The 230,686-nt window shown below is 40.9% G+C and carries 198 protein-coding genes, 1 tRNA gene, 3 pseudogenes and 1 riboswitch (2 of these 203 cut by a window edge); of the genes and pseudogenes, 93 read left to right on the top strand and 109 right to left on the bottom strand.

Annotated features, from left to right (window positions below; translation table 11 throughout):
• Positions 1-1,335: the 3' end of a phosphoribosylformylglycinamidine synthase gene (purL, locus tag A9970_RS26675; protein ID WP_182984275.1), read on the top strand. It extends 2,397 nt beyond the left edge of the window; 1,335 of the gene's 3,732 nt are visible here — the last part of the coding sequence; the start codon falls outside the window, past its left edge; its stop codon occupies positions 1,333-1,335.
• Positions 1,336-1,373: 38 nt separating this feature from the next.
• Here purL and A9970_RS26670 read toward each other — a convergent pair whose 3' ends face one another.
• Both A9970_RS26670 and A9970_RS26665 read right to left on the bottom strand, forming a co-directional pair.
• Positions 1,374-1,820 (bottom strand): DoxX family protein, encoded by a 447-nt coding sequence (locus A9970_RS26670; protein ID WP_075991990.1) that lies wholly within the window; start codon positions 1,818-1,820, stop codon positions 1,374-1,376.
• A gap of 218 nt (positions 1,821-2,038) precedes the next feature.
• A complete protein-coding gene (locus A9970_RS26665) occupies positions 2,039-2,953 on the bottom strand; it encodes an AEC family transporter (protein ID WP_182984274.1) in 915 nt (304 codons plus the stop codon).
• A 107-nt stretch (positions 2,954-3,060) separates the two neighbouring features.
• On the opposite strand from A9970_RS26665, the gene A9970_RS26660 reads away from it, so the two are divergent.
• Positions 3,061-3,891, top strand: coding sequence for an AraC family transcriptional regulator (locus tag A9970_RS26660; protein WP_182984273.1), 831 nt, complete (start codon positions 3,061-3,063; stop codon positions 3,889-3,891).
• 55 nt (positions 3,892-3,946) lie between these two features.
• Here the strand turns inward: A9970_RS26660 and A9970_RS26655 are convergent, their stop codons facing one another.
• From A9970_RS26655 to A9970_RS26600, 12 genes are all read right to left on the bottom strand, one after another.
• The gene (locus A9970_RS26655) at positions 3,947-6,283 is read right to left on the bottom strand and encodes a mechanosensitive ion channel family protein (RefSeq protein ID WP_182984272.1); all 2,337 of its coding nucleotides are present in this window, start codon (positions 6,281-6,283) and stop codon (positions 3,947-3,949) included.
• Positions 6,284-6,398: 115 nt separating this feature from the next.
• On the bottom strand, positions 6,399-7,802 hold the full coding sequence (locus A9970_RS26650; RefSeq protein WP_182984271.1) for a radical SAM protein: 1,404 nt from the start codon (positions 7,800-7,802) through the stop codon (positions 6,399-6,401).
• An 11-nt stretch (positions 7,803-7,813) separates the two neighbouring features.
• Positions 7,814-8,053, bottom strand: coding sequence for a hypothetical protein (locus A9970_RS26645; protein WP_046675824.1), 240 nt, complete (start codon positions 8,051-8,053; stop codon positions 7,814-7,816).
• 5 nt (positions 8,054-8,058) lie between these two features.
• Positions 8,059-8,811 carry a prolipoprotein diacylglyceryl transferase gene (locus A9970_RS26640; RefSeq protein ID WP_153847455.1) on the bottom strand — a complete coding sequence of 251 codons (753 nt, stop codon included), beginning with the start codon at positions 8,809-8,811 and terminating at the stop codon, positions 8,059-8,061.
• A 137-nt stretch (positions 8,812-8,948) separates the two neighbouring features.
• Positions 8,949-10,109, bottom strand: a complete 1,161-nt coding sequence (gene lysA / locus A9970_RS26635; RefSeq protein WP_075991987.1) for a diaminopimelate decarboxylase — start codon at positions 10,107-10,109, stop codon at positions 8,949-8,951.
• A gap of 15 nt (positions 10,110-10,124) precedes the next feature.
• On the bottom strand, positions 10,125-11,438 hold the full coding sequence (locus A9970_RS26630) for an aspartate kinase (RefSeq protein WP_182984270.1): 1,314 nt from the start codon (positions 11,436-11,438) through the stop codon (positions 10,125-10,127).
• Between the two features lie 125 nt (positions 11,439-11,563).
• Positions 11,564-12,511, bottom strand: a complete 948-nt coding sequence (locus A9970_RS26625; RefSeq protein WP_075991985.1) for a D-2-hydroxyacid dehydrogenase — start codon at positions 12,509-12,511, stop codon at positions 11,564-11,566.
• Between the two features lie 144 nt (positions 12,512-12,655).
• Entirely contained in the window at positions 12,656-13,726 is a 1,071-nt protein-coding gene (gene serC, locus A9970_RS26620; protein ID WP_153847453.1) for a 3-phosphoserine/phosphohydroxythreonine transaminase, read from the bottom strand.
• 186 nt (positions 13,727-13,912) lie between these two features.
• Positions 13,913-14,170 (bottom strand): hypothetical protein, encoded by a 258-nt coding sequence (locus A9970_RS26615; RefSeq protein WP_182984269.1) that lies wholly within the window; start codon positions 14,168-14,170, stop codon positions 13,913-13,915.
• A 56-nt stretch (positions 14,171-14,226) separates the two neighbouring features.
• Positions 14,227-15,489, bottom strand: coding sequence for an NADP-dependent isocitrate dehydrogenase (gene icd / locus A9970_RS26610; RefSeq protein WP_182984268.1), 1,263 nt, complete (start codon positions 15,487-15,489; stop codon positions 14,227-14,229).
• A 25-nt stretch (positions 15,490-15,514) separates the two neighbouring features.
• Positions 15,515-17,638, bottom strand: coding sequence for a cation:proton antiporter (locus A9970_RS26605; RefSeq protein WP_182984267.1), 2,124 nt, complete (start codon positions 17,636-17,638; stop codon positions 15,515-15,517).
• A gap of 115 nt (positions 17,639-17,753) precedes the next feature.
• On the bottom strand, positions 17,754-18,971 hold the full coding sequence (locus tag A9970_RS26600) for an ABC transporter permease (RefSeq protein ID WP_120334705.1): 1,218 nt from the start codon (positions 18,969-18,971) through the stop codon (positions 17,754-17,756).
• Positions 18,972-19,121: 150 nt separating this feature from the next.
• Between A9970_RS26600 and fmt the strand changes: the two genes are divergently transcribed.
• Complete coding sequence (gene fmt / locus A9970_RS26595; protein ID WP_182984266.1) at positions 19,122-20,039, top strand: methionyl-tRNA formyltransferase; 918 nt, start codon at positions 19,122-19,124, stop codon at positions 20,037-20,039.
• On the opposite strand, the gene A9970_RS26590 is transcribed toward fmt, so the two are convergent.
• The gene (locus tag A9970_RS26590) at positions 20,036-20,257 is read right to left on the bottom strand and encodes a helix-turn-helix transcriptional regulator (RefSeq protein ID WP_046675813.1); all 222 of its coding nucleotides are present in this window, start codon (positions 20,255-20,257) and stop codon (positions 20,036-20,038) included. The two genes, fmt and A9970_RS26590, sit on opposite strands and share 4 nt — an antisense overlap.
• A gap of 390 nt (positions 20,258-20,647) precedes the next feature.
• Between A9970_RS26590 and A9970_RS26585 the strand changes: the two genes are divergently transcribed.
• On the top strand, positions 20,648-21,508 hold the full coding sequence (locus A9970_RS26585; RefSeq protein WP_028068906.1) for an RNA polymerase sigma factor RpoD/SigA: 861 nt from the start codon (positions 20,648-20,650) through the stop codon (positions 21,506-21,508).
• Between the two features lie 135 nt (positions 21,509-21,643).
• Here A9970_RS26585 and A9970_RS26580 read toward each other — a convergent pair whose 3' ends face one another.
• Positions 21,644-24,499 (bottom strand): pitrilysin family protein, encoded by a 2,856-nt coding sequence (locus tag A9970_RS26580; RefSeq protein WP_182984265.1) that lies wholly within the window; start codon positions 24,497-24,499, stop codon positions 21,644-21,646.
• Positions 24,500-24,747: 248 nt separating this feature from the next.
• On the opposite strand from A9970_RS26580, the gene xerD reads away from it, so the two are divergent.
• Positions 24,748-25,650: a site-specific tyrosine recombinase XerD gene (gene xerD, locus A9970_RS26575; RefSeq protein WP_182984264.1), complete on the top strand. Its 903-nt coding sequence runs from the start codon at positions 24,748-24,750 to the stop codon at positions 25,648-25,650.
• Here xerD and A9970_RS26570 read toward each other — a convergent pair whose 3' ends face one another.
• The gene (locus A9970_RS26570) at positions 25,651-26,895 is read right to left on the bottom strand and encodes an NAD(P)/FAD-dependent oxidoreductase (protein ID WP_182984263.1); all 1,245 of its coding nucleotides are present in this window, start codon (positions 26,893-26,895) and stop codon (positions 25,651-25,653) included.
• A 127-nt stretch (positions 26,896-27,022) separates the two neighbouring features.
• Between A9970_RS26570 and hutH the strand changes: the two genes are divergently transcribed.
• The 23 genes from hutH to A9970_RS26455 all read left to right on the top strand — a co-directional run bounded on the left by hutH (position 27,023) and on the right by A9970_RS26455 (position 50,020).
• On the top strand, positions 27,023-28,552 hold the full coding sequence (hutH, locus tag A9970_RS26565) for a histidine ammonia-lyase (RefSeq protein WP_182984262.1): 1,530 nt from the start codon (positions 27,023-27,025) through the stop codon (positions 28,550-28,552).
• Positions 28,545-29,660 (top strand): WG repeat-containing protein, encoded by a 1,116-nt coding sequence (locus A9970_RS26560; protein WP_182984261.1) that lies wholly within the window; start codon positions 28,545-28,547, stop codon positions 29,658-29,660. Before hutH ends, A9970_RS26560 begins: the two co-directional genes overlap by 8 nt.
• Before the next feature lie 15 nt (positions 29,661-29,675).
• The gene (gene fabG, locus A9970_RS26555; RefSeq protein ID WP_182984260.1) at positions 29,676-30,407 is read left to right on the top strand and encodes a 3-oxoacyl-ACP reductase FabG; all 732 of its coding nucleotides are present in this window, start codon (positions 29,676-29,678) and stop codon (positions 30,405-30,407) included.
• 4 nt (positions 30,408-30,411) lie between these two features.
• Positions 30,412-31,638, top strand: coding sequence for a beta-ketoacyl synthase (locus A9970_RS26550; protein WP_182984259.1), 1,227 nt, complete (start codon positions 30,412-30,414; stop codon positions 31,636-31,638).
• A 9-nt stretch (positions 31,639-31,647) separates the two neighbouring features.
• A complete protein-coding gene (locus A9970_RS26545) occupies positions 31,648-31,884 on the top strand; it encodes an acyl carrier protein (protein WP_075991971.1) in 237 nt (78 codons plus the stop codon).
• 14 nt (positions 31,885-31,898) lie between these two features.
• A complete protein-coding gene (locus tag A9970_RS26540) occupies positions 31,899-32,780 on the top strand; it encodes a lipid A biosynthesis acyltransferase (protein WP_182984258.1) in 882 nt (293 codons plus the stop codon).
• A gap of 155 nt (positions 32,781-32,935) precedes the next feature.
• Complete coding sequence (locus tag A9970_RS26535; protein ID WP_182984257.1) at positions 32,936-33,376, top strand: hypothetical protein; 441 nt, start codon at positions 32,936-32,938, stop codon at positions 33,374-33,376.
• 2 nt (positions 33,377-33,378) lie between these two features.
• The gene (locus tag A9970_RS26530; protein ID WP_083663564.1) at positions 33,379-33,828 is read left to right on the top strand and encodes a thioesterase family protein; all 450 of its coding nucleotides are present in this window, start codon (positions 33,379-33,381) and stop codon (positions 33,826-33,828) included.
• Positions 33,825-34,979 carry a beta-ketoacyl synthase gene (locus tag A9970_RS26525; protein ID WP_182984256.1) on the top strand — a complete coding sequence of 385 codons (1,155 nt, stop codon included), beginning with the start codon at positions 33,825-33,827 and terminating at the stop codon, positions 34,977-34,979. Before A9970_RS26530 ends, A9970_RS26525 begins: the two co-directional genes overlap by 4 nt.
• A 2-nt stretch (positions 34,980-34,981) precedes the next feature.
• Positions 34,982-35,581, top strand: a complete 600-nt coding sequence (locus A9970_RS26520; protein WP_182984255.1) for a 3-oxoacyl-ACP synthase — start codon at positions 34,982-34,984, stop codon at positions 35,579-35,581.
• Between the two features lie 3 nt (positions 35,582-35,584).
• Positions 35,585-35,842, top strand: a complete 258-nt coding sequence (locus tag A9970_RS26515) for a phosphopantetheine-binding protein (RefSeq protein ID WP_075991965.1) — start codon at positions 35,585-35,587, stop codon at positions 35,840-35,842.
• 3 nt (positions 35,843-35,845) lie between these two features.
• Complete coding sequence (locus A9970_RS26510; RefSeq protein WP_182984254.1) at positions 35,846-37,027, top strand: beta-ketoacyl-[acyl-carrier-protein] synthase family protein; 1,182 nt, start codon at positions 35,846-35,848, stop codon at positions 37,025-37,027.
• Positions 37,020-38,015: a beta-ketoacyl synthase chain length factor gene (locus A9970_RS26505; protein WP_182984253.1), complete on the top strand. Its 996-nt coding sequence runs from the start codon at positions 37,020-37,022 to the stop codon at positions 38,013-38,015. Before A9970_RS26510 ends, A9970_RS26505 begins: the two co-directional genes overlap by 8 nt.
• The gene (locus A9970_RS26500; protein WP_182984252.1) at positions 38,009-38,779 is read left to right on the top strand and encodes a polysaccharide deacetylase family protein; all 771 of its coding nucleotides are present in this window, start codon (positions 38,009-38,011) and stop codon (positions 38,777-38,779) included. The genes A9970_RS26505 and A9970_RS26500 overlap by 7 nt, the downstream gene beginning before the upstream one ends.
• A complete protein-coding gene (locus A9970_RS26495; RefSeq protein ID WP_075991961.1) occupies positions 38,769-39,401 on the top strand; it encodes an outer membrane lipoprotein carrier protein LolA in 633 nt (210 codons plus the stop codon). Before A9970_RS26500 ends, A9970_RS26495 begins: the two co-directional genes overlap by 11 nt.
• Positions 39,382-39,993, top strand: a complete 612-nt coding sequence (locus A9970_RS26490; RefSeq protein ID WP_153847430.1) for a hypothetical protein — start codon at positions 39,382-39,384, stop codon at positions 39,991-39,993. The genes A9970_RS26495 and A9970_RS26490 overlap by 20 nt, the downstream gene beginning before the upstream one ends.
• Before the next feature lie 132 nt (positions 39,994-40,125).
• On the top strand, positions 40,126-40,503 hold the full coding sequence (locus tag A9970_RS26485) for a 3-hydroxyacyl-ACP dehydratase (protein WP_153847429.1): 378 nt from the start codon (positions 40,126-40,128) through the stop codon (positions 40,501-40,503).
• A 2-nt stretch (positions 40,504-40,505) separates the two neighbouring features.
• Positions 40,506-41,678 (top strand): DUF2062 domain-containing protein, encoded by a 1,173-nt coding sequence (locus tag A9970_RS26480; protein ID WP_182984251.1) that lies wholly within the window; start codon positions 40,506-40,508, stop codon positions 41,676-41,678.
• A 1-nt stretch (position 41,679) separates the two neighbouring features.
• Positions 41,680-45,306, top strand: a complete 3,627-nt coding sequence (locus A9970_RS26475; RefSeq protein WP_182984250.1) for a 1-acyl-sn-glycerol-3-phosphate acyltransferase — start codon at positions 41,680-41,682, stop codon at positions 45,304-45,306.
• Positions 45,299-46,840 (top strand): NAD(P)/FAD-dependent oxidoreductase, encoded by a 1,542-nt coding sequence (locus A9970_RS26470; RefSeq protein WP_182984249.1) that lies wholly within the window; start codon positions 45,299-45,301, stop codon positions 46,838-46,840. Before A9970_RS26475 ends, A9970_RS26470 begins: the two co-directional genes overlap by 8 nt.
• Complete coding sequence (locus A9970_RS26465) at positions 46,776-48,461, top strand: C45 family peptidase (protein ID WP_182984248.1); 1,686 nt, start codon at positions 46,776-46,778, stop codon at positions 48,459-48,461. Before A9970_RS26470 ends, A9970_RS26465 begins: the two co-directional genes overlap by 65 nt.
• Positions 48,458-49,747: a phenylacetate--CoA ligase family protein gene (locus A9970_RS26460; protein WP_182984247.1), complete on the top strand. Its 1,290-nt coding sequence runs from the start codon at positions 48,458-48,460 to the stop codon at positions 49,745-49,747. Before A9970_RS26465 ends, A9970_RS26460 begins: the two co-directional genes overlap by 4 nt.
• Positions 49,748-49,948: 201 nt before the next feature.
• Positions 49,949-50,020, top strand: a tRNA-Arg gene (locus A9970_RS26455).
• A gap of 350 nt (positions 50,021-50,370) precedes the next feature.
• Here the strand turns inward: A9970_RS26455 and A9970_RS26450 are convergent.
• Together A9970_RS26450 and A9970_RS26445 are read right to left on the bottom strand one after the other, a co-directional pair.
• The gene (locus A9970_RS26450; RefSeq protein ID WP_182984246.1) at positions 50,371-51,933 is read right to left on the bottom strand and encodes a SusD/RagB family nutrient-binding outer membrane lipoprotein; all 1,563 of its coding nucleotides are present in this window, start codon (positions 51,931-51,933) and stop codon (positions 50,371-50,373) included.
• A gap of 63 nt (positions 51,934-51,996) precedes the next feature.
• Positions 51,997-55,155: a SusC/RagA family TonB-linked outer membrane protein gene (locus A9970_RS26445; protein ID WP_182984245.1), complete on the bottom strand. Its 3,159-nt coding sequence runs from the start codon at positions 55,153-55,155 to the stop codon at positions 51,997-51,999.
• A gap of 739 nt (positions 55,156-55,894) precedes the next feature.
• Here A9970_RS26445 and A9970_RS26440 point away from each other — a divergent pair.
• The gene (locus tag A9970_RS26440; protein WP_182984244.1) at positions 55,895-56,623 is read left to right on the top strand and encodes a DUF6796 family protein; all 729 of its coding nucleotides are present in this window, start codon (positions 55,895-55,897) and stop codon (positions 56,621-56,623) included.
• Between the two features lie 213 nt (positions 56,624-56,836).
• Here the strand turns inward: A9970_RS26440 and A9970_RS26435 are convergent, their stop codons facing one another.
• From A9970_RS26435 to A9970_RS26425, 3 genes are all read right to left on the bottom strand, one after another.
• On the bottom strand, positions 56,837-57,916 hold the full coding sequence (locus tag A9970_RS26435; RefSeq protein WP_182984243.1) for an acyl-CoA dehydrogenase: 1,080 nt from the start codon (positions 57,914-57,916) through the stop codon (positions 56,837-56,839).
• Complete coding sequence (pnuC, locus tag A9970_RS26430; protein ID WP_088161013.1) at positions 57,903-58,520, bottom strand: nicotinamide riboside transporter PnuC; 618 nt, start codon at positions 58,518-58,520, stop codon at positions 57,903-57,905. Before pnuC ends, A9970_RS26435 begins: the two co-directional genes overlap by 14 nt.
• A 55-nt stretch (positions 58,521-58,575) precedes the next feature.
• Positions 58,576-58,720: riboswitch (TPP riboswitch) on the bottom strand.
• A gap of 14 nt (positions 58,721-58,734) precedes the next feature.
• Entirely contained in the window at positions 58,735-60,234 is a 1,500-nt protein-coding gene (locus A9970_RS26425) for a malate:quinone oxidoreductase (protein WP_120334729.1), read from the bottom strand.
• 512 nt (positions 60,235-60,746) lie between these two features.
• On the opposite strand from A9970_RS26425, the gene fabG (A9970_RS26420) reads away from it, so the two are divergent.
• Both fabG (A9970_RS26420) and A9970_RS26415 read left to right on the top strand, forming a co-directional pair.
• Positions 60,747-61,490 carry a 3-oxoacyl-[acyl-carrier-protein] reductase gene (gene fabG, locus A9970_RS26420; protein WP_075991942.1) on the top strand — a complete coding sequence of 248 codons (744 nt, stop codon included), beginning with the start codon at positions 60,747-60,749 and terminating at the stop codon, positions 61,488-61,490.
• 166 nt (positions 61,491-61,656) lie between these two features.
• Entirely contained in the window at positions 61,657-62,637 is a 981-nt protein-coding gene (locus A9970_RS26415) for an acyl transferase (RefSeq protein ID WP_182984242.1), read from the top strand.
• A 129-nt stretch (positions 62,638-62,766) separates the two neighbouring features.
• Here the strand turns inward: A9970_RS26415 and A9970_RS26410 are convergent, their stop codons facing one another.
• On the bottom strand, positions 62,767-63,636 hold the full coding sequence (locus A9970_RS26410) for a neutral zinc metallopeptidase (RefSeq protein WP_182984241.1): 870 nt from the start codon (positions 63,634-63,636) through the stop codon (positions 62,767-62,769).
• Positions 63,637-63,917: 281 nt separating this feature from the next.
• Between A9970_RS26410 and A9970_RS26405 the strand changes: the two genes are divergently transcribed.
• The gene (locus tag A9970_RS26405) at positions 63,918-64,499 is read left to right on the top strand and encodes an alkylphosphonate utilization protein (protein WP_182984240.1); all 582 of its coding nucleotides are present in this window, start codon (positions 63,918-63,920) and stop codon (positions 64,497-64,499) included.
• An 84-nt stretch (positions 64,500-64,583) separates the two neighbouring features.
• Here the strand turns inward: A9970_RS26405 and A9970_RS26400 are convergent, their stop codons facing one another.
• Both A9970_RS26400 and A9970_RS26395 read right to left on the bottom strand, forming a co-directional pair.
• Entirely contained in the window at positions 64,584-65,510 is a 927-nt protein-coding gene (locus tag A9970_RS26400) for a polysaccharide deacetylase family protein (protein ID WP_182984239.1), read from the bottom strand.
• A gap of 270 nt (positions 65,511-65,780) precedes the next feature.
• Entirely contained in the window at positions 65,781-66,323 is a 543-nt protein-coding gene (locus tag A9970_RS26395; protein ID WP_182984238.1) for a hypothetical protein, read from the bottom strand.
• Between the two features lie 211 nt (positions 66,324-66,534).
• Between A9970_RS26395 and A9970_RS28820 the strand changes: the two genes are divergently transcribed.
• Positions 66,535-66,894 carry an NADPH-dependent FMN reductase gene (locus tag A9970_RS28820; protein WP_259655485.1) on the top strand — a complete coding sequence of 120 codons (360 nt, stop codon included), beginning with the start codon at positions 66,535-66,537 and terminating at the stop codon, positions 66,892-66,894.
• A gap of 60 nt (positions 66,895-66,954) precedes the next feature.
• Entirely contained in the window at positions 66,955-67,110 is a 156-nt protein-coding gene (locus A9970_RS28815; protein ID WP_259655484.1) for a hypothetical protein, read from the top strand.
• Between the two features lie 33 nt (positions 67,111-67,143).
• On the opposite strand, the gene A9970_RS26385 is transcribed toward A9970_RS28815, so the two are convergent.
• Positions 67,144-68,010 (bottom strand): aminotransferase class IV, encoded by an 867-nt coding sequence (locus A9970_RS26385; protein WP_182984237.1) that lies wholly within the window; start codon positions 68,008-68,010, stop codon positions 67,144-67,146.
• A 19-nt stretch (positions 68,011-68,029) separates the two neighbouring features.
• Positions 68,030-69,076, bottom strand: a complete 1,047-nt coding sequence (locus A9970_RS26380) for an RluA family pseudouridine synthase (protein WP_120334735.1) — start codon at positions 69,074-69,076, stop codon at positions 68,030-68,032.
• 18 nt (positions 69,077-69,094) lie between these two features.
• Here A9970_RS26380 and A9970_RS26375 point away from each other — a divergent pair, with 18 nt between their 5' ends.
• From A9970_RS26375 to A9970_RS26345, 7 genes are all read left to right on the top strand, one after another.
• On the top strand, positions 69,095-70,042 hold the full coding sequence (locus A9970_RS26375; protein WP_259655483.1) for a 1-aminocyclopropane-1-carboxylate deaminase/D-cysteine desulfhydrase: 948 nt from the start codon (positions 69,095-69,097) through the stop codon (positions 70,040-70,042).
• 188 nt (positions 70,043-70,230) lie between these two features.
• A complete protein-coding gene (locus A9970_RS26370) occupies positions 70,231-70,794 on the top strand; it encodes an NADPH-dependent FMN reductase (RefSeq protein WP_182984236.1) in 564 nt (187 codons plus the stop codon).
• Positions 70,795-70,872: 78 nt separating this feature from the next.
• On the top strand, positions 70,873-71,451 hold the full coding sequence (locus A9970_RS26365; RefSeq protein ID WP_182984235.1) for a DJ-1/PfpI family protein: 579 nt from the start codon (positions 70,873-70,875) through the stop codon (positions 71,449-71,451).
• Positions 71,452-71,460: 9 nt separating this feature from the next.
• A complete protein-coding gene (locus A9970_RS26360) occupies positions 71,461-71,838 on the top strand; it encodes a hypothetical protein (RefSeq protein ID WP_075991931.1) in 378 nt (125 codons plus the stop codon).
• Between the two features lie 247 nt (positions 71,839-72,085).
• Entirely contained in the window at positions 72,086-74,155 is a 2,070-nt protein-coding gene (gene ppk1, locus A9970_RS26355; protein WP_182984234.1) for a polyphosphate kinase 1, read from the top strand.
• A gap of 124 nt (positions 74,156-74,279) precedes the next feature.
• Positions 74,280-74,960 carry a M15 family metallopeptidase gene (locus A9970_RS26350; RefSeq protein WP_182984233.1) on the top strand — a complete coding sequence of 227 codons (681 nt, stop codon included), beginning with the start codon at positions 74,280-74,282 and terminating at the stop codon, positions 74,958-74,960.
• A 2-nt stretch (positions 74,961-74,962) separates the two neighbouring features.
• Complete coding sequence (locus A9970_RS26345) at positions 74,963-75,853, top strand: helix-turn-helix domain-containing protein (protein ID WP_182984232.1); 891 nt, start codon at positions 74,963-74,965, stop codon at positions 75,851-75,853.
• On the opposite strand, the gene A9970_RS26340 is transcribed toward A9970_RS26345, so the two are convergent.
• From A9970_RS26340 to A9970_RS26315, 6 genes are all read right to left on the bottom strand, one after another.
• Positions 75,836-76,543: an HAD family hydrolase gene (locus tag A9970_RS26340; protein ID WP_182984231.1), complete on the bottom strand. Its 708-nt coding sequence runs from the start codon at positions 76,541-76,543 to the stop codon at positions 75,836-75,838. The two genes, A9970_RS26345 and A9970_RS26340, sit on opposite strands and share 18 nt — an antisense overlap.
• A 1-nt stretch (position 76,544) precedes the next feature.
• Positions 76,545-77,534 (bottom strand): lysylphosphatidylglycerol synthase transmembrane domain-containing protein, encoded by a 990-nt coding sequence (locus A9970_RS26335; protein ID WP_182984230.1) that lies wholly within the window; start codon positions 77,532-77,534, stop codon positions 76,545-76,547.
• Entirely contained in the window at positions 77,527-78,477 is a 951-nt protein-coding gene (locus A9970_RS26330; protein WP_153847407.1) for a CDP-alcohol phosphatidyltransferase family protein, read from the bottom strand. Before A9970_RS26330 ends, A9970_RS26335 begins: the two co-directional genes overlap by 8 nt.
• Complete coding sequence (locus A9970_RS26325; protein ID WP_227550282.1) at positions 78,458-79,342, bottom strand: hypothetical protein; 885 nt, start codon at positions 79,340-79,342, stop codon at positions 78,458-78,460. The genes A9970_RS26330 and A9970_RS26325 overlap by 20 nt, the downstream gene beginning before the upstream one ends.
• Before the next feature lie 13 nt (positions 79,343-79,355).
• Positions 79,356-80,066, bottom strand: a complete 711-nt coding sequence (locus A9970_RS26320) for a sugar phosphate nucleotidyltransferase (RefSeq protein WP_075991924.1) — start codon at positions 80,064-80,066, stop codon at positions 79,356-79,358.
• 182 nt (positions 80,067-80,248) lie between these two features.
• Positions 80,249-81,577 carry an inositol-3-phosphate synthase gene (locus tag A9970_RS26315; RefSeq protein ID WP_182984229.1) on the bottom strand — a complete coding sequence of 443 codons (1,329 nt, stop codon included), beginning with the start codon at positions 81,575-81,577 and terminating at the stop codon, positions 80,249-80,251.
• A gap of 637 nt (positions 81,578-82,214) precedes the next feature.
• Between A9970_RS26315 and A9970_RS26310 the strand changes: the two genes are divergently transcribed.
• Positions 82,215-84,074, top strand: coding sequence for a CocE/NonD family hydrolase (locus A9970_RS26310; protein WP_182984228.1), 1,860 nt, complete (start codon positions 82,215-82,217; stop codon positions 84,072-84,074).
• A gap of 84 nt (positions 84,075-84,158) precedes the next feature.
• Here the strand turns inward: A9970_RS26310 and A9970_RS26305 are convergent, their stop codons facing one another.
• Positions 84,159-85,367 (bottom strand): MFS transporter, encoded by a 1,209-nt coding sequence (locus A9970_RS26305; RefSeq protein WP_182984227.1) that lies wholly within the window; start codon positions 85,365-85,367, stop codon positions 84,159-84,161.
• Positions 85,368-85,456: 89 nt separating this feature from the next.
• Here A9970_RS26305 and A9970_RS26300 point away from each other — a divergent pair, with 89 nt between their 5' ends.
• The gene (locus tag A9970_RS26300) at positions 85,457-86,251 is read left to right on the top strand and encodes an AraC family transcriptional regulator (RefSeq protein ID WP_182984226.1); all 795 of its coding nucleotides are present in this window, start codon (positions 85,457-85,459) and stop codon (positions 86,249-86,251) included.
• A gap of 408 nt (positions 86,252-86,659) precedes the next feature.
• On the top strand, positions 86,660-87,982 hold the full coding sequence (locus A9970_RS26295) for an NYN domain-containing protein (protein WP_182984225.1): 1,323 nt from the start codon (positions 86,660-86,662) through the stop codon (positions 87,980-87,982).
• Between the two features lie 112 nt (positions 87,983-88,094).
• Here A9970_RS26295 and A9970_RS26290 read toward each other — a convergent pair whose 3' ends face one another.
• Positions 88,095-88,760, bottom strand: a complete 666-nt coding sequence (locus A9970_RS26290; protein ID WP_075991919.1) for a DUF2625 domain-containing protein — start codon at positions 88,758-88,760, stop codon at positions 88,095-88,097.
• A gap of 203 nt (positions 88,761-88,963) precedes the next feature.
• Between A9970_RS26290 and A9970_RS26285 the strand changes: the two genes are divergently transcribed.
• Entirely contained in the window at positions 88,964-89,494 is a 531-nt protein-coding gene (locus A9970_RS26285) for a YfiT family bacillithiol transferase (RefSeq protein WP_182984224.1), read from the top strand.
• A gap of 77 nt (positions 89,495-89,571) precedes the next feature.
• Here the strand turns inward: A9970_RS26285 and A9970_RS26280 are convergent, their stop codons facing one another.
• From A9970_RS26280 to A9970_RS26270, 3 genes are read right to left on the bottom strand one after another with little or no spacing between them, the layout of a single operon-like run.
• Positions 89,572-89,799, bottom strand: coding sequence for a hypothetical protein (locus A9970_RS26280; protein WP_120334747.1), 228 nt, complete (start codon positions 89,797-89,799; stop codon positions 89,572-89,574).
• 3 nt (positions 89,800-89,802) lie between these two features.
• A complete protein-coding gene (locus A9970_RS26275) occupies positions 89,803-92,352 on the bottom strand; it encodes an SEL1-like repeat protein (protein ID WP_182984223.1) in 2,550 nt (849 codons plus the stop codon).
• Between the two features lie 25 nt (positions 92,353-92,377).
• Complete coding sequence (locus tag A9970_RS26270) at positions 92,378-94,855, bottom strand: SEL1-like repeat protein (RefSeq protein ID WP_182984222.1); 2,478 nt, start codon at positions 94,853-94,855, stop codon at positions 92,378-92,380.
• 174 nt (positions 94,856-95,029) lie between these two features.
• Here A9970_RS26270 and A9970_RS26265 point away from each other — a divergent pair, with 174 nt between their 5' ends.
• Together A9970_RS26265 and A9970_RS26260 are read left to right on the top strand one after the other, a co-directional pair.
• Complete coding sequence (locus tag A9970_RS26265) at positions 95,030-95,587, top strand: hypothetical protein (protein ID WP_182984221.1); 558 nt, start codon at positions 95,030-95,032, stop codon at positions 95,585-95,587.
• A gap of 48 nt (positions 95,588-95,635) precedes the next feature.
• On the top strand, positions 95,636-96,196 hold the full coding sequence (locus A9970_RS26260; RefSeq protein WP_182984220.1) for a hypothetical protein: 561 nt from the start codon (positions 95,636-95,638) through the stop codon (positions 96,194-96,196).
• 143 nt (positions 96,197-96,339) lie between these two features.
• Here the strand turns inward: A9970_RS26260 and A9970_RS26255 are convergent, their stop codons facing one another.
• The 5 genes from A9970_RS26255 to A9970_RS26235 all read right to left on the bottom strand — a co-directional run bounded on the left by A9970_RS26255 (position 96,340) and on the right by A9970_RS26235 (position 101,231).
• Entirely contained in the window at positions 96,340-97,044 is a 705-nt protein-coding gene (locus A9970_RS26255; protein WP_182984219.1) for an NrtR DNA-binding winged helix domain-containing protein, read from the bottom strand.
• 3 nt (positions 97,045-97,047) lie between these two features.
• Complete coding sequence (locus A9970_RS26250; protein WP_182984218.1) at positions 97,048-97,959, bottom strand: hypothetical protein; 912 nt, start codon at positions 97,957-97,959, stop codon at positions 97,048-97,050.
• Between the two features lie 186 nt (positions 97,960-98,145).
• Entirely contained in the window at positions 98,146-98,928 is a 783-nt protein-coding gene (gene nadE, locus A9970_RS26245; protein WP_075991911.1) for an NAD(+) synthase, read from the bottom strand.
• Positions 98,918-100,408, bottom strand: a complete 1,491-nt coding sequence (locus A9970_RS26240; protein WP_220801701.1) for a nicotinate phosphoribosyltransferase — start codon at positions 100,406-100,408, stop codon at positions 98,918-98,920. Before A9970_RS26240 ends, nadE begins: the two co-directional genes overlap by 11 nt.
• Positions 100,409-100,418: 10 nt before the next feature.
• Positions 100,419-101,231, bottom strand: a complete 813-nt coding sequence (locus A9970_RS26235; RefSeq protein WP_182984216.1) for a ribose-phosphate pyrophosphokinase — start codon at positions 101,229-101,231, stop codon at positions 100,419-100,421.
• Between the two features lie 705 nt (positions 101,232-101,936).
• Here A9970_RS26235 and A9970_RS26230 point away from each other — a divergent pair.
• From A9970_RS26230 to A9970_RS26220, 3 genes are read left to right on the top strand one after another with little or no spacing between them, the layout of a single operon-like run.
• The gene (locus tag A9970_RS26230) at positions 101,937-102,428 is read left to right on the top strand and encodes a hypothetical protein (RefSeq protein ID WP_075991908.1); all 492 of its coding nucleotides are present in this window, start codon (positions 101,937-101,939) and stop codon (positions 102,426-102,428) included.
• Positions 102,429-102,430: 2 nt separating this feature from the next.
• Positions 102,431-103,387, top strand: coding sequence for a hypothetical protein (locus tag A9970_RS26225; RefSeq protein WP_220801700.1), 957 nt, complete (start codon positions 102,431-102,433; stop codon positions 103,385-103,387).
• Between the two features lie 15 nt (positions 103,388-103,402).
• The gene (locus A9970_RS26220) at positions 103,403-104,080 is read left to right on the top strand and encodes a YiiX family permuted papain-like enzyme (RefSeq protein WP_182984214.1); all 678 of its coding nucleotides are present in this window, start codon (positions 103,403-103,405) and stop codon (positions 104,078-104,080) included.
• 13 nt (positions 104,081-104,093) lie between these two features.
• On the opposite strand, the gene A9970_RS26215 is transcribed toward A9970_RS26220, so the two are convergent.
• From A9970_RS26215 to A9970_RS26185, 7 genes are read right to left on the bottom strand one after another with little or no spacing between them, the layout of a single operon-like run.
• On the bottom strand, positions 104,094-105,065 hold the full coding sequence (locus A9970_RS26215; RefSeq protein ID WP_259655482.1) for a Gfo/Idh/MocA family oxidoreductase: 972 nt from the start codon (positions 105,063-105,065) through the stop codon (positions 104,094-104,096).
• Positions 105,058-106,269, bottom strand: coding sequence for a M20 family metallopeptidase (locus A9970_RS26210; protein ID WP_182984212.1), 1,212 nt, complete (start codon positions 106,267-106,269; stop codon positions 105,058-105,060). Before A9970_RS26210 ends, A9970_RS26215 begins: the two co-directional genes overlap by 8 nt.
• Positions 106,270-106,309: 40 nt before the next feature.
• Positions 106,310-107,875: an SLC5 family protein gene (locus tag A9970_RS26205; RefSeq protein WP_182984211.1), complete on the bottom strand. Its 1,566-nt coding sequence runs from the start codon at positions 107,873-107,875 to the stop codon at positions 106,310-106,312.
• The gene (locus tag A9970_RS26200) at positions 107,856-109,247 is read right to left on the bottom strand and encodes a hypothetical protein (RefSeq protein ID WP_182984210.1); all 1,392 of its coding nucleotides are present in this window, start codon (positions 109,245-109,247) and stop codon (positions 107,856-107,858) included. The genes A9970_RS26205 and A9970_RS26200 overlap by 20 nt, the downstream gene beginning before the upstream one ends.
• 3 nt (positions 109,248-109,250) lie before the next feature.
• Positions 109,251-110,018: an SDR family NAD(P)-dependent oxidoreductase gene (locus tag A9970_RS26195; RefSeq protein ID WP_220801699.1), complete on the bottom strand. Its 768-nt coding sequence runs from the start codon at positions 110,016-110,018 to the stop codon at positions 109,251-109,253.
• Positions 110,019-110,034: 16 nt separating this feature from the next.
• A complete protein-coding gene (gene dgoD, locus A9970_RS26190; protein WP_088160977.1) occupies positions 110,035-111,213 on the bottom strand; it encodes a galactonate dehydratase in 1,179 nt (392 codons plus the stop codon).
• Between the two features lie 9 nt (positions 111,214-111,222).
• The gene (locus A9970_RS26185) at positions 111,223-112,545 is read right to left on the bottom strand and encodes an aspartate aminotransferase family protein (RefSeq protein ID WP_075991900.1); all 1,323 of its coding nucleotides are present in this window, start codon (positions 112,543-112,545) and stop codon (positions 111,223-111,225) included.
• 160 nt (positions 112,546-112,705) lie between these two features.
• Between A9970_RS26185 and A9970_RS26180 the strand changes: the two genes are divergently transcribed.
• The gene (locus A9970_RS26180) at positions 112,706-113,503 is read left to right on the top strand and encodes an SMP-30/gluconolactonase/LRE family protein (RefSeq protein WP_182984209.1); all 798 of its coding nucleotides are present in this window, start codon (positions 112,706-112,708) and stop codon (positions 113,501-113,503) included.
• Between the two features lie 33 nt (positions 113,504-113,536).
• Here the strand turns inward: A9970_RS26180 and A9970_RS26175 are convergent, their stop codons facing one another.
• From A9970_RS26175 to A9970_RS26150, 6 genes are all read right to left on the bottom strand, one after another.
• Complete coding sequence (locus A9970_RS26175) at positions 113,537-114,175, bottom strand: GntR family transcriptional regulator (protein ID WP_075991898.1); 639 nt, start codon at positions 114,173-114,175, stop codon at positions 113,537-113,539.
• A gap of 66 nt (positions 114,176-114,241) precedes the next feature.
• A complete protein-coding gene (locus tag A9970_RS26170) occupies positions 114,242-116,890 on the bottom strand; it encodes a hypothetical protein (protein ID WP_182984208.1) in 2,649 nt (882 codons plus the stop codon).
• 4 nt (positions 116,891-116,894) lie between these two features.
• Complete coding sequence (locus tag A9970_RS26165; protein WP_182984207.1) at positions 116,895-117,887, bottom strand: DUF4466 family protein; 993 nt, start codon at positions 117,885-117,887, stop codon at positions 116,895-116,897.
• Positions 117,888-117,895: 8 nt separating this feature from the next.
• On the bottom strand, positions 117,896-118,291 hold the full coding sequence (locus tag A9970_RS26160; RefSeq protein WP_046676362.1) for a hypothetical protein: 396 nt from the start codon (positions 118,289-118,291) through the stop codon (positions 117,896-117,898).
• A gap of 25 nt (positions 118,292-118,316) precedes the next feature.
• Positions 118,317-120,149, bottom strand: coding sequence for a RagB/SusD family nutrient uptake outer membrane protein (locus A9970_RS26155; RefSeq protein ID WP_182984206.1), 1,833 nt, complete (start codon positions 120,147-120,149; stop codon positions 118,317-118,319).
• Between the two features lie 11 nt (positions 120,150-120,160).
• On the bottom strand, positions 120,161-123,346 hold the full coding sequence (locus tag A9970_RS26150) for a TonB-dependent receptor (RefSeq protein ID WP_182984205.1): 3,186 nt from the start codon (positions 123,344-123,346) through the stop codon (positions 120,161-120,163).
• A 376-nt stretch (positions 123,347-123,722) separates the two neighbouring features.
• On the opposite strand from A9970_RS26150, the gene A9970_RS26145 reads away from it, so the two are divergent.
• From A9970_RS26145 to A9970_RS26120, 6 genes are all read left to right on the top strand, one after another.
• A complete protein-coding gene (locus tag A9970_RS26145; protein ID WP_182984204.1) occupies positions 123,723-125,243 on the top strand; it encodes a PQQ-dependent sugar dehydrogenase in 1,521 nt (506 codons plus the stop codon).
• 5 nt (positions 125,244-125,248) lie between these two features.
• Positions 125,249-126,481, top strand: a complete 1,233-nt coding sequence (locus A9970_RS26140) for an Nramp family divalent metal transporter (RefSeq protein WP_182984203.1) — start codon at positions 125,249-125,251, stop codon at positions 126,479-126,481.
• A 7-nt stretch (positions 126,482-126,488) separates the two neighbouring features.
• A complete protein-coding gene (locus A9970_RS26135) occupies positions 126,489-127,511 on the top strand; it encodes an NAD(P)-dependent oxidoreductase (RefSeq protein ID WP_088160970.1) in 1,023 nt (340 codons plus the stop codon).
• A complete protein-coding gene (locus A9970_RS26130; protein ID WP_182984202.1) occupies positions 127,511-128,572 on the top strand; it encodes a dihydrodipicolinate synthase family protein in 1,062 nt (353 codons plus the stop codon). Before A9970_RS26135 ends, A9970_RS26130 begins: the two co-directional genes overlap by 1 nt.
• Positions 128,573-128,730: 158 nt before the next feature.
• Positions 128,731-129,639: an AraC family transcriptional regulator gene (locus A9970_RS26125; RefSeq protein ID WP_182984201.1), complete on the top strand. Its 909-nt coding sequence runs from the start codon at positions 128,731-128,733 to the stop codon at positions 129,637-129,639.
• Between the two features lie 145 nt (positions 129,640-129,784).
• Complete coding sequence (locus A9970_RS26120) at positions 129,785-130,978, top strand: MFS transporter (RefSeq protein ID WP_182984200.1); 1,194 nt, start codon at positions 129,785-129,787, stop codon at positions 130,976-130,978.
• Positions 130,979-131,241: 263 nt separating this feature from the next.
• On the opposite strand, the gene A9970_RS26115 is transcribed toward A9970_RS26120, so the two are convergent.
• The 10 genes and pseudogenes from A9970_RS26115 to A9970_RS26070 form a co-directional block, all read right to left on the bottom strand.
• Entirely contained in the window at positions 131,242-134,283 is a 3,042-nt protein-coding gene (locus A9970_RS26115; RefSeq protein ID WP_182984199.1) for a two-component regulator propeller domain-containing protein, read from the bottom strand.
• A 96-nt stretch (positions 134,284-134,379) separates the two neighbouring features.
• Positions 134,380-134,436: pseudogene (locus A9970_RS29100) on the bottom strand (two-component regulator propeller domain-containing protein); the annotation flags it as partial.
• Positions 134,437-134,463: 27 nt separating this feature from the next.
• Positions 134,464-135,417, bottom strand: a complete 954-nt coding sequence (locus A9970_RS26105) for a two-component regulator propeller domain-containing protein (protein WP_182984198.1) — start codon at positions 135,415-135,417, stop codon at positions 134,464-134,466.
• Positions 135,418-135,479: 62 nt separating this feature from the next.
• Positions 135,480-138,107, bottom strand: coding sequence for a glycoside hydrolase family 88 protein (locus A9970_RS28980; RefSeq protein ID WP_182984197.1), 2,628 nt, complete (start codon positions 138,105-138,107; stop codon positions 135,480-135,482).
• Between the two features lie 131 nt (positions 138,108-138,238).
• Positions 138,239-139,426: an alginate lyase family protein gene (locus tag A9970_RS26095; RefSeq protein ID WP_259655481.1), complete on the bottom strand. Its 1,188-nt coding sequence runs from the start codon at positions 139,424-139,426 to the stop codon at positions 138,239-138,241.
• Between the two features lie 17 nt (positions 139,427-139,443).
• Positions 139,444-142,014 carry a glycosyl hydrolase family 95 catalytic domain-containing protein gene (locus tag A9970_RS26090; protein WP_182984196.1) on the bottom strand — a complete coding sequence of 857 codons (2,571 nt, stop codon included), beginning with the start codon at positions 142,012-142,014 and terminating at the stop codon, positions 139,444-139,446.
• A 6-nt stretch (positions 142,015-142,020) separates the two neighbouring features.
• Positions 142,021-144,492: a glycoside hydrolase family 2 TIM barrel-domain containing protein gene (locus A9970_RS26085; protein ID WP_182984195.1), complete on the bottom strand. Its 2,472-nt coding sequence runs from the start codon at positions 144,490-144,492 to the stop codon at positions 142,021-142,023.
• Positions 144,493-144,529: 37 nt separating this feature from the next.
• Positions 144,530-145,975, bottom strand: a complete 1,446-nt coding sequence (locus tag A9970_RS26080; RefSeq protein ID WP_259655480.1) for an alpha-L-fucosidase — start codon at positions 145,973-145,975, stop codon at positions 144,530-144,532.
• Positions 145,976-146,000: 25 nt separating this feature from the next.
• Complete coding sequence (locus tag A9970_RS26075) at positions 146,001-147,569, bottom strand: RagB/SusD family nutrient uptake outer membrane protein (protein ID WP_182984194.1); 1,569 nt, start codon at positions 147,567-147,569, stop codon at positions 146,001-146,003.
• A 27-nt stretch (positions 147,570-147,596) separates the two neighbouring features.
• Positions 147,597-150,686 carry a TonB-dependent receptor gene (locus A9970_RS26070; RefSeq protein WP_259655479.1) on the bottom strand — a complete coding sequence of 1,030 codons (3,090 nt, stop codon included), beginning with the start codon at positions 150,684-150,686 and terminating at the stop codon, positions 147,597-147,599.
• Between the two features lie 473 nt (positions 150,687-151,159).
• Here A9970_RS26070 and A9970_RS26065 point away from each other — a divergent pair, with 473 nt between their 5' ends.
• From A9970_RS26065 to A9970_RS26040, 6 genes are all read left to right on the top strand, one after another.
• Entirely contained in the window at positions 151,160-152,008 is an 849-nt protein-coding gene (locus tag A9970_RS26065; protein WP_095439163.1) for an RteC domain-containing protein, read from the top strand.
• Positions 152,009-152,270: 262 nt separating this feature from the next.
• Positions 152,271-152,624, top strand: a complete 354-nt coding sequence (locus tag A9970_RS26060) for a helix-turn-helix domain-containing protein (RefSeq protein ID WP_095439162.1) — start codon at positions 152,271-152,273, stop codon at positions 152,622-152,624.
• Positions 152,625-152,635: 11 nt separating this feature from the next.
• The gene (locus A9970_RS26055) at positions 152,636-152,944 is read left to right on the top strand and encodes a helix-turn-helix domain-containing protein (RefSeq protein WP_095439161.1); all 309 of its coding nucleotides are present in this window, start codon (positions 152,636-152,638) and stop codon (positions 152,942-152,944) included.
• Between the two features lie 85 nt (positions 152,945-153,029).
• A complete protein-coding gene (locus tag A9970_RS26050) occupies positions 153,030-154,523 on the top strand; it encodes a DUF3945 domain-containing protein (RefSeq protein ID WP_095439160.1) in 1,494 nt (497 codons plus the stop codon).
• Between the two features lie 6 nt (positions 154,524-154,529).
• Entirely contained in the window at positions 154,530-156,611 is a 2,082-nt protein-coding gene (locus tag A9970_RS26045) for a type IA DNA topoisomerase (protein ID WP_095439159.1), read from the top strand.
• Positions 156,611-157,489, top strand: coding sequence for an ORF6N domain-containing protein (locus A9970_RS26040; RefSeq protein WP_095439158.1), 879 nt, complete (start codon positions 156,611-156,613; stop codon positions 157,487-157,489). Before A9970_RS26045 ends, A9970_RS26040 begins: the two co-directional genes overlap by 1 nt.
• Positions 157,490-157,519: 30 nt before the next feature.
• On the opposite strand, the gene arsB (A9970_RS26035) is transcribed toward A9970_RS26040, so the two are convergent.
• The 4 genes from arsB (A9970_RS26035) to A9970_RS26020 form a co-directional block, all read right to left on the bottom strand.
• Entirely contained in the window at positions 157,520-158,548 is a 1,029-nt protein-coding gene (arsB, locus tag A9970_RS26035) for an ACR3 family arsenite efflux transporter (RefSeq protein ID WP_095439157.1), read from the bottom strand.
• Between the two features lie 3 nt (positions 158,549-158,551).
• Positions 158,552-159,175, bottom strand: a complete 624-nt coding sequence (locus tag A9970_RS26030) for a low molecular weight phosphatase family protein (protein WP_095439156.1) — start codon at positions 159,173-159,175, stop codon at positions 158,552-158,554.
• 19 nt (positions 159,176-159,194) lie between these two features.
• Positions 159,195-159,659 carry a DUF6428 family protein gene (locus A9970_RS26025; protein WP_095439155.1) on the bottom strand — a complete coding sequence of 155 codons (465 nt, stop codon included), beginning with the start codon at positions 159,657-159,659 and terminating at the stop codon, positions 159,195-159,197.
• 62 nt (positions 159,660-159,721) lie between these two features.
• On the bottom strand, positions 159,722-160,051 hold the full coding sequence (locus A9970_RS26020; protein ID WP_095439154.1) for a helix-turn-helix transcriptional regulator: 330 nt from the start codon (positions 160,049-160,051) through the stop codon (positions 159,722-159,724).
• A gap of 200 nt (positions 160,052-160,251) precedes the next feature.
• Between A9970_RS26020 and A9970_RS26015 the strand changes: the two genes are divergently transcribed.
• Together A9970_RS26015 and A9970_RS26010 are read left to right on the top strand one after the other, a co-directional pair.
• Positions 160,252-160,689, top strand: coding sequence for a DUF1896 domain-containing protein (locus A9970_RS26015; RefSeq protein ID WP_095439153.1), 438 nt, complete (start codon positions 160,252-160,254; stop codon positions 160,687-160,689).
• Positions 160,676-166,108, top strand: a complete 5,433-nt coding sequence (locus A9970_RS26010; RefSeq protein ID WP_095439152.1) for an N-6 DNA methylase — start codon at positions 160,676-160,678, stop codon at positions 166,106-166,108. The genes A9970_RS26015 and A9970_RS26010 overlap by 14 nt, the downstream gene beginning before the upstream one ends.
• A gap of 68 nt (positions 166,109-166,176) precedes the next feature.
• Here the strand turns inward: A9970_RS26010 and A9970_RS26005 are convergent, their stop codons facing one another.
• From A9970_RS26005 to mobA, 24 genes are all read right to left on the bottom strand, one after another.
• On the bottom strand, positions 166,177-167,004 hold the full coding sequence (locus A9970_RS26005; protein ID WP_095439151.1) for an RteC domain-containing protein: 828 nt from the start codon (positions 167,002-167,004) through the stop codon (positions 166,177-166,179).
• Positions 167,005-167,223: 219 nt separating this feature from the next.
• Positions 167,224-169,494 carry a multicopper oxidase family protein gene (locus A9970_RS26000; protein WP_095439195.1) on the bottom strand — a complete coding sequence of 757 codons (2,271 nt, stop codon included), beginning with the start codon at positions 169,492-169,494 and terminating at the stop codon, positions 167,224-167,226.
• Positions 169,495-169,507: 13 nt separating this feature from the next.
• The gene (locus A9970_RS25995; RefSeq protein WP_095439150.1) at positions 169,508-169,963 is read right to left on the bottom strand and encodes a heme-binding domain-containing protein; all 456 of its coding nucleotides are present in this window, start codon (positions 169,961-169,963) and stop codon (positions 169,508-169,510) included.
• 1 nt (position 169,964) lies between these two features.
• Positions 169,965-170,393 carry a hypothetical protein gene (locus tag A9970_RS25990; RefSeq protein WP_095439149.1) on the bottom strand — a complete coding sequence of 143 codons (429 nt, stop codon included), beginning with the start codon at positions 170,391-170,393 and terminating at the stop codon, positions 169,965-169,967.
• Between the two features lie 14 nt (positions 170,394-170,407).
• Positions 170,408-170,911 (bottom strand): DUF305 domain-containing protein, encoded by a 504-nt coding sequence (locus A9970_RS25985; protein WP_095439148.1) that lies wholly within the window; start codon positions 170,909-170,911, stop codon positions 170,408-170,410.
• An 11-nt stretch (positions 170,912-170,922) separates the two neighbouring features.
• Positions 170,923-171,564 carry a DUF3347 domain-containing protein gene (locus A9970_RS25980; RefSeq protein ID WP_095439147.1) on the bottom strand — a complete coding sequence of 214 codons (642 nt, stop codon included), beginning with the start codon at positions 171,562-171,564 and terminating at the stop codon, positions 170,923-170,925.
• A 6-nt stretch (positions 171,565-171,570) separates the two neighbouring features.
• The gene (locus A9970_RS25975) at positions 171,571-173,688 is read right to left on the bottom strand and encodes a heavy metal translocating P-type ATPase (RefSeq protein ID WP_095439146.1); all 2,118 of its coding nucleotides are present in this window, start codon (positions 173,686-173,688) and stop codon (positions 171,571-171,573) included.
• Positions 173,689-173,777: 89 nt separating this feature from the next.
• The gene (locus tag A9970_RS25970) at positions 173,778-174,992 is read right to left on the bottom strand and encodes an efflux RND transporter periplasmic adaptor subunit (RefSeq protein WP_095439145.1); all 1,215 of its coding nucleotides are present in this window, start codon (positions 174,990-174,992) and stop codon (positions 173,778-173,780) included.
• Between the two features lie 3 nt (positions 174,993-174,995).
• Positions 174,996-176,357: an efflux RND transporter periplasmic adaptor subunit gene (locus tag A9970_RS25965; RefSeq protein WP_220801698.1), complete on the bottom strand. Its 1,362-nt coding sequence runs from the start codon at positions 176,355-176,357 to the stop codon at positions 174,996-174,998.
• On the bottom strand, positions 176,354-177,601 hold the full coding sequence (locus A9970_RS25960) for a TolC family protein (protein WP_095439144.1): 1,248 nt from the start codon (positions 177,599-177,601) through the stop codon (positions 176,354-176,356). The genes A9970_RS25965 and A9970_RS25960 overlap by 4 nt, the downstream gene beginning before the upstream one ends.
• A gap of 15 nt (positions 177,602-177,616) precedes the next feature.
• Positions 177,617-179,563 carry an efflux RND transporter permease subunit gene (locus A9970_RS25955; protein ID WP_095439143.1) on the bottom strand — a complete coding sequence of 649 codons (1,947 nt, stop codon included), beginning with the start codon at positions 179,561-179,563 and terminating at the stop codon, positions 177,617-177,619.
• Positions 179,560-180,849 (bottom strand): efflux RND transporter permease subunit, encoded by a 1,290-nt coding sequence (locus A9970_RS25950; RefSeq protein ID WP_182984193.1) that lies wholly within the window; start codon positions 180,847-180,849, stop codon positions 179,560-179,562. Before A9970_RS25950 ends, A9970_RS25955 begins: the two co-directional genes overlap by 4 nt.
• A 7-nt stretch (positions 180,850-180,856) precedes the next feature.
• A complete protein-coding gene (locus A9970_RS25945) occupies positions 180,857-181,477 on the bottom strand; it encodes a DUF3347 domain-containing protein (RefSeq protein ID WP_182984192.1) in 621 nt (206 codons plus the stop codon).
• Positions 181,478-181,586: 109 nt separating this feature from the next.
• Entirely contained in the window at positions 181,587-182,462 is an 876-nt protein-coding gene (locus A9970_RS25940) for a DUF3347 domain-containing protein (protein ID WP_182984191.1), read from the bottom strand.
• Positions 182,463-183,172: 710 nt separating this feature from the next.
• Positions 183,173-183,394 (bottom strand): heavy-metal-associated domain-containing protein, encoded by a 222-nt coding sequence (locus A9970_RS25935; protein WP_182984190.1) that lies wholly within the window; start codon positions 183,392-183,394, stop codon positions 183,173-183,175.
• Between the two features lie 201 nt (positions 183,395-183,595).
• Entirely contained in the window at positions 183,596-183,940 is a 345-nt protein-coding gene (locus tag A9970_RS25930; RefSeq protein ID WP_088162388.1) for a four-helix bundle copper-binding protein, read from the bottom strand.
• A 113-nt stretch (positions 183,941-184,053) separates the two neighbouring features.
• Positions 184,054-186,468, bottom strand: coding sequence for a heavy metal translocating P-type ATPase (locus tag A9970_RS25925; RefSeq protein WP_182984189.1), 2,415 nt, complete (start codon positions 186,466-186,468; stop codon positions 184,054-184,056).
• A gap of 89 nt (positions 186,469-186,557) precedes the next feature.
• Positions 186,558-187,121 (bottom strand): AraC family transcriptional regulator, encoded by a 564-nt coding sequence (locus A9970_RS25920; RefSeq protein WP_182984188.1) that lies wholly within the window; start codon positions 187,119-187,121, stop codon positions 186,558-186,560.
• A 32-nt stretch (positions 187,122-187,153) separates the two neighbouring features.
• Positions 187,154-187,363 carry a GDCCVxC domain-containing (seleno)protein gene (locus A9970_RS28975; RefSeq protein ID WP_095439136.1) on the bottom strand — a complete coding sequence of 70 codons (210 nt, stop codon included), beginning with the start codon at positions 187,361-187,363 and terminating at the stop codon, positions 187,154-187,156.
• A complete protein-coding gene (merTP, locus tag A9970_RS25915; RefSeq protein ID WP_095439135.1) occupies positions 187,363-187,959 on the bottom strand; it encodes a mercuric transport protein MerTP in 597 nt (198 codons plus the stop codon). Before merTP ends, A9970_RS28975 begins: the two co-directional genes overlap by 1 nt.
• The gene (locus A9970_RS25910) at positions 187,956-188,330 is read right to left on the bottom strand and encodes a metalloregulator ArsR/SmtB family transcription factor (protein ID WP_095439134.1); all 375 of its coding nucleotides are present in this window, start codon (positions 188,328-188,330) and stop codon (positions 187,956-187,958) included. Before A9970_RS25910 ends, merTP begins: the two co-directional genes overlap by 4 nt.
• A 73-nt stretch (positions 188,331-188,403) precedes the next feature.
• Positions 188,404-190,404 (bottom strand): conjugal transfer protein MobC, encoded by a 2,001-nt coding sequence (gene mobC / locus A9970_RS25905; protein WP_095439133.1) that lies wholly within the window; start codon positions 190,402-190,404, stop codon positions 188,404-188,406.
• A gap of 160 nt (positions 190,405-190,564) precedes the next feature.
• Positions 190,565-191,863: a conjugal transfer protein MobB gene (gene mobB / locus A9970_RS25900; protein ID WP_095439132.1), complete on the bottom strand. Its 1,299-nt coding sequence runs from the start codon at positions 191,861-191,863 to the stop codon at positions 190,565-190,567.
• Between the two features lies 1 nt (position 191,864).
• Positions 191,865-192,302: a conjugal transfer protein MobA gene (gene mobA, locus A9970_RS25895; RefSeq protein ID WP_095439131.1), complete on the bottom strand. Its 438-nt coding sequence runs from the start codon at positions 192,300-192,302 to the stop codon at positions 191,865-191,867.
• Between the two features lie 745 nt (positions 192,303-193,047).
• On the opposite strand from mobA, the gene A9970_RS25890 reads away from it, so the two are divergent.
• The 23 genes and pseudogenes from A9970_RS25890 (at position 193,048) to A9970_RS25780 (ending at position 211,776) form a co-directional block, all read left to right on the top strand.
• A complete protein-coding gene (locus A9970_RS25890; protein WP_095439192.1) occupies positions 193,048-193,815 on the top strand; it encodes a ParA family protein in 768 nt (255 codons plus the stop codon).
• 5 nt (positions 193,816-193,820) lie between these two features.
• Positions 193,821-194,246 carry a DUF3408 domain-containing protein gene (locus A9970_RS25885; RefSeq protein ID WP_095439130.1) on the top strand — a complete coding sequence of 142 codons (426 nt, stop codon included), beginning with the start codon at positions 193,821-193,823 and terminating at the stop codon, positions 194,244-194,246.
• Between the two features lie 19 nt (positions 194,247-194,265).
• Entirely contained in the window at positions 194,266-194,526 is a 261-nt protein-coding gene (locus A9970_RS25880; protein WP_259655478.1) for a DUF3408 domain-containing protein, read from the top strand.
• 2 nt (positions 194,527-194,528) lie between these two features.
• A complete protein-coding gene (locus A9970_RS25875; protein ID WP_095439128.1) occupies positions 194,529-195,161 on the top strand; it encodes a conjugal transfer protein TraD in 633 nt (210 codons plus the stop codon).
• Positions 195,162-195,200: 39 nt separating this feature from the next.
• On the top strand, positions 195,201-196,022 hold the full coding sequence (locus A9970_RS25870; protein WP_095439127.1) for a hypothetical protein: 822 nt from the start codon (positions 195,201-195,203) through the stop codon (positions 196,020-196,022).
• Positions 196,023-196,223: 201 nt separating this feature from the next.
• Complete coding sequence (locus A9970_RS25865; RefSeq protein ID WP_095439126.1) at positions 196,224-196,529, top strand: DUF4134 domain-containing protein; 306 nt, start codon at positions 196,224-196,226, stop codon at positions 196,527-196,529.
• A gap of 11 nt (positions 196,530-196,540) precedes the next feature.
• Entirely contained in the window at positions 196,541-196,873 is a 333-nt protein-coding gene (locus tag A9970_RS25860) for a DUF4133 domain-containing protein (protein WP_095439125.1), read from the top strand.
• Positions 196,870-198,891, top strand: a pseudogene (locus A9970_RS25855) (TraG family conjugative transposon ATPase); the annotation flags it as partial. The gene A9970_RS25860 and the pseudogene A9970_RS25855, both read left to right, overlap by 4 nt.
• Positions 198,892-199,491: 600 nt before the next feature.
• On the top strand, positions 199,492-201,165 hold the full coding sequence (gene ltrA / locus A9970_RS25850) for a group II intron reverse transcriptase/maturase (protein WP_182984187.1): 1,674 nt from the start codon (positions 199,492-199,494) through the stop codon (positions 201,163-201,165).
• Positions 201,166-201,272: 107 nt separating this feature from the next.
• Positions 201,273-201,632: pseudogene (locus tag A9970_RS25845) on the top strand (conjugal transfer protein TraG); the annotation flags it as partial.
• 562 nt (positions 201,633-202,194) lie between these two features.
• On the top strand, positions 202,195-204,009 hold the full coding sequence (locus A9970_RS25840) for a reverse transcriptase domain-containing protein (protein ID WP_041461709.1): 1,815 nt from the start codon (positions 202,195-202,197) through the stop codon (positions 204,007-204,009).
• 8 nt (positions 204,010-204,017) lie between these two features.
• Positions 204,018-204,155 (top strand): hypothetical protein, encoded by a 138-nt coding sequence (locus A9970_RS25835; RefSeq protein ID WP_182984348.1) that lies wholly within the window; start codon positions 204,018-204,020, stop codon positions 204,153-204,155.
• A 114-nt stretch (positions 204,156-204,269) separates the two neighbouring features.
• Complete coding sequence (locus tag A9970_RS25830) at positions 204,270-204,902, top strand: DUF4141 domain-containing protein (RefSeq protein ID WP_182984185.1); 633 nt, start codon at positions 204,270-204,272, stop codon at positions 204,900-204,902.
• Between the two features lie 2 nt (positions 204,903-204,904).
• Entirely contained in the window at positions 204,905-205,900 is a 996-nt protein-coding gene (gene traJ / locus A9970_RS25825; protein ID WP_037438478.1) for a conjugative transposon protein TraJ, read from the top strand.
• An 18-nt stretch (positions 205,901-205,918) separates the two neighbouring features.
• On the top strand, positions 205,919-206,542 hold the full coding sequence (gene traK, locus A9970_RS25820; RefSeq protein WP_037438477.1) for a conjugative transposon protein TraK: 624 nt from the start codon (positions 205,919-205,921) through the stop codon (positions 206,540-206,542).
• Positions 206,543-206,553: 11 nt separating this feature from the next.
• On the top strand, positions 206,554-206,982 hold the full coding sequence (locus A9970_RS25815; protein WP_037438476.1) for a hypothetical protein: 429 nt from the start codon (positions 206,554-206,556) through the stop codon (positions 206,980-206,982).
• A gap of 23 nt (positions 206,983-207,005) precedes the next feature.
• The gene (locus tag A9970_RS25810) at positions 207,006-207,293 is read left to right on the top strand and encodes a hypothetical protein (protein ID WP_002978260.1); all 288 of its coding nucleotides are present in this window, start codon (positions 207,006-207,008) and stop codon (positions 207,291-207,293) included.
• Complete coding sequence (gene traM, locus A9970_RS25805; protein ID WP_132777331.1) at positions 207,280-208,629, top strand: conjugative transposon protein TraM; 1,350 nt, start codon at positions 207,280-207,282, stop codon at positions 208,627-208,629. Before A9970_RS25810 ends, traM begins: the two co-directional genes overlap by 14 nt.
• Positions 208,630-208,653: 24 nt before the next feature.
• The gene (traN, locus tag A9970_RS25800) at positions 208,654-209,547 is read left to right on the top strand and encodes a conjugative transposon protein TraN (RefSeq protein ID WP_037438474.1); all 894 of its coding nucleotides are present in this window, start codon (positions 208,654-208,656) and stop codon (positions 209,545-209,547) included.
• Positions 209,548-209,567: 20 nt separating this feature from the next.
• Complete coding sequence (locus A9970_RS25795; protein WP_037438473.1) at positions 209,568-210,128, top strand: conjugal transfer protein TraO; 561 nt, start codon at positions 209,568-209,570, stop codon at positions 210,126-210,128.
• A 12-nt stretch (positions 210,129-210,140) separates the two neighbouring features.
• Positions 210,141-210,590, top strand: a complete 450-nt coding sequence (locus A9970_RS25790) for a DUF3872 domain-containing protein (RefSeq protein ID WP_074964051.1) — start codon at positions 210,141-210,143, stop codon at positions 210,588-210,590.
• 102 nt (positions 210,591-210,692) lie between these two features.
• Positions 210,693-210,965 (top strand): molybdenum ABC transporter permease, encoded by a 273-nt coding sequence (locus A9970_RS25785; RefSeq protein WP_003002444.1) that lies wholly within the window; start codon positions 210,693-210,695, stop codon positions 210,963-210,965.
• Between the two features lie 10 nt (positions 210,966-210,975).
• Positions 210,976-211,776, top strand: coding sequence for a TIGR02391 family protein (locus A9970_RS25780; RefSeq protein ID WP_037438472.1), 801 nt, complete (start codon positions 210,976-210,978; stop codon positions 211,774-211,776).
• Between the two features lie 39 nt (positions 211,777-211,815).
• On the opposite strand, the gene A9970_RS25775 is transcribed toward A9970_RS25780, so the two are convergent.
• Together A9970_RS25775 and A9970_RS25770 are read right to left on the bottom strand one after the other, a co-directional pair.
• A complete protein-coding gene (locus A9970_RS25775) occupies positions 211,816-214,368 on the bottom strand; it encodes a hypothetical protein (RefSeq protein ID WP_234797577.1) in 2,553 nt (850 codons plus the stop codon).
• Between the two features lie 98 nt (positions 214,369-214,466).
• Entirely contained in the window at positions 214,467-216,068 is a 1,602-nt protein-coding gene (locus A9970_RS25770) for a hypothetical protein (RefSeq protein WP_037438470.1), read from the bottom strand.
• 169 nt (positions 216,069-216,237) lie between these two features.
• Here A9970_RS25770 and A9970_RS25765 point away from each other — a divergent pair, with 169 nt between their 5' ends.
• Positions 216,238-216,516, top strand: coding sequence for a helix-turn-helix domain-containing protein (locus tag A9970_RS25765; protein ID WP_132777330.1), 279 nt, complete (start codon positions 216,238-216,240; stop codon positions 216,514-216,516).
• A 13-nt stretch (positions 216,517-216,529) separates the two neighbouring features.
• Positions 216,530-216,829: a helix-turn-helix domain-containing protein gene (locus A9970_RS25760; protein ID WP_182984184.1), complete on the top strand. Its 300-nt coding sequence runs from the start codon at positions 216,530-216,532 to the stop codon at positions 216,827-216,829.
• A gap of 68 nt (positions 216,830-216,897) precedes the next feature.
• Here the strand turns inward: A9970_RS25760 and istB are convergent, their stop codons facing one another.
• Together istB and istA are read right to left on the bottom strand one after the other, a co-directional pair.
• Positions 216,898-217,614: an IS21-like element helper ATPase IstB gene (istB, locus tag A9970_RS25755; protein WP_182984183.1), complete on the bottom strand. Its 717-nt coding sequence runs from the start codon at positions 217,612-217,614 to the stop codon at positions 216,898-216,900.
• Between the two features lie 2 nt (positions 217,615-217,616).
• Positions 217,617-219,152 (bottom strand): IS21 family transposase, encoded by a 1,536-nt coding sequence (istA, locus tag A9970_RS25750; protein ID WP_259655477.1) that lies wholly within the window; start codon positions 219,150-219,152, stop codon positions 217,617-217,619.
• Positions 219,153-219,681: 529 nt separating this feature from the next.
• Here istA and A9970_RS25745 point away from each other — a divergent pair.
• Positions 219,682-220,071 carry a response regulator transcription factor gene (locus A9970_RS25745; RefSeq protein WP_037438467.1) on the top strand — a complete coding sequence of 130 codons (390 nt, stop codon included), beginning with the start codon at positions 219,682-219,684 and terminating at the stop codon, positions 220,069-220,071.
• 11 nt (positions 220,072-220,082) lie between these two features.
• On the opposite strand, the gene A9970_RS25740 is transcribed toward A9970_RS25745, so the two are convergent.
• Complete coding sequence (locus tag A9970_RS25740; protein WP_037438466.1) at positions 220,083-221,069, bottom strand: hypothetical protein; 987 nt, start codon at positions 221,067-221,069, stop codon at positions 220,083-220,085.
• 96 nt (positions 221,070-221,165) lie between these two features.
• Positions 221,166-221,633: a DUF1905 domain-containing protein gene (locus A9970_RS25735; RefSeq protein ID WP_037438465.1), complete on the bottom strand. Its 468-nt coding sequence runs from the start codon at positions 221,631-221,633 to the stop codon at positions 221,166-221,168.
• A gap of 200 nt (positions 221,634-221,833) precedes the next feature.
• On the opposite strand from A9970_RS25735, the gene A9970_RS25730 reads away from it, so the two are divergent.
• Positions 221,834-222,115, top strand: a complete 282-nt coding sequence (locus A9970_RS25730) for a transposase (protein WP_262496547.1) — start codon at positions 221,834-221,836, stop codon at positions 222,113-222,115.
• 221 nt (positions 222,116-222,336) lie between these two features.
• Positions 222,337-223,524 (top strand): Na+/H+ antiporter NhaA, encoded by a 1,188-nt coding sequence (nhaA, locus tag A9970_RS25725; RefSeq protein WP_002978293.1) that lies wholly within the window; start codon positions 222,337-222,339, stop codon positions 223,522-223,524.
• 2 nt (positions 223,525-223,526) lie between these two features.
• Here the strand turns inward: nhaA and arsB (A9970_RS25720) are convergent, their stop codons facing one another.
• The 9 genes from arsB (A9970_RS25720) to A9970_RS25680 form a co-directional block, all read right to left on the bottom strand.
• Positions 223,527-224,567, bottom strand: a complete 1,041-nt coding sequence (arsB, locus tag A9970_RS25720; RefSeq protein ID WP_132777329.1) for an ACR3 family arsenite efflux transporter — start codon at positions 224,565-224,567, stop codon at positions 223,527-223,529.
• Between the two features lie 2 nt (positions 224,568-224,569).
• Positions 224,570-224,947 (bottom strand): glycine cleavage system protein GcvH, encoded by a 378-nt coding sequence (gcvH, locus tag A9970_RS25715; protein WP_002978297.1) that lies wholly within the window; start codon positions 224,945-224,947, stop codon positions 224,570-224,572.
• 16 nt (positions 224,948-224,963) lie between these two features.
• A complete protein-coding gene (locus A9970_RS25710; protein ID WP_182984181.1) occupies positions 224,964-225,737 on the bottom strand; it encodes a metallophosphoesterase in 774 nt (257 codons plus the stop codon).
• Between the two features lie 43 nt (positions 225,738-225,780).
• Entirely contained in the window at positions 225,781-226,908 is a 1,128-nt protein-coding gene (gene chrA / locus A9970_RS25705) for a chromate efflux transporter (protein ID WP_002978301.1), read from the bottom strand.
• Positions 226,898-227,329, bottom strand: a complete 432-nt coding sequence (locus A9970_RS25700; RefSeq protein WP_002978304.1) for a DoxX family protein — start codon at positions 227,327-227,329, stop codon at positions 226,898-226,900. The genes chrA and A9970_RS25700 overlap by 11 nt, the downstream gene beginning before the upstream one ends.
• A gap of 12 nt (positions 227,330-227,341) precedes the next feature.
• On the bottom strand, positions 227,342-227,815 hold the full coding sequence (locus tag A9970_RS25695; protein WP_002978305.1) for a DUF6428 family protein: 474 nt from the start codon (positions 227,813-227,815) through the stop codon (positions 227,342-227,344).
• A gap of 66 nt (positions 227,816-227,881) precedes the next feature.
• Positions 227,882-228,211 (bottom strand): helix-turn-helix transcriptional regulator, encoded by a 330-nt coding sequence (locus tag A9970_RS25690; protein WP_002978307.1) that lies wholly within the window; start codon positions 228,209-228,211, stop codon positions 227,882-227,884.
• Positions 228,212-228,322: 111 nt separating this feature from the next.
• Positions 228,323-229,858 (bottom strand): SulP family inorganic anion transporter, encoded by a 1,536-nt coding sequence (locus A9970_RS25685; protein ID WP_002978310.1) that lies wholly within the window; start codon positions 229,856-229,858, stop codon positions 228,323-228,325.
• Positions 229,859-230,334: 476 nt separating this feature from the next.
• Positions 230,335-230,686, bottom strand: partial view of a PRTRC system ThiF family protein gene (locus A9970_RS25680; RefSeq protein WP_132778939.1) — the 3' portion only. Its footprint extends 455 nt past the window's final position; only the last 352 of its 807 coding nucleotides appear in the window; its start codon lies off the right edge, out of view; the stop codon is at positions 230,335-230,337.

The raw sequence follows: 230,686 nt of genomic DNA, 5'->3' as shown, positions 1-230,686 counted from the left end.
TTAGGCGGTTCGTCATTTGCGCAGATCATCAATAAATTAGGCACTGAAGTACCGACCATTCAAGATGCTGCTTATTTCAAAACAGCATTCAATACCGTACAGCAATTAATTAACGAAGGACAGATCGAAGCTGGTCACGACGTCGGATCGGGGGGCTTGATTACCACCTTATTGGAAATGACCTTTGCCGATGTTAATCTTGGCGCCAACTACGACCTTTCAGCATTAAATGAATCTGATAGCGTAAAAACCTTCTTTAATGAGAATATTGCACTTGTCCTGCAAGCGAAAGACGACGCTGCTTTTGAGGCGATTGTCAAGGAAGCTGCTGTGGACGCGGTTAAAATTGGTCAGGTGATCGAAGGTAATACGGTAACGATTAAAAATCAAGAAGCGGTATTCAGCTTTGATGTCGCAGCAACACGTGATGTATGGTCTACAACATCATTCCTTTTGGATTCAAAGCAATCTAAAAATGGAACTGCACAACAACGTTTCGATAATTATAAAAATCAACCCCTAGCCTTTACTTTCCCAAGTCAATTTGATGGTAAGAAACCTAACATTGACGGAACTAAGGCACGTCCGAAAGCTGCGATCCTTCGTGAGAAAGGTTCCAACTCCGAACGCGAAATGGCTAACGCCATGTTCTTGGCAGGTTTTGATGTAAAAGATGTTCACATGACCGATTTGATAGCTGGTCGCGAGACATTGGAAGACATCCAATTTATCGGTGCTGTCGGCGGTTTCTCGAACTCAGATGTATTGGGCTCGGCAAAAGGTTGGGCTGGAGCTTTCCTTTACAATGAAAAAGCGAAAAAAGCCTTAACCGATTTCTTTGCTCGTCCGGATACACTTTCGGTGGGTATCTGTAATGGCTGTCAGCTATTTATGGAACTTGAGATGATTAATCCTGAGCATGAAATCCACGGAAAAATGCTACACAATACTTCCGGAAAACACGAGTCAAACTTTGTATCTGTAAAAGTTCAGGAAAACAATTCCGTCATGTTATCGACACTAGCGGGAAGTACATTGGGTGTTTGGATCTCACATGGGGAGGGAAAATTCAACCTTCCATATGCTGAAGAGCAGTACAATATCGTTGCAAAATATGCGTATGAGCAATATCCGCATAACCCAAATGGTTCGGACTATAATACAGCAATGGTTTGCGATAAGACAGGACGCCACTTGGCTACTATGCCACATATTGAGCGTTCGGTGTTCCAATGGCATTGGGCAAATTATCCAAAAGGTCGTCAGGACGAAGTTTCTCCTTGGATTGAAGCATTCGTTAATGCACGCCAATGGATTGACGAGCAAGGCAAATAAAAAAGAAAAAACTCCTTCATGTATGAAGGAGTTTTTTTTTAGATATCCCTTTTGTATCCTGGTTTGTTCATCATTTGATCTAGGGAGTATTTTCCAGAGCCCATGACCATAAAAAAGATCAGCAAAAAGAATACGACTATAGAAAGCCACAATTCGGAATTCAAATAACTAAACCCGTGGGTGATATTAACAAAAAATACAGCCCCTACCAGTACCGGAAATAGCAGTAGTGAGGCCAAACGGGTTTGAAAACCTAAAATTAGGAACAACCCGCCCACCAAATGTGTAAAAACCACATAGTGAACAGCACCCCATGATGATAAGTGGAAACTACTTTGCTCAATCATATGTTGAACAACATCCCTATCATTTACGAAACTTACACCTTTGGCAAAAATAACGACCCCTAAAGCAATTCTTAGGTAATCAATCCATTGTGGGTGATGAGCATCGCCCCAATGTTCAATTTTGTGTATCAGGTTCATAACATACCTCCTTTTTATAGATGGTTATAGCCTAATAACAGTTGAACAGCAAAAAAGTTGTTCGCATGAGATGATTCACTATCAAAATGTTACGAAGTGAATACATCCCCATTCCTACACAATACTTCAGAGAAGACAAATCGCTGCCAAATCAGGCCTACGCTGTTTTCACAATCAATCAATCAATCAATCAATCAATCAATCAATGTAACCGTAGGTTAAGAGAAAAAAAGTCGAATAACAAAATCCCAAAATGCAGTTGTTAGCAGCCCCACAACAATACTAAAACCGATAACCAGATTGACCAGCTTGGTATTCAGATGGTATTGTTCGGCAATGATCCCTGAAGTGACCAAGGTTGGCATAGCTGCTTCGAATATACTGATCCGTGCAACAGCTCCCTTCACACCAAGTAGTAATGCAAATAGTAATACCAATGCTGGGGCAAGAATCAATTTATAACTCATCGCCGTACTGATCTGCGAAATCTGTTGTCGCCAACCATCAAACTTCAACTGTAAACCGATAGAAAATAAGGCCAAGGGTCCAACCGTGGCCGCCAATTTATCGAAAAAAGGCTCGGCAACTGAAAGGTCAACAAATTGAGACAGCATTAAGGCTGTTATACAGCCGATAAGGGGTGGAAAGCTGACTAACTTTCGAAGCATAAATTTGACATCGATCGTTTCGCCATCCTGGACATTCGCTTTTAGTGCATTGATGATTCCTGCTGTAGAAAGTAGAATAAATGTAGTTTGGTCGCAAATAATTGCAATCGGCAACTGGGCTTCACCAAAATAAGCTATGATCAATGGAAAGCCTATAAAGGACGTGTTGCTGTAACCTGCGGCCAATTCCAAGCTACTGCGGGAGCGCTGTTTATAATTTTTGCGCCGACAGTATACTTCCATAAATAACCAGCTACCTGCCCAAACGAGGATTGCCGAAAACACGGGAAACAGCAATTGTGATGACCATACGATCTTCGGAATATATTTGAAAGACACCGCCGGCAGGGCAAAATAAAGGATCCAGGTATTGATCCCTTTATGTGCCTCGGAATGAATTAAATTTGTTCGCCTTAACAACATCCCCGCTGCGATGCAAAATGCAATCATTATAAAATTAATCATGTTTTCTTATCATTTTATACGACACAAAGGTGCGATAGTAGAGCAGGCAATAACATGTACAAATACATTATTTTTATGTACATTTAAAGATATATATCAGGAGAGCAATGCGCAAAAAACAGTTTGAACCTTTACGGATCAGTGAATTTATTGAGGATAGTTTTCATTTGCCTCCACACGAGCAAAATTATTATGAGCTTGTTTATATTCGTTCGGGCAAAGGAACCCATGTGATCAACAAATTTGAACTGAATTATGAACCTGGCGATGTGTTCTTAATTAGTCCGGAAGACAAGCATTATTTTAGCATTGAAGAAAAGACCCATTTTTTGTTTATTTTATTTACAGACACCTACTTCCTGCAAAATAAACGTAATCTAAAGCGCTATGCCTGGATTATGGAGCTAATGAACGATAAAGGATTAAAGGAACGCAAACTGTATATGGACGAGCACCATCGCCTGATTTATTCCCATATCCTGGAAGCTGTCCGACTGTATAGCAATGCCACTGTCAACGAGCGTTCTGATTGGCTATTTGACCAACTCGTTGCAATCTTTGGGCTCTATAAAGAAATATCAGAAACACAACGCTTACCCCAGCAACATGAACTATATGTTGACCGATCGATTTCGGCTTATATTCATCGCTATATTTTTTCGCCCGAAAAACTTCAGGTTAGCCTGCTGGCTCAGAAATTTAATATTGCTCCATCCTATTTTGGAATCTACTTTAAGAAGAACTTCGGCACTAGTTTAAGAGCCTATATCAACAGCTACCGGATCGAACTCATCGAGAACAGACTTAAATCCAAAGATTATACCTTGAAACAAATTGCTGCAGAACTCGGATTTACCGACGAGAGCCATCTTTCCCATTTCTACAAACGCGCCAAGGGATTCAGCCCCTTATATTTCCGAACCCATCTGACTAAATAATTAGCCCTCCCCATAATCCATTATGCATACTCATCAGAAAAAGTCAATTGAAGGACTAATTTTTGGGTGGAATGACACTATAAAATTTCAGGCCCTCCGCTTCAAACTTTTTGTATAATACAAGCAGTACATCGTTTTTAAGTGACGAGGCGTTGGCTGCGGCGTTTACCCAGCAGTAAACACTTAAGTAGATCATCTCCGCACTGATATCCTGTATGCTGATCCCGCTGTCTCTTTCCTGTATGTAATATGAGCTCGCCATCATCGCATCTTTAATCCACTCTTTCGCTTTGTCCAGATCGGCCTGTCGATCGATATGGAGTACAAAGCTTGTTTTGCTGTATTCCTGTGATAAAGTCCAATTGACGACTCTTCCAGAGAGTAAATCGCCATTTGGAATGATAACATCGGCACCATCTGCAGTTTTTAGGACACTGGCACGTATACCGATTTCTTTGACCCGCCCTTTTTTGTCGGCAAGTTCAATTTGGTCACCCACCCGAAATGGCTTGTCAAAAACCAGAATAATGCCCGATACAAAATTATTGATGATATTCTGCATGCCCAGACCGATACCAACACTCAGCGCGCCGATGACAACGGTAAGTTTATCCAAACTCATTCCCAGGGCAGAGATTGCCATAAAAAAACCAATCAGAATAATCGCTAAACGAAAGAGCGGAAATAGGGTCATCTTCTGATTATAGACCTGGCTAAGCTGACCGTCTTCACCGCCGAGAACAATCAAACTGATATTTTTTTGAAACCAGTTAGCCACCAAAAGCAGTAACACAGCCACAACAAGGTTGCCGAGTGTAAAAGATATGCTTCCAATGCTGCGCACTTTGCCAAAAAAGACTTCGCTCGCTGCCAATAGTGTTTCTATAAACTGTAAGTTGTTTGCCAACACAATAATTGCCAAAAGCACACAGACGATCCGAAGAATTTCGGTGATGATAGCCAATGTACGCTGTTCGTTAAAACGCATCCAGAATCCTGCAGTCAGTCGATCTTTTTTAAACTGATTACGTACATCAGCCTTAATCATGTCTGCAAAATACTGCAACGTAAAGGATTGGACTAAACCAACAGCACAGGCAATACTAAAGCTCCGCGAGTGCTCAACATGGCCAATCACATTCAAGGTAATTGCCGTGATATTGAGGATAGCGAAAACGACATAAATAAAATTGCTGATATACCCCGGACTATCTGCATTTTTGATTCGTCGCTTTGTGTAGCTAACAAGTCCCAGTGCGATCAGATTAAAGGCGATACAGACGATCCTTAAAAAGAGGTCATCGCTTACGATCATATTGACAAATACATCCAGGATGTAGAATACAATGAGGATAATGGCAATTTTACGCTGTAACCCGCTCATGCGATGCCTTAGCAAAAACATGAAGATTAACATAATGACCAATTGGGAAGCCTGCAGAATGAAACTTGGTGTAAAGAAGTTAACAAAAGGCAACAGTGTCAAGAGAAAAATAATTGTTTTTCCAACGATAGCGTCAATCGCAAGTTTATGTTCAGGATCATTCTGTCGAAGGATATAGGACACCCGCACAATCCAGTAGCAATAACCCAATCCCAATACAATCAATAGAATACGGCTCGCCCAATCGGTCCGATTAACATATTTGTCTATCGCTGTATTGTTACTATAATTACTCCGTATATTGTTTAAAATTACATCCTTTGAAATCGCCGCCGTATTCGCTTTCCAGATCGAACTTTTGCTCGATGTAGAATCGGACTTTTTACTTACATTTTTCACTTCATGCACAGCATCCAGACGCAGCAAATGGCGTTGGTTCTTGGCGATAAGTTCATCTATCGTACGGTTGATGGCCTCCAGAGAATCCATTTTTGCCGACAGCTTGAGCTGAGCATTATCAAGGTATTGGTACGCTCGACTATGATTACTGGTACTAATATCATAACGGTTGACCAAATTCCTGATCTGATCCTGTGTAACATTAAGACTGTTTGAATAATTACTGATACTGCCCTTAATAGACTTCAGCTGTTTAATTTCTTCGTGAATACTATTTTTAATTGCGGCAATACTGTCTTTGGCCGATCCTGTATTGGTCGCAGTATACGTATTGGATTTCTCATTCAGTTGTGCAACGAAATCCGCCATTGAACCTGTTCGAATATTAGCAAGAAAAGTCAAATTGACCTTCTTCAGGTCATTACGTAAGGAGTCATTGCCAACACGTGTGGAATCCACAGCTGACCTTTTATTGAAGCCAACATGTGCCGCGGTTCGATCGTTACTCTGATTTTTTCTAACCTGAACTGAATCCTGTGCAGACACATGCAACTGAAAAGCCAAGAGACTTAAGACAAAAATAAAACGCTTAACAATGCCCAATTTCATACTTCTAATTTTGTTGATTTCCTTACCTGGCAATGTGTAGCCAAATGCAATGAACACTACATTTTGCAAAGAAAGGACCAAAGGTATTTCTTCGACAAAAATAACTTATCTCCTGTTAAAATCGAATAGCATCCGATAGTTTTAGTTCTTCCAAGCGTTTTATTTTATCGTCACGATAAAATAAATTCATCGTCTCAAAAGGAATTAATTTCAAGTCTTTGTTGACGATATGGACACATGATTTTTTGACTGCACGAACGTCAAAATCGTAGGCATCCATAAAATTCATAATGATAATTCGGAAAAGATTGTCGTAATCAAGATCAGGTGCGCAGACTTCGGGTAAACAGCAAAGCAACTGGTTTACTTTTGGCTTTACCTTATCCACAGAAATTCCCGTGCTAAATATATCCAGCAATTGCATTTGAACACCTTTATCCTGTTCATATACTATGGTGTTGCGCGATTGGCTATTTAACAAAATAGCAGGATCAATATGTCGGGTCAAAGGTATCCGTTCCGCTCCTATTTTCAGTATATAGCCCATCGCCAAAGCATCAGGATTACAAGGAACAGGAATAATATCATGTGGGTCCAATAGTGGATATTGATTCAGGATTTCCTGACGTACCTCCGTTAATGTCATTTTATGTTGCTGTGCATTGGCCGCATTTCGACCGGCAATTTCAACCGGTTGAAAGGTTACCCCTCGTACACATCGCTGTTTTAAGGCGTAATCCAATATTTCCCCTATTTCATCATCGTTGGTTCCTTTTTCCAGGACGACAACCAAGGTTGTACTTAGATTAAGTGCATTTAATTTGTCTATGGCCTTTTTTCGGATATCCGTAAGATCTTTGCCCCGGAATTTCTCAAGCACCGATGGGCGAAAGGAATCGAACTGGAGATAGATTTCAAATTCAGGCGCATACGTCGCGAGTTGCTCAGCAAAACCAGGATCATTGGCAATTCTGATACCATTCGTATTGAGCATGAGATGCTTAATAGGCTTTGTCTTCGCAATGTCTAAAATCTTAAAAAAATCAGGATGTATGGTTGGCTCTCCACCACTGATCTGAACCACATCCGGTTCACCTTCACTTTCGACAATTTTGTCAAACATCCGTTCAATTTCTTCCAGCGAGCGATGTCGTCCGTAATGGGGCGAGGACATGGCATAACATGTTGGACAGGTCAAATTACAGCGGTCGGTCACCTCGATGATAGAAAGACAACTGTGCTGTTCATGATCGACGCATAAGCCACAATCATAGGGACAGCCATAATGTACTTCATTATCAAATTTCAAAGGTGTTTCTGAGGCTTTATTATAATTCCGAATGTTCTTATAATAGTCAACATCAGTTGCAATCAGTGTTTTAAAAAAGCCATGATCAGGACAGTTTTTCGTCATAAATACCTGTTCATCCTCGATAATAATCTTGGCACCAACACGTGAAAGGCATGTTGGACATAGGCTGATGGTGTAATCGTAGTATGTATAGTTTCTAATTGGCATAAAGCTGATCTCTAGTTCATAAAGGTAAGTCCACAGGCAAGTCCCCCTGCCAACATTGCTCCAATTCCGCCCAACAATACTTTAAGCCAGGGATTGACATTGAATTTTGATTCTTTATTTCCAGCTTTAATAATCGAGCCGATAATAATAACCAAAAGTGCAATACCGATCACAATAGCACCTATAGTAAGTAGAAAAAGTCCCAACATCGCGGTACTTTCCGATCCAAATGACCCCTCAAGCAAATACATAATTTCTATTTTTTGATTAAACGTTCATTTTTTAATAAATAAATATAATAAATTATCACCACGATGCAGGTAATTTGTATGGTACTTAGCCCCAAAAGTATAATTGCCCGTGGCTTGATAAAGTCCAACAGGAAACGAAAACTAAAATAACTAAGCATAAAAAGCTGAAACAACACACCATTTCGATAATTGTATCGCCGTTTAAAAAGCTGGAGTCCTACAAATAAGAGCAGTAAAAATGCGATTTCATACAGCGCTACCGGATGCCGTTTATAGGCATCCCCCAGATACATCCCAAATGGAGACGTTGTGGGTAAACCATAGGTCTGCTCGAATACACCCGTATAAAAACAACCTACCCTACCAATGGAAATTGCACTAATCAAGGGAAAGACCATCCGATCACCGGTACTTTCTTTTTTACCCATGATCTTTTTCATCCCTTCTACCGCAACCAAACCTCCCGCCAAACCACCGATTATCGTATTATTCACCCAAATGTAAGCCCATTTGTGTGTCGCATTGAGCAATTCAGCCGGGCGCTCGAGGGAACCGATGACATGTGAGCCGATTAAAGCCCCTAGGCCGGCAGCAATAACAATAAGAAGGGAATTGGTATGCCCTAAACTTTCCTGATCCTTCCATTTGAGCAACTGATAATAACGCATACCAATAAACATCCCCAATCCTTCCATAAAAGGATGTAAGAGAAATGTTTTTCCAAACAAATCTATCGTAACCGGAAATTCAATCGCCATAAGCATAAACAAGTATACGAAAGACGATCAAAAAAATGATAAACAAAAGTTTCTGCGCACTTGGCAAAACTATTAAAACCAAAAAGCCAGTCTGAAGAACAGACTGGCTTTTAAATAAATATTTTAAAAACGGGAGCTTATAGCTGATTGCTATACACAAATCGGATTTCCTCACGTAGGTTATAACGCGAGGCCATCACTTCGCCATAAGCACCTGCGGAACGAATGGCAATTAAGTCGCCACGTTTTGAAACCGGAAGTGGCACTTCCTTACCAAAGCAGTCGGACGATTCACAGATTGGCCCAACCACATCGTAGTTAATGGATTCGGCGCTGTCTGTCGCGCTGATATTTTCAATTTTATGATAGGCCTGGTACAAGGCCGGGCGCATTAATTCAGTCATTCCAGCATCCAATACCAAGAAATTTTTCTTGACACCATTTTTGACATACAACACGCGGCTAACAAGACTTCCGCATTGTGCGACCAAAGCCCGCCCCAATTCAAAGTGCACTTCTTGCTGTGCTGTACGCTCCAGGAAGCGGTCGAAAATATCAAAATAAGCTTCAAAATCAGGAATTGTATTTCCATCAGGATTTTTATAATCAATCCCCAATCCGCCACCGACATTCAATACACGGATTTGTGTACCGCGTTCTTCAAACCAGTTTTTCCATTCATTGACCTTCACGCACAGGCTTTTGAATACGGTCATATCCGTAATCTGTGAACCTACGTGAAAATGAAGACCAACCAATTCAATAGATTCACATTTTTTAAGCACGGCTGCACATTTTTCCAAATCGGCATTTGGCACACCAAATTTGTTTTCGTCAAGCCCTGTTGTAATATAATGATGGGTGTGTGCATCCACATTTGGGTTGATCCGTAAGGCCACATTTGCTTTTACACCTTTTTTTGAGGCAAGCTCATTGATGACCTCAAGCTCCTGAATGGATTCCACATTAAAAGCAAAAATATTTTGATCCAGTGCATAATTGATTTCCTTATCGGATTTACCAACTCCCGCAAAAGTGACTTTCTTGGAATCAAAGCCACATTCAATGGCTTTCTTTACCTCATTGCCACTCACACAATCCGCACCAAAGCCGATCTCTTGAATCGCCTTCAATAACTCGTCATTAAAATTGGCCTTTAATGCATAGTGAACATGAAATCCCCGTTTGTGGGACGCAGCATGCGCAGCCTCCAGGGTCTTGTTTAACACATTCAGATCATAATAATAAAACGGCGTTTCTTTCTCTGCAAACTTCGCCGCGATACCTGTATTTATCATATAAAAACCTACTTCTTAAAATAAACGATTGTGCAATGAACGTAATGCTTCTGTTTTATGATCTGAATTCAATAGAATCGACACATTAAAGTCTGAACCACCGTAAGAAATCATACGAACTGGAAGGTGTTTTACAGCGTCAAGTACGCGAGCAGCATAACCGTGGCTATTCAAACCAAAATCGCCTACAACGCATACAATGGTCTGATCACCATCTACTGTTACAGAACCAAAATCCTCCACTTCTTTGATAATATCAGCCAAATTGGTTGTATCATCAATGGTCAACGATACCGCCACTTCCGAAGTTGTGATCATATCGATTGGTGTTTTATAACGCTCGAATATTTCAAAAACACGACGTAGGAAACCATAGGCAAGTAGCATACGCGATGAATGGATGTGAATTGCCGTAATACCGTCTTTCGCGGCAATGGCGCGAATACAACCTTTCTGAGCACCGTCCTTACTGATCAAAGTCCCTTTTGCATTGGGCTCCATCGTGTTCAATAAACGAACTGGAACGTTATATTTTTGCGCGGGGAATACCGATTGTGGATGTAAAATTTTAGCACCGAAATAAGCCAGCTCCGCAGCTTCATCAAAGCTTAGATGTGCAATCGGTGTTGTTCCTTTGACAACACGAGGATCATTATTGTGCATCCCATCGATGTCCGTCCAGATCTGAACTTCCTCGGCACGGATTGCTGCGCCGATCAATGAAGCCGTATAATCTGAACCGCCACGGCGCAAATTATCGATTTCACCAAATGAATTTCGGCAAATAAAACCTTGTGTGATAAATAACGTATTTTCTGGGCTCTGTGCCAAAATACGACTTAGTTTTTCGCCAATGTATTCCACCATAGGCTCATTATCTTCATCAATTTTCATAAAATCCAGGGCTGGCAACAACACGGATTTTATCCCGATTTCATTCAAATAGAAATGCCATAAAGCAGTAGACATCAATTCACCTTGCGCCAGAATAACTTTTTCTTCAATAGGTGTAAATAATTCATTGGCTAAGGTAGAAATCAGATTAAAATGGTAATCGATCAATTCTTTACCATTTTTATATCCTTGTTCAGTGCTGAAAAGTTCTTTAATGAGGTCTTCGTACTTATCCTTATGCTTCTTGACCAAATCTTTAGCTTCGTCCTTCTTACCTGCTGTGTAAGCTTGACCTATTTCAACCAAAGCATTTGTCGTTCCAGCAACTGCGGACAATACGACGATCTGACGTTCAGCAGGGTTTACAATATCCAACAACCCTTTGATACGTGCTGCACTCCCCACGGAAGTACCACCAAATTTTAAAACTTTCATACTGAAGTTACAATTATTAAATTTCTGTGTGCCAATATAGGCAATTCATGAATTTATATTAAAAAAAATGCGGCACAAAATCATGAAAGTTTTGTGCCGCATATCTTAGATGTTATGCGGAAGAATTACTTCTTCAAGTTTTCGATCAGTAGACCGGCCAATTCTTCGCCGATTCTTTCTTGAGCTTCATTGGTTGCCGCTCCAATATGTGGCGTCAACGAAATTTTTGGATGTTTTAAGATCTCTTCGCGTGGAGTAGGTTCATTATCGAATACATCTAAACCGGCGAATGCAACTTTACCCGAATCCAATGCTTTCACTAATTCCAATTCATCAATAACGCCGCCTCTCGAGGCATTAACTAAGCCAACACCATCTTTCAATAATGGGAACTCTGCAGCTCCGATAGCTGGTTTATCCAAAAATGGAACGTGTAAAGAGATAAAATCTGAAACTTTAAATAAGTTGTCCATCTCCACTTGTTGAATAGGTACCTCAACTTGGATACCACCTGAAAGTGTTATGGTCAATGTTTTTGGTCCTTCGAACAAATCCGTGTAAACCACATCCATTCCCAGACCAATGGCGATTTTGGCAACTTCGCGACCGATACGACCAAATCCAACGATACCGATCGTCTTACCACGAAGCTCAGTACCAGCTCCATAAGCTTTTTTAAGGGCGCCAAATTTTGTATTGCCCTCAACAGGCATTTTTCTATTTGAATCGTATAAGAAACGTACACCATTCAATAGGTGAGCAAAAACCAGCTCAGCAACTGATAAAGAAGATGCTGCAGGGGTATTGACAACAGCAATCCCTTTTGAACGCGCATAGTCTACATCAATATTATCCATGCCTACTCCACCACGACCGATAACTTTCAAGTTAGGGCAGCCATCAATCAGGGCCTGACGTACTTTAGTTGCACTACGTACCGTGATTGCATCATAAGCAAGGAGCTTTTCTGGAAGCTCTTCTTGTGGAATATGAGTTGTATCTACACTATGACCTGCATCTTCCAGCATTTTCTTTCCTAGTGGATCGATACCGTCATTCGCTAATATTTTCATCTTTATAATTCGTTTTTAAAGGTATCAGTGCCGTTCAACTCATCGGAAGATCCAACCAGGTGAATACGTTACGACCTCTATAATTCTTAATCTAACTAATTATCTGTTTGTCAACTGCTAAATTTCAGCAACATGCACACTGCCTTATGCCGTATGCGTGTCCTCAAATTCTTTCATTGCATCAATCAACGCATTTACGCTGCTTAATGGTAAAGCATTGTAAATCGAAGCTCTAAAGCCACCTACAGAACGGTGACCTTTGATTCCGATCAAATTACGCTCTTTTGCCAAAGCCAAAAATTCAGCTTCCAACTCTGGTGTATCCATTACAAAAGTAACATTCATGCGTGAACGATCTTCAACAGCTGCAGTACCTTTGAACAGTGGGTTACGGTCGATTTCATCGTATAGAGCACGTGCTTTGATGATATTCTCTTGCTCCAATACAGAAACACCGCCCTTTGCTTTTAACCAACGAAGGTTTAACATCGACACAAAGATCGAATATACCGGTGGAGTATTGTACATTGAACCACCATTGATATGCAATTGATAATCCAACATCGACGGAAGAACACGTCCTGATTTACCTAAGATATCATCTTTAACAATCACGAGTGTAACACCCGCAGGTCCCATATTTTTTTGAGCACCAGCATAGATCAAATCATAGTCAGCAACATTGATCTCACGTGAGAAAATATCAGAAGACATATCAACAACCACTGGCAATGCCGTTTCAGGCTTATCAAAAACCTCAGTACCGTAAATGGTATTGTTAGCTGTATAATGAAAATATGCAGCATCTGTTGGGATGGCATATCCCTTAGGGATGTAGGAATAATTTTTATCAATCGACGAAGCTACAACATCTACTGTACCGAATTTTTTAGCTTCTTTTAATGCTTTTGTAGCCCAGACACCTGTATCCAAATAAGCAGCCTTACCTCCTTCAGGTAAAAGATTCAACGGCGCCATTGCAAATTGCAAACTAGCCCCTCCTTGAAGGAAAAGAATCGAATATCCCTGAGGTACTGACAATAACTCGCGTACTAATTGTGTGGCTTCATCTATCACTGCTTCAAACTCTTTGGAACGGTGAGAGATCTCTAAAATTGATAAACCGGTGTTGTTAAAATCAATTACAGCTTCTGAGGCTTGTTGAAATACTTCCTTTGGCAGAATACATGGACCTGCTCCAAAATTATGTTTCATTGATGTTATAGTTTGTTTGATTGCTATTCTTTAACCCTAGCTAAGCAATCCGTTGTTTAAAAACCAAAGGTAAAATAAAATTATATATTTTTCAACTAATCTGTTTTTTTATTGAAAATTTATAAAATTCTAAATGATTTCAATAAAAAGATCGCACAACAAACACCTAGTTCAATGCAAAAAACATCAAATAAGCAGCACTTTCCAGGCCATATCTACCTGATTATCTTGTAAATACTCCTTAGCCTTGAGTTGAAGGTGGGTATTACGGGCGGATTGATCGCCAATAAAGGCATTTAACAATTCGTAAATTTCAGGGAGACTAGTTATATCATCGACCTCCTGTGGGGTGGGTAAACGTTCGATCTGAGCCAACTTAATTTTCTCGTTCTCCGTAAAAATGTTCGATTCCCTTATAAAGGGTGGAAGCTGATTGTAATCCATAAAAAAAGCAGAAATTTTATTCAAATTTCTGCTTAATATCTCAGAAAATAAAATTCTTATATTTTTTCGATAATTCGATCGGCAAATTCACTTGTTTTGACTAATGTAGCATCATCCATCAAATTGTAAAAATCTACGGTCACGGTCTTGGCAATTATGGTTTCGCCCAAGGCCCTAACAATTGCCGCCGCTGCTTCCGTCCATCCAAGGTATTCGAGTAGCATAACACCGCTTAAAATAACCGACGAAGGATTCATGGTATTGGTATTTGCAAAACGAGGTGCTGTGCCATGAGTAGCTTCAAAAACAGCATGCCCTGTTTTAAAATTGATATTAGCCCCCGGTGCGATCCCTATGCCACCAACCATTGCGGCTAGCGCATCAGAAATATAATCACCGTTCAGATTTAAAGTTGCCACAACAGAAAAATCCCGTGGATTAAGTAAGATCTGCTGTAAAAAATTGTCGGCAATAATATCTTTAATCAAAATTTTACCTGAATCCAAGGCCTCCTTTTGTTCCTGGTTGGCAACCTCCGCACCTTTTTCTGCTTTCGTTCGCTCCCACTGTCCCCAGGTATACGTTTTGTCGGCAAATTCCGTTTCAGCAACCTCATACCCCCAAATCTTAAAAGCACCCTCTGTAAATTTCATGATATTTCCTTTGTGAACAATAGTCACTGAAGGTAAACTGTGATGAATAGCATGTTCTATCGCTGCACGGACCAATCTTTTCGACCCTTCCTCAGAAACCAGTTTGACACCGACTCCTGTTGTGGCCGAAAAATTGTAATCAATATCAAGCTCATCATGCAAGAAATCCTGAAACCTGTTGGCTTCAGCTGTTCCCGCCTGAAACTCTATTCCAGCATAAATATCCTCCGTATTTTCACGAAAAATCACCATATCCACATATTCCGGATGTTTGACTGGCGAAGGGACGCCCACAAACCATTTTGTCGGCCGCTGACATACGTAGAGATCCAAATCCTTGCGCAAAGCAACATTCAAAGAACGGATTCCGCCGCCTACAGGCGTGGTTAGCGGCCCTTTAATTCCAACCAGGTATTCTTTTAGTACATTTAGGGTACCTTTTGGTAGCCATTCGCCTGTTTCGTTAAAAGCTTTTTCACCTGCCAGCACCTCCTTCCACGTTATTTTCCTTTTTCCATCATACGCTTTCTCCACCGCTTGATCAAAAACACGCACTGCCGCATGCCAAAGATCAGGACCAATACCGTCGCCGATAATAAAAGGAATTGTTGGGAAATCTGGAACCTGTAAAGCTCCTTCACTTGACATTGTAATCTTATTTGACATAACCTTCAATTTTAACGGACAATTACTATCCCTTATTAAACATATTTCCGATTTCTTTGCTAATTTTTCTAAAGATTGGAGCAGCTTCGACATCTTCATACTCGTCGATGTGTGCGTTTTCCACTCTACTAGGAAACACTAAAACAAGATTTTCGTTTGCATAAATTCGATCTAATTTCTTTGCTACCCCATCTAAAGAATCACGATAGGAAACTTCTCCATTTCTGGCAGAAACAAAAATAAACATCGCATCTTCTTCCTTAAACGCTTTAAGGCCCTGCAAATTGTCCCAGGCATCGTAATGTTCAAAGGTGACAGGAACAGAGTTTTTCAGCTCAACAAGATGTTCTTTAATGGCGGCAGCAGAGCGTTCATCGACAACAAATGTTACCGGAACGGATAGCTCCTGCGCCAGTTTAACAACCTTCTCCAGCCAATACTCGAACCCAAATTCTGCCTCGCACATGGGTGGTGCAAAAACGACAATGGATTTATTAGAAATAAAAGGTTTTTTAAAATGACATAACATCACATTAGCCGAGGTTCTGTTTAAGATACTTTCCGTTTTTTCTCCGACAAACTTATCCATAAAATTGGCCGCACTCGGCCAGCCCAAAACAATACAATTGGCAGAAACTTCTTTTGCCGACCGTGCAACTCCGCTGGCGATGTTTAAATCTATTGTAGCACTTATATTAACGTTTGTTTCACTCCCCGAAGCATACCTGACCATATTATCCAGGTTCTTCCGTGCTTTGGACATGTTTAATTGAGCCTGTTCATTATCCTTCACAACGGACACGATATTGACTGGATAAGAACATTTCTTACTTTTAATATAGGTTGAAAAATCCAAAATAGGCTCCATATTATCCATGTTAGCGATAGATATCAAGATGTTTTCATCTTTTTCCTTCACCACATCTGTATGTTCTTCGTCCTGTTCACCATCCATAACCACTTTACGCGAGGCATTTCCGGTAACCACTGTAGCGACAATACAGGTAACCAAAATCAATAGAATTGTACCATTAAGCACATTCTCATCGATAATACCGTTTTTATGTCCAACCATGATTACAGCCAGTGTTGCAGCAGCATGAGCACTACTTAAACCAAATATCAGATTGCGCTGACCACGACTATATTTAAAAACGAGCTGCGTCAACCAAGCGGCCACATATTTACCGACGATAGCCACAACGGTCAGTGTCCCGGCAATAATAAGTGCCTGCGGCCCCTTCAAAATCACGCTGACATCGACAATCATCCCCACAGATATCAAGAAGAAAGGAATAAAAATCGCATTGCCGATAAACTCAATTCGGTTCATCAAAGCGGAAGAATGTGGTATCAGTTTGTTGAGAGCCAGACCTGCAACGAAAGCCCCAATAATCGGCTCAAGGCCGGCAATTTCCGCTAAAAATGCAGCAAAAAACACGACAGAGAGCACGAAGATATAATTGGATGTCTTCTCACTCCCCAAGCGCTCAAAAAACCATTTTGCGATCCTTGGGATAACACCAAACATGATAAACAGGAAGATAGCAAAGGAAATCGCTAGGGTAAGCCAAAATTCATTGCCAATATTTCCCTGGGAAACGCCGGTAATCACCGCAAGAATAATCAGCACGGCCGTATCCGTCAGGATTGTTCCACCTATCGTGATCGCAACAGCCTCCATTTTAGAAATACCATAGCTATTTACGATGGGATAAGAAACTAGCGTATGGGTAGCAAACATGCTTGATATCAACAAACTCGGTAAAACACCGTAGCCCAATAAAAAATGACAAACGGGATAGCCAATACTGATCGGAACAATAAATGTCAAAAAGCCAAAAAGTAAACTCTTATTCTTGGTCTTTTTAAACTCATTCATATCTAACTCCAAACCGGCGATAAACATGATATAGAGCAGGCCTATTGTTGAAAACAGCGTGATAGCGGAGTTTTTTTCCAACCAGTTGAGTCCATGTGGTCCAATAATAACGCCAGATATAATCAATCCAATAATACCCGGAACCTTAATCGGTCGCAGTACGATCGGTGATAACAGGATAATAAAAAGTACCAGCGAAAATATAAGTACAGGATTTTGTAAAGGTGCTTCGAAAGCGTGGGAAATATGCTCAAAAGTTTTATTCATAAGTGCTTGTATACTAGCTGTAATATGTATATACTTATTTTTCTATACAGCTCGAAAAATAGTTAACAGCACTAAAAATACGATTTTTTCAAGAAAGCGAAGCCTAAAAGTAGTGTTACTTAAAAGAAATGGCTTTGATCGGACTAATCTTGGTAATTAGCATTGACGGAATAAATAATGAGATCATTCCGATAAACACGACAGCCAAATTGACCAAAATCACATCAGACCATTGAAGTTGAACGGCCACATAGGAGATATAGTAGGTCTTCTCATCCAATTTAAAGAAATGGGTAAAATCCTGAAAAAAGTAAAAACCTAAGCCAATAAGATTACCGATTAATAATCCCAGACCGATGAGGTACAAGGCACTGTACATGAAGACGCGGCGAATTCCGGCATTGTGATACCCCAATGCCTTTAAGATACCGATCATTGAAGTCCGCTCAAGGATGGTGATCAGCAAGGCGGAGATCATATTGATAATAGCAACGACCGTCATCAGTATGAAAATGATTTTGGTGTTCATGTCAAGCAGTTCCAGCCATTGAAAAATATCCGGGACCTGATCCTTGATATTGATTGCCTGCATATCGATAGGCAACAGATCTTCAACCTTGTTCGTTGTCTGTTCGAGCTGACTAAAATCTTTAATCCGAATCTCATAGCCCCCTACTTCATGATCATCGAGGTTGCTCAGTTTACGAATGACATTTAGAGACCCGATCACATAGACCTTATCTAATTCTTCGGAGCCTGTATTAAAAATGCCCTTAATGACAAATTTACGTTTACGTATAGGATCCTGCACGAAATACATAATAAAATCGTCACCGACTTTTAGGAGCAGTCGATCTGCGAGATACTTGGACACCAAAATCTGATTATCCGCATTATCCGATTTAAAGTCTATCATACTCCCTTCCACCAGCATACGTTGAAAGGGCTGCTGATTATACAAGGAATCAATACCTTTGAGAACCACTCCTTCAACTTCATCGTTGACATTAATAATCCCGGCTTTAGTCGCAAAGGAACTGATTGAGTTGACTTGGGGAATCGCCAATATGGACTTACGAACCTCCGGTGTAAGTGTTATGGGTGAATTTTCGTAAGACTTATTCAGGTCGTAACGTAAAACCAATACATCGGCAAAAAAGCTCCGTTGCTTACTGATAATCTCTCCCTTAAATCCGCGCAATACCGCAATAGATATGATAATCGCTGCAATAGCAAGAGCAATTGCACCAATAGTCACCCGAACGATCAATTTTGAGAACGTTCTTTTTCCAGAAAATGCGATCCGATTTGCTAAAAAATAAGGAAAATTCAAGCTTTCAATATATTTATGTAACTTCGCAAAGTTATAAAAATTTGTTATTTACAAAACTGAAATGACAAATAATTAGGCGTTTTTCAGTAGGCTATTCAACGAGGAGGCCCCTGTACTGGTTTAAAGGGTTTTATAAAAATTACAAGTATTATGCGTATTATTTTCATGGGTACTCCCGATTTTGCTGTAGCTTCACTTGAAGCGCTGATTCAGTCTGGCGAACAAGTTGTCGCTGTGGTTACGGTACCGGACAAACCTGCAGGACGTGGACAAAAAATACATGAATCTGCTGTGAAAATATTTGCTACACAACATAACATCCCAGTTCTTCAACCAGTGAAACTCCGTGATGAGGCATTTTTAGATGAACTGAAAAGTTTTCAGGCGGACCTACAGGTTGTGGTAGCATTCCGCATGCTTCCTGAAATTGTCTGGAATATGCCTAAATTTGGAACGATCAATGTCCATGCCTCACTCCTTCCACAATACCGAGGTGCAGCACCTATAAATCATGCGATCATCAATGGAGAGAAAGAATCGGGCGTAACGACATTTTTACTACAGCACGAAATCGATACAGGAAACATCTTATTGTCGAAAAAAGTTGCCATCAAAGAAACAGACAACGCCGGTGATCTTCACGATAACCTCATGGTGGCCGGAGCAGAAACTCTCCTGCAAACCATCCAGCAATTAAAGGCTGGAACCTTGCAGCCCAAACCTCAGGAAGTTCTTCTCACAACGGAGCCGCTCAAACATGCTCCAAAAATTTTCAAAGAAGACTGTAAAATAAACTGGGATCAGCCCACTGCGCAAGTGTATAACTTCATTCGCGGTTTAAGCCCCTATCCAGCAGCATTTACCCTCTTAAATGATAAGGTACTAAAAATCTATAGCACAGAAAAAGAACTTGTCAATACAGCTACAATACCGGGAACCATAGAAACTGACAAGAAAAGTTTCTTAAAAATTGCGGCGCAAGACGGCTATATTGTCATTTCTGACCTTCAACTCGAAGGCAAGAAAAGAATGAATGTAGTCGATTTTTTAAAAGGTTATCGATTTTAGCCTTTTTCGTCACCACCATCATAATATTGCAGCAGATCACCAGGCTGACAGTCTAGCGCTTTGCATATCGCTTCAAGGGTATCTAATCGCAATGCCTTCGCCTTTTGATTCTTGATGATTGAAAGATTGGAAAGGGTAATTCCGACATTGTCACTCAATTGGTTAAGCGACATTTTTTTCTCTTTCATTATTTTATCCAAGTGAATTAAGATTGGCATAATATAATTTTTATTCTTTTAAATTTATTTAATGTCACTAATAAAACAAAAGATCCATCTTTTTGTTTTATCATAAAATTATCATTTTAAAATAAATTTGAGGAATGCATATTGCATAATAAATCAGCTACTACCGAGTTAAATTGTCTAGAATAAGAAAAAAAAATTAAACCCTTTAGCACTTTAAATATCAAACAGTTGAATATTACAGCAACAGATAAGAAGAAAAAAAATATTAAAATGGAATAGTTTTTGATGATTAAAAATTGAAACTCAAAAAAACCTAACTCATTAAATATGAGTGGCTAGATAATCAATTTTCCATTAATAATTCAAAAATTTTTCGTATTTTCGCAAACATTTCTTAGAGAGGAGAATTAATAAAAATTAATGAGACAGCTCAAAATTACACAATCTATCACCAATCGTGAGTCACAGTCTTTGGACAAATACTTACACGAAATTGGTAAAGTAGACTTAATTACAGCAGAAGAAGAAGTAGAATTAGCACAGCGTATCCGCGAGGGCGATCAAGTTGCCTTGGAAAAATTGACTAAAACCAACCTTCGTTTCGTAGTATCAGTAGCAAAACAATATCAAAATCAAGGTTTAACCTTAGGTGATTTAATCAATGAAGGTAACCTGGGCTTAATTAAAGCAGCTAAACGTTTTGACGAGACAAAGGGGTTTAAATTCATTTCTTATGCCGTTTGGTGGATTCGCCAATCTATTCTTCAAGCAATTGCTGAACAATCGCGTATCGTACGTCTGCCATTGAACCAAGTCGGTTCATTGAGCAAAATCAGTAAGGCTTTCTCAAAACTAGAACAAGAATACGAACGGGAACCATCTCCAGAAGAATTGGCGGATATCCTTGAAACCACAGTAGACAAGGTTTCGGATACCCTAAGCAACTCTGGCCGTCACGTATCTATGGACGCTCCCTTTGTTCAAGGTGAAGAAAACACACTTTTGGACGTTTTGGAGAACCATGATCCAGACACAGACAGTTCTTTGATTGATGAATCTCTATCAGAAGAAATCAAACGATCATTGGCAACATTGACAGAAAGAGAACGTGAAATTATCGTACTTTTCTTTGGCTTAGGTTCCAATCACCAGTTGTCGTTAGAGGAAATCGGAGAGAAATTCAATTTGACACGTGAACGTGTTCGTCAGATCAAAGATAAAGCTCTTCAGCGTTTGAGACACACTTCAAGAAGCAAAATCTTAAAATCCTATTTGGGTTAACAAGAGATACTTATTAGACATTTTGGCAATCCCAATCAGAAATGGTTGGGATTTTTTTGTCCATAATTTTTTGTCCAATAAAAAAAGGGTTGCCTACTGAGCAGGCAACCCTTTTTTTATTTTCCAAGACTCCTGTTATTTAGAATCCGGCATCAAGATAAATTCAAAAAGTCGATCTCTTTTCAAATATTTCCCGGCAACGTCCTGCACCGACTTTGAAGTTACCTTCTTCAAATTGTCTATTCTTCGTGTATATCGCGTAAGATCAAGATCATTCTGATATGAACTTGATATGTAATTCAGCCAATAGCCATTTTCACGAAGATTTAACTCATTTTGTCGCTGTTGTTCCGCTAGGAACTTCTCAATATCTCCATTTTCGGGGCCCTGTTCCTGAATCTTTTTTACCTCATCCAATGCCGAAGCGATTAAAGCATCGGCCTTATCTACTGCGGAACCAAAACCAATGGAGAAAGCATAACGCGCTTTTGGAAGCTTACTAAAACTTGCCCGAGCGCCCACTCCATAAACACCACCTTCTTTTTCACGGAGTCTTTCGAGCAATTTGATCGTCAAAACACTCTCCAAGGCTTCCATATTAACATTTTCGGTTTCATTATAGGTATAGTCCCCATAGTAGGCCAATTGCGTACTTGCCTTTTCTTCTTTTCCCTTATGAACAACCACGCGCTCTCCCTTGCTCGGCTCCAGAATATTTAAATCCTTGTAGCTCTCCCCTCTTTTAAGGGCCGGCAATGAGGCAAGATAGGTTTCTAAATAAGGCTTGATCTGATTCTCGTCAAATGACCCTACAATTGTAAACACAAAATCCGAAGCATCCGCAAATCGTTCTCTGTAGATTGCCAAAGCACGCTCCCGATCAATTTTATTGATCGTTTCTACCGTTGGGTTTTGCCGACGGATATTGTTGCCATAAAGCACTTCTTTCACTTTATCCGAGAATACATTATTTGGATTGCTCAATCTATTTTCCAAAGATCCTTTTGCCCGGGTCATGGTACTCTGGAAAATATCCTCGTCCAATCGAGGTTCGGTAAAATAACCATAAATCAATTCAAAAGCATTCTTTAATCCTTCTTTATCTGTACTACCTGAGATACCTTCGTAGCGTTCAGAAATGTACGGAGAGATGGAAACATCTTTTCCCGAAAGATACTTCGTAAGCTCAACGTTGTTCATTTGTCCAACGCCGCTTGCATCAATTAAAGAGGATGCATTGGAGGCCGAAAAGTAATCTGCATCGTTATAGCCTGATGTTCCACCTGGACTATACGCCATAATCTGTATCTCATCATTTTTAAAGTCCGTAGGCTTTAAGATCACTTTAACGCCATTGCTTAAGGTCAATTCTTTCGCTTGAACGGCGTCAATATTTCTTGACGATACAACAGCGCCTTTCACCGGTTCTTTTGAAAGCAAGGGAAGATTGGAAACTTTATCTTCATAAGCTGTCACAGGAGTCTCTTCAACTGCTTTTACCCAGCTCATTACGGTAGACTCAGCCGGTAAGTTGGCCTTATCCTTCTCTGGCCCCATAACCAGAACATCGCGGTTCAGATCGGTATAATATTTTTTCACCAAGCCATTTACTTCTGACAGCTTCAACGTTGGTAACAGCTGTTTAGTCAAACGATAAGCGTTTTCATTACTTAAAGCGGGTTCATCATCAATAAAATAATTTAGATAACGATTGACGTAACTATCCGATTTCTTTTTATCACGCTCGATAAAAGACATCTCGTTACCTTTTTTCATATCTGCGATGGCACGATCCAACTCGGTCTGTGTAAAACCGTATTTTTGAATGCGCTCAAATTCAATTAGCATCGCTTTAAATCCGGATTCCAACTCGCCCGGTTTTGGGACCACCAACAATGAAAAAGTATTGAGGTTAGCAACAAAATCGCTGATACTTCCACCTGCCTGCATAAAAGGAGGGTTCGGTTGCTGCATCAATTCAGAAAAACGACCTGCGATCATCTGATTGAAAACACTCTTCAACAGCTCGTTTCTGTAATCTCCTACGGTGGAAACTTTTTCTTTTTCACTTTTGATCAAAATCTGCGCGACGGTATAAGGCAGTTCCGGATCTGAAATTGCCAAGAACTGGTTCTTGTTTAACAAATCAACACGATATTTTTTACGCTCCAATGCTTTTTTGGGCATTTTCATATCGGAAAACAAAACTTTCACCCTTTCTTCCATTTCCTTAGGATCAATATCCCCAACGATGATTAGAGCCTGTAAATCTGGGCGATACCAGTCCTGATGGAATTTGCGTATTTCTGTATAAGGAAATGTCTTCAGTATCTGTTCAGTTCCGATAGGCAAACGTTTGGAGTAAAGGGAGCCATTGAGCAACATCGGAAAGTATTGATCCTGTAAACGCTGCTGTACTCCTCTTCCACCACGTTTTTCTTCGAGGATAACGCCCCGCTCTTTATCAATTTCTTCGCCATCCAACAAAGCATCCTGAGCCCAGTCGCGCATCACCTGCAAACCATTTTTTAAAAGTTCAGGATCGTCAGAAGGAATTGGTAGCTGATAAACTGTCTGATCGAAGCTGGTATAGGCATTCAGATCCGAGCCAAATCGAACTCCTGCCTTTTGCAAGTAGTTAACCAATTCATTCTTTGGAAAATGCTTCAGGCCATTGAAGTTCATATGCTCTAAAAAATGTGCCAAACCAAGCTGTTTTTCATTTTCCAGAATAGAGCCGGCCTTCATGCCCAAATACATGGTAACACGACCTTTAGGCTCGCTATTTTTACGAATGAAGTATGTAAATCCATTTTTCAGTTTCCCCGTGATGACTTCGTTGTCGAAGGGTAATTTTTGATTCAGGGCCAAACTATCTTGGGATAGAATCGCTCGTGCTTCCGCGGTTAACGTGGTTGGCTTTTTTGCTTCTGCTATATAGAATGTAGCCGGTAACAGAAAAGCTAATGCGAGTGGTTTAATGAATTTCATACAAAAAAATATCTTTTTTTTAGTCAGTTATTTTTGCTAATTGTTTTATATTAGGGTAAACGGAACTGGAGATCAATTGTCCCGATAAATAGTAAAATACAGATCAATACTTTTTTCATTATCCAAGGAGGAATCGGGTACCTACATTAGGGAACATCTCTTTGTGTTACTTATAATCTGTAAAATTTCACCTAAAAATACAGAATAACTTTCGAAAAGAACAACAGTTAATTGTAATTTTGTTGCAAATGGATTTTGAAAACTGGAGTGATATAAAAAAGGAATTCGAACAATTCTTAAAGTTCGAAAGAGGCTTGAGCATTAATTCAATTGATGCTTACTTAAATGATGTATCCAAATTTCAGATCTACTGTGAAGACAATCATTTGGTTTTAAATACCGTAACGAGAAAGAATATACAGGAGTTTTTGGCTTGGTTGCAGGAATTTAATATTTCGCCCTTCACACAATCCAGGTTGATATCTGGCCTTAAGACTTTCTTTAGCTTTTTGATGATCGAGCATGAATTCGTCAACAATCCGACCGATCTCCTTCAGGCGCCACGCTTGGCACGCAAACTACCCAGCGTTTTGAGCATACATGAAATCGATCAATTAATCTCGGCAATCGATCTTTCTTCAACCGAAGGTGAACGTAATAAAACGATCATCGAAATCTTATACGGATGTGGTCTCCGTGTTTCCGAACTTGTCACCCTCAAAATATCAAACCTTTTTTTAGATGTAGAATTTATCAAAGTTGAGGGCAAGGGAAGCAAAGAACGCCTAATTCCAATTGGCCAACACGCCATTAAACACCTTCGCATCTACTTAGAAACGGTCAGACCTCATATCAATATTAAGGGCGGAAATGAAGATATTGTATTCCTCAACAGAAGAGGCGCTGCATTATCGCGGGTTATGATCTTCTTGATCATTAAGGAACTTGCCTCAAAAATCGGGTTACAAAAAACCATCAGCCCACATACCTTTAGACATAGCTTTGCATCACACCTGGTGGAAGGTGGTGCCGACTTAAGAGCTGTACAAGATATGCTCGGTCATGAAAGTATTACCACGACCGAAATATACACACACATCGATAGGGACTACCTTCATTCCATTATTACGCAATATCACCCCAGATCTTAACTATATTGATTTTTCCTGCTTGGACATTCGGATAAGATGCGCCAAATTTTTCACCACACGATCGTGTTTCAAAACGAATGGATTGTTTTTATCCCACACGTATCCCGCTAATATTGCACAAATGCTACGTTTCACCTCCGGGTTTTCGGGTTGATGATAAAATAACTCCTGCAGATTGCCTGTATACCATTCCTGTATATATGTTGTAAAAACTGCAATCCCATCTTTCATATAGTCTTCAAATTCTGACTGCCAATCCACTGTTTCACCCTGGATCTGCCTTAAAGCTAACTTCGCCGCCAAAATACCAGATTCTGTAGCGAAACACACACCGGAAGAAAAAACAGGGTCCAGGAATTCGGAACTATTACCGGTCAGGGCATACCCTGGCCCATACATTTTGCTCACCGCTGTAGAATAATTACTCAATTTACGGGGTTCAAAAACAAAAGGGATATCACCAAACCGCTTGACATAGTAATCGGACAGCTGAATTGCCTTATTTAGCGCTGTAGTGGTATCTTCGCCCAGGTTTTCGATGAACGAAGTTGGCCCCACAATTCCAACAGAAGTATTGCCATTGGAAAATGGAATTACCCACAACCAAACCTGCGTTTCCAATATATCAAAAGAAATCAAACTACCTTCTTGCCCTAGCGGTCGATTAACGTCATTGACATGGCTGAATATCGCCGAATGAGGGCTTAAACGTGAGGGTTGGTCCAAATTTAGCATGCGAGGCAAAACGCGACCATAACCTGAACAATCGATCAGAAAGTTTGCCTCTATTTTTGTTTCAACACCTTGGCTATCGCATACCGTAGTGATCGATTTTGCACCATCAAATTGTACGTCAGTTACTTCTGTACCGAAGGAAAGATCTACCCCTTTACGCATAAGCTCATTCGCCATTTCCTGATCAAAATCAGCTCTCGGTATCTGCCAGGTCCAATCCCAACCTTCGGAAAATTTATCTGAAAAATCGAAAATACAGACTTCTTTCCCGCGTATAAACCGCGCTCCAAATTTCTTTTCGAAACCTTGTGCATCCAACGCATCAAACAGCCCGGCTTCATCAAAATGATCCATCACGCGCGGTATCAGACTCTCTCCTACCACGATTCTCGGAAACTGGCTTTTTTCGACAACCTTTACCCTTGCACCCTGTTTTTGTAAATACCCAGCAGCAACCGAACCGGAAGGTCCCGCCCCGATGATCAAAATGTCAACCTGTTCAACGTTCATTATACGCTTTGATTAAAAGAAAAAAATATTAATTTCGTGCCTGATTAATAATTGCCAAATCTATTCACAAAAAATAAAATAAAAAAAACAATTTCGAGAGTTTTTCAAAATTGCTACCCCATAAATCATGAGCTTACTCACCAACCATTTAGATTTAAAACAGTTTATCCAAATAACCTACGGAAACGAAAAATTGGATATCGATGACGATATTTGGGAAAAAGTAGATGCTAGCCACAATTTTCTTAAGAAATTTGCTGAAAACAAAGTAATTTATGGTGTCAATACCGGTTTTGGCCCCATGGCTCAATATCGGATTAAAGACGAAGACCGCACTAAACTTCAATACAACCTAATTCGCAGCCACGCCTCAGGAACAGGACGACTTCTCGATCCGCTTCAGGTAAAAAGCACGATTTTAGCACGCTTAAATACATTAACTCTCGGTTATTCAGGAGTCCATAAGTCCACCATTGCTTTGATGAGAGAATTGATCAACCGCGATATTTATCCAGTTATTTTTGCACACGGTGGTGTCGGTGCCAGTGGTGATCTCGTACAGCTCGCACATTTGGCCCTCGTATTAATTGGTGAGGGTGAAGTGATGTATAAAAACGAACGAATTCCAACCAAACAGGCTTTTGATGCCGAAGGCCTGGCCCCTATTCAGATTGTTCTACGTGAAGGCTTGGCACTGATCAATGGGACTTCGGTCATGACAGGGATTGGGATACTAAACTGGAACCATGCGCAAAAGGCCTTATCTTGGTCCATCAAAGCAGCCTGTGCAATCAATGAAATCGTTCAAGCTTATGACGATCATTTTTCGGAAGCGTTAAATCAAAGCAAAAAGCATCCTGGACAACAAGCTATTGCCAAAAAAATGCGCAGTCACCTTGCAAGCAGTAAGTTGATTCGAAAACGCGAGGAGCACCTATATACCGGTGAAAATCAAGAGGATATTTTCAAAGACAAAGTACAGGAATATTATTCCGTCCGTTGTGTTCCGCAAATATTGGGTCCGGTTTCGGATACCATTAACAATGTGGGCACCGTGCTTGAGCATGAACTAAATTCAGCCAACGACAATCCCATCATTGATCTAAACGATCAACATGTGTATCATGGCGGCAATTTTCATGGCGACTATATTTCACTGGAAATGGATAAACTTAAATTGGTTATGACCAAGATGACAATGCTTGCGGAAAGACAATTGAATTATCTTCTCAACAGCAAGATCAATGAGATTTTCCCGCCTTTCGTAAATTTAGGCACATTAGGGCTAAATTTTGGCATGCAGGGTGTCCAATTTACGGCAACTTCCACAACAGCGGAATCCCAAGCGCTAAGCACTTCGCTCTACATCCATAGCATTCCCAACAATAATGACAACCAAGATATTGTCAGCATGGGTACAAATGCAGCAATATCATGCAGTCAGGTCATCGAAAATTCCTTTGAAGTGCTGGCAATAGAATTTATTACTTTAGCACAGGCAATTGACCATTTAAGTTGTCAGGAAAAGTTAGCCAAAGAAACACTATCTTGGTATACGGACCTGCGTAATTTGTTTCCGGCCTTTGCCGAGGATCAAGTGATGTATCCGATCATTAAAAAAGTAAAAGAATACTTAATCAATAAAAATCATGATTAAAAGGCTCGCATTCGGCGGATTATTTATACTATCATGCACCTTCGCATCTGCGCAACAATTGGCGCGGGTACAAGAAAAGGGACTTGTCGGATTTATCAATAAAGATGGATCGTTTCAGATTACACCTCAATTCAAAAATGCTCAAGATCAATCCGAAGGAAAGATTGCTGTTTATGATGGCAGCAGATGGGGATTTGTAGATAAAGATGCGAATTATATTATCCAACCTCAATACGTCAATGCCAAATCCTTCAGTCAGGGAATGGCAATGGTGAAATCTGCAAGCGGTTGGCTTTACATTGATTCTCTCGGGCAGGAATTGAAGTCGGTCTCTAGCAAGCGGGTCTATGAATTCAATGATGGTGTTGCTTTTTATCGTGATGCGACCAATTTAGTCGGTCTCATCAACAACAAACAAGAGGTTGTGCTTCCACCAACTTATGATGTCATCCGTCCATTTAAGGATGGCTACGCTAAAGTCGCCAAAAATAAAAAATGGGGTGTCATTGACAATCAGGGAAAAGAGGTCGTCGCTCCAAATTATGATGATATCGGCGATTTTAATGTTGGATTGGTATGGGCAAAAAAACAGAACAACTGGTTTCTCGTATCTGGTCAAAAAGAAATTGCCCTCCCCGGTATTTCGAAAATCGAACATATCGAAAACTCGGACTTTATCCTTGTTCAGCAAGGAAATAAAATCGGTTTTATGGCATCGGATGGCAAATGGGTGATACCTGCAACTTATGATGATGCGCGAAATTTTCAGGAAGGCCTAGCCCCCGTGAAATTAAACGGAAAATGGGGATACATTGATACTACAGGTAAAATGGTCATCCCTACTGCCTATCAGGATGCGCTTTCCTTTTCTCCCGAAGGTCTCGCTGCTGTAAAAGAAGGCAAATGGGGCTTTATCGATAGAGATGCCAAAGTTATCATCCCCTTTCAATATGAGATTACTGCGGCGCTAACGTTTAAGAAACAGGAGAAGGGATTTATCGATGGTTTAGCGCGAGTTAAACTCAATGGCAAATGGGGATTTATTGATACCAAAGGAAACCTTTTAGGAAACAAATGGTTTGATAATGCAGAATTATTTCAAAATTAATATACATATTGAAGGATGAAATGCGCTTTAGTTACAGGTGGATCAAGGGGAATTGGCAGGGCAATTTGTCTTAAACTGGCTCAAGAATTGGGCTATCATGTGTTGATCAACTTTCAGCATAATGAAACTGCAGCATTAGAAACACTTGCTGCTATAGAAGCAAAGGGCGGTAGTGCTTCGCTTCTAAAATTCGACGTCGCAGATAAATCCGCAGTCGACGAGGCCTTATCTACCTGGGAATCGAGCCATCCCGAAGCTCAGCTTGAGGTTATCGTCAACAATGCCGGTATAGCCAAAGATGGCTTGTTTATGTGGATGCCAGCAGAAGATTGGTCCTCGGTAATCAACACAACTGTCAATGGTTTCTATCATGTTACCCAATTTTTTATACAGAAACTGTTACGCCAGCGTTATGGTCGTATCATCAATATGATTTCCGTATCCGGTGTAAAAGGTACAGCTGGTCAAACCAACTATTCGGCGGCCAAAGCGGCTTTGCTAGGTGCAACTAAAGCGCTGGCTCAGGAGGTTGCCAAACGGAATATCACGGTCAATGCTGTGGCACCTGGATTTATTCATAGTGACATGACTGCCGATATGGACGAAAAGGAACTAAAAAAACTGATTCCGGCCAATAGATTTGGAGAACCTGAGGAAGTCGCAGACCTCGTCACCTTTTTGGCTTCTTCAAAAGCAAGCTATATTACGGGGGAAGTAATCAATATAAATGGAGGAATTTATTCGTAAATCTATGGAGCAAAGAGTAGTGATCACGGGGATGGGAATATATTCCTGCTTGGGGACATCATTGGAAGAAGTAAAAGATTCTCTGCAACAAGGAAAATCAGGGATTATCTTCGATGAAGAACGAAAAACTTTTGGATTTCGTTCCGCATTAACCGGTTCAGTTCCACAACCAAATTTAAAACATGAATTGAACCGCCGCCAGCGAATATCCATTGGCGAAGAAACGGAGTATGCATATTTGGCTACGATGGAGGCCTTAAAAAATGCAGCCATTGACGAAACTTTTCTCGATGAACATGAAATTGGAATTCTCTATGGAAATGATTCGGTATCCAAAGCCATTATTGAAGCTGTTGATATTGTACGCGAGAAAAAGGATACCAGCCTGATAGGTTCCGGAGCGATTTTTAAATCAATGAACTCCACGGTAACCATGAATCTCTCCACGATATTCCGTTTAAAAGGCATTAACATGACGATATCCGCCGCCTGTGCCTCCGGATCTCATTCATTGGGACTTGGATTCAACCTGATTAAAAGTGGCATGCAAGATATGATTATCTGTGGTGGCGCGCAAGAAATCAATAAATATGCCATGGCAAGTTTTGATGGTTTAGGTGTTTTTGGAAATGATACCCTGCCGGCTACAACAGTATCACGTCCTTTTGACAAAGATCGGTCCGGATTGGTACCTTCTGGCGGCGCCGCTACAATAATTATAGAAAGTTATGAATCCGCAGTACGTAGAGGAGCCCCTATCCTAGCGGAAATCGTAGGTTATGGATTTTCATCCAACGGAGGGCATATTTCTACACCAAATGTCGAAGGACCGGCCTTGGCCATGGAACGCGCGATTAAACAAGCTGGCGTTAAACCCTCTGATATTGCCTACATCAACGCACATGCCACATCCACCCCTGTAGGCGATGCCAATGAAGCACAGGCTATTTTGCAGGTATTCGGTGAAAGCCAACCTTTTGTCAGCTCCACAAAATCTATGACAGGCCATGAATGTTGGATGGCGGGCGCCAGTGAGATCATCTATTCCAACATCATGATGTTAAATGGTTTTATGGCACCAAACATTAATTTTGAAAATCCGGACGAACATTCAGCCAAATTAAATATTGTTAAACAAACCGTATTTAAAGAATTTGACCTATATTTGTCCAATTCTTTTGGCTTTGGGGGAACTAACTCTGCATTAGTCATTAAAAAAATAAACGATTAACTTATAAAAATGATTTCTGAAAAGATTAACGAAATACTTGTTGATGAGTTTGAGGTGGATGTTGATTTAATCCAACCGAATCTAAATTTAAAAGATACATTAAATTTAGACAGTTTGGATTATGTCGATCTTGTCGTTATCATTGAGTCCAATTTTGGTGTCAAATTGGTCGAGGCCGATTTCACAAACATCCAAACCTTCCAAGACTTTTATGACCTCATCAAACGCAAGACAGCTCATAACTAAGTCAATGTTTGCCAATGAGTCAGTGGAAAGGACAATCGAAGGGTAGTGTCTTAGGATATCGAATCTTTGTATTCTGTATCCAAAAGCTAGGAATCCGTACAGCTTATCTGCTGCTGGTATTTGTAGCTTTTTATTATTTCCTGACTTCTTGGAGTAGCAACCGGTCTATCTATTTTTACCTAAGATATCGACTAAAATATTCACTTTCTTCAACGCTCATTGGACTTTACCGGAGTTACTTTACTTTCGGTCAAATCCTGATCGATAAAACAGCCATAGCTGCGGGGATGCGCAACAGATTCAGCTATGAATTTGACGGTATTGCGATTTTAAAATCCGCCTTGGAGAAAAAAAACGGTGGTATCCTGTTATCAGCACATATTGGTAACTTTGAAATCGCCTCTTATTTCCTGGAAGACATCAATATCGAGAATCAGATTAATCTGGTTATTTCGGACCGCGAACACCAAGCCATCAAATCATACTTGGCAAAAGTATCGCGTAAATCGACTGTAAAATTCATCGTTATCCAAGAAGACCTCTCCCACGTATTTGCCATCAATGAAGCACTTACAAACAATGAACTAATTGTCTTTACAGGTGATCGTTATCTAGAAGGCACAAAAACTCTTTCGGCAGATTTACTGGGCAAAAACACACAATTCCCAGCTGGTCCATTTTTAATCGCTTCCAGGCTCAGGGTTCCTGTTATTTTTGTCTATGTTATGAAAGAACCTAAGCTCCACTATCATCTCTATGCACGCGAAGTAGAAGTGAAACACCGTGACGCTCAGGGCTTACTGCAAACCTATTGTCAGTCGCTAACCTATATGATCAAAAAATATCCAATGCAGTGGTTTAACTTCTACGATTTCTGGAAGGACTATTCCCAATAAACATCCACAGTTCTGTTTACAATATTTATCTGAAGGAACAAAAAAACAACACAGCAGAGGTGCTGTGCTAAAATCGATCAAAAGCAATTTTGCGCTACTTGAAACCTATGATTTTATCTTTTAATTAGTAACTTTGAAGGAACTTTTTTAGACAAATGACAGATGCCCCATTTCCAATAGTCGATAACATATTTTTACAGAATTTATTACCTCATCGTGCTCCGATGGTTATGATTGACTGCCTATACGATTTCACCGAAAAGACAGTGGCAGCAGGTTTAACTGTTCAAGAAGATAATATTTTTGTGGAAGATGGTATATTATTGGAAGCAGGTATTATTGAGCACATGGCGCAATCCATTGCTTTACATACTGGTTACAGCTTTTATATCAAACAACAAACTGCACCTATAGGTTATCTCGGTACAATAAAAAGTATTTCAATAGATTCCTTCCCTCAGGTCGGAGAAAAATTGCTGACTAAAGTAACGATTCTACAAGAGTTTATGGGGGTTACACTCGTTTCCGTAGAAAGCTTTGTCGGAGATCGACAGATCGCTCAAGCTGAAATAAAAAGTGTAATAGCTTCTTCATGATTATGGCAAAAAATAAACGAACTGAACAAGTCAATCAGATTACTTGGACAAGCCCCTTACGTATACGTTTCAATGAAGTCGATTCGTTGGGGATAGTTTGGCATGGCCATTACATCAGTTATTTTGAAGATGGCCGAGAATCTTTCGGCATGGAACATGGACTGACCTATCTAGATATTCATGGCCATGGTTATACAACACCGATCGTGAAGAGTACCTGCGAACATAAACTCCCATTAAAATATGGTGACAATGCACGTATTGAAACATCCCTATTGGATACCAAAGCAGCAAAGATTATTTATCGTTACCGCATCCTAAATGACAACAATCAGGTTGTCTGCCTAGGTGAAACGATCCAGGTATTTTTAGATTCTTCAGGAAACTTACAATTGTATACGCCGGACTTTTTTCAGCAATGGAAAAATCGGCTTGATTTTGTCAGCAAATGAAAAAGGTATATTTAGGCCCATACAATTGTGTATCCCCCATAGGTAATAATCTGGCAGACACTTGGAATGCCCTTGTTAGCGGCAAATCAGGAATCAAGTTGACCGATTATGCTGAATTGCATGGAGACGTTTACGCCGCTATTGTTGAAGAAGAACAATTGGATCAGCATTTAAACAAATTGCTGCAGGACACGCAGCTCCCCTTCGATGCGGCATTCTCAAAACTAGAAAAGCTCATGATAGCCGCATTAGTACCTCTTGTCAAAGCAGTTGTTATTACACAAGAGACTGAATTAATCGTCTCAACAACCAAGGGCAATATCGCGCAATGCGCAGGCGGAGCAAACGATATTGTTGCTGCAAGCCTTCCCGTACTGGCTCAAAGAATAGCCGATTTTTTTGGTTTTAAACGGCCTCCGATAATCATTAGCAATGCCTGTGTATCGGGTCTACAGGCCATCTCGACCGCTAAACGACTTATACAGATGGATTATTGTAAAGATGCCATTATCGTTGCTGGAGACCTGGTCAGTGAATTTGTCGTTTCAGGATTTAAGTCTTTTCAGGCCCTAAGTAACACGGTCTGTAAACCCTATGACGAGTCTAGACAGGGCTTAAATCTCGGCGAAGCAGCGGCAGCAATTCATGTCACCGGCCAACAATTAACAGATCAAGAATTCTTTATCGCCGGCGAAGCCTCAATCAACGACGCAAATCACATTTCAGGACCATCACGTACAGGCGAAGGACTGAGACTTAGCATCGCATCTGCATTGGCCGAAGCCAAATTAGAGCCAAAATCTGTTGATTTTATTTGTGCACATGGAACAGCCACAATTTACAACGATGAAATGGAAGCTGTGGCCATACATCATTCCGGATTAGCCACTAAACCGATCAATAGCTTAAAAGGGTACTTCGGTCATACCTTGGGAACCGCTGGGCTCATCGAGAGTATTATTTCCTTGGAATGCTTACGAAATAATTTACTACTCCCCAGTTTAGGCTATCAAAAACAAGGTACTTCATTACCTCTAGCGGTTGTTACTGAACTATTGGAACAACCCCAACCTCTTATTCGCTGCTTAAAAACAGCATCGGGATTTGCTGGCACAAATACAGCCGTATTATTTGAAAGGGAGTTACGATAAGCATGGAACAACACTATCAAATCAGCAGGCATTGCCGCATCGATACACAAGGCGTATATGTTAATGGTGAACAGATTTCAGCAGCAATATCCTCAGATTTTGCTACTTTTTCAAAAGCATTTTACTATTCACTAGAAACGATTTACCCGAAGTTTTTCAAGATGGATAACCTCAGCAAATTAGCTTGGCTAGGAGCTGAATTACTATTGAAAGAGGAAAAAACAAAGAATATCGGCATTGTCTTGTCGAATAGGCACAGTAGCCTTGATACCGACTTAAAGCACCTCAATACCATCGCAGACAAGGAGCAGTACTATCCCAGTCCTGCTATATTTGTATATACCCTGCCCAATGTCTGTATGGGTGAAATTGCGATTAGGCATAACCTGCAAACGGAAAATATCTTTTTTGTTTCAGCGCAATTCGACAGTCAACTTGCAGTAAATTACTGCAATTACCTCTTAAATTCCAGCAGAGTGGAAAAGGTACTATGCGGTTGGGTCGATTATATGGAAGGAAACTATAAATTGGTTTTGTATCTTGTGGAAAAAACAGGCATTGTAGCACATAATTTAAATGTCGTAAGACAACTAACACGATAAAGAATGGAAGAGTTGAAATCGGAATTAAAAACGAAAATCATTGAAGCCTTAAACTTAGAAGAAGTCACTGTAGATGAAATTGAAGATCAGGCGCCATTATTTGGAGATGGCCTAGGACTAGACTCTATTGATGCATTGGAGCTGACTGTTTTATTGGATAAGGATTATGGTATTAAAGTTACTGATCCAAAAATCGGAAAGACTATTTTTCAATCCATTGAAACATTGGCAACCTATATTTCAGAAAATAGAACGAAATAAAACATGAAAAATGCTATTGCTGTTACTGGAATGGGCATGATTACCGCCATTGGAAATGATGTTGCGCAAAACTATCATTCTTTGCTCCAGAAACAGCATGGTATCAAACCGCTTCAACATATCTCGGGAAAACATCAACATCACACGCTTGTTGGTGAAGTGTCGTTAACGAACGAAGCATTAATTGAAAAATTAGGTACTGAAGTACCTGACTATTGTTCCCGAACCAGCCTACTTGCCGCAATTGCGGCAAAAGAAGCCATGTCTCAGGCTGGTATTACAGCAGCAGCTGATATGCCAATTGTTCTGGGGACTTCCGTTGCAGGAATGGATATTTTTGAACAGCATTTCCCGCGTTTACAACAGACCGGCACACTCATACAACGCCGGGATGTTGGGGATTCAAGTGCCATATTGGCCAAAATATTGGGCAGCAATGGTTATGTGACGGCTATTAGTACAGCATGTTCCTCGGCAGCTAATGCCATAGGCTTTGGGGCTCGACTTTTGCGCTCGGGACGCGCAGATCGGGTTTTAGTAGGCGGATCGGATGCGCTATCAAAATTTACAATCAATGGATTTGACAGTTTAATGCTTCTGTCCGACCAACTTAATCGCCCCTTTGACAGCAATAGAAAGGGGTTAAACTTGGGTGAAGGTGCAGGTTTCTTAGTACTTGAATCTACAAGATCCTTAAAAAACACAAAGAAACCCATATTAGGTTACCTGAACGCTTTCAGCAACGCCAATGATGCCTTTCATCAAACCTCAACTTCAGATAACGGTGAAGGTGCTTATCTCGCTATGCAAGAGGCTCTAAAAATGGCAGAGTTGATACCGAGCGAAATTGATTATATCAATGCGCACGGAACGGCGACCGAAAATAATGATCGAACAGAAGCAACAGCGATACAGCGATTATTTAACGATACGATACCGCCCTTTAGTTCAACCAAATCATATACTGGACACACATTGGGAGCTTCAGCCGGTATTGAGGCAATATATGCACTACTCGCCATTCAGCATCAACTAGCCTTTGCTAATTTAAGATTTGAAAATACCATGGAACAGCCTGCGTTGCCGCCGCTCGCTGAACACCAGCGTATGGATATCCGGCATGTACTCAGCAATTCCTTTGGATTTGGCGGCAATTGTTCAAGCTTAATTTTTTCGCATGCATAAAGTATATATTAATGCCGCAAGCATATGCGTTAACAACCTTAGCCTACCAAATAGTCCAGAAAATTGGATCAAGGTTGATCTACCTAAAATAGACAGTAAGATCCTATCGCCCAACAGAGCAAGGCGAATGTCCAAAGCTGTAAAAATGGGAATTATATGTGCTATGGAAGCACTGCAACAGATTGATCACAGTGAGCTGGACGGTATCCTCGTTGGAAGTGGAAAAGGCTGTCTAATAGACTCCGATAAATTCTTACAATCCATTGTTGTTCAACAAGAAGAGTTTTTGTCACCGACTGCATTTATCCAGTCGACGCACAATACCGTTGCCGGGCAAATTGCCCTTTTGATCAAAAATATAGGTTATAATATGACCTATTCACAGGGCCGTGTATCATTTGAATCGACCGTATTTGATGCCTACCTACAACTTGTGCTGAACGAACGGAAAACTTTATTGGTCGGTGCCGTTGACGAACTTTCAGACATCAGTATCGACATCAGCGAGAGCATAGCGAATACAACAGATCAACCGATAACAACAGGAATCCCGCAGACGGAAGGTGCCGGTTTCTTTATTTTCTCCAATCAAAAGAATCAACATACCCTTGGCGAATTGGTTGACATGGTAATTTATCATCCAACAGAAGAGCTACGGCCAGAAACTCAACTAGCTGCATTTCTAAAAAAAAACAAGCTATCTGCCGAGCAGCTTGACTTGGTCATTTATGGTTCGGCAAAGCCGGAAACCCCATCGGAAATGGAGGCTGAGGCCTTCAACGAGTTAGCTAAAATAAATTATCAATCGCAGGTAGGATACTTTGACACAGATATTGTATTTGCATTCGATTTGGCTTTAAAGCAATTGGATAATCAAACCTTTCGATCGATGGAGAGTCCAACTGAAAATAAGATCGGTGTTTTTCAACATATACTGATTTGTAATTTTGGAGACCAAAACAGTCTAATGCTGTTATCGAGATGCTAAATTTTAAAAACACAACATACGTGAGTCTTGCCCTTTTTCTGATGACGGTATTCATCTGGAAAAACGATCAACTGTATTCTCCTTTGATTATTGTGCTGATTCTGTATGTTGGAATAGTTTCCTGGGGAGCATTTGATCTCCGTCTAAATTTCTTTATGCAATCGACAACATGCGTAAGAAAAAATGTGCGGCAAGTTGCGATCACTTTTGATGACGGTCCTACGCCTTTTACCTTGGAAATATTAGACTTACTGGATCAATATCAAGCAAAAGCCAGTTTTTTTTGTATTGGCACACAGGTAGTCAAGTATCCCATGATAGCGAAGCAAATTATTGAAAGGGGCCATGTCATTGCCAATCATAGCATGAATCATCCCAATAAGATGGGGTTTCTGCCAAGCGGACAAGTTGTTGCAGAGATAAATGAAGCTAATCATGCCATTGAAACAGCAACAGGAAAAAAAGTATTGCTTTACAGGCCTCCATTTGGTGTCAGCAATCCACATATTGCAAAAGCATTGCACGATTGCAAGTTGAAATCCATTGGTTGGAACATCCGCTCGTTGGATACTTTAAGTCTAACTGAAGATCAGATTTTTGCACGCATTGCAAAAAAACTAAGTCCCGGCAGTATTATTCTCTTACATGATACATCCGAGAAAACAGTACATGTCGTTAAAAGTTTATTAATAGCATTAAAGGTTAACAAATTAGAAGCCGTAAATTTGGAAGATTTCTTAAATCAAAAAGTATATGAAAACTAAGCTCATTCTACTCCTTGTTTCTGTATTTCACATTGCGCTGACCAAAGCACAAGAAACAGCTATGTCAAGCGCTGAAATAACTAGTTTTAAACAAACCGTTGTAGCGGAAGCACAAAAAATAAAAACCTTAAAAACAGATTTTGTCCAATATAAGCACTTGGATTTTCTTTCTAAAGAGATTACCTCCAGTGGATCCATGTTATTGAAAAATCCAAACAAGCTGCTTTGGAAATACAATACACCGATCCAATATGGTATTCTTTTTAAAGACAATAAAGTATTGGTAAATGATCAAGGTAAAAAAAATAAGGTCGACCTTGGCAACAATAAAAAGTTCGAGAAAATCAATAAAATGATTATTGGCAGCATTAGTGGAGATCTTTTTGCTGCCGACGACTTTACGATCACCTTTCACAAAAATCGAAATCAACGCATAGCTAAGCTTTCACCTAAAACAAAAGAGCTATCGGCTTATATTCAAACGATCGTATTGTATTTTAATGATCAACAATCTACAGTTTCGGAAGTCCAGTTGATAGAACCGTCTAAAGATTATACAAAAATAGTTTTCAAAAACAAGCAGATCAACCAACCAATCAGCGATGCGTTATTCAGTTTTTAGTCTGTTACTTTTGGTTCTTCTGACAGGATGTAAGGTTTACTACCCAAATGGTAAACAAAACTATGGTGCAATCGACACTCTTGTTCAAAACCCCTATTTCGCCAGGTTAAATGAAGAGCGCTTATATCGGGCTACAATTCGCTTTTATGGAAAAGAGATGACAGGAATGTTTGTCGCCAAAAGAATCAGTCAGGACGATCATCGTATTGTACTTACCTCTGATCTGGGGAATACCTTATTTGATATAACGATTTCCAAAGACCAACATCTGGTCAATTATGTCATGCAAGATCTCGACAGAAAGATAATCCTTCACACCTTAGTGAGGGATTTCAGAGCTTTAACACAAACAACTTATAGAGCTGATTATCAAAACTCAATAGCCAATCAATTTTTAAGCATCTATAACGGCAAACGATATTTTCTTAAGATAGATGACCAAGGCACTTTAACCAAAATCGAAATGGCATCCAAGTACAAAACAGCTTTTGAAATTCAATTCAAACCAGATTCTCTGGGGAAACTTGACAGCTTTAATATAAAACATCATGGTATCAAGCTAAAAATGGATTTTGTAAATATTCCATTTTAAGCGACATGATACATAAGGCTAGATATAAAAAATAAACAAAGCCGTATTTCCACTATATTAAGTTCTTCAATTACTTTTATTATGCTATGCTATTATATTGCATATAAAAGGTAATTTATCTAAGTTTGAAACATGGTTTTAACAGACTTTTATACGATACACAATAGTCAGGTACGTGAAGATGGGAAATATTTAATTGAGATAGGTATTCATCCCGATCATCCGATTTTTAACGGGCATTTTCCGGGGCGACCAGTAACACCAGGTGTATGTATGTTACAGATCATAAAAAATATAACCGAAGATTTACTGCAGGCAAAACTCCGTATGCGGTCTGCCAAAAACATTCGTTTTTATGCCATTATAGATCCTTCCGTTCATCCCATCCTGACATTGGAATTGGCGGTTCAAGAAACCGAAACCATACAGATCAAGGCCAATTGTTCTTTCGATGATACCCTTGCACTTAAAATGGAACTCAATTTTTGCCGCACTTATCCTGTTGTATAACCATGATCAATTCGCCAAGCTTCAGCCAATCTGTTATTCCTACAGCTGTATGTGTACTCATACCCACCTACAACAATGCTAAAACGCTAAAAAGAGTTTTAGATGGGGTTTTGGCCTATACCACACAGATTATTGTAGTCAATGATGGTTCGACGGATGCAACAGCAAAGATTTTAGCAAATTACCCTTCCATTACGGTGCTGCACCTGGAAAAGAATTCAGGTAAGGGCAAAGCTTTACGAATAGGGTTTGATACGGCAAGAAAACAGGGATTTCAGTATGCAATCACCATCGATTCGGATGGGCAACATTTTCCCGATGACATTCCAACTTTTATAGACGCACTCAACCAAAGTGACGGAAATATTTTATTGATTGGTGAGCGCCAAATGGATCAAGCCGGCATACCAAAAAAAAGCAGTTTCGGTAATAAGTTTTCCAATTTTTGGTTTTGGTTTGAAACAGGGATAAAACTTGCTGACACGCAATCAGGATACAGACTTTACCCTCTTGACCGCATACCTAAAAAACTATATACCAACAAATTTGAGCTAGAAATTGAAGTAATTGTACGCTCAGCATGGAAAGACATTGCCGTGAAGAATGTACCGATCAAGATACTTTACGATCCGACAGAGCGAGTTTCGCATTTTAGACCATTTAAGGACTTCACACGAATTAGCATCCTTAACACCTTCTTAGTTTTGATTAGTCTACTCTATATATTTCCAAGAGACGCTTTTCGAAGTTTCAAAAAAAAAAGCTTTAAGGATTTTCTAAAAGAAGATATTCTAGGAGCACACGATTCGGATTTTATTAAATCCATTTCGATTGCATTGGGTGTGTTTATTGGGATTGCCCCCTTGTGGGGATTTCAGTCTTTTTTATCAATTTTTCTCGCCTCTGTCTTTAGGCTTAATAAAGGTCTTTGTTTTGCCTTTTCAAATGTCAGTATCCCCCCTATGATCCCATTGATTATTTGGGGATCGATACAAACAGGAAAGTTATTTATATCCAGTGCTAAACCTTTGTTGGATTATAGCCACATCGATTTTCAAGCTATATCCGACCATTTTTTACAATATATACTGGGTAGTCTCGCTTTGGCTTTAGTGGCTGCAGTCCTGTTTGGACTTTCCTCTTTTACACTATTGCGGTTTAATCAACGACGTTAATATGCAGCATTATTTTTATCAGCTTTATCTATTTTTCAAGAAGAAACCTTATATCGCCTGGTTAGTTGCCCTGCTCTTTTTGGTCGCAACAGGATATTTCGCGCTAAAACTAAAATTTGAAGAAGATATTACACGGATTATACCTCAAAATGAACGGACAAATGAGGTTGCCAAAATATTGACCCAACTTAAATTTTCGGATAAAATAAGTGTCATTATTGAACGGGAAAAAGATGCTTCAATTGACGATATGGTTGAAATGGCTAATTCCTTTTCCGATAGCATCGTATCGCTTGCCCCCTACTATCATAGTATACAAGGGCAAATTAGTGATGCGGAAATGGAAAGTACCATGCAGTTTGTATACCAGCATTTGCCGACATTATTGGACGAGAACGATTACAAAACCATAGCAAGCCACCTGCCAGGTGATAGCATAGCGCAAGTAATTGAAGCCAATTATGCTGCATTAATTTCGCCTACGAGTATCGTTGCAAAATCTTTTATACAACGAGATCCCCTAGGGATTGGCTTTATGGCGCTTAAAAAATTCCAAAAGCTCAGTATTGCCGGCGATTTTCAACTTTACAATGGCTACATTATTACAAAAGATTCAAGCAAGCTGTTATTGTTTATTAATCCCAAATATTCAGGCTCGGAAACAGCGCATAATGCGATTTTCGTCGACAGGCTTGACAAAATGAAAAGTGAGTTAAACGAGGTCTACTTAAAAAAAACAAAACTTAGCTACTTCGGATCATCTTTGGTTGCTGTCGCCAATGCAAAGCAAATCAAAACAGATATCCAAACGACCATCCTTATCTCGATGAGTTTATTGATGCTTATTTTGATTCTCTTTTACAAGAAAGTGCAAATTCCGGTCATCATCTTTATTCCCTCGCTTTTTGGGGCTTTACTAGCACTCGCATTTCTTTATTTTCTGCGGGGTACAATATCTGCTATCTCAATCTCCATTGCTGCAGTATTAATTGGCATTACCATAGACTATGCGCTGCATATCATGACGCATTTCAAGCAAACTCAGGATATCAAACACCTCTATAAAGAAATCACTAAGCCAATCTTGATGAGTGCGGGCACTACAGCCGTTTCTTTTCTTTGCCTACTCTTCGTCAATTCGGAGGCCTTAAAAGATTTGGGAATATTTGCGTTCATTGCCATCCTATTCTCGGGAATATTCTCTTTGATTCTTATCCCTCATATCTATAAACCGAATATAAAAACCTCGGATGATAAAAACCATCTCATCGATCGGATTTCCGCATTCAGTTTTGAACGGAATAAACCCTTACAAATATTCAGCTACCTGTTGTTGATAGTGAGCTTGTTTACCTTTTGGAAAGTCGGATTCAACAAAGATTTATCTGCACTAAATTTCTTCCCAAAAGAACTGCAAGAAGCCGAATACAAACTTGAAAATTCAGCACAACAGCAAAATAAGTCGCTATTTCTGATAAACTATGGTAACAATATCGACCAGGTTCTTTCAGCTAATTCTGTATTGTATAGCAGATTACAACAAGATACAGGCATGATCGCTATCAATTCCATTGGTGAAATTGTTCTATCGAAAAAGGATCAGGAGGCGAAAATTGCCCAGTGGAATTCCTTTTGGACAGATGTCCGTAAAACGGAAATCCGCGAGAATCTTATCCGTTCTAGCGCTGCTTTTGGTTTCAAACCAACTGCTTATCAAGCTTTCTTCTCCCTTTTGGATCAAAAATTTTCGACAGTCACATGGGATGATTATCAGAAACTCAACAATGGAATATTGAGCGAGTATATCAGTTCCAAAGATGGCTTTTTCACCGCAAATACCATTGTAAAAACGGCAGAAGGAAACCGGGAAAAATTGATTAAGCAGTTCAATAATGGCAGCACCGTTGTCATTGATCGCAAAGAAATGAATGAAACCTTTTTGGGACAGCTGGTCAATGACTTCAACACCTTGGTCAATTATAGCTTTGTAGCCATATTTGTTATTCTTTGGTTGTCATTTCGCCGCATCGAGCTGACATTGATAAGCATGGTACCTATTGTGTTAACAGGCTTGGTTACGGGGGGCCTCATGGGCCTGTTTCACCTCGAATTTAATATTTTCAGTACCATTGTCTGCACACTTGTATTCAGTCACGGTGTAGACTTTGCCATATTTATGACCGCAGCCCTGCAAAAAGAATACAGTACCGGCAAAGATGAAATGCCTATGTACCGCACGTCTATTCTACTTGCCGTATTAACGACAATTTTAGCCATCGGTGCCTTAATTTTCGCTAAACACCCGGCATTAAGGTCCATTTCAGCAGTTTCCCTACTCGGTGTTACAGCAGCAGTTTTAAACACTTTTGTTCTTTATCCGCTCGTTTTTAGGTTTGTATTTCGCCGCAGGCCTTCCCAAGGCTTATCTCCCCTTAGTTTGCGTCTGCGCTTGATTTCAGCGTTTTCGTTCAGCTACTATATCATCGGAAGTATGCTTTCAGGTCTTCTCTTTAGTTTGATCTCTAATAGAGCTTGGATGACACGCGTAATGTCTCGTTTTGGAGACTCTGTATTGAAGTCCAACCCTTTTGTCAAGAAACAGCAATTCAACGCGCACGACGAAGACTTCAAAAAACCCGCGATTATTATAGCCAATCACAATTCGCTATTAGATACACTTCTTATTGGGCGTTTATTGCCAAAGTGCGTATTTGTTACGAACGAATGGGTCTACAAATCACCAGTCTTTGGCCGTGTGGTTAGGCGTGCAGGTTTTTTAATGCTCGACGACGATTTAGAAAAATCGAAAAACATCTTAAAGCAACGTATCGATGCTGGGTATTCGATTGCGATCTTTCCAGAAGGAACGCGATCGGCAACAAATGATGTACAACGATTTCACAAAGGCGCATTCTATATTGCCGAACAGCTGCAGTTGGATATACTCCCTATTTATATACACGGTGCTGCCGATGTTTGTCCAAAAGGAGATTTTGTCATTTATGATGGAACACTCAGTACGGTCATAGGCGAAAGAATTCGACCTACCGACCAACAGTTTGGGGATAATTATTCTGCACGCTGTAAAACAATCAGTCGCTTATTCAAACAACAGTTCGCTGAAATCAGAAAGCAATTTGAGGGTCCGACTTACTTTAGAGAAAAAATAAGCTTAAACTATCGGTATAAAGAAACGGAAATCGAAAAATTAAGCCTAAATGATTTTGACCTTCATCAGGAGTCTTATGCAACCTGGAATAATTTCATTGCAGCAAATGCAAAAATTTTGCATATTGGAAACGATTTTGGTCATATTGATTTTTTGTTGACCATGCAACAGGCGCAGCGACAGGTAGAGACTTATATCCGTGATCCTGAAAAACGTGCTATTGCGGGCAATACGTATCTAAAGCATAAACGTAAATTGACTTATCTAAATCAGCCGACCGAAACCACATTACGTTTCGATGTACTGATCTGGGGCAGCAACGATGAAAAGGTTGAAATCAGCGATTCGATACATACTATTGTATGTTATGATTTCCTAGAAAAGCCGCATTACATTGGTTTTGAAGAAGTATTTAAAGATCAATACAGTTGCGTATTAAAAAGAAGAACGAATGGATAAAGTCTACGATAGCGTCATCATTGGTTCAGGGCTAGGAGGCCTTGTTACCGCAGTTCTCCTTGCTAAATTTGGACGCAAAGTATGTGTCATTGAAAAAAACAATCAATATGGTGGCAATCTGCAGACTTTTGTGCGAGACAAAGAAATCTTAGACACAGGGGTACATTACATTGGTGGTTTGGGTGAAGGTGAAAACCTATATAAATATTTTGAGTATTTGGGGATTATAAAGGATCTATCGATCCAACGCATGGGAATCGATGAATATGATCGAATTTCATTTGATGGAAATCCGATCAATTATCCGCATGCACAAGGATATGAAAATTTTGTGCAACAATTGCTTCATTACTTTCCTGAAGAAAAGCAGGCCTTAACCGTATATTGTGAGAAGATACAGGACATCTGTAATTCATTTCCTATGTATAATCTCCGCAAAAGTTTTGGATTCAATGAGGCTGTACTCGGTATTTCATTGAAGTCTTTTTTAGACGATTTGACCGATAACGAACTCCTTAAGGCTGTACTCGTCGGTTCGAACTTCCTTTATGTTGCAAAAGCAGAAAGTACACCACTCTATGTACATGCGCTTACCATAAACTCCTATATTCAGTCCGCTTGGCGTTGTGTAAATGGCGGTAGCCAAATTGCCAAGTTATTGATCCGCCAATTGCGCAAATATGGTGGTGACATCGTCAAAAATAAAGAAGTCATTGCTGTAGAAATGGACGATCAGCTGATCAAAGCAGTACGCACCGATGACCAGCAGCTGATTTATGCAAAGGAGTTTGTTTCGAATATCAATCTCCGGCATACCTTTGCCATGCTGCCTGAAAGATTTCAAAAGCAAGCTTATGTCAAGCGTATACAAGGCTTACCGTTGAGCCCTTCGGTTTTTTCCGTTTACATTGTTTGTAAAGAAGGTTATATCCCCTATCAAAATTATAATATTTACCATTATAAAAACATCGCTTCCGTTTGGTATAATCAGGAGCAATCTCCCTTAGTCGTTTCCATGAGTTGTAACAGCGAAAATCAACGCTATTGTAGCACGATGACCGTGATGTGTTATATGACTGCGGACGAAGTGCAACAGTGGAATGAGACTTTCAATCGGTCCATTATCCAGCAGTTAAGCAGCCGTGGTGAAGAGTATGAAGCCTTTAAAGCTGCGAAGGCTGCAGAAATTATCGAAGAACTCCAACACTTGTTTCCGAATATTAAAGCTGCCGCTCAATCTGTTCACACGTCCAGTCCATTAAGCTACCGTGATTTTATCGGGGCCGAGGAAGGTAATATGTATGGCTATTTGAAAGAATACAAGCATCCGTTGAATAGCTTAATTTCCACGAAGACAAAAGTCAAGAACTTGTTTCTGACAGGCCAAAATGTCAAGATGCACGGTGTATTGGGGGTTACAATTACAGCCTTCTCCTGTTGCTTAATGATGCTTGGAAAAGAATTTGAAGATGATCTATTTAAAGAGAATGATGAAAAAGTATTGGTTGGCGATTTGGATAGCATCACTATTTAGCTCTTGTGCGCTAAATGGCGCCCTGAAAGAAAAAGCTAAATTCGAACAGCAGACGATTCCGACATTAAGGTTGGCCGACTCTACGGACAATTATCTCAGCATAGACAGTAACTTCCTATTTCATAACGCACAAGGTTTATGGGAACTCTACGTCAGCGGTAACCCGATGGAACTTGGATTAAAAACGGGTATACTGACACAATCGCTTTATGCCTACCAAGAAAAGGCTTTCTTTTCTAAAATTCAAGAGTTTATCCCTTCTCAGCGCAAGCAGAAATGGATGATGAAATTGACTAAAGTCTATAATCGAAACATCCATAAATATATCCCGATAGCGTATAGAAAAGAGATTTTTGGATTGTCACGGTATGCTTCTCCCCGCTACGACTCCCTTATGGATCCCTATCAGCGGAATCTTTTTCTTCATGGCGCCCATGACTTGGGTCATGCCTTCCAGGACCTCGCTTTGGTTGGCTGTTCTTCCTTAGCGGCATGGGGACCAAAGTCTGCGGATGGCGAACTCATTATCGGGCGAAATTTTGACTTTTATGCGGGCGACGATTTTAGTCACAACAAATTAATCACTATTGTGAAACCCGATTCTGGTTATTCATTTCTTTCCGTGGGTTGGGCAGGCATGATTGGTGTCGTCTCCGGCATGAACAGTGCTGGCCTGACAGTTACACTCAATGCAGGAAAATCGTCTATTCCTTGGGCCGCAAAAACGCCTATATCTATTGTTGCCCGAGAAATACTCCAATATGCCCGAAATTTTAAGGAAGCGATCGCCATTGCAAAAAAACATCCTATTTTTATTTCAGAATCACTTATGATCGGTTCTGCAGATGAAGACCGTGCCATCTTAATTGAGATGTCGCCACATAAATTTGCTGTTTTTGAATCAGACAATGCAAATTACCTGCTATGCACAAATCATTTTCAGAGCAGTACCTATCAATCCGATAAGCGCAATCAAAAACAGATTGAAGAAAGCCACAGTGTTTATCGACACCAACTGCTGACAGAGCAGTTGCAACAGCAGGATAAGCTTACTGCCCCTAAAGTTGCGGCTATACTAAGAGATCGCAATGGACTAAAAAATAAGGAAATAGGCTATGGCAATGAAAAGGCCTTAAATCAGCTCTTGGCTCATCATGGCGTCATTTTCCAACCAAAAAAACGCCTTGTATGGATCTCAGCCACCCCCTATCAGCTTGGGGAATTTGTCTGTTACGACTTAAATAAAATCTTCGACAACAAGGCACATCGGCCAGCTTCTACATTGGCCAATACAGCATTGAATATTCCTCAAGATACGTTTTTAAATACTAAAGCCTACCGCGATTATGAGGAATACCGTAAACGAGATCGAATAATAGACCACAAACTGAAGTCTGACCAAGAAATTACTGAATCGGAATGGCAGGAATATCAAAAGCTCAATCCCCTGTTTTGGGCAGTCTATTACAAGAGAGGAACGTATTATTTTGAGCGAAAGCGCTATGAAGAAGCACTAAAGCAATTGCAACAGGCCGACTCCTGCGAAGTGACCACTTTGGTTGACCGCAAAAACATTGCTTCATATATTCATAAAATTGAGAAGAAAGGAGATAATCGATGATCCCAACGATAGAACAAGCCAGTCTTGAAGAAATAACCCATTATCAAGATGAAAAGCTAATATATGTTTTAAACTATTTGAATACACATTCAACTTACTACAAACGTCTTTTTCAACGTGAAGGAGTTGACTTACAACGCATCCGCGGTGTTCAGGATCTCCCCCTTCTGCCGACGACTTCCAAAGAACAGCTGCAGCAGTTTAACTGGGATTTTCTGTGCGTCCCCGAAGAGGAGATTGTCGACTTCTCCACAACTTCCGGTACACTGGGGACACCTGTTGTATTTGGATTAACAGACGCAGACCTAGAGCGTCTCGCTTATAATGAGATGATTTCCTTCCAACGGGTAGGTATTAAAAAAGGCGACCGGGTACAAATTATGACGACCCTGGATCGTCGTTTTATGGCGGGATTAGCTTACTTTCTTGGACTCCGTAAAATTGGAGCCGGAATACTTCGTATTGGGGCTGGCATACCACAAATGCAATGGGATTCAATCCAGCAGTTTAAACCCAAATTTCTTGTCGTCGTCCCCTCCTTCCTGCTCAAAATGATTGCTTATGCCGAAGAACATAACATCGACTACAACAGCAGCTCTGTAAAGGTCGCCATTTGTATCGGTGAAAATCTTAGAACTGCGGAACTGCAGGACAACCAACTGGCAAAACGAATTCAGGAAAAATGGAATATTGCCCTCTACTCCACTTATGCCTCCACCGAAATGAGCTCAGCATTCACAGAATGTGAAGCTTTTGCCGGTGGTCACCAACATCCAGCATTAATCATTACCGAAATATTGGACGATAATGACCATCCTGTACCCGATGGTCAACTGGGAGAATTAGTTGTCACAACCTTAGGAATAGAGGCTATGCCCCTTTTGCGCTATAAAACTGGCGATATGGTCAGACGGCATGCTGGCCCTTGCACATGTGGTCGGAACTCCTATAGAATAGGCCCTGTTGAAGGCCGGAAACAGCAGATGATTAAGTATAAGGGTACGACGCTGTTTCCCCCGGCTATGTTTGATGTATTGGCCAGCTACACCGCAATTGAACATTATCAGATCGAGATCTCCAGCACTGCAGTCGGTACAGACGACATTCGGATTTTAATATCCTCCAAACAACAAAACAGCGCATTATTAAAAGAAATTAAAGATAGTTTTCAGGCGAAACTGCGCGTAATTCCCAATGTGGAGTTCGAGCGCGAAGAAATTTTGATCAGCCGGATTTATAATCCGCTCAGCAGAAAACCCATTTATCTGGTGGATAAAAGGGAATAGTAAGTAGCCCACAGTACTACCATCCGAATGCTAAGCATTCATATACAAATCATTAGCCCCAGTGTAAAAAAACAGAGAATTGACGAGTGTGAAACATAAAAATGCTGACGACAAAAGGCATTAAAAATAGTCTGCTAAAAGATTGAATTTTATCGCAAAGATTATTTGTAAGATCTAGAAAATAGTATATCTTTGCGACACGTCCCCGTAGTTCAATGGATAGAATTTCAGATTCCGGTTCTGACGATATGAGTTCGAATCTCGTCGGGGACACATTTTAAAATAAGACCCACTTTAAACTGATTTAGAGTGGGTTTTTCCCAAAATTTTACTTCGCAGTGCTTAAAATCACTTCGCAAAGTGAAAAATAGGAAAAAGCCCCTGGAATAGACTATAGCCCTATTTCGATACGTTTTTTTAGACCAACAATTGCGAACGTATTGCTCTCCAATCCCCATTTTAAGAAACAAAAAGCCTGCAGATACTTCACACTTCGCTATGGGTAATAAACAATTATGGCACTATACTATACTCAATTCAAAGACAAATAAAACCAAACTTTACAAAGTATATCTCCGCTGTATATAAAAAAGGGGTACTAAATTTAGTACCCCTCAATCTTATTATTGTTTATCCCACCATACACGGGATGTCATCTGATCTCCTTTATCCAGATTAGCTACAGCTTTCTGATAATTTGCAGCATTGACAGTAGACTCTTCAGTCGGGTAGGTAAAACGTCTAGGAATTGTTCCATTCGTAGCATTTCCTATATAGTTGACCTGCTTTAAGACTGGATACCCCGATCTTCTCCAATTGGCAAAAGACTCATATTCATCCGAAAACGTATTAATGTAATATTGAGTATTGATCTGCTCCAATGCTTTAGATTCACTAAAAGGATTCTGCGTTAAATAACGGGCAATGGCTGCATCATCGATACCTGTAATTCCAAATTGTGCAAACTGTTTCATCGCAGCCGTCACACCAGCTTCATAATAGGTTTTGGCCGAACCTGCAATCCATCCTCTAAAAGCTGCTTCGGCTAATAAAAGTTGATTTTCAGCATTTGTAACGAGAAACGTCGGAGCGTCTAAACGAGCGTAGGTATATCTGTTGGCTACGGAATACTTATTCATTGCCCCAGGATAAAGTGCATAATTTCCAATGAAGGTTGCACCTGTCGTGGTTTGATCATAACCATTCGGCATGCCCAATTGCTTGCTTACTGTCGTATCTCCTCTCGACCATCTCGAATCGTCTATTTTGATAGAAGGGTCTTCAACAACTGTTGCAAGAAACCTTAATCTTGGGTCATACGTATTTTTCAGTAAATTAATAAAAGACTCACTCATACGATACGCGTTTGGATCCTCGTGTACATAAATCTTTCCAAAAGGCTCAGCGCTATTATTGGCTGTCACTGCACCAGGGTGTAAAATCAAAGCGCTTTCATCGTTGCTGGCAAACAAACCTCCGCTTACCGCAGCATTTACCCAAGTTTTTGCAATTTCAGGATTTACCTTAGAAAGGCGCATACTCAATCTTAGCATCAAGGAATACGCAAATTTTTGCCATTTGACAACATCACCTTTATAAATAATATCCGCTTGGCCTATTGTAGATGTCTTTCCATTTAAATTAGTCGCTGCTTCTTTGAGCTCTTTCAACATATCGAGATAGATGGATTCTTGTGTATCATATACAGGATACCCTTTCCCTTGATAGTAAGCTAGCCCCGCTTCCGAATAGGGTACATCACCATAAAGATCCGTCAGACGGTGAAACAACAATACACGCATAATGCGTACCATCTGGTATTCCGGAAAAAACTCTTGTTTATCCTTCCAGTTTTCCATAAGATCGACAACATCACGTACACCATTTGGATATAAACGATCCCAAAATGCCGAGTTGTATCCAGCGCTATAGGTATATTTGTCACCATTCCAGTAACTTTCAACCGAAGCCGTATGCTGAATCATAGTACTGATGTAAATCAGTCCATTTCTCCAAGCCTCATACTCCGTTCCATAACCGTATTGCTGCACATTCGTAAACAGCAATTTATAATCCATATTGTCTTTTCCTATTGCCTCGGGATCGACATTTAAGTCGCCAAAATTACTACATGAGGATAATCCGAATCCAAGCGCAGCAAGAAGATATAATAATTTCTTTTTCATTTTAATAGTTCTTTACCTTTTACTGATTTCTAAAATCTCTATCATTCTTTTAGGTTTTCGACCTTAGAATTTTAGATTTAAATTAAAACCTATATTACGTGTCATCGGATAACCGTTGAGTTCAAGCCCCTGTGCATTGCTATTATTATAAGCCGACTCTGGATCTATATTTGGTGTATTTTTGTGGATTGTCCATAAATTACGTCCAACCAGGGAAAGCGAAGCGGCCCGAAATGGTGTTTTGGACAACATCTGTTTGGGCAAACTATATCCAAAAGAAATTTCACGCAATTTGACAAAACCCGCGTCATAAACAAACTCCTCTGTAAAAGACTGATCAACCACATATTTCCAATAGGTTTGAGCATCAACAGCTGTCGTATTTGTTCCACCATTTAGGTTTACTCCCTTACCAACAATATTGCCTTCGCGCCCCTCAAGTGTTGCTTTATGTAAACCAGATCCGTATAGGTTTAGGTTGGTTCCTGAAAATATTTTTGCGCCTAACTTAACATCCAATAGCATTCCCAAGCTAAAGTTTTTATAGGTGAAATCGTTCCTAAAACCACCTGTAAAGCGATAAACACCGTTTCCAAGTACCTCTACCGCATCAGAACGAACAGGTAATCCTTTATCATCGAAAATGCGATTCCCCGAAGCGTCTGTTTTATATTTATAACCCACAATCTGACCATAAGGAAGGCCTACGATATTTTGCACAGAAGCATTTCCAGATCTTGATACCCCGCCCTCAAAATTCAAACTTTTCTGGTTGCCAAGGCTAAGAACCTTACTATCATTGAATGCAAAATTTACCGAACTTTTCCATTTAAAATCATTCGCACGGGTAATATCACCATAAATTAAGACTTCAATCCCTTTATTTCGTAACTCACCGATGTTCTGAATTGCGACTGAATAACCTGACCCTGTACTTGTCGTTACGCGAACAATATCATCTTTGGTTGTTTTTTGATAAACAGCAAGGTCGATCCCCATTCTGTTACCCCAAAATTCAAGATTTGTCCCAGCTTCCCATTCACTGATACGAACAGGTTTTAGATTAGCGTTAGGAACCACATCGTTGTTAATTGTTCCAACAGGCTGACTTTGTAACTCATAAGACAAAGTCCGATAAGCCAATGCGGTTTGATAAGCTTTTGTCCCATTTGAAGCCGCTGCTCTCGATAGTCTCAATTTACCCATATTTATCCAATCTGGAAGCTTAAGATGATCTGTAAACACATAACTTAAACTGACAGAAGGGTACAGATAACCGTTACTTTCGGGATTAAGTGTGGAATACCAATCGTTACGGGCCGAAAGATTCAAGAATAAAAAGTCTTTATAACCAAAATCGGCTGTTCCATAGATAGATCTCACCTGATATTCATCATATAATTTTTTGAAGGTACGTGTACCAGCAGCCACATTGCCTGTATTATATACACCATCTACGATAAATGGACGTATCCCACCGTCAGTGCCCCAGGTTTGGTTACGCGTTTTTTGGCTGTTTCCACCCACAGTTGCGGAGACTGAAAAGTCGCTCAACTTTTTCTTAAAACCTATTAAATAATTGAAATTGGTTTCTTCAAATTCCTTATTGTATTCATTGATGTAACCGTTAGGATCGGCAGAGGCTCCCTTTGGCTGCACCTGCTTAAAGGCTAGGTTGAAACCATCTCGAGTGGCGGCCCCCTGCACGTATAGCCAATCCGTTATGTCGTAGTGCAAATTAAAGCCTCCCGTAAGTCTTTTTTTGGTGGACTCGTTGAATTTTCTATATTGCAGAAAGTAAGGATTGTTAAAATAAACATTATTCCCTGGCTGCAGTTCTTTACCAAATTCATCAACGGCCGGCTCGAGCCAGCGAACATCATAGCTATTTGCCAGATATAAAAGACTGGCATTTGTATTTCCATTACCGTCCGAAAGATTAGCCCTATTATTCACAAACTCAAACATATAGTTGGCATTGATACCCAGCTGTACTTTTGGTGTGATTTTATAAGTTGTATTCAAATTTGCTCCGCGTTGATTCGACTTCGCATTAGGAAGGATAGATCCTTCATAAGCATTATTCAATCCAAGTCGGAAACTGGATTTTTCATCACTTCCACTAACTGCTAGAGAAGTTTGATTACTTAGCCCTTTTCGGTAAAAATTCTTCCAGTTATCGATAGGCGAATACGCATAACTGCTGCCAAATTTATTGACGGCTTGGCTGCCATCCATTTTTGCACCCCAACTTTGATTATACGTATCGTTAGCAGCGGCGGCAGTCGTGGGCTTAGTACCTTGTACACCTTGACCATAAATATCCTGAAAATCACGGTAATCATAAATGGTATTGACAGTCATATTGTTATTGAAATCGATACCGATCCCCTGTGCTCCTTTGCCTGATTTGGTTGTGATCATAATAACGCCATTTCCACCTCTATAGCCATATAACGCAGAGGCAGCCGCACCTTTTAATACTTGAATATTTTCAATATCATCGGCATTAATACTGTTGAGTCCATCTCCCATATCCATGCCTCCGTATTGACCTGCGGAGCCTTGATTCTGGTTATCCAATGGAATACCGTCTACTACATATAGGGGCATATTGTTACCTGTCATGGAGGCATTTCCACGAATGACCACACGGCTACTTCCACCAAGTCCAGTTGCGTTTCCGGCTACACTCACACCTGCCACTTTTCCGCTTAGAGCATTCCCCAAATTCGGATCACGGGCGGTGGTAAATTGATCCCCTTTGACAGAGGTCGTTGAATAGCCTAAAGATTTCTTTTCCCGCATAATACCCAGTGCTGTCACTACAACCTCACCGATTTGGTTACTCGAAGCTGTAAGCTGGATGTTTACAGACTTACTTTCGCCAACAGTAATCTCCTGATTGTCATAACCAACAAAGCGAGCCAATAGGATCTGTCCTGGCTTAGCTGCAATCGTATAACGCCCTGCTGCATCAGTCTGCGTTACTACAGTCGTTCCTTTAATTAAAACTGTTACACCACTAATTGGATTTCCCGTAGCGGCATCTTTAATTACCCCAGAAATGGATTGTTGAAAATTTAGGAAATTACTATTTCCCTTTAAAGCGCATAAGGCGGCCGCCGCTTGGACCTGTGTATAACTGGTCGCTAGAGCAACAAGCGGAATAATCCACTTTTTAGAAGCCGTCACCAGTTTGATTTTGTCAGAATACCACATAAGTTTAATAATGATAGATTAACTTGATTTATAATTCGTTTAAACCGGCAGTTTTTTTAAAATTGCAACCGGTTGCAATAGATTATTAGGCAAATAAATGTATTATTAATGATACATCAAAATATTAATTGTCAATTTTACGCTTTTAAAACCTTTTAGCTACGATTTTATTCAGCTCGTCGGCACTTGTATACCCTTATGTATCTCCGGATTAGCATGGTGGCTTCCGTCAAATTGCTGTATATCTAAACAGGCTTAAAAAATACAATTCATTGCCTATATAACCCTAAAAAAACCATTTTGTTTAACACGACAAAAAAACTTATAAAATAAAAATAAATCAGCTATTTAAAGTAAAACAGCCAACTACAAACTTTAAAAAGGACCTTTCAAAAGATTATTTTAATATTAGCTATCATTCATATACCCATTCTACAGAAATAAAACCTAAATAGAAATAAAAGAAATACACGGATTCAATAAGATGAAGAGTAACGCAACCTATATAAGATATAATTTATTGAATCAATTTAATGTTTAAGCAGGTAGTTTGAATGGAAAAACCATCACATACAGTCAATGGTTAAACTATTCCTTTTGGCGGATACTTTATTCCTTATAACAGCTCTCAAAATAAAAAGAGTCTCTTAGTTTTGCATCGGATTCTTTGTAACAAATCATGATTGGAGACCAAGTACCTCGGTGAGGTGGTCGAATTTCAATATTAAAATATCAACGTATGAATTACCAAAAACGATTAAAATGGGCATTTATTTCAGGTATAGCTGGCGCCATATGCTGGATTGTGGGCGATATATATGTCGCGGGCTTTGATGTAGATCCCAAAAACTATCCTCTTTTTTATAGTACATATTCCGAAAAGGTTGACGTTGGACTTGCGACTTTAATGCTTGAAGGATCAATCAACCGCCTCATGTTCGGGGCATTAATTGCTGCGATGACAGCAACTTTATTTCTACCTGGTGTTTGGTTGGTATATCAATACATTTTGGATAAGAATACATGGTATGCCAGGGGAACCTACTATTTACTGGTTATCAGTGTGATGCTTATGCCTTTGGGGCATGCTGTTTTCTATTTTACGGGAGAGATCTACAAAGCAATCTATAACACCGATCCTGTCGCCCACCCCTATTTGTTAAAAATCGCCGCTGGCTTTCAAAAAACAATGTTTATCACATGGGGGACAGCGATCATCACGATGTTAGTCGCCTATTTAATATTTTCAATTTTTATATTTGCTGGTAAAACTAATCTACCAAAATGGGCAGGATTGATCAGTCCGCTATTTCTTACCATTTACCAGCTTCCTTTGAAATTAATCCTACCTCCATCTGACTTAAGAGGATGGATAGGAGCTGCTGCATTTAATATATCTTATTTGATTTTCTTTCTATTGCTTTTGTTTTGTTTCAAACTACCTTCGGAAAAAGAGACATCACAATAACAGCTGACTAGGATAATAGCAGCTTTTGAGTTAACACAAAAGAATTCAATCTCCACCTCAATAGACTTTTTAAAGCTTTCCAAATTAGGATTTCGATAGACAGGAGCACTAGTTTCCCTTACAAATTGACCATCTAAATTGTATCGGCAATGCTCCCGAAATCTTCATTTGTCCTATAAACAAAAAAGACTATCCTAGGATAGTCTTTTTTGTTTATAAGCTCTTTTGCAATAACTTGTGTTGCGAAGCCGTAAAAATATTCCGGAAGATTATATTGATTTCATGTTCGATGGCGGCCCCCGAAATTCCGGTATGCGGATAGAGTCTTATTGTATTTGTCAAGATAGATTCCACAAAATCTCGACTTTGTATCCCTATCTGTTCATAAATTGCTGCATTATCATTGCCATCATGAAGATTTACCCAAGAAAGAGCGACCAAATTCATTATTGCTTCCGTCCGATTAACATAATCTTGCTGAAAGTCATCGAGTACCCTAAACGCTTCTTTACTTTCAGTCTTCTCCCATTTGGATTGATTGCTTTTTAACACAAATAGTTTTTCGATTAAATCCAAAAAGCGCTTATACATTCCCGTAAAGTTGGCCAGTAAAGTCAATTCCGCAAAAGGCATAAAGGGATATTGATACAACAGCTCGCTACGTGTACTTTTTGCCCCATCAATCTCAAAAGACTGGCTACCATCAACGAGTATGTCTTCCAGCGAAAAGGAATGCGAAGCCGTAGCCTCCAATCCAAATGTATCCCAGTCGTAATGCACCAGTACATGGTCACGATCCACAAAAAATGATTTTATCAGTGGTTCACCTTTTTCGTCCAACACGGGTTTTCCTGCCTCCTGAATTGCAGCATTTAAGGTAAAATGGGTTAAATGAGGAGCACCGGTAGCATATCTCCAAAAACCGCGGAGCCGATAATGTTCACCTTCACGTGTAGCTGTACCTGATGCCTGTCCGCTTCCTCCGAAACAAACCCGATCCGTTTTAAAAATCTGATCTCCTAAAACCGGATCAATAAAACCGACAAAGAGATTTGCTCCTGAACATAACGTTACTGTCCAGGCTAGTCCCCCATCCCAATAAGCCAGGTCAGCCAATAAGTTGAGGCCTTCGGGTAGAGTCAGTCCCAATCCACCCAATGCACGGGGAACCCAAATCTTAAACCATTTCCGACGAAAAATGAGCTCGAGTTGTCCATCCGACAATGTTTTCTGATGGATTCCCTTAGCCTGATTATCTTTCAGAATGGCGATATCTTCGCTACTGAGTTGCATATCTTTCTTCACTTATTATTCTCCTCCAATTAAAATATCCACTAAATGCCATAACAAATAAAAACAAAGTCAAGCCCGAATAAAGAAATAGCCCTTTATGGATCAGTAAAGGAATTGCCATCAGATTACTAATATTCAACAATATCCAATTTTCTATCTTCCGTTTTGCCAATAACCACATCCCTGCCCAAGCTGTACAGGAAACCGCAGAGTCCCAAAGCGGTACATCAGAATCCGTTAAATGTACCAATCCGAAATAAAACAACAAAAAACCGAGGGCACAGATTCCCCCTACTATCCACCATTCTTTCGGCTCACAATGCGTTATGGGAGCAGCAACATCACTACTATATTTCCAATAGATCCAGCCATAGATGCTCATGATCAAATAATAGAGATGTAGTAATATTTCTGCATATAGTTTCGCATGGAATAATACGTAAACAGAAATTAAGATACCAATAATCCCAAAAATGTAATTGATCGATTTATTTTGCCGGGAAAACCAAACCTGTAAAACACCAAAGGATACCCCTAACCATTCCGCTATGGTGGCCTGTTGGATCTGTTTTATAAAAGCTTCGAAAATTGTTTCAGAAGTCATCGCCTTGTTTATTATTTCGTGTAATTCATAATAAACCTATGGGAGAAAAACGGACGTTTTTATTGAAATTAAATTCCTACGCCAGCATTACCTGGATCAGGTATATAAAAGCGATTGTACAAGGAGGTACAATCGCTTTTATTGGGTATAATCTCAGCCGAGAATGACCATGGTCATTCCAAGCACCCCATAAGTATATTTTCTGTCGAATTGATTATTCTATATCAATCAATTTCAACGCTTTGTGCGTACGCGTACGCGTTTCTTTACATAGTTGCGCATCATCGTTCAATGATTTCCCGTGTGAAGGAATCATTTCACGTAGTTTTTTACGGTATTCATCTGATTTCGCACGTTCAGGGAAACATCTCTTCAACAGGCTGATCATGATAGCAACTGAGGTCGAAGCTCCAGGAGAAGCTCCTAATAGCGCTGCAATAGAACCATCTGCACTAGAAACGACTTCTGTACCAAATTCTAAAATTCCACCTTTCTTTTCATCTTTCTTGATGACCTGAACACGTTGTCCTGCTTTCTCGATAACCCAATCCTCCAATTTAGCTGTAGGCATAAATTGTTTTAAAGACTCTAGTTTATCTTTTGGTGACTTCATGACTTCAGTAATAAGATACTTCGTCAGAGGTAAGTTGTCAAGTCCGGCTGATAACATCGGACGGATATTGGACAGTTTGATAGAAGCGGGTAAATCGAAGTAAGAACCTTGTTTTAAGAATTTAGTTGAAAAACCTGCATAAGGTCCAAACAATAACGCTTGCTTTCCATCAATATAACGTGTATCTAAGTGCGGTACAGACATTGGAGGAGCTCCAACAGAAGCTTTTCCATATACCTTCGCATGATGTGTATTAATGATTTCTTCATTTACACAACGTAGCCATTGGCCCCCTACAGGAAATCCGCCATAGCCTTTCGCTTCTGGTATTCCAGATTTTTCCAACAACAACAACGAGTGGCCACCGGCCCCAATAAATACAAACTTTGCTTTGATTTCTCTCTTTGTTCCTGTCTTTAAATCTTTGACCTCCACTTCCCAACGGCCATCTTCTTCACGTTCGATGTCGATTACTTCATGGTTTAAGGAGATCGAAATATTTTCTTTATTTTCAAGATTAGCGATCAAATCACGTGTCAACGACCCAAAATTAACATCGGTACCCAGATCCATTTTTGTCGCAGCGATTTTTTCGTCGGCCTCGCGTCCTTCCATCATCAATGGAATCCACGATTTCAACAATGCCGTATCTTCGGTATACTCCATCCCTTTGAACAAGTTTTGGGTCGTCAATGTTTCCCATCTTGTCTTTAGGAATTTAGCATCTTTTTCACCAAAAACCGCACTCATGTGTGGAATACTACGGATAAAATTTTCAGGTTGGGCAATAATGCCTTTATCAACGAGGTAGGACCAAAATTGCTTAGACACTTCAAATTGCTCAGCAATTTTAACTGCTTTATCAATCTTTACAGAACCATCTTTCTGTTCGGGGGTATAATTTAACTCGCATAAGGCAGAGTGACCCGTGCCAGCATTATTCCAAGCGTCAGAACTTTCAGCAGCCACAACATCCAAACGCTCAAGAATTTCAATATTAACGTCTGGGCTTAATTCATTGATTAGAGTACCCAAAGTAGCACTCATAATACCGGCGCCGATCAGAACAACGTCAACTTCTTTATTTGATTTTTTGCTCATGTTTTTGTGATTGATGCAAATTTAATATAGTTTTTGGTAAACGTCCAAGTCTTTTGTCAAAAAACTGTACTTTTTAGAACCACTTATTCAAAAATACCATTGATTTATTAAAATAATCCTAAGTGAGCGATCGCTTACCGTAAAATTCTGAAATTGTTTCCTGAAAACACTCCCCCACTCCAAGATAAACACAAGGTCAGCACACAATGTTTTTCTATTTTAAACCGTTATTTATCGAAAGATTTTGTGTTATAATATAGTTTTAACATTTTTGCAGAACATCGAAAGGCAATAGTGTACACAATAGCTAAAAAACAAGATCATTTATTCGCTAATACGACGGCATCGAAAAAACACAAGCACTGTGGAATAACCAAGATAAACCAAATGGAAACGAGTTCATGTTTCGTATTGAATTCCAATAACAGACGGGCTGTGAGAGAAAGACAGCGCGTGGAAAATGGACATAAATGCCTAAGTGTGAATAATTGAAGAACAAATAACTTATACAGATGAAAATACTTGAAGGAAAAATTGCTTTAGTAACAGGAGCATCAAAAGGAATCGGAAGGAAAATTGCGGAAGTGTTTGCACAACATGGTGCTAACGTCGCTTTTACATATCTTTCTTCTGTCGAAAAAGGACAGGCGCTAGAACAGGAGCTTCAAGCTTTCGGCACCAAAGTGATTGGTTATCGCTCTGACGCTTCAAAATTCGAAGAAGCAGAACAATTAATCAATGCGATCGTTGCCGATTTTGGAGGATTGGATATCGTTGTAAATAATGCCGGTATCACAAAAGACGGCTTGTTAATGCGTATGACCGAAGAGAATTGGGATGATGTATTAAATGTCAACTTAAAATCTGTCTTTAACGTTACAAAAGCTGCTTCGAAAATTATGATGAAAAACCGTAAAGGTTCATTTATCAATATGTCTTCAGTTGTTGGAGTTCAAGGAAATGCCGGTCAGGCAAATTATGCCGCATCAAAAGCTGGTATTATTGGGTTCACAAAATCTATCGCTAAAGAATTAGGTTCTCGTAATATCCGTGCAAACGTAGTTGCTCCAGGTTTTATACGTACCGAAATGACTGATGTACTGGATCCTAAAGTTGTGGCTGGATGGGAAGCCGGAATTCCATTGAAACGTGCCGGCGAACCAGAAGACGTTGCCAATGCATGTCTTTATTTAGCATCTGATTTATCAGCATACGTAACCGGACAGGTTCTTCCTGTTGATGGTGGTATGTTATAAAATAAACAGGCTTAGGTTGAGTTTTCTTAACTTGACCTAAGCCTGTTCTTTAGTTATATTTCACGGCCTATCCTGATCTATTTCTACGAAACACCTATACACGCCACAATTAACGGTTTTCTTTTCCAAATTTTAGTTAATTTTGTCCATCAAATTTTTAAATGCTATGACGAACTGGAAGGATTTTTTTGACATTAAAACCGAGGATGATTTTAATCAGCATTGTTTAGATACCTACCAATTCCAAAGCCAGCATTGCAAAGTTTATCGTGACTATATCAGACTCCTTGGGCGAGAAAAAGACCTTATTCAGCACTATACGGATATTCCTTTCATGCCCATCGAATTTTTTAAGACTCAACAGGTTATTGCTGAAGGAATGGAGGCTGAAATCATATTCTCGAGTTCGGGTACAACAGGTATGGTTACCTCAAAACATCTGGTCGCTGACCGGAGTATATATGACCGAACTTTTCGGAAGATTTTTGAAAGTTTCTATGGTCCGCTCGGCAACATCGCCGTCCTTGCATTGCTCCCATCCTACCTAGAGCGAAGTGGTTCGTCGCTAATCTATATGATTGATGATCTCATGAAGCAAAGTGAACAACCTGAAAGCAATTATTTTCTCTATAACCACCAAGAGCTTTACGATACACTTATTAAGCTCAAAAATAAAGGCACAAAGACCATCCTCTTTGGCGTAACGTATGCCCTACTGGACTTCATTGAACAATATGCCTTTGAATTTCCTGAACTGATCATTATGGAAACCGGCGGAATGAAAGGTAAGCGCAAGGAAATGGTGAAACAGGAAATCCATAAACTCCTCGAAGAAGCCTTTTCTGTCCATGGTATCCATTCTGAATATGGCATGACAGAGTTACTCTCACAAGGCTACTCTTCAGGCCAGGGAATATTTTATCTTCCCAAATGGATGAAAATCTTGATCCGAGATACCAATGATCCTTTAAGCCTGATTCCGTTGAATAAAACTGGCGGCATCAATGTAATCGACCTCGCCAATCGCTACTCGTGTTCATTTATAGCCACACAAGATTTAGGAAAAGTATATCAGGATGGCTCTTTTGAAATATTGGGACGTTTTGACCAAAGTGATATTCGTGGTTGTAATCTCTTGGTTCAGTAATGATCTGATATGATCAGCGCGGCATTTGCCAAACGGCTTGGTTTCCTCAAAGCAAATTGCCTATACCACAATAAAAAAACACCTGGTCATGATGCACGGCCAGGTGTTTTTTTATTCGAAATACGATCCCTATTTCAGACTCGAATCTTCAAAGGTGTTGCCCGATCGCATATCCCCCGAATCATATCCTTTTTTAAACCATTCCATACGTTGCGCGGATGTACCATGCGTAAATGATTCAGGAACAGCATAGCCCTGTGCTTCAGTCTGTAATTTATCATCACCAACAGCAGCTGCCGCTTTCATCCCGTCCATTATATCATTATAATCAATTTTTATATCGGTTAATTCATTGATGTAATGCGCCCATACACCTGCATAAAAATCCGCTTGAAGCTCGGTCATAACGGAGATCCTGTTATTTTCACGCTCGCTCAGTTTCCCACGGGCTTGATTGGTCTTCGGCAATAATCCCACCAATTGTTGGATATGATGTCCGACTTCATGCGCAATTACGTACGCCATGGCAAACTCTCCTTTTGCACCGAATTTATCCGACAGTTCTTTACTAAAGCTCAGATCCAGGTAAATCTTTTGATCACCCGGACAATAAAAAGGTCCGTAAGAAGCCTGCCCCATACCACAACCATCCGTTTGTGTTCCCCCATCGTAAAATACGAGTGTTGTAGGGGTATAATTTTTCTGCATCTGCTCTTTAAACAGCTTTGCCCAAACATCCTCGGTACTCTGAAGTACAGTTAATGAAAATTCAGTTAGTCTTTTTTCCTCAGGATTTAACTCACGCGGCTGTCCCGACTGTTCAGTTTGCGCCCCCATATTTTGGGCTTGCTGTAAGAGTTGCATCGGATCTCCACCCATCAAAAATCCAATGACCAAAACAATAATTCCACCAATTCCTCCTAAAGCAATTTTTCCTCCCCCCGACATTCCACGACGGTCCTCAAAATTACCACTTTGCTTGCCTCCTTGCCATTTCATAGTATTTCTATATTACAGTTAATAATCTTTTCTAATGTTGGTTAAACACAAATTCGGTACCAATGTTCTACATGGAGTAAATTTATTTGAAGAAAAAATTTACTCCACCTTTACCTCATAGCCCGCATCCTATAAATAAATTTACCAGCAAACAAATGAAAGTCATAAGCAAAAACAATGCTTTATAAGAGTAAAAACAGGAATTATTTCCCTAAGTCGTGATATTCGTCATTGCACATCAAAGCAAATTTGGCTAAGTTTGGGCTTTAAAAAAAACTGACATGAAATTAGAAGAACAATTACAAGCGAGAGCTGGCGGGAAATGTGAGCTGACAGGCGAAGATGCTACTTTAATTGCTTACACATTACCACCGGAAATAACATCAAATTTGGACAATACTTTACTGATTTCAGAAACATTGGTCAATCAGCTCAACAAAACGGAGCAATTAAATCCAGACGACTGGAAATTCCTTCCAAATGCGATGTGGTCCGAAAACCCATCGGTGCAAATTGTATGCTGGCGTATGTTAAACCGATTAAAAAATGAAGGCTGGGCGTCTGAAGCACTGGATATCCTCTATCTCGACGATGAAACACTATCGGAAGCTAAGAAAACTGGAGATCATGAAAATGATGGCTATGTTTCTTTTCATGAAGATGGCATCGGGCAACGACTGTTGGAAGGCGATACTGTTGTTCTGACAAAAACACTTGACGTGAAAGGCTCCTCCTTAAAAGCGACTTTAGGCACCGTGGTTAAGAATATTCGACTAGTAGCAGACAATATCGAACAAATTGAAGGAAAGATTGAAGGTCAAACAATCGTTATACTGACCAAATATCTCCGTAAACAAAATTAAACTAGATTTTTCGACTAAATAATTAAGGCTTAAACTGGGGTTCATTCCTGTTTAAGCCTTAATTATTTAGAGAGATAGCTGTCATTATTGCGGATAATTCCGCACAAATTCAAAACGATAGTTTGAATGTTGTTTGAGACTATCGATCAAATCCGATAACAACCGCTGTCCTTTTTTCGTTTGATACATATTGTCATGTGTCAATAGCACAACATTGTTTTTCGTATAAGAGGTACCTTTACGGAGTAAATTCTTCATTTGGGTATACAACTGATTCACCGATAGGTCTGGCTTCCCTGTAACACCATTTATCTTCCACTCACAGTCCCAACCAATTACTTTATAACCATTCTGGTGTAGTAACTCGGCTGTCGAAGCCCCACTTTTCAAATCAACCTTTTTACGGTCTCCGATATACCAGATATTTCGTCCCGGCAAGCGAACTATTTTATGTGTTAATCCCAGCGATTGCTCAGCAAGTTCAAAATCTTCAAAAGCCGTCTGCGGATTCGAATAGAAAGTACTGTATTTATTGTGCGCATGCCAGTAACTGTGGTTGTAACAATCCACTAAAGGATTATTCATATAACGTTCTGTAAAACTGTGTAATTTTTTACTCATTTTATCATGATTGCCAATCAGAAAAGCATTAATTTTGATGCCTTTCGCTGTCGCAATGGAATCAAGGTGCTGGCTTCCATTCAGTGGGCCATCGTCAAAAGTAAGATAAATATAACGTGGAGAAACAGTATCAGTCAACAATACGGTCGTATCTTTAGTCCCTTTGTAGTCCACATTTTCTTCCATTTTTGTAATGGTGTCTTTACGCAGCGAATCCACTTTACTTATCGAATCTTGCACAGCAAGCAAACTATCCTTTTTTGGCGGCATAGAGTCAACAGCTCCCACATTTTGCACCTTATTTGTCCCACTTTGATTGCAGGAGTAAAATCCAAAAATAGATATACTTAACCCTACCCATACAACACCCGAATTAACCAGTTTTCTCATCACAAAAATTAACTTACACATTACAATTATTTCCCGTAAACTCAAAATCACTTAAAATAAGCGGATCTCAGTCCCGTGTAGCGCAAAATTAATATATTTTTCATTAATCAAGCTGTTATGTTATTTAATTTATTGTGCATGTACACTAAAAGCTTCATGATTCCGCAAGCACCCAAAGCTACGAATGCAAACAGCCTGTTATTTCTGATCAAAAAAAAGGAACCTATATGTATATAGATTCCTTTTTTATCATATTATTCAACTACTCGATTAATCTCTATGTCTTCCTCCGTGACCGTTACCACGCCCATGTCCGTTTCCATGCCCCTGGTTATTGCCACGTCCATGTCCATTTCCTCTATCGTATCGACGGCTTTCGCCCCATGAATGTTCGCGCCTTACACTACGCTCGCTGGCAAATGAATACCCGCTACCACCGTGGTGATTGTCACGGATAGATACTTGTCTTCCACGGTAACCGCCATAACGGCTTCTATAGCGATCGTGGTGATGCCATGGTGTGCGATCGTTAATAACCACTTTATGAGCCCGATAAAAATCGTAATGTCTGTATCTCCTCGGTAAACTTGCTCTTCTTATCCAGCCGCCATTATCATAATAAACGTAACATCTCGCGGGTACATCGTAATACATATTGTATTCTGGAATATAATAATAGCGGGCATAATCATAACCTGCTGGCCCCCAGCTTGGCTGACTCCCAATATTGACACTAATACTGACTTGCGCTTGTGCAGCTCCCGCTGTAAAAAGGCCTGCAATAATCGCCGCCGTGTAAAACAATTTTTTCATAAGTAGCTCCTCCCTCTAGTTTGTAATTTCTTCTTTACAATACGACAACAAACAGTGTGCAAAAGATTAATGTTCAAATGTTAATTTTTGTTAACACAGCAATAAGAATCTCATTTTAAACAGGTTAATTACGATTTGATTGATAAAAAACCGCAAACTTTTTAATAGGATCAATTGTTCAGATCATACAGACTTTAATGAACTAATCACAATGAGTATATATAACGTAGGAATATTGGTTGGTAGCTTACGAAAGGAATCTTACAACAAAAAAATTGCGCAGTTTATTCTTGAGCAAGAGGAATCTAAATTTGGCTATCGCATAATCGATATCAGCGAGCTTCCTCTGTATAATCAGGATTTTGACGATCTAGGAAATCCTCCTCCGAGCTATGTGCGATTTCGGAAAGAGGTCGCGTCCCTGGATGCTGTACTTTTTATTACCGCAGAGTATAATCGTTCTATTCCTGCAGTTTTAAAAAATGCGATTGACGTGGGTTCAAGACCCTATGGAAAAAATAAATGGGATGGTAAACCTGGCGCAATAATTTCTTCATCAACGGGAGTTTAAGGTGGCTTTGGCGCCAACCACCATTTACGTCAATCACTGGTCTTCGTCAATATCTTAACCATGCAGCAACCCGAAGCTTATTTGGGCAATATAACAACATGTATTGGTCCCAGTGGGGCTATTGAATCACAAAAAACCAAAGATTTTCTACGCAGCTTTAAAAATGCCGTTGAGCAATGGGCTGAGCGAATTATACATACAAAAGGTCAGGATTAAATCCTGACCTTTTGTATGTATATTCAAATTATTCTAGTCCTGTTCATCACTGACGTCATAATTCCAATGTTGTAATTTTTCCTGCAAGATCCGCGATATCTTATTGAAATAGCGCTTTTGCTTATAGCCCATTACCCATTGTACGCCCTGTACAGCATTGGTACAGAAAATCTCATCCGCCCGTTTCATGATTTCGGGGCTTATCTGTGCCTCAACCACCTCTATACCTTCATCCTGTGCCATGTCCATGACTACCCGGCGCATTACTCCTTCAATACATCCTTCGGATAACGCTGGTGTATAAAGTACCTTTTCATAATAGACAAAGATATTTGAAATCAAGGATTCACATAGATAACCTTCCTGATTTAGAATCAATACATCATCAAAAGCCATTTTCCTTTTATAGATGCCAGCCAACACGTAAATCTGCGCATTTAAAGATTTAATCTTTGAAAGATCGCTATACGGTTTTTTGAATTCATTGTAAAGTCCTACAATCAAACCGACCTTCTTGTCGCGAAGATTAGGTTCTATGCGCTGCACCTGCAAAACAAAACCAGGTTTATTACTCGTTGGACTATACAATCCGCCTCCAGATCTAAACACGATCAATCGGATACGAACCTGCTGCCCCAACATGTTGTTTTTACGGATTAATTCTTCGGATCTCGAACGAATAAAAAATTCATCGAATAGATTCGCATCATCCAAATGAATCAACTCCATTCCTTTCTGTAAACGCTCGACATGAAAATTTAGAAAGCGGATATCACCATCCTTATACAGCATCGTTTCGAATAATCCATCCCCATAACGGAAACCTCTATTCTCAATGCTAAATATTTCCTGATCTTCCGGCACTACACTTCCATTGAAATTGATATAGTTTGTTGGCATCTTAATTTTGTTCTAAATTTTAATCATTTTCTATAGCCATCGAATTTGCCGCATATCCGCGCCACTTTTCTAAAGCTAAACGAAAATCTTCCGGAAATGGTACCTCAAAATACATATTTTCTTTTGTAGAAGGATGGATAAATCCCAATACTTGTGCATGAAGTGCTTGTCGCGGCAGTAATGAAAAACAGTTATCCACAAACTGCTTGTACTTTGAAAATACGGTACCTTTTAAAATCTTATCTCCACCATACATTGCATCATTAAATAACGGATGACCAATAGATTGCATATGCGTACGAATTTGGTGTGTACGCCCTGTTTCTAACTGACATTCAATTAAAGTAACATAGCCCAGTCGCTCCAAAACTCTGTAATGTGTCACTGACCAACGCCCTTTATCTTCGCTATCATACATGGCCATAATGCGTCTGTCTTTTAGATGACGTCCAATATAACCTGTAATTGTTCCATCCTCTTTTAAATCACCCCAAACTAATGCAATATATTTACGGGTAATGCTGTGATCGAAAAACTGTTTTGCCAAAAAGGCCATTGATTTTTCATTTTTAGCAATAACCAATAGTCCGGAAGTGTCTTTATCGATTCGATGCACCAACCCCGGGCGATCGGAGTTTCCTGGAAGCTGTGGCAGCTGCTGTATATGATACGTTAATGCATTTACCAAGGTTCCCGTATAATTATTATATCCTGGATGCACAACCATTCCCGCCTCTTTATTCACAATCAGCACGTCGTCATCCTCGTATTTGATATCCAATGGAATGTTTTCTGGATAAACTTCGTTATCCCGTGGTGGATCAGGTAGCACCAATGTAATCACATCATCAGGTCTAACCTTATAGCTCGCCTTGATCTCCTTACCGTTAACCATGACAGAACCTGCTTCAATAGCATGCTGAATTTTGCTCCGCGTCGCATTTTCAACCCTGTTCATCAGGTATTTGTCAATGCGGAGTAATGCTTGTCCCTTATCCACCTCAATACGTAGATGCTCAAATAATTCTTGTTCTTCCTGATCTTGCGATCCTATTTGTTCTGTCATGCTACAAAAATAAACCAAATGAAACAATTTTCGTTAAATTTGTTTTCATTTAATGTTATGTTGCCCTTCAAAATCCATAGCCCCGAAACTGAATTGTGCCTCCCAGGCTGGGAGAAGAAGCATATTAAAGTAACACTTAAGCGCGATGACCTCATACATCCGTTTATTTCAGGCAATAAATGGCGAAAATTAAAATATAATCTGGAAGAAGCCCTGCAGCTTCAGAAAAATCATCTTGTTACATTTGGTGGCGCATGGAGCAACCATCTTTTAGCTACCGCTTGTGCCGGAGCTACCTTTAAGTTTAAAACAACCGCTTTTGTTCGAGGTGAAGAAGGGGTTAACAACCCTGTTTTAGCGATGTGTCGTCTTTTTGGGATGCAGCTCATTTACGTCGACCGCGAATCTTACCGGCATAAAGAAAATTTATACAACACCTATTTTGGTCAGGATCCAACGACATTCTATATACACGAGGGTGGGTACGGCATACTAGGAGCAAAAGGTTGCTCTGAACTCGTTGATGAACTCCAACATGAATACCAGCATATTTTTACCGCCTGCGGCACAGGAACAACATTAGCTGGAATAGCCAATGCGATAGAAAAACGAGATCTATTTACCCGCGTACACGGCATACCTGTTTTAAAAAATGGGGGCTTTATTCAGGAGGAAGTCGATCAACTTTACCCCAACATCAGCCCTCCTATTTTACATCTTGATTATCATTTTGGTGGTTATGCAAAATCAAATACCGACTTGCTCGCCTTTGTGCAGCATTTTATAGCTGCGACAGGAATCATGATCGAACCTACCTATACCGGCAAATTACTTTATGCCGTAGATGATCTGATCAAAAAGGACTACTTTACCCCCACAGATCAGGTACTCGTTATTCATACTGGCGGACTTACAGGCCTGCTTGGTATGTACGAACGTTTTAATTTTATTGATCTACATCAATAAATACGCTAGAACGCTGTACAGAGACATTTGATTGACATTTATTCAGCAATTATATCGTAAGTTTGACCAGATTTTAAAATAAAACATAGCGAAAACATGCGAAAATCATGATTTTCTAAAGGTAAAAACGAGGTCAGTATGGGGTAGTTTTGCCCCTATTCAACACCTCATAAATTAATGATATAAAGATGAAAATATTAGCATTTGCAGGAACAAGCAACAAAAATTCAATCAACAAAACATTCGTCACAAGTACTTCCAAATACTATAAAGAAGCAGACGATATCATCGAATTGCTAGACTTAAACCATTTTGAAATGCCTATCTATTCTTACGACAAAGAAGTTGAGTTGGGCATTCCACAATTGGCGCATGACTTTGCTGCTAAAATGGATGCAGCAGATTTCCTTTTGATTTCTTTGGCCGAACACAATGGGTCATATACTACAGCTTACAAAAATATTGTTGACTGGGTTTCGCGTATTCCTAACCGCAAATTATTCAATGGCAAGCCTGTTTTCTTATTGGCTACCGCACCTGGTCCGATGGGAGGTGCCACGGTATTGAACACTGCTATAAACCGAATCACTTGGGATGGCGCCGATATATTAGACTCCTTCTCTCTTCCTGAATTCCACAAAAACTTTGAAGAAGGTAAAGGTATTATCGATCCCACTTTAAGAAGTCAATTAGAAGCTAAAGTACGTAAAACAAAACGTGCACTTGCCGAAAAATTAGCCGTGCAAGGTTAACAAAAGATTAACAAATAATCGTTGCGAATACCTCTTTTAATATGTAAATTGAAAACCTATTAAAAGAGGTTTTTTGATATGGCAAAAAAAATATTACTACTTGTAGGAGACTTTGTAGAAGATTACGAAGCAATGGTTCCATTTCAAGCAATGGGTTCAATAGGAATAACGGTAGATGCAATTGCTCCGGACCGCAAAAGCGGAGATGTAGTTCCCACAGCAGTGCATGATTTCACTGGTGATCAGACTTATAAAGAACTGCGCGGGCACAATTTCGCAATCAATAAAGATTTCGACCAGGTCAATGTCGAAGATTATGACGGTTTATATATTGCTGGAGGACGATCGGCAGAATATATTCGACTCAACAAACGTGTTTTGGAGATTACGAGACACTTCTTTGAGCACAATAAACCTGTGGCAGCAATATGTCATGGCATCCAAGTGTTGACAGCTGCAAAAGTACTCGCAGGTCGCACTTTGACAGCTTATGTTGCTGTGGGTCCCGACATTGAACTAGCGGGCGGCACATGGAAAAATATCCCAGCGGATCAAGCGGTGGTAGACGGCAATTTGGTCACCTCTCCTGCTTGGCCAGGACACCAGGCAATTTTAAAAGAGTTTTACAAATTATTAGGTATAACAATTACAATTTAAGTATTTTTAATGAAGAAGAATAAAAGGCTATGGCTTTTGGTCATACCGATTTTAGTGCTGTTGGGTTTTATTTTAAAAGATAGCTTCAATCAGAAAAGTATTGAAGATCTACCGGGAGGTTTTAAGGAAGTCGCTTTCGTCAGAAATGAACAAAATAAAGGTGGTATCATACGCATTTATGCCGTTACTGTAGGCGACCTGTTGAATGCGGATTATTCTGCCTGTCTTGACTTAATGCCTGTTAATGATTACGGAAGTACAACAACCGTGTATTTCTTCGATCGAAGTGCTCCTTATCCGACAAGCTTGTCAATTGACACGCCACATTTTGACACGACGAAATACAAAGCGATTCAAATTTCCAAAAAATACGGAAAGAAGAAATAGACGAAACCAAACATAATGACATATCCCTCAAAGTCTGAATAGACCTTTGGGGGATTTTTTTTACCATGCAGTGCAACACCTTGTAGCGGTTATTTCCAGGAAAGAAGAGCAGTGTCAAAAATGCACCTTTAAAACGACGGTCTACACACATGAACAAAAAATAACTTAATAATTCTTTAACACAAAAAAGTTCGATTATCCCCTGTAGAGCTATAGTTTTGCTTTTTAAATTTACGTATATTTAGCTATGGCGAAAAAATTTATTCCTAGAGACGTTAGTTGGTTGAGCTTTAATGGCAGAGTACTTCAGGAAGCTGCGGACGAGACGGTCCCTTTACCCTTAAGAATCAAATTTTTAGGTATATTTTCCAATAACCTCGATGAATTTTTCCGTGTGCGTGTTGCAGGTCTAAAACGGGCTATAGACCTGAAAGACAAAAGTGCCAACCAATCCTTCTATGAAGATCCACAGCTCATATTGGAAGAGCTCAATATCCGGGTAATCAAGCAGCAAAAGAAATTTGACAGTACGTGGAATCGTATCCAAAAAGATATGGCCAAACAGAATGTCTATATTAAGACCAGTGAGGAACTGAACCCCGAACAACAAAAGTTTGTGAGCGATTATTATCAGGATGAGGTGGAATCGAACGTCATTCCTTTGATATTGGACGATGTACGACCTATGCCCTATATTCGGGATAAGAGCCTTTACTTGGGTATTGCGATGGGAAAACAGGAATGGCAGTATGAAACCAAATTTGCGCTCATCGAAATCCCTACCAGTCAAAATGGACGCTTCGTACAATTACCTTCGCCAAAAGATGAAAAGCATATTATACTTTTGGAGGACGTTATCAAGTTTAATCTTCCATTAATATTTTCCTATTTCGGTTTTGATGTATTCAATGCACATGTCTTTAAAGTAACAAAAGACGCCGAATTTGACATTGACAATGATATCAACACGACGCTGGTTGAGAAGATAAGCAAAGGGGTAAAAAACAGAAGAAAAGGTAAACCTACCCGGTTTATTTTCGATCAAGAGATGGACCATAAATTGGTAGAATTCCTGATCAAGAAACTTAACCTTTCAAAAAAAGACAGCATCATTCCAGGACAAAAAATACATAACTTCAAACACTTCATGGATTTTCCCAATGTGTTTAAATCCTACAATCAGCCCTTGGAACGAACGTCCTTTCCACATCCTTATTTCCAAAACTACGAACGTGTAACGGATACCATATTAAAAAAAGATGTACTGCTCTCCTTTCCATATCATGAGTTTAGACCGATCATCGATTTACTTCGGGAAGCAGCAATGGATCCCGATGTAAAAACGATCCAGATTACGGCATACCGCTTAGCCTCGAGTTCAAAAATTGCAAATGCCTTGATTAACGCAGCCCGCAATGGAAAGGAAGTCACTGTGATGCTTGAACTTCGTGCAAGATTTGATGAAGAAAACAATTTGGACTGGAAAGAGAAACTTGAACTGGAAGGCATTAAAGTACTGACCGGTATTCCAAATAAAAAGATCCATGCAAAACTATGTGTGATAAAAAAACGTATTGGGATGAAAACGATCCAATATGGTTTTGTCAGCACAGGAAATATCAACGAAAAAACGGCGAAATTATACGGAGACTATTGCCTCTTAACGAGTAATAGGGATGTTATTGCCGATATAAATAAGGTTTTCAATTACCTGAGACGTCCCAAATCAAATCCGGCTGAAATTATCAAAAATTGCAAAAGTCTTTTGATATGCCCAACGGATATGCGTAGAGAACTTCTACACTATATCGACCAGGAAATTACCGAAGCAAAGGCTGGCCGAAAAGCATACATCATTGTCAAGGTAAATTCACTCAGCGATAAAGAAATGATTAAAAAGCTCTATGACGCAGCTACAGCTGGTGTCAAAATAGATCTTATTATCCGGGGAATCTACTGCGCAACAAATCAAAAAACGTTTAAATTGCAAATGAATGCCATTTCAATCGTGGATGAATATTTGGAGCATGCACGTGTGATGTATTTTTATAATGCTGGCCGAGAGCTGCTATTTATTTCCTCTGCGGACTGGATGACAAGAAACTTGGATCATCGTATTGAAGCAGCAGTAAAAATAACAAGCAAAAAAATCAAGGAGGATTTAAAAGAAATGCTTCAGATCCAGCTCAAAGATAATGTCAAAGCGCGGATACTCAATAATTCCCTGAGCAATCATTACGTCGAGAACAAAGAGGCACCATGTCGTTCACAGATAGAAATATACAATTACCTGAAAAAAAAATTAGCTGATCATTAGTGGACTGTCTATCAATAGGAGCGCAAATTGATCAATAAACCGAACTGGGTTTTATACCTATTGATGCAGACGAGAATCACCGTTTTTATTATATTAATTAAGACACAAGTTGTATCTTCATTCCATGAAATTCAACTTGTGTCTTACATTTGGCTTAAGCCTTTTCACACTTTGCCTCTCTGCGCAGGAAAAGGTCATGCCTTCAGATTTTGTATACGTCAAAGACATTATCCCCACGATAAGCTTAGAAATACGTTATTTCGGCAGCCACAACTTCACCGGAAGGCCGATTAAAGGTTATGAAAAACCAGTCGCTATTTTAACTAAACGCGCAGCGCTAGCACTGCAGCAGGTCGAGAACCATTTAAATAAAAAAGGTCTTGGCTTGAAAATATTCGACGCCTACCGCCCGCAGCGTGCTGTTGACAACTTTAAAACATGGTCCTTAAACACCAATGATACGATCGCAAAAAAAGAATTCTACCCGCTTATCAACAAGAAGAATTTGTTCAATCTAGGCTTTATTGCCTCCAAATCGGGCCACAGCCGGGGCAGTACAGTAGATCTAACGCTCATTAGCTTAAAAGATCAAAAAGAGATTGATATGGGTGGACCTTTCGATTTTTTCGGAGCAATCTCACATCATCAGTACGCGAATCTGACAACCCAACAGAAGGAGAACCGAAAGATCTTAAAAGAAGCGATGGCTAAATTTGGCTTCAAAGCTTATGATAAAGAATGGTGGCATTACACCTTGCAAGATGAACCCTATCGTAAAACCTATTTTGATTTTATCGTAAAATAAACATGTCTGTAAAGGAAACTTCCATCGAACACAAGGGCTTTTATGTTTTTCATTTTAAAGGCAACAAATCAAAACCCGTCTTTAGTTCCGAGCAACAGCACATTTTATCAAAAGGTGAGCTCTATTCACTCTGTTTAATAAAAAAAGGTGAAACTTCCTTCATCATTAATAATGAACGGGTACAAGTTGCTCAAAATCACCTATTGTTAACCAATCCTTCTTCGCGAGTTAATGGCTCTTCGGTCGTCAAATCTTGGGATTGTGAGGTATATTTGATTTTCTTTACGCTGGATTTTAGCTTCAAACTGGATTTCCAGGAGGATTTCTTCGAGGTCACCAAGAAGTCTCTTGCCTTAAACGACAGCTACATCTGGTCGCTATCGAACCAAGATTCAACGAACTTATCCAACTTATTTAAACAGTTTATTCATTACGATCGACAAGGGTCTAGCTATCTTTTCAAGAATCAGATTATAAAGTCATTAACGGAAATATTATTTTGTGAAATAGCCCGTCTAGGAAGCCAAAATATGCGAAATACACCAGCTATTCCCTCTCGGAAAAGAGAGATACTTGCCAATTTCCATTTGCTCCTAAAAAAGTCGTTTCATAAAGAACACATGGTGCAATTTTATGCAATGGAACTTGGTATCACAGCGAAACACCTATCCGTAATTACGAAGGAACTAACCGGAAAATCAGCAATAGAACTTATTCAGAACGTCTTAGTGGAGGAAGCAAAATCGTTACTTTGCCAGGGGCTTTCCATCGGAGAAATTGCGGTGAAATTGCATTTCTCGGATCAATCCTTTTTTGGTAAATTCTTTAAGCGAAATGTTGGAATCTCGCCTAAAGAATTTCGTCAGAATCTTTATTTAAACAAAGTCGATTAAATCAAAGATACTTGTAAATTGTTGGTCTGCAGCTGAAGTATCTTGCAATTTATCCTCGCCCCAAGTCTGCCCTTTCAACCATAAGGTTTGGCAGCCAACGGCTTTGGCAGGTACCATATCTTTACTATAGGAATCACCCACAACCAATACCTCTTGCGCAGGAAGACCTATTTTAGTCACACCTAAAGCATAGATTGCAGAGTCAGGTTTGCGTACACCGACGACAGCAGACTCCACAACAGACTGAAAATAAGGCAGGATACCAAAATCGTCAAGTACTGATTTTAAATTACCATAAAAATTGGACACCATGACAATTGGATATTTTGCATGAAGTGAATTTAACAGTGGTTTTACCTGCTCAACTGTATTCTTTGCCAGCGAATAACCGTCAAAGGCTATTTTACGAGCTAATGACCGATCTAGGTCGTACCCTGCAGCAATAAGATAATCAAATTGTACATTGAGCTTTGCTTCAAGCACTTCTAAAAAATTAAACTGCGGTTTAATGATAGGCTGTAAAGCCATCTGGCGTTCCGCGTAGGTATAGGCTTCCTGAAAAGCGTTCAAATTTACAGGAACCTGATATTTTTCATAACCCGACCAGATAACAGCTCCCCAGTGGCCCCCGTTAGTGTCTAAGGTTCCACCATAATCAAAAATAATCCCTTTAATATTAAACTTATTCATGTTATTTCTTTTTTACTAAACTCATCCAACCCAAACCGATCATAATCCAGACAATTTCCCTAATTCGTGTCACAACCCCCATAAAAATACCGACTTTCGCAGGCAATCCTATACTCATCACAGCCATTGCTAACCCACCTTCCCGCGTTCCCAATTGCATTGGAAAGAAAAAAACAAGATTGGCAAATAAGGAAGATCCGGAGCTAATGATCATAGCATCAATAAAATCAATATTGATATCTAAGGCTAAACCAATAAAATAAATCTCAAAACAGCCCACAACACGTGCTACAAATTCCCAAAAAAGGGCCGTATAGAAACGATCGCGACGATTTTGAAAGAGGTTTTTCACCTGCTGATCGACGTCATTTAACGTTTCATACTTCGTCTCCAATAAATGACCAACTTTCTTGCCTACCAAAGGTAGTTTAGACAAAGCCGTCAATAGTGAAACTGTAATTCCCTTCTTATAAAATTTAGTAAATAGCCAAGTACAAATGATAGCCATCACAAAAATCACAGCACAGGCCACATCAACCATTGTACTTGCCGGAACAAACCAAAGAATTAGAAAAACAGAAGCGACCCAGAATAAAATATGCGACAAGATGTGCATGACACCGTATAACAGCACGGAAGAACCTGCCTTTGAACCACCGACATAGTTTTTAAGCTCCATAATACGATAAGGCTCGCCACCTAACGCAACAAATGGCGTTATATAATTAATGGCATACCCCGATATAGTCAATTGTAAGACCTTCCAAAAGGGTACATCCGTCTGTGGCAATTCGGGTTCCTGAATAATTGCCTTAAATGCCATTGCGTTCATCCAGTAGAGTATTGCCCAGCTACCGAGTACAGGCAAAAACCACCAGCCAATTTTTTCGAGGTTGTTCCAAATCTCATCGATTCCCATTGCATGAATCATATAGGCCAGTGTACCTATACCGATTAGCATAAAGAGTACTTTATAGATCTTACTACCCATAGGTTGGATCATTTGTTAATTTATCAACAAAATAACCACTTACTTTTTCTTGTCGGTTACACATGTATATCAATATCGGATTTAGGACAAACATGTCAAAGAAAAAGTAAATCCAAGGCTGACCGATAAACAACCAGACAAATAGGAAAATCACCCTTGTATTGAACTGTACAATATTTGTATACTTCATCAACGGTTTATTTTGAATTCTAAAGTCGACCATCAATTGTTTTGGCAATTCATCTTTATAACGACTCTTCACAATATGCAACAGCTTTTGCAGTTTTGGAGAAAGCTTTTCCTGGTTACGTGTATAGCCCATGTAGCCATTCAACACAAATTTGCTGAAAAAATTCTTGCGCCAAGACAACGCATCATAGTCAACTTTCAAATCACGTGTATTGTCCAGCTCACTTCCAGCTTTACCTTTTATAAAATACAAATGCACATTACGATAATAATCAGCCATTGCCGACTGAAGCATATGCGATACACCTGCAAGTACACAGAATACCCATAGCCATTGTGGCCATCCTTCATTAATACTACGTAAACAGATCGCAATATGAATAGAAGCAAACCAAAAATCTCCAGCAAACCCATCCAAGATACGACCAAAGCGACTTTTGTTGTCTGTCATTCTTGCCAGTTGTCCATCGGCACTATCTAAAGAATTGGCAAAAACCAATAAAAGCATGCCAATCACATTAATCCATAATGCAGGGTAATAGAATAAAATACCCGCCGCAACGCCAAAGAAAATACTGATAATTGTCACAGCGTTGGGTGTAATACCGATTTTGGCACAGACTTGCGCGATGCGATAACCTATAGGTCGATAAAACCAAATATCAATTCGCTCTTCTGTATCATTAGATTTTAAAGATTGTTCGAATGCACTCAAATTATCTTCTTCGATTACATTAACTTGTTCTTTCTGCATTGTGGTTCTTTTCAGTAAATTTATGGTAAACCATTTGAGCAATGGCCTCTGCAGCCTCTGCCCGACATGGCGCAAAACTTGGCCAGTCGTTTAAGTCAATAATATGGAAGTCTCCATTTGCATCAATAATCACATCGCCGCCATAGATATGTACATCCAGGACTTCCGCAGCACGATTGGCAACTTCTTTTAGATTGTCGAGATCAAAAGGAAAATGTACTACCTCGTCATTAATTTGTTCATACAAATCATATTTGTGATGATTGTGTTCGTATGGGTAGAAATAAAAGAAGAAATCCGTTCCCCGCACTGCATAAAACTTGAGTAAGTCTCCGGCAAGATGTTCAGAAATCACAGCCTCTTTAATTCCACGAAGTGCATATTCATTCAAGATATGTTGCGCTTCTTTCAGACTAGCAGCAAAGGTAACATCTTCCTTATGAATCGCATGAAAATCGCCACGCTTGATCCATACACCCTTTCCTTTCAGTTTTTCGAAAATAGATTGAATATCTGCAACGGTAGAGATCACGATACTCTTCGGATAAGGAACTCCACCTTCTAAAAGCTTAAGGGTCATGTTTTTCCGAAAGCAATTTTCAATTCCAAATCCTGAATTCAAAACATTGATCCCATTATTTTGAAGAGATTGCAACTTTTTAACTAAAGTCTTTGTTCTCCCCATAGTCAGAATATTATCCTGCTTCACGGATGGTGAAGACAAAAATTCATCTTCATTACAAACCTCCACCGAAGCACCTTTTTCAGTCAGTTTTAAAACTACTTCATTAAATATAGCGGCATCATTCCCCACATGGTTGGGTGAAAAGCGATTTTTTCGAGTTACGCCTAAAATAGAAATCATATCGCTCATTTTACTAACTAACCTCCTCACTCAAAAATTGTTCTGCGACGACACGATCTTTTAAATGATCAATATCGACCACCTTGTCAAATACAAATGCTTCTACTTGTAAATCGTTTTCCAATAAAGCACGCTGAAAATTACGCATTCTGGAATTACCTGCTTCAACGGAGCTTAATGCACAATTCATAGCTGCTTTTCGGAAGCAATAAATTCCGCCAGAAACATACTTCGTTTCTGCGGTCGCTGTATCCAAAAAAGCTTCCACCCGAAGCTGCGAATTTGTGTTCACATAGAGCGGACTCTCATCGTCGACAAAAGGCGTGACGGCCATAAAAGCATCTGCATGTTGATGTTGCTGAAATGCTTCCAAATAGGCATGAAATTCATGTGGTCTAAAAACCGTATCTGTTGTTGTCAGACAACAGGACGACCAATCGGGGTTATTTTTGACAAGCAAGGCAAAACTATGCAATGAACTTGCAGTATCTTCCTCTATTAGCACAATAGGTAATTCGAACGTTGTTTTTTCCAAAAACAATTTCAGCTCCGGAGATTGTTTATTGATGATAACATGAACTCTTTGCGCCCCTTCTTTAACAAACACGCGAATCAATCGCTCAATTAATGGAACTCCATGTAATGGTAGCAAGGGTTTCGGTAAATTAAATCCCTCTTTTCGCAATCGAGAACCTTCTCCCGCCGCTATAATTGCAAATTCCATTTCTTTTAATTGCAAAATAAAATCATTTATAAAAAAGCAAAACCCCCGTCACTATCTCAGCGTTCGTAAGCGCAAAAGTCTACAGAGGGTTATATCACAAATCTTCAATATCGTAAAGATTTTGAAGAAAAAGGGGAAAAACTGTTTTTAAACAATTGTTTCCCCTCTCTTATTAAGGTAGTTTATTGAATACTATCTACTAGCTCCTGGTAATAATCCAATCCCAAATGTGTGATTAAATCTTCACCCATAATGTGGCGCAATGTATTTTGCAATTTCATCAATTGTTTGAAGATATCGTGTTCAGGAGGTAATCCCGGAGCTGTTTGAGGAGATTTCAAGTAAAATGATAACCACTCTTGAATACCCGACATACCCGCACGTTGAGCCAAATCAATAAACAAAGCCAAATCCAACGCAACTGGAGCTGCTAAAATTGAATCGCGACACAAGAAATTGATCTTAATCTGCATTTTGTAACCCAACCAACCGAAGATATCGATGTTATCCCAAGATTCTTTATTATCGCCATGTGGAGGATAATAGTTGATACGTACTTTATGGTAAAGATCACCGTATAACTCAGGGTTCTTTTTCGCATCCAGAATTTCTTCCAATACCGATAATTTAGAGACCTCTTTTGTTTTGAAATTTTCAGGATCATCTAATACTAATCCATCCCGGTTACCTAAGATATTCGTCGAAAACCAACCTTCAACACCCAAAGCTCTCGCTTGAAGACCAGGTGCCACAATTGTTTTCATCAATGTTTGACCTGTTTTAAAATCTTTACCTGCAATTGCCACACCGTTTTCATGCGCCAACTCAACAATAGCTGGAACGTCACATGTTAAATTTGGTGCACCATTTACATACGGAGCTCCCTCTTTTAATGCCGCATAACAATAGATCATACTTGGCGGAATACGTTGATCATCATTGTCTAATGCTTCCTCTAATTTAGCTAAAGTTGAAAAAGCTTCGTTTGTTTCAATATAACGCTCAGTAGATCCACACCATACCAATACAACACGGTCTAATCCGTTTTTCTCTTTAAATTCACGAATATCACGTTGCACTGCATCTGCCAATTCACGGCGAGTTTTTTCAGATTTGATGTGCGTTCCGTCCAAATTTTTCACAAAATTACGGTCAAACACAGCTTTCATTGGTTGGATTGCCTCCAATTCGGCCTTAACAGCATCCAATTGACCTTTCTCCAATACCTCTGCTTTTGATGCAGCCTCGTATACGTTATCCTCATATACGTCCCATCCACCAAAAACAACATCTTCCAATTTTGCTAAAGGGACGAAATCTTTAATTAATGGATTTCTGTTCTCAGTGCGTTTACCCAGACGGATTCTGCTCAATTGAGAAACAGATCCGATTGGTTTTGAAAAACCTTTGTTTATAGATGCCACACCAGCGATTAATGTTGTAGCCACAGCACCTAATCCCGGAATAAGAATACCCAATTTTCCATTGGCATCTTTCACTTGTTGTCCCATATTAATTCTATATACTTAAATTGTTATTTAATTGATGTATTATGATAAAATAATTCTTAAAATTAGCTTAAAAAAACATATTTCATACCACCCCCCACTTAATTTATAAAATCGTGACAAATACCAATACAAACCCCATTCGAAACCTAAAGAAATAATCTGAAAATGAATTATTATTTAGTGTTCTACTAATCCATCTGATTGAAATTTAACGTTTTTAGCTAAAGCTGTTAACCCAAAAAATAATTCTCCTTAATTTTACTCAATATATTAAGATTCGAAAACTAATCCAAATTCCATCCAAAAAAAGTTTTTCTTTCTTAAAAATTGGTCAATTTTTCTTTTTCTATTCGCTATAAATATGACAATAAAATTGGAAAATGGTTTTAGTAGCACTAACTTTAGCCTTAAATCTAAATATAGGCAATGGATCTATCGTTCAATTTATAAACCAACAGCTGTTGATCCGCTCATTGTAGCTGGAGAAATAGTCTGCCAAACGATAACGCGATGACAAATTTAACTGTATCGCATAGCGCCTAAGGTGCATAAGAGTATCCATAGCATTGCAAAAAATGAAACCAAGTGTAAAATTATAATTTACACCAAAGAATGTACTGAACAAATAATTATCTGAATGAAAAATACAATTTCGTGCCTAACTTTAGCGCTTTTAAGCGCAAGCCAGTTACATGCTCAAACAGCTGCCGACTCGGCTTATGTTAGAGATCATTATGAAAAGACCGAAGTAGCAATCCCCATGCGAGATGGGAAAAAATTATTTACTGCGATCTACAGTCCAAAAGACAAATCCAAGAAATATCCAGTTTTGCTCAATAGAACGCCCTACACGGTTTCTCCTTATGGGCAGAACGAATACAAAAAAAGTTTGGGAAACTTTCCCCAAATGATGCGTGAAGGCTATATTTTCGTTTACCAGGATGTCCGTGGCAAGTGGATGAGCGAAGGTGATTTTGAAGATATACGTCCGACCACGTACAGCAAAGATAAAAAAGCAATCGATGAAAGTACGGATACCTATGATGCGCTTGAATGGTTACAGAAAAATCTCAAAAACTATAATGGCAAAGCCGGGCTCTATGGGATTTCCTATCCAGGCTTCTATTCTACCGTCGGATTGGTCAAAACACACCCTAGCTTGAAGGCAGTCTCCCCACAGGCTCCCGTAACAGACTGGTATATCGGCGACGACTTCCACCATAATGGCGTATTGTTTCTTCAGGATGCATTTACATTCATGTCAACCTTTGGTGTCCCTCGTCCAAAACCCATCACACCGGATCAATTTAAGGGCAAAATTCAGATCAAAGAAGCCGATAAATATAACTTTTTTGCAGAAGCAGGAACAGCGCGGGAACTCAAAGAAAAATACTTTGGTGACTCCGTACAATTTTGGAATGACCTGTTTAAACATCCCGACTATGATGATTTTTGGAAATCGCGTGTGATCACCAATTCTTTACAGGAGGTAAAACCAGCTGTGATGGTGGTCGGTGGTTTCTTTGACGCGGAAGATGCTTATGGAACATTTAAGACCTACCAATCGATTGAGGATAAAAGCAAAAAAAACAACTCGATTTTAGTCGCGGGACCTTGGTATCATGGCGGCTGGGTTCGTGCAGAAGGAAACTATTTAGGTGATATCCAATTTGAGAAAAAAACCAGTATTACTTATCAGGAACAATTTGAACAACCGTTTTTCAAATATTACCTAAAAGATGAAGGAAACTTCGCCCCTTCCGAAGCCAACATTTTTGTCTCAGGAAGCAACGAATGGAAACATTTCGAACAGTGGCCACCAAAAAATGTAGAGACAAAAAAACTATACTTCCAACCGCAGGGGAAACTTGGATTTGACAAAGTTCAACGTACAGATTCCTGGGATGAATATGTAACAGACCCCAATAAACCTGTTCCGCATCAAGGTGGGTTAATTCAAAACCGAACACGGGAATATATGGTAGATGATCAACGTTTCGCAGCTAGTCGTCCTGATGTCATGGTTTATCAAACAGAACCGTTGACGGAGGACTTAACTATTGTAGGCCCAATCAAAAACTTCCTCAAAGTCTCTTCAACAGGAACAGACGCGGACTATGTTGTCAAACTGATTGATGTATACCCGAACGATGCTGCAAGTTATCAAGGAAAAACAATGGCTGGATATCAAATGATGGTACGTGGTGAGATCATGGCGGGGAAATACCGAAATGGTTTCGATAAAGCACAGGCCTTGACTCCAGGAATGGTCGAAAAGGTGAATTTTGAAATGCCAGACGTTGCGCATACCTTCAAAAAAGGACATCGCATTATGGTTCAGGTACAAAACTCATGGTTTCCGCTGGCAGAACGAAATCCACAGGTGTTTTTAGCACCTTATACAGCTACGAAAGCTGATTTCCGCAAAGCTACCCAACGTATTTTTCACGATGTGAACAATGCCACATACATCGAATTTTCTGTCCTCAAAGATTAGCAGGTAAATTCGAAAGCTAGCGCTTAAGAGCTAGTTGAATAAGGCTACATCAGCTAAACACCTATGCCTGATGTAGCCTTATCTTTAATCTTCCGCTACATACTTATCTTCGCCGGCCTTCCATCCCGCAAACAATAAAAGTACGATACTCCCCGCCAAAAAGTAGAACGAGTAATTCCAGGTAGCATCTATTTCGTGCAGCCTACCAAAGACCGGCGGGCCAAAGGCCGCAATAAAATAGCCGACAGACTGCGCCATGCCCGATATTTTGATCGCATTTGCCGTTGATCTAGCCCGCAGGGTAAAGAAGAGAATAGACAAACTGAAAGACAGTCCATTGGAAAGTCCCAACAATATGGCGGCAACATAAATTCCCTGAAGCTTGTAATGCCAGAATATAAAGATACTTCCAAGCATGCCTATCGCAACAGCAGTTGCCATTAAACGTTGATCCTTCATCCGATGAGCCAAAATAGGTCCGATGAACATAATGGGAATCATGGCAATTTGGATCAAAAACAGCAGCCAGCCCGTATCCTCCTTTGGCATACCATAATCGACCAATACTTTGGGCAACCAAGAAATCAAGCTGTAGTAAATCAGGGACTGAATACCCATGAATAGGCTGATATACCAGGCCAATCTTGACCTAAAGATATGCCCGATTCCACTTGTCGCTTGTCTATTTTCAGTAATACCTTGAGCCTTCTTTCGGCCTAAACCATCAAAAAAAACAACAATAAGTGATAACAAGGCTAAAATCACCCAAACACCCAGTGAGCCTTGCCAACCAAGACCAGTCCATTCACCCAATCGTAAACTAAAACCCGAAGCAAAAGCCGCAGTCAGGTTCATTGCTACCGCAAAAATCCCTGTCATCAGCCCAATCTGCTTTGGAAAACTGGTTTTTATATAGCCAGGTGTAACGACATTGCCCACACAGATCCCAAGTCCAATTAAAAAAGATCCTACAAACAGCGTTGGCATATTACCCCAGACCCTAAGCACAATCCCTACACTCAATAGCATTAAACCAAACAATAAAAAACGATGCATGCCCAGTTTATGCGAATATCGACTTACTGCTACAGAACAGCTCGCAAACATAAAAAGGGGAATCGCCGTCAATAGGCTGCTTTGAAAACTATTTAATTGTAAATCTTCACTGATTTGCCCCAATACAGGGCCAACGGCTGTAATTGGCGACCGCAGATTGGTTGAGACCATAACAACAACCAATATGGATAACCAGGTCCAAGAAACAGCTGTGGATACTTTTATATTTTCTTTCATAATAAAATTGCGCTATACATGTAATGATCGCCTGCAAAGATATACCTGAAATTTTAATTAAATTTGCCATTAATTTAATTTAAAACGACATGGATCAAACAAATCATACATTGACAATTGAACGCATCCAGAAATCAACCTTTGTCTGGTTTGAAGAAAACTGGATACACGACAACGAGTTGCACAGTCATCGAAAAGGCCAGTTGATTTATGTCGAACAGGGTTTCCAATACCTTACCGTCGCAGGAAAAATGTATTTACTCCCCCAAAATCACGTTGCCTGGATTCCCTCTGGTGCATTACATAAGACCAACTCCCACTCTGAGCGCATCAAGCTTATGGTGCTTTTTTTTGATACTCCACAATTCGACAGCGCACAAGACCAGTTGTTTTTCAGTCAGGTGCAGCTATTTTCTGCCCCTAAAGTATTACGGGAAATGATTTTGTATTGTGAAAAATGGTCGAAATTGATTAAAGAAGATGAACATGAAAAAGTTTTCCTGGGTGCTTTACTCCATGAACTCCCCTATTTCGCCGCGCAATTGCTTCAACTTGGGATCACCCTTCCTCAGGAGAATAGACTTCAAGCCGTCTTAAATCACCTACATGACCATTACGCAGCAGCCTTCACATTAGACGAGATTGCCATGTTGTCCAATCTTTCGCTCCGAACTATAGAGCGTCTTTTTAAAAAGGAAACCGGAATGACACTTGCAAAATATCAGCAGTTACTCCGCATTATCAAGAGTTTGGAACTTCTTAGCACAAAACAATTCACCATCTCCCAAATTGCATATAAAGTCGGTTATAAAAGCGTGCAAGCGTTCACCAATAGCTTTTATGCTGTGATGAAATATAGACCTTCGAGCTTCATGATGGACTAGTTTCGGCACAGCTACAGGTAACTTGTAGCTGAACGGCTACAAAATTCAGAACGTTTTAAAAAAATAGTAATGAATAGTTGCACAGGTGTAATATTTACACTATCTTTGTATCATCATAATTTAGGTTTATAATTGGTTATTTAAGGTTTTCATTCTCCCCGTTTGAAAACCTTTTTTTATTTTCATCGTCCCTCAAATCATTTCACCGCTCCACAAACGTAATAATTCCCTCCCTACGCCCAAACAAAAGCAGCTGATCGCATGTTCTAAAAAAATAGCATTCAAATTAATTCTAAAAAAATCAAGAAATTCTTTAACAATACTGTATTTTTAACGAATATATTCAGATCAGAAAGGTCACACGAATAGAAAAGAGTTCAAATATTGAAAAAAATAATCTAAACATATATGGCAGAACATGGGGATTTGCAAATCGCAATACTAATCGATGCGGATAATGTATCTTATCGAAAGATCGAAGAGATTTTGAATGAAGTCAAAAGATACGGGATTCCAACCATCAAACGCATCTACGGAGACTGGACCAACCCTTATGTTGAAAAATGGAAGGACAAACTTCTTACCCACGCGATTACCCCCATACAACAATACAGTTATACCCAAGGCAAAAATTCTACTGATTCCGCATTAATTATTGACGCCATGGATATTCTGCATTCGGACAGAGTGGACGGATTTTGTATTGTATCGAGCGACAGCGACTTCACCCGCTTGGCCACGCGCCTCCGGGAATCAGGCAAGCTTGTAATCGGTATAGGTGAGAAAAAGACACCTAAACCTTTTATCGCCTCCTGTGACAAGTTTATCTATGTGGAAATTTTCGAAAAAAATCAAAAGAAAGAAACAGTCACAAAGAAAAAACAGCAAAATCAACCCAAACCTGCCCCGGTTGACAACCCGGCAAGTATAGCGGTACTGGATGAAGAAACCCTGGAACTTTTAAAAGACACTGTCGATGATACAGCTGATGAAAATGGCTGGGCTTTCCTAGGTGAAATCGGAAGTCTTTTCAATAAAAGGAAACCTGATTTTGATGCGCGAAATTACGGATACGACAAGATGTCCCACCTTTTTAAAGCCTACAAGGAAGATTTTGAAATTGAGGAGCGGAACACCGACAAATCGCGTATAAAACACTACTACATCCGCAATATCATTAAACGGCCTTTAGCAATGACCAGCCCGGCTACAGCAGCGGAAACCGAGCACAAAACTCCTTCTACTCCTACTCCTTCCGTACCTCCTACAGAAACTGCGGGAAAAACTGCAAATCAAAACAATAGAAAGAAAGGGCGCCAAGAGAAGCAACGTCAAGATAAAACAAGTTCTGAACCGATACAAAATGAGTCTCCAAAAGTTCAGGAAATTCAGGAGCAAAAAGCCGAGTCCCAAGCCTCCACAGTACAGACACTACCGACAAACATGCTTTTTCCTTCAGAGGGCAACAAGATTACTGCAGATGATGTTAAGAAATCGCAAATAAGGATTACAAAAGAATTTAAACCTTTATTTCCCACTAAATCCCAAAAATTAAGGATTATGATCAATGCCGGAGAATATGAATGCAATTTTACCTACCGAGGCAGAGGATTTCATGTACTTAAACTGGGGAAAGAAGCCGCTACGCAGCTTGGTCTTGCAGAAGGAATACAAATACAACTGATCAAACTGAATGAAGTTAGCTTTAGCCTTCAAAATAAATCCGTTTAAATCTTATTCAGGGTTATTCTTCCCGCTACGATAAGGTGATAGGACAATATACATATTGTCTTATCACCTTATTAAAGCATTAAGCTGAAGGTTTGTCGTATTAAAATAACGATTAGCGTCTGCCTGCAAATTCCATCGTAAAGTGATAGTTCTCATCGATTGCCATTGGCTTGCGATCTACTTTACGAAAGTCGCGTGCTTCTTCAGTCCATAAAAAAGGATAAAACGAAAAAACTTGATTACCATTCAAGGATTTGACGTCTTCACTCCAGTCTTTCCATTTAAATGTTTCATAAAACTGTCTGATATCCCCTTTCAAGGCCCAAAAAACAAAGTCCGAATAGCCACATTCCAAACTTTCCCATTGCAAGGTATCTTGAGCAAAATAATAGACCTGTCCAATAGCATCTCCCAGAGCGCCGGCATTGATGGCAAAATAACCACCCAAAACATCGTCAGCTATAAGAAGAAATCCTCCTTTTTCGCCTTCCTTGTCAAAACTCTTGCCCTTATTCCACTCCATAATTCCACGGTTCAGCTTTGGCGAACCGGAGCCTAAAATCCGCAACCAGCCACCATCGATCAGTATACCACCGCTTTGATGAATAATGGCTCCCATCGGAGATTTTGTCGTAATTTGTGCCCTTAAAAGTTCCTCATCAGCCCGCTTAGGGTTTTGAGGAAGCACTTCATATGAATTTGTCGCTTCCTTCAACCAGCCCTCAACCAGCTTCCATCCCGAATTACTTGTATCAATCAGTTCTTTTAGACTTTTCATTTCTTGTGCTTTTATATGCTAAGATCAATGATCCTCCACACAAACAGAAGGATCATTGATCTTAGCATTTTTGCCGAAATTAACACAATTCTTTATCGCATCCAAATTACAGCTTGCACAAGAACCTATCGAAAAAAAATATTCATCGAAAACATGAACATAAAGATTAGGAACCTTGCATCTATTTTAAGTAATTTTAGGTTATGCAACATGAATTAGAAAAACTCAGATACCCCATAGGTCGTTTCGCGATACCCGATGTAATTGACAGCTCCCTGTTGAATGACTGGATCAAGACAATTGCAGATTTTCCGGCTCGGTTAAAATCCGAAGTCGGCGACCTTACGGACAGTGCGCTAGAGAAGCGCTACCGTCCTGACGGCTGGACGATACGTCAGGTCGTTCACCATTGTGCCGACAGCCATATGAATAGCTTTGTCCGGTTCAAATTGGCCCTAACGGAAGAAGATCCAACCATCAAATTATATGAAGAAAAATTGTGGGCCGAACTTCCCGACGCCAAAATAATTCCCATAGAAAGTTCGGTAAAATTGCTTGAAGGTCTACATGAACGTTGGGTCGTACTGCTGAAAAGCCTTTCAGCCGAACAACTTGAAAGGGGTTTTATTCACCCCGTTACCAAAAGACTAATTTCTTTAAAGGTCAATATAGGCCTGTATGCATGGCATTGTAACCACCACCTCATGCATATTGTCAACGCCAAAAACCATTGATGGAATTACATAGCACAATGATCTTTTGACTGGCAGTCAAAGGATCATTGTGCTAAATTCACTTTATTGCCTTCACTTTACGACAATGACATCGCCCACAAAAAGGCCAGCAATCCTGCAATCAGAAGTCCAATAAGGCCCGACAGAAAAAACGACAAAAAATAATACCCCGCGGTTCGTGTTTTCTTCTTTACGATATGAACAATACCTACCGTTAACGTATAAATCGTTCCAAATCCAAAAAAAACAATCATGATCAAGTCGATCAGAATGCCACTAAAATCTATATTTGCTGATGATAACATGATTTACTTTTTCTTTTTAAATAGTTTACTAAAAAAGGAAGAACTTGCATTTGAATCTTCGGACTGATTATCCCATTGCAATAAATCCTGTTCGATATCCAGTTCATTGGTTTTTGCAAAACCTAACCAATGGACAAATTTTTCCTCATTTCTAAATGTAGGATCATTCCTGTAATAATCCAATAAGCGCGCTGTGGCACTTTCGTAAACGCCATAATCATTGGCACGCTCAAAATAGTGGATCGCTTTTTTACTGTCTTTTTTAAATTTCAGCCCCTGATCATAGAGCAATCCATAATAGATATTGGAATAACTATTTTCCTTATCTCTTTTCAAGTAAACCAATAGACGATCGTAATCTTCCAAACTGTAATAGATAGCGGCTATATTGCTGTTGTTTTCAACTAATTTTAATTCCGCTTTCTGATAATAAGTGAGGGCTTTTTCCAGATCTTCTTCAACATAGGTCCCACTTGAATAAAAGTAACCTAAATTGGACAAAGCATAGCCATTCCCCAATTCGGCTCCTTTCATGTAAGCATCAAATGACTTTTTCAAGTCTTTGTTATAGCCGATTCCATACTGAAAGAGGTAGCCAATTGCATTCCAGGCAGGGGCATATTCTTTTTGGGCGGCCTGTTCATAATATTGAATTCCCCTGTCCAAATCTAAAAAACGATTGTCTTCACTATCGGTATCCGTAAAGATATTCCCAAGTTCATGCATGCTGCTTTCATTTCCCTGGTCGGCAGAAAAGGTAAAATAGCGCATTGCCTTTTCAACATCGCCCTGTCGGTAGCAGTCTAAGGCCATATGATACAAGGTATAACTATCATAGCTGGATTCAAAATTATCGCCCTTTGCAGTCTTCCATCGTTCAAAAAAACGACTACATACATCAAAATCTTCCCCTGACAATTGATCCAGCTTCTTCAGAAATTGGCCATATTGTTCTTCCTGAATTACTTCCACACCATCGTAGCCTTTTTTATACAAGAGGTCACCTTGCAATAACATCAGATCCTGATAGTGATTAACGCTTGCACAGACATAATCGTAGGCGGAGCTGAGGGCCCTTTGCACTGCGTCAAAATAGTAATATCTTCCCGCATGGTCTTTCAGAATAAAATAATCCATCACAGCAGCATATACAATTTGCACATAGTGCGTTGAGAGCGGGATCAGCCAGGCCTTTTCAGCAGCCTGATAGATCCCACTACCGGTGGCTGTTTCGATGACATAGCAATCCCAGGCACCATTACCGAAATCAGTCCCCCCTTGAACGGATTGCATTACCAAGTCTTGCAGTACATAGGCCCGGGCTTCCAGATTATACAAACGAATGCTGCCGGAATCGGCAAAGAATAATGCACCTCGACCGTTTCCAGCATTGAGTATATCAACATCTTTGACCAGGATAGTTCCATCGGGAGACAAAACAGATTTTTTCTTTTTGTTATTCAAATTGACCGCATAAAAATCAAACAGCAGTTCGCTCAGTGCACCACTGGCAAAAGCACCAAGCAAAATGCCTCTGTTGGAATAATAGTGACGCAGTTTATTTTCGGGAATATCTTGATAGATAAATCCATCATAATCTATGTCAAACGGCTTGTCTGCACCAACAACATTAAAGAACTGACCTTGGGCGTCGATAATGTAGTATTGCTGATCTTTCTTTCCCTGGTAATAACCGTAAGCAAAATCTTCGAGTTCATCATATTCAAGTGGTATGATTATTTCTCCGTTCCCGACGTTGATCAATCCGTATTTTTTAGCTAAACTCACCTTACCAACGGTTGATCCAACTCCATATTGGGCTGGCGCTGCCGATGAATAAATACAGGGAATAGTTTCTTCTCCGCCCCTATTCAAATAACCGAACAGGTCATTTTTCTTTATGACAGCGATTCCTTCATAGTCAAAATCACCAATTTCCTGATAGCTTGCTTCGACCTTCACATTCCCTTTTGCATTGCGTATCCCCCAAAGCCCCTGATCTTCAAAAAATTGATTATCCAAACTATCAATCGCTTCGCTATTCCACCAGCCCAAGCCATAGTTGCCCCATTCCAGCTCGAGCATCGCTAAAAAAGAAGTATAACCAGCGGGTACCAAAATAGATTCGAGCTCAGCTATGGACTGTTTTTCGATTGCTTTTTCATAGGGCAAATTCTTCTCATAGATTTCAAATGCAAAATCTTTTGCCTGTTGACTATGTTTAACATCGCTCATGTTAAATACATCACTCGCGTTCAGCTGGAAGTAATCAAAGGGCAAACCGTCCAAAAAATCGAACAGTTTTCCGATAGCTGCCATGGCCAACGCATCTGAATTTAACCTATATTCATGAATGAGCAAATCATAAAAAGCGCGAAGCTTACGGATTCCAGGCTCCTTTTCGGAATAAACTAAGGTACCTTTTGCCTTCGGATTAGCAGCAAATAAGGGTAAAAAAAGCGGCGGAATCACATAATTCCATTCCCCTAAATAATGCGGAAAGTAATCTTGATCCTTCTTATCTGTATTGTATATATATATGCGATGAGCCATTTTCTATGCGATAATAATTCTCTTACTATTGATCAATTTCAACAGTATTTTCTTTAGCAAAATTTAACCAAAACTCGTATTTATCCGCGTTTGCTGCAGCTCCATGCGCAGCATACAGCTGCAGCAAACGATTGACAGCATAGGCGTACACGTTTTCTTCATTGGCTTGTTCATAGTAACGGATGGCTTTTGGCAAACTTTGTTTAACACCCAGTCCTTCCTCATACAAAATCCCATAATAGATAGCGGCAAATTGATTTGTGGTATCCCTTTTTAAATAACGCAATAAGTTCGCGTAATCTTGTTTTTGATAATAGATTTCTGCCATTTGCGCATCGTTGGGGATACCCGCTTTTTCAGCTTGTTTAAAGTAATCTAAAGCTAAGACATAGTCCTGTTCCACATAGGCTCCTTCGTAATACCAATTCCCTAAGTTGCTCATGGCTTGCGCCTCTCCAAGCGCAACAGCTTGCTGATACCCTTTTAAGGCTTTCGAAATATCCAATTCAACACCATGCGCTGTCGCATATAGAAAGGCCCAGTTATTCCATGCCTGAGCATGGTTCTGCGCCATTGCCTGTTCATAGAAGAACTTTCCCTTTGCGATATCCATTCCATCGTAGCCTGCATCTGTATATATATTTCCAAGGAAATATTGGCAGTCTGCACTGCCCCGGTCGGCCGCGATTTTGAGCAGCCGAATGGCTTCGGAGACCTTCCCTTCAGCATCGAGCTTCTTCCCCCTTTCAAGCAGTGTGTCATTATCGAAATACTGTTCATATCCATCACCCTTGCGTTTCGTCCAGGCTTGATAAAACTGCACAAAATAGCTTTGATCACGCCCCTGTAGCTGATAACGTTCTGTATATAAATGCCCGAATGCTGTTTCGGGTATCTCTATCACATTCCGGTTTAGGTCGAGATGAAAGATCTTCTCTCCCTTAAAAAGCAACAGGAGTTCGCCTGAGATTGCCTCAGGTGCTGGATAATGAAAAGGCGAACAAATATAATCGTAATGCTCACTGCAAAAGTTTAGCTTCGTATCGAAATAGCGCATTCCCGCAGCACAGTGTATGCGCATAAAATCCAAAAAACAATGTTCGATTTTCTGATGGTCAATAGCGGGTTCAAGTAACCATTCCCCTCGATGAGCATCATAAATCCCCTGTCCTTGAGCACAGCCTACGACAAAAATATCTTTACGGTATTGCTGTATGCTATCTACAGCTACTTTATCTATCAGGCTATCCATCAGTCGAAATACCCCCTGTTCAAGCGAGTAAATCTGCCATCTTTTATTTTTGAGATAGGCAATACTTTGATAGCCATCCAAGACTATAATCCGATCAATTCCTTCATCCAAGATATTACCATCGGGTTGAATGACGGCAATTTTTGGCTGTAGCTTATTGGGTTTAATCCAAAAATATCGATTGGCTAGCGGCTCCAGACTACCTTCCAGAAAAGTCCCTAAATACTGACCGTCCATTCGGTAATATTTCCTTTTTATCGTTCCTTTTTGCCGGTTATAGAACAACTTGTTATAATCATACATAAACGGCTCGGGTGCAGGTTCTGAAATAATCAATCGTCCTTCAGCCGAAAGGAGACTGTGGCTATCCCCTTGTCTTGCGTTTATAAAACCATAAGCGATCCAGTCGAGTTCATCATAGATTGCAGGTATGCTCAGCTTTCTGGCATCCATATGCAGTACCCCACGTTTTCCTGCCACTTCCACTTCAGCATAATTGTTCCCATTGATACGCCGGGCATCGAAAGCGTCGCTATATTGACAGGACACCAGTTCAGCGCCGCTAGCATTGATATAACCATATTGTCCATTTGATTGAACTACCGCAATCCCCTGATCATTGAATTCAAATATCTCATCATAAATCGCGTCAAGCAAAATATCACCTTTAGCATTTTTTAACCCTTGCTTTCCCCCTACTTCAAAAACTTCCGTTCCTGGTTCTTTCAACACCTCTTCTGCCCATAAGCCCAAGCCATAATCAATCCAATCGGTTTGAAGAGCATCTAAAAAAGAAGTATAACCAGATTCTTTCACAAGCGGGTCCAGCGGATCTAAGGACTGTTCTTCGACCGCTTGTTCATACAAAGCGGCCTTCATTCTTATTTCCGCCACCCAATCTTTGGCCTGCTCCGCGTCATTTTCTTCATTCATGGTAAAAACATCCCGTCCATCGATCTGAAAAGTATCGAAAGGCAAAGCCTCCAAAAATTCAAACATCCTATTGACAGGCTCAAAATATATTTTTTTATAATGCAATTGATACCTATCAGCCAACAACGCATAAAAATAGCGAAGCCTTGCGATCCCATCTTCCTTGTTTGCATAAAGCTGGCTGCCTTTGGACCGGATATTGGCGGAAAATAAAGGTAGCATCAGGATAGGAATTTCATAATTCCATTCGGCCAGATAAGAAGGATATGTTTCTTTGGTATTGAGATTTACATTATAGATATAAATACGATGTGCCATGCGCTAATTTTTCTGTTTGTCGTTGTATCGCAGTAATCCATTCCATACGACAAGAATCATGCGAATGCTGTAAAAATACCGTATTTATCATTTTTTTTATTTAGCGGAAAACAGGGATTTTTTTCTCAGTCTATTTTAGGCAACTTTGGTTTGGATTTTGTAACAGAAAGAACAATGAATCATTTCAAATACAGTTATTATATCGGCGCATTGATACTTCTTTCATTGCAAATTGCCTGTCAGGAAAAATCAAAGCCACAGGAAGCACACCTAGCACCCGCAAAAACGACGGAAAGGCCAGTCAAAGATACTGTCTTAAAAGACACCCCATTGCCAAAACACGCCAAACTGGATAGTATTGACCATGCCAATGCGCAAAGTGTACTGGAATTTGACGAAGTCACCACAGCTTATGTAAACCTAACTTCTCAAGACAGCATCATACGCCTACATTCCAATATACGTTTAGACCATCGCTTCTTTGGCTATGAGCAAGCAGATATACACGCTAAGAAGCTGCTTTTATTTTCCATCTTTACCAACGATGTGGAACACAATCCATTTCAACTCAAACTGGGTGCATATTACGATACCTCTGGCTTAGACAGTAAAGGCTCAAAACTAAAATATGTGGACACAAAGGGTGATTTTGTGCAAGCTAAATTCATCGATTCGACCGATATACCGATATGCACGATCTATTTCGAAAAAAAATGGGTCGAGATCAAATAAAAACAAGTATAACCAATTTCAAAAAAGTACAACTAACCTAAAACAACCATGAAGTTCACTATAAAAACTATTTTTCTACCCTGTATAGCATTGCTTTTTAGCTGCCAACAAAAGAATGAGGCTAAAAAAACAGCCATTGCAGTTAGTACCCCCGCCAGTATAGACACTTTACAGAAAAAGGAGGCGATGAAATCCACATCCAATGATGACCTGGCTCTTTTTAATCAGCTTTATCCGATTGATATTCTTCAGCCGGAGAGCAAAAATAGTTTCAAGAAATATGGTATCGAATTTTCAGGAATATGTTATGCCTGTGATCTTGCAGAAATCAAAATAAATAAAAAACAGCTGCTTTTGGTCAATATCTGTGATTCCAATGAAATCTATCAGATTAAAGAATTTACCGCTATCAACAACGACACAGGCCTAATCATAAAGACACAGCACAATGAATTTATCTTCAAGCGAGTAGAGAAAGAGCCTATTTTCGAATTACAAATCAAAGGGGATTCGTTGTTGCTAAAGAATAAACGTATCGCAAAATACTACACCCAGAAATCTTTGATCGATCAATTTGAAGTACATGATTGTGGTGATTTTCAGGGTTAGCACCGCCTTGATTTCGTTGCTGTTCACGAATAGCAACAGATCAGGGGAATAAAACAAACCCGATTATTAATAGATGACCTTATACGAATTAGACAGGATAAGAACAGGCAGTATTTCATTTCTGCCTGCTCCACCTGTTCTACTTATACTTCAAAATAAAACCCCGATTCAGTAAGTTCTTTATATTTTACCCTGTCAAAACTATAAATCTTCGCAGCCCTGGCACGCCGATCTTTCTGCTTATCGCTGTGGTCGATCAATAAACCCATGCTGAGGATTTTTTTTCGAAAATTCCCACGGTCAATTGACCGTTGCAAAACAGTTTCATACAAATTGTGTAAATCGGGCAAGGTAAACTGTTCGGGCAGAAGCTCAAAACCGATCGGCTGATAACGTATTTTCCCTTTGAGCCTTTCGATGGCGGTATTCAAGATCTGTTTATGGTCAAAAGCGAGGTCTTTGTTTTCATCAATGGCAAACCATTTTACAGCTTCAATATCCGCACCCGCTTCCAAGATATACGTTTCAGGCTTGACGAGCGCATAATAAGCAATGCTGATCACTCTGCCGCGCGGATCACGTGCTAAGTCTGAAAATGTATAAAGCTGTTCAAGGAAAATATCCTTTAGACCGGCCTCCTCCTGCAGTTTACGAAGCGCACAGTCGTCGGCGGTTTCTTCTTCCTGAATAAAACCGCCCGGAAAAGCCCATTTTCCCAAGAAAGGTTCTATTGCCCGTTTGGTCAATAATACCTTAAGCTGGTTTTTATCAAAGCCGAAGATCACACAGTCAACCGTTACAGCAGGCCTCGGATATTCATATACATATTTTTTTACAGAGGCAGTCATGTGCTACAAATTTACTTCGGTTGACAATTTGATCTGTATCCCATATTTTTCTTTTAAAGCATCAAACTGCAGGAGGGTTTGCTCTTCAAATCCGGCAATCGGCGACATGCAGTCTATCAATAAGGTAATACGGGAGGTGATGGACCGATCATGTTCAAAATATTCCAAAATCTGCACCGCCGAAGCCAATACGCAATGGCTTGATGCCTCTCCCGCGATATAAATGGCATCGTGTGCCCGTATTGCTTCAAGCACAGCATGGTTTACGAATTTATTACCATCATATTCGGCTTTAATAATACCATACATTTCCGTATTCGGATCCTGTCCTTTGTAAACCAAGACTGGTTTTACCTGACGTACAGCACTATGAAAATAGAGCATATTCGTAAATTGACTCTCAAGCTGTGCGCCAGAGGTCCCCTCCAAACAGTGGTATGGCCAGATACACAATTGTTTTTTCCCTTCAGCTTCCAAATGCTGAAGATAATCCAATGCTAAGGCTGTATGGCCATTCACAGCACGCCAGATACCGTCGCGGACATCAGCATAGCGAATGATGGTAAATGGCTCCGGATGATTTCCTTCCGTATCCAGCCACCAGTCGGCATGGAAAATCTGCATCATCGAATGACAATCAAGACTGCACATCACTTGTGTCAGGGAGCCCAAATTACGGTACATCCATTGTGTTAGACGCTGAACATCTGCTTTGGAACCGTTGACCGCAAGACTCCCAATAGATTCCATAAAATCGTTCTGAACATCTATTGCCAAAAGCAGCGTCCGTTTCAGGTCCAAAGCTGCAGGCCGGACCTGCTCCTTTTCTGCCAATGCCAGCATTGCCGGTATATTATCACTTTTGCCGCTGGCAATATGCCGCACATCGACAATCTGATCAAATGGTGTTATCATGCTATTCATTTTATTTAATCAATATCTATTTCAACGCCGCATTTATTACGCAAAACGATGAAGCCATTAAACTTTTCTTCCAGTTAAAAATCATCTTCATTAAAGCATAGTTTTTGTCTCTTGTTACCTGCTATGAAGTGCTTGCGTCGATTGCCATAATTAGCCGATTACTTTAACTAGTTAAAATTAACCCTTGAACGTAGGCACTGCTGCAAACTTGTGCGCAGATTGTTGTATACGTTTACGAATAAGTTCATCTATAACCGGGTTGCCCGATGTACCTTTCAAAATAAACCCATCGATTTGCGCATAAGTCATTCCCAGTTCATCTTCATCTGTCTGTCCTTCCCAAAGGCCGGCAGACGGACTTTTATACTGAATAGATTCGGGTACCCCCAGGTATTTTGCCAAGGTATATACTTCCTGTTTGGTAACCATTGCCAACGGATTCAGATCGTAGGCGCCGTCGCCCCATTTCGTAAAATAACCTACCGTAGCTTCGGCCATATTCCCCGTACCAATAACAAATCTGCTGCCCAGTTGCGCAAACTGATACAAATATGTCATGCGAACACGTGGGCGAATATTTGCAAGGCTCAAGGCGCGGTTAGCGGCTGTGGCTTCTGCGACAAATTGTTCTTGATGAATTGCCAACGCATCCACAGCAGACTGAATGTCAAACACATGAAACGGAAAATCAAACTTCTGAATAAGCTCCATCGCATGCTGATGACTTTTACTATTATTCATATCGCTGCCATAGGGCATCATGACCAAATGAACATCTACTTGTGCCAGACGGCATAAGCAGGCCACAACACTGCAGTCGATACCACCGCTCATTCCCAATACAAGTCCCTGACGGCCGGCAGATTTCACTTGCTGAGCAATCCAGGATGCCATCAATTGTGCATACTGTGCAACGTTTTCATCCTGGATGAAAAACGGTTTGTTTACGCTATTTTCCATATACTCGAATTGTTTCAGTTTTCAATCTATTCCTTATTTCTTCAAAACGCGTTGTGTGTGTAAATTCACCATCCAAATAACAGGTTTGGAGTAGGTTTCTACTCCCCAGTTCAGCTATAGTTTTTGGATTCAGGTTATCTATTAAACGAAATTCATCATTTTCGAATACCACAGCCACCATACCCTTTTGTGACTTCTTAAAGTTTCCGGTATCTGTAGCCGGACGTTTCTGAATTGCTTTAAATTCTCCATTGACAATTTCGGCAGTTCCTTTTAACGCAAAACCAAAAGTATCGCGTGTAACATATTGATAGGTATAAGAGCCTATTCCCAATATGGTATTGGTGGAAGCAAAGCCCTTATCGAGCAAACCTTGACATATTTTATCGGCTCTATCCACTGTAATGGAATCACCATAAACCACTCCGATATGTGGATCCAGCTCCTTAAATCCCTTGCTGTTGGTCGTACCGCCAAAAAGTTCAAATAAACGTTCGACGATACCTTTCCGAACGGTACTGCGATCAGATGCAACATCACCACAGATAATTTTTACAGGATCGCCACTATCGGGGCGAATAACAACTTTTCCTTCCCTAGCCATAATAAGATCTTTCAGTTTCGGCAATACGTTGTCAACTACATTCCAGAGGTCATATGTATCCGATACGATGGAGATATTTCCACTTGGGTATACCTTGGTGATCAGATGCCGAAATGCTTCCACTTCATCCTCACCGTAGGAACACATCACACTGTGCTCCGTAGACGGGGTGTACATCATCACATCACTTTTTGCATGATAGTAGGATTTCAGATACTCCCTAACGGAAAGCGTAGCTGAGACACCGAAGCTCAATAGATGCCCCCCAGCTATACGATAAGCCGTTTCAGGAGAGCCCATTCCACGCATGGAAAAATCACCGGCTTGGGTAAAGACTTTATTGACGTCGCCCGTTTTCTCGGCAAAACCCGTCAATAATCTTTTATAGCGATCTGCAATTGTCGCTGCTGTCATCGGTGACCAGATATAGGCCGATAATTGTGTTTCCAGATAACCCGGAAGCCAGAAAAAATTGGGATGTGTATTTTCAATGGTAAACATTGGCACGCCAATAGGCACCAGGCTACCTTCCGGCAAAGCATTTACTTTGATTGGAAGGTACCCCAGCCGATGTAAGTCGCGAATATGTTTCGATTCATGCATCGATGCGAACTTCGCATTTGTATTTTCAAAAACAGCTGCTATTGCCTCTTCGTAATCCGCCACGACCTCTTCTTCCGGTTGAGCAAAAAAGTTTGCATCAAATGAATTGGTGATTTCGGCCAAGGCACCCTGTAATCCAAAAAATACAACATGACTAATGCCTTCTATGCGGGACATGCGTGGCGTCCAAGTCTCATAAACCCATTGCGTATTCGCAGGGTATTGATCCTTATGACACAATTTATAACCATCTGTCCAAAGTATTGGATTCATGCTCATTGATTTAAACATAGCTTTCAGTCGTTAAGTTGATATAATTTATTTTGGGGTGCTTGGTATCCATCATAGAATTGGTGGTAAAGACATTGGTTATCGGTGAATCATCATCCAGCAGATTCCCTTTAAAAATTCGGGGTTCGCAATGCGTGACCAAAAGATAGACCGCACTGGCTCCCATTTCTTTCAATATTTTCCCGGCCCAAAGAAATGTTCCCCCTGCCGAACACAGGTCATCGACAATAATACATTTTGCGCCGAGCGGAATATCTCCGGCCTTAAGTTCCATCCCTTCGATCCGGCCTGTTTGTGGGTTCCGCTTTTTCTCAAAAACACAGCTATTTTCATAGCCGCTGTTGATGTAACGTGCCGCTGCTCCTTTATCCGGGAAAACAATCCGATCTGATTCCGAAAAATCAAGTTTTTCCATTAATTGTGGCAACCAGTCCAATGCCGGATAAATCCCTACACTATTCGCCAGTAGCTCCAGCGTCACATTGGAATGCGGTTCGACAACAGATACCGTATCAAATTGCAAACTATTGATAAACTCCGACACATATTTCAATGTGAATAAATCACCTTCAATTTTGCGATCCATACGGCTATAGGGCATATAACGGATCAGTAATCTGCAAGATTCGGTGGGTACTTCATCCAATCGCTTTTTGACAAAAAGCAAGCGGATTAAATCTCCATCCTCCTGATAAGTAAATTCAATGAGATTGTTCTTTAAGATCAACTGATCAAAATCTTTCACTTTTGTCTCCCCATTTGGAAATTGCTCTGTGACTATCTGATGCTTATTTAATACAATCATAGCTTTTAATTTTGCTTCCTACTATTGAGTACTTTTTACTCAACAAATATGAAGATTAAATTTAAGCTCGCAAAATATATTGAGTACTTTTTACTCATAAAATCAAACAACAATACACATAATACTGTATATCAGTCAAATAATTTAAATAAAACAGCGTAGCGAAAAATTCATCCCCCATTTCTAAATAGTAAACATGAAACTGATTTCCTGATTAGCGTATAGCTGATCAAGATAAGTATTAAATCGAAACATACGGATACAAAGTCTTATCTAACAACAATTTTTAATCAGTATTTAGACAGTCATTAGTCACTGATTATACAGTCTACACTGAGTAATCACTGAACAAGCACTGAACGATTACTGAACAAGCACTGAACAAACAATGTTAAAAGGTCGAATTTGATATCGCTCTGATCCCTGTTTGCTACTACGGTTTCCCGCTCTTCGTTCGATTAACGGGTAGAAAGAAAAACACGTCCTACAAGACAGAAAAATGTGATGGAAATATTGACTACATAGGCCTATAGGAGATGTTCAGGTGATAAAAAACCGCTGAGAGACAGTTCCAATAAAAATTAGCTGATTATAGGGATTGAAATTTTGCGATAAAACATGATCTTTGTCTATACCAAAGTCACAAAATTCTTTGTCAGCCCACAATTGTGCTAGCAAAGAATTTGAATTACTTAAGCATAAAGCATGGAATTAGCCAATCTTATCAAACAGGATATTGAGTCAATTTTACAGATTGAATCTCAAGACATCAAACAATTGGTCGAGGACTATCGCGAAGACTTAATGGATGCGGATACCTATGACGCCATTGATGCGTACAATATGCTCTATTCGAATATTTATGAAATGTCCGAGGAAGAATACCTCGATGCTTTTCGTACGCTGGGAGAAGCCTATCCAAACTTTGGCAAGGCCGATGAAAATGACATCCAAAAATCAATCGCTGAATTGGAACGATTAAAACATGCTTTTAATGAACTACAACTCCATACGACAGAAGGTAAACAGCTCCTAGCATTACAATTAGCGGTTTTGGAACTGGACATTCAGGTCTACCAAAAACAAACTTTATCGCCGACTACACTTGAGATACAAGCTGAGATCAATTTATTGGAAACCGAATCGTTTGGATTAACCAATCAGATCAATCAGTTTTTAGAACAATACCACGATTAGTCATGCTAACATTTTATCCAATGAATCGCTTAGGGTTAAAAACAGGTCTTTGCCTTCTTTACTTACTAGCCGGTCTTGCAACATCGTTGTTTGCATATCAAAACAAGATCTCTTTTCAGTCACAACAGCAGCCAGGAAACAGACTACCTTTTTACATTACGGACCAAGGGACGCTTTGTTATAATTTGCCTGTGGACACGATGGGCGTATACGCTATACAGATCGATCTCAACAGACTTTTCCCGACCGCAACTGCGGAGCATCTTCGTTCAAAATATTATGAACTATCAGATAGCACAATAACAATAATCAACTATGCCGAACCGGCTACCGCCATCAACTATAAGGTTACTGATAACAACTTTGTCATATCCAAATCCTCCAATTGGCTCGCGGACTATCAACCTGAATTTCAATTCATCGCTTTGGACAGCCTCAGACACATGGAGAACTTATTCGACACGAACGATTTGGACGGCCTAATGCAGCTGGAAGCAACCAAGCTCCCTTTTGAAAATATACTTTTATTTTTTAGTCAGCTGCATGGATTTTCCACGGTAGAGGAATTTAGCAGCAATGCCATTCATCGGATTTTAGAAAAGGATCAGTATGCTATTGCCAAACAATTTCATCACTTATTTCTGACGAGAAACAGACAAGTCGATGATTTCGAAGTACTGAAGGCGGCAATAGAAAAAAACGATATGGATTTTATCCGTAAAACCTCTTTAAATAGTCTGAACCGTCTGGGTATAGATGAAGTTAAAGCGGATTATAGCTTCACACAATGTACATTACTTGGAAAAGCGATCTTAATGAAAAACAACATTGCCATAGATTATCTTTTGCAAAAAGGTGCCACCACGGAGAAAGTATATCAATATGAATCCGACGTATTATCTGCTTTTCAACTCGCCGAAAGGAGCAAATCAAAGAAAATCATTAAACTATTTCAGTAAATCATAAATAAAACAATGAAAAAGACACTTATTTACCTGATATCTCTTGTTAGTTATCTTGTGATCTTCGCGGCGCTGACACTGCCAGTTCATGGGCAAAAAAAGCCAGTGGTTCCCAAGCAATCGAAAGCTAATTCAAAACTACCCCAGTTCAACGATGGCGATATGATCTTTCAGTCTTCTATTTCACCGCAATGCAAGGCCATCCAATTAGCAACGCGTTCTCCGTATTCCCATTGTGGGATTATTTTTTATGAGAACGGTAAACCTTATGTACTGGAAGCCGTACAGCCCGTAACTGTAACTAAGTTAGAACACTGGATTGTGCGTGGCGAAAAGCAGCATTACGCGGTCAAACGCCTCAAAAATGCAGACCAGGTACTGACCAATTCGAAACTGGCCAAAATGAAAGCAATCGGCAAAGATTTTATCGGCAAAAATTACGACGCGACATTCGAATGGTCAGACGATAAGATCTATTGCTCGGAATTGATCTGGAAAATATACCAGCGTGGAGCAGGCATCGAAGTTGGGAAACTTGAGAAACTGAAAGATTTTGATTTAAGCAGCCCCGAAGTGAAAGCTAAGCTGAAAGAGCGTTATGGTAACAGCGTTCCGCTGAATGAAACGGTCATATCACCCGCCTCAATTTTTAATAGTCCATTGTTGATTACGGTGAAGAGTAATTATTAAACAGGCTCGCCCGCTATTTTTGAAGCTGAACAACATTTCCGCCATTTAATTTACTTTCTTCGGCTGCATCTATAAATGCGCATATTGCCAGGGTTTCCTTTTCGTCAACCGGACTTACACCCGTTTCGAAAAACGGAAGGATCTTATCCAACAATGGACCGTATCCCATAAATTGTCCCAAATGGACAATCTGATCTTTCAAAAAAACCGTACCGCCAAAATCATCCTTTCCCTCGCGAATGCCCCGAAGTGAGGCAATTCTTCCATCCGCCCACTCTCCAACATAAAACGAGGTACCCTGTTCCTGAATAGTCTTTACCGAGCGGCATCCCGGTCCCATCAATGCAAATAACATTTCGACCCCATGGATGCCATACCAATACAGATCCTTATGCGAAGGTTCCGTTACTGCTGGACAATAGACATCTGCACCTATTACCTTAGTCCTATCTAATTCCTGAAGACCGGTAATATAACGCAAGGAGCTTGATGAAAAAACAGGGCAACCATAGTTTTTTGCTGATTGAAAAATTTGGAAAGCGTCCTTATAGGAATTCGCTATTGGTTTATCGATAAATAAAGGTTTTTTAGCTTCGATTACTTGAAGTGCCTGCTCCAGATGAAGATTTCCATCATTTGTCTCCAAAAACACATAGTCTACTTTTTTCAATAGCTCGGCAATACTTGATACAATCGAAACACCGAGCTGCTGCACTTCCGCTGTAATTTTCGGAATACGCTCGATACTTAAGGGAATTGTTTTGCTTCCGTAGGGATAAGCCGCAACAACCCTGTATTTTCCGTAGGGATGATTGCTAGCAGCCGTATTAATCGCTCTTGTAAAAGCAACAGCGTGTGTAATGTCTAACCCAATAATCCCTATCTTTTTTACGTTATCATGCTCCGAGAACACCTTATTATTCGCATTAACGGCATAGGATAATCCAAATGCAAAGGAGGACATCAAGAATTTTTTTCTATTCATTTGATTCATTCAAAAGGGAAATAGCTGCATTGACTAAAACAGCTATTGATGTTTCGAAAGCCTTTTCATCCAGATTGAACTGTGGATTATGAAGACCATATTGTGTGGCAGAATCGTCATTATTTGTGCCGATCAACATAAACAAGGCGGGATAACGATAAGAATAATAAGCAAAATCCTCTGCTGCCATCCAGATTTCGAGATCTTGTGGCACACTATTCCCCATCGTCTCCGCAATAATTGTTTTGACTTTTTGTGTTAACGCGGGATCATTATAAAGCGCGGGATAACCATGCCGGACTTCAACTTCTACCTTTGCACCAAGCGATACGGGAAGCGTTGCCGCTATTTCAGCAACCATTTCCAGCGCCTCCTTGCGCCACACCTCATCCATTGTACGAAATGTTCCGGCTAATTTAACTTCCTCGGGTATAACATTGGCAGCTCCATCTCCAATAAAACGACCAAAGGTCAATACAGACGGTACATCAGGGTTGGCTTTCCGACTGACGACTTGCTGTAATGTGGTGAGTAATTGTGCGCCGATCATAATGGGATCAACAGCCCGATGTGGCTCCGCAGCATGGCCACCACGTCCCTTAATGGTGAAATAGAACTCGTCGCTCGAGGCCATAAATCGCCCGGAACGTAAACCGACTTTTCCTACAGAAACACGGGGACTTACATGTAAACCCAGCACAGCTTTAATCGTTCCACCGAAAGATTCCAGAATCCCGGATTCCAAAACCTGAATCGCTCCGCCAGGAATCTTTTCCTCAGCAGGCTGAAATAGCAGAACAATTTTACCGGAAAACTCCGTTTTATAATCATTTAATATAGATGCTGCCCCCAATAGATTAGCCGTATGAAAATCATGGCCACAAGCATGCATGACACCACTATTCTTCGATTTATATCCCACATCATTTTGCTCGTATATCGGTAAAGCATCAATATCTGCCCGTAATACCACAATATCATCACTTGCCGATTTTTGACCGGTCAGCACAGCCACAACACCTGTTTGAGCGACAATCTCAAATGGTATACCCAATTCCCCGAGTTGTTGCTGAATATAGGCACTTGTCTCGTATTCTTGGAAAGACAATTCAGGATGCTGATGGATATGTCGGCGTATTGCAACGATTTTCGGAAAAATGTTCTCTATCTTGGTATTTAATTCTTTCAGTATTGGCTCGATCATCTGGATAAGTTTTAAAAGTTTAACACTTCAACAAGTTAAGCTAAAAATAACGTACATAAAAATAGAGCACCAACACCGTTATTATTATCCACCAGAGGGTCGGATTTCGAAATCCACGGTAAGCGGCTTTATCCTGATCCGGCACCTGAAAAGAATCGCCGGTCAACACAAGATTTTTTAACCTTGCTTCTGAGACCGCAGGTGTCAACAAACTGACCACTGCGCAAGCAATCATACAAGTCCAGAATACAATACCTGTCCTATTAAAAAACGGCATTTCAGGTAAGGTGTATTCCAAAAGTAAAGAAAGGGGAATTGTCAGTAAACCTGCTGTCAAAGCACCCTGCGATGTGGTTCTTTTCCAAAACACCCCCATTAAAAACATCGTTGCAATACCTGGCGTAAAAAGACCGTATAGATTCATCAAATAAAGGAAAACTGGTTTATCCGAATAACTGATCAGTACAACCGCACTCATGATTCCGAGCACGATAATAGCGACTCCGGCGCGCTTACCAAAACGGACTGCTTCGTAATCACTTGCATTTTTATTAATATACTGGCTGTAGATATCGACGGTCAGAATCGTCGTACAGGAATTGATCGCTCCTGAAATATGGGACATGATGGCCGAAATTAACCCTGCCATCACCAAACCAACCAAACCTTTGGGCAATAAGGTTTCCACGAGTGTTGCAAACAGCAAATCGGGCTGATCGAGATGCGGCAGGAATTTTGGAGCCACCAATGCCGGAATAGTAATAATCAAAGGAACCAAAAATTTAAGATAGTCACCAAAGATGACACCCATGCGCCCATGCCATTCATTTTTTGCCGCCAATACGCGCTGCACAATAAATTGGTTCGTAGCACAATAAAACACACTGATACACAACAGTCCACCTAAATACATGGTCCAGGGAAAGTCAGGATCAGATGCGGGATAAAACATTTTCCAATCCTTGGAGGATTCTACCACAGACTGAAAACCTCCTGCCGCATCAATGGTGGCAAAAGTTAATACTATTCCGCCCAGCACCAAAATGACAAGCTGTACCATCTCCGTCCATATCACCGCTTTTAAACCGCCTAAAACGGTATATAAACCGGTCAAAATTGCCATTCCAAAAATACTGTATAAAATAGGAATGCCGAATAAAGCGTGCAGCGACAGACCGCCCAAATAAAGAACAGCTCCAATCTCCACAAAAACATAGGTAAACAGGATCAAAATAGCGTAAAGCACGCGGGTAGCGTTGCCGTATCTTTTTTCAAGGTATTCAGGAATCGTATAGAAACCGTTGCGGATATAAAAAGGGAGAAATATCCATAATAATGCATTAAAACCGATTAGAATCGCTCCCCATTCCAGGGTAATCGCGACAAAACCGCGACTATATGCAGCCCCCATAGCACCAACGAGATGATGGCTACTGATATTTGCGGCGATGATACTTCCGCCAATCATCCACCAGGGCAGCTTATCACCCGCAAGAAAATAATCCCGCTTCGAGGCGGAGTTTTTTTTCGAAGCGTATAAGCCCAATACCACTATACCAATAATATATACGGCAAAAATAACGACATCAATCCAATCGAGTTTCATCGGTCAATAATGTTTGAATTCCTAATTTAGTTTGTTCAATAAGTATTTCAAGACCGCCGCTGGCATAGGGGCTTTGCCACACAGCATAAATATCCTTATCATAAAGCTCCTTCGGTGCGAGATACCCCACATAGCCATTAGCGATATTGATAAACACGATCGTATGATCTGGAAATTGGGCTCTCACTTCGATTTGATAACAGGAATAGGCTTCGTTGGCCTGCGCCACCAACACAGCATCTCCCATTTTCCAGATCCACACCGGAATAATAGCTTCCTGTTGATCTCCAATGGATTTACGGGTATTATATTTCCGCCAAAGGCGATCTTTCATAACACGATCCGCACAGCGTTCGTATTCACTCAAAATTGCTTCGGGACTAGGCAGTTTTTTGTAAGGCACTTTGACGGAAAATACCCTTTGCTTAAAATCGATTGGAGCGGTCTGTTCCCGAAATCCCCAACAGGCCAGTGGGGCCCCCGAAATCAAGGATTCCTTAAAAACCCAGTTTTTATGACTATGCTGTTCCTGGGCCAGCGTCGCGAGAACAGCATAACCCAACTGCTTTCCGTTGGCTTCGACCAGTGCTGGATCCTTTACATACTGTCTCCGTGGAGCTAAATCACCTGATGCGCCCTGTAAAAAAAGACAAGGCACGGATAACGAGCGCTCGACGGTATTTCGCATTTCGCCCACAAAATCAGGCGAGAGCAGATCATTCTCGTGAGCAAAGCTGGTTGGGTGGCAGGCATAATTACAAATAACCGCTTTTAAGCTTTCAGTTTCATCATACAGCCGTCCGACCAACAAGGTTGTATCTGCTTCTTTCAATGGATTGTAACCAATCAGATAATGAGAATCTACTTCGAGATCGCGGTTGCTGGCCAAATCGCATACACCATAGTTCCAGGTTAGACTTCCCTTAAATAGCCCATTTTGTGCCATTTCAACACAAGATATCGCCTGTTGTTTGAGGAATTCAAGGTACGGCAAAATCAGCTCACCTCCAGGTTGCGCTGCATCTGTCGAACAGATACTAGGCCCCGCATGAGTATGCGATAGCGCAAAAATCAGCTGCGATTCAGCCAGATTGAAATGACTGAGCAATGCTAATCGTAAATTTTGTTCATCAGCGGCATTTTTCCACCAGCCTAAATCAGCTGTTAGCAGGATTGCAGGCAAGCCATCGCAGGATTGCATATATAGACAATGCATCATCAAAGGCTGATGAACAGCCGTTGCCTGGTCAAATGCAGCTGCCCCCCAATTACGGGAATAGATGCCGATCGGTGGAGTAATATCACATTGGCTAAGTCCAAATCGTCCGTACAAACTACCCGTCGTTTCTTTCAAGAGGTCTTTCTGTTTCATACGTTAAGGTCTAATCAAAGACAGTCCACCATCCATCACAATTGCGGTACCAGTCATATGTTTACAATTGTCCGAACAGATCCATAGCACCTGTTTAGCAACCTCTTCGGCTTCTATAATCTGGCCAAGTGGCACCACAGCCTTTGCTTTCATTTGAAGTTCGGCGTTTGATGACCAGACCACTTTGCTCAACCCGGCATTGACATAGCCTGGTGCAATTTCGTTGACACGAATTCCGTACGCCGCATATTCAAGAGCCATGGCCTGGCAAAGCATACGCAGGCCCGCCTTAGAGACACTATAGGCCGGTAAATTTTGATGTACAGCATGTGCAGCCCAGCTACCCATAAAAATGATCGAGCCCGCAAGCTCAGTCTCCACAAATGACTTCGCACAGGCATTCGCCAGGAAGAATGAACCGTCGAGATTAACGGCCATTTCATTCTTCCATTCTTCGTTGCTTAACGTGCTGAAATCTTTAATAGTGACACATGCGGCATTCGCGATACAGATGGATATTGCGCCCAACTCCTGCCTTATGCGTTGTACCCAGGCGTCAACCTGCCTGGCGTCTGCAACATCGACCTGATCATAAAACAAACGTGCTCCAGCATCATCCAACAAGGGCCACCGCGCTCTCGCCACCTGTGGTTCAAACCGATCCGAGATGCATACAATTGCCTGCTGGGTCAAAAATGCTTCAGCCATAGCCCTTCCGATATCACCAAGTCCCCCACTGATCAATACGACTTTATTCTTATATTCCTCCATTATCGCTATTTTTAGACTACCAATCCCCTACACTACCGTCTTTATAGAAGGTTCGCTGCAATATTTCCTGTTGAAAAGGATGCTTCTTTACCTCTTCTTCATTGATTTCAATACCCAAACCGGCGCGCTTATTCGGCAGAACAATGCGCCCTTTCTCTTGAACTGTAAACCCTTCGGTAACCACGTCCTGGCGCCATTCAACGTCCTTATGCACACTTTCGCAAATAATATAGGATGGTGTTGCAAATCCCAGCTCAATGGAGGCAGCCGTACTCACAGGTCCCTGAGGGTTATGTGGCGCCATAGATACACGGTAAGCATCAGCCAAAGCTGCGATTTTACGCGCTTCAGAGAGACCGCCACAATGGGTAATATCAGGTTGAATCACACTCACTGCCCGCTTCTCGAGCATATCCCGAAATGCATGCACTCCGATCAAACGTTCGCCTGAAGCAATAGGTGTCGTCACCGCCCGTTGAATCAAGGCAATATCTTCCATGGACTCTGGCCAACATGGCTCTTCAAAGAAATATAGGCCATAAGGCTCCAATGCTTTCGCAAATTGCATCCCCATACGTGGACTTGGCCGCGCATGGCAATCCACCATAATATCAATATCGTCGCCAACAGCGTCACGCATGGCCTTCACGCAAGCTTCAGCATATTTAATTGGACGAAGACCTTCCAACGACATTGTCTCTGGGACAGCCATCGATTTAAAAGCGGTAAAACCCTCATCAACAGCTTTCAGCGCAAGATCACCAAATCGTTTGGCATCATCCGGAGCAGTCTCATAAAAATCTTCCATGCGACCTCCACCTAAATGACAATACAAACGGATATAATCACGCACACGGCCTCCCCACAACTCGTGACAAGGGACATTGTGAATTTTACCTAGAATATCCCATAAGGCGATGTCGATACCACTGATGGCCGTGCCACGAACGATCCCGTTTCCATGCCAGAAGTGTTGTCTATACATCATCTGCCACAGGTATTCAATACGACGCGGATCTTCACCGATCAACAATTGAGAAATATCTTTGATTGCTCCGACCACACTTTGCGTATGCCATTCCAAGGTGGCTTCGCCCCAGCCCCAAAGTCCGGGCTGATCGGTAATAATTTTGACAAAAATCCAATTTCGCATGCGCGCATGGCACACAAAGGTTTCAATAGCGGTTATTTTCATAGTTAGGGTTTACAAACTTTTTATTACGCGTTCAGTTGCCTCCAACGTTCTGTCTATATCATCCTCCGTATGCGCAAAGGAGATACTTCCTTGTTTAATTGGTGCCGGGAAATTGAAAATCCCTTCTTTAATAAGCTTTTTACGATATTGGGTATCCAGTTCAAAGTTGTGGTTATCCAAAATATCATGAAAATTGACTGGCGCATGGTCCATAAAATATGTACAGAAGGCAGATCCTTGACGTGCGACATAAAATGGTACGCCTAATTTAGGAAATATTTCGTTATATCCCTGCTCCAAACGCGCACCAAGTGCTTCTACGTGCTCATAAACTCGATGCTCAGAGCTGCCTAATTTTTTCAATGTTGCAATCGCCGCCGCAGTCGTTAATGGAAAGGCATTAAAAGTACCGGCAATCATCACCCGCTTCGACTTATCAGGATCCACAAAGTAATCCATATATTTTTTCTTTCCTGCAATAACACCCAATGGGTAGCCGTTTGCAACCGCCTTTCCGAAAGTTGAAAGATCCGGCTGAATACCACAGATCGACTGATAGCCCCCCAGCGCATGTCTAAATCCAGTTTTCACTTCATCAAAGATCAACAGAAATCCATGCTCGTCCGCCATCTTGCGTAAGCCTTCCAGGTAACCTTCCTTTGGCTTTACAATACCGATATTCTGAAGAATAGGCTCCAACAAAATACAGGCAACATCATATTTTTGAACCACATACAGCACACTTTCCAAATCGTTGTAGTTGACAATGTGTACTAAATCGCTGTGATTTTTGGGAACACCAGCACTTAATGAATCGAATGGATATTCCCCCGGACTTTGATATGAGCCAACATCTGCACGTTGACTGATCACATTGCAGGCCACATCGTTATGCCAGCCATTGTAGCCCCCCTGCATAACAATCACATGATCACGCCCTGTTACCGCACGGGCAATACGGATCGCATGGTAAGTCGCTTCCGATCCTGTAGTTGTAATCTGAACGCTCTCCACCGAAGGAACAGACTGACAAAAAAGCTCCGCAAACTCACCTTCTAGTAACGTTGGCCCAGCCCCCATCAATACCTGCTGCTCCTGCAATGTCTGTAACACTGCGGCGTTCACATCAGGATCATTATGCCCCAGAAAGGATGCTGCAAATCCAGCCTGATAATCTATGTAGCTGTTCCCATCAATATCTTCGACCAAACTACCATTCCCTTTGACGAAGCAGATATTCGGATCTGACTTCCGATTTAACGATACCACTCCACCAGGTATCCATCTTGCATTCTCCCGCAGTATCGCGGCTGATTTTTCATTTTCTTGCATGCCTATTAAAAGTTTTGCTATTTGTTATTGTTATAATTGGACGATCACCGCCACACATGTTGCAGTCATCAATAATTTGTATTTAAATACACCATATTTTATGTATACTAAATTACAATATTTTTGTATACATTTAAAATAAATTTTAAAATTTTTAAAAATGAACATTCTCATTGAAGGACTTCTTTTTCCAGAAGGCCCCGCTTTCGACCGGGAGGGTAGCCTATGGCTTGTGGAGAAAGAAGCAGGAAACTTGATCTATTACAAAGACAATCAGTATAGCAGAATAGCTGTGAATGGACATCCCAACGGAATTGCAATCGATAAAAACGACATAATATGGTTTTGCGACTCGCAACAAAACAGCATCCGTTGCTATGATCCCTTCGACAAAACCACGACGACAATAGTCACGGAAATCGCAGGAAAGCCATTAAAAATGCCCAACGACTTATGTTTTGATACCGAAGGGAACCTACTATTCTCCTGCCCGGGAAATGACCTGGAAGATGGCACAGGCTATATCTGCTGTCTACATAAACATGGTGCGCTTACGAAGATCCACACAGGCCTTTTTTACCCAAACGGATTGGCCTTTGCAGCAGACAACTGCACGCTTTTTGTCGCTGAAACAGGCACAAAATGGATCTGGAAAATGCACTGGAACAGCTTGACACAACAGGTGGAAAACATCGAAAAATTCATAGAAACAGGCGGTAGTATCGGCCCGGACGGCATAGCTCTCACGCAGGACAATTATCTTTTTGCAGCAATTTATGGATCGCAACACATCCTATCCATTGATACCAAAAACAAAACGACCGAGAAAATACCTACGCCGGGGAAGAATCCAACAAATTGTGCTTTAGACCCAAAAGGCATTCAGGGACTTATGATTACAGAAGCTGAAAAAGGGCAATTGTTGCAGTGGGACAGCACAAAAAAGGGTCTATTGTAAACAATAGACCCATTATAAAAATCCAAAAAAATATTAAACCAGTTCCAAGGCTTCTTGCTCGCCCCGATCCAAATGATGAACCAAGGTGGTATAAGCTTTATTCCAGTCATCTGCTTTCAGCGCATCAACAATAGCGCGATGCTCCTTCTCCGTATCCAGGTAATCTTCCATCTGCCCCATAATAGCCCCAAGCTTCATATGGAATAAGGGGATGTTACTATTCTTGTAAATAGAAATCAACCTTGAATTGCAGGTTCCCTCAATAATCCGCTCATGAAAACGAACATCCGCCTCGCAAGCACCACCATAATAGCCTTTACTGACCATGTCGGAAAAATCGTTGCAGATCAGTTCCAAATCTTCGATAAGCTCTTTACTTTTCTTTGAAAACAGAATCTTTAATGCACCTATCTCCAACAGCTCACGCAGCTCACGAATGTCCTTCACATCTTCGACCGTCATTTTCTTCACAAAGCAGCCACCTTTTTCACCAAACTCAACCAGACTCTCCCCTGCTAAACGCATAAAAGCCTCACGAACAGCCACTCTACTCACCGCCATCTTATCCGCCCAAGCACTCTCCACCAATCTTGCCCCGCCAGCCAGCTGACTGGACAAAATTTTCTTACGTACTTCTAAATAAACTTTATAGGCAAGCGAATCCTCTTTCATATTGTATACAATTTTATGCAAAAATAAGAATACAAAATCATTAAAAAAATTTAAACAATGTATTCTTTAATTAATCTTTCCCTCTTGGGCTCCATACTGTCTTCCCGGCGACAAATAAATAGTTTCGGCTTTAGATTTCCAACTGGTTGTATGATTCCCTTTCAGGACATTTATATTAAAGCTACTATTTTTTAATGAACTTTTCATATTCCAGAAACCATCTTTCAAACCGACCACAACAACTTCATACTGTTGATCTCCCGGTACCACAAATTCAATGGGCTCATCAAGATATTGATTTGGTTTGGCCACCACCAGTAAACGATCAGCCACTCTTATGAGGTAATAATTCGCTTTTTCCTCCGAATACACCGGTAATTTTGAAGAGCCACTCTCCGTCATCTGAAAAACCGAAGCGTAACTGGCCTGATCACTTTCCTGCTTGGGTGAAATCATAATCCGTGTTCCCCTAGCCTCTGGCCATGGAGACTTGACCTGATAAAGATCACCAAAAACAAAAGCAGTCGAATCATCTGAATACAACTTCACCGCACACTCTTTTAACTGTGGCTTCAGCAAATCAACATAAGTAGAACCGGCTGCGTTTTTAAATTTACTGGTCAACACAAAACCTGTTTCACTTGGTACAGGCTTTTCAAGCGTATTGATCTGCCAATAGGGTTCGAATTTCTTATCATTGGTCTTAAGCTCATCCAATAAGACAATGACAGCAGGCACATCCTTTCTCTTCAAATTCAAAAACAGGAAACTTTTTGCATAGGATTTCACTTTAGCAGTATATGCCGCCGTTAGATCCATATTGAAATAGCTATAGCTCGGCTGAATGGGATCGTTACCAAATGCGGATGCCCTGATCTCTCCAGTATGGTACCAAGAATCATTTAACACCTCGTCAACCGTGCGCGGAAAACGCTGGCTAAACCGAGTCCCACCATCGTTTGTTTTGGTCCTGAATAAAAGCGGTTCCGCAGGATCACGCACCAACAGCATACTGTGTGCAACCGACCGTTTATTAAAGTTAAAATCATAAGGGGAACCATACGAAAGATACAGACCAAGATCACCAACCTGAATACCATGGTGATAAATCTGCAGTGCACCTGCATCGGCATGCTGATGATTGCCGAAATGATAACCGCCACCCTTAATTTCTGCAACCACATCGGAACTTCCGTTCTCTTCGCTCCAGCCTGTCCGGGCAACCATAGACCCTAAAATAGGTCCAAAATCTTTCGTCAACGGCATTTTCTTGCGATCAAAATCAGGCTTCAATTTTGGATCATCCAAGAGGAGGAACAAGATTGGATTGTCGGGCAAACCGCCCTGCTTGACAAACTCAGCCTTAATTACCGGATTGCCTGAATAGGCATAACAAAGCAGCATGGTCTGTGGATTTTTCCAATAAAAATCAGCACTGCTGTTGTACTTTACATTGAACATATCGCCGTCGCGTAACATTTTTCCGTCAGGAGTACGCATATACAGCCAATAATAGGGCATATTCTTGATATTATCATCAAAAACCGGATAACCGATCATGCGATAATACAACCAGGCTCCATGCATTTCCCACCCAAAACGATAGCCACCGTAATCAACACCTTGATTATGGCGCGGAGACTGATACTCAAACTTGCGCATAGGCACCAACTCTTCCAAAATAGAATACGAAGTATACTTGTAAGGTACCGGATCCTCGTCATATAAAGCAATACTCATTGCCAGCAGATCGCGCGACACCTGCGCCTCATTCCCATGCCCATTGATAATACTTTCGATACCAAAAAAGGGAGGCCAGCCAATTTCCATATCTTGCGCCAGACGCATCATATTTTTATGCAGACTGGTCTTAACGTGCACATCCAATAATGCGTAGCACCAGTCATACACCAGTGCGCCCGTGTAAATTGCACGCCCCAACTCGCGTGTAATATCACCATAGGAAACATTCCCGAACTCCAACATCGTCAGGTATTGATCGGCCAGCCTGACCGCCTCCCTGCCTATTTTTTCGTCACCGGACATGAGGTAATAAAACGCTTTTGATTCAATAGCACGCTCAAGCTTTTCATCGTAAAACATTTCCTTATTCGGATCAAAAATAAATTGAACAGGTTGTTGCGCAAGTGTTTTCACTTTCCCCCAAGCTTCGAGATGCTCCGCTTCTTCCAACCGCCCCTTAACGACCGGCAAAGATTCTTTGTTAACCCATAGTCTCGGGTGACCTGTAGGGGGAACAATCTTTGGTTTATAATTTTCTGCTGCAGCTGGCGCAACCGGAGGTACAAAGGCATTGATTGAAACAGCTTTAATCTTAAAATAAGCTGGCAATTGCATACCGACCGTCTGCTTCCCTTTCTCAAAATAAAATTTACCAAGATCTTGCTTCGCACCTTTAAAGCTGTCAAATACGATCCGTTTGGTCGATCGTGCAGCGCGAACATCAATCATCGCATACAGCGTCATCATACCTGTTTTATCTGCAGCCTTAATTTTATCCAAATCGGTAACCTCACCTTCAGAAACCAAGGTATAGACACCAGCCGTCGGAACATCCACCTGCACCTGCAGGCGCTGTCCATTTCCTTTTATCGAAGTAACCTTTGCCTGCTGCCCATAGGACGTTCCAAGGATCGCCATAAAAGCGATCCCCAAAAAAGTACCTTTAACTTTTAGCCATATCCTTGCACCCATATCTTTATTTTACTTGCAACCTTTTTACACTGATCTTCATTTCTTTTGTAGTATTATTTACGCTATTGACAAATACATAAGCATTGTATTTACCATCAGCCGTTTGCAGCCATATTCCTGATTCAGCTTTTAAATTAATCGCAAAATCTGGCGCATCTACGAACGATTTATCTTTCAAATCCACATCGTCCACAAATACACTGTATTGCAATCGCGCCAATTGTTGATCGCGCACCGTCCAAGCCTTCACGATCTTTGTTTTATTTGTCAGCCCCACAGGTAAGGTGAAGCTCGGCAAATAACTGGCATCCGTCGTGGGAGCAACCAAAGAATGTGCGTAAGTCACCGTTGGCAACGACCGATACAAATAGATCAAATCGATCTTATCCGGGTTTGCTGCAGCTTCGGTAGCAGTATACCATTTTAGGTCGGCCACAGAAAAAAAGCAGGCCGCGCCGTCTTTCCCGATCAAGTCCAAAGCCATATCCATATTACGAATCGCATAAGCTTCGGTCTTCAAGGCAATTTCCTGCCCATTACTGGACCTCGCCCTGAACGTAAAAGTGACCGATTTACCTTTTGCTGCTGCCGGTATTTTGTAGCTATAACGCAGCGTTGAAGCGGAGGTATCTTTTGTAAATTTCACCTCCATGTTATTCCCATTTACTGTAGCAGGGTCGCCAACAACAACACCTATATCTGCACCTGTACTACTGGTGTAGTACGATTTGTTTTCAAGCACGGTACCCTCATCACCCGCAATACTGGCTTCTACAGAAATTGATGTAAGTTTCCCCTGATCTGGCAAAATCGCCGCAGCATAAGCAAAATCTATGGTAGCCCCAACCACATTTGGCCCTAAAGAGCGCTTAATAATATCGTTTTGCAAACCATCTTTTGCTGTTGGAATTTCATAAGCCTCTTCTTTACAAGAACCGAACAACAAGAGCCCAAATCCGATGGACAACAGCCCTATTTTTAAATAATTTGTTTTCATCAGCTTACTTATTTTTGTACTGTCAAATAAACTTTATACGTCTTACGAACCTTTCTATTTCCAGACACGACAGTCCATTCACGTGGCGTATCCAAATTGGAAAAATCCTGTTTTCCTAAAATCTTAGGATCTAACACCGCATCGGTGACCAATGAAAACTGTGGGTATAGATTTTTCAAATCCGTACCAAAGAGCACCTCCACTTTTATGGTTTGCTCAACGGTATCCACCAACGCAGCTTTTGTCCGTACGGTCTGAAAATCGGCGCCCAACAGTTCAAAACTACTGACATAACATTCCGACCTGGTCGTGATCAACAAACCATCCTCATCCATTGGATAATCATCCTTACAACCGGACAAGCTAACGAACAGCATACCGATTAAAAATAATGTATATTTCATTTTATTACAGTCAAGTGTTACCATATTATTTCCAAGGTATATTTTGTGTTAAATTCGGATTCCGCGAACGTTCTGTTTCCGGAATTTGATAGATATAACACTTTTGATAAGTCAATTCAGACTCATTGAAGAAAAAGCGTTCCCAATTATTTCCAAAACTATCCTGGAACCATTTTCCATCACCATAAGGTTTACCAAACACTGTTTCCAGTTTACGCCATCTCCTCAAGTCAAATGCGCGCTGTCCCTCACCAAACAACTCAACAATTCTTTCCTGCTCTATAGCATCAAAAAATACATCACGAGACGAGGTTTTAGCTCCAGCAAGCGCAGGTAGGTTACCACGACGCCTGACCTTATTAACCAAATCAATTGCATCCGCCTGTGGACCACCGATCTCATTGGTTGCCTCAGCATACATCAGGTATACGTCAGCAATGCGCATCAAAGGCCAATTGTAATTTCCATCACTACGCGCCACACCACCATAATTGCGCACAAATTTACGCGATTGCAATCCCGAGAGATTTGTGGTATTATCGGTAAAGGAAGTTTTGTAGGAGACACCGTTAACTGTCACCGCAGCTCCCCAAGTTTTGTAGACAAAGGGAATATAACCTGTGGTCTCCGTAGGGCTCATACTCATAATCAATTCGTAATCCCACAACAAAGTCGCTTTCATGCGATAATCGCGATTACGGTACGACTCAGGGTTCACCGCTGAATTTGCCGTAGTACGTGCGGCTGGATTTTTAACCGGATCTAGCTGAACCATCTTTGGCAAGAAATCTCCTGTAATGGTAGATTGGTAACGGTCGGCCAATTCATAGCGCGGAATCGCTTGATTCTGTCCTAAAGATACCAATGGCCCCGTCCATACCCGCTGATATTCCTCACTTTGTTTTGTTCCCACACCGCCGTGGGTAAGCACCATGACCATTTCCTCATCTTGGCTCAAGTTGCCCGTAGAAGGTATAAACATGTAGTAATAATTTGGGAGCACATCAGCCTTCCCCAATTCACCCCATTGACCTGGATCACCATTTCTAAACATTTTGATTCCAAAATCATTGATTACACGTTTAAAATCCGCAGCGGCCGCAGTATATGCCGTTTTAGCCTCTGCAGCAGATTGTACAAATCCATCCAATTCAGGCCATCCATTTTTCTTCCACGACCCCCAGTACAATTGAAACTTACCACGAAAGGCCAATGCAGCAGGCTTACCGGCACGACCAATTGCAGACCCCTTGTTGGGCAATTTGTCCACTGCATAGTTCAAATCGGCCATAATAGAATCTTTCAGCTGTGCAATAGGCATTCTCCGCACCGTATCAGCCTCTATGGGAGCTGGCGCCGATTTATAAAAATAAGGCACATCACCCCATAGAGAAATCAATCTAAAGTATGCAATGGCGCGCAACAACTTGGCCTCCGCCACGATAGTTTCCAGGGTTTGTTTTACAGCATCAGTTTTTGCTACGGGCAACAAACGCGCATTGGTATTTTCGATCACAAAGTTAGAACTGAATATAGATCCATACAATGCTCTATACATTGCCGATGCACCAGAGCCATAATTCATCGGACTATTGACCGTTAATGAAATAGGCGCTGCACCAGTATTGTACATTTTAAGGAAATCTCCATGTCCATCAAAATGATAGTCGCGATCAAAACAAGGCCTAAATATGGAATAGTTCGCCATTAACGCAGCAAGCGCGTCATTTTCGTCCACCCAGAACGTTTCGGAGCTTGGCGTTGTTGTTGGATTCTGATTCAACAAATCTTTGCGACACGCGGACAAACCAAGAAGCAGCAAAGAAGAAATAAACAATATGTTATATATCGATTTCATAAGTTCAAATATTATAAGTCTACATTCAGTCCAACCACAAAACTCTTCGTCATCGGATAGGCATCATTGGTATAGGTACTTTTCTCCGGATCTAAGCCTTTAAAGCTCGTCAATACCGCTAAATTATCGACCGAACCAAATACACGTAACTTCTGGATACCCAGCTTCATCAGTAATTCTTTCTTAAAAGTATAGCCAAGCTGCAGATTTTTCACCCTTAAATAAGACATGTTTTGCAGCCAAAATGTGCTCAAATACGCATTTGGACTCGTTGATCCTAATGTACTTGGAAGTAACTTAGGATAATCAGCATCGCGATTGTCCAGGCTCCACATATTATTCCACTGGTCCTCAGTAATAGCCTGATTTGCCGTTCCTAAAAAATTCGAATTCGCTTTGTTCATCCAAAATTCCTTTCTTCCTGTGGCAGCCTGCAACAGGAAAGAAAAATCAAAACCTTTATAGTCCACCGAACCTCTGAATCCGTAATTCACCTTTGGTCTACCTAGTTGATAAGCTGGATATGCCACACGGTCATTCGCATCCAATTTGCCATCACCATTGACATCTTTCAACAAAATATCCCCCGGGGAAGCGCCCTGAGGAACAGCATTATAGACATCCTGCCAAGACTGAGCAATGCCCAACGATTCGAAAGCATAGATAAAATTATAAGGCATATCAATAAATACCGAACCTCTTTGCAACTGCTCATTCCAAGACAGCAGCTTGTTCTTGTTATACCCAACATTAAAGTTCAGCATGTAACCCACATCTCCCTTTCGGTCATTCCAGGTAACATTTGCTTCCAGCCCTTTATTCATCATATCACCAATATTACGTCGGGGGGCAGTGAATAAACCCGTCAGATGCATAGATACATCCGAAGGCCTGTTCATACCGATCGTCTTTCTTTCGTAATAATCCAGCTCCGCAGTCAGTTTATTTTTAAAGAATCCAAGATCCAAACCCAAATTAAACACACGTGTCTTTTCCCAGGTAAGGTCATAGTTGATCAGTTTCTTATTGATCAACCCTTTGACAACAGACCCTGTTCCTGTACTATTGTCAATCAAATAATAAGGACTAGAGACCAAAGATTGCTTCTGCTCATACAATCCTACACCACTATTATTTCCCAAAGAACCAAAAGAAGCTCTAAATTTGGCCGAACTCATCCTGATCTTTTCCTTAAATGCCGACATAAATACCTCGTCTGAAATCCGCCATCCCACTGCCGCAGACGGAAAAAAACCATATTGATCGCCCGGCAAGAAACGTGAAGAACCATCTACCCGGAAGTTCCCTTCAAACATATACTTTCCGAAGGCTGTATAATTTAATCGTCCAATATAAGAACGCAAACCTTCTGCCGATGATGATCCCGACACATTTTGCACGTCTTCAGAAGCGCCATCAATTTCATGTAAACTAGGGTGCAAACGATCTAAGCGACTACCTGCTAAAACACGATTATTCCAATATTCTTCTGAATACACGGCCAAAGCAGAGAAATCATGGTTAGCGCCAAACTTATGATCGTAACTCAATTTGAAGTTCAGCTGGGTTTTGTAATTGTTCCGGTCTGTATTATATATCCCATCATTTGTCGGCACAAGATCCCGGATAGACAATCCTGTCCGGATGTTATATAACTTTGTCGGCATATCTGCCTTCCATTGAAAACGCGTATCATAATTTAGGGCATAATCCACTTTAGCCTCAAATCCTTTAAATGGCTTCCAGTTTAAATAACCATTCACCAAAGCCTGCTTTTGATTCATGTGGTTCTGGTTGCGCGTCATGTAATCCGCATAAATATTATTGGCCTGCGGACTTTCATTGTAAGACATTGCACCGCCATAAAAACCGGTAATAGGATCATAAGGCAATATACCTGCTGGTGAGGTAAACAGATCCATCCCACTTGTCGAGTTGGCAGTCATACCGTCTTCATAGTTATAACGGTAATCGGACCAGTTTCCGGAGAACCGGACCCCAGCACCGATGGTATTGGTTACTTTGGTTTCGAAGTTAAATGCGGCGTTATAACGTTTAAAATCATTATTGATCTGTATCCCCTTCTCATCGAGCATACCGACAGACAAATAGTAATTATTATTTTCAGTTCCTCCATTAATGGAAACATTATAATTCCCGCTTTGACCATTGCGGAGAATAACATCCCACCAATCGGTACTTGGATATAATCTCGGGTCGATCATACTTAAAGCCAACCATTCGTCGATGGTTCCATTCTTAAAATTGAATGCAGATGCGGCAGTATTATAAGCCTGTGCCCTTTGAGTAGCCGTCATTGCTTTTGCATAATTATTGACAAAATCAAAAGAGCGGGTAGGTTTCACCAGCGATTTGTTGGCACTAAAGGAAATAGCCGTCCTACTGTTTCTTTTACCAGACTTTGTCGTGATCAATACAACCCCATTGGCCGCTCTGGAACCGTATACTGCAGCCGAAGAAGCATCTTTTAGTACGGTCACACTTTCAATATCATTCACATTCACACGGTTCATATTGACATCGGGCATTCCATCGACCACGATCAGCGGTCCAGCACTGTTAACCGTCCCCAATCCCCGGATCAAAAGATCCGCTGCATTATTTCCGGCCATTCCGGAGTTTTGACTTACGGCCAAACCAGGAATAACACCTTGCAATGCCTGCGAGGCATTGGAAAGACCCCGACTCGAGGTCGATTGATCAAAATTGACACTGGCCACAGCACCAGTCAAGTTGCCTTTTTTCTGCTTACCATACCCTACCACAACAACCTCATCCAGTGCATTTTCGCTCGCATCAAGCACCAAAGCCTGCACATCTTTCCCCGACACCACTTTTGTATTAAAACCGATTAACCGAAATTGAATCTGATCGGAAACGGAACCCGTTAATTTAAAACGACCTTCTTGATCCGTAACGGTAACAGTTGCATTTTTAAGGTTACGCACTTCTACACCGGACAGTGGCTGCCCTTTGGCGTCCAGCACCTGCCCAACGAGCTGCTGCTGAAATTTAGCTAAACCCGACGAAGGGTTTAAAACATCCGAGATCGGAATCTTTCCATTGTTAAGGGAAGAAGGTACATTTGCCAATGCAGCCATCGAAATAAAAGGTAGCCCCACCAAAAGGCAACTCCTGTTTATTACATCCCGGATTTTAATCTGCTTTAGTATCATGAATACTCAGGTTAAAGTGGTTAAATAAATGATTTATAAGCTCTTTAGTTTATTGGTATTTTTTCAGGAAACATAACGCTCGACCCTAATATGGTCTAAATTGCATCTCCATAATTATCATAGTGAATACAATAATATATATTTTTTGTATACAATTCAATATTTTTTTTACTTTTTTACAAAAATAGGCTGGCTAACAAGTTCGTGACAATTCCATAACACCGCTCTTTTAGCTGTGTAATTATAAACTAAATCGTATTTAGCGTAGGCTGATAAAATATTTTTGTATACAATTTTACTTATTTTTTGTATATTTATTTTTATTCAACTACATTTGACTAACCAAATAAATCAAAGGAATAACCGTAGATCCTATATGAAAAAACAAACCTATATTTGGCTTGTATCGCTGATCCCGCTACTATCCTCCTGTTCTTCCGAGACGGAAAGAGAAAGTAAGCCAATAAATAACATCCAACTGGAGCACAGCATACTATCGCTATCAAAAGAAGCTACAAAACTCCATGTGCCATGGGACTTACAATATGACCGGATCAACGATGCCATTCTGTTTTCTGAAATCGGAGGAAGTATACGAAGACTGGATACAAAAACAAAAGCTGTTACTTTGGTGGACAGCCTCACCGACGTCTACCACCAGCGCACGTTGGGACTATTGGGAATGGCGCTGTATCAACCCGAACAGCAACAGGCCTATCTTTACCTTTCTTACACCAGCAAAAAGGATAGTCTCATTTTCTCCAACTTATATCGTTACGATTATAATACGGCAGGCAAGCTGTCAAACCCAAAATTGCTTTTACAGATTCCTGGAAACACCGGACATAACGGTTCCAGGGTTATTGTTTCGACAGACAAAAAAGTGTATTGGGCTACAGGAGATGCAGCAAGTGATACCTTTGCGCAAGACAGCACCTCATTAAATGGCAAAATCTTACGCCTCAATCTCGACGGGAGCATCCCAAAAGACAATCCAATTGCAAACAGCTATGTCTATGCATGGGGATTTCGGAACATGCAGGGACTTACCCATGATGCAAAAGGCTTAATTTACACGTCCGAACATGGCGATGCCATCGAGGATGAAATTAACCTGATCCAACCCCTAAAAAATTATGGCTGGCCGCAGATCGAAGGTATGATTGATACAGAAAAGGAAAAAGCTATTGCCAAAAACTCCCCAAGACAGGAGCCTATTAAATCGTGGACTCCAGTCGTTGCACCATCCGGAATGGCGTATTACAGTTCTAATGTTATCCCTGAATGGCAACATAGTCTATTGCTCGCTACTTTAAAAAATCAGTCTTTACGTATCCTAAAATTATCCGCCGATGGTCAACAGATCGTCGATGAGAAGATCCTATTCAAAGATCAACTTGGCCGGCTAAGATCCGTATTGACCTTACCCAATGGAGACATTTACTTCTGTTCAAGCAACCGTGACTGGAATCCGCAAAAGGGGTTTCCAAAGCCCGATGACGATGTGATCTATCGTCTCCGTATTACCGATAAAGCATCTGCGCCAATGATTAAACCCCTTGCAGCCAACCCGGCCAACTCCCCTGCCAAAAGTGGTCAGGCATTATACGAAGCCTATTGCGCATCTTGTCATAAAGCAGATGGAAAGGGACTTACAAATACCTTTCCCCCATTAGCCAATTCATCTCTTGTCAAAGGCGACCCAGCACCGCTATTGCAGGTTATCCTCCATGGACTGAAAGACAAAACAATAAACAACGTCAAATACGAAAGTGCAATGCCATCTTTTTCATTCCTGAAAAATGAAGAAGTCATTGAAATCAGCAATTATATCCGCACACACTTTGGAAATTCTGCCCCTAAAATCAACCAACAGCATTTAACCTCATTACGATAAATCTCATGGAAAATAACCTCGAGCCAAAACCCTCTTTATTGAAAAGTTGGCTATCCATCTTGGGTCCCGGCATCATTACCGCCGCCCTGGTTTTCGGGCCCAGCAAAATGACCATCACATCAAAAATGGGTGCAGACTATGGTTTCTCTCTATTATGGGTTGTCGTCGTCGCCATCTTTTTTATGATGGTTTTCACCAATATGGCGGCACGTATCGGTATCGCGAGAGACGAATCGTTACTTGTTTTAATTCGCCAGAAATTTGGTAAAACAACATCCATCATCATTGGCCTCGGAATCTTCCTCGTTGCAACCTGTTTTCAATCGGGGAATGCGACAGGTGTCTCCATTTCTGTTTCAGAAGCCACGGGCACAAACCCCAAAATATGGATCATCGTTTTTAATGTCATCGGCATCCTACTGTTGTTCTTCAAGTCTTTCTACGCGCTATTGGAAAAACTTATGCTTGGACTTATCATCCTGATGTTATTTGCTTTTCTTTCCACCGCGATTATGATAAAGACACCCGCACAGGACTTTTTCTTAGGCTTTATTCCCAGCATCCCACCTTCATCAGTAGGCTTAATAATTGCTTTTACGGCTTCTTGCTTTTCGATTGTGGGTGCATTTTATCAAAGTTATCTTGTTCAATCAAGAAGAAAATTATCGGCCAGCAAACAGCGTACTGAACGACAGATAATCGGTAGCCGAATAGGTATTATTATTCTTGGCATCATGAGTGCAGCCGTTATGGTCTGTGCAGCAAATACGCTTCACCCCCAAGGGATTAAGTTAAATTCTGCCGCTGAGATGGGCCGTGCACTGGAACCGCTTTTGGGAACCTATGCTTCACACCTCTTTTTTATCGGCCTCTTCGGTGCCTCCTTTTCCTCCTTGATCGGCAATGCCGTATTAGGCGGATCCTTACTGGGCGACACCTTTGGCTTCGGCAACGATCTCAATCACCCTAAAGTGAAACTATTTATTTCTTTGGTCATGATTTTTGGATCTGCCATCGCGCTTATCTTCGGAAATCTTCCCTTGGAGCTTATTGTTTTTGCGCAAAGCATCACCATTTTTTTAGTTCCCTTTATTGGTATTATCCTCTTTCTGATCGCGAACGACAAAGAAATTATGGGCGCGCTCAGAAACAGCCCCTTAACGCGATTATGGGCTATACTCGGACTTATATTACTCGTTTTTCTTGCTTTTAGTAATCTCTATAATTTAATCAAATAATTCAGATATGGACCATAACAATTTAGCGGAATTGGAACAGCAGCTGCTTGCACCATCATTAGATCTAATTGAAGATATAAAAAAGATACAAGGTGATATCCTTTTCCTGGGTATTGGCGGAAAAATGGGGCCAAGCATGGCAAAGCTAGCCATGCGGGCTATTCAAGCTGCAGGAATAGACAAAAAGGTCATTGGTGTTTCGCGTTTTTCAACCAAGGAACTTCAACAGGAACTGGAGGATCTAGGTATAAAGACAATCGCCTGCGACCTACTGAATGAGGAAGAACTCAAAAAGATCCCGCAGGTTCCGAACGTCATTTACCTCGCAGGACATAAATTCGGCACCACAGGAAATGAAGATTTTACCTGGGCGATGAATACCTATCTTCCCGGAATGGTGGCTTCTCATTTTCAAGATTCCAACATTGTTGCTTTTTCTTCGGGTAACGTACTTCCATTTGTACCGATAAGCAATGCCGGCGTTTCTGAGGAAAGAACTCCGGAGCCTGTCGGCGAATACGCGCAATCCTGTTTGGGGAGAGAGCGTATATTCGAGTATTTTTCGAAGAAAAACGGTACACCTACCCTGATCTACCGATTGAATTATGCGGTGGATTTTCGCTACGGTGTGCTCGTAGAAATTGCCAAATCGGTCAAAGGGCAGCTCCCAATAGATTTGACAACCGAAAACGTCAACGTCATCTGGCAGGGAGATGCCAACGAAATTGCCTTAAGATCATTACTGCACTGTCAGTCTCCAGCCAAAATACTGAATGTCACAGGACCTGAAATCCTTTCTACACGATGGATCGCAGAGCGTTTTGCTGAGCATTTCAACACAAGGCCAATATTTGTAAATGAACCCGCCGGAACCGCTTTACTCAACAATGCGTCCGAATGCCATCGTTTATTTGGCTATCCGAAAACAACCATACGCGAAGCGATAGACATTACAGCCAAATGGTTGACCCAGGGCGGCGAACTATGGAATAAGGACACGCATTTTCAAGAACGAAAAGGAAAATTCTAATGAAAACTTTAGACAACAAATTACAACAGTTGCTTTGGGAAGGGACGGTAATTCCGGCACACCCTCTTGCCTTACATGAGGACCGCAGCATTGACGAGGCACATCAACGGCTCCTGACTCAATATTACATAGCCAGTGGAGCCGGTGGAATCGCCGTAGCTGTACATTCAACCCAATTCGAAATCCGTGACCCCGAGATCAACCTTTTTGAAACCGTATTGAGATGGGCTAGCGAAGAAGTCGAGAAAGCGGAACTCCAACGACCATTTATCAAAATTGCAGGCATCTGCGGTGCCACAGAACAAGCTGAACAGGAGGCAACAACTGCACTTAAATACGGTTATGATATCGGACTTTTGAGTATGGGCGGCCTGCAGAGCTGGACTGAAAATGCGATATTAGATCGAGTCAGAGCAATAGCAGCCATTATTCCTGTCTTTGGATTCTATCTTCAACCCGCCGTTGGTGGCCGTATTTTCTCCTATTCCTTTTGGCAGCAGTTTGCCGAAATCGACAACGTCGTCGCTATCAAATGTGCGTCGTTCAACCGCTACCAGACATTAGACGTTATGCGTGCTATAGCCAACTCCAGCCGGCGAAATCAAATTGCCATGTACACGGGCAATGATGACAATATTGTCAACGATCTGATGAGCGTGTATAATTTCCCCGTAGCTGGGGGAAACGTCGCCATAGAATTTAAAGGCGGACTATTAGGCCACTGGGCTGTTTGGACGGCAAAAGCTGTTGAACTCCTTCAGGAAATAAAAACATACAAACAGGACCCCAACAACCTCCATGCAAGTCATCTTCTGAGCAAAGCGATTGCTGTAACAGACAGTAATGCAGCATTTTTTGACCCAGCAAATGCATTCCATGGCTGTATACCAGGCTTACATGAGGTGCTCCGCAGACAAGGTCTGATGAAAGGCATCTGGTGTCTAAACCCCGACGAGAATCTATCCATCGGACAGCAAGAAGAAATTGATCGTGTATATAAAGACTACCCAGACTTAAACGACGATGAATTTGTCAAGGAATTTTTAAAATCGAGATCCTAATAATCGCTTCCTTTTATAAGGTCTCATCACCCGGGCTAGTCATAGCTAACGACGTGATGGGACCTTTCTTTTTGTTCCAATTCATATTTTACGAATCAATGACCGACTAAGAGAAACAGTATCCAACATGAAATGTTTGATTTTTATAACTTTGCATCATGACAACTTCCGAAAATATTATTGATTTCTATCAACGGGTATTTCGAGAATCCAATTACCCAATTGGCTCCTCGCCCGAACAAATTTCTCATTTTAACTTATTTTCACGTGAGCATTGTCCCTTAAAATCACCCTACAATAGAAAAGATTACTTCAAAATATCCCTCATGATCGGCCAGGGTCAATTGCACTATGGCGATCAATGGATCCCTATTGACCGTCCCGCACTTGTATTTTCAAGTCCACTCGTTCCCTACTCTTGGGAAACAGACAATCCTGATCAAAAGGGATGGTTCTGTCTTTTTACACAAAAATTCATTCAGGAAGACAAACATTATAACCATAACATTCTCGAAAGTCACTTTTTCAACCCAAGTGGTAGCCCAGTCTATTTCTTAACTAATGAGCAGGTCGATCTTTTCGATCACATTTTTCAGCGTATGAATACGGAACTACGATCTGATTTTTCTTTCAAATATGAAATTATCCGGAATCAGTTACAATTACTCGTTTTAGAAACGTTAAAACTAGCGCCAAATGAGGGTATATCACCTTACCAAAACGCAAATCAGCGTATTTCCCATCTTTTCCTAGAACTATTGGAACGCCAATTTCCGATTGACACCGAAAATTTACTTCGTTTTAAAAATGCAACGGATTACGCGCAACAGCTCAACATCCATGTCAATTCGCTAAACAGGGCTTTGAAACAAAATACAGGAAAAACCACGCAAGAACTCATCGCACTGCGTATCACACAGGAAGCAAAGGCACTCCTTCACCATAGCAGCTGGAATATCAATGAAATCGCTTATGCCTTAGGTTTTGAAGAACCGGCGAACTTCAGTAATTATTTCAAAAAACATGCTGGTGTACCCCCTTTAGCCTTTCGCAATAAGTCTGTTTGATTTTCACAATAATTTGTTTGAATTCTATATCTTTCGAAACAGGCAATGAAGCTACTTTTGTCGACATCATATTTACGGGGCCAAAGAGAAAAAGTGGCTGGCAACGTAAACGTCCATAGAGACGGGTAATTTAAAAAATTAAAGGATGGAAAAACACACTAAACCACAGCAATCTTTTATCCCGACGATACTAGCATTTGCACTTGTTCCGATTACAGGACTTGCCACCGACATTTATCTTCCGTCAATGCCACAAATGGCCCAGGAGCTTGGCTTAAACGAAAGCAAAATCCAGTTAACACTTTCGCTTTTTCTAATCAGCTATGGCGTTGCCCAGTTCTTTACAGGAGCATTAGTTGACGCTTGGGGAAGATATCGAATCAACCTGATATCTCTTTTCCTTTTCATTGTCAGTTTCTGGATCACAGCAAGCACGCAAGATATTTGGGTTATTTACCTCATGCGTATACTTCAGGGAATCTTATCGGCATTTGTGGTCATATCAAAACGAGCCTATTTTGTGGATGTCTACGAAGGTGAGCAGCGCAAACACTACCTCAGCATTATGACCATCGTCTGGTCGATCGGGCCGATTGTCGCTCCTTTTATTGGTGGCTACCTCCAAACACAATTTGGTTGGCGTTCTAACTTTATGGTTCTGGCCGTTTACAGTGCCGTACTTTTCATCCTTGAACTGATCTTTTCTGGCGAAACAATCAAACAGAAAAAACCACTCCATATCAACTACCTGATCGGCGAATTTAAAATGATGCTTAAAAGCAACGATTTTACGTTCGGTATAGTCATGTGTGGCATATCCTACGGTCTCGTTATGTTCTACAATCTCAGTGGTCCTTTTTTTATTGAACATCAACTGGGATATAGTGCGATTACAACCGGTTATACCTCACTTATTATGGGCTTAGCTTGGATGTGTGGTGGTTTTATTGGTAAAGCCCTTATTAAAAGAGCCTTGGTTCCAAAGTTGAGAATCGCCAATTTTATTCAGATCAGTCTGATTGTCTGTATGCTGATCGTTTCACCTTACCTGTCAAACCTATATACATTAACATTTTTCGCATTTGCTGTACATTGCACTGCAGGATTTATCTTTAACAATTATTTCAGCTACTGTTTGGGCAGGTTTCCATTGTCGGCAGGTATTGCCGGTGGATTAGTTGGCGGAATTACCTACCTCCTTACCTCTTCACTCAGTTACATCACCGTAAGCTTGGTAAACCCTTCTTCGCAGTTTCAGATTGGATTAGGTTATGGCATATTTGCGCTGTTGGGATTGACCATTTTATACGTTATTCATAAGCTGGTCAAAAGCGTATAAGCTATGCTCAGGTTCTTCCAGTGACAGCGCAACAACAGCCTGTAGCTGACCAGCCACAAAACAGTTTTTAAAAGGTGAATTATTTTTAAAATAGTATTAAAAACAACTATATTTGTTGCATCATAATTTAGGTTTATAATTGGTTATTGAAGGTTTTCATTCTCCCCGTTTGAAAACCTTTTTTTTTGCCTCCAAAAAAACCTTCGGGCTGCTTTTAGGGCTGCTGATGCTTACCAAATCGTGGAGACCTTCGCTTATTTTTCTTAATTGCTGCTTTCCTTGATACCGAATTTTTCAACATAGGTACGTGGACTCTGCTTATAGAATTTCTTAAATGTTTTGCTAAAATATTTTGGATCATTGAACCCAACCTGATAAGCCACCTCACTGATACTCAAACCAGTATCGTTCACTAAAATATAGGCTGCTTTCTTAAGACGTACCATATTAATAAATTCAACCAAATTCAGTCCCGTTTGCTGCTTAATCTTGCGGTACAAAACAGAGCGGCTCACGCCGATGGCTTTTGTAAGATCCTGCACCCCAAAATCTTCACAGCCCAGATTTTCTTCGACAACCTTCAATACCTGATCCAAGAAACGAGTTCTTTCGGGCAGATCTGTTCCCTGTGCTCCGAGAAGATAATTCTGTACAAATTTTTCCTCCAATCGTTTCCGCGTCTGTATGATGTTTGAAATTTTCTGAATGAGATGTGGCATACTGAAGGGCTTGGTAATGTAGTCATCTGTACCGATTTCAAACGCCTCTGTGATATAAGGATCAGCTGTACGGGCTGTCAAAAGAATCACAGGAATATGATTTGAACTACTATCGTTTTTAATCTGCTGCAAAAGTGTGATTCCATCGCAGTTGGGCATCGTTACATCTGAAATGATAATATCGGGCTGTCTTGCTTGTACCAATTCCAGTGCCTCAATACCATCATTAGCTTCTAAAACAATATATTTTTTTCGTAAGTTTTCACATAGAAAACAGCGAAGCTCCACATTGTCCTCGGCAACAAGTATGATTGGCTTATCTTCATCCGCTGCAGAAGGCTCAATTTCTGTTTTTATAGCATCCACATGTGGCATATCGGCATCTGCGGGCTCTGAGCATATCGTCGCTGCAGTACCGTCTAAAACCATGAGTTCTTCGATGTTGACATCCCCCTGGGGCAGGCTGATCCGAAATACTGTATTGAAGTCTGCCGGCTCCTGTGCCATATTACTTTCAACAGTGAGTTTTCCCCCGTGCAGATGTATGATCGAACGACAAAGTGCCAAACCTATTCCGCCACTGGTAGCCGACAGGCCTTTTGCATTGGCCTGATAAAATTGTTCAAATACAAAAGGTATATCTTTGGCAGGGATTCCACGCCCAGAATCCCAAACGGAAACAAGCAATTTCTCCAACTCGCCTTCCCCTTCTAGCTCAACCTGTATCTTTATTTTACCTCCCTTGTCCGTAAATTTAAACGCATTATAAATCAAATTGACAAGGACTTTTTCAAATTGCTCCGGATCAAAACCTCCAACATAATCAGGGCTTACCCTATTATCCAGGAAAAACTGAATATTATTTTTCTCGGCAATAAAGTAAAAATTCTGGCGAATGTTTTCCAAATATGTAGCGACATGAACCTTTTGGCAAAACAATTTCATCTTTCCCCCTTCATGTTTTCTGAAATCAAGCAGCTGATTAACCAGATTCATCAAGCGATCCGCATTTCTTGTTGCATAACCAAGGTGTTCCTGGGCATATGCTGAAAGCGAACGATCGTCTTTTAATTGATTTAACGGTCCAATAATTAATGACAATGGCGTACGGAATTCATGGGAGATATTGGTAAAGAAATTCAGTTTTGCTTCATGAAGCTCCTCCTGTTTTTCCGAATCTATTTGCCGAATCAAAAGGTCTTGTTTCAGTTTGTTTCTACCGTGGAAAAATCGGATAACCAAAAAACTGGCCGCAGCAAAAAGAAGAAAATAACCGCTATAAGCCCACCATGTCCTCCATGGCGCTGGCAGCACTTTAATCTTCAAAACCGTTGCCTTTTCGTTCCATACCCCGTCGTTGTTGGCTCCCTTTACCCAAAGCTCGTAAGTGCCAGGGTCTAAATTGGTATAAGTAGCCACGGGATTGCTCACATAATTCCAGTCATGGTCGAAGCCTTTTAGATAATAAGCATATTGATTTTTCTCCGGATGAATATAATTCAATACACTGAATTCCAAACTAAAAACATTTTGGTTGTGATCAAGAATTAATTCATCCATCATGGATATATCTTTAGGAATAACACTATCGAGGCCCGGGAGAACTGTTTTATTGAATAATTTCAACTCCGTAAACTGAATAGGGGGAATGTAATTATTGACACTTAAACTATCCGGATTAAATAGGGTAAAGCCTGAGAAACTTCCAAAGGCAAGTTTTCCGTCCCGCAACATTGCTGCTGCATTTTGAATATATTCGTTACCGGGAAGACCATCGATCTTCGTATAGGTTCGTACATGACCAGATAGGGGATCGAAACAAGAAATCCCTGTATTTGTGCTCAACCATAATTTGTTTTTCAGATCACTTAGAATAGCAAAAACATTGTTGATAGGCAATCCGTTTCGCTCATTAAACCTTTTGAACGCTTTCTTCTCCGGAAGATAGCGATTCAGCCCACCCATATAGGTGCCGATCCAAATCTGCCCTTTTCGATCTTCATGGATACTCACAATATCATTTCCGCTAATTGAAAGGGAATCTTTCTTGTCATTTAGAAAGGAAACAAATTTATCGGTCCCTGCTAATTTTAGATTTAAACCATTTGAAGTACCAATCCATAGATTACCTTTTGAATCCTCTAGTAAAGCGCGCACCATATTGGAACTCAACTGCTTTCTTGCAACATCAAATGTCTGGAAAGTTCCTACTTTCTGGTTTTTACGAAGTACCTGTAGCCCTCCGCCAAAAGTGCCAATCCAAATATCGCCATTGCGATCCTCTAAGATCGCATACACATTATTATTTGCCAGGCCATTACTTACATTGGGATCGAAACGAAAATGTTCATAGCCTTGCTGCCCCTTTCGTCTTAAATTCAACCCACCATCATAAGTACCTACCCATAAATTCCCTTCCTTATCCAAACAGATAGACTTCACATTATTATGACTTAGGCCATTCAGGTTATTTTTATCGTGACGTTCACTAAAAAAAGAATTCGTACGCCGATTAAAATAATTCAATCCGCCCCCCTCAGTTCCAATCACCAGTTCTCCCATAGCATTTTCAACAAATGCACTCACCACATTGTAACTTAAGCTATTGCGTTTAGATTGATGGGTGAAATTCTGAAAATTAGGAATATCCTTATCATAAATATTAACCCCTCCAAAATAGGTTCCAATCCAAATAGACCCCCGCTTATCTTGAAATATAGGGCGAATGGAATTATTGCTTAAGCTATTGGGATTTCCATCGTCTGCCTAGATAAAAAGCAATTTTCCGTTTTGATAAACATATAGGCCATTGAATGTTCCAATCCAAATCTTTCCATCATCTGTTTTTTTTAAGGACCGCACATCTTGATTGGCCAAACCTGTATGATTTCCCTCTTCGGTTAACGAGGATATTTCGCCTGTATTCTCATTGATAATCCGAATACCATTATATTTCGTACCTACCCAAAATATACCTGGACTAACTTCCAAAACCGCCTGAAACCTTTGATTAACCTTATTATCTGCCGATTTCTCTTTAAAGTAAGTCCGTAGCACCTTTAAGCTATTTCCATCTTTCGATGCGGCTTGCATGAGTACAATGGCATCATCAGTACAAAACCATAATCGCTTTCTGCGATCCTCATACATGGTTCGAAAATTACGATAGTACTCTTTTCCCTGGCTTCTTTCAACGGTAATCTCATTGAAGACCAACTCCGCTTCAGGATGCCGGCCCTCTTTAATCTTATACAAGCCTATATTTGTCGCAATCCAAATCTTGCCATTGGAATCCTGAAAAATCTGGTGAACGTTGACATCCATTTTCCCACTGCTACTCTCTACCGTAGGTAATGGTATACGGATAAAATTGTCTGATTCTCGATTGTATAAATTCAGACCTGTCATTGTCCCTATCCAAAGCCGCCTTTTGTTATCTTCCGTAATTGCTTGAATAAAGTTGTGCTCTAAGGAAAGGCTATCTTGCGGATTACTGCGATAAATCGTAAACTTTCGGGCGTCGTATTTATTTAAGCCATCACGGGTACCGATCCACATAAAACCCAAATGATCTTGGGCTATAGCGAAAACGCTGCCTTGAGACAAACCTTCGTTGACATCCAAGTGTAAAAAACGATAGTTTTTTTCCTGCGCATGCAAAACAGAAATTAAAGCTATCGCACAGCAAAAACAGCGCATAAAAACACGTAATGGCATCATAAGGTATATAATTGAAATGGATGATAAAAATAATCATTCCATTGAATAAACACGAACAAGAATCACTTTAATCGATCTTTTAATTGTTGCTCATAAAGTGAGCCGATCGACATTATTCTGTTTTGATTTTCCCAGTAACCAGCATTTCTATTTTTCAATCTTCCAGCTACTTTTTCTCCCTTTACTCCTATGGCAAAATTTTGTCCGGAAGCCCAGGGCTGTTGTACTGCGGCACTTTTGACCGTACAATTCCATAAAACTTGTGTCACCCCGGCCCAACCATGTCCACTTCCCCAGTTACCCCGGTCTTGAACATTAATTTCACCATCCGTTACGATTTGATCATATAAGGTTCCAACAGCCCATCGATGATGTGGACCGATATCCGCATGTGTTCGCTCCGCGCTAGAAAGGCTAAAAACGTTTGGACCGAGGGTCCTAGCCCCTGTTACGTAATCATGGCGTCCTTCCGTGGTATAAAGTTCTTTAAATAAATTAAGCTGACCGTCATTATTGAATGAATACCTTCGGCCACCTGTAATTTGAGATTTTCCATCCAGACACCGCGACTTCATTACTGTAATCTGTTTGGCAAAAGCACCAAGGCTCACCGCTGCATAGCCAAAATAACGCGCGGTGATATTGCGCACCCAACCATTCGCTATTTTATCCATATCAATTGCAATCCAGCCGTGATGTTCGTCCTCATCACTTACAAAATCAGATTCGAAACGTATATTTTCGATTCCAACTTCGCTTATACGTCCGTCAAAGGTGTAAGGAATGACAGCAACTTTTCCATACCTCGGATCAATCGCCATCACCAAGGGATTATCAAAAAATACGGAGTCACCTTTAATGTCCAAAATAGTACGTTCAAAATTTAGCTTATATTCCCGCGCTGTCCATTGTTTCGTCCCTTCTCTTTTTTCAATTTGGTTCATTCGAAGCGCTTCAATCCAGGCTTCGTTCATCTCATACGAGAGCAGTACCTGCTCGCCTACTTTCCTTTCCTTCGCATGATCGATTAGGACATATTTAGCCCCTACAGGTCCATATCCATTCTTAACAAACTGTTTTCTAGCCTGGTCCACTGAATAACTACCTGTACCTGAAATCTTCAATAAGCTCCGTTGGTGCTGGCCTGTGGCTTTAAGCAGGGTTTGTCCTATAGCATCGCCCTCCCCTCTCAACACGACACCGCTGGCATGAATTTCCAGGCTTCCAGGTATATTGTACAGGCCTTTTTTTAACAAAACAGCACCTCTAAAACCGTTTTTATCAAGTGGTTTTGCAGATACAGCATCGATGGCTTGTTGTATAATTTGTTGATCATCGCCATTTACGCTGGGTTTTACAGTAATCACAACAGGAACATTGGGCAGCTTTTGATCACCTTGATGATAGCCTACATGGCTAAAGTCGGGGATTACGTTTCCCTGTGCATCTGGAAAATAGATCAGTTGTCCCGCTGGATTTTTCCGGACCAGATCCGATTGAACTTTTCCGGACTGTAGATCTTCTTGCCGATGCAGTGCTTCCAAAAAGTAATAATCGGCATAACTCAAGGGTTTATCCACTTCAGTATTGGAAGGTTTCGATCCTGTACTGTGTAATAATATAAAACCTTTACTTTTATTTGGCGGCGACATGTAATTGTCTATCAGGTTCGCCAATATGGTCTGCGCTTTTGCACGATAATCTTTCCCTTGGTTGCTATACGTGCTTAATTCCAATAGCCCCGACGCTATGACTGTCGCTGCCGACACATCCCTTGGTTCATTTGGAATATTAGGCGCATCGAAATCCCAGTAAGGGATCAAGTCTTTCGGCATATTGGGATGTGCAAACAGCCACTGCGCAACTTTTTCGGCTTGCTGCAGATATTTCGGATCTCCAGTTTCTCTGTAACACATCGTATAACCATACAGTGCCCAGGCCTCTCCCCGCGACCATGTGGATTCATCACTTAAGCCCTGATGGGTGTTTTTATGCTGCACAGCTCCTGTTTTCGGATTATAGTCTATCACATGATAGGTGCTGTAATCTGGCCTAAAATGATTTTTTAGCGTTGTATTGGCGTGGCTCACCGCAATATGATAATAAGTAGAATCTCCCGTAAGTTTGGTTGCTTCAAACAGCAATTCTAGATTGAGCATATTATCGATGATGACCGGAAAATCCCAGCGGTGGCTATTGTGATCCCACGAACGTATACAGCCGACTGTCGGATTGAAGCGGGTTGCCAGCGTTTTGGCTGCCTGAACAAGCACCTCCCGGTACTGCGGATTTGCGGTTAACCGATAACCGTTTCCTACACTACAGTAGATCTTAAAGCCCATATCATGGGTCTTTCCATTAAATTGCTCCGCTTCGATCGACCTTGTCGTTTCTGAAGCAAGATCTCTCCATTTTTGTTTTCCCGATTTTTCGTAGAGATACCACAGGACTCCAGGAAAAAAGCCACTGGTCCAGTCCCCCCTTTTCACGGCAACCAATTCGTTATCTGAGGAAAGCGTACGTGGCGATACCAAGGATGAATCACTTTTTTTCAAGAGCTGCAATTCTTTATAAAGTAGCTGAGCTTGTTGATCTGCAAGCCCCCAAGCTTTTTGCAGCTGCTTTGTACTCTGTGCCTCAACATGTTGAAAAGCGCACAAAATTCCAGTCAAAAATAGTACTTTGGCCATGGATGGCCTTTTTAAATTTCGAAAGCGCAAAAAGAGGGTATATCTTCGCAAAGACGTAGCATTAACATTCATGTTATCTGTAGGTTTTTAAGGTGAAACGGTTAAGTTATTTTATAAGGGGGCTAGGAAAATCAAAGCCATATAATTGGGTTGCGAATGGGTAAATTTCGAATAACCTCTTCTTGTTCGGGTGCATGATCAAGCTTTTCCCAAAGCTGCAGATAGTCTTTATTCTGGAAAGCCACTGCCGAAAAGACAAGTGCCGGATGTGCAATTGGCCATTGATCCCAATACATGACATCTTTCTGATAAGGCCATTTTTCTTTAGCTGCAATATAGGGGACCATAAAATCAATCCCCGTTTTTATGGTCCGCCCATCAGACAATGTATACTGCCAAAGGGAGGTATTGGTCTTGGACAAAATCTGACAGATCATGGTCATCGCATCCAGATTAAACAACGCGTATCCATAAGGTTTTGTCCGCTGCAATTCTCTCGGGAAGCTTCCATTAGCTTCCATTTGATTCGGCAGCAGCACATGCGCATAACGATCTGCACATGTATTGAGTAATACAGTGTCTTGCACTAAACTCGAAAATGCGGCTACCTGCATCACCCAACATGTACCATGGTTGTTGGCGGCATTCATTTCATCAATACCATATTGATGCGTTGTAAGCCAGCGTAAATAAGCCGCAAACCAGCGATGTATGGCATCCTTGGCTGCCTGTGGAAAATTGGGGTCGTTTTCAAATATCTTTACGCCCTGTGCAACTTCCATCAGATGAATGGTATCAATAATGCCTATTCCTCGCCCTGTAAAACGCCCTTGTATAGCCTGTGCATAAAGAAGATTCGGATTCATCATCGTTTCTGCATCAACGAACCAAGCCTTTAAATGACGAAGTGCCTGTTGTACATATTTTTTATCCGGATTCAAACGATATGCTGAGGCCAGTGCACCCACGATTCGGCTAAAGCGGATCATTGCTTTACGATGTTCAACGAAATTGGCCGGATTAGTCATCCCATCCCGTTGGATATAGGGCGCAGCTGGATCTTTGGGATCGGGCCACCAATAATCGCCTTCAGAATAAAAATCATGAATACCCCCGGCACTCCGGCCCGCGCTATATGCTGTCACAGTCAATGGTTTCTGCTTCATCGCCCATTTGGACTGCTTTAGGATAACAGGACACAGCGTCTGGATGATCTCCTGCTCAAAAACACCTTCCTTAATTTTTGCCTTCAAAAATAAGGGGGAAATTGCGATCCCAAGAAGACAGCCCATGATGCGAACAATTGATTTAGATTTCATTTTTCCTGGATTTTGATTTATAGCGGAACAATACGGTACTGCTTCCCTTTTATGGTCTCAAATTGAACTTCGAATGTTTTCGTAGCTGCTAACGACGGCAATTTGGACGGATCAGCGATCGTATACGGTAGTTGTTCCGGTTTATATAATAGCGTGTTGTCAGTGACAACTGCCTGATTTGATTCGATGCCGACAACTTTAACAGGTAAAGGTGTACGCAAACGACAAACACCTCCAATATTGGATACGATCATTGCTTCGGTCAATACGTTATTTTTCCAGGAAATGTCTACGGTAAAGTTTCCCCTGGCCTTAATTCCTTTAATCGTCCCAGCAGACCATTCATCAGGTAGAGCCGGCAATAAATGAACAGCACCATCGTGACTTTGCAGCAACATTTCAGTCATTCCGGCCGTAGCACCAAAATTACCGTCAATTTGAAAAGGTGGGTGTGCATCAAATAAATTCGGATAGGCTCCACCACCGCTCATCTGAGCACGATCCAATTTAGGATCGATAAAATTTAAGGCATCCTTGAGGATTTTATAGGCATGATTTCCATCCTGAAGCCTCGCCCACCAATTTGTCTTCCAGGCCATCGACCAGCCGGTACTGACATCGCCCCTTAAAAGCAATGAACGCTTGGCGGCCGCAGCCAAAGCCTTGTTTTCCGCAAGGCTGATCTGATTGCCCGGATATAAACCAAATAAGTGGGAAATATGCCGATGCTGATCTTTTGGATCATCCCAATCTTTAAACCACTCTTGTAATTGTCCATATTGGCCCACCTGATAGGGATAAAGCTTTTCCTTCGCTTCTTCTAGAGCCGATTTAAATTCAGGATCAACACCCAATATCCTACATGAACGAATAACAGCTGTAAAAAGCTCACGAATGATCGCCATATCCATGGTAGAGGCCATGGTCAATTGATATTCTTTACCTGCTATTTTAATTGTATTTTCAGGTGAAGTGGAAGGATTGGTCACGAGATATTTATTTCCGGGATCGGCAATCAGCCATTGCAGCATAAATTGGGCCGCCCCTTTCATCAATGGGTAGGCCTTCTCCTTCAAGAAAGTTTTGTCACCCGTAAAACGATAGTGTTCCCATAGATGTGTGCTCAACCAGGCACCTGCCATAGGCCATGCCGACCAACGTGGCATTCCTTTGGGATCCCAATCATATCCGCCCGGAGGGGAAGTTTTAGCCCATAGATCGGAATTATGATGCACAACCCAGCCCTTATCGATATGATAATTTATCGATGCTGTTTTAGCCCCGTTGATAGCCAACTCATCCATAAAATCAAACAAAGGCTGATGACATTCCGCAAGATTGGTATTTTCAGCAAGCCAATAATTCATCTCTGTATTGATATTGGTCGTGTAATTACTTCCCCACGGTGGCTGCACATGATCATTCCAGATCCCCTGTAAATTTGCAGGCCTTCCTCCTTCTCTAGAACTGGAAATCAACAAGTAGCGCCCAAAATGATAATACAGCGTCAGAAGTCCCAAATCGGCCGGTCCTTTGGAAAACTGCATGACACGCTGGTCTGTAGGTAATTTATCATGTGCAGAAGTACCGGTCAGCTTAAAGGCTACACGATTGAAGAGCATTTGATAATCCCTTTGATGGTCTGCAAGTAAGGTGTGAAAATTCTTTTTGGAGACCGTATTCATGCGGTTTTTTGCGAGCAGTGTGGCATCTTTACCTTCCAGACTCGGAGACTTATCAAAACCGTTAAAACTTGTCGCTTCTGTCAAAAATAATATCACCTCATCAGCGCCTATAATTTTAAGTTTATCCTGCTCTTTTTTTACCACACCACCGGTAGTTTTTACACTGACCTGCATCGCAAAGGTCATCCCTTTTCCGCCAACACTATCGTACACCACCTGTTGGGGTTCATAATCCCTATTGGCGACAAAACTCGGCGCCTTACCCTGAAGGGTCAGTTGATTATCCCCTTCGGTCGAAACGCTATATCGGAGCTTACTGGTTAAGGAAAGATCCAAGGTAATTGATTTTTTCTTGTCCGCTTTCAATCGAACCACCAATGCTTTATCCGGAAAGCTGACAAAACTTTCCCTTTGGTATCGAACACCTTGATACGAATAGCTCACCTGATTGATCGCTCGTTCAAGATCCAGCTCCCGTTTATAATCTTTGACCTTTTTTTCGTCCTGATGAAAGTCCAACCATAAATCGCCCATGGGTAGATACCGAGCAGAATAAGGTCCTTGCATTTTCTTCCAAAGAACTGCTGCGTCTTCATATTTTCCAGCAAAGATGGCTTGGCGCACCTGGGGTAAGATCTGCGGGCCGTTTGGATTATTGCCCGCATCGGGTTCACCCGACCACAGCGTATTATCGTTAATTTGAAATCGATCTTTACTTAGCCCTCCAAAGACCATCGCTCCTGTTGTGCCATTTCCAAGTGGCAGTGCTTCTTCCCACAGTGTGGCCGGCTGATTATACCAAAGCTTCAGCTGCGGCGAATTGCTTTGTGCACAGCATGGAGCAATCGCCCCCAGGAGGCCGAGCAGTAAAAAGAGGTTCAAATGATTCGTTGCTTTTAACATCTTGTGTTATTTTTCTATCGTTAACAAGGTACTCTTTGATCCTTCCATCCGGCCCGATACCACTGCTCTCCCTGAAGGCAGCCGAAGTTTAATCAATGCACGACCATTATAGGCCTGTACTTTTTTCGACCCCGTAGAAGTGCCTTGATCGACGATCAACTGACCATCGCCGGTTGAACCAAAATAGATCCAATCCTTTGCATCGAGACAGGGGGTATTGGTATCATCCACAATTTGGGCTTGCACAGTGACTACTTCGCCTTCCACAGCAATCTGTTCAACAAGTAATTTCGCAGGTTTACCCCACTTTTTTGTCTGATACTGCTGTTCAATTTCATCCACTAGAATTTGGCGTCCGTTTTTTGCAACAGCTTTAATCTGATTGTTTCCTTCGTTCAGTTTTACCATCCAGCGCAAACCTGCCGCTGGAAAATCTTGGCTATTCCTTTTCTTTAATCCTTGACTTTCTCCATTGACAAAAAGCTCAACCTCACTGGCATTGGAATATACCTTTATCATTTTCGACTCCTCTTTTTCACCCCAACGGATCGGCCAAGTATGGCCATAAATATGCAGCATTGGCTTCGCTGTCCAATACGACTGGAATACGTAGTACGATTCTTTTTTGGTAAAATCCCGTTCGACAACACCTTTCTGATTGACATAAGGTACAGGATTGTCTGGCCGTACCGGAGTTGAAAAGTCTTTAAATGGCCAATAGGCTGTCCCCGTGAGCCAAGGCATTGTTTCTTGTTCCTTTAAGTGCCAATCGATGAGATTACAGATGTAGCTTTCACTCCAATCGCCATCTTTAGAAACCCGTGCTGCACCACCAATGAGCGACGCATCGCCTGCCCGTTCATCTGTTGTGCCATCACCTTTGATTTTAGCTAAAGCGCGGTCAGGGTCTTCTGCATGTCGTCTTGCATGACTATCCCCGCCCCACTCCACATGAAGGAAATGTTTTACCTTTTTCATTTCTTCTTCGGACGCTGTTTTATAGTCGGTATAAACACCTCTATACCAACCCGCCCAAATAGAAGGCGAATAAACATCAACAATATCTTTACAGAAATCACAACGTCGTATCGCTGTTTTCCGGCTGGGGTCCAATTGATGAGCTAAATCATTGAGTTCACTCATATAAGCCCTTATCTTCGCCTGATCAAACTCCGTAAAATCACCAGGCCAATCATTTTCATTACCAAGCCCCCAGATAATAACTGATGGATGATTATAATGCTGTTCAATCATATTGGTTAACATCCGTTTTCCCTGAAGTTGATAGACCTCGCCACCTAATCCACCTCTGCACCATGGAATCTCTTCCCAAACCAAGATACCCAGACTATCACAGGCCTCAAGCACTTTACGACTCTGCTGATAATGTCCCAAGCGTATAAAGTTTACGCCCATCTCTTTCATCAGGGTCATCTCTTGTAGAATCTGATCGTCAGTCATTGCTGCAGCTACGCCGGCATGGTCTTCATGACGATGGGTACCACGAAGCAAAAGCCTTTTCCCGTTCAGCAGAAAAGGACCTTTTTCTTTAAACGCTACATGTCGAAAGCCAAAGACACTCTCTTCTTTAAACACTTGTCCATTGCTTTTGATTGTCGTAACTAAACGGTATAAAGCCGGTTGATCAGGACTCCAAAGCTGTGGCTTCTTGACCAGGAATTGTCCAAATTCAAGATTCAACGTCCCCCTATTTACCTGTGGTTGCTGGGTTTGCACGATTTTTCCAGCGGGGTCATAGAGCTGCGTTTCGACTTCAAAACTTGTCTGAGCCGAAAATGGCATCAACCGTCCGCGGACGTTGACCACTCCCTGCTTACCATCGGCCCCTACTGACGCCTCAACAAACACACGCTCCAAAGCTGTCTGCGGAACATATTTCAGGTTTAGATGTCTGTAAATACCTCCATAGACGTTAAAATCAGACAGATCAGAAGGGATCATTTCGAGATCACGTGAATTATCCACACGAATTGAAAGCGGTATTTTGCCCTTAAACTGTTTTTTAAAAGCAGCTGTTTTTTTAAACTTTTCAACGGCATCTGTAATGTCCACAGTCCATTCGTCGTATCCGCCAACGTGCTCCCCAACTTTAATTGTATGGATATAAACAGCTGTCTTTTGTCCGACTCCTTCAAAATGAAGAAGGGTGTGACCATTTAAATAGGGGTTATCGATCTCCAGCGATTTTCTGTACCAGCTCGGTCCCTGATAATAATTGATAGCTGGATCAACAGCGTCCAGCGCATTATAACAGTGCGGCAGATTTATCTGCTGCCAAAGTGGAACAGACTCGGGATTACCGGCTCCCACCGGTCTTACAGCTTCCCAGATTCCCCCCAGATCGCTCTTTAAGAAATCCCAGCCTTGATCAATCCGCTTAACTTCCTGAGCGTGGAGCTGAGCAACTCCAAAAGTCAACAACAACGCAACTATTTTATTCAATCTACTTTTCTTCATTATGCTATTTTAGTATCTGCTTTTCATCTTATCGGCCTTACTCGTCCAAAGCTCCAGTTTTCATGTTCTTTGCTCCGGGCCCTTTTTCGCGCTTAAATTTGCCAGCCACTTCGATCTTAATCACTGTAGCAACAGCATCAATGGCCTGCTCAGGCACGGCAATCTGAATACCATTGGCATTCGATTTTACCTTTAACACTTGATTATTGGCTAAAAGACTAGCTTTTAAAACTTTATTTTCAATCGGAAGTTCAACTATTCCATTTTTTGGCCAGTCAAATACAGAGACATACAAATAAGTTCGCTTTCCATCTTCCTTCATGGTACATCTCCCCCATTCAAATGGCTGTAAAGGACTACTCTTGGTCGCGTAGACTGCTTCACTATTGGCTTTCATCCATTTGCCAATTACAGCCAAACGTTCTATACTCTCCTGTGGAAAGGATCCATCGGGTTTTGGACCAACGTTCAACAAATAATTTCCACCTTTGGAAGCAATATCAACGAGATTGCGGATCAAGGTTTCGGCAGACTTCCATTTATGATCCGATGTGCGGTAGCCCCAAGTGCCATTCATGGTCATACAAGTTTCCCAATGTTTGCCTTCGAGTTCACTCCAATCTGGAATTTTTTGCTCCGGCGTTTTGGTATCGCCGGGGAAATTAGGCCGTTTCAATCGATCATTTGTGATAATATTGGGTTGTAATGCCAATTGGTCCTGAAGCATATTTGCGGCTTCGTCGGTCATGTTGGTTGGTGTATCCCACCATAGCACAGCAATATCCCCATAGTTACTCAACAATTCTTTGACCTGAGGTACAGATACATTTTTAATATAGTCACTAAAACTCGCTGTTTCTTGTTTGGGATCCCAATGGCCATGATGTGCTAGTGTGTAATCATCTACACGGGTTGAATCTGGATTAGGCCAGCCTTCTCGCATTAATTTACGAGCAGCCGATCCACCAGGGTTATTCCAATCCTGCGCCTGTGAGTAATAAAAGCCAAGTTTCAGGCCATATTTTCGGCAAGCTTCGGCCAAAGGTTTCAAAACATCTTTACCGTAAGGCGTCGCATCCACCATATTCCACTTACTCGCTTTTGTTTCAAAGAGTGCAAAACCATCGTGGTGTTTGGCCGTGATAATCAAGTATTTCATCCCGGCATCTTTCGCCATGCGTACCCATTCGTCTGCATTATACTGCGTGGGGTTAAATTGCTTTGCCATCGCCTGATATTCATCAACCGGAATTTTAGAGCGGTTCATAATCCATTCTGCTCCACCACGTGCCTGTTCGTGCCCCTTATAAACGCCGCCAAACTGCGCATATACTCCCCAATGGATAAACATGCCAAACCGGGCTTCTTCCCACCATTTCATGCGTACACTATCGGGCAAGCGATTTACTTGCGCATACAATAATCCCTTACTCATTCCCATGATGAGGATAAGTGCCAGCAACATTTTATATAGAGCTTTCATACCTGAATTTTTCACAGTCCTTAATTTAGAAACCTGGGGTTTGTTTAAAATTGTCATTACCTAAACTTCTGGCCATATCTACCTCAGATTGAGGCACAGGCCATAAGGTATCTCTTGCCATAAATAATCGTGGAGCTCCATCTGGATCCTTGATTTTATCCATCACCTCTTTGATCATCCCCCAGCGTTTCAAGTCAAAATAACGTTGACCTTCCAAAGCCAATTCAATCCTCCGTTCATGACGGATAATATCGCGGAATTCATTTTTTGTCAAGGAACCGCTAAACTGTACGAGCGGCATTTTCACATCAGCCCTGGATCTTACCTTATTCAATGCGTCTACGGCTGTCTGATCAGGCCCTGCACTTTCATTTTTCGCTTCTGCGTACATCAATAAAATATCTGCATAACGTAAGAATACCCAATCCTGATCGCTTTGTGTCGCGTAACTTGTTGGCCATTTCGATTCGTTGATATATTTTCTCGGTAAAAAACCACCCAAAACTCCTTCGGCAACCGGATCAAAAGCAGAAGATGCTGTGGTACCTCGCCATACACCGCGGTACATGATTGTTGACTTCAACCGTGGATCTCTATTTTCGTAAGGATTTTTAGCATCGTAAACTGTCGATTCTTTAATATCCTTTCCATCAATGGCATAATAAGAATCCACCAGATACCCCAACGGTTGTATCGTCTTCAGATAAGAATACATCATATCTGCAGGGCTATACATATTGGGCGGTAAAAATCGAGCGGAGAACATGATTTCGGGATTGTTATTTTGTCCAGGTTTTCGGAATAGATCGCGGTAACCACCCTGATAGATCGAAAACTTGTTTTCATCCATAACAATCTTCGCTGTTGCAGCTGCCTCGGCCCATTTTTTTAAAGTCAACAACACCTTTGTTTTGTAGCCTAATGCAGCTCCCCTCACAGCATGCCCCTTATATCCTGTATTTGGCAGTTTTTCACTCGCGTAATCTAAATCTGCTAAAATCGCTTCGATAACGTTGGTTTTAGGTGTTCTACCCAGCCGAATACTCGCATCGTCCATACCAAGAGGTTCTAAAGTCAATGGCACATCACCGTACAGATTGGTCAACAAAAAGTAGTAATGGGCGCGGATAAAACGAGCCTCTGCTTTATATCGGTCACGGTCCTGCTGGCTCATACTTGTAATGCGGTCAATATTGGCAATCAATTTATTACATGCCGCAATGGCCTGATACGAAATCTCATACCCCTCAGATTGCATTCCGCCGGTTGTCGAGGAGATTCCGGATCGCGAAATAATATTGAAGTTATTGGAGGTACTGGACACAAAGGCATCGTCTGAAAGCCCATCCCAAAACATACTTGCTCCCCCCCAACCACCGCGTGCATTGGATGAAGACGTCGAATTGTATCCCCGGCAAAGAAATTCATAACAGCCCGATAGTGCCAAATCAGCATCAGTCTGCGTTTTCCAGAAGGTTGATTCCGAAATTTTATCCGTTGGATTTTTATTTAAAAAATCTTTTGTACAACTACCTAGTGAAGCTAGCGCAGCTAAGCTTAGGTATAGATATGTTTTTTTTACGCTATTTTTCATCTTTAATTTTTTTTAGTTACCACTAGATTAGAATGTGATGCTCGCTCCAAATGCGAATACTTTATTCTGAGGATGAGTCACATAACGTCCTGATGTTGCACCACCGCTTGATGAAACGCCGCGTTCGGGATCTAAACCGGGGAACTTGGAGAATGTGAGCAGGTTATCTGCCGCAAAATAGATGCGAAGGCCAGAAATACCAGCTTTGGACAAGGTGCTCTGTGGAATAGAATAGCCTACCTGAATATTTTTAAGACGCAGGAACGATCCATCTTTTAAAAAGAAAGTCGACGCGGTCCGTACGTTATTTGCGGCAGGGGTATTTTCAGCACCAACTATTGGAAGCGATGCATTGGGGTTTTCTGGAGTCCAAGCGTCCATCCAGTCGCGGGTGAATGTACCACCTTGCCTGAAAGGAACTATTCCCCACTCACTTACAAATATTTTTTGTCCCTGAGAACCGAAGAAAAAGGCTGTAAAATCAAAATTCTTCCATACAGCCGTCGCATTAAAGGAATAATCGAAATCTGGATAAGCGCCCGGCACGACAATACGATCATTATTGTCCACAACTTTATCGCCATTTACGTCGGCAAATTTCAGATAACCCGGTTGTGCTGGAATCTGTTGCACCGGAGAGGCTGCCACCTCTTCCTTCGAACGGAATATCCCCGTGTTCTCCAAAAGATAAAAACTACCATAAGGTAAACCTTCCCGGATAATGGTATTGCCCGAGATACGTTCGGCTCCATATTTCATCACCTTATTGCGATTGGCCTGAATATTTCCATTGAGGGTCAGCGATACCTCTCCAATTTTATCACGGTACTGAAGACCGAGCTCTATACCTCTGTTACGCAATTCACCATAATTTACGGTCGGTGCAGTCAGCCCAATATAAGAAGGGAAAGCCGTAGATGCAGATAAAATATCTGATGTTACTTTGTTATACCAATCGAAAGAAGCGGTCAATTTGTTGTTCCATAGCCCGAAGTCCACACCGAAATCCAGGACTTTGGTACTCTCCCATTTGATCCGGTCATTCGCCATGGCTACCTGGCGAGCCCCCTGTTGGAGTGTTTCATCAAAAGGATAAGCAAAAGAAGAATTGTAAACAATCTGATAAGGGTAGTTACCAATATTCTGATTACCCAGTGTTCCAATGGAGGCTCTTAATTTTAGTTCATTAACGACCGTCTTCAATTTCGGCCCATAAAAGGTCTCATCCGAAACTTTCCAACCTCCGGATATTGAAGGGAAAAATGCCCATTTTCTATTTTCAGGGAAACGTGAAGACGCATCATAACGTGCATTACCTTCGAGTAGATACTTGCCTTTGTAGTCGTAGTTTAATCGACCATAGTAAGACCTCAATGACCATTCATTGGTTACACCGCTATTAGACTGTTGGCCAGCTCCGCCACCATCAAGCTCAAGCAAATCATTGTTGGGAAACTGCAACCTACTTCCGAACAATTTTTGTGTTTTATTATATTCTGCCTGGGTTCCTGCCAGTACTTTCATGTTATGATTTCCAAAAGACTTATCGTAAGTCAGTTGTGTATAACCCACCGGGTACACATTGTTGTCGTCCGTTACTTCTAGCCCTTGACCACCGACATCAAGCTGTCTGGCGGGTAGGTCATCGGGTTTGGCGAACCACATGTATTGATTAATCACAGGTTTGTTGGTATAGTTTTTTGTAAAGCCATACGTCAACCCGCCGCTAGTCTTCCAATCCAGCCCATCCAATATTTTCACATTTAAAAAAATATTGCCTTGCATAAAATAATTGTTCAGTCTTGTAAATGCATTTTCAGCAACTGCAACAGGGTTTTTATTTGGGGACTGAAAAGGATATGCCCTGGACGTATAACGACCACTACCATCTGGTAATACAGGTCCATAAAGTGGTGATTGACTAATGGTAGACAAAAACTGATCTTCACTACCGTTTCTAGGGTATTTCCGATCGCCATAATTCAAGGTAATGCTTGAACCAAAACTTATCCGATCATTGATTTTAGAGCCTAGGTTAAGCTGTAGATTATACTTTTTAAAAGAAGTCCCGATCATAATATCAGGCTGATTGACGTAGCCCAGTATGACGTTGTAATTTGTTCCTCCGGCACCACCACTTAAGCTTAAATTGTGCGTCTGTACTGGGACTGTTCTAAAGACAGCATCCAACCAGTTAAAATCGGGATATAATTTTTTATCTGTTGCATTTTTGTAGGCATCAATCATCTCCTGGCTAAAAGAAGCATTTGGATTTGTGACACCGGAGTTTTTATTTGCCTGATTATACAGGTTCATATAATCAACGGAATTATATACGAGGTCTGGAAGAGCTGAGGCTTTGGTAATTCCGACATTATAATCGTAGCTCAGTTGTGTTTTTCCAGCTTTACCCTGTTTTGTCGTCACAAGAATAACCCCATTTGCTGCTCTTGCCCCATAGATAGCGGCTGAGGCAGCATCTTTCAATACGGTGATATTCTCGATTGCTTGAGGATTTAAATTTTCCAAACTCCCGGGAATACCATCTACGATAACCAGTGGAGCGGAAGAGGCGCCATACGACCCCAATCCCCTTACCTGGAGATTCACATTTTCATTCCCTGCTTCTCCTGATCCTTGCGTAACACGAAGTCCGGGCATGCGACCTTGAAGTAATTGCGTTGGATTTGTAGCGATACGTTTGTTAAGCACCTTACCATCGACAGCAGCAACAGCACCGGTTAAATTACTTTTTTTCTGGGTACCATAGCCTACAACAACCACTTCGTCAATCAGACTACTGGACTCCTGGAGAACGAGATTAATGTGATCTTTCTTATTGACCTGGACTTCGGCCTTCTCTTTGCCTACCAGCGAAAATATCAGGACATCAATATCTCGCGCAAGAATCTGATAATTGCCGGCCCCATCGGTTACAGTGCCGTTTTTCACCCCCTTTATCTGTACTGTAACCCCCGCAAGAGGCTCGCCTGTTGAGGAGCTTACTTTTCCGGATATCTTTATTTGCGATTGGGCAAGCACCACTGGTGCAGACATGCTCATCAACGAAAATAAAAGTAACCCCTTCCCTACCGTTTTGGTTATCGGTGTTATCATAGTTGTTTTGGTTTATTTGGTTATTTAACGAAGTAAATGAACTCAAATATCAAAAATCGTTCACAGCAAAAGGAGTATTTTTTGTTCAAATAGGTGGAATAAATAGCTTCATTCCTGATTTTCAACACGATTAAATGGTTTTTTCGAAAAAAATAATAGAAACGCTAAATATCGCTTATAATTAGCGGTTTATGAGAAAGGCAATCGTAGGAGGTAACGATTTAGTAATGGTGCTTACTGCATTCATCTTCACTTGAATTCCTTGTAAATCAGTAGCAAATATAAAAAAAATAAAGGTCAGTTGGGCGATTTTTTCGCCCTTTTTTCATGAATGTATTTGGAGTTTTTAATAAAGCATTTGGTGTACCGTAGAAAAAAATATTCCCGAAGTTCGGGTTATATCAGGGAAAATATCCATTACTAAGGTTAACCTTTGTATGAGAATAGTTTTAGTGTAATTAAAATCGTAGGTTATGAAACATCCATTACACACTATTATAGCGGAAATCCAAAAACAGGAAAGAAAGCTATCTGCCGAGGCTCCGAGTTTTATTGATGAGGCATACAGAATGACTGTTTATCTCCAAGAGCTTTTGCACCATGTTAAAGAGGATATTATCAAAGAGGGCTTTGCCAATAAAGCCGAAGAAATCCGTTTTTTTAAGCAGATAAAGCCCAACATTCTCGGCAAACTCATTTACTACAATAAGGTTTACCGCATTGAAACAGCTTGTCCTGCGGAAAACGGACACCTCTACCAAAATTACTTTGCCCTGCAATTACGGGGATTGCAGCAGGAATACAAGGAACATATCTGCAACTCGGATTTTTACAGATACTACCGCTCCGGTAGAACCGACCGTGACGAACATTATTATTCGCTGGGCAATATCAATTATTACGATGGACTGAACAGCTTCGTTTTTGAAATTGACCCCAAATTCTCTACCTACTTCGATTATAAAGTCGCAAAAATCATCGCCAACGAACTCATCTACAATTACCTCACTACGAAACTTACCCCCGAACAAACACCCGATGTACTGTTGCAGAATGCCGATGCAAAAGATATTTTTTGGACACAGACAAAAAATGCCCTTATCGAACTCATTTATGCGCTCCATGCTGCCGATGCCCTTTCACACGGCAAATTAGGCATCCGCAAAATCAGTATGGTATTCCAAATCCTTTTTCGTATTTCGCTTACGGACATCCACAACAGTTTCCACCGGATGAAAACCCGAGCCGGTTCACGGACATTGTTTTTAGACCAACTGAAATTCAGTTTGGAAGAATATATGGACAGAGAAGACAACGGTTAAATAGTTGTCTTTTTTCGTTTAATAGAACAGCATCTTTATCGGTGCTGTTCTTTTTTTGCCCCTTTGCCTATATCTGTATATAGACACATCGCCTGTATCGGAAGCCTAATTTTCTACCCAACCCCCCTAAACCCTTATAAAACAAGGCTTTTAGCCAATTGCAAAAAATATGAAAAAAGTGCCTTTTTGATAGACACGTATCGGAAGACAGCCTACGCCAAACGCTCCAATTTTGTACAGTAAACATTTAAAATCTTGTACAATGAAAATCATAACGATACCGGAAGAAGATTGGAAGTTGCTGAACGAACGCATCAAATCCATCAACGAGTACATCCAAAAACTGGATGATACCAGCTACGACAGCCTATGGCTCAACAACCATGAAGTATGCCAGTACCTGCACATCAGTGAAAAGACCCTTTGGCGTATGCGTAGCAAAGGAGAAATCGCCTATTCCAGAATTTACGGGCAATATTACTACACCATCGGAGCCATCAAGGATATGCTTAACGCCAATGCCATTCAGAGCAACGATGCCTTTGTAGAGGAACTCATGGAAAAAGGCAAAAGCTATATCCAAAAAGCACGGAAACTTAATAAAAGAAACGATTAATAATAATTGCTATGAATATCGACAAAATAGAATTTATCGCATGGATGGAGCGTATCATGCAGCGTTTCGACATTCTGAAAGAGCATCTCAGGGACATACAGAAACAGCGCAATACCATTGACGGCGAAGAACTGCTGGACAACCAAGACCTGCTATTGATGCTCAAAATCAGCCACCGTTCGCTGCAACGTTACCGTTCATCGGGCAAGCTGCCCTATTATACTATCAGCGGCAAGTTGTACTACAAATTATCGGATGTGCATCAGTTTGTTCGGGAGAGTTTCAACGTTCCGCTGCAACGTACCAAGGGCAATAAGTGACAAACAACGCCACGCAAGGACAGGTACGGTTCTGCCGTGCCTGCTTCTATTACATTCGGGCGATAACATTTAAAATATAATTACAATGGACGAACAGACAACAGAACAAGCGCAACAAAAACCGCAGACTTATCCCGAACAGCTTTCGGATGTGTTGCTGGTCATGGACAAGGAGAAAAAGAAAATCCAAGCGGTTACGGGTGTCGATGAAAACGGCAACCTGAAAACCGTGGACGCCAACAAGAAGAACCAAAGCCAGTTCATGCGTGTGGACAAGAGCGGCGATTTATTCTCCAATTTCTTCTCCAATTTTTGGCGGCAGCTAAAAGACCCGACCCGTTTTTCCTTCTTCAAAGTTGCTGCACCTGAGGCGGTGGAAACCGCCAAAGAAATGCAGAAACAGGTGGATGCTCCTACCAAAGAAGGCGAAGCGGTCATGGCAAAACATGAGGTAAAAGCACCAAAGGAGCAACAACAAGAAAATAAAAAAGATATGGAAACTACACAGGAAGCACAAGTAAAGCCTGAAACCACACAGGCTACAGATGACGGCTATCGTTTTAAAGCTGAAAACATCGACTGGAAAACGTTGAACGATTTGGGATTGAGTAAGGAAAGGCTCGAAAAAGCTGGCGTAATGGATACACTTTTGAAAGGTTATAAGACCAATATCCTTATGCCCATCAGCGTAAACTTCGGTACAGCCGTTATCCGCTCTGAAGCAAGACTTGGATTGCAATCTGATGCTAACGGAAACACCGTGCTTGCCATTCATGGGGTACGCAAGGAGCCTAATCTCAACACGGCTTTTTTCGGTCACGAGTTTAGTAAAGAGGACAAAGAAAATCTGCTTGCCACCGGAAATATGGGGCGTGCAGTGGATTTGACCAATCCGAAAACAGGCGAGAAAATCCCTTCCATCATCAGTATAGACAAGCTGACCAACGAGGTTATCGCCTTACGAACGGACTGGGTAAAAATACCCGATGAGATTAAAGGCGTAAAACTGAACGAAGAACAGAAGCAGACTTTGTTGGAGGGTAAACCGCTCTATTTGGAGGGCATGATTTCCAAAAAGGGCGAAGCCTTTGCTGCAAACGTCCAGTTTAATGCAGATAAGCGTTATGTAGAGTTCCTTTTTGACAGAGGCAACAACAACAAACAATCCCAAAGCCAGCAGACCACGGCACAAGGTCAATCACAGGAGGTTCCGAGAACATTTAGGGGCAAAGAACTGACTGACCAGCAGTACAACAAGTTCAAAGAGGGACAGACGGTTTATGTCGATGGTCTGATTGACAAAAAGGGCGAAAAATATCAGGGATATATCACACTTAACAAGGAAACGGGCAAAGCCGCTTTTTCCTTTACCAATCCCGATAAACTGAAAGACAAAATCCAGCCTGCCGAAGCCAACAAAACACAGGTTGCCGTCAATTCCGAGGGGAAGACCAACGAAGCAACCAAACATATCAACGAACCTTTGAAACCGAAGCAGCAAGCTCCCGACAACAAAAAACAGCAGCAACAGGAAGATGCGCCAAAAACTCCGGCTAAATCCAGAGGCAGAAAAATGTAATTTATTATGAAAGCAGTTATCGCAGAAAAACCAAGCGTAGCCCGTGAGATAGCAGCCCTGCTGGGAGCCACCGAGAAAAAGGACGGCTACCTGACAGGCAACGGCTATCAGGTTACATGGGCGTTCGGGCATCTTGTCGGACTGGCAATGCCCGAAGACTATGGGATTAGCGGTTTCCAACGGGAAGCCCTGCCCATTTTACCCAATCCTTTTGTGCTTAACGTACGAAAGGTAAAAAAGGAGAAATCCTACGTTCCCGACAGCGGAGCGGTAAAACAACTAAAAACCATTGAGCAGGTCATCGGTCGCTGCGATAGCATTATCGTGGCCACCGATGCCGGACGTGAGGGCGAACTCATCTTTCGCTACATTTACGAGTACCTGAAATGCAGCAAACCCTTTCAACGTTTATGGATTAGTTCACTGACGGAAAAAGCCATCAAGCAGGGCTTTGACAACCTTAAAGCCGGAAGCGATTTTGATGGTCTGTACCAAGCCGGACAAGGACGTAGCCAAGCCGACTGGCTGGTGGGCATCAACGCTTCGCAGGCGTTGAACATTGTGGGTCGTGGCGTGTATTCGCTCGGACGGGTGCAAACGCCTACGCTCGCCCTTATCTGCAAGCGGTATTTGGAAAACAAAAACTTTAGCGTGCAGAAGTATTGGCAGGTACAGTTGCAGCACCGCAAAGAATTTGTAGACTTCAAGAGCCTTTCCAAAACCAAACGGGACGACAAGAAACGGGCGGACGAAATCCTTAAATCCGTTCAGCGTACCGGAACTGCCAACGTTATGACGGTGGAAACCAAAAACGTTTCGGAGCAACCGCCTTTGCTGTTCGATTTGACGGGTTTGCAGAAAGAAGCCAACAAGAAATTGGGCTTTTCTGCCGAAGAAACCTTGAACATTGCCCAAAGCCTGTACGAGCAGAAATTCATTACCTACCCACGAACCGGAAGCAAATACATTCCCGAAGATATTTGGGCGGAAATACCTGCTTTGGTCAGGTCATTGGAAGCAAAGCCCTCCTGCAAGGAAGCAGTCGGCAAACTGAAATGGGGTCGTTTTAACAAACGTATGGTGAACGATGTAAAGGTAACCGACCACCACGGTCTGCTGATTACCGAAAAAATTCCGTCCGCATTGCCTGCAAAGGAAGAAGCCATTTACAATATGGTTGCTTTGCGTTTGCTGGAAGCCCTTTCGCAAGCCTGCGTCAAAGAGATAACCGATGTTAGTTTGGAGGTTTTACATTATGAGTTTTCTTTGAAAGGCTGCAAAATCCTCGAAGCTGGCTGGCGTGGCATCAAAGGTAGTTTTACCGAAGATGACAGCGAGCCTGTACAGGAATTGCCCGAACTGAAAGTAGGCGATGAACTGAAAATAAAGGAAGCCACTGTACTGGAAAAGAAAACCAAACCGCCCGTGCTTTATACGGAAGCAGGTCTGCTGTCGGCAATGGAAAACGCCGGAAAGGAAGTGGAAAACGTGGACGAACGGAAAGCCCTGCAAGGTATCGGCATCGGTACACCAGCCACAAGAGCCGCCATTATCGAAACCCTTTTTAAACGGGATTATATCAAGCGTGAAAAGAAATCGCTTATCCCGACCGACAAGGGATTACAGGTTTACGAAGCAGTAAAGGACAAGCGGATTGCCGATGTTGCCATGACCGCCGAATGGGAAATGGCATTGCAGAAGATTGAGAACAACGAAGCATCTGCTTCGGACTTCCACCACTCCATGCAAGCCTACGCTTCGTCCGTTACGCAGGAACTGTTGGCTATCCATATTGCAGGCGAAAGCCAGCCCGAACTGACCTGCCCCAAATGCAAAGCCCAAAAGCTGCTCATTCGGGACAAGGTTGCCAAATGTCCCGATGAGGCTTGCAATTGGTTACAGTTCCGAAATATCTGTGGCATATCGTTGAGCGTTGCCGAAATCACAAACCTTGTGAACAAGGGAAAGACCAACCTCATCAAAGGCATGAAAAGCAAGGCTGGCAAAACGTTCGATGCCTATATCGTGATGAAAGAAAACGGGGACACCGCCTTTGAATTTGAGAAAAGCAAAAACTTTAAGAAGTAATGGAAAACAAGCCAACCATAATACCGCAGGAAATCCAAAACCTGATATACACGATACGGGGCAGACAAGTGATGCTCGATAGCGCCCTCGCTACTTTGTATGGCGTGGAAACCAAAAATCTCAACAGGGCTGTAAAAAGAAATATTGAGCGGTTTCCTTTATCGTTCTGTTTCCAACTGACAGAAGACGAGGCGGAAAACTTGAGGTGCCAAATTGGAACCTCAAGTTTGAACTACGGTGGACGGCGTTATCTGCCCTATGCTTTCGGCGAACAGGGTATTGCCATGTTGTCCGCTGTCCTGCGCTCGGAGGTTGCCGTAAAAGTGAGCATTGAGATTATGGATGCCTTTGTAGAAATGCGCCGGATGCTTATCAGCAACGCTTCGCTGTTCCATCGGCTCGATAAAGTCGAGGTCAAACAGTTGGAAACCGACCAAAAGATTGAGGAAATCTTTAAGGCGTTGGAAAGCGATAAACTCCACAGCGAAAAAGGGATTTTCTATGACGGTCAGATATTCGATGCCTATACTTTTGTTGCCGATATTATCCGAAGTGCGGAGCGGTCGATTATTCTTATCGACAATTATGTGGACGATACGGTGCTTACGCTGCTCGGTAAGCGTGGGCAATCCGTATCTGCTACTATCTATACGAAAAGCATCGGCAACCAGTTACATCTGGATTTGCAACGCTACAACAGCCAATATCCGGATATCCATATCCATACATTCGCCCATGCCCACGACCGTTTCCTGATTATTGACGGCACGGAACTCTACCATATCGGCGCATCCTTAAAAGACTTGGGCAAGAAATGGTTTGCCTTTTCACGGATGGATATTGAGGTGGGTAAAATGCTTCAAATCCTTAATAAATAGCAATCTCGCATACAAAGTTATTTATAGGTTTTAGTATAGTTTTTTCTGCATCCACAAACTTGCCTTGACCAAAAGGATAAGTACCGGTACTTCCACAAGTGGGCCGATCACGCCCACGAATGCCTGTGGAGAATGAATACCAAATACAGCAATGGCTACAGCTATTGCCAGTTCAAAATTGTTGCCCGTGGCGGTAAACGCTACGGCAGCATTTTTATCGTAAGGAACGTTTAAGGATTTATTGATAAAGAAACTCACGAAAAACATTAGTATAAAATAAATGATTAACGGAATGGCTACTTTTATCACATCCATCGGTAATTCCAATATTTTATCGCCTTTCAAACTGAACATTAGTACAATGGTGAATAGCAAAGCATATAATGTAATGGGTGATATTTTAGGTACAAATTTCCGGTTATACCATTCTATACCTTTTGATTTGATAAGCGTGTAACGACTAATAAAACCTGCCAAAAAAGGAATACCTAAGTATATCAATACGCTTTCTGTAACGTCTTTCATTGATACGCTTACATTGAAATTGGCTAATCCTAACTTGCTTGGTAACACGTTGATGAACAACCAAACCAAGAAGCTATAACTCACTATTTGGAAAATACTGTTTAATGCAACTAACATAGCTGTGTATTCTCTGTTTGCTTTTGCTAAATCGCTCCAAACGATTACCATTGCGATACATCTTGCCAAGCCTATCAGTATTAAGCCTGTCATATAATCGGGGTCGTTCCGCAAAAACAAAACTGCCAATCCGAACATCAATACTGTGCCGATTACCCAATTGAGCAATAAGGATATGCCGATAACTTTTTTATCCTTAAAGGCTTTAGGTAATAATGTATAATCCACTTTTGCCAATGGTGGATACATCATCAATATTAAACCTATTGCCAATGGAATATTTGTAGTACCTACTGATAAGGCATTGGTAACATTTGAAATATTCGGAAAGAAATGTCCTAATCCTATGCCTGCTACCATTGCAAGGAATATCCATAAGGTTAAGTAACGGTCGAGGAATTTTAATTTTGGCTGCATTGATTATCGGCTGATTTTTGAGAAGATGTAAAACATTTCGCTTGCTATCTGCAAACTTCTTTCTGCATATACTTTTGACTGCTCCGGTGTATTGTCAGAAATCTTGGGGTCTTCAAATGTGATGGGTATTCTTTTTTCCGCACCAGCGATAAAAGGACATCCGCCGTCTGCCTGCGAGCAGGTCATAATAGCAGCAAATGCTGATACAGGATTGAAAGGACTATCGTATTTCTTGGAAAATCCGATAACAGGCGCAGCATTATCGCTGTATTTTATGGCATATACAGGATTGTTGCTTTCGGCAATTTTGAAGATGTTAAAACCTTGATTTATCAATGTTTCTGCCACTTTGGGAAACAATGCCGTTTCTTCCGTACCGCCTGAATAACAATGTATATTCGGAATATTGAAATGTGCTGCTGCTGTTTGCGCCCAGACCTGTGCTAAATGACTTCGGCGTGAATTGTGCGTACAGATGAAGTTGATATTTATTTCCTGCTTATCGTCTGCTTTTTGCTGCACAAAATCAATCAACGGTTGTAATATGGTTTTGCGTTCTTCACTAATGTTGTTAATGTTGTGAACAGGAATAATCGCACTAATAGTATCGGCTAATTTTTTATACATAATGATAGTTATTTATATTTTAGCAACATCCCGAATTTGGGGTGCAACAAGCATTATTCAACACTGACAATTGTACTTTTTGTTTTTCCGCAGGAATGCCGCAGGCATCACTTGCCAGGCAAGCTGTCTGCTTGTTCTTTAGTACAAAATGTTTTCCGGTAAAATCCAAATCGTATTTGCCGATTGTTTCGCTTTGGTATTCAACTTCTATTTCAGCATCTTCCATACCCAATTTTTCTTCCGATAGTTTGATGATGTTTAATAGTTTGGTTGGTTTTAATCGGTGTTCCAAATCGTTGGCATTCCATAATTGGAAATTGACCACTTTTTCATTTCTGATTGTGCCACCACAATCAATAAAATGCTTTGTGATTATACCTATTTCTGTAACGTGGAAATGTTCCGGCACAAATGTTCCGTTCTCTACTTGAAATTCGACATTGTCCAATGTCGGTAAGATTTCTTTAATGTCTGATAGTTTCATAATGACTGATTTTTATAATTATATATTGCAATATCACGATAATAGTGTTCAAAAAAATGCCTTTAACAGCATTTGGTTACATCGACCTTCTGATTGAAAAAGGTATTGAACTCGTTTTGAAATGCTTTCCAAACGTTTGCATTAATACAATAGCAAACGGATTTTCCCTCTATTGTTCCTTGAATGATACCGATGTTTTTTAACTCTTTTAAATGTTGCGAAATAGTTGCCTGCGCCAAGCCTAATTCATCTACCAAATCATTGCAGATACATGCTTTCTGATTGATGATGTACTGCAATATGGCAACACGGGCAGGATGTCCCAATACTTTGAACAAAGTAGCCAGCTTGTTCTGCTCGTCCGTAAATATATCTGATTTAGTAAGTCCCATATCTTAAATTATGACATCGCAATATTACGATAATAAATTTAGATACGAAAACGAATTGGGAAATAGACATAAATAAATTTCTCATCACTGGCGTATTCGGTAATAGACTGCCACCCAAAGCCAACCCAAACCGCTTTAGGGGTGGCTTTCTGCTACCGTAATATTTTAGCAGCAACGTAAAATTTCTAAACAAAATTAATATGAGTACACAGCAAAAAGAACTCTCTTATTTTTCATTACGCTTACAGGAACTGCTGAATACCAGCTTTCCCGAACTGGCACACGACCATAAGTTTATCGAGCAGCGTTCCAAGTGGGCTGCCAATGCCTACGAGGGTGCATTCCTCGCCGGAAACCCCATCGAGCAGTGCGAACATTACGCCGATTATATCCTGTTTGAGAACCTGTACTTCTCCAAGTTCGATACCATTTTTCAAGTGGTCTGCAACGAATTCGACACCATCATGGCGGACGAGGAACTGCGCCCCTTTGCCCTAAAGATGTTCGCCGTCTGCGAGCCTGTTTTTGCACAATATGAACTAACCGATGATTTCGCCTACGGGTATGAATATGACCAGCTCTATACCGAACTGACCGGAACCATCGCCATATGGATTGAGGAAAATGGGCTTCAATAAGCGCCAGCACCTCCAACAGAACATTGATGCCCTGCGGATTGCCTTTAAGCTGGAAAAGGAGAAACGACAAGCCACCGTGGGCGAAAGGCTGCTAATGATGCAATACAGCGGATTTGGCGGTCTGAAGTTCGTGCTGAACCCCGTTGAAAATCCCATCGACATTAACAATTGGCGCAAGACGGAACACGACCTGTTTCCCATAACGCAGGAACTGCACAGGCTGCTAAGGGAAAACGCCACGGACGAAAGGCAGTACCGCTATTTTGTGGACAGTATGCGCAGTTCGGTACTTACGGCATTCTATACACCGCCGCAGGTTATTGATGCCATTTCCTCCACGCTTCGGGACAAAGGGCTGAACATCGGCAAGTTTTTGGAACCCTCGGCAGGTATCGGCTCGTTCGTGCAGTCGTTTTCGGCGAGCCGACAGGTAAACGTTACCGCTTTTGAAAAGGATTTGCTTACCGGAAAGGTATTGAAGCAACTCTATCCCGACAGCAATATCCGTATCGGCGGTTTTGAGGAAATAAACGAAAGGGAACAAAATTCGTATGATGTGGTAGCCAGCAACATTCCCTTTGGCGATACCTCCGTGTTTGACCTTTCGTATTCACGGGGCAAAGACCCAGCGAAAATACAGGCTGCCCGAAGCATCCACAACTACTTTTTCCTGAAAGGAACCGATATGCTCCGTGAGGGCGGTGTATTGGCTTTTATCACTTCGCAGGGCATCCTCAACAGCCCGAAGAACGAAGCTATACGCAGGGCTTTGATGGAAAACAACAGTCTGGTATCGGCAATCCGTTTGCCCAACAATCTCTTTACCGACTATGCAGGTACAGAGGTGGGCAGCGACCTGATTATCCTGCAAAAGAACACGTCAAAACAAGATCTTACCGAAGCGGAACACCTGTTTTGTCAAAGCAGCCCGACCGAATACAACACATCGGGCAATGTACTCTTTCGGGACAGTGCAAGGATTGTGCATACCGACAGCAGACTGGACACCGACCCTTACGGGCAACCTGCCCTGATTTATACCCACAGGGACGGTATTGAGGGCATTGCAAAGGATTTGAAACTGATGCTTTCCGATGATTTTGGCAGAAACTTGAACATGGATTTATACAGGGGCGAACGGAACGATGAGCCAAAGGAACAAATTCCGCTTATACCAACGTCCACACCTCCGGTCATTGAACCTGTGATTGTTCCATCCGAACGCCCAAGTATTGCAGCAACAACAAACATTGTATCGGAACCTCCACGGGAACTAAAGCAGCTAAGTATTTTTGACCTTTTTGAAAGTGTGGACGAACCCGTGGCGGTAATTGCTCCACCAAAGAAAGCGGTAAATCCCCAAAGGCAGACCACCAAAAGAAGACGTGGCACAGTCAGCCGCCAGCCCGACCTGTTCAGTTCGGCAATGCGGCAACCTTATACGCCCCCGGTTACCAACCGTAACGTTACCGAAAATACGGGTATTGACAAAACACCGAAAATCATCGGCGACCTCTTTTCGGGACTGAACGAAAATACGCAGCCTACCGCTCCTGCGGTTTCTGGCAGCCTGCCCGAACCTGATTGGTACAGCAAGGTTTTACAGGCATTCCACCGTGAGGACTGCCTTGCCGTGGACAACGGTTTTGTCGGCTATCTACGGGATGTGGACGAAGCAGGACAACGGGCAATGTTCCATCCCTTACAATTACCGCCTAACCAAAAAGCAAGAACCGCAGCCTATATCGCGTTGAGGGATGCCTACCAGTTGCTCTATACCAAAGAAGCGGAACTGCACAGCGAACACAAGCCCGAACGGGAAACGCTGAACCGACTGTATGACGACTTCGTGAAAAGATACAGCAACCTGAACAGTGCCGACAATATCAAAATCATCAAGACGGACAGCGCAGGAAAGGAAATGCCCTTTTTGGAACGTGTGGTGGGCGGTGTCGTCCATAAGGCGGATATATTCCACCAGCCTGTAAGTTTTTCGACCACAACGCTGGCAACGGACAATCCCGATGAAGCGTTGGCGGCATCGCTCAATAAATACGGAACCGTTGACCTCGGCTATATGTCGGAAATCAGCGGAATGTCGGGCGAGGATTTAAAAGATGCGCTGCATGGCCGTATCTTCTACAATCCCCTGCAAAAGGAATACGAGATTGCCGAAAGGTGGATTTCGGGCAACGTAGTGGAAAAGGCTTCGGAAGTACGGACTTACCTCGCCGGACAATCGGACGACAGGGAAGCTGCCGAAAGCCTGAAAGCACTCGAAGCCGCCAAGCCACGCAGGATTGAATTTGACGAACTCGATTTTAACCTCGGCGAACGCTGGATACCTACGGGTATCTACAACCGTTTTGCCTCCAACCTGTTTGATGCCGAAGTTCGTATCCATTATGCCGAAAGCTCGGATGATTTCTCCATCCACTGCGACCGCAAGAACATCCATATCACGGAAAAATATGCCGTCAAGTCCGAAAGCCGGACGTTTGACGGGATCAACCTGCTGAAACACGCCCTTGTCAATACCACACCCGACATTACCAAAAAGGTGGTGATTGATGATAAGGAGGTCAAGGTACGGGACATGGAAGCCATTCAGATGGCGAACAGCAAGATTGACGAGATACGCAAGGAATTTTCGGACTGGCTCTTTGCGCAGAACGATGAGTTCAAGCAAAGGCTGACCGACCGCTACAACGATACCTTTAACTGCTTCGTCCGTCCGCAATATGACGGCAGTCATCAGGACTTTCTGGGGCTTGACCGGAAAGCGTTGGGTATCGAAGACCTCTACGCCAGCCAAAAAGATGCCGTTTGGATGATTAAGATGAACGGAGGTGCCATCTGCGACCATGAAGTGGGTGCAGGAAAGACACTTATCATGTGTACGGCAGCGCAGGAAATGAAACGTTTGGGGCTGGCGCACAAACCGATAATCATGGGGCTGAAAGCCAATGTGCATGAGATAGCCGAAACCTACCGCAAAGCCTATCCCCATGCCAAGATTTTATATCCGGGCAAGGAAGACTTTACCCCAAGTAAACGTCTGCGCATCTTCGGGGATATAAAAAACAACGACTGGGACTGTATCATTTTGACCCATGACCAGTTCGGGATGATACCGCAGTCGCCCGAAATGCAGAAACAGATTTTGCAGGCGGAACTGGACAGCGTGGAAGACAACCTCGCCGCTTTACAGGCACAGGGCAAAGAAGTTTCAAGGGGAATGCTCAAAGGGGTCATCGTCCGTAAACAGAATTTGGAGGTGCGGTTAAAAACACTGGAACATGACATCGAAAACCGCAAGGACGATGTGGTGGACTTCAAGATGATGGGCATCGATCATATTTTCGTGGACGAAAGCCACCGTTTTAAAAACCTCATGTTCAATACAAGGCATGAGCGTGTTGCCGGATTGGGCAACATGGCAGGGAGCCAAAAGGCGATGAACCTGCTGTTTGCCATTCGCACCATACAGGAACGTACAGGCAAAGACCTGGGCGCAACGTTCCTTTCGGGGACAACCATCAGCAATTCGCTGACCGAACTGTACCTGCTCTTTAAATACCTGCGCCCACAGGCAATGGAAAAACAGGGCATCAACTGTTTTGATGCGTGGGCAGCTATTTATGCCCGTAAGACCACCGATTACGAATTTTCGGTGGCAAATAATATCGTGTCAAAAGAGCGTTTCCGTTTCTTTATCAAAGTACCTGAACTGGCGCAGTTCTATTCGGAAATTACGGACTACCGCACAGCAAAGGATATTGGTATTGACCGCCCCGAAAAGAACGAGATACTGTACAATATCCCACCCACGCCGGAGCAGGAAGTCTTTATCGGCAAATTGATGGAGTTTGCCAAAACGGGGAACGCCGAACTTTTGGGCAGACCTCCGCTGAGCGAAAGCGAAGAAAAGGCAAAGATGCTGATTGCTACGGATTATGCCCGTAAGATGTCGCTGGATATGCGGATGATTAGCCGTGCCTACGAAGACCATCCCGACAACAAAGCCTCGCACGCTGCCGCTAACCTTGCCAAATATTACAACAAATACGATGCGCAGAAAGGAACGCAGTTCGTTTTCTCCGACCTCGGTACGTTCAAGCCTGCCGAATGGAACATTTACTCGGAAATCAAACGCAAGCTGGTGGAAGACCACGGCATCCCTGCACACGAGGTACGTTTTATACAGGAAGCCAAAAACGAAAACCAGCGCAAGCAACTGATAAAGGACGTAAACGAGGGAAAAGTACGTGTACTGTTCGGTTCTACCGAAATGCTGGGTACGGGTGTGAACGCCCAAAAACGTGCGGTAGCCGTACACCATTTGGATATACCGTGGCGACCGAGCGACCTTGCCCAACGGGACGGAAGGGCTATCCGCAAGGGCAACGAGATTGCCAAGTTCTTTGCCGACAACAAAGTGAATATTTTCATCTACGCCGTTGAAAAATCGCTGGACAGTTACAAGTTCAATACGCTGTACAATAAGCAGGTTTTTATAGAACAGCTAAAGAGTAACAGCCTCGGCAAACGAACCATTGACGAGGGCGGTATGGACGAAAAAACGGGTATGAACTTTTCCGAATACGTGGCAATATTGTCGGGCAATACCGACCTTTTGGAAAAGGCGAAACTGGAAAAACAGATTGCCGGACTGGAAAGCGAACGGCAGGCGCATAACCGCTCCAAACTTACTTCCAAATACAGGCTGGAAGACAGTTTGGCAACATTGGAAAGCACACAGTCCCGTTTTGACCGCATGAGCCTCGACCTCGGCAACCTGCAAAAACGCATACAGAAAAACAGGGATGGTGATATACTCAATCCTGTGCAGCTTATCGGTCTGCCGCCCAATGCCGATGTAAAACAGGTTGGTGCAAAACTAAACCAGCTTGCCGACAAATCCCGTACCGAGGGACAGTACGAAGAAATCGGTACGCTGTACGGCTTTACATTGTTGGTAAAAACAGAAGTGATACAAAAAGACAGCAGCAGCCTTATTGAACGGGACAACCGTTTCTTTGTTCAGGGCGAGGGCAATATCAAATACACGCACAACAATGGTAAAATGGCGACCGACCCCAAAATCGCATCGCTTAATTTTTTGAATGCCCTGCAAAAGATACCCGTTATTTTGGAGCAGGAACAAAAGAAGATTGCGGACTTGCAGAAAGATTTGCCCGTGCTTCAGGAAGTGGTTAACGGTACATGGAAAAAAGAACAAGCTTTGAGCGACCTTAAAACCGAACTTGCTGCCGTTGAAAGGAAAATACAATTGTCCATCAAGCCCGAAGGCGATACAGAAGCGCAGCAACCAGAAAAAGAGCAAAAGCCTTTACAGAATAATTCGGAGGCAATTATCCGCACTAAAGGTGTACACTTTTCTCGTGGTGTACTATAAAATCAAGGGGAAGGAAAAAGCACCAGCGGATCTGCAAGTCCGTTGGTGCTTTTCTATTTTTATGACGGTTACTTTTCGTCCTGTTCGTCCATCTTTTTAATAAGTCCCTCCCGAAGCGCATCAAGGAATTTGGTGCGGTTCATTTTTCGGGTGCGTAGTTCCAAAAAGGTTTGGTAGAAATTACCCAACTCGGTATTAAAGATGCTTTCAAAATACTTGGCGATTTCCCGAATATCGCTACTACCATTATCGAACACACCCTGACTGTATAGTGCGTAAATCAGTTCTGTTAAAGCGGTTTTACTGCCTGTCCATTTTAGTTTGTGCAAACTAACAGACTTTTCAGTCTTAGATGTATTATCAAGTTGGTCTTCTATATAAACCTGTATCAAATCGTTCGCTATAACTTTGGCTACTTTGTAATCATGCGAAGTCGAAAAATTGTGGTCTGTTTGCAAATAATAGGTATCCAAACAAAGCTTAATATCGTGGTTGTTCCGAACAAATAGTTTGTTATCCAGAGATGAATTGCCTGTGCGGTAATATTTATAAAAATCGAGATTGTTATCAAAATACCGTTTAATTTTCTTTAACTCAATATTAAGGTATTTCTTTATCGCCTTTGTTTCCGTTGGCTTCTTGGTTTCGATTTTATAGATGGCATTATAATAAATCAGTTTTGAAACAATGGTTGGCTTTTGGGATTTGAAAAAACGGATTTCTTCATTAATGTCTTTAAAACCCTTTTTCAGAACATATTCTTTCAACTCCGATAAACTCTTGATAATAAGCTGTACAATAACTTCTATCCTTTGTACGGGATAGTCGATTTCAATCTCCAAATCGTTGATTTCGGTTTCAAGTTTATTTAATATTTCGCTGTAAAATTTATTCATTTGCTATTTGAGGTCTTGATGTTTTGGTTAAACAACGTTAGTTGAGGTATTATCCGTTTTGCCAACCACATATTGTGTGTTTCTAAAATGAGGAGGAGGACTAAAAATTTTCTAAAATCAAACAAAGCATATATTAGGCTGTCTGCCCGAAAGACTGGGAAAACATTATGCTTTGTTTGAAATAATATTGTGCTAAAATTTTGATTTGAATATATATCGTTAGTAGTTAAGCGATAAACCAATTCCCCAACCCATATCACTGTCGTAGTGTGTACGGATACCAATGTTTTTGTTAATGATATATTTCAACTCGCCCATGTATTCAAAATCTGTATTTACCATAAAGCCTGCTCGAAGTCTTTTGGTTACAGGAATATCTTCTCTCATTAATTGTAAGCGGACAATGCCGTCATGATATACTTCTGCCTGAAAATTTACCAGCATCGGCAGTGTATAGACAAAACCTAAACTAACGGCACTGCGTTTGTCTTTTTCATTCTTTTGCCCAAACAAATTCTTCTCGTGTTCATCAATTCCCATTTTACGGTAACGCCAGTCAAAACCAACAAAGGGCATAAACCATTGCATTTTTCCGATGTATCTTCCCAAATGGGTTTCTGTTTCATAACCGTGCATATCATTATAACCTAAACGCCATTCTGTTGATAGGTTCCATCTGGTATTTTGCAACATTGCGCCACCATCATTCCCGTTGGTAGCAAAATCATTTTCAACCATAAAGTGCGGCATATTGCTTTCTCTTTGCAGCATTTTATATGCTTTTTCTTTATCGGGTAGGTTCGGGTTTTGATAATCACCTACGGAAAAAACTCTGTTCATTCCCGACATCATGTGGTAAAGAATATGACAGTGAAAAAACCAATCGCCCTCCGTATTGGCGGCAAACTCAATGGTATCGGTTTCCATTGGCATCACATCAATAATATTCTTTAGAGGTGCATTTTCACCTTTACCATTCAATACCCTGAAGTCAAATCCGTGCAGGTGCATCGGGTGGCGCATCATGGAGTTGTTATGGATGGTAATACGCAAGATTTCTCCTTTTTTAACCGGGATTTTATCGGTTTCGGAAAGCACTTTGTTATCCATACTCCATACATATCTGTTCATGTTTCCTGTCAAGGTAAATTTTACATCTTTTACGGGCGCAGCTTTTGGCAATGTCGTATTGTATGGAGATTTGAGCATGGCATAATTAAGGGTAACAATATCGCCCAAAGCATTTGCATTATAACGATTGGGGTCGCTGTCCATATTCATTCCATGTTGGCTGTGGTCTTCTTGTTTCTTCTCATCTCCGGTAATTTCGGGATACATGACCACGTTCATATCCATTTGGTTCAGGCTCATCTTCATGCCCATATCGTCAAGGTCGCCATTCATCTTCATCATATCGTTCATCATCTTCATTCCTTCGAAATATTTCAATTTTGGAAGTGGCGAGATTAGTTGTTTGATACCGTTGCCAATAAAATAGCTTGATGATTGTGTCCTGTCTTCGGTAGTTGCAAGAAACTCATACGCCAGCCCGTCTTGTGGAATGGTAACGACTACATCGTATGTTTCAGATACGGCAATAATCAGTCTGTCCACCTCAACAGGTTCTACATCGTTACCATCGCTTGCCACCACAGTCATTTTACCACCAGCATACCGAAGCCAAAAATAGGAAGATGCGCCTCCGTTGGAAATTCGCAAACGTACTTTGTCCCCGGCTTTCAAAGGTTTTCCATCAACCGATTTCAGGTCGGTAGTATGGTTTCCATTGATGAGTATTTTGTCATAATATACATCACTTACATCCATTGCCAGCATCCGTTTCCATTCGTTCGTGAGTTTGGTTTTTAACTTGCCCTCTTTAATAGCTTCAACGTATGATTGTGTTGAGCCTTTTTTGATAGCAGCCCAATCATTGGCGTTGTGAAGCATCCGGTTAATATTGTTCGGGTTGAGGTTCGTCCACTCACTTAAAATAATCGGTACGGTAGGCAAGTCGTCAATCCCTTTTCTAAAGGTTTTATCATCTTCCCGTTTTTTCATGACGAAGCTGCCATACATCCCGATTTGTTCCTGTAATCCAGAATGGGAATGGTACCAGTGAGTACCGTTTTGAATAATTGGGAAACGATAGGTGTAGGTAGTTCCCGGCTTAATTGGTTGCTGGGTTAAAAAGGGTACACCGTCTTCTTTGTTCGGTAGGAATACACCATGCCAATGCAAGGAAGTGCTTTCTTTTAATTGGTTGTGAACCACTATTTCGGCAGTATCGCCTTCGGTAAACGTAAGTGTGGGCATTGGTATTTGACCGTTTACTGCAATTGCTCTTTTTTCTTTGCCTGCATAGTTCACGATGGTATCCTTAACATACAAATCGTAATGCACTACTTTTTGGGCAAATAACGTTTGCGTACAGAGCATTATCATTGCTGCTTGTAGCGTTTTTAAAAGTATTTTCTTGTATCTGTTCATTGTTCTATAATTTTTATTGTAAGCTGTCTGCCATTGCATCAAACCATTTGGTCAAAACCTGCTTTTCTTCTAATGACAATACTGCATTCCGATGGATAAGGGTATAAGAGTTCAGAGGCATAGTACCATCATTGACTTGGTTTGACATAGAACGGAATTTGTTCCGTTGCTTGCGAGTAGAGTATGAGCCAAAGTCACTAAAATTAAGTTCCTCTTTACCTTCTTTAATGTGTTTTGCCATAAACCATGCTCCGGGCTGTATACGGCTGTACCACGGATAAAGGGTGTTGTTGCTGTGACAGTCGTAGCAGGAGGTTTGTAATACAGCTTTGACGTTTTGCGGAACAGCGTACACCTTTTCAATATGCGTATCCTTTACCTCTCCTGATTGGTTTTGCAACGGTTGAAAGAATTGTATACCGATCAGGATAATCGCCAGACCCACTAATATTTTTTTCTTTAATGACATATTAATTGATGCTTCCGTTATTTTGTTTTGAATAGAGGCTGTAATTTGACTTATTTTCAAAATAGGAGACCTCGCCGTTATCTCCTGTAACAGCAATGATTGCAGTAGATTTATCTATTTGTTTTTTAGAATAAGGATCTATTGCAACCCGCACTGAGGCATCTTTTGGAATACGTTCTTGACACATTTCACAACACCCATAATACGTCTTGCCGTCAAATTTTACTTCCAATTGCTTTTTACCCATAAAGGCATCATTAACCATACACACCTCGTCAGAAGGAACAATCCTACTTTTTTGCGAAATATTTGCAGTTGATGGATTTTGCAAATGTTGTCCAGAATGTTCGGTATTATCTTTTTCTGTTTGTCCGCAAGCGGATAATAATATGATTGAAAGAAAAACTATACCTATTAATATTTTGTTCATAGTAGCAATGTTTTTTAATTATTTTTTTCAAATTCTTTGAGCTTACGCTTCATTAATTCTATTTCTTCTGCTTGGGTTTTAAGAATTTCTTTTTGCAACTGTATCAATTCCGGGTCGGTTAAATGGGCTTTTTCCGACATTAAAATTGCCGCAGCGTGATGGGGTATCATCCCTTTTACGAACTCTTTATCTCCAACATTGATCTGTTCCCTGATACCAAACCATGAAAAGGTGGCAACACTGATGGAGACTATTACAATAACCCAATTGATTTTTTTGTTAGCATACATCTTTCTCATGATTATTAATTCAATAATTAACATCGCCGATGTCATTAGCAAGGTCATGTAAAGATTATTGATATTAGGAATAAGATTTTTCAGCTCGTCTATCATGGCATACATGATAAAGTACATGGCAACGAACATTGCGACAGCCATAATTATAAATCGTCTGTACATGGCTGTTGCGTGTTTCTGATCATGCTGCATTCCATGGCTTTTCTGCATATTTTCCATAATTTTTAATTTTATTTGCTGGTAATGGTTTTCTCAACCTTACCGCAGGTTAGCATTTTTGAACCGTAATAAGGGTTTTTGATTTCCTTGCTTTCGCTTAACCAAATAGCGCCTTTGCCATCGTTAAACATCGGGCAATGATCTTGATAGAGTGCTTGAGGAGTGCCAAACAATGTAATCAAGTCGTTAACATCTTCGCTAAGCGAGGCGAAATGCTCTCTTTGGTGGTCTAATTTTCCCGCACTATTACCGATATGTTCTGCATTTTCCTTAGCATCATCAGCGATGTCCATGTATTTGTTATGTTTGTCGGCAGGAATGGATTTCATATCCACCTTGTTCAAAGTAGCCAATAATTTTTTGCCTGCATTTGAAGCGGCGTTGTCATCATCAGCAACAAGTGCATTTTTTAAAGCCAAATAATCGGCAACTATGGGTGCAATAGAGAAGTTTGCAGTTTCTTTTGTATCTGTATTTGCAACGGCAGGCGTAGTAGTTGTGTCCGCATCTTTTGGTTGGGCTGATGATCCAGCTTCTGATACAACAGGTGTATCGCTTACAGTTTGCTCATTGTTTTTATTTGATGACTGGTTGCATGATACTGCTACAATTGCCATAAAGGTTGCTACGATTGATAATGCTATTTTTTTCATTTTTACTTACTTTTTGATTTTTAAAAGACTTGCATTAATTGCCACGACAATAGTGCTTACGCTCATTAGCACTGCACCCATTGCCGGACTTAAAATAAATTTTGGATAAAGTATGCCTGCGGCAAGTGGTATTGCTACCACATTGTAGCCAACAGCCCATATCAGGTTCTGAACCATTTTTTTGTAGGTACGCTTGCCGAAGTCGATGAGTTTGATAACGTCCCTTGGGTCGCTGTCCACCAAAATGATGTCAGCAGTTTCGGCGGCTACATCTGTACCTGAGCCAACGGCAATGCCAACATCTGCCTGCGCTAATGCAGGAGCATCGTTCACGCCATCGCCTGTCATTGCCACAATTTCACCTTTTGCTTGAAATTCCTTTACTTTCTCCTGTTTGTTGTGCGGAAGAACATTTGCCAAATAGCCGTCCATCCCTAATTTTTCGGCTACCGCAGCAGCAATATTTTCATTATCGCCAGTGAGCAAAAAGGATTTGATGTTCATTTTTTTGAGTTCATCAACCGCCTGTCCCGAACCCTCACGGATGCTGTCTGCCAAAGTGACTATCCCGATTACCTCATCATCTATTAAGACAAAGTTTACCGTTTCGGCTTCTTGGTTAATTTCTTTCGGGATTTCCGGTAACGAGCGATTATTTTCTGTAAAATAGTTCGGGCCGGCGGCTACTACATTTTTACCGTTTACCACTCCCTTTACGCCAATACCCTGCATATAGTTGAAATTTTCAGATTTCCATAATGCAAGGCTCTTTTCCTTTAAGATAGCCATTATTCCTTTTGCTATATGGTGTTCAGAATTTTGCTGTACGGCAGCAGCATACTGGATTACAGCATCGGCATTATATTCATTTGTCAGAGGGATAATCTTTTCAACCGAATGGGAACCTTTGGTAAGTGTACCCGTCTTATCAAAAATGACGGTAGATAGCTTTCTTGTTGTTTCAAATGCTGTGCGGTTGCGGATTAACAGTCCATTGGTTGCCGATAACGTAGTAGAAATAGCAACTACTAAAGGAATAGCCACGCCCAATGCGTGTGGACAGGCTGTTACCATTACTGTAACCATCCGCTCCAATGCAAAGGCAATATCGCCATTATTGGCAAACCAATAAATGAATGTACCTACACCTGCTGCAATGGCAATAAAGGTTAGCCATTTTGCTACCTTATCAGCAAGGTTCTGTGTATTGGATTTGGTAGCCTGTGCCTCTTGTACAAGGTTGATAACTCTGTTCAAGTAACTGTCTTTGCCAACTGCGGTTACTTTAATTCTCAATGCGCCATCTCCATTGATAGAACCTGCAATAACTTTACTATTAGCTTCTTTTTTTACAGGAACACTTTCTCCGGTAAGCATACTTTCGTTGATATAGGAAAGTCCTTCAATGACCGATCCATCGGCAGGAATTTTCTCGCCGGGCTTTATAATGGCGGTCTCGCCACCTTGCAGGTCTTCGAGTTTTATTTTTACAGCTTCACCGTTGCGTTCTACGGTAACGTCATTTGGTAGCAATGCCACCAATGACTGTAATGCCCTTGATGCAGCCATTTGGGAACGCATTTCCAGCCAATGCCCTAAAAGCATAATGTCGATAAGGGTAGCCAGTTCCCAAAAGAAATCCATTCCCTGTAAACCGAAAACTACTGCTACCGAATAAATGTAGGCTACGGATATGGCAATGGCAACAAGTGTCATCATCCCTATGGCTTTAGCTTTTATTTCGCCTGCCATTCCTTTTAAGAACGGTAAGCCACCATAGATATAAATAACAGTACCCAATACCAACAGTACATATTTATCGCCAGTGAAAGTTATATGGAAACCGAGCCACTGTTGGATCATGTGCGAAAGCAGCAGGATTGGGACAGTTATCACGAGGCTAATCCAAAAACGCTTTAGAAAGTCGCCCGTATGATGTCCTTGGTGTTTGTCAAAGCCTTTCACATGGTCATTATGGCTGTGTCCATTATGCTCTTGTGCTTCGTCATGTTTATGGGAAACTGATGGATTGTTTAAGGGAACCAATGTCATTCCGCAAAGCGGACATTTTCCGGGTTCGTCCTTTAGCACCTGCGGGTGCATGGGACAAGTGTATTTTACCATAACAAATGATTTAAAATTTATACTATATCCATTTTTTGTCTATTGGGTCTTCTTTAAGTTTTGAGCTTATATTTTCCTCTCCTTAATTGTTACATACTACTCATATCATGTCCTGCCATTGGATCAGCGCCGTTCTTAAAAATATATTCGCTATTTAAAAGATAAGCACCTGAAACAACAACAATGTCGCCTTCTTTTAATCCCGATACTATTTCTATTCGGTTATCTATTTCTGCTCCGGTTTGAACCATTCTGCTTTTAAATGTTCTGTCTGCGGTCTGAACCCACACGGTCGCATTTTTGCCATCCCGAATTACAGCATCTATCGGCATGGCGATACCTTTAATCAATGGCATTTCAAGAAAAACATACACGGGCATTCCCGGTTTCAGCTCCTTATTTGGATTAGGTAATGATACCCTTATGAGATTAATTCTTGTTCCTGGGTCAAGTTCAGGATTGGTAAAATCAATTTTACCTTTTACCGTTCTATTATTAAGATCCGGTATTTGTACCGTTGCAGTTTTTGCCTTATTGATAATTGACATCTGCGATGAATAAGCCTGCGCTTCTGCCCAAACTGTTGATAGGTCTGCCAAATCAACAATGGTGCTGCCTTCTTCAAGATAGCCACCTTCAATAACTTCCAAGTTTGTTATGTAACCAGAAGCCGTACTGTAGAAAGTAGTTGTCTTTGATGACTTGCCAGTCTTTTGTAAAGCCTCAATCTGATGATCGGTCATGCCCCACAGTAAAAGCTTGTTCCTCGCACTTTGTATAAGCTGGTCAAAATCTATTGCGTTGACATCCGCAAACGTCTTTTTCTTTTCAAGTGCCAGCAAATATTCCTGTTTGGCATTGTTCAGCTCCTCACTATAAATTTCTGCCAACGGCGCACCCTTTGATACAAAGTCTCCGATGTTTTTAAAATATAGCTTTTCAACCCGTCCCATCACTCTGGAACTAACAGACTGCATTTTGTTCTGATCGAAATTTAATACTCCGGTCAAGGTGGCTTTATCTCCTAAAAGTCCTCCTTTTACGGTATCCGTCTGTATATTTCCCAGCTTGATCTGTTCCTCGTTCAATTGTAAGGCATCGGGGTCTGCGTGTTGGTTTTTTTCAACACGCACAAGATCCATGTGGCATATTGGGCATTGTCCGGGTTTATCGGATACAACTTGTGGGTGCATGGAGCAGGTATAGTAACTGCCATCATTGCTTGCATGACTATGGCCTTTATCTTTACATGATGATAAAACCGATAGGATAATAGCTACTATTATGGTAAGATGATATTTCATGTTCTAATCATTTTTTATTCTTATAAAACTTTCACTGTCCATAAGGTATTGCGCATTTTTGGCAATGGCGTCAGTCGGTAACAGTCCAGACAATACTTCTACATATCCTTCTGCTTCATTACCAGTTTCGATTTTGTTTGCCACAAATCCTTCATCAACTTTCTTGAATACAACTTTGGTTAAGCCGAGAGAAACAACAGCTTCTTTTGGTATCCATTTGCCGGAAATGTCATCAGCAGCAATCTCGGACTTTACCTGGCTTCCAATCGGTAATTGCATCTGACTATTATCAAAATAGATACGCACGGACAATGTTTTATTCCCCTGTCTGAAAAAAGGCTCTATAAACCCGATTTTCCCTTCAAATTTTTTATCAGGGTTTACCTCCGGTACGATGGTAACAGGTTGTCCAATTTTGACAAGAGGTACGTCTTCAGAAAAAATGTTTAATAGTACCCATGCCCTTGCAGGGTCGAACACCTCAAAAATTGTTTGTCCCTTTTTGACGTACATTCCCTCTTTCATGGAAAGTTCTGCGGATGCTGCTGTGTTTTTTGCCATGGTGCTTGGTGGTAATTGACTGGTTCCCATTGAACCCGTTGCCTCAGCTTCGTGGATGTGTCCCGTATAATTACTGTAGACCGACATAGTGAAGTCTGATTTACCCCTTTGAATTATTCCACGTAGCTGGTTTTCGCTCATTCCAAGTAAAAGCAATTTTTGTTTAGCCGCATTTATCATCATATTGTTTGAACCATCGTTTTTAAGTACAAACAGTAAGTTCTGTTGGGCTTCCATAAGTTCAGGGCTATAAATCTCCATGATCTTTTGCCCTTTTGTTACCTTTTGGAATTTATAGCGCACATATAGTTTTTCAATCCTACCGGAAATTCGGGCAGAGATATTTCCTTTTTCCCTTGTATCATAATCAATATTCCCAAGAGCCTGCACGGTTACCTCTCTCGACTTGGATTGCATAGAGATAGTTGGAATTGAGGATATGACAAATTCGTTAGTAGGTTTTAACAGCCCATCAAGCTCAATGCTTTCATTTGTATGTTCATGTGCTCCTTCCTGTACTAAATCCATTCCGCACTTGGGGCATTTACCGGGTTTATCGCTCGTAACTTCCGGATGCATCGGACAGCTATAGGCTTTATCATTTTTTTCGTTTTTAATCAATTCCATTCCGCACTTCGGACACTTGCCCGGCTTATCACTGAAAAAGAAATCCTGTGGCATGGGACAGGTATAGGCTAAATCGCTTTCGACATTATTACTACTATCGGAATGACCGCTCGTTTTGTCGTTGTTACAACCCAACAAGAAAAGGGCGACCATCAAAAAACAAATTATATATCTCATTTTCTTTCAATTAAACGGTCTATTGTTACTTGCATTTCAAAAGCTTTTGACAAAATATCGAGATACTCCAACTGCGTCATGTTCAGCTTTTCCCAAGCATCATAAAGCATAAACAATTCTTCGGTATTTTGCTCGTAGCCGAGCTGCATGGTCTTAAAATTATTCTTTAATGCAGGGATGATTTCACTTTGATAAAGTTCCAATTGCTTCTTTTTAAGGTCAAACTCATTGCGCATTCCATAAGCCATACCGCTATACTCATTAATCATCATTTCTTTTTGGGCATTAAGCGCTTCTGCCTTCCATTTCAAACTGGAAATATTTGCTTTATTCATCTTGGATGCCCAACCTACAAAAGGTAGTTTAACCATTGCCATCGCTGTGTACTGCATAGGCTGTCCGCCAAAACCATACATATTCTCGAACCGCACACCAAATTCAGGCTTCAGGCTTTGCCTCTCGGTCTCCTGTTTTAGCCCGGTCAATAGTATCTGCTGGTCTAAGGATTTCAAGTCGCTCCGGTTATTATTAAACAATGAATTATCAAAAACGATATCCGAATAATCATTAAATGAAACAACCGTATCGATTTCAAAGAAAGTCATTGGATTTCGACCCATCAGGGCATTTAACCTGATACGCTTTTCTTTGATGTCATTCTCATACATAATCTGCATATTCTTGGCAGTTCCGAGTGCTGCTTTTGCTTTATAATATGCACCTATTTTACCGGCACCATTTTTATATCGGGTCTCTGCATTGTCAATCATGAAGCCCAGCATCTTTTCATTTTCTACGACCACCGCATTGCGTTTCAACAGGACAATCCACTCATAATAAAGTAATTTTGCATCCTGTATCAGTTCATTTACACCAGCCCCTTTATTCTCCTTTTCAACAGATGACATGGCTTTCATATAGGCTTCTTCGGCATCTAATTTTTTCCTGTTCGGGATCATCTGTTCTACTGATAGCATTACAGACCCCATTCCATTCATATTGCCATCACGCTTCCAAAGGTTAACATTATAAGGGGTCATGAACTGCCCAACTCCGATTGTAGGGGGCATCCAGCTTCGTGCGCCTTTAGCTGCTTCATCCATTGAATGGATTTCATTATCGTACATCGCCACAATGGGATGATTGGTCTCGATACTGTCTATAACATTTTTCAAGTTTAGAACCTGTGCATTTATGTTGTTAAAAAGACAGACTATAAATGCTGTAAAAATTATTTTTTTCATTGCTGATGTTTAATTTTAATGTGCTGCATCCAATACGTCAATCTTTCCAAACTTCTTCAACTCATATTCTTTTTGCATCAGGAATATTATAGGTGTAACCAAAAGAATGTGAATTGCTGAGGTAAACACACCGCCCACCATCGGCAATACAATTGGTTTCATCATATCACTACCTACTCCGGTACTCCATAAAATAGGAACCAGACCGAATAAAGTCACACATACGGTCATTATCTTAGGACGCAAGCGTTTTGCCGCACCATGTATTACGTATTCTTTAAGGTCTGCATTGGTTATTGTCTCACGGCTGTTGCCTTTTAATGAAACCAATTGCTGCATGGCATCATTAAGATAAATTACCATTACAATGCCGGTTTCAACGGCGAGACCGAACAGGGCAATAAATCCAACAGCAACAGCGACAGAAAGATTAACTCCCCAAATACTAATCATAAATACGCCCCCAATCAATGCAAAAGGAATACTGATAAGGTTGAAGAAAGCTTCCCTCATGGAGTGAAAAGCAAAATACATTGAAAGGAAGATAACGATAAGGACAATTGGCATAATCATTTTCAATGTCTGCTCACCCCTGATGAGGTTCTCATATTGACCACTCCATTCCAAGAAATATCCCTGCGGCATCTTGCCAATCATATTGTCCAGTTTGGCTTTGGCTTCTTCTACGGTACTTCCAAGGTCTCTTTCTCTGACATTGAACAGAACCGTACCTCTTAACATGGCATTTTCGGAATTGATCATAGGTGGGCCGTCTGACAATCTCACATCGGCTATGGTTCCTAACGGAATTGAACCAAAATCCATTGTTTGAACTGGCAAGCGTTTCAACGCTTCAACATTATTACGAAAGTCTTGTCCATAACGGGCATTGACAGAAAAACGTTGTCTTCCCTCTACAGTAGTTGTAAGTTTCATGCCTCCCAGTGCGCTTTCAACCACACTGTTTACATCGTCTATGCTTAAATTGTATCTGGCAATTTCATCACGGTTAATGACAATGTCAACATATTTGCCCCCGGTAATCGGTTCAACATACATATCTTTAATACCCGCTATCCCTTCAAGTTCTTTTTTGATCTTTTGGGATAGAGAATAGATGCTGTCAAGGTTTTGTCCATACACTTTTACCCCTACATCGGTGCGGATACCTGTAGAGAGCATATTGATACGGTTGATGATGGGCATTGTCCAGCCATTGGTTACACCGGGTATTTGAAGTTTTGCATTCAACTCATTGATAATGTCATCCTTCTTCATGCCGTCCCTCCACTCATTTTGAGGCTTTAGTAATATAATAGTCTCAATCATGCTGATAGGAGAATTATCCGTTGCCGTATTTGCCCTGCCAGCCTTACCTAAAACGTGTGCGACTTCAGGTACAGATTTTATGATTTTGTCCTGAACCTGCAATATCCGTTTCGCTTCCGAATTTGAAACATCTGGTAAGGTTACAGGCATAAAGAGTAGCGAACCCTCATCAAGCGGAGGCATAAATTCCCTACCGAGGTTCAATATCATAGGAATACTGATAATGAGTGCTACGATATTGATGCCCAATACTGTTTTTCTCCATTTCACACACCACCTGATGAGTGGTTCGTAAAATCTCTCCAGCCCACGATTTATTGGGTTTTTCTGCTCATCTTTAAACTTTCCCTTCATGAAAAAAGAGATGAGTACGGGAGCAAGGGTCAATACCAATAAAGCATCCACAACCATTATAAATGTTTTTGTGTAAGCGAGTGGATGGAAAAGTTTGCCTTCTTGACCTGTAAGCAGGAAAACGGGAAGAAACGATGTGATTATTATAATCGTTGAAAAGAAGACACCTCTTGAAACCTGCTTACATGATTTCTCGATGATACTAAGTCGTATATCCTCCGGTATCTTTTCATAGCCAATATCTTTATCGGCTTTCTTTTTAAACCAATTTATTTTCATGGAGTTGATTTTTTTTGTTTACGCTCGTTCTGCCAAACAGAGAGGTTTCTATATGAGTTCTCTGACATAATAATCCCGTTGTCTACGATTACTCCGATAGCCAATGCAATTCCCGTAAGGGACATTATATTTGACGACAGACCGAAGGCGTTCAGTATGATAAAGCTAATCGCAATCGTGATGGGAATTTGGATAATGATACTAAGTGCGCTGCGCCAATGAAATAGAAAAAGGATAACAATAAACGCAACTGCAATGATCTCCTCCACAAGTTTATTTTTGATGTTGTCGATGGCAGCCTCAATCAGTGTGCTTCTATCATAAGAAGTTTTAAAAGTTACCCCTGGAGGCAATCCTTTTTCAACGTCTTTCATTTTTTCCTTTACAGCCTTTATTACTTTATCTGCATTTTCACCGTAACGCATGACTACAATACCACCCACAACTTCTCCCTCGCCGTTTTGGTCAAATATGCCAAGCCGTAGGTCTCCGCCCATTTGCACACTGCCTATATCCTTTACCCGTACAGGAATACCGTTATAATTGCCCACTGCAATTTTCTCAATATCACCGATGTTCTTTACGTACCCTAAGCCCCGGATGATATATGCCATATCGGTCATTTCGAATTTACGACCGCCTACATCGTTATTATTCGCTTTTACTTTGTTCATCACATCCATAAGCGAAATATTGTAATACTGGAGTTTAACTGGATCAACCACTACTTGATATTGCTTTTCATATCCACCATAGGAAGCTACTTCTGCAACGCCGGGAACGGTCTGTAAAGCCAGTTTGATATACCAATCCTGCAACGCACGCTGCTCCCCAAGATCCATCTTTGGAGCATCCAAATGATACCAGTAAATATGACCAACACCGGTGCCATCCGGCCCCAGCGTTGGTGTTACATCCTGTGGTAATAATCGTTGGGCATAATTAAGCCGTTCCATAACTCGTGTACGAGCCCAATATACATCCACATCATCCTCGAAAATGATATAAACGAAACTCATCCCAAACATCGAAGTACCTCTGACGTTCTTTACCTTCGGTATTCCCTGCAAGTTGCTTACTAAGGGATAGGTAACCTGATCCTCTATTGTTTGTGGGCTGCGTCCCATCCACTCAGTAAAAACGATTACTTGGTTCTCGCTTAGATCAGGGATTGCGTCTATTGGATTTTTATTGACAGCTGAAATGCCCCAAACAAATAATCCTGCGGCTATGAGCAGCACGATATATCTGTTTTTTAAAGACAGCTCAATTATTTTTTGTACCATGTCTTTTCTATTTTAATTCCTGCTGCACATTACCGCAGGTAAGCATTTCTGAACCATAATATGGGTTTTTGATTTCTTTGCCTTCGCTTAACCAAATAGCCCCTTTACCATCATTGAACATCGGGCAGTGGTCTTGATATAATTTCTTTGATGTGCCGAAAAGAGCAATCAGGTCTTTTACATCCTCGCTTATTACAGCTAAATGTTCCCTTTGATGCGCTATATTCCCAACATTATCACCAATATGCTCCGCATGTTCTTTTGCATCGTCTGCTATGTCCAAGTATTCTTTATGCTTATCTGCTGGAATGGTATTCATGTCCACTTTATTGAAAGTAGCTAAGAGCGCTTTTCCTGCATTGGCGGCAGCTTTGTCATCATCTGAAACAAGTGCATTTTTCAGGGTCAGGTAATCGGTAATGATGGGTGAGATAGAGAAATTCCCTGCTTTCGCAATAGCTTCATTATCGGTAGAAGTTTCGCTGTCATTCTCCTTTGATGGTTCCTGTATAGCTGGCACATCAGAAGTGACAGTTGATTGCTCATTGTTTTTATTGGATGACTGATTGCATGATACTGCTATAATAGCCATAACGGCTGCTACGATTGATAATGTTATATTTTTCATTTCTTTTATTTTTTAATTTATTTATAAACTGTATTTGATACCGGCAGGCAAGGCTATACTTTAGTATTGCTTCCATTGCTGGATTTAAACTTGAATTTTGCGATTCTATTTATTTAATGGTTTCAACCGTGCTTCCACAGGTAAGCATTTGTGCGCCGTAATATGGATTTTTAACTGCATTCTCCTTGCTTAACCAGTTTGCCCCGCCATTGTACATCGGGCAATGTTGGTAATAAACGGGGGCATCCTGCTTGGATACTTTAGCCAGTGCGTAGATATTGCCCGAAAGTGTAGCAAAAGCATTTCTCTGTTTTGCAACATCTTTTGATTTTGAAATACTTTCTGCATTGGCTGCTAAGTCTTGCATTACTTTCATCCAAACAGTATGCTCTTCTGCCGACAGCTTACTCATATCAACTACTTTAATAGATGCTGACAATTCAGCCGCTTTGGCGGATGCGGTTGCCGCATCTGTTTTTATCAAAGCGTCTTTCACTGAAAAGTAGTTGTCAAATACAGCTTTTAGCTGTGATTGGTTTTGAGCTGCATCTTTTTTAGCGGGTGCTGCCATTTGGCTATGGTCGTGATTGCCATGTTCGGCATTCATGTCCATTCCCGCCTCCTTGTTTTTGGCAACCGTTTTCACTGGTCTATCGTACTGGCAGCAACCAGCCAATTTAGCATATACGTCATCCGGCGCACGGAACTTCTCACTGTCATAACCAGCCAAAGCGATACGTTTCAGGATTTCGTCCTGATTTGTTTTGTCGCCGTCATAAGTGAGTGTAGCCATCTTGGTATCTTTGTTCCATTCCACACTCGCTACATTTTTTACATTCCCTGCTTTTTCGATGGTAGTTTTGCACATACCACAATTACCATAAATTTTTACGGTTTCTGTTTTCGCATTTTTTACCTGTGCGAAGCTGTTTATTGATGATAGTAATACAGCGATTACCATCACTATTTTTGATAATGATCTCATAATAATATACGTTTTCGGAAAAGAGGTATTAGCAAACCCATTTTCCTTGAATTTTAAAATAAATAGTACAAATAGGGGATTTGCAAAAGCCGGAACAGCTTTTGACAAGACACACCTATGGCTGTCAAGCCATAGTTTTAGCTTATTTTAGGCGGTAGCCAAATGGAGAAAAAGCCCGAAGAATAATAGGCTTCTTTGAAACCGAATTTTTGCTTTTTAGCTGCTGCTAAGTGATTTTTTGTCTTTAATTCGATTACGGTTGGGACATTTAGGGAAGTGGTTGAAGCAACGCACCTGCAAGAGCTGTGTGAACAACCGCCCCCGCAATTGTCACTTTTGCATTTTTTACAGGATTTGCCCTTGCAACCTTTTTTATGTTCTGATTTTTTGGATTTTTCTTTTGAGCAGGAAGACTGCTCGGTTTGTGTTGAATTTTTGGCACAGGCATAGCTCTGGCTTGGCATCATAAAGAAAACCAGACAGAACAATGTCAAAATGCCTATATGTATTCTATAATTTTTCAACGCAACAAAGTTACAAATTAAATTGGTTTTTTATATCGTTTCACGTTTTTTTTGCTATATGGACAAAAAAATGCTATATACGTAATAACCTATCGCCTTTTTTCAGAATTGATAAAATGCCCTTTTTCAGCAACCCAACCTCATAGAAATTCGGTCGGAAAAAGGGCATTTCAAAAAGTTGCTGGCTTAGGCTTCCAAAGGTTCTATTTTGAAGCCTGCCTTTTGCACAGTCGATATTACTTCCTGCTCGGTAATGCCCTCGGACTTCACGGTAAGCACCTTGTCCTTATTGTTGGTGTCCACGTCCCAATGGCAGATGCCCTTGGTATTGTCCAGGTGTGGTTTCACAGATGCTATACAGCCGCCGCAATTAATGTTTGTCTTGAATTGAAATTGTTTATTTTCCATTTCGTTAAATTTTAAATGTTGTTTATTGGTACAAATTTCGCCACAATTCCGTTTGGCTTTATTGTGTTATTTTGGGTTTGATTTGTGACTTTTACTGATTTCTATTTCAACTAATAAAGCCACTTTTACCCTTTCTAACCTCAATGGTTTAAAAAGATAAAAGTGGCTCTGATAGCTAATTTTTCCCGAAGGATTTTTTTGCTATGCGGTGGCAAGCATTTCTTTACAAGCCTTTGCACATTCACGACAGGCATCAGCACATTGCTTACAATGCTCCATACCCATCGCAACGTGTTTCTCGCACTCGTCCGCACAAGCATTGCAGATGTCAATACATAACCTGCAGAGTTCTTTGCTAAATTTTCCGTCAAGACTTAATACATTTACTGCCGCAGAACAAATGGCAGCACATTCCAGATTGAGCTGAATACATTTCTTTAAATGTTCAACATCTTTTTCGTTCAAACAGGCTACTGTACATTGATTACACATTACCACGCATTGTTGGCAAGCCTCAATACAATTTTGAAATTTTGTCTGTATCATAATACTTAAATTTTTGATTTATGTAAAGTTGGTTATTTCTATTTAGAGCGTATTGTAATATTTCTTGTTTGATTTGTAACTTTTACTGATAATCCGACAGGCTCACTACAGGTTTACTTCTTCCACTTCAACCGCAGGCTGTTACTTACCACGCTTACGCTGCTCAACGCCATTGCTGCGCCCGCTATCATCGGGTTAAGCAGGAAACCATTAATTGGGTAAAGGATGCCCGCTGCCACCGGAATACCGATTAGGTTGTAAATAAACGCCCAAAACAGGTTTTGCTTAATGGTGGCTACGGTCTGTTTTGACAATCGTATTGCCTGTGGTATCTTGGTAAGGTCTGATGAAATGATGGTCATTTTGGCTACCTCCATTGCGATGTCCGAACCTTTGCCCATTGCGATACTTACATCGGCTGTTGCCAATGCGGTGCTATCGTTGATACCATCACCTATCATTGCCACTATTTTACCTTTGCTTTGTAACTCTTTCACAAAATCGGCTTTATGCTGTGGCAATACCTCGGCTCTGTAATGCTTAATACCAGTATGCGCTGCAATGGCTTTGGCGGTCGCCTCATTATCTCCGGTCAGCATATACAGGTCTATACCCATATCCTGCATTTCCCTGATAGCTTGCACCGATGTTTCTTTAATCTTATCGGAGATGGCAATTACCGAAAGAGCCTGTTTGCTGTTTGCAAACCAAATAACGGTTTGGGATTGTTTGCCCCATTCTTCGGCTTTGTTTTGTAATTCGTCAGCAATAGCGATGTTGTTTTCTGCCAATAGCTTTTTATTGCCTACATAATAGGTTTCGTTGTTATGGTCTGCTTTTGCGCCTTTACCTGTAATGCTCTCGAATTGTGTTAAAGTTGTGTTTTCCGCTTCGTTAAGATGCTTTACTACTGCTTCGGCTAATGGGTGTTCCGATTTTTTTTCAATGCTTACTAAAATGCCTTTGGTGGTATCGTCATTGTTGAGCCATTGAATGCCTGTTACCTCTGGTCTGCCCTCGGTGATGGTTCCGGTTTTGTCCAAAACGATGGCATTTACTTTTTTGGCCAGTTCCAAACTTTCGGCATCCTTTATCAAAATGCCATTTTCAGCACCTTTACCAACGCCTACCATAATAGCGGTGGGTGTCGCTAAGCCTAAAGCACAGGGGCAGGCAATGACCAATACCGTAACGGCTGCCAACAGACCTTGAACAACCCCGTTTTCGCCTCCCAAAATCAACCATAGCGTAAATGTCAGGATGGCAATACCTATCACTGTGGGAACAAAGATACCTGCAATCTTATCTACCAATTTCTGTACTGGAGCTTTGCTTCCCTGTGCATCCTGTACCATTTTGATGATGTGTGCAAGCATGGTTTCTTTGCCAACTTTCACCGCTTTGAATTGAAAGCTGCCTTTTTGGTTAATCGTTCCTGCAAATACTTTTTCTTTTTCTTTTTTCAATACAGGTACAGGCTCACCGCTTAACATACTTTCGTCCACATAGGAATTACCTGATGTTACCATACCATCCACCGCAATTTTTTCGCCGGGCTTTACGAGTATAATATCACCCGCACTTACATCTTCAATAGCCTTCTGTCTTTCTGTGCCATCAGCTTCTATCACAATAACCGTTTTAGGCTGTAAGCCCATTAGCTTTTTAATGGCTGAAGATGTATTACCTTTGGCTCTTTCCTCTAACAGTTTCCCCAAGAGGATAAATGCGATAATTACGGCTGCGGCTTCAAAATATACGTGAGCATGCAGTCCCCGTTGATGCCAAAAGTCGGCAAACAGCATATTGAAAACACTGAACAGGTAAGCAATACCAGTACTTAATGCAACCAGTGTATCCATATTGGCAGAACGATGTTTTGCCTGCTTCCACGCATTGATAAAAAAGTCTTTTCCTAACCAGACAAGTACCGGAGTTGAGAAAAGCCACATTATCAGGTTTGCATAAGGCATATCCATAAAGAACATACCGATTACCACCACAGGCAAAGAGAGGATGATTGCCAAAATGGTTTTGTTTTTGAGTTTCCTGAATTTTTCAGTGTGGATAGCTTCTAACGTTTCCTGCTGTGTGGTTTCGTCTTCAATCAATAAGTCATAACCAACTCCTTGTACTGCTTTTTGCAGCGTGGAAGCATTGGTCATATTGGGTAGATATTCTACCGTAAGATTGCCCGTTGCAAAATTCACGGAAGCATCAACTACTCCCGGTTGGTATTTAACAATGCTTTCGGCACTGCCCGCGCAGGATGCGCAGGTCATGCCCAATACCGGAAAAGCACTTTTAACCGTAGGAACTCCGTAACCTAAATCTTTAATTGCCTTAACAGCTTCGCCTACTGTTTCATTGCTATCTACTGTAATAGCTGCCCTGCGGTTATTTAGCTCTACTTTGTGGGTTTCTATGCCTTTTACTTGTGTCAACCCTTTTTCAACGATTAATGCACAATGTTCGCTTTCCACATCCTCCAATGGAATGTATATTGTTTCTTTATTATTAGTTGCCATATTCTGCTTGCTTTAATTAACAATGCGAAATTGGCTATTATATCAACGGGTGCTATTGTGAAATTTTGGAATTGATTTGTAAAATTTATTTACACTTTATCCAATGGCTTTCTTTTATCTTCTTTTATCTGTTTGAAATAGCTCGGTGTCAGTCCTGTTACTTTTTTGAATTGATTGCTTAGGTAAGATACACTCGAATAGTTCAGACGAAAAGCAATTTCACTCAAAGACAACTCATCGTACACCAGCAATTCTTTTACTTTTTCAACCTTTTGGGCAATAAAGTATTTTTCAATAGTTGTACCCTCTACCTCTGAAAACAGGTTTGATAAATAGTTGTAGTCGTGGTGCAACCTACTACTCAATATGTCAGAAAGATTGGTCTTGATTTCGCTATCCTGATGGTGTACCAATTCTATAATAGCGTTTTTAATTTTCTCGATGATACGGCTTTTCTTATCATCAATTAGTTCGAACCCTAAAGAAATTAGGGCTTCTTCCAGTTTTTTCTTTTCTTCGACAGTAAGCTCCTGATCGAGCATTACTTCTCCAAGCTTGATATTTTTAACTTCTAAACCAAGTTTATTCAATTCGTTTTGCGCCACCATAATACAGCGGTTACAAACCATATTCTTAATAAAAAGTGATGTCATAAATTATCGTTAACTTTTGTAAATATCAAACTTTATTGGCAACAATTTTGGCCCTGCTGAACTGGTGGACACGCTATACTACCGTAGCTGCAATAAACACAACAGTCACCTTGTTGCGGTTTCAAAATAGTTTTGCATTTTTCACATTCGTAAAAATATTGACAGGCATCTGTCGGCATCGTCTCTTCTTTTTTGTGTCCACAGGCGGGACAGGTAATTGTTGATTGTAAAATGATTTCCATTATTTCTCTTTTTTGTCTGTAACTGAATAACCGGTCGAATTTATCGCTTTCTCAATTTCTGCAGTTGAAGTTTTTGAATTATCAAACTCTATAATTGCATTTCCGTTTTCGTATGATGTAGTCGTTTTGACAATGCCTGATAGTTTATTCACTTCGTTATTTACGTGTTCTTCGCAACCGGCGCAAGTCATTCCACTAATTGCAAACTCAACAGTCTCAATGTTGGATTTGTCAACAACCATGACCTGCTTTTCTGTCTTTGGATAGAAAATATGAGCATACATTGGAAAGGCAAGCATTAGTCCTGCAAACACTGTTACAATACCAAGAAACGTTTTGCTTTGTTTGAATTTAGGTTTCTCGTCTGTTTCACAATTGCAGTCAATTTTTTTAAATTTTATTTTTTGATACCAAGCGAAACCAAGCACTAATACTGTCAAGCCAATAAAATACGGTCTTGCTGGTTCAAGCCAAGAAAATGTAGAAGCAAGTCCGCTTGTTCCTGCAACAAGTGCTAAAACCGGCGTAATGCAACAAAGAGAAGATGCGAAGGCAGTCAAAAGTCCTGCGCCTAAAAGTTTGTTTTCAGATTTCATATTGTTTCCAAGATTTTATTTTCGTCAAGAATTTTGAAAAAGGGGTTGAGCATTTTTTCATACTCTATTGTCAATGAGTAAAAAATTGTCTGTGCTTGTCTGTCGGTTTCAATGAGTTTTCGGTCTTTGAGCTTTCGTAGATGTTGTGAAACTGCGGAAATTGTCATACCGAGAATGTCGCTTAGGTCGCAAACACAAAGCTGTTTTTCTTCATAAAGCAGATACAAAATTTTCAATCTTACGTTATTGCCTGCCAATTCAAGTCCTTGTGATAAATGATCAAAAGTTCCGTTAAGTTCTAAAACCCTGTCTTTACAGCGATTGATTTGTTTAATGTCTGCCTGTTGTCGTATGCAAGAATTGTTTTTCATACGTGCAAAGATAATCAATTCGTTTATTTAAGCAAATACTAAAATAAACGAATTGAATGTATGCTATATTTAATCAACTTTGTTGCACCAAATGCTGTAAATCAGGGTCATTCTTAATCCGCTCCATTTCGCTTTCCACGATATGCAGAATGTCCGATTTTATCTGACGGTAATTGTTTTCAATCTCCTGTTTCATATTGTCGGTTCCGCTTTCATCTACAAAAGATAATATCTGAGGTATCTTTTTGTAGGCTTTGGTTTCTGCGGCTACCTTGTCATTATCCACCACAATTTCGGCATGAAAAATCTTTTGCTCAATACGTTCATCAAAGTTATCGGACACCGAACCCACGAACATTCCCTGTGTAAGCGTTGAAATTTTGGAAGCTGGTATCAGACTATCCAATTGGGTCGATATAGAAGTCGATTTATCATTCCTGTTGATGGTCATGCTTTGGCGTTTCTGCAATACTTTCCCGAAGCGTTCACTTAGGCTCTTAGCGGTTTCGCCAACCACTTGACCAGAGAAAATATTACCCACGGTATTTTGGATTACTTTGCTTTCCTTGTCGCCATAATCACGGGTCAATTGACTAAAATCCTGAAAGCCCAAACATACGGCAACCTTATTACTTCTCGCCGTTGCGATGAGATTGTCCAGTCCCCGAAAATAAATCGTGGGCAATTCGTCAATGATAACCGAACTCTTTAATTGTCCCTTTTTGTTGATGAGCTTTACAATGCGTGAATTGTACAAACCCAATGCTGCCGAATAGATATTTTGGCGGTCGGGGTTGTTTCCGACACATAAAATCTTTGGCTCTTTCGGGTTGTTGATGTCCAATGAAAAATCATCGCCCGTCATTACCCAATATAGACTTGGTGAAATCATTCTTGACAACGGAATTTTCGCCGATGCAATCTGTCCCTGCAACTGGTCTTGCGCTCCGCCTTGCCAAGCATCCATGAACGGCGATAGATAGTTTTCCAATTCTGGGTATGAGGTAAGTATCGTAAATACGTCTGCATATTTTTTGTTCAGTAATTCTATGGCGTGTGGGAACGTACAGTACTTACCGTTGTCGAATATTTTCAGAAACCAAATAATGGCAGCCAAAAGAATAATCGGGCTTTCCACAAAGAAATCGCCCTGCTTCTGTATCCAGCTACGATTGAGGTTCAGCATAATGGTATAGGCAGCTTCGTAGGCATCGGATATGTCCGTCATAAAATCGGGATTGAGCGGATTGCATCGGTGGCTCCTGCGTGGGTCATCAAAGTTGATGACAAAGAATTGCGGCTTTACCTTATACTTATCGGCATGGTTCAGCAAATGGTTATAGGCAATCGTGGAAAGGTCGTCAAACTTAAAATCGTAGATGTACATACTGAAACCTTTCTCAATCTGTTGCTTGATGTAGTTGTTCACGATGGCGTAGGATTTTCCGGAGCCGGGTGTGCCTAAAACAATGGTTGCCCTAAATGGGTTCACGATGTTTATCCAGCCATTGTTCCATTTGCCTTTATAATAAAACTTGGATGGCAGGTTTACGGAGTATTCATTCTCCATGAGTTTGGTTTCCTGCTGGAAACTCTCGTTTTCATTATTGAACACATCGTCCATCAGGCTATTGCGGAGCAGTCTGCTCATCCACACCCCAGCCATGAGCAGGGCAATGTAACCCACAGCCGTTGTAAGGATATAAAGCGTTGCGGCAATACCAGCCGATAATTTGAGCAACGGGAAATTGAGAAAGAACAACACAAAACCTATCGCTAAGGCAATGTATATCTTTCGCCATGTTATCTTTTCGTTCTTTACGCCTTTGGTTCCCAAACAGCTTAACGCCAGTAGAACCAGTGCAAATATTTTGGTGTAAAGTGTATTGCCGAACAGCCCTGCCGTCCGGTCAAAATTGGTCAGTATCTTGGCGATAACTTCCAGTGTCCAGCCACGCTGCTGAAAGAACCCATAGCAGAACCAGTAAAAGTGCATCAGTACCAAAAGAATACTTACCGCACGCATAAAAGCCATGATTTTGGCTAACCCTCTTAAATCGTCTTCTCCTTGCATATCATTTAATTTTTTTAGTGATGCAGGGAATTTAAAGGCTATTTAAAAGGGCTTGTTCAAATAGTTAGCGGATGGCTTGGGGAGGCATTGTTTGGCAGCATTCGCCTAAAACGGACAAAGACCAAGATGTTAATCCTGGTCTTTGTCCGTTTCAAGAATATTATTGCTTTCTTCCTCGTTTTTTCTTTTTCTTCATGCGGTTTGCAAAAGCCTGTTCCTCGTAGTCTTCGCCCTGTGCATCGGGTAACAATCCACCCAAACCGTCAATCAATCCGAAATCATCGGCAGGCTGTTCTTTGTGATTTAAGAAATCAAAAAGTCCGTGGGTTTCCTTCTTTTCATCCGTATTATTTTTGGATGTTACTGGCTCATGCTTGGTGGTGGGCTGTTCCATCGTTTGACGTTGCTCCACTGCCTGCGCCGACCACCAAGTGTTAAAGACGTTTGCAGACAGGTTCTTGCCCAAAGCCGAACCGTTCCAAACGCTGCGGCTCTCGTGGTCGATAAAGGTCATACCATAAATACGCCCCTCGTCATTGCTCCGTACTACGGTGTTGATGCCCTGTTCCGTCAACTGCTTTTTAAAATCAGTTTCATTACTGGCGGTGTGCATCGCCGCTTCAATGGTATTTTTTAGGACGGTTCTTGCTGGGGAGGTTTTCATCTGTTCTTTGGATTTAGCAAAATGGTTTTGCAGTTCTGCAAGCCCAGCCTGTTTACCGAACAAGGAAGCCTTAAAGGGATTGCTGGCTTTTTCGCCACGTTCGCTCAGCGCAAAATAGACCATCCCGTTTTTGGGTTGTCCGTTCAGTTCGCCCTTTACTTCCTCTGCGGTAATGTTGAACAGGGAAAGCAGCGCATTGTAAGCACCAAGACTTTGATAGCTGTAATATTTTGGCAGGTATCTGACCACCGATGCGATTTGGCTCTTAATATCTCCTGCTCGGTAATCCACGGGACGGAAAACCTGCTCTTTGCCCGTGTGCTGTTTTTCGGTGGCTGGTATCAGATTATATTTTTGTTCCAGATCCCTGCAAATTGCCATAGACCGTGGATGGTCGTAACTATCCGTTATCTTCTTACCGTCTATTCCTACACAGACGGTTACGATATGGATATGGCTACGCTCAATATCCGTATGCTTGAATACAATATACGGTTGTTTGCCATATCCCATACGTTCCATATACTCCTTCGCCATAGCGATAAGCTGTGCATCGCAGACATTATCCATAGGATCAGGGTTCAACGAGATATGACGTACAGGTTTTTCGGTTCTGATATTTGCAGACAAATAGGGTTCAAACTTTTGATGCAAGTAACTTACCGAATAGGTATTGTCCAACGTTTCGGGTATCTTGTTCAGCAGCAAAACCTGTCCGTTTTCACTATCAATCTTCTTTTGATTATAGGAGATTGCACCATACAGATTTTCTCCTTTACCAATCTTTGCTATCATTTCAGTTCTCTTTTTGCAGGTGTTTTTTCTCAAATTCCGCCGTTAGTTCAATCACTTTTTGACACAATGCAGCCATTTCTGCGGTCTGTTTTTCCAGTTTAAAGAGGTAGGCTGCTGCCTTTTTCTCCGAGAAATTGCGGTACAATAACTTCACGATTTGGTTGTAGTTCACGCCAACTGCCCTGAACTGGCTGTACAAATTGGTAAGCCTCGTATGAAAATCAACGGCATCTACATCAATTTTTACGGTCTTTACTGTCTTCTGAAAGATGCAGGCAGTGATAAAATGTGCCATTACTTTCATCCCCGATTGTTCAAACAACGTAAGGAACTGTGCATTTTCCACGTCGTTCAGACTAATCGAATAACGGTTGGTGGCAGGGTCTTTTTTAGGCTTGCGACCGACTTTGCTTATTTGATTTCTTTTGTTGTCTTCCATATCTCATTCCATTATAACCGAGCCTTGCGAGCTCAACTTTAGTTAATTATCAACAAACCCCGACTTCGGAGGGTGTTTTCCGGCTCCCTGCAAGGGCAAGTTGTTTTTAGATGCGGAATTTAATTCGAGCAGCTAAAAACATAACTTGCTCTGTTCGGTTGAACAGAAAATCCGCCCTGCGGGACGGATTAAGTAAAGCAGAAAAAACGGCTCAATGCCGTTCCACCTGTTGCCTGCTATCCAAACTGATTTTTCCATTTGCTTTTTTATTGAGCCATTACAAAGTAAAGGCTGCTTTTCGGAAACATCACACTGGTGCGCAGTGCCAAACCCTGCCACGTAGTGCCACTAAAGGACAGGTTAGAGAAAGGGTGCATTTATCTACATTCCTTTGTACAGGCATCAGCGATTATCTGAATATGTACGTACAAACGTGGCTATACAGCTACCAAAATACATAAGTAGAAAGTCAGCTAAATAAAGATGTATGTGATTGGATGAGCCTGCATAAAATCAGGTATGCCTTTATGCAGATAAGCAGGCAAAAATGTACGGTTACATTTTTCGGCATACAGCTATGATTACGGATACAAAACGGGATGTATGTTTTTAAGCAAATACCCAAATACAAAAGCCCGTAATTAAAAAAGTACAGATGGGCGGTTGCACTATCGTACCAAATTGAGTAAGCAGCTATAAAGGTATAGCGACAAATAAATAGATAAATAATTAAATACAGATGCACATGGACACAAAGAAACAACCATTGTTTATCGCCTTTTCCTCCCAAAAGGGAGGCGTGGGCAAAAGCACCTTTACCACACTCATGGCAAGCCTGCTCCATTATCGGCTCGGCTATAACGTTGCCGTTTTCGATTGCGATTTTCCCCAGCACAGTCTTGTGCAGATGAGAACAAGGGACATGGGAAGCATCATGGGTAACGAGGTGTACAAAAAACTGGCGCATAAGCAGTTTACAACCATCAACAAAAAAGCCTACCCCATCTTGAAGCATCGGGCAGACGGTGTACTGGATGAAGTGGGCAAATTTGTGCAATCTTCTACAGTTCCCGTGGATGTGATCTTTTTCGATTTGCCGGGGACGGTCAATTCCGCAGGAATACTGAAGACACTGGCAGGGATGCACCACATTTTTACGCCCATCATTGCCGACCGTGTGGTCATGGAAAGTACTCTGGTCTTTACACAGGTGCTGAACGATGTTGTCCGCCAGCAAGGGGAAACATCCATCCAAAGCGTGAACCTCTTTTGGAACCAAGTGGACGGCAGGGAAAAATCTTCGCTATACAGAGTGTACGAAGAATTAATCGGCAGCTTGGGCATCCATTTGATGCACACCCGTATCACGGACAGCAAGCGTTTCCGCAAAGAGGGCGAAGCCGATGCAAAAACGGTCTTCCGCTCCACCTTGCTGCCTGCCGATGAGCGGTTGATGAAAGCCTGCCGACTGGACTTGTTTATGGATGAATTTTTAAGAACCGTGAAATTGTAAACCCTATGGAAAACGAGCAAAAAAAGAAAGCCAAACCGGAGATAGACGAAGAATATCTGATGAACATCATCGCCGATGGCGTGAAAAAAGAGGGGCTGAACGTACCGCCCGAACCGCCAAAAAAGCCCGAACCGGAAAAAGTAAGAGAACCCGAAAAACCTGTGGGCAGGGAAAAGAGCCGTTCCAAGAAAGCGAGCGAAGCAGACTATGAGCAGTTGTTTTTTAAACGGGCGGAAACCAATGCCCGTAACGGAAAATCGGTGTACATACGTCCCGATTTCCACGAACGACTTTCTCGGATTGTACAAGTGATCGGCGAGGATAAGATAACGATATATGCCTATCTCGACAATCTGCTGGAATACCATTTTCAGGAATTTGGCGAAGACATTACCAAAAGTTTCAATGCAAAATACAAACCCATTTTATAAATATTAAATGATTACAGTCATGGAAAAGAACAACAAGCAAACTGGAAAACGCAGTTACGAAAGCCAGTTTTTAAGAAGACAAACAATGAAAGGTCGGGGCAACAGATGTATTTACGTTCGAGAGGAATACCACGACAAATTATCTCTGATAGTACAGATTATAGGCGGTGGCAAAATTCCATTGTACGCCTATCTCGACAACATACTCAAACAACATTTTGAGCAGTTCCGTGAGGACATTGTAAAGGATTATGAAAAAATGAACAAACCACTTATATAGCTATGGAAACACTGATTGTAGTATGCCTTATCATCGTGATTGTCCTTTTGCTCAAAGACAAGGTGGTTATCAACCGACCCGTGGGCAGACAGCAAAAGCAGCAGCAGAAAACGCCCGACCTGCCGGATATTGTGGGTCTGCCAAAGCCTGTAAAACGCCAGCCAATGCCAATGCCTGCCGCAAAGAGCCAAATCAATAAAAGCGATGATATTGCTGATAATTTTGAAGCGGAAACCAAAGAGAAAGGTTTCGCAAGGGAAATTCCGCAGGAAGAGCTGGACGATGTTTTCGGGAGTGAACCCGATTTCGAGGACGAGGAAGAAGAATGGAAAGAACGGGGATTACCGAACAGCGACAATGGGTTTGCCAGAGGGGTTACCTTTGATGAACTGACCACCGTGGGGACTTTGTTACAAGAGGATGAGTTGGAGCCAGCCTTGCGACAAAAAGCGGTCGATATAGTTCAGCGTTTACAGGGAACCGAATTGTACAGTCTGTTGGAAAACTCAATGGAGGGGGCTTCGAGGAAGATTGCAGCGTTGTTGGACAAGAGCCTCCCTGCCGAAACGGATTTCAGTTCTTCCAATTTGCGGAAAAGTGATTTGGGGAATTTTGACATTGGGGAGTTTGTCTGAAAAGACAGCTCCCTTTTGTCTTTTAAAACGAGATAGCTAATGGAAAGAGCATTACCGACCATCCGCATTGAAGATACCGACTTCATTGTTGATGTAAACAAAATGGAATTAAGGCAAAAGGGCAACGAGCAAAATACCATCCCCGTGAGCGATATGCGTGATATTGGAACGGGATATGTTTTTGAATACGATTTGCAGGAGAAAAACATCCCTTCTGTATGGAGCAACAATGAAACAACAACGGTGCGGATAGCCAACATGGTGGAATTAGACCCCGCCAGAATGGCTGAAAAACACAGGATGACACTGGATGAAATAAAGGGTAAAGATGATTTTGATGTAATGGTTGACCAGCAGGCATTTGATATGCGTGTCAATAAAGGGATGCTGCCCACCGTGGATATTGCCGGACATACGTTCTATGTTGACCTGCGCATGGATATGCTTAGACCCAAAGATGATTTTCTTTCGAGGGGTATCGTGTTCTCCGACATCGAAAATTATTTTGATGACACTACGGGAACCTATACGATACCTTACGACCCCAAGACAAAGGAGTTCTCCGAAATTGACTATGAAAGCATTACCAAAATTCCCAAAGACCTTATCGTTGTATCGTTTCCAAGTGAACTGAAAATGGATGCCATCGGCTGGAACAGGCTTCACGGGTACGATTTGAAAGATGGTTTAAAGGAATTGGGCGTACAGATGAATTTCAAAGCCAAGCCAGCTTCGTGGGAAGACATATATGTTCCCCAAAAAATAAAGGAGAATTTGGAGCAGATACAAAAAGAAAAGGCAGAGAAAAAGAACATTGTTAAGCCGCAGGATAAACCCAAACAAAAGGGACGAAAAATGTAAGCAGACCGTCCGCTCTTAAGAAACGTCAAACCGTAAAAAGTTTGACGTTTTTTTTATGTCTTTTTCAAACCTGTAACGCCACTTACTGCCAATCAATTCCACTGAAAGACACATCGTTAGTGCGCCTTGATTTCTGAAAGACTTTTGTTCCGAAAGCCCACAGGGTGTGGGTATCAGAAACAATTTAATTCAGTTTTTAACATGGAAAAACAAAGCAAAAAAGTATTGCTGACAGGCGTTGCGCTACTGTCGGCAATCGGTGTGTTCGCACAGGGTAACGGTTCGGCAGGTATTACCGAAGCCACGCAGATGGTAACCTCGTATTTCGACCCAGCAACCAAATTAATCTACGCTATTGGTGCGGTCGTGGGCTTAATCGGGGGTGTTAAGGTGTACAACAAATTTAGTAGCGGAGACCCCGATACGAGCAAGACGGCGGCATCGTGGTTCGGTGCGTGTATTTTCTTAATCGTAGCGGCGACCATCCTCCGTTCATTCTTCCTGTAAACCGATGCCCTATGAGTAATTACAACATCAACAAAGGCATCGGCAGGACGGTCGAGTTCAAGGGGCTGAAAGCCCAATACCTGTTCATTTTCGCAGGTGGGCTGCTCGGTGTGCTTATCCTCGTGATGGTCATGTACATGGCAGGCGCAAACTCGTACCTGTGCCTGTTTATCGGGGCTGGCGGTGCATCGCTCATCGTGTGGCAAATATTTGCGCTCAATGGCAAGTACGGCGAACACGGGCTGATGAAAGTCGGAGCCAAAAAACGGCATCCAAAGTACATCATCTGCCGCAGGGCGGTACACCGCTATTTGAAGTTCACGCCTAAAACCCATGCGCTATGAGAAAAACAGCTAAAGCCACAACATTGGAAAGCAAGTTTCCACTACTGGCGGTGGAACAGAACTGCATCATTTCAAAAGATGCAGACATTACCGCTTGCTTTCGGGTACAGCTACCAGAGCTGTTCACGGTAGCATCGCCGGAATACGAAGCCATCCATTCGGCATGGCACAAGGCAATCAAGACCTTGCCGGATTATTCCATCATCCACAAACAGGACTGGTTTATCAAGGAAAGCTATGCGCCGGACATGGCACAGGAGGGTTTGAGTTTCTTGGGCAAGTCCTATCAGCAGCATTTCAATGAGCGACCGTTTTTGAACCATTACTGTTATCTCTTTCTGACCAAGACGACCAAGGACAGGATGCGGATGCAGAGCAATTTTTCGTCGCTTTGCAAAGGTGTCCTTATCCCCAAAGAAATCAGGGACAAAGAAGTCGTAAGGCGTTTCATGGAAGCGGTCGCCCAATTTGAGCGCATCCTCAACGACAGCGGATTTGTGAAACTGGAACGGTTGAGCGAGGACGACATCATCGGTACAGACGACACACAGGGATTGCTGGAACAGTACCTTACACTGTCACGGGAAGCCGGAACGCCGATGCAGGACATCGCACTCGGAAGCGAGGACGTGCGTATCGGTAACAAAAGACTATGCCTGCACACGCTTTCCGACACGGACGATTTGCCCAATACGGTATCGGCAAATACAAGGTATGAAAAGCTGTCCACCGACAGGAGCGATTGCCTTTTGTCCTTTGCAGCTCCCGTGGGGCTGCTATTAAGCTGCAACCACATCTACAACCAGTACCTGTTTTTGGACAACAGCGATGAAAACCTGCGCAAGTTTGAAAAGTCCGCACGCAATATGCACTCATTGGCAAGGTACAGCCGTGCCAACCAAATCAACAAAGAGTGGATTGAAAAGTACCTGAACGAAGCGCATAGCTTCGGGCTTTCCTCCATCCGTGCGCATTTCAACATCATGGCGTGGTCGGACGACCCGACTGAATTGAAACAGTTGAAGAACGACACCGGAAGTGCATTGGCACTCATGGAATGCAAGCCACGCCACAATACGGTGGACGTTGCCACATTGTATTGGGCAGCGATGCCAGGGAATGCTGGCGACTTTCCGAGTGAAGAAAGTTTTTACACGTTCATCGAGCCAGCGTTATGCTTTTTCACGGAAGAAACCAACTACCAAAGTTCGGTATCGCCGTTCGGCATCAAGATGGCGGACAGGCTTACGGGCAAGCCCATCCATTTGGACATATCGGATTTGCCGATGAAAAAAGGAATTATCACGAACCGCAACAAATTTATTTTGGGGCCATCGGGTTCGGGAAAATCCTTTTTTACCAACCACATGGTACGTCAATACTATGAACAGGGCGCACACGTGCTGCTCGTGGACACGGGTAATTCCTATCAGGGACTGTGCGAACTGATTAAGGGCAAGACCAAGGGCGAAGACGGTGTATATTTTACCTACACCGAAGATAATCCGATTGCCTTTAACCCATTCTACACGGACGATGGTGTGTTCGACATTGAAAAGCGTGAGAGTATCAAGACGCTCATCCTTACCCTATGGAAACGTGACGATGAGCCGCCGACACGTTCGGAGGAAGTAGCATTGTCCAATGCGGTTTCCGGTTATATCGAGCGTATCAGACAGAGCGATGATTATCCGTCATTCAACGGCTTTTATGAGTACGTACAGGGTGACTACCGCAGGGTACTGGAAGAAAAGCAGGTTAGAGAAAAGGATTTTGACGTGGCTGGTTTCCTTAACGTACTGGAACCCTATTACAAGGGTGGCGAGTACGATTACCTGCTCAATTCCGACAAGCAACTTGACCTATTGAGCAAACGCTTTATTGTTTTTGAAATTGATGCGATAAAAGACCACAAAATCCTCTTCCCGATAGTCACGATTATCATCATGGAGGTCTTTATCAACAAGATGCGTAGGCTCAAAGGTGTGCGTAAGCTCATTCTGATTGAAGAAGCGTGGGTGCGACGAGAAGTTGCATAAGTGATTGTCTAGCGAAGACTAGACCTGCTGTTTCGTCAGCAGTAACCTACCGACACATGCATTACCAGTAATGGTTTTGTGTGAAGCTGTCGGGACAATGAAGCCCTTTCGGATGAAGGAGCATGAGCCGTGAGGTTCAGCGACAATCCCTAGTATCATGGGATTGGGGCGCTAGGTTTGAATGGTATGGCTAATGTTATGTGAACTGTCGATTGAACCATCGTAACTTCCAGGTAGCCAAAGATACTGATAGGCTCGGCCCAAAATGGGATGTAGTCGGATACCCCTCTCCAGCGCTGGCGGTACACGAACAAAGCACTACCGGTGGATAGACAGAGCCTAACCCATTCACTTCGTCACTTATGCAGAACTCGGTAAGCCCGTATCGTTCCTGTTAGGTCAGGGAATCAAACCGCAAGGTGCGACGATAACATGCGGGTATAGGAATGCGGAGAAAGCGAACGCCATCCTGTAATGGGATGGATAAGGGTTTGAACGTTACCCTACGCGAAAGCGGGCAGACTTCCGCAAGGTGGTTTATTACAGTTAACTAAAGAACTTTCAAAGGAGGAAAGGCAAATGAACGTATTAAGAAATGAAGCGTGTGCATCTTCCGACCAAGTTGGCAATTGGAACAGTCTAGACTGGAACAGAAGCGAAACAGAGGTCAGAAAGCTGCAAGTGCGTATTGTAAAAGCTCAGAAAGAGTGCAGGCACAACAAGGTGAAAGCCTTGCAGTGGATGCTCACTCATTCGTTTTACGCCAAAGCATTGGCTGTAAAGCGGGTAACCTCTAACAAAGGTAAAAACACGGCTGGAGTTGACCACGTACTGTGGAGCTCTCCAGAAGCCAAAATTCGGGCGATAACTGAATTGAAAAGAAGAGGTTATAAACCTCAACCATTAAAACGGGTGCATATTACCAAGAAGAATGGGAAGTTACGTCCTCTGGGCATACCGACCATGAAGGACAGGGCAATGCAGGCATTGTATCTAATGGCTTTGGAACCAGTTTCCGAGACCATAGCCGACAACGATTCTTACGGTTTCCGTAAGACAAGAAGTACCGCAGATGCAATACAGCAATGTTATGGAACCCTTGCGAAGAGAACATCTCCACAATGGGTATTGGAAGCCGACATAAAGGGCTGTTTCGACCATATTAACCACGATTGGTTATTGGAACATATTCCAACTGACAAGTCAATGTTAAGAAAATGGTTGAAATGCGGCTTTGTCTTCAACAAGGAGCTATTTATGACGGACGAAGGTACTCCACAGGGAGGTATCATCTCGCCAACACTTGCTAATATGGCTTTGGATGGCATGCAGACAATGCTTGCTAAGGAGTTCAGGACACGTCACACGACTAAACTCGGGAAAAACGTGACTACCTTTTCCAAGGTACATCTGATACGGTACGCCGATGACTTTATTGTCACGGGCAAGACCAAGGAGCAGCTGGAAAACGAAGTTCTTCCGCTAATCAAGGACTTTTTAGCAGAACGGGGCTTAAACCTTTCGGCAGAGAAAACCAAGATTACGCATATTGAGGAAGGCTTTGACTTTCTGGGCTGCAATGTTAGAAAGTACAAGGGCAAATTCCTGACAAAACCATCCAAGGATAATGTGAAAAAGCTTTATGCGAAAGTTAAGGGCATCATTGAAGCCAACAAAACGAGTACACAGAAAAGCGTAATCAGGTTATTGAACCCCGTTATATCGGGTTGGGCAAACCATTTCAGACACACTTCAGCGTCGGAAACTTTCAGGTATGTAGATTACCTGATCTACCGTAAACTATGGGCTTGGGCGCTTAGGCGACATCCAAAGAAAGGTAGGTGGTTTATCTCCACCAAGTACTTCCGTACGATTGGCAAGAGAAACTGGTGTTTTGCGGTGGATACGAACGACAAGGGCAAGGCGGAAGTCATGTCGCTGAAACGTGCGTACGACACCAAAATCGTCAGACATGTCAAAATCAAAAAGGAGGCAAACCCTTTTGACCCTGAATGGAATGATTACTTCAAGAAAAGGGAAACATATAAGATGTTCCTGAAACTTGACAGTAAACGAACCATTTTGTTTATGTGGTTTAGGCAAAAACGTGTGTGTCCATTATGTGGCGAGAAAATCGATAGTGACAGTGCTTGGACAACTACCAACCTTCGGGTTGATGGTCAAGTCCAAAGAACGCTAGTCCACAATTCCTGCCATAGACGGGACATCCAACTTAAGTTAAGGTTGTCATGAGCTGGCTCATAAATATGGGCTTTAAACTGCTTGAGCCGTATGAGGGGAAACTCTCACGTACGGTTCTTAGGGGGGAAAGCGGGAGTAATCCCGCCGACCTACCCGACAAGGCAATTGCCAAAGAAGGCATGGCGGAATACATCAAGTACCTTTTTAAGACGGTTCGTAAGTTTTTTGGTGAAGCCATCGTGGTTACGCAGGAAGTGGACGACATCATCCAGTCGCCGATTGTCAAAGAAAGCATCATCAACAATTCCGACTGTAAAATCCTGCTTGACCAGCGCAAGTACATGAACAAGTTCGATGACATCCAAGCGATGTTGGGGCTGACCGAAAAGGAAAAATCACAGGTACTTTCCATCAACATGAACAACGACCCGTCAAGGCTCTACAAAGAAGTATGGATTGGCTTGGGCGGTACACAGTCCGCCGTGTACGCTACGGAAGTTTCCCTCGAAGAATATTTAGTGCGCCCATAAGGGCATATAGTGAATGTGGTTTGGCAACCACTGGGCAAGTGTTTATAACGCCCATCAACAGCCGACTTATCCGAACGGGAAACCCGACGGGGAGTGTAGCATGTCGGAAAAGCCATAAGTCAACTAATTGTCGTGTTGCGACTGAATGGCGAGTTGAAAAGTTAGATATAAGGATGAAGTCTTGATTGATTGAACGACAGTCCGAACGGTCAGTTCTTAGGCAGTGACGGAAGACAGTTACCAACGTCACTTTGTGGTAATATCCTAATGACAGGTAGTAGTGATAGCATAAACAGACCACAACGTAACTGCAATAAGCAGAAAAGGGCGAACATCGCATCCGACAATCTAACGTGCCAATAGTTGCTATATGTCTAAATGGGGATTGCCTAAGTCGGAATGCCACAGGCGTGGCTATGGAAAAAGCTCCTGAATATCCGATACGGCAACGGAGTCTCCGTAGTAGTCCGAGCAGGGGAAAGCCCTGTACATGGCGAAGGGAGACAGTCAATTTAGTTTAATACGATTAACGGAAAATGTGAGAGACATTATGAGAAATCCAGAAAAAGTATTGAACAGTCTAATAAGGCACAGCGGAAACACGGACTATAAGTTCGAAAGGCTATACAAGGTTCTGTTCAATGAAGAGATGTACTTTATCGCCTATCAGAAAATCTACAGTAAAGTAGGCAATATGACGGCAGGAGTTGATGGAAAGACCATCGACGGAATGAGTATATCCCGCATTGAAAGGCTGATTGCATCGTTGCGAAACGAGACCTATCAGCCAAACCCATCCAAGAGGACATACATTCCGAAAAAGAACGGGAAGAAACGTCCGCTTGGTATACCATCTTTTGATGACAAATTAGTGCAGGAGGTTATCAGAATGATATTGGAAGCAATTTATGAGGGTAGCTTTGAGCATACTTCACATGGGTTCCGACCCAATAGAAGCTGTCACACAGCCCTATTAAGCGTCCAACAGTCATTCACTGCTGTACGGTGGTTCATCGAGGGCGATATAAAAGGCTTCTTCGACAATATCAATCACGAAATATTGATTGGTATCCTAAAGGAGCGTATCGCTGACGACAGGTTCATTCGGTTGATACGAAAGTTCCTCAATGCAGGGTATATTGAAGATTGGGTGTACCACAAAACATACAGTGGCACACCGCAAGGTGGGATTGTAAGCCCCATCCTTGCCAACATTTACCTTGATAAACTCGATAAATATGTCAAGGATTATATCAAGGACTTCGATAAGGGTAAAAGAACTACGGCAACACGCCAGTACAGGCTACACGAACAGAGACGATACCGCTTGGCCAAGAAACTCAAATGTGAGACAGACGAAACTGTCAGAGAGCAGATGATTAAGGACATCAAAGAGTTGAGACAGGAAAGAAACAAATATCCAGCTTATGACAAGATGGATGGCAGTTTCAGAAAGTTAAAATACGTTAGGTATGCGGACGATTTTCTTATCGGGGTCATAGGTAGCAAAGAAGACTGCAAAAAGATAAAGGAAGACATCAAGGTTTACCTTGATGAAAAACTGAAACTTGAACTGTCTGATGAAAAAACCTTGGTGACTAATGCTAAGAAACCAGCCAAATTCTTAGGCTTTGATGTCTCCGTGCGAAACTCCGATGAATCCAAGAGAGATAAGCACGGTAGAACCGTAAGATGTTTCGGAGATAAGATTGTACTCCGTGTCACAGTAGACGTGATGAAGAAAAAGCTACTGAGCTATAATGCCATGAAACTGGTAAATAAAAAAGGCACAGAAGTTTGGAAACCACGCTCACGCTATTACATGAAAGACTTGGATGACTTAGAAATCATCAGTCAGTACAACGCTGAAATACGGGGCTTTTACAATTATTACTCAATTGCCAACAACAGCTCGTTTGTCCAGTCATTTTCTTACATCTTGGAGTACAGTATGTACAAAACGTATGCACTGAAATACCAAACTTCAATCAGTCAGGAAAAGACTAAAAGATGTATCAACGGAGTATTTTCCATTCCCTACAAAAACAGGAAAGGAGATATAATGTACAGACGCTTTTACAAAGAGGGTTTCAAACGCCAAAAAGCTGCCCGTGGTGCTTACGTGGATAGTTTACCTGTCACAGTTACCATTACAGGAGGAAGAAACAGCCTTATAACAAGGTTGCAAAACCAGAAATGCGAATTATGCGGTGCCAACGAGAAATTGGAAATGCACCATATACGCAAATTGAAAGACCTGAAAGGTAAGCAAGACTGGGAAAAACGAATGAGTGCAAGGAGAAGAAAAACCTTGGCATTATGCTCAAAATGCCACGATAAGATACACGCAGGCAAGTTAGACTGAATAAATTGATGGAGAGCCGTATACCTGGAGACAGGTACGTACGGTTCGGGGGAGAGTTCTTGGAAACCTACCATAGTCAATATGGCAAGGCGCCGGGTTCTTATCCTACGCTTACACCACCGAAGAAACCGAAAAAATGGAAGTGATGCAGCTTGCTGCTGAACTGGACGGCAATGTAGAACTCGCCATCAAGCATATCGCAATGCAAAGGCGTGACAAAATAAATCAATAATCAATTAACATTTTAAAATTTAGAAGCAATGAAAAAAATCTTTTTTACAGTGTGTACGGCATTAATGCTCGCCGTAGCACCGTCAGCTAAAGCCCAATTTGTAGTAACTGACCCTGCAAATCTGGCATCAGGAATTATCAACAGTGCGAACGAAATCATACAGATTTCTTCCACCGTGAGCAATGTGGTAAAGAACTTCAACGAAGTGAAGAAAGTGTACGACCAGGGCAAGGAATATTACGATAAGCTGAAAGCTATCAACAACCTTGTGAAAGATGCCCGTAAAGTACAGCAAACCGTATTGTTGGTAGGCGATGTGTCCGAAATATATGTTCAGAACTTTGGAAAAATGATGAACGACCCCAATTTTACACCACAGGAATTGGTTGCAATCGGCAACGGTTATTCGGCACTGCTCAATGAAAGTACCGAACTGCTGAAAGAATTGAAGCAGATTATAACCTCGTCAAGTCTTTCCCTGAACGATAAAGAACGTATGGATGTAATTGACCGTGTGTACAAAGAAGTTAAGGATTACCACAGCCTTGTTCGCTACTACACGAATAAGAACATTTCTGTAAGCTATCTAAGAGCGAAAAAGAAAAACGACGCACAGAGAGTGCTTGAACTCTACGGAACTTCTAACCAAAAATACTGGTAAAAATGGAATGGGATAATCTTCACGAACTCCTTCGTTCACTTTACGATGATATGATGCCACTTGCTGGTGATATGGCGGCTGTGGCTAAAGGATTGGCTGGATTGGGTGCGTTGTTCTATGTAGCATTAAAGGTTTGGCAGGCTTTAAGCCGAGCCGAGCCTATCGATGTATTCCCGTTGTTGCGTCCGTTCGCTTTGGGGCTTTGCATAATGTTCTTCCCAACCATTGTGTTGGGAACCATTAATGCAGTATTAAGTCCGGTGGTTACAGGAACCCACGCCATACTCGAAGACCAGGTGCTTGATCTCAACAAACTGCAACAGCAGAAAGACCAATTAGAATACGAAGCAATGGTCAGAAATCCCGAAACCGCCTATATGGCATCAGACGAAGAGTTTGATAAAAAGCTGGATGAATTGGGCTGGTCGCCATCGGACGTTGGTACAATGGCAGGAATGTATATGGACAGGCAAGCCTACAAGATAGAGAAAGCAATAAAGGATTGGTTTCGCAATTTATTGGAAATACTCTTTCAGGCGGCGGCTTTAGTTATTGATACCATACGAACATTTTTCCTGATAGTCCTTTCGATACTGGGGCCAATAGCTTTTGCTATTTCCGTTTGGGACGGATTTCAGTCCACGCTCACGCAATGGATCACGAGGTATGTTAGTGTTTACCTGTGGCTTCCTGTTTCCGATTTGTTCAGTTCGATGTTGGCAAGAATACAATCCCTCATTTTAGAACGGGATATAGCAATGCTTGCCGATCCAACTTACATACCCGATACGAGCAATACGGTGTACATCATCTTTATGATTATCGGTATCGTTGGCTACTTCACAATTCCAACAGTAACAGGTTGGGTAATCCAAGCCGGAGGTGCAGGAAACTTTACTCGTAATGTAAATCAAACAGCGATGAAGGCAGGAAACCTTGCAGGTGCTGGTGCAGGATCTACAGTAGGAAACATTGGCGGTAAACTGATGAATAAATAACAATAAATCATTAAAAAAATGGAATTTAAAACGCTAAGAAATATCGAAAACAGCTTTAGGCAGATAAGATTATATGCCATTGTGTTTGCGGTTCTCTGCATTGGCGTGGTAGGATATGCCGTATGGCAGTCCTACCGTTTTGCAGAAGAACAACGCCAAAAAATCTATGTATTGGATAACGGAAAATCTTTAATGCTTGCCTTATCGCAGGATGCGAGCATCAACCGACCTGTAGAAGCAAGGGAACACGTCAGACGTTTTCACGAACTGTTCTTTACACTTGCTCCCGACAAAAACGCTATAGAAAGCAATATGAGCAGGGCATTCAATCTTGCCGACAAAAGTGCCTTCGACTACTATAAAGACTTATCGGAAAAAGGCTATTACAGTCGTATTATATCAGGAAATGTACAGCAACGCATCGAAGTAGATAGTGTGGTCTGCAATTTCGATACACATCCTTATGCGGTACGAACCTATGCAAAACAATTCATCATTCGGTCAAGCAATGTAACCAGACGTAACTTAATTACTTCCGGCTACCTAGTCAACTCCGTTCGCTCTGACAACAACCCACAAGGCTTCAATATCGAAAAATTTGCAGTCGTGGAAAACAGGGATATAGAAGTCATCGAACGCTAAAAAATAATCTTATGGAAGCATTATCAGATTTAAACACGTTCGCAAAAACCCTTACAGAAAAAGGATATAACGGCTATTTCCATACGCAGGGTGCGTATGCCGGAAAGTTGAAAGACAGTATCAGCGATTACCTTGAAAGCTGCCAAAAAGGTGCAGATACTTTGCCTAAACAAGACTTGTTGTTGACAGGCTACCTACAATGGTCGGGAGAAGACAAGCCAAGTGTAGAATGCAGTATGTGGGTAAATTATCTGAACGGCAAATTCTCACTCAACAGAATGGAGGTGGCAAGAAAAGACCAATTTGGGCAATTGCTAAAAAAATCGGAACTGACAAACCTCTCTTTAATAGTCGTACCCAATGCAGTTGAGGTAATTGCTTTGGTTAATGATGAACAAAAGCAAAATGTGGGTAAAATCTCCAAGCGGTTCAAGCTCTAACATCATCATAAAAAATTAAGAGTATGAAAAAACTAAGAGCAAATATGGATAGGTATTTTGATAAGCTCGACGAACGTTGGCAGGCATTGCCAGTGCGCAAGCAGCACCAATATACCCTGTACTTTTTTGTGGGATATCTACTGCTTACCGCAGGTGTAATTTTCAAAGTCTGGTACGATACCTCAAAGTCTGGAAACGATATGATCATAGAGCATATCGAAAATCCTGTCCTCAAAAAAAATGGAAGTCCTGCAAGATTGCAGGATAGTGTATCAACAATTTTAAAAAATCAAATTTATGAAAGAAAATGAGAACAAAAAATCGGTTGTTCGGGTAACGGAGGGGAACTCGACAGCAACTGCTGATGTGTTGCAAGACGGCACACAGAATAATAAGGAGAAGCTCAAAAAGCCCTTAATTTTCGGCTTAATGGCGATTGTTTTCGTGGGTTGTATGTACCTCATATTTAAACCATCCGAAGACAAAAAGACAATTGAAAATGTAGGGCTGAACGATGCGGTACCAGAGGCTACTGGAACTGGAATGCCTGCAGACAAAGGCAAGGCGTATGAACAGGAAATGCTCGAACGCAAAGAGCAGGAAAAACGCAATGCATTGGCTACACTTTCAGACTACTGGAATACAGAAGACAAAGAAGAGCCAACCGACGAACCGTTTAATGAAGAAGAGGAAAACAACAGCTTTGGCGGTAGTGGGAGAAATTCGGCAAGAAGCAGTAACCCTGCTTTGAACAGCTATCGAAATAGCCAAAGCGCATTGAGTTCCTTTTATCAAGATGATAACGCTGAAACAATGGAACTGCGTAAGCAGGTGGACGAATTGAAAGAAAAATTATCAGAAAAGGATGTGCCACCTGTGGCCACAGTTGATGACCAATTGAAGCTAATGGAGAAATCCTATGAAATGGCAGCAAAGTATCTGCCAAAAAATGCGAATACCGAAAATTCAACACCTGCTAATGGTGCTGTTCCGGATGCTATTAGTGCTATGGCTACTAACCAAAAAGAGCATTTTGTATCGTTCACATCAGCAAGAAAAAATACAGTATCAGCCCTTTACCGTGAACCATCGGGCAGTGCTTTTTTAGCGGATTGGAGCGAAACAAAGAACCGTGGGTTTTATACCGCTGGCTCTTTGGAACAAATGGCACAACCCAAAAACAGTATCAAAGCCTGTGTACACGATGCCCAAACAGTAGTTGGCGAAACAGGTGTGCGTTTACGATTATTAGAGCCTGCAAAAACACCGAGCCGTACCATTCCAAAAGGAACGATTTTAACGGCTAATGCGAAATTTCAGGGAGGGCGTTTACAACTAAAAGTTACCTCGATAGAACTGGAGGGCAATATCATCCCGGTAGATATAACCATTTACGATTTGGACGGACAGCAAGGCTTGTACGTTCCGTATTCGCCGGAAATGAATGCCCTTACCGAAATGGCAGGCAATATGAGCCAAACTGGTGGAACGAGCGTAATGCTCACGCAGAATGCCGGACAGCAGGTTGCAGCAGATCTTAGTCGTGGCGTGGTACAGGGAATTTCGGGCTATTTTGCTAAAAAGGTAAGAACCCCAAAAGTTACGCTGAAAGCAGGACATCAAGTCTTCTTGGTATCTAAACAATAATGTTGAATTCAAACAAATAAAACAATGAAAAATATTTTAAAAACCTTTTGGGCTATTGCCCTCATACTCGGCTTTGCCGTACAATCTTTTGCACAAGACAGCATCAGAACTCCGCTTGCATTAGGCAAGATAGAACCGTATAAAATGGAAGTTACCTACGATAAAACTTCGCACTTGATTTTTCCGACCGCTATCCGTTATGTGGATTTGGGAAGCGAATATCTAATTGCAGGAAAAGCAGAAGATGCGGAAAACGTGTTGCGTGTAAAAGCAACGGTAAGGGATTTCGAACCTGAAACCAATTTTTCGGTCATTACGAATGACGGACGTTTTTACAGCTTTAATGTGTATTACAGTTCTTACCCGGAGGCAATGAGCTACGACCTACTTACAATGCAAAAGGCAGTGGATAAAGCCAATGGAAACGATGTGCTTTTTGAAGAATTGGGCAATAATTCGCCTTCACTAGCAGGCTTGCTATTAGAAACAATTTACAAAAATGATAATCGGATTGTAAAGCACATTGGGGCTAAGAGTTTCGGCATTCAGTTTATTCTCAAAGGCATTTATATCCACAACGGCAAATACTATTTCCATACGGAATTGAGAAATAAAACCAATGTGCCTTTCCAGATTGATTTTATCAATTTCAAAGTAGTAGATAAAAAGGTAGCCAAACGTACTGTGGTACAAGAACGCCCGATGATACCCCTCAGAACTTACAAGCCTTTGGACGAGATTGGCGGGAAACTAACCGAACAAAACGTGTTCCTGTTAGACCAATTTACCATTGCCGATGACAAGGTACTGTTGATTGAGATTTTCGAGAAGAACGGTGGCAGACATCAAACTTTGCAGGTAGAAAATTCGGATTTGATAAAAGCTCGTTTAATAAACGATATGCACCTAAAATTTTAATAACATTTTAATCCAATAATATGAAAAAGTATATCTATACCGTGATGCTCATCTTGATGGCCATCACGGTTACACAGGCACAAAGAATGCTCCCAAAACAGAAAGGACTGGAAGTAAGTACAGGTGTAGTATCCAACGATAAAATTGGCAATGATTATTACCTCAATATTGGAATGACCGTGAACGGTAAAAACGGGAACTATCAGCTTTGGGCATTGGAATACACCCACCAATACCACGACTACAAAGACCTCCGCATACCGCAGGAAACCTACACTTCCGAAGGCGGCTACAGTTTCTTCCTTTTGGGCGATACTCGTAAAAACATTACGCTGAACTTCGGAATAACAGGTGTTGTCGGTTATGAAAGCATCAATCGTGGCGAAGCGATGTTGTATGACGGAGCAAAGATTTTGAGCGAGGATAACTTCATCTACGGAGCTGGTGGACGGCTCACTCTTGAAACATATCTATCAGACCGTTTTGTGTTAATCCTGCAAGGACGCACAAAAGTATTTTGGGGTACAGACTTAGAGCAATTCCGACCATCCGCAGGTGTGGGATTAAGGTTTAATTTTTAAAAACTTAAAACAATGATAGCAATATTTAATAAATTCAGAATAGGATTAGTGCCGATATATGTAATGCTGGCAATCCTAACAGCTTCGGTAACTTTAGTATCTTGTAGTAAAGATGATGAACTCGAAATACAGAACGATTTTCCTTTCGAGGTAAACGTGATGCCAGTTCCAAAAGATGTAGCCAATGGACAAACGGTAGAAATACGCATTGCCATACAGCGAACAGGCAATTACAGCAACACACAGTATTTTCTTCGCTATTTCCAATTTGACGGACAAGGCACATTGCGGTATTACGATGAGCAACCATATTTACCGAACGATTTATACCCATTACCCACAGAGCAATTTCGGTTGTACTATACTTCAACATCTGCCGTTTCGCAATCCTTTGATGTTTGGATTTCGGACAGCTTTGGAAATGAAAAACAGATAAGTTTTCAGTTTAATAGTGCTGATTAAAAACAATGAAATCCTGCCACAAAAAGCAGGATTTCTCTTTTTAAGGGATATTAAAACTGTTTTTTTTTGTAAATTTAAAAAGTAGATTTTAAGTGTTTTGTTATGGTCGCATCATTGGTTATAGGAATAATATTTTTGATTGCAGGTTTAGGACTTCGCTATTGGCTTAACCGACGAAAGTTTTACAGGCGTGGTCCGATGGGAGCCGAAGGTTTTTCATCTTATGAAAGTTCGGTTTTCATTAAATTTATTGAAAAGGTTGGTAAATGGATAGCTTATGGATTGATTATATTTGGACTTTTATCACTTTGGGTTTATTCTCGTGAGAAAAAAGATAGGGAAATCCAAAACATGGAAATCCAGAAACAGAATTAATCATTTTTAAATGACAAAATCCTTTGATGACATAACCTTGCGAAATATATCTGACATTATATCAAATCTATTAACGCATACAAAAATCACAGAACATTTAGCTGGTGCTAATATTTCTCAATCGCAAATTGGTACAAACAAAACCGACAGACTTTTTTATGCATTAAAAGAAAAGCAAATACAAGACAATTGTGGAAATAATGTATTGGCATTTGTAGTTAGGTTATTAAATCCTAAAAGATATAATTCCGAAGACGAATTTGAAAGAGACAGAACAACTATCAATGAAAAATTAGTTTACGAAGGGATAGAAATTGATAAAACCGGACAACCCCGACTAGTTGAAAAAGCTAAAACCATTTCAGAAGCTAAAAGCAGGTCACTTAAAATCAAAGAAAAAGTACACGGTATCGGAGTTCATTCAGAAATTTTACCATACTGCGAAGCCGAATGGCTGAAAGAAAATTATTTTCACTCTATACTAGAAATCACAAAAAGTGTTGCGGAAAGACTTAGGCAGAAAAGTGGCTATACTTCAGATGGAGCAGATCTGGTTGATGATTGTTTTGCTTTAGGAAAAGACAAAAGACCTATGCTTGCTTTTAATATGCTGAATAATCCAAGCGAAGAAAGTGAGCATAAGGGTTTCGGCAACTTCTGTAAAGGATTTTTTTCTATGTACCGAAATCCAAAAGCGCATAACCCGAAAATATTAGAAGACACTCAACTTTCAGAAATGACTGAAGTATTGGTTGTAGCTACAATTATTCATAACAAACTTGATTACACTTATAAAACAGGACTTAAATAGCGCAAATCGGATAACCCAAAAGTTATCCGATTTTTTAACTTACAAATCGGTGCATATAAAAGATGAGAGTTTTAGAGGTAAATAAATTTCGTCTGGACTGTGTTTTATGTAATCTTCTTTATCATAGTCCCACATAAAGCCAGGTCTGATTAAAGTAAAATCGTTTGTTTTATTTACGTACTGAACGTAGCTATAACCCCAAGGCGATTTGTAAATAATTTGCCCGTTAACTGCTGATGTATCAAAGTTCTTATCTTCAATCTGTTCAATCACTTTTATAAACGAAGGACATAGTCTTTCGTAAAATATCTCTAAGTTTTTTTCAAATACTTTTGTTCTGTTTTTCAGCTCGGAAATTCTAATATTAATTTTGGATTTTAATTCTACAAAATTGCTATTGAAATCATCTACATTCCTACAACCTAAATAATGAAGTGCATTTAAAGCCATAGTAAAAAAGTAATGTAATTCATCATCTTTCCATCGATTGTTAATTAAGCAAACAATTGTATTTATGAGTGCCTCTTTTTTTAGTTCCTCGATTTTCTTTTTTGTATAGTCAAATTCATACGCTTTAAATCCGCTTCTTGCCAGCATCAAAAAGTCGCCAATTAAATTTAAACAACAATCCTTTACATTGTTATTGTCATAATCGTCTACAAATGGTAAATAACTGAAAAAATGGTGCGTGTCTTGTTCGTCATACTTTGCAGATTTCCCTCCGTATTCACTTATCAACTCAAGAGCGATTAAATATTTAGTCAAATCTGTAAGTGTAGGCCTATATGTTTTTGGTCGACTATTCCCATAGAGAATTTCTTGTTGGTAATTGTAAAGGTTATCAAAGTAGTTCATCAACTTTCTTTTTTCAGATTTAAGAATGACAAAAGAGAGGTTACGAACCGTTGCCACTTCTCCTTCCTCATTTCCATTTATGTTGCCTAAATCGTCTTCTTGCTCATCAATACTTATATCAGCTTGTTTATTTGTTGAATTTCCATTTAAATTGATGAACTTCAAAACATCTAAAACACGTAGGGAAAGAGAAGAGAGTAGAAGGTTTTTTTCAAATCCAGAATTTTCTATTGCTTTATAGGAAGAGAGATCGTAAAGTTTTTCAGGTTCTTTGTCATCATTCAGCTTTGTAAACGTGCTTCTCCTACTATCTAAAAAGCTGGCTCCTGTTTCATTTTCTGTTTCATCAAAGATTGCATAATGCAACAAGTCGAGAACTTTGCTCAGCTCTCCATTTTGGATTTCGCTATAAATTTTTTCAATTTCCTCTGTCTTTGGATTAGGATGCGTTTTTGCCAAGAGGAAATAATCTGAAATCAAAAGTTTATTAGAGATAATCTCTTCACTAATATTTGTCAATTGCACATATTGGAAAGTGCCTAATTCTAAATTGAGTTTTGTTTTTAGTTCTTTCTCATAATTTGAGAATGTTTTGGAATACAAAAATCGGTTTTGTTTATCGAAGAAAACAACCTTAAATTCATCGGTATAGGTGCCATTGGAATGAAGTATAAATTCATCATAAATCAACTCTGCCGATAGCAGTTGTAGTTTAAATTGATTATTCTCGATTATAGTTTCATAAATTGATTTACTTGTAGTCGTTGTAAATTCATCAAGGGTTTTACTATTGCTTGTTTTCAGTTTTATGCCTAATTGATTTAACAGTCCACCTTTTTCTGACTGAATAAGAAGTGAAACTTCTGCATTTGAATTTTTGCCCAATAATCCCAATCCTGCAGGTGTAATATTGGCACTACCGAACAAGCAAAACTCTTTTCCATTTTTTGTCTTGAAATGAATAATCTTCCCGTGAAGTTTTGATTTTGAGTTTCCAGATTTTGCATATTGGATTTTGCTTACGCCTGCATCACACCAATCGTAAAATGTAAACGCTTTGCTCACTTGCATTGCAGAAGGGATTAAACCACTTTCATCCAATATGACTTTTACTATGGCTGAAGGAAAAAGAGAATTAAGTTCTTGCAATACTTTCCCATTTTTGTCATAATATGGAGAAATGGTAGTTATTTCTACTACTTTCTCATTGCTAAGATGTTTTAAAAGTTCGTTCCAAATAGAAGTTGTTTCAGTATTAAACAGGAAAGCAACCTTCTCTTTTTGCGACGTTTCGAAAAATTGAAATGGTTTTGTCTTTGGCAATTCATTCAGCCATTTAGAATGTTCAAGTATCCATTTTGTAGTTTTTTCATTCATCTGTCCTTTAACTGACGATGAAAGAATTGATAGATAATCCCAAGCTGACGAAAAGACTGATGAATTTTCGGTTGAACGAATATCAAAATGAAATGCTCCCCAAATCTCATCATTGTTGCCATTTCCAGAATTTGTAAGGTTTCCAGAACCAACAATAAGCAATCCTTCTTTTTCACCAAACAACATCCAAATTTTTGGATGGAATACTGACTTTTGAAAAACAGGATAAAGTGAATAACCGGCAGAAAGTTGCATTTCTTCTCCTGTCGCTTGTTGCATTAACTCTGAATAATAATGTCCATCAATAAAAACGTTGATGTTTCTCACGCCACAAGAACGCAACCATTTCATTGCTTTCATTTCAAAAAAATAAAAGTCAAAGCTGAAGGTAGTAAGAATTGCAGAATGATATCTTCTGCTTCCTATCAATGTTAGTATGTTTTCTCTTTCTAGTATCATCAGTCAATCAAAAGTTTCTTATGTAATGGCGATAAAACCCTTTGGTCGTTGATTACCTGTAAATCAAACATTATGTTTTGCAAGGCGTTCATTCTTGGCGATGTGTTTCTTGGAGGAAATGTATCTATGAAACGGATGTATTGTTCCTCAATAAAAAATTTGTGAGTAGCCTGTGAGCCGTTGCCCATTTTTCTGAGTGCAACCATTGAGTGCCTGTAAATAATTTTGCGTAAAATAAATTGTTCAACAAAATCTTGAAGTGTATCGTTTTCTGCTGTGTGAACTGTCAAGATACCATCAACCATATTCCCATCCCTTTCTATCTTTTTTCTGCTCATAAATTCTTTCAATGGATGAAGTTGCTCTCTATTATTTTTGAATATTTGAAGCAAAAGAATAAAGCCATATTTTGCTACTATAACAGGGTCGTTTGTTCCATCAATTTCCTTTTTGATGTTTTCCTCATCTTCTGTGTCAGGGATTAACTCCAAAATTTCTGCAAGTGAACTTGTTGGCTCTGTAGCTTGCTTTAGCTCTTTGCATATTTCATTTGTAATACTGCTTGAAAATTTCTTTACAAACAATGGTAGATATTGGTCTTGTTGGAAATCGTAAAGATGTTGTAATACAGCCCAAAACATCGTGCCGCAACTGTACTGCCAATACTCATTTAATTGATAGCAGTACCAACCAATATTAGTTTCCGTTTCAGGATAACCATTTGTTCCCAATTTCTTTCGGTAACTTTCCAATAGAAATCTATACCAGTCGTAATTATTTTCATTTTTAACAGCTGTATTTAAGAGCGACAAAATTGTTTCCCTTCTGTGAAAAGTAAAACGTTCTTCCATTTCTTGACTTGGTTCGTCTTTGTCCAAAAGCATTTCCACATATAGTTGCCATTCGGCATTTTCTGTTTGTATCGTGTCAATCGCAAAATATTTTATCAGTTCTGAAATATCAGAGTGGTAAAGTTTTCCTTTTTTAATATTACTATAAAATAACTCTTTTATTTGTGGTGACAATGAAACTTCAAAAGCCTCGGCTAATTGTTCCCCAGAAACTTTTTGTCTTGGGTGTGGTTTACTAATGTTGTAAATAACATCTCCATCATCATTTATTGCTGTAATAATTAAGGAAAGTGCCTGCATTGCTCCGTAATAATATTGTCCGAATGCACCGGACGGATATTTCCAATAAACATTTTTATCGGTATTGTCCTTGTCTGCTCCTTCGGCTAAGTCAAAATAAGTTTCCTCAGCTGTATTTATTAGGTTTGAAGCAAAGTTACTTCCTGTTATCTGTTGAACTCCTTTACGCTCGCTTTGCATAATTATGGCAATCATCAATTCAGCTCTGCGGATAAAACGATATTGTTCTTTTGAGTTGCCTTTCTTCTCGGTCTTGAAATAGAAGTCTAAAAGCCAACAATAAAACCCATAATAACGGAGACGATTAGTCAAATTGGAAATTCCAGGCAACATAGTGGCGTAAGTCGCTTCTGAGGTTGTTTGAAGGCCTAACGGGTCAAGTCCAGTGATTAGATTTATTGATGCTCCCCAAAACGGATAATTTGAATTGCCTTTTTGTAATACTGCCATTTAAAATTAATTTATCAGTAACCTATATTCTTCAAATTTACAAAATAAACTATCTTGAAATTTATATCGTGGCGACAAATACTACCTTTCAACGACAATCAATACAACATTTTCCAAGCCTTTACAAATCCTTGATAAATTCGACTTCCACAGCAAAATTGAGCAAAAAATGGAAGTTATCGCAATACAAAAATCCGTATTGGACGGAATGAAAAATGAACTGAAAGCACTTTTGGAATTGACCGAAAATGCCACACTGAAATACACTTCAATTTTTAAAGAAGAAAAATGGCTCGATAACCAGGAAGTGTGCCTGATGATGGATATTACCAAACGGACTTTGCAGACCTACAAGGACAAAGGCTTATTGCCTTATTCCAAACTAAACTGGAAGAATTATTATAAACGCTCGGATGTACAGGCTTTGCTCGAAGCCCACCAACCTTAAAATACCAATGACAATGGATTTATTGACGAATGAGAATGAAGAAATCATTTCCCATCAAGAAATGATTTTGATGTTGAGAAACCGTATTGAAAGCATATTAAAAAACTATCGTCCTGTAATGAATGGAGAAATTTATTTGTCGGGCGAAGATGTATGCAAACTGTTACACATTAGCAAACGCACTTTACAGCAATATCGTGATGATAATATCCTGCCTTATATTCAGATTGGTGGCAAAATTATTTATAAGGAAACAGATTTGATGACAATATTGGAGCAGAATTATATCAATTGGAGATTCCGGAGAAGCTGACCCCGTACCGGGCATACTGACCCCCTATAATTTGGTTTTGGCCTGTTGATCTTGAAGGCCTGACAATTTTACCTTTTTTTTCTTAGACTTTCACCTTTAAGCTCAATTCTGTGAGCGGTATGCACTAACCTGTCCAGGATCGCATCGGCAATGGTCTCTTCTCCAATCACATCATACCAGCTTGCCACGGGAAGTTGACTGGCAACAATAGTAGATTTGCGACCGTGCCGGTCCTCGATGATTTCCATCAGATCCATTCGCTGTTGCTTCTCCAGATGCGTTAGTCCAAAGTCGTCCAGTATCAGGAGCTCAGTTTTAGCAAGCTTCTCCATCAGTTTATAAATGGATCCGTCAACACGACTCATTTTAGTCCTTAACAATAGTTTCTGAAGATTGTAATATGCTACCCGGTATCCCTGAGCACATGCTTGATGTCCTAAGGCTGATGCCAGAAAGCTCTTTCCCGCGCCCGAAGCGCCGCTGATCAGCACCGCTTCTCCTTTGTTCAGATAACCTCCCAGAGTAAGTTCATTGATCAGCGAGCGGTCAATACCGCGGATCGGATCAGTGTTAAGCTCTTCAATAGACGCCTGGTAACGGAAGCCTGCGTTTTTCAGCAGACGATCAAAGCGTTTACCGCTTCGTGCGTCCACTTCAGCGCCAAGTAGCAGTTCCAGTCCTTCGGTAAGACTGAGTTCATGATGTCTTCTTGTTTCCTGTAAGATCTGCCAGTTGCGACACATGCCATGCAGACGCAGTTCTTTTAGTTGTGTTTCGATGTTCATTATTAGAAGTTTATGGTGGATTGTATATAATATTCTTTGCCCCGGATATTGTTATGAACAGGAAGGGACTGTTCTACGGGTTCTTCCTCCAGATGAAAAGCCATGTTGTTTTCCAGGATCCTCTGGATAGATTTATAAGAGCAGATCCGGTTCTGGATGGCTATGCGGCATACCTTAGCGAACTTTTCAGGCTCGGTATTGCGCCATAAACGCAGCAATCCGTCACAGGTACGGTACAGCTGTTCAGGATAGCGGTCCTGCTGAAAGACCAGCTTGAAAAGCAAATAGAGGTCTTCTGATTTGTAACGGGCCCGTTCCAGATAATACTCCGGACTTCTGTCCAACCAGGCCTGGTTCTGCGAACTAAGGTGTTCTTTACTGGATGTATAACCGCCGCTATAACTTCGCAAATGAACGGCAACTTGCTTTCCATCAGAGTAGATATAGACCATGCTTCGGGTATAGATTACTTTTACCTTACTGCCAATGAGCCCGTAGGGTACACTATAAAAGTGCTTTTGGAGACTGATATGACCGTTACTGGCTACTTTAGCTTCGGTATAATACTTCAGTTCAAATGCCTCCTTAGGCAAAGGAGCCAGCAACGGCTTCTCCAGAGCCAGGTAGCGCTCTTCCCGGCAATAGTTCTTGCCTTGCATCCGTGTCTGGTTATGTTCCCGCACCTTTTCACTGATGGCTTCATTCAGAGAGCCCAGATCAAAGAAGGTTCGGTTGCGGAGCTTGGCGTATACACGGGTATAGAGCAGCTTTACCTGATTCTCTACCAAACTTTTGTCCCTTGGCCGAGCAGCACGGGCGGGCACCACAGCCATCCCATAATGGTTGGCAAAGTCTTCCAGCGTCCGGTTCACTTCCGGTTCGTAGCGGTCCGCTTTGATGATAGCGGCTTTCAGGTTATCCGGTACCAGTACTTTGGGAACGCCACTAATGGCCTGCAGGCAACGCGATAAAGCATAAAGAAAGTCACTGACGGTTTGGGAGGGAACGGCGACGGCAAAGGCGTAATCAGAGAAAGGCAAGCAGGCCACAAAAAGCTGACAGTTCATAATCTCGCCAGTTTGCTGATCGGTATAGCTGATCTGTTTGCCGGCAAAGTCAACAAACAGTTTGTCGGCAGGCTCATGGGTGAGCACCGAAATAGACTTACGGGCAACCAGTTGCTGGTGCAGGTGGAAACAGAACTGGGAGTAGGCGTAGCCTTGGGGAAAGCTCTGGATATATTCCTCCCAGAGGAGTTTCTTGGTTACTCCAACCCGCTTCAGTTCTTGGGAAAGGTATTCCAACTTGCTTTTTAGGTGGATATAACGCGGATCCTTATAAGCGGGATTACCGGAATGAAAACGGCTCTCCAGTACCGGATCTTCCAGTTTAAGCAGTTCTTCGGTATCGAGTGAAGCTGACTGTAGTTTGGCAAGGTAAGACTTTACGGTGTTCTTGCTGATGCACAATGTACGGGCAATGGCTTTGATGGAGCAGCCCTGACGATGTAAGTGTAATAGTTGTTTTATCTGACTCATTGGTCGTGGTTTTCCGGCCATCAGTAATCGTTCTTAGTGATAAATAGATCACTAAGTTCAGCCAAAACCAATAAGTACAAAGGGGGTCAGCATGCTCCGGTACACCCGGATCGCTATCTCTGAGAGGGGTCAGCATCCGCCGGAATGGCATGCGTTTCGACGCAATTAAGCGGCATGGCTCATCGTGAAGAAACACCTCTAGGTGGGGTCAGCATCGTCCGGAATATCCAATCAATCACAAAACTAATTCAGACTAAGCTTTTTTGTTGCATTAATACATCTAATAGCAAGAGTTTAGTATCTTTGCTATGTAAAATATAGAAATACTTAAAGTGTTTTTGCTTTAAGTCCCACATTGAAAACTGGTAATTTTTAGACAACGGGACAATAAGGAAGAACGCTCATGCCATAGGCGTGGGCGCTCGCTTATTCGTTGTCGGGTATACCAGTGCCTCAATGTGCGGTAAGTGTAGTTGCCTGCGCTTTCTTTTTGTGCAGGGCTACATCAACTTTAAAAAAGTATGATGATATGAAAACTGGTACATCCCAACAAAAAATTACACTCGCCTTTATCAATGATAAAAGCCCAATTTTAGATTTCATTTGTAAAGACCTCATTGCTTCAGGAACTGAAGTCTTATTTCGTTCGGAAAGCATTGAAGATGGACTATCACAATTATCTTCATTAAATGAACTCCCAAAAATTTGTATTATCGACCTTGATTTTTACAACAAGAATGTTTTTGTTGAACTTCAAGAATTAAGAACAAAATATCCAACTATAAAACTTATTGCACATAGTGATATTGATGATGAGAAAGTGGGTAAATATCTTTTAGATATTGGTTTTTCAAGTTACTTGCTGATTGGTAATGATGCGGAATATTTTAGAAAAGTAATAGAAGCCGTTATCAATTAGGATAAAATTCACTAATTCTCATACAAAATACTAGCGATTTTTTTATCATTTAGTACAAACCTTATCTGCTCATATTTTTGAATAGGGAGCATATCCTGTTCTGTAGCTGGCGGAAAATATTTTATTCCAATAGTCACGTTGGGTAAACTAAAACTCCAAGATGACCTGATTTTAAAATTCTTACCACACAATTGTTGATCGGATGAGTTCAGATACTCTTTGAATTTTGAAAGCCCTTCGATTTCAAATAATGTTTTCCAGTTTTTACGAACTTCAAAAATGATATTTTCGTCAAGATTTTTCAGGATACTACTTTCATCGGAACTGTTAAAGGCGTTTATAAAATCTCTGATGATTTTTCGTGGTTGTTTTTGAATTTCTCTGATTTCTTTCTTTTTGTTTTCAAGATAAGTGCTAAAATCCTTGTCAACCAATTCAGATAACTTATAGTATCCTGAATGAAAAGCTTCTAATGGAGATTTGTATAATCTATCAAAAAATGTTGCTTCATCCGTTTCATTGGTTTTAAAATGATCCAGAAGCAAAAAACCTTTTTCTTCAGTAGCACTGTTAACACCATCTGCAATATTTACAAAGTAGTACTGCTCTTTATCTTCAAACAAGACTTTGATTTTAGGGTTGAACTTTTCAGGATTATTTACCGATGCTTTTACAAGATATTTCGTTTCATCCAAAGGATTTTCAATCCGTCTTCCCCAGCCATCAGTCGATAATTCTGATTGGTATCGGGATATTTGAACCCGTATTTCCTTCCGTCCTTTTTCAAGGTCGGTGGTAAATTCATATCCAGGAAAAGAATTGAGAATAGCCGTGTCTAATTCCCATTCCTCATAATCACTTGTAAAATTTATTTGATAGCTAAATTCATATTCCCGAATGTAAACCGGAAATTGGAACTTGTTACCGACGATTGTTTGCTCTAATAAGGTAATATCGGATTTCCTGTTTACGGTTATTGAGATTTCAGTTTCAATCATTTTGAAATTTATTTTTACTGACAGTTTTAAAGTAATGCCATTTTTTTGTTCAAACCATTGTGCTTGAGAGTAGAAAGGAAATCAAGTGAAGACTGCTTAATCATTGTCGTCACCCAATTGGTCAATGTATTTCAAAATTAGATTTACTTGTTTGTCCTCGGATTTTGTAGAGGATATTTTTTCAATAATTTTGATCCTATCTTCTTTTGGTAATTTATTGAACGATTTTAAAACACCCGAATTTCTAAAAGTATCTAATATTTCTTTTTCTGTAATCGGCTCCTTTGAAGTCAATAAGTAAAGTGTCACAGTTACAGTGTCGCCACCACTTTTGCTGATTGCTTTCCTGATTTTGTCATTAATTGAAATTAGCTTGTCTTGTCCTCCAATCGTAAACAAATTAATACTGTCAATTGTGTAGTTGTCAATTGTACCAGATACTTTCAATGAGCCCCATTTTCCTACGATATGTTTAGTGTTAGGTACTTGGATGTGATATGTCCAAGCACCTTTACCTGCTTCATATTTCAATTCGAGCTCCTTGTTCTTTACTAAGTATTTCATCTTTTATGACCTGTATTATAGCTTTACCGCTAACCCCTTAATTTAGAAAATTTGGGTATTTTGTTTAGGAATTAGTCTATTTGTTTTAAGGACAAATTTAATGAATTAGATGCTAGGGTTATGGCAAATATTCTATTATAAACCATCATTAATCAGGCGACGTTCTTTTGCTTCTCCTATGTTTGTATAATATAATCTAAGTGAAGAAGGGCGAGAGCAGATTTTGCTTTAAATCCAAGCGGGGTAATCGGAATTTAAGGAAAGTAATGCACTTTCCGGCACTGGCTGCAATCAGGACTGATGAAAGATTCAGAGATATTTTCTTAAGAATAGTTTCAAGGCATGGGATTAAAATGAAGGCTATAGTTGCCATCCAAAGGAAATTATTGGAATTGACATACATATTATGGAAAAGTAATGCCTATTATGATTCAGAATATGAACGCAAAATAATCTCATCAGAAGTTATAACATTACCATAATTAAGGAAATAGCCCCAACACAGTTCCTTACAATTTTAAAGTGTATTAGCTTACTAGCTATTATGTCAGGATTTTACATGCATAATTTTAATAGATCTTCACTACAAAGTGACACGGATTTATTACCCAAATTAAGCTTATTTCATAGATTTAGAACCCATCTATGAGGCAGAGTAAGTTAATATTGGTAAATTGCGATATTTAACTTTTACATTTAAAACATGAAGGATAAGATCAATTTAAATATTTTCAAAGACTTTGTTCAATCAAGTAATTTTGGAGGTTTCCTCCTTTTTTTATGCGTAGTGATTTCAATGATAGTGGCAAATACATCAATGGCCGTTCCGCTACAAAATTTATTGGACACAAAGCTGGGGTATGAAAATGAAGCCATACACCTCAATTATTCCGTAAGTATGTGGATCAACGACGGATTGATGGCAATCTTTTTTCTGTTGGTAGGTCTGGAAATTAAGAGAGAAATTGTTGAAGGAGAACTCTCTTCTCCTAAAAAAGCAATCTTGCCTATCCTTGCTGCTATCGGTGGAGCAGTTGTCCCCGCATTGATTTATTTATATTTTAATTCAGGAACCCCGACAGCTTCCGGCTGGGGTATTCCCATGGCTACCGATATTGCTTTTGCATTGGCCGTAATTTCGCTGTTAGACAAAAGAGTACCAACCAGTTTAAAAATATTTTTAGCGGCTTTGGCGATAGTGGATGACCTCATAGCTATTTTAGTAATTGCCATTTTCTATTCATCCGGAATTGAGTTAGGCTATCTAGGCTATGCCGGAATTGGAATACTAGTACTGATTTTGATGAACCGATTCAATATTAAGAATCCCTATCTATATCTAATACCAGGAGTGTTTATATGGTATTTTGTGCATCATTCTGGCATTCATGCCACTATAGCAGGTGTACTGGTAGCGATGACCTTGCCAACCAATGATACAGAAGTTGAATCTCCGTTAGAGAAACTAGAACATGCACTTGTAAAACCTGTTAACTTTCTAATTATTCCCATTTTTGCATTCGCCAATACAAATATTACAATTCATCAGGAAATGATAGAAGGACTGACTTCCCCTTTAGGTTTAGGTATTTCACTGGGATTGATTTTTGGTAAGCCCATTGGCATTGTTGTAACCTCTTTGATATGCTCTAAATTAGGGATAGGTCAACTTCCTGCAAACAGTAACTTTATTCACATTATTGGCTTAGGATTATTAGCTGGAATAGGTTTTACAATGTCCATATTTATATCTATGCTTTCATTTGACAATCAGGTTTTCATTGAAGAGGCCAAGCTATCTGTTTTAATAACATCACTCATTGCGGGTATAATAGGATATGTGATTTTGAATTTATCAAGTAGAAGAAAGAGTAAGAAGACTGAAATTTAAATTCAGTCTTTTTTACTATAATATTTCTCCTTTAGCCATAAACTTGCCTTTACCAATAATATCAGTACCGGAACTTCTACCAGTGGGCCGATAACACCCACAAATGCCTGTGGCGAATGAATGCCGAAAATCGATATTGCTCCGGCTATTGCTAATTCAAAATTGTTTCCTGTGGCTGTAAATGCGATGGATGCGTTTTTGTCGTAAGGAACTTTAAGAGATTTATTGATAAAGAAGCTCACGAAAAACATCAACACAAAATAGATGATTAGCGGTATGGCTACTTTTACTACATCCATTGGTAATTCCAATATTTTATCGCCTTTCAAGCTGAACATTAATACTATCGTAAACAGTAAAGCGTACAAGGTAATTGGCGATATTGCGGGGACGAATTTTCGGTTATACCATTCTATACCTTTTGATTTTATAAGGAAGTAACGGCTTAAAAAACCTGCTAGGAATGGAATACCTAAATATATCAATACGCTTTCGGTAACATCTTTCATGGATACGCTTACATTGAAATTGGCTAATCCTAATTTTGCAGGTAATACGTTGATGAATAACCAAACTAAAAAGCTGTAAGTAAATATCTGGAAGATGCTGTTTAATGCAACTAACATAGCTGTATATTCTCTGTTTGCTTTAGCTAAGTCACTCCAGACGATGACCATGGCAATACATCTTGCCAAACCGATAAGAATTAAGCCTGTCATATAATCGGGTTCGTTACGTAAAAACAAAACCGCTAATCCAAACATCAATAGCGTGCCGATTACCCAATTGAGCAATAAGGATATGCCAATTACTTTTTTATCTCTAAATGCTTTGGGCAATAAGGAATAATCAACCTTTGCCAAGGGGGGGTACATCATTAATATCAATCCTATTGCCAATGGAATATTGGTAGTGCCAACAGATAAGCTGTTGGTAACATTAGAAATATTGGGAAAGAAATGACCCAAACCCACGCCAATTGCCATTGCAAGGAATATCCATAAAGTAAGGTATCTGTCTAAGAATTTTAATTTTGGTTGCATTGCTAATTTGTAAGTTCTTTATATTGGTTTGATGTCAATAAGTCTTCTAATTCTGTAATGTCTTTTATTTCAATTTTAATCAACCAACCGTCTTTATAAGGATGGTCGTTTATGAGTGTTGGTGCTTTCAAAAGTAGTTCGTTCGTTTCAGTGATTTTACCCGATACAGGCATAAATAAATCACTGACCGTTTTAACTGCTTCAACAGAGCCGAATACTTCGTCCTGCTGAAAACTATATCCAACGTTTGGTAAATCCGCATATACGATTTCGCCCAATTCACTTTGCGCAAATTCTGTAATGCCTATTGTACCTGTGTTGTCCTGTATGCTTATCCAGGTATGTTCTTTTGAATACTTTCTTTCGGTTGGAAATTCCATTTTTATAAATTTTAGATTAGTAACCTCTTCTTAAATTTTCTGCGTATTCGTTTGGTAAAATGCTTTCTTCAACTGCTTTTGCAGCCCTTTCAATATCATAATCAAAGCGTATAAATTCTACACTGATACTATCTTTGTCCAACACAGAACTGTTTTCATTAATCGTAAACATTACATAACCGCCTCTTACATCGCTGTCCTTCGGTTTACCAACCGAACCGATATTAATGGCGTGTCTGAAATGATTTTGACCGTCAATACCCGAATTTAAAACTCTGTGATAAGGTTTGTGTGTGTGTCCGAAGCACATAATGTCTGCATCGGCTTGCTCCATAATGCGAAGCATACTTTTTTCCTCACGGTCTTCAAAAAGATATTCGTTTATTTTTCTCGGACTTCCGTGTACCAAAAGCAAATTCAATTTATCTTCATTCAGTTGAAATTCTACTTTGATATGGGCTGGAAGTGTACGCAAATACGCTCTTTCTTCATCTTTCATCAAAGAATTTGTGAATGAAATAGAAATATTTCCGTTATCTTTTTCACTGTCTGTTTTGTAGGCACAACCGCATTCGTTGCTCATTCTGCCAATGCCAAAATCGTAATTTCCGGCAATGGTTGGTATTCTCCTTTTACGGATTTCGTTTACCACTTCGTTTGGCCAAATATTATAGCCCACCAAATCGCCCAAACAATAAATACTGTCTGGTTTTCTTTTTTCAACATCTTCAAAAAATGCTTCTAATGCAGGTAAATTGGAGTGAATATCACTGAATAATGCTATTTTCATTTTGTCTAATTTTTATTGTTTAAATATTTTGTTTAAGATAACTTTAGATAAGATTAAATAAATACCCTAATAATGCTCCTCCAATAACCACAAAGGCACTATTTATTTTTTTGAATTTGAAAACTACGATCGCACTTATCATTGCAATTAATATCGTCCGCCAATCAGTAATAGTTTCTTTGCCCATTGTAAGACAAATAGCGGCTATGATTGCAACAGATGCCACATTGACCGCATCGAGAAAAATGGACAGTCCTTTAGATTGGCGCATTTTTTTCATCAAGGGATTTAGCAATGCTACTAAAATAAACGACGGCAGAAAAATAGCAATCGTAGAAATAACTGCTCCGGATAGTCCGTTGATTTGATAGCCAATAAACGTAACTGAAGAAAAAACAGGACCTGGGGTAAACTGTCCAACAGCAATAGCATCCATTAATTGCTGCCGGGTGAGTAAGCCCGTTGCAACTAATTCCGTATCTAAAAAGGCGAAAAGAACATAACCGCTTCCGTAGAGGATAGCACCAATTTTCAGGAATATCCAAAATAATTTGGTATTTGTTTCAGACAGTAAGGGGCTTTGTGCGATTTGTAAGAATGCGAGCGGGATAAAACTTTGGAGCGTATTTTTTGTATCCTGAAGGTAATACAAGGCCATTGCCAGCAATCCCGCTCCAAACATCAAATAGATTTCACTAATGCCGAATAATGACAGTACCAAAACAAGAATACCTACAACCGCCAAGAATGTGGACTTTACTGATTTCTTTGCTAATGGAAAAACAGCTCCTATGATAATAGCGATGATTGCAGGTTTGATACCGTAAATAAAGGGCTGTACTTCGGGCAATTGTCCGTATTGCTGATACAACCATGCAAATATCCCGGTAATGAAAACCGCAGGTAAAATAAAGCATAACCCTGCAAAGATTAATCCTTTCCAACCGCCTTTGTCATAGCCGATGTGTATCGCCATTTCTGTACTGTTGGGGCCAGGAATGAGATTAGTAGCTCCCAACAAATCCAAAAAATGCTGTTCGCTCATCCATTTTCTTTTCACTACTACCTCCTGCTGCATCATAGCAATATGAGCCGCGGGACCTCCAAAACCAATAAAACCGAGCTTTAGAAAGAGTTTGGCAATTTCCTTTATTTGAATATCACGCTCCATTTCTCATTACGATTTTATCAATAGACCAATTACCTCCGCCTTTGATTAACAAAAACATACTTCCCAAAAGCATCGCCCAATCCGTACGGCTGCCGTGCAGCAATTCCCAAATACCCTCGCTAGCCAAAATAGATGTTTTGGTCGTGGCAATGGCAACCAGCATAATGATGATGAGCGGAATACTTGCTAACCTTGTAAGCAACCCCAGCAAAATAAACGCTCCGCAAAGGATTTCAAATATGCCTACAAAACTTCCAAAAAATTCAGGCGATGGCAAGCCAATTTTTTCAAACCGTCCCGCTCCACGAATGGCAGGAAACAGCAATTTTTGAATGCCCTCCGATAAAAAAACACCTCCAACAATCAGTCGGATTATGATTGTTGTCTTTGAATTATCTGTATGAATGATTTTTGAAAACATAAAAATTCAATTTTAACAACATCCGCCACCTGGAGTACAAGCATTAGCATTATTTACAGGCAGTTCTGCCAAATTTTTCTTTACTTTTTCGGAAGGAATACCGCAGGCATCTTGAGCCAAACAAGCTGTTGTTTTATTTTTCAGTACAAATGTATCTCCGTTGAAATCCAAATCATACTTACCAATCGTTTCGCTTTGGTATTCCACTTCAATTTCCGCATCTTCTATGCCCAATTTTTCTTCGGATAGCTTGATGATGTTTAATAGCTTAGCTGGCTTTAATTTGTGCTCGAAATCGTCTGCATTCCATAATTGGAAGTTTACAACTTTTTCCGAACGGATTACGCCACCACAGTCTATAAAGTTTTTAGTAATTTGTCCCACTTCGGTAACGTGGAAATGTTCTGGAACTAAGGTTCCGTTTTCTAATTGAAATCCAACATTTACTAATGTTGGCAGGATTTCTTTAATTTTTGATAGCTTCATATTTCTGATATTAACTCAATAAATGTTATATTGCAATGTTACGATGATTTGGTGTTAAAAAAAAGCTTAACAGCATTCTTTACTATTTACATTCTCGACAAAAAAGCTATTGAGTTCCTTCTTAATCTCATTCCAGACTGTTTCATTAATACAGTAACATACACTAGTTCCTTCTATATTTCCTTTAATGATACCAATATTTTTCAGCTCTTTCAAGTGTTGTGAAATTGTCGCTTGTGCCAATCCCAATTCTTCTACAAGATCATTACAGATGCAGGCATTTTGTTTAATGATATGTTGCAGTATAGCTATACGAGCAGGATGAGCCAGTGCCTTTAAAATACTAGCTAAATGGTTCTGCTGTTCTGTAAAAATTTCGGTTTTTGTGACACCCATCAGTTTTATAAAAATAAATATATCGCAATATTACGATAATAAATTTAAACAGCAATAATTTTTTTTAAAATTATTGCTGTAGTTGTAATATTAAACTTGGGTATTCCGATGCTATTTATTAGTCATTACTTTGTAGGTAGGATCTTCAATAATATTCACATCAATAACTGTTTCTGCATTTTTAAGTAATTGCCTGCAATCTTGGCTTAAATGACGTAAATGTAGTTTTTTACCTTCCTTGTGATACTTCTCCGTAATTTTATTTAAAGCTTCAATAGCAGACATATCAACTACTTTACTTTCCTTAAAATCAATTACAACTTCATTCGGGTCATTTAGTACGTCAAATTTTTCAATAAATGCGGCAGTAGAACCAAAGAAGAGCGGCCCAAAAATTTCGTAATGCTTTACACCATCTTCATCTACATATTTTCTTGCACGTATTCTTTTAGCACTCTCCCAGGCAAATACTAGAGCCGAAATGACTACACCAATCAAAACCGCTAAAGCTAAGTTGTGCAATACTATGGTTATAACTGCTACCAACATGCCAATAAAAATATCGTGTCGAGGCATTTTATTAATAATTCGAAAGCTGACCCACTCAAATGTACCTATAGCTACCATCATCATCACCCCGACTAATGCCGCCATTGGAATTTGCTCGATTACAGGACCAGCAACAAGAATGATCAATAAGATTGCTATGGCTGCAACTATTGAAGAAAGTCTGGCTCTTCCTCCAGCTCCTACATTAACTAAAGTCTGGGCAACCATTGCACATCCACCCATTCCTCCGAAGAAACCGTTGGTGATATTGGCTATACCTTGTGCGGCAGCCTCACGGTTAGATTGTCCTTTTGTGCCGGTTATTTCATCAACCATATTAAGCGTTAACAGACTTTCAATCAATCCAACCCCTGCCATTACCAAGGCATAAGGGAAAATAATTTTCAATGTTTCCAGAGTAAAAGGAATAGCAGGGATGTGAAATGAAGGTAAAGAGCCTCCTACAGAGGCGATATCAATAACTTTTTTAGTATCGATGCCGAAAAAATATACAATACCAAAGACAACTATTATTGCTACTAAAGATGCAGGAACCGCTTTTGTAAATTTTGGCAATATAAATACGATGGCTATAGTTAATAATGTCAATCCAGCCATTAGATAAAGCGCCGGCCCCTGCATCCAACCTTCTATCCCGTTTTCTACAACTTTAAATTGAGCTACCTGTGCCATGAAAATGATTACTGCAAGGCCGTTTAAAAAACCATACATTACTGGTTGTGGGATCAGGCGGACAAATTTACCCAGTTTAAAAATTCCTACTGAAAATTGCAGTACACCTGCTAATATAACCGCAGCAAAAAGATATTCCACACCGTGTGATGCTGCCAATGCGATAAGTACTACTACCGTTGCTCCGGCTCCCCCAGAAACCATTCCGGGTCTGCCTCCCAAAATTGCAGTAACAATACCCATTAAAAAAGCTGCATAAAGCCCTGTCAAAGGCGAAAGCCCTGCCAGAATAGCAAAGGATAAAGACTCAGGTATCATGGTCATAGCCACCGCAAGACCCGCAAGAATTTCGTTTTTGTAATTAATTTTCTGTTTGAAATCAAACAGATTAATAACTTTCTGCATAAAAAAGTATGTTTAAATATTAAAAATGTAAATAAAAAAGAGATGCACCAAAAGAAAAAACCTTTGGGTACGATAAAAAAGCCAATAAATTAAAATTGGGAAATATAACAGTTAGCCTAAGATCAAGGCGGAGTAACTTGGGATGATATTTGTACTGTTCTTTTCATTGAGTGGTGCAAAAGTACAATTTATAGTTATTGTACACAATTTAACACCAAAAAAACTAAAAAAAATTGTTTTACAACACAGAATCTTTTCTTTGGTCGCTGTGTGAAAAGAAAAGAAGTCATTACCAAAAACAAAAAATGGGATACTGAATATCCCACGCAAAAAACTCGCAACCTGTTTGGTAAAATGTAAGGAAATGGAATTGTGAGCCGGTGCATTTTTGCAAAGTGATTGCATCCGCTTTAAACCGCAAAAATGCGTTTCCGACCGTAGGGAGGAATTGCATTTTTGCCCGCCGATTTCGGCTTTTAGGCAACTTTTATCGGGTGGGTGCGGAAATCTTTCAGATTGTGAAAAAATCCTTTGTATTCAGTCATTCCCCTGCGAAACAAGTTCCATAACAAAGAACAACCCATTTGTGTAAGCGATGAATTGATAAACAAATCTTGGTGTTCCAACGCTTCAGCAAGTGAGCAACTTGGCGTGCTGTCCTCTTGTTCAGATTGCTTCAATAGTTCGCCAAATTCATCGGTAACAAATGGCAGGCTTGCCACCGTTTCGTACTTTTCAGAATTTGGTTGTTTTATCTCTCCGATGGTGGATAATATAACTTGCCCTGTGTGTTGGCTATTTCCAAAGTCAACCCAATATTTTGGCTCA

The sequence above is a fragment of the Sphingobacterium sp. UME9 genome, assembly GCF_014170215.1.
In the GTDB taxonomy this organism is placed as follows: Bacteria; Bacteroidota; Bacteroidia; order Sphingobacteriales; family Sphingobacteriaceae; genus Sphingobacterium; species Sphingobacterium paramultivorum.
Note: the sequence above shows the minus strand (reverse complement) of the source record. Positions and strands in the feature narration are given on the sequence as shown.

What these genes read in the sequence shown, in the direction of transcription:
- A9970_RS26670 (WP_075991990.1), bottom strand. Translation starts at nt 1,820, where the DNA reads ATGAACCTGATACACAAAATTGAACATTGGGGCGATGCTCATCACCCA.
- A9970_RS26665 (WP_182984274.1), bottom strand. Translation starts at nt 2,953, where the DNA reads ATGATTAATTTTATAATGATTGCATTTTGCATCGCAGCGGGGATGTTG.
- A9970_RS26660 (WP_182984273.1), top strand. Translation starts at nt 3,061, where the DNA reads ATGCGCAAAAAACAGTTTGAACCTTTACGGATCAGTGAATTTATTGAG.
- A9970_RS26655 (WP_182984272.1), bottom strand. Translation starts at nt 6,283, where the DNA reads ATGAAATTGGGCATTGTTAAGCGTTTTATTTTTGTCTTAAGTCTCTTG.
- A9970_RS26650 (WP_182984271.1), bottom strand. Translation starts at nt 7,802, where the DNA reads ATGCCAATTAGAAACTATACATACTACGATTACACCATCAGCCTATGT.
- A9970_RS26645 (WP_046675824.1), bottom strand. Translation starts at nt 8,053, where the DNA reads ATGTATTTGCTTGAGGGGTCATTTGGATCGGAAAGTACCGCGATGTTG.
- A9970_RS26640 (WP_153847455.1), bottom strand. Translation starts at nt 8,811, where the DNA reads ATGGCGATTGAATTTCCGGTTACGATAGATTTGTTTGGAAAAACATTT.
- lysA (WP_075991987.1), bottom strand. Translation starts at nt 10,109, where the DNA reads ATGATAAATACAGGTATCGCGGCGAAGTTTGCAGAGAAAGAAACGCCG.
- A9970_RS26630 (WP_182984270.1), bottom strand. Translation starts at nt 11,438, where the DNA reads ATGAAAGTTTTAAAATTTGGTGGTACTTCCGTGGGGAGTGCAGCACGT.
- A9970_RS26625 (WP_075991985.1), bottom strand. Translation starts at nt 12,511, where the DNA reads ATGAAAATATTAGCGAATGACGGTATCGATCCACTAGGAAAGAAAATG.
- serC (WP_153847453.1), bottom strand. Translation starts at nt 13,726, where the DNA reads ATGAAACATAATTTTGGAGCAGGTCCATGTATTCTGCCAAAGGAAGTA.
- A9970_RS26615 (WP_182984269.1), bottom strand. Translation starts at nt 14,170, where the DNA reads ATGGATTACAATCAGCTTCCACCCTTTATAAGGGAATCGAACATTTTT.
- icd (WP_182984268.1), bottom strand. Translation starts at nt 15,489, where the DNA reads ATGTCAAATAAGATTACAATGTCAAGTGAAGGAGCTTTACAGGTTCCA.
- A9970_RS26605 (WP_182984267.1), bottom strand. Translation starts at nt 17,638, where the DNA reads ATGAATAAAACTTTTGAGCATATTTCCCACGCTTTCGAAGCACCTTTA.
- fmt (WP_182984266.1), top strand. Translation starts at nt 19,122, where the DNA reads ATGCGTATTATTTTCATGGGTACTCCCGATTTTGCTGTAGCTTCACTT.
- A9970_RS26590 (WP_046675813.1), bottom strand. Translation starts at nt 20,257, where the DNA reads ATGCCAATCTTAATTCACTTGGATAAAATAATGAAAGAGAAAAAAATG.
- A9970_RS26585 (WP_028068906.1), top strand. Translation starts at nt 20,648, where the DNA reads ATGAGACAGCTCAAAATTACACAATCTATCACCAATCGTGAGTCACAG.
- A9970_RS26580 (WP_182984265.1), bottom strand. Translation starts at nt 24,499, where the DNA reads ATGAAATTCATTAAACCACTCGCATTAGCTTTTCTGTTACCGGCTACA.
- xerD (WP_182984264.1), top strand. Translation starts at nt 24,748, where the DNA reads ATGGATTTTGAAAACTGGAGTGATATAAAAAAGGAATTCGAACAATTC.
- A9970_RS26570 (WP_182984263.1), bottom strand. Translation starts at nt 26,895, where the DNA reads ATGAACGTTGAACAGGTTGACATTTTGATCATCGGGGCGGGACCTTCC.
- hutH (WP_182984262.1), top strand. Translation starts at nt 27,023, where the DNA reads ATGAGCTTACTCACCAACCATTTAGATTTAAAACAGTTTATCCAAATA.
- A9970_RS26560 (WP_182984261.1), top strand. Translation starts at nt 28,545, where the DNA reads ATGATTAAAAGGCTCGCATTCGGCGGATTATTTATACTATCATGCACC.
- fabG (WP_182984260.1), top strand. Translation starts at nt 29,676, where the DNA reads ATGAAATGCGCTTTAGTTACAGGTGGATCAAGGGGAATTGGCAGGGCA.
- A9970_RS26550 (WP_182984259.1), top strand. Translation starts at nt 30,412, where the DNA reads ATGGAGCAAAGAGTAGTGATCACGGGGATGGGAATATATTCCTGCTTG.
- A9970_RS26545 (WP_075991971.1), top strand. Translation starts at nt 31,648, where the DNA reads ATGATTTCTGAAAAGATTAACGAAATACTTGTTGATGAGTTTGAGGTG.
- A9970_RS26540 (WP_182984258.1), top strand. Translation starts at nt 31,899, where the DNA reads ATGAGTCAGTGGAAAGGACAATCGAAGGGTAGTGTCTTAGGATATCGA.
- A9970_RS26535 (WP_182984257.1), top strand. Translation starts at nt 32,936, where the DNA reads ATGACAGATGCCCCATTTCCAATAGTCGATAACATATTTTTACAGAAT.
- A9970_RS26530 (WP_083663564.1), top strand. Translation starts at nt 33,379, where the DNA reads ATGGCAAAAAATAAACGAACTGAACAAGTCAATCAGATTACTTGGACA.
- A9970_RS26525 (WP_182984256.1), top strand. Translation starts at nt 33,825, where the DNA reads ATGAAAAAGGTATATTTAGGCCCATACAATTGTGTATCCCCCATAGGT.
- A9970_RS26520 (WP_182984255.1), top strand. Translation starts at nt 34,982, where the DNA reads ATGGAACAACACTATCAAATCAGCAGGCATTGCCGCATCGATACACAA.
- A9970_RS26515 (WP_075991965.1), top strand. Translation starts at nt 35,585, where the DNA reads ATGGAAGAGTTGAAATCGGAATTAAAAACGAAAATCATTGAAGCCTTA.
- A9970_RS26510 (WP_182984254.1), top strand. Translation starts at nt 35,846, where the DNA reads ATGAAAAATGCTATTGCTGTTACTGGAATGGGCATGATTACCGCCATT.
- A9970_RS26505 (WP_182984253.1), top strand. Translation starts at nt 37,020, where the DNA reads ATGCATAAAGTATATATTAATGCCGCAAGCATATGCGTTAACAACCTT.
- A9970_RS26500 (WP_182984252.1), top strand. Translation starts at nt 38,009, where the DNA reads ATGCTAAATTTTAAAAACACAACATACGTGAGTCTTGCCCTTTTTCTG.
- A9970_RS26495 (WP_075991961.1), top strand. Translation starts at nt 38,769, where the DNA reads ATGAAAACTAAGCTCATTCTACTCCTTGTTTCTGTATTTCACATTGCG.
- A9970_RS26490 (WP_153847430.1), top strand. Translation starts at nt 39,382, where the DNA reads ATGCGTTATTCAGTTTTTAGTCTGTTACTTTTGGTTCTTCTGACAGGA.
- A9970_RS26485 (WP_153847429.1), top strand. Translation starts at nt 40,126, where the DNA reads ATGGTTTTAACAGACTTTTATACGATACACAATAGTCAGGTACGTGAA.
- A9970_RS26480 (WP_182984251.1), top strand. Translation starts at nt 40,506, where the DNA reads ATGATCAATTCGCCAAGCTTCAGCCAATCTGTTATTCCTACAGCTGTA.
- A9970_RS26475 (WP_182984250.1), top strand. Translation starts at nt 41,680, where the DNA reads ATGCAGCATTATTTTTATCAGCTTTATCTATTTTTCAAGAAGAAACCT.
- A9970_RS26470 (WP_182984249.1), top strand. Translation starts at nt 45,299, where the DNA reads ATGGATAAAGTCTACGATAGCGTCATCATTGGTTCAGGGCTAGGAGGC.
- A9970_RS26465 (WP_182984248.1), top strand. Translation starts at nt 46,776, where the DNA reads ATGATCTATTTAAAGAGAATGATGAAAAAGTATTGGTTGGCGATTTGG.
- A9970_RS26460 (WP_182984247.1), top strand. Translation starts at nt 48,458, where the DNA reads ATGATCCCAACGATAGAACAAGCCAGTCTTGAAGAAATAACCCATTAT.
- A9970_RS26450 (WP_182984246.1), bottom strand. Translation starts at nt 51,933, where the DNA reads ATGAAAAAGAAATTATTATATCTTCTTGCTGCGCTTGGATTCGGATTA.
- A9970_RS26445 (WP_182984245.1), bottom strand. Translation starts at nt 55,155, where the DNA reads ATGTGGTATTCTGACAAAATCAAACTGGTGACGGCTTCTAAAAAGTGG.
- A9970_RS26440 (WP_182984244.1), top strand. Translation starts at nt 55,895, where the DNA reads ATGAATTACCAAAAACGATTAAAATGGGCATTTATTTCAGGTATAGCT.
- A9970_RS26435 (WP_182984243.1), bottom strand. Translation starts at nt 57,916, where the DNA reads ATGCAACTCAGTAGCGAAGATATCGCCATTCTGAAAGATAATCAGGCT.
- pnuC (WP_088161013.1), bottom strand. Translation starts at nt 58,520, where the DNA reads ATGACTTCTGAAACAATTTTCGAAGCTTTTATAAAACAGATCCAACAG.
- A9970_RS26425 (WP_120334729.1), bottom strand. Translation starts at nt 60,234, where the DNA reads ATGAGCAAAAAATCAAATAAAGAAGTTGACGTTGTTCTGATCGGCGCC.
- fabG (WP_075991942.1), top strand. Translation starts at nt 60,747, where the DNA reads ATGAAAATACTTGAAGGAAAAATTGCTTTAGTAACAGGAGCATCAAAA.
- A9970_RS26415 (WP_182984242.1), top strand. Translation starts at nt 61,657, where the DNA reads ATGACGAACTGGAAGGATTTTTTTGACATTAAAACCGAGGATGATTTT.
- A9970_RS26410 (WP_182984241.1), bottom strand. Translation starts at nt 63,636, where the DNA reads ATGAAATGGCAAGGAGGCAAGCAAAGTGGTAATTTTGAGGACCGTCGT.
- A9970_RS26405 (WP_182984240.1), top strand. Translation starts at nt 63,918, where the DNA reads ATGAAATTAGAAGAACAATTACAAGCGAGAGCTGGCGGGAAATGTGAG.
- A9970_RS26400 (WP_182984239.1), bottom strand. Translation starts at nt 65,510, where the DNA reads ATGAGAAAACTGGTTAATTCGGGTGTTGTATGGGTAGGGTTAAGTATA.
- A9970_RS26395 (WP_182984238.1), bottom strand. Translation starts at nt 66,323, where the DNA reads ATGAAAAAATTGTTTTACACGGCGGCGATTATTGCAGGCCTTTTTACA.
- A9970_RS28820 (WP_259655485.1), top strand. Translation starts at nt 66,535, where the DNA reads ATGAGTATATATAACGTAGGAATATTGGTTGGTAGCTTACGAAAGGAA.
- A9970_RS28815 (WP_259655484.1), top strand. Translation starts at nt 66,955, where the DNA reads ATGCAGCAACCCGAAGCTTATTTGGGCAATATAACAACATGTATTGGT.
- A9970_RS26385 (WP_182984237.1), bottom strand. Translation starts at nt 68,010, where the DNA reads ATGCCAACAAACTATATCAATTTCAATGGAAGTGTAGTGCCGGAAGAT.
- A9970_RS26380 (WP_120334735.1), bottom strand. Translation starts at nt 69,076, where the DNA reads ATGACAGAACAAATAGGATCGCAAGATCAGGAAGAACAAGAATTATTT.
- A9970_RS26375 (WP_259655483.1), top strand. Translation starts at nt 69,095, where the DNA reads ATGAAACAATTTTCGTTAAATTTGTTTTCATTTAATGTTATGTTGCCC.
- A9970_RS26370 (WP_182984236.1), top strand. Translation starts at nt 70,231, where the DNA reads ATGAAAATATTAGCATTTGCAGGAACAAGCAACAAAAATTCAATCAAC.
- A9970_RS26365 (WP_182984235.1), top strand. Translation starts at nt 70,873, where the DNA reads ATGGCAAAAAAAATATTACTACTTGTAGGAGACTTTGTAGAAGATTAC.
- A9970_RS26360 (WP_075991931.1), top strand. Translation starts at nt 71,461, where the DNA reads ATGAAGAAGAATAAAAGGCTATGGCTTTTGGTCATACCGATTTTAGTG.
- ppk1 (WP_182984234.1), top strand. Translation starts at nt 72,086, where the DNA reads ATGGCGAAAAAATTTATTCCTAGAGACGTTAGTTGGTTGAGCTTTAAT.
- A9970_RS26350 (WP_182984233.1), top strand. Translation starts at nt 74,280, where the DNA reads ATGAAATTCAACTTGTGTCTTACATTTGGCTTAAGCCTTTTCACACTT.
- A9970_RS26345 (WP_182984232.1), top strand. Translation starts at nt 74,963, where the DNA reads ATGTCTGTAAAGGAAACTTCCATCGAACACAAGGGCTTTTATGTTTTT.
- A9970_RS26340 (WP_182984231.1), bottom strand. Translation starts at nt 76,543, where the DNA reads ATGAATAAGTTTAATATTAAAGGGATTATTTTTGATTATGGTGGAACC.
- A9970_RS26335 (WP_182984230.1), bottom strand. Translation starts at nt 77,534, where the DNA reads ATGGGTAGTAAGATCTATAAAGTACTCTTTATGCTAATCGGTATAGGT.
- A9970_RS26330 (WP_153847407.1), bottom strand. Translation starts at nt 78,477, where the DNA reads ATGCAGAAAGAACAAGTTAATGTAATCGAAGAAGATAATTTGAGTGCA.
- A9970_RS26325 (WP_227550282.1), bottom strand. Translation starts at nt 79,342, where the DNA reads ATGATTTCTATTTTAGGCGTAACTCGAAAAAATCGCTTTTCACCCAAC.
- A9970_RS26320 (WP_075991924.1), bottom strand. Translation starts at nt 80,066, where the DNA reads ATGGAATTTGCAATTATAGCGGCGGGAGAAGGTTCTCGATTGCGAAAA.
- A9970_RS26315 (WP_182984229.1), bottom strand. Translation starts at nt 81,577, where the DNA reads ATGGGACAACAAGTGAAAGATGCCAATGGAAAATTGGGTATTCTTATT.
- A9970_RS26310 (WP_182984228.1), top strand. Translation starts at nt 82,215, where the DNA reads ATGAAAAATACAATTTCGTGCCTAACTTTAGCGCTTTTAAGCGCAAGC.
- A9970_RS26305 (WP_182984227.1), bottom strand. Translation starts at nt 85,367, where the DNA reads ATGAAAGAAAATATAAAAGTATCCACAGCTGTTTCTTGGACCTGGTTA.
- A9970_RS26300 (WP_182984226.1), top strand. Translation starts at nt 85,457, where the DNA reads ATGGATCAAACAAATCATACATTGACAATTGAACGCATCCAGAAATCA.
- A9970_RS26295 (WP_182984225.1), top strand. Translation starts at nt 86,660, where the DNA reads ATGGCAGAACATGGGGATTTGCAAATCGCAATACTAATCGATGCGGAT.
- A9970_RS26290 (WP_075991919.1), bottom strand. Translation starts at nt 88,760, where the DNA reads ATGAAAAGTCTAAAAGAACTGATTGATACAAGTAATTCGGGATGGAAG.
- A9970_RS26285 (WP_182984224.1), top strand. Translation starts at nt 88,964, where the DNA reads ATGCAACATGAATTAGAAAAACTCAGATACCCCATAGGTCGTTTCGCG.
- A9970_RS26280 (WP_120334747.1), bottom strand. Translation starts at nt 89,799, where the DNA reads ATGTTATCATCAGCAAATATAGATTTTAGTGGCATTCTGATCGACTTG.
- A9970_RS26275 (WP_182984223.1), bottom strand. Translation starts at nt 92,352, where the DNA reads ATGGCTCATCGCATATATATATACAATACAGATAAGAAGGATCAAGAT.
- A9970_RS26270 (WP_182984222.1), bottom strand. Translation starts at nt 94,855, where the DNA reads ATGGCACATCGTATTTATATCTATAATGTAAATCTCAATACCAAAGAA.
- A9970_RS26265 (WP_182984221.1), top strand. Translation starts at nt 95,030, where the DNA reads ATGAATCATTTCAAATACAGTTATTATATCGGCGCATTGATACTTCTT.
- A9970_RS26260 (WP_182984220.1), top strand. Translation starts at nt 95,636, where the DNA reads ATGAAGTTCACTATAAAAACTATTTTTCTACCCTGTATAGCATTGCTT.
- A9970_RS26255 (WP_182984219.1), bottom strand. Translation starts at nt 97,044, where the DNA reads ATGACTGCCTCTGTAAAAAAATATGTATATGAATATCCGAGGCCTGCT.
- A9970_RS26250 (WP_182984218.1), bottom strand. Translation starts at nt 97,959, where the DNA reads ATGATAACACCATTTGATCAGATTGTCGATGTGCGGCATATTGCCAGC.
- nadE (WP_075991911.1), bottom strand. Translation starts at nt 98,928, where the DNA reads ATGGAAAATAGCGTAAACAAACCGTTTTTCATCCAGGATGAAAACGTT.
- A9970_RS26240 (WP_220801701.1), bottom strand. Translation starts at nt 100,408, where the DNA reads ATGAATCCAATACTTTGGACAGATGGTTATAAATTGTGTCATAAGGAT.
- A9970_RS26235 (WP_182984216.1), bottom strand. Translation starts at nt 101,231, where the DNA reads ATGATTGTATTAAATAAGCATCAGATAGTCACAGAGCAATTTCCAAAT.
- A9970_RS26230 (WP_075991908.1), top strand. Translation starts at nt 101,937, where the DNA reads ATGGAATTAGCCAATCTTATCAAACAGGATATTGAGTCAATTTTACAG.
- A9970_RS26225 (WP_220801700.1), top strand. Translation starts at nt 102,431, where the DNA reads ATGCTAACATTTTATCCAATGAATCGCTTAGGGTTAAAAACAGGTCTT.
- A9970_RS26220 (WP_182984214.1), top strand. Translation starts at nt 103,403, where the DNA reads ATGAAAAAGACACTTATTTACCTGATATCTCTTGTTAGTTATCTTGTG.
- A9970_RS26215 (WP_259655482.1), bottom strand. Translation starts at nt 105,065, where the DNA reads ATGAATAGAAAAAAATTCTTGATGTCCTCCTTTGCATTTGGATTATCC.
- A9970_RS26210 (WP_182984212.1), bottom strand. Translation starts at nt 106,269, where the DNA reads ATGATCGAGCCAATACTGAAAGAATTAAATACCAAGATAGAGAACATT.
- A9970_RS26205 (WP_182984211.1), bottom strand. Translation starts at nt 107,875, where the DNA reads ATGAAACTCGATTGGATTGATGTCGTTATTTTTGCCGTATATATTATT.
- A9970_RS26200 (WP_182984210.1), bottom strand. Translation starts at nt 109,247, where the DNA reads ATGAAACAGAAAGACCTCTTGAAAGAAACGACGGGTAGTTTGTACGGA.
- A9970_RS26195 (WP_220801699.1), bottom strand. Translation starts at nt 110,018, where the DNA reads ATGGAGGAATATAAGAATAAAGTCGTATTGATCAGTGGGGGACTTGGT.
- dgoD (WP_088160977.1), bottom strand. Translation starts at nt 111,213, where the DNA reads ATGAAAATAACCGCTATTGAAACCTTTGTGTGCCATGCGCGCATGCGA.
- A9970_RS26185 (WP_075991900.1), bottom strand. Translation starts at nt 112,545, where the DNA reads ATGCAAGAAAATGAAAAATCAGCCGCGATACTGCGGGAGAATGCAAGA.
- A9970_RS26180 (WP_182984209.1), top strand. Translation starts at nt 112,706, where the DNA reads ATGAACATTCTCATTGAAGGACTTCTTTTTCCAGAAGGCCCCGCTTTC.
- A9970_RS26175 (WP_075991898.1), bottom strand. Translation starts at nt 114,175, where the DNA reads ATGAAAGAGGATTCGCTTGCCTATAAAGTTTATTTAGAAGTACGTAAG.
- A9970_RS26170 (WP_182984208.1), bottom strand. Translation starts at nt 116,890, where the DNA reads ATGGGTGCAAGGATATGGCTAAAAGTTAAAGGTACTTTTTTGGGGATC.
- A9970_RS26165 (WP_182984207.1), bottom strand. Translation starts at nt 117,887, where the DNA reads ATGAAAACAAATTATTTAAAAATAGGGCTGTTGTCCATCGGATTTGGG.
- A9970_RS26160 (WP_046676362.1), bottom strand. Translation starts at nt 118,291, where the DNA reads ATGAAATATACATTATTTTTAATCGGTATGCTGTTCGTTAGCTTGTCC.
- A9970_RS26155 (WP_182984206.1), bottom strand. Translation starts at nt 120,149, where the DNA reads ATGAAATCGATATATAACATATTGTTTATTTCTTCTTTGCTGCTTCTT.
- A9970_RS26150 (WP_182984205.1), bottom strand. Translation starts at nt 123,346, where the DNA reads ATGATACTAAAGCAGATTAAAATCCGGGATGTAATAAACAGGAGTTGC.
- A9970_RS26145 (WP_182984204.1), top strand. Translation starts at nt 123,723, where the DNA reads ATGAAAAAACAAACCTATATTTGGCTTGTATCGCTGATCCCGCTACTA.
- A9970_RS26140 (WP_182984203.1), top strand. Translation starts at nt 125,249, where the DNA reads ATGGAAAATAACCTCGAGCCAAAACCCTCTTTATTGAAAAGTTGGCTA.
- A9970_RS26135 (WP_088160970.1), top strand. Translation starts at nt 126,489, where the DNA reads ATGGACCATAACAATTTAGCGGAATTGGAACAGCAGCTGCTTGCACCA.
- A9970_RS26130 (WP_182984202.1), top strand. Translation starts at nt 127,511, where the DNA reads ATGAAAACTTTAGACAACAAATTACAACAGTTGCTTTGGGAAGGGACG.
- A9970_RS26125 (WP_182984201.1), top strand. Translation starts at nt 128,731, where the DNA reads ATGACAACTTCCGAAAATATTATTGATTTCTATCAACGGGTATTTCGA.
- A9970_RS26120 (WP_182984200.1), top strand. Translation starts at nt 129,785, where the DNA reads ATGGAAAAACACACTAAACCACAGCAATCTTTTATCCCGACGATACTA.
- A9970_RS26105 (WP_182984198.1), bottom strand. Translation starts at nt 135,417, where the DNA reads ATGATGCCATTACGTGTTTTTATGCGCTGTTTTTGCTGTGCGATAGCT.
- A9970_RS28980 (WP_182984197.1), bottom strand. Translation starts at nt 138,107, where the DNA reads ATGGCCAAAGTACTATTTTTGACTGGAATTTTGTGCGCTTTTCAACAT.
- A9970_RS26095 (WP_259655481.1), bottom strand. Translation starts at nt 139,426, where the DNA reads ATGAAATCTAAATCAATTGTTCGCATCATGGGCTGTCTTCTTGGGATC.
- A9970_RS26090 (WP_182984196.1), bottom strand. Translation starts at nt 142,014, where the DNA reads ATGTTAAAAGCAACGAATCATTTGAACCTCTTTTTACTGCTCGGCCTC.
- A9970_RS26085 (WP_182984195.1), bottom strand. Translation starts at nt 144,492, where the DNA reads ATGAAGAAAAGTAGATTGAATAAAATAGTTGCGTTGTTGTTGACTTTT.
- A9970_RS26080 (WP_259655480.1), bottom strand. Translation starts at nt 145,975, where the DNA reads ATGAAAGCTCTATATAAAATGTTGCTGGCACTTATCCTCATCATGGGA.
- A9970_RS26075 (WP_182984194.1), bottom strand. Translation starts at nt 147,569, where the DNA reads ATGAAAAATAGCGTAAAAAAAACATATCTATACCTAAGCTTAGCTGCG.
- A9970_RS26070 (WP_259655479.1), bottom strand. Translation starts at nt 150,686, where the DNA reads ATGATAACACCGATAACCAAAACGGTAGGGAAGGGGTTACTTTTATTT.
- A9970_RS26065 (WP_095439163.1), top strand. Translation starts at nt 151,160, where the DNA reads ATGAAACATCCATTACACACTATTATAGCGGAAATCCAAAAACAGGAA.
- A9970_RS26060 (WP_095439162.1), top strand. Translation starts at nt 152,271, where the DNA reads ATGAAAATCATAACGATACCGGAAGAAGATTGGAAGTTGCTGAACGAA.
- A9970_RS26055 (WP_095439161.1), top strand. Translation starts at nt 152,636, where the DNA reads ATGAATATCGACAAAATAGAATTTATCGCATGGATGGAGCGTATCATG.
- A9970_RS26050 (WP_095439160.1), top strand. Translation starts at nt 153,030, where the DNA reads ATGGACGAACAGACAACAGAACAAGCGCAACAAAAACCGCAGACTTAT.
- A9970_RS26045 (WP_095439159.1), top strand. Translation starts at nt 154,530, where the DNA reads ATGAAAGCAGTTATCGCAGAAAAACCAAGCGTAGCCCGTGAGATAGCA.
- A9970_RS26040 (WP_095439158.1), top strand. Translation starts at nt 156,611, where the DNA reads ATGGAAAACAAGCCAACCATAATACCGCAGGAAATCCAAAACCTGATA.
- arsB (WP_095439157.1), bottom strand. Translation starts at nt 158,548, where the DNA reads ATGCAGCCAAAATTAAAATTCCTCGACCGTTACTTAACCTTATGGATA.
- A9970_RS26030 (WP_095439156.1), bottom strand. Translation starts at nt 159,175, where the DNA reads ATGTATAAAAAATTAGCCGATACTATTAGTGCGATTATTCCTGTTCAC.
- A9970_RS26025 (WP_095439155.1), bottom strand. Translation starts at nt 159,659, where the DNA reads ATGAAACTATCAGACATTAAAGAAATCTTACCGACATTGGACAATGTC.
- A9970_RS26020 (WP_095439154.1), bottom strand. Translation starts at nt 160,051, where the DNA reads ATGGGACTTACTAAATCAGATATATTTACGGACGAGCAGAACAAGCTG.
- A9970_RS26015 (WP_095439153.1), top strand. Translation starts at nt 160,252, where the DNA reads ATGAGTACACAGCAAAAAGAACTCTCTTATTTTTCATTACGCTTACAG.
- A9970_RS26010 (WP_095439152.1), top strand. Translation starts at nt 160,676, where the DNA reads ATGGGCTTCAATAAGCGCCAGCACCTCCAACAGAACATTGATGCCCTG.
- A9970_RS26005 (WP_095439151.1), bottom strand. Translation starts at nt 167,004, where the DNA reads ATGAATAAATTTTACAGCGAAATATTAAATAAACTTGAAACCGAAATC.
- A9970_RS26000 (WP_095439195.1), bottom strand. Translation starts at nt 169,494, where the DNA reads ATGAACAGATACAAGAAAATACTTTTAAAAACGCTACAAGCAGCAATG.
- A9970_RS25995 (WP_095439150.1), bottom strand. Translation starts at nt 169,963, where the DNA reads ATGTCATTAAAGAAAAAAATATTAGTGGGTCTGGCGATTATCCTGATC.
- A9970_RS25990 (WP_095439149.1), bottom strand. Translation starts at nt 170,393, where the DNA reads ATGAACAAAATATTAATAGGTATAGTTTTTCTTTCAATCATATTATTA.
- A9970_RS25985 (WP_095439148.1), bottom strand. Translation starts at nt 170,911, where the DNA reads ATGGAAAATATGCAGAAAAGCCATGGAATGCAGCATGATCAGAAACAC.
- A9970_RS25980 (WP_095439147.1), bottom strand. Translation starts at nt 171,564, where the DNA reads ATGAAAAAAATAGCATTATCAATCGTAGCAACCTTTATGGCAATTGTA.
- A9970_RS25975 (WP_095439146.1), bottom strand. Translation starts at nt 173,688, where the DNA reads ATGGTAAAATACACTTGTCCCATGCACCCGCAGGTGCTAAAGGACGAA.
- A9970_RS25970 (WP_095439145.1), bottom strand. Translation starts at nt 174,992, where the DNA reads ATGAAATATCATCTTACCATAATAGTAGCTATTATCCTATCGGTTTTA.
- A9970_RS25965 (WP_220801698.1), bottom strand. Translation starts at nt 176,357, where the DNA reads ATGAGATATATAATTTGTTTTTTGATGGTCGCCCTTTTCTTGTTGGGT.
- A9970_RS25960 (WP_095439144.1), bottom strand. Translation starts at nt 177,601, where the DNA reads ATGAAAAAAATAATTTTTACAGCATTTATAGTCTGTCTTTTTAACAAC.
- A9970_RS25955 (WP_095439143.1), bottom strand. Translation starts at nt 179,563, where the DNA reads ATGAAAATAAATTGGTTTAAAAAGAAAGCCGATAAAGATATTGGCTAT.
- A9970_RS25950 (WP_182984193.1), bottom strand. Translation starts at nt 180,849, where the DNA reads ATGGTACAAAAAATAATTGAGCTGTCTTTAAAAAACAGATATATCGTG.
- A9970_RS25945 (WP_182984192.1), bottom strand. Translation starts at nt 181,477, where the DNA reads ATGAAAAATATAACATTATCAATCGTAGCAGCCGTTATGGCTATTATA.
- A9970_RS25940 (WP_182984191.1), bottom strand. Translation starts at nt 182,462, where the DNA reads ATGAGATCATTATCAAAAATAGTGATGGTAATCGCTGTATTACTATCA.
- A9970_RS25935 (WP_182984190.1), bottom strand. Translation starts at nt 183,394, where the DNA reads ATGGAAAATAAACAATTTCAATTCAAGACAAACATTAATTGCGGCGGC.
- A9970_RS25930 (WP_088162388.1), bottom strand. Translation starts at nt 183,940, where the DNA reads ATGATACAGACAAAATTTCAAAATTGTATTGAGGCTTGCCAACAATGC.
- A9970_RS25925 (WP_182984189.1), bottom strand. Translation starts at nt 186,468, where the DNA reads ATGGCAACTAATAATAAAGAAACAATATACATTCCATTGGAGGATGTG.
- A9970_RS25920 (WP_182984188.1), bottom strand. Translation starts at nt 187,121, where the DNA reads ATGACATCACTTTTTATTAAGAATATGGTTTGTAACCGCTGTATTATG.
- A9970_RS28975 (WP_095439136.1), bottom strand. Translation starts at nt 187,363, where the DNA reads ATGGAAATCATTTTACAATCAACAATTACCTGTCCCGCCTGTGGACAC.
- merTP (WP_095439135.1), bottom strand. Translation starts at nt 187,959, where the DNA reads ATGAAATCTGAAAACAAACTTTTAGGCGCAGGACTTTTGACTGCCTTC.
- A9970_RS25910 (WP_095439134.1), bottom strand. Translation starts at nt 188,330, where the DNA reads ATGAAAAACAATTCTTGCATACGACAACAGGCAGACATTAAACAAATC.
- mobC (WP_095439133.1), bottom strand. Translation starts at nt 190,404, where the DNA reads ATGCAAGGAGAAGACGATTTAAGAGGGTTAGCCAAAATCATGGCTTTT.
- mobB (WP_095439132.1), bottom strand. Translation starts at nt 191,863, where the DNA reads ATGATAGCAAAGATTGGTAAAGGAGAAAATCTGTATGGTGCAATCTCC.
- mobA (WP_095439131.1), bottom strand. Translation starts at nt 192,302, where the DNA reads ATGGAAGACAACAAAAGAAATCAAATAAGCAAAGTCGGTCGCAAGCCT.
- A9970_RS25890 (WP_095439192.1), top strand. Translation starts at nt 193,048, where the DNA reads ATGGACACAAAGAAACAACCATTGTTTATCGCCTTTTCCTCCCAAAAG.
- A9970_RS25885 (WP_095439130.1), top strand. Translation starts at nt 193,821, where the DNA reads ATGGAAAACGAGCAAAAAAAGAAAGCCAAACCGGAGATAGACGAAGAA.
- A9970_RS25880 (WP_259655478.1), top strand. Translation starts at nt 194,266, where the DNA reads ATGGAAAAGAACAACAAGCAAACTGGAAAACGCAGTTACGAAAGCCAG.
- A9970_RS25875 (WP_095439128.1), top strand. Translation starts at nt 194,529, where the DNA reads ATGGAAACACTGATTGTAGTATGCCTTATCATCGTGATTGTCCTTTTG.
- A9970_RS25870 (WP_095439127.1), top strand. Translation starts at nt 195,201, where the DNA reads ATGGAAAGAGCATTACCGACCATCCGCATTGAAGATACCGACTTCATT.
- A9970_RS25865 (WP_095439126.1), top strand. Translation starts at nt 196,224, where the DNA reads ATGGAAAAACAAAGCAAAAAAGTATTGCTGACAGGCGTTGCGCTACTG.
- A9970_RS25860 (WP_095439125.1), top strand. Translation starts at nt 196,541, where the DNA reads ATGAGTAATTACAACATCAACAAAGGCATCGGCAGGACGGTCGAGTTC.
- ltrA (WP_182984187.1), top strand. Translation starts at nt 199,492, where the DNA reads ATGAACGTATTAAGAAATGAAGCGTGTGCATCTTCCGACCAAGTTGGC.
- A9970_RS25840 (WP_041461709.1), top strand. Translation starts at nt 202,195, where the DNA reads ATGAGAAATCCAGAAAAAGTATTGAACAGTCTAATAAGGCACAGCGGA.
- A9970_RS25835 (WP_182984348.1), top strand. Translation starts at nt 204,018, where the DNA reads ATGGAGAGCCGTATACCTGGAGACAGGTACGTACGGTTCGGGGGAGAG.
- A9970_RS25830 (WP_182984185.1), top strand. Translation starts at nt 204,270, where the DNA reads ATGAAAAAAATCTTTTTTACAGTGTGTACGGCATTAATGCTCGCCGTA.
- traJ (WP_037438478.1), top strand. Translation starts at nt 204,905, where the DNA reads ATGGAATGGGATAATCTTCACGAACTCCTTCGTTCACTTTACGATGAT.
- traK (WP_037438477.1), top strand. Translation starts at nt 205,919, where the DNA reads ATGGAATTTAAAACGCTAAGAAATATCGAAAACAGCTTTAGGCAGATA.
- A9970_RS25815 (WP_037438476.1), top strand. Translation starts at nt 206,554, where the DNA reads ATGGAAGCATTATCAGATTTAAACACGTTCGCAAAAACCCTTACAGAA.
- A9970_RS25810 (WP_002978260.1), top strand. Translation starts at nt 207,006, where the DNA reads ATGAAAAAACTAAGAGCAAATATGGATAGGTATTTTGATAAGCTCGAC.
- traM (WP_132777331.1), top strand. Translation starts at nt 207,280, where the DNA reads ATGAAAGAAAATGAGAACAAAAAATCGGTTGTTCGGGTAACGGAGGGG.
- traN (WP_037438474.1), top strand. Translation starts at nt 208,654, where the DNA reads ATGAAAAATATTTTAAAAACCTTTTGGGCTATTGCCCTCATACTCGGC.
- A9970_RS25795 (WP_037438473.1), top strand. Translation starts at nt 209,568, where the DNA reads ATGAAAAAGTATATCTATACCGTGATGCTCATCTTGATGGCCATCACG.
- A9970_RS25790 (WP_074964051.1), top strand. Translation starts at nt 210,141, where the DNA reads ATGATAGCAATATTTAATAAATTCAGAATAGGATTAGTGCCGATATAT.
- A9970_RS25785 (WP_003002444.1), top strand. Translation starts at nt 210,693, where the DNA reads ATGGTCGCATCATTGGTTATAGGAATAATATTTTTGATTGCAGGTTTA.
- A9970_RS25780 (WP_037438472.1), top strand. Translation starts at nt 210,976, where the DNA reads ATGACAAAATCCTTTGATGACATAACCTTGCGAAATATATCTGACATT.
- A9970_RS25775 (WP_234797577.1), bottom strand. Translation starts at nt 214,368, where the DNA reads ATGAAAGCAATGAAATGGTTGCGTTCTTGTGGCGTGAGAAACATCAAC.
- A9970_RS25770 (WP_037438470.1), bottom strand. Translation starts at nt 216,068, where the DNA reads ATGGCAGTATTACAAAAAGGCAATTCAAATTATCCGTTTTGGGGAGCA.
- A9970_RS25765 (WP_132777330.1), top strand. Translation starts at nt 216,238, where the DNA reads ATGGAAGTTATCGCAATACAAAAATCCGTATTGGACGGAATGAAAAAT.
- A9970_RS25760 (WP_182984184.1), top strand. Translation starts at nt 216,530, where the DNA reads ATGGATTTATTGACGAATGAGAATGAAGAAATCATTTCCCATCAAGAA.
- istB (WP_182984183.1), bottom strand. Translation starts at nt 217,614, where the DNA reads ATGAACATCGAAACACAACTAAAAGAACTGCGTCTGCATGGCATGTGT.
- istA (WP_259655477.1), bottom strand. Translation starts at nt 219,152, where the DNA reads ATGAGTCAGATAAAACAACTATTACACTTACATCGTCAGGGCTGCTCC.
- A9970_RS25745 (WP_037438467.1), top strand. Translation starts at nt 219,682, where the DNA reads ATGAAAACTGGTACATCCCAACAAAAAATTACACTCGCCTTTATCAAT.
- A9970_RS25740 (WP_037438466.1), bottom strand. Translation starts at nt 221,069, where the DNA reads ATGATTGAAACTGAAATCTCAATAACCGTAAACAGGAAATCCGATATT.
- A9970_RS25735 (WP_037438465.1), bottom strand. Translation starts at nt 221,633, where the DNA reads ATGAAATACTTAGTAAAGAACAAGGAGCTCGAATTGAAATATGAAGCA.
- nhaA (WP_002978293.1), top strand. Translation starts at nt 222,337, where the DNA reads ATGAAGGATAAGATCAATTTAAATATTTTCAAAGACTTTGTTCAATCA.
- arsB (WP_132777329.1), bottom strand. Translation starts at nt 224,567, where the DNA reads ATGCAACCAAAATTAAAATTCTTAGACAGATACCTTACTTTATGGATA.
- gcvH (WP_002978297.1), bottom strand. Translation starts at nt 224,947, where the DNA reads ATGGAATTTCCAACCGAAAGAAAGTATTCAAAAGAACATACCTGGATA.
- A9970_RS25710 (WP_182984181.1), bottom strand. Translation starts at nt 225,737, where the DNA reads ATGAAAATAGCATTATTCAGTGATATTCACTCCAATTTACCTGCATTA.
- chrA (WP_002978301.1), bottom strand. Translation starts at nt 226,908, where the DNA reads ATGGAGCGTGATATTCAAATAAAGGAAATTGCCAAACTCTTTCTAAAG.
- A9970_RS25700 (WP_002978304.1), bottom strand. Translation starts at nt 227,329, where the DNA reads ATGTTTTCAAAAATCATTCATACAGATAATTCAAAGACAACAATCATA.
- A9970_RS25695 (WP_002978305.1), bottom strand. Translation starts at nt 227,815, where the DNA reads ATGAAGCTATCAAAAATTAAAGAAATCCTGCCAACATTAGTAAATGTT.
- A9970_RS25690 (WP_002978307.1), bottom strand. Translation starts at nt 228,211, where the DNA reads ATGGGTGTCACAAAAACCGAAATTTTTACAGAACAGCAGAACCATTTA.
- A9970_RS25685 (WP_002978310.1), bottom strand. Translation starts at nt 229,858, where the DNA reads ATGCAGAAAGTTATTAATCTGTTTGATTTCAAACAGAAAATTAATTAC.